The organism is Dyella sp. GSA-30, from assembly GCF_027924605.1.
Taxonomy (GTDB): domain Bacteria; phylum Pseudomonadota; class Gammaproteobacteria; order Xanthomonadales; family Rhodanobacteraceae; genus GSA-30.
In genome coordinates, this window is the sequence record NZ_AP027042.1 from 57,672 (window position 1) to 288,357 (window position 230,686).

At 61.0% G+C, this 230,686-nt stretch carries 211 protein-coding genes, 1 tRNA gene and 1 other RNA gene (2 of these 213 only partly in view); 98 read left to right on the forward strand and 115 right to left on the reverse strand.

Annotation, left to right across the window (positions count from 1 at the left end):
- From QMG46_RS00250 to QMG46_RS00260, 3 genes are all read right to left on the reverse strand, one after another.
- A protein-coding gene (locus tag QMG46_RS00250) for a response regulator transcription factor (RefSeq protein WP_281850407.1) crosses the window boundary here: on the reverse strand, window positions 1-539 show its 5' portion. 148 nt of this gene lie to the left of the window's left edge; only the first 539 of its 687 coding nucleotides appear in the window; the start codon lies at window positions 537-539; its stop codon lies off the left edge, out of view.
- A 288-nt stretch (window positions 540-827) separates the two neighbouring features.
- On the reverse strand, window positions 828-1,751 hold the full coding sequence (gene rimK, locus QMG46_RS00255) for a 30S ribosomal protein S6--L-glutamate ligase (protein WP_281850409.1): 924 nt from the start codon (window positions 1,749-1,751) through the stop codon (window positions 828-830).
- Window positions 1,748-2,203, reverse strand: coding sequence for an ATP-dependent zinc protease family protein (locus QMG46_RS00260; RefSeq protein ID WP_281850410.1), 456 nt, complete (start codon window positions 2,201-2,203; stop codon window positions 1,748-1,750). The genes rimK and QMG46_RS00260 overlap by 4 nt, the downstream gene beginning before the upstream one ends.
- A gap of 504 nt (window positions 2,204-2,707) precedes the next feature.
- Between QMG46_RS00260 and QMG46_RS00265 the strand changes: the two genes are divergently transcribed.
- From QMG46_RS00265 to QMG46_RS00280, 4 genes are all read left to right on the forward strand, one after another.
- Window positions 2,708-3,142, forward strand: a complete 435-nt coding sequence (locus QMG46_RS00265; RefSeq protein ID WP_281850411.1) for a hypothetical protein — start codon at window positions 2,708-2,710, stop codon at window positions 3,140-3,142.
- 168 nt (window positions 3,143-3,310) lie between these two features.
- Window positions 3,311-4,495 (forward strand): AlbA family DNA-binding domain-containing protein, encoded by a 1,185-nt coding sequence (locus tag QMG46_RS00270; protein WP_281850412.1) that lies wholly within the window; start codon window positions 3,311-3,313, stop codon window positions 4,493-4,495.
- 48 nt (window positions 4,496-4,543) lie between these two features.
- On the forward strand, window positions 4,544-4,942 hold the full coding sequence (locus QMG46_RS00275; RefSeq protein WP_281850413.1) for an H-NS histone family protein: 399 nt from the start codon (window positions 4,544-4,546) through the stop codon (window positions 4,940-4,942).
- A gap of 199 nt (window positions 4,943-5,141) precedes the next feature.
- Window positions 5,142-5,519 carry a hypothetical protein gene (locus QMG46_RS00280; RefSeq protein WP_281850414.1) on the forward strand — a complete coding sequence of 126 codons (378 nt, stop codon included), beginning with the start codon at window positions 5,142-5,144 and terminating at the stop codon, window positions 5,517-5,519.
- A 256-nt stretch (window positions 5,520-5,775) separates the two neighbouring features.
- Here the strand turns inward: QMG46_RS00280 and QMG46_RS00285 are convergent, their stop codons facing one another.
- The 5 genes from QMG46_RS00285 to QMG46_RS00305 form a co-directional block, all read right to left on the reverse strand.
- A complete protein-coding gene (locus tag QMG46_RS00285) occupies window positions 5,776-6,207 on the reverse strand; it encodes a DUF6573 family protein (RefSeq protein WP_281850415.1) in 432 nt (143 codons plus the stop codon).
- Window positions 6,208-6,488: 281 nt separating this feature from the next.
- Entirely contained in the window at window positions 6,489-6,884 is a 396-nt protein-coding gene (locus QMG46_RS00290) for a hypothetical protein (RefSeq protein ID WP_281850416.1), read from the reverse strand.
- A 177-nt stretch (window positions 6,885-7,061) separates the two neighbouring features.
- Complete coding sequence (locus QMG46_RS00295; protein ID WP_281850418.1) at window positions 7,062-7,571, reverse strand: hypothetical protein; 510 nt, start codon at window positions 7,569-7,571, stop codon at window positions 7,062-7,064.
- A gap of 181 nt (window positions 7,572-7,752) precedes the next feature.
- Window positions 7,753-8,229 carry a tetratricopeptide repeat protein gene (locus QMG46_RS00300; RefSeq protein WP_281850419.1) on the reverse strand — a complete coding sequence of 159 codons (477 nt, stop codon included), beginning with the start codon at window positions 8,227-8,229 and terminating at the stop codon, window positions 7,753-7,755.
- 421 nt (window positions 8,230-8,650) lie between these two features.
- Entirely contained in the window at window positions 8,651-12,604 is a 3,954-nt protein-coding gene (locus QMG46_RS00305; RefSeq protein ID WP_281850420.1) for a DUF6531 domain-containing protein, read from the reverse strand.
- 1,518 nt (window positions 12,605-14,122) lie between these two features.
- Here QMG46_RS00305 and QMG46_RS00310 point away from each other — a divergent pair.
- Window positions 14,123-14,590: a PraA/PraB family alkane oxidation protein activator gene (locus QMG46_RS00310; protein ID WP_281850422.1), complete on the forward strand. Its 468-nt coding sequence runs from the start codon at window positions 14,123-14,125 to the stop codon at window positions 14,588-14,590.
- Window positions 14,591-14,635: 45 nt separating this feature from the next.
- On the opposite strand, the gene QMG46_RS00315 is transcribed toward QMG46_RS00310, so the two are convergent.
- Entirely contained in the window at window positions 14,636-14,941 is a 306-nt protein-coding gene (locus QMG46_RS00315; RefSeq protein WP_281850423.1) for a hypothetical protein, read from the reverse strand.
- A 556-nt stretch (window positions 14,942-15,497) separates the two neighbouring features.
- Between QMG46_RS00315 and QMG46_RS00320 the strand changes: the two genes are divergently transcribed.
- The gene (locus tag QMG46_RS00320; RefSeq protein WP_281850425.1) at window positions 15,498-16,940 is read left to right on the forward strand and encodes a site-specific integrase; all 1,443 of its coding nucleotides are present in this window, start codon (window positions 15,498-15,500) and stop codon (window positions 16,938-16,940) included.
- A gap of 41 nt (window positions 16,941-16,981) precedes the next feature.
- Here QMG46_RS00320 and QMG46_RS00325 read toward each other — a convergent pair whose 3' ends face one another.
- Complete coding sequence (locus QMG46_RS00325) at window positions 16,982-17,287, reverse strand: hypothetical protein (protein WP_281850426.1); 306 nt, start codon at window positions 17,285-17,287, stop codon at window positions 16,982-16,984.
- A 129-nt stretch (window positions 17,288-17,416) separates the two neighbouring features.
- Complete coding sequence (locus QMG46_RS00330; protein ID WP_281850427.1) at window positions 17,417-17,641, reverse strand: helix-turn-helix domain-containing protein; 225 nt, start codon at window positions 17,639-17,641, stop codon at window positions 17,417-17,419.
- Between the two features lie 200 nt (window positions 17,642-17,841).
- Between QMG46_RS00330 and QMG46_RS00335 the strand changes: the two genes are divergently transcribed.
- A complete protein-coding gene (locus tag QMG46_RS00335) occupies window positions 17,842-18,468 on the forward strand; it encodes a hypothetical protein (protein WP_281850428.1) in 627 nt (208 codons plus the stop codon).
- A gap of 21 nt (window positions 18,469-18,489) precedes the next feature.
- Window positions 18,490-18,849: a hypothetical protein gene (locus QMG46_RS00340; protein WP_281850429.1), complete on the forward strand. Its 360-nt coding sequence runs from the start codon at window positions 18,490-18,492 to the stop codon at window positions 18,847-18,849.
- Between the two features lie 303 nt (window positions 18,850-19,152).
- Here the strand turns inward: QMG46_RS00340 and QMG46_RS00345 are convergent, their stop codons facing one another.
- On the reverse strand, window positions 19,153-20,703 hold the full coding sequence (locus QMG46_RS00345; protein ID WP_281850430.1) for a MobA/MobL family protein: 1,551 nt from the start codon (window positions 20,701-20,703) through the stop codon (window positions 19,153-19,155).
- A gap of 172 nt (window positions 20,704-20,875) precedes the next feature.
- On the opposite strand from QMG46_RS00345, the gene QMG46_RS00350 reads away from it, so the two are divergent.
- Both QMG46_RS00350 and QMG46_RS00355 read left to right on the forward strand, forming a co-directional pair.
- Window positions 20,876-21,787: a hypothetical protein gene (locus QMG46_RS00350; RefSeq protein WP_281850432.1), complete on the forward strand. Its 912-nt coding sequence runs from the start codon at window positions 20,876-20,878 to the stop codon at window positions 21,785-21,787.
- Window positions 21,788-21,951: 164 nt separating this feature from the next.
- Window positions 21,952-22,758 (forward strand): hypothetical protein, encoded by an 807-nt coding sequence (locus tag QMG46_RS00355; protein ID WP_281850433.1) that lies wholly within the window; start codon window positions 21,952-21,954, stop codon window positions 22,756-22,758.
- 341 nt (window positions 22,759-23,099) lie between these two features.
- Here the strand turns inward: QMG46_RS00355 and QMG46_RS00360 are convergent, their stop codons facing one another.
- From QMG46_RS00360 to QMG46_RS00400, 9 genes are all read right to left on the reverse strand, one after another.
- The gene (locus QMG46_RS00360) at window positions 23,100-23,780 is read right to left on the reverse strand and encodes a hypothetical protein (RefSeq protein ID WP_281850434.1); all 681 of its coding nucleotides are present in this window, start codon (window positions 23,778-23,780) and stop codon (window positions 23,100-23,102) included.
- A 219-nt stretch (window positions 23,781-23,999) separates the two neighbouring features.
- Entirely contained in the window at window positions 24,000-25,988 is a 1,989-nt protein-coding gene (locus QMG46_RS00365; protein ID WP_281850435.1) for a DUF3732 domain-containing protein, read from the reverse strand.
- Entirely contained in the window at window positions 25,985-26,449 is a 465-nt protein-coding gene (locus tag QMG46_RS00370; protein WP_281850436.1) for a three component ABC system middle component, read from the reverse strand. The genes QMG46_RS00365 and QMG46_RS00370 overlap by 4 nt, the downstream gene beginning before the upstream one ends.
- Window positions 26,449-27,597, reverse strand: a complete 1,149-nt coding sequence (locus tag QMG46_RS00375) for a hypothetical protein (protein ID WP_281850437.1) — start codon at window positions 27,595-27,597, stop codon at window positions 26,449-26,451. The genes QMG46_RS00370 and QMG46_RS00375 overlap by 1 nt, the downstream gene beginning before the upstream one ends.
- A gap of 309 nt (window positions 27,598-27,906) precedes the next feature.
- A complete protein-coding gene (locus QMG46_RS00380; RefSeq protein WP_281850438.1) occupies window positions 27,907-28,143 on the reverse strand; it encodes a hypothetical protein in 237 nt (78 codons plus the stop codon).
- Between the two features lie 399 nt (window positions 28,144-28,542).
- Entirely contained in the window at window positions 28,543-29,370 is an 828-nt protein-coding gene (locus QMG46_RS00385) for a DUF6216 family protein (RefSeq protein WP_281850439.1), read from the reverse strand.
- Window positions 29,371-29,674: 304 nt separating this feature from the next.
- The gene (locus QMG46_RS00390) at window positions 29,675-29,923 is read right to left on the reverse strand and encodes a hypothetical protein (RefSeq protein ID WP_281850440.1); all 249 of its coding nucleotides are present in this window, start codon (window positions 29,921-29,923) and stop codon (window positions 29,675-29,677) included.
- A 42-nt stretch (window positions 29,924-29,965) separates the two neighbouring features.
- Window positions 29,966-31,237, reverse strand: coding sequence for a site-specific integrase (locus tag QMG46_RS00395; RefSeq protein ID WP_281850441.1), 1,272 nt, complete (start codon window positions 31,235-31,237; stop codon window positions 29,966-29,968).
- A gap of 304 nt (window positions 31,238-31,541) precedes the next feature.
- Window positions 31,542-31,615, reverse strand: a tRNA-Gly gene (locus QMG46_RS00400).
- Window positions 31,616-31,792: 177 nt separating this feature from the next.
- On the opposite strand from QMG46_RS00400, the gene QMG46_RS00405 reads away from it, so the two are divergent.
- From QMG46_RS00405 to QMG46_RS00425, 5 genes are all read left to right on the forward strand, one after another.
- A complete protein-coding gene (locus QMG46_RS00405) occupies window positions 31,793-34,057 on the forward strand; it encodes a DUF6600 domain-containing protein (protein WP_281850442.1) in 2,265 nt (754 codons plus the stop codon).
- A gap of 174 nt (window positions 34,058-34,231) precedes the next feature.
- Window positions 34,232-34,432 (forward strand): sulfur carrier protein ThiS, encoded by a 201-nt coding sequence (gene thiS, locus QMG46_RS00410; RefSeq protein ID WP_281852968.1) that lies wholly within the window; start codon window positions 34,232-34,234, stop codon window positions 34,430-34,432.
- Window positions 34,433-34,502: 70 nt separating this feature from the next.
- Complete coding sequence (locus tag QMG46_RS00415; RefSeq protein ID WP_281850443.1) at window positions 34,503-35,303, forward strand: thiazole synthase; 801 nt, start codon at window positions 34,503-34,505, stop codon at window positions 35,301-35,303.
- Window positions 35,304-35,429: 126 nt separating this feature from the next.
- A complete protein-coding gene (gene trmB, locus QMG46_RS00420) occupies window positions 35,430-36,128 on the forward strand; it encodes a tRNA (guanosine(46)-N7)-methyltransferase TrmB (protein ID WP_281850444.1) in 699 nt (232 codons plus the stop codon).
- A 357-nt stretch (window positions 36,129-36,485) separates the two neighbouring features.
- A complete protein-coding gene (locus QMG46_RS00425) occupies window positions 36,486-38,303 on the forward strand; it encodes an SLC13 family permease (protein ID WP_281852969.1) in 1,818 nt (605 codons plus the stop codon).
- On the opposite strand, the gene QMG46_RS00430 is transcribed toward QMG46_RS00425, so the two are convergent.
- Window positions 38,300-38,641: a Rieske (2Fe-2S) protein gene (locus QMG46_RS00430; protein WP_281850445.1), complete on the reverse strand. Its 342-nt coding sequence runs from the start codon at window positions 38,639-38,641 to the stop codon at window positions 38,300-38,302. The two genes, QMG46_RS00425 and QMG46_RS00430, sit on opposite strands and share 4 nt — an antisense overlap.
- Before the next feature lie 76 nt (window positions 38,642-38,717).
- Between QMG46_RS00430 and QMG46_RS00435 the strand changes: the two genes are divergently transcribed.
- The 3 genes from QMG46_RS00435 (at window position 38,718) to yedA (ending at window position 41,006) form a co-directional block, all read left to right on the forward strand.
- Complete coding sequence (locus QMG46_RS00435) at window positions 38,718-39,008, forward strand: hypothetical protein (RefSeq protein WP_281850447.1); 291 nt, start codon at window positions 38,718-38,720, stop codon at window positions 39,006-39,008.
- Window positions 39,009-39,076: 68 nt separating this feature from the next.
- The gene (locus tag QMG46_RS00440) at window positions 39,077-39,955 is read left to right on the forward strand and encodes a methylated-DNA--[protein]-cysteine S-methyltransferase (protein ID WP_281850448.1); all 879 of its coding nucleotides are present in this window, start codon (window positions 39,077-39,079) and stop codon (window positions 39,953-39,955) included.
- Window positions 39,956-40,091: 136 nt separating this feature from the next.
- Entirely contained in the window at window positions 40,092-41,006 is a 915-nt protein-coding gene (gene yedA, locus QMG46_RS00445; RefSeq protein WP_281850449.1) for a drug/metabolite exporter YedA, read from the forward strand.
- A gap of 25 nt (window positions 41,007-41,031) precedes the next feature.
- Here the strand turns inward: yedA and QMG46_RS00450 are convergent, their stop codons facing one another.
- From QMG46_RS00450 to QMG46_RS00480, 7 genes are all read right to left on the reverse strand, one after another.
- The gene (locus tag QMG46_RS00450) at window positions 41,032-41,547 is read right to left on the reverse strand and encodes a fimbrial protein (protein WP_281850450.1); all 516 of its coding nucleotides are present in this window, start codon (window positions 41,545-41,547) and stop codon (window positions 41,032-41,034) included.
- A gap of 14 nt (window positions 41,548-41,561) precedes the next feature.
- On the reverse strand, window positions 41,562-42,086 hold the full coding sequence (locus QMG46_RS00455; RefSeq protein WP_281850451.1) for a fimbrial protein: 525 nt from the start codon (window positions 42,084-42,086) through the stop codon (window positions 41,562-41,564).
- Window positions 42,087-42,110: 24 nt separating this feature from the next.
- On the reverse strand, window positions 42,111-42,635 hold the full coding sequence (locus tag QMG46_RS00460) for a fimbrial protein (protein WP_281850452.1): 525 nt from the start codon (window positions 42,633-42,635) through the stop codon (window positions 42,111-42,113).
- 14 nt (window positions 42,636-42,649) lie between these two features.
- Window positions 42,650-43,804 (reverse strand): fimbrial protein, encoded by a 1,155-nt coding sequence (locus QMG46_RS00465; protein ID WP_281850453.1) that lies wholly within the window; start codon window positions 43,802-43,804, stop codon window positions 42,650-42,652.
- A complete protein-coding gene (locus tag QMG46_RS00470) occupies window positions 43,801-46,608 on the reverse strand; it encodes a fimbria/pilus outer membrane usher protein (RefSeq protein WP_281850454.1) in 2,808 nt (935 codons plus the stop codon). Before QMG46_RS00470 ends, QMG46_RS00465 begins: the two co-directional genes overlap by 4 nt.
- 126 nt (window positions 46,609-46,734) lie before the next feature.
- Complete coding sequence (locus QMG46_RS00475) at window positions 46,735-47,478, reverse strand: fimbria/pilus periplasmic chaperone (protein ID WP_281850455.1); 744 nt, start codon at window positions 47,476-47,478, stop codon at window positions 46,735-46,737.
- 72 nt (window positions 47,479-47,550) lie between these two features.
- Window positions 47,551-48,120 carry a fimbrial protein gene (locus tag QMG46_RS00480; protein ID WP_281850456.1) on the reverse strand — a complete coding sequence of 190 codons (570 nt, stop codon included), beginning with the start codon at window positions 48,118-48,120 and terminating at the stop codon, window positions 47,551-47,553.
- Between the two features lie 516 nt (window positions 48,121-48,636).
- Between QMG46_RS00480 and QMG46_RS00485 the strand changes: the two genes are divergently transcribed.
- Complete coding sequence (locus tag QMG46_RS00485; RefSeq protein ID WP_281850457.1) at window positions 48,637-50,046, forward strand: short-chain fatty acid transporter; 1,410 nt, start codon at window positions 48,637-48,639, stop codon at window positions 50,044-50,046.
- Between the two features lie 36 nt (window positions 50,047-50,082).
- Here QMG46_RS00485 and QMG46_RS00490 read toward each other — a convergent pair whose 3' ends face one another.
- From QMG46_RS00490 to QMG46_RS00510, 5 genes are all read right to left on the reverse strand, one after another.
- A complete protein-coding gene (locus QMG46_RS00490) occupies window positions 50,083-51,222 on the reverse strand; it encodes a trypsin-like serine peptidase (RefSeq protein WP_281850458.1) in 1,140 nt (379 codons plus the stop codon).
- A 223-nt stretch (window positions 51,223-51,445) separates the two neighbouring features.
- Window positions 51,446-52,762 (reverse strand): ABC transporter permease, encoded by a 1,317-nt coding sequence (locus QMG46_RS00495; protein WP_281850459.1) that lies wholly within the window; start codon window positions 52,760-52,762, stop codon window positions 51,446-51,448.
- Between the two features lie 10 nt (window positions 52,763-52,772).
- Window positions 52,773-53,936, reverse strand: a complete 1,164-nt coding sequence (locus QMG46_RS00500) for an ABC transporter permease (protein ID WP_281850460.1) — start codon at window positions 53,934-53,936, stop codon at window positions 52,773-52,775.
- A gap of 9 nt (window positions 53,937-53,945) precedes the next feature.
- Complete coding sequence (locus tag QMG46_RS00505; RefSeq protein WP_281850461.1) at window positions 53,946-54,632, reverse strand: ABC transporter ATP-binding protein; 687 nt, start codon at window positions 54,630-54,632, stop codon at window positions 53,946-53,948.
- Window positions 54,633-54,660: 28 nt separating this feature from the next.
- Window positions 54,661-55,908: an efflux RND transporter periplasmic adaptor subunit gene (locus QMG46_RS00510; protein WP_281850462.1), complete on the reverse strand. Its 1,248-nt coding sequence runs from the start codon at window positions 55,906-55,908 to the stop codon at window positions 54,661-54,663.
- Window positions 55,909-56,246: 338 nt separating this feature from the next.
- On the opposite strand from QMG46_RS00510, the gene QMG46_RS00515 reads away from it, so the two are divergent.
- The 5 genes from QMG46_RS00515 to QMG46_RS00535 all read left to right on the forward strand — a co-directional run bounded on the left by QMG46_RS00515 (window position 56,247) and on the right by QMG46_RS00535 (window position 61,259).
- Window positions 56,247-56,774 carry a hypothetical protein gene (locus tag QMG46_RS00515; RefSeq protein WP_281850463.1) on the forward strand — a complete coding sequence of 176 codons (528 nt, stop codon included), beginning with the start codon at window positions 56,247-56,249 and terminating at the stop codon, window positions 56,772-56,774.
- Window positions 56,775-56,849: 75 nt separating this feature from the next.
- Window positions 56,850-57,536: a fumarylacetoacetate hydrolase family protein gene (locus QMG46_RS00520; RefSeq protein ID WP_281850464.1), complete on the forward strand. Its 687-nt coding sequence runs from the start codon at window positions 56,850-56,852 to the stop codon at window positions 57,534-57,536.
- A 139-nt stretch (window positions 57,537-57,675) separates the two neighbouring features.
- On the forward strand, window positions 57,676-58,083 hold the full coding sequence (gene mscL, locus QMG46_RS00525; protein WP_281850465.1) for a large-conductance mechanosensitive channel protein MscL: 408 nt from the start codon (window positions 57,676-57,678) through the stop codon (window positions 58,081-58,083).
- 150 nt (window positions 58,084-58,233) lie between these two features.
- Window positions 58,234-59,676: a M20/M25/M40 family metallo-hydrolase gene (locus QMG46_RS00530; protein WP_281850466.1), complete on the forward strand. Its 1,443-nt coding sequence runs from the start codon at window positions 58,234-58,236 to the stop codon at window positions 59,674-59,676.
- Between the two features lie 245 nt (window positions 59,677-59,921).
- Window positions 59,922-61,259, forward strand: a complete 1,338-nt coding sequence (locus QMG46_RS00535; RefSeq protein ID WP_281850467.1) for a methyl-accepting chemotaxis protein — start codon at window positions 59,922-59,924, stop codon at window positions 61,257-61,259.
- Window positions 61,260-61,305: 46 nt separating this feature from the next.
- Here QMG46_RS00535 and QMG46_RS00540 read toward each other — a convergent pair whose 3' ends face one another.
- From QMG46_RS00540 to QMG46_RS00550, 3 genes are all read right to left on the reverse strand, one after another.
- Window positions 61,306-64,404: an efflux RND transporter permease subunit gene (locus QMG46_RS00540; protein WP_281850468.1), complete on the reverse strand. Its 3,099-nt coding sequence runs from the start codon at window positions 64,402-64,404 to the stop codon at window positions 61,306-61,308.
- A gap of 4 nt (window positions 64,405-64,408) precedes the next feature.
- Complete coding sequence (locus tag QMG46_RS00545; protein ID WP_281850469.1) at window positions 64,409-65,539, reverse strand: efflux RND transporter periplasmic adaptor subunit; 1,131 nt, start codon at window positions 65,537-65,539, stop codon at window positions 64,409-64,411.
- Between the two features lie 230 nt (window positions 65,540-65,769).
- The gene (locus QMG46_RS00550; protein ID WP_281850470.1) at window positions 65,770-66,228 is read right to left on the reverse strand and encodes a MarR family winged helix-turn-helix transcriptional regulator; all 459 of its coding nucleotides are present in this window, start codon (window positions 66,226-66,228) and stop codon (window positions 65,770-65,772) included.
- Window positions 66,229-66,300: 72 nt separating this feature from the next.
- On the opposite strand from QMG46_RS00550, the gene QMG46_RS00555 reads away from it, so the two are divergent.
- Window positions 66,301-66,828: an O-acetyl-ADP-ribose deacetylase gene (locus QMG46_RS00555; RefSeq protein ID WP_281850471.1), complete on the forward strand. Its 528-nt coding sequence runs from the start codon at window positions 66,301-66,303 to the stop codon at window positions 66,826-66,828.
- Here QMG46_RS00555 and QMG46_RS00560 read toward each other — a convergent pair.
- The 11 genes from QMG46_RS00560 to QMG46_RS00610 all read right to left on the reverse strand — a co-directional run bounded on the left by QMG46_RS00560 (window position 66,819) and on the right by QMG46_RS00610 (window position 79,220).
- The gene (locus QMG46_RS00560; protein ID WP_281850472.1) at window positions 66,819-68,528 is read right to left on the reverse strand and encodes a BatD family protein; all 1,710 of its coding nucleotides are present in this window, start codon (window positions 68,526-68,528) and stop codon (window positions 66,819-66,821) included. The two genes, QMG46_RS00555 and QMG46_RS00560, sit on opposite strands and share 10 nt — an antisense overlap.
- Window positions 68,525-70,426, reverse strand: a complete 1,902-nt coding sequence (locus QMG46_RS00565; protein WP_281850473.1) for a VWA domain-containing protein — start codon at window positions 70,424-70,426, stop codon at window positions 68,525-68,527. Before QMG46_RS00565 ends, QMG46_RS00560 begins: the two co-directional genes overlap by 4 nt.
- Entirely contained in the window at window positions 70,423-71,406 is a 984-nt protein-coding gene (locus QMG46_RS00570; protein WP_281850474.1) for a VWA domain-containing protein, read from the reverse strand. Before QMG46_RS00570 ends, QMG46_RS00565 begins: the two co-directional genes overlap by 4 nt.
- A complete protein-coding gene (locus QMG46_RS00575) occupies window positions 71,399-71,911 on the reverse strand; it encodes a DUF4381 domain-containing protein (RefSeq protein ID WP_281850475.1) in 513 nt (170 codons plus the stop codon). The genes QMG46_RS00570 and QMG46_RS00575 overlap by 8 nt, the downstream gene beginning before the upstream one ends.
- Window positions 71,908-72,846, reverse strand: a complete 939-nt coding sequence (locus QMG46_RS00580; RefSeq protein ID WP_281850476.1) for a DUF58 domain-containing protein — start codon at window positions 72,844-72,846, stop codon at window positions 71,908-71,910. Before QMG46_RS00580 ends, QMG46_RS00575 begins: the two co-directional genes overlap by 4 nt.
- Window positions 72,843-73,838, reverse strand: a complete 996-nt coding sequence (locus tag QMG46_RS00585; RefSeq protein WP_281850477.1) for an AAA family ATPase — start codon at window positions 73,836-73,838, stop codon at window positions 72,843-72,845. The genes QMG46_RS00580 and QMG46_RS00585 overlap by 4 nt, the downstream gene beginning before the upstream one ends.
- Window positions 73,839-73,992: 154 nt before the next feature.
- Window positions 73,993-76,143 (reverse strand): type IV pilus secretin PilQ, encoded by a 2,151-nt coding sequence (locus tag QMG46_RS00590; protein WP_281850478.1) that lies wholly within the window; start codon window positions 76,141-76,143, stop codon window positions 73,993-73,995.
- A gap of 56 nt (window positions 76,144-76,199) precedes the next feature.
- Window positions 76,200-76,733 carry a pilus assembly protein PilP gene (locus QMG46_RS00595; RefSeq protein WP_281850479.1) on the reverse strand — a complete coding sequence of 178 codons (534 nt, stop codon included), beginning with the start codon at window positions 76,731-76,733 and terminating at the stop codon, window positions 76,200-76,202.
- Window positions 76,730-77,434, reverse strand: coding sequence for a type IV pilus inner membrane component PilO (gene pilO, locus QMG46_RS00600; protein WP_281850480.1), 705 nt, complete (start codon window positions 77,432-77,434; stop codon window positions 76,730-76,732). Before pilO ends, QMG46_RS00595 begins: the two co-directional genes overlap by 4 nt.
- Window positions 77,431-78,162, reverse strand: a complete 732-nt coding sequence (locus QMG46_RS00605) for a PilN domain-containing protein (RefSeq protein ID WP_281850481.1) — start codon at window positions 78,160-78,162, stop codon at window positions 77,431-77,433. Before QMG46_RS00605 ends, pilO begins: the two co-directional genes overlap by 4 nt.
- Complete coding sequence (locus QMG46_RS00610; protein ID WP_281850482.1) at window positions 78,162-79,220, reverse strand: pilus assembly protein PilM; 1,059 nt, start codon at window positions 79,218-79,220, stop codon at window positions 78,162-78,164. Before QMG46_RS00610 ends, QMG46_RS00605 begins: the two co-directional genes overlap by 1 nt.
- A gap of 246 nt (window positions 79,221-79,466) precedes the next feature.
- On the opposite strand from QMG46_RS00610, the gene QMG46_RS00615 reads away from it, so the two are divergent.
- Both QMG46_RS00615 and QMG46_RS00620 read left to right on the forward strand, forming a co-directional pair.
- The gene (locus tag QMG46_RS00615; protein WP_281850483.1) at window positions 79,467-81,986 is read left to right on the forward strand and encodes a penicillin-binding protein 1A; all 2,520 of its coding nucleotides are present in this window, start codon (window positions 79,467-79,469) and stop codon (window positions 81,984-81,986) included.
- Window positions 81,987-82,112: 126 nt separating this feature from the next.
- Window positions 82,113-82,790: a hypothetical protein gene (locus tag QMG46_RS00620; RefSeq protein ID WP_281850484.1), complete on the forward strand. Its 678-nt coding sequence runs from the start codon at window positions 82,113-82,115 to the stop codon at window positions 82,788-82,790.
- A gap of 211 nt (window positions 82,791-83,001) precedes the next feature.
- Here QMG46_RS00620 and QMG46_RS00625 read toward each other — a convergent pair whose 3' ends face one another.
- The 7 genes from QMG46_RS00625 to rpoZ all read right to left on the reverse strand — a co-directional run bounded on the left by QMG46_RS00625 (window position 83,002) and on the right by rpoZ (window position 91,186).
- Window positions 83,002-84,297 carry a citrate synthase gene (locus tag QMG46_RS00625; RefSeq protein ID WP_281850485.1) on the reverse strand — a complete coding sequence of 432 codons (1,296 nt, stop codon included), beginning with the start codon at window positions 84,295-84,297 and terminating at the stop codon, window positions 83,002-83,004.
- A 237-nt stretch (window positions 84,298-84,534) separates the two neighbouring features.
- A complete protein-coding gene (locus QMG46_RS00630) occupies window positions 84,535-84,786 on the reverse strand; it encodes a type B 50S ribosomal protein L31 (RefSeq protein ID WP_281850486.1) in 252 nt (83 codons plus the stop codon).
- Between the two features lie 84 nt (window positions 84,787-84,870).
- The gene (locus QMG46_RS00635) at window positions 84,871-85,803 is read right to left on the reverse strand and encodes a nucleoside hydrolase (protein WP_281850487.1); all 933 of its coding nucleotides are present in this window, start codon (window positions 85,801-85,803) and stop codon (window positions 84,871-84,873) included.
- 81 nt (window positions 85,804-85,884) lie between these two features.
- A complete protein-coding gene (gene recG, locus QMG46_RS00640; RefSeq protein WP_281850488.1) occupies window positions 85,885-87,993 on the reverse strand; it encodes an ATP-dependent DNA helicase RecG in 2,109 nt (702 codons plus the stop codon).
- 71 nt (window positions 87,994-88,064) lie between these two features.
- Window positions 88,065-88,448 (reverse strand): RidA family protein, encoded by a 384-nt coding sequence (locus QMG46_RS00645; protein ID WP_281850490.1) that lies wholly within the window; start codon window positions 88,446-88,448, stop codon window positions 88,065-88,067.
- Window positions 88,449-88,599: 151 nt separating this feature from the next.
- Window positions 88,600-90,762, reverse strand: coding sequence for a RelA/SpoT family protein (locus QMG46_RS00650; RefSeq protein ID WP_281850492.1), 2,163 nt, complete (start codon window positions 90,760-90,762; stop codon window positions 88,600-88,602).
- Window positions 90,763-90,895: 133 nt separating this feature from the next.
- Window positions 90,896-91,186 carry a DNA-directed RNA polymerase subunit omega gene (rpoZ, locus tag QMG46_RS00655; RefSeq protein WP_131152024.1) on the reverse strand — a complete coding sequence of 97 codons (291 nt, stop codon included), beginning with the start codon at window positions 91,184-91,186 and terminating at the stop codon, window positions 90,896-90,898.
- 216 nt (window positions 91,187-91,402) lie between these two features.
- On the opposite strand from rpoZ, the gene QMG46_RS00660 reads away from it, so the two are divergent.
- Complete coding sequence (locus QMG46_RS00660) at window positions 91,403-92,239, forward strand: MlaA family lipoprotein (protein ID WP_281850494.1); 837 nt, start codon at window positions 91,403-91,405, stop codon at window positions 92,237-92,239.
- Window positions 92,240-92,295: 56 nt separating this feature from the next.
- Here QMG46_RS00660 and QMG46_RS00665 read toward each other — a convergent pair whose 3' ends face one another.
- From QMG46_RS00665 to QMG46_RS00695, 7 genes are all read right to left on the reverse strand, one after another.
- Window positions 92,296-92,580: an STAS domain-containing protein gene (locus tag QMG46_RS00665; RefSeq protein WP_281850495.1), complete on the reverse strand. Its 285-nt coding sequence runs from the start codon at window positions 92,578-92,580 to the stop codon at window positions 92,296-92,298.
- Window positions 92,580-93,251, reverse strand: a complete 672-nt coding sequence (locus tag QMG46_RS00670) for an MlaC/ttg2D family ABC transporter substrate-binding protein (RefSeq protein WP_281850496.1) — start codon at window positions 93,249-93,251, stop codon at window positions 92,580-92,582. Before QMG46_RS00670 ends, QMG46_RS00665 begins: the two co-directional genes overlap by 1 nt.
- Window positions 93,252-93,310: 59 nt before the next feature.
- Complete coding sequence (gene mlaD, locus QMG46_RS00675) at window positions 93,311-94,183, reverse strand: outer membrane lipid asymmetry maintenance protein MlaD (protein WP_281850497.1); 873 nt, start codon at window positions 94,181-94,183, stop codon at window positions 93,311-93,313.
- Between the two features lie 58 nt (window positions 94,184-94,241).
- Window positions 94,242-95,015 (reverse strand): lipid asymmetry maintenance ABC transporter permease subunit MlaE, encoded by a 774-nt coding sequence (gene mlaE / locus QMG46_RS00680; RefSeq protein WP_281850498.1) that lies wholly within the window; start codon window positions 95,013-95,015, stop codon window positions 94,242-94,244.
- Window positions 95,012-95,848: an ABC transporter ATP-binding protein gene (locus tag QMG46_RS00685; protein WP_281850499.1), complete on the reverse strand. Its 837-nt coding sequence runs from the start codon at window positions 95,846-95,848 to the stop codon at window positions 95,012-95,014. Before QMG46_RS00685 ends, mlaE begins: the two co-directional genes overlap by 4 nt.
- A gap of 75 nt (window positions 95,849-95,923) precedes the next feature.
- Entirely contained in the window at window positions 95,924-96,544 is a 621-nt protein-coding gene (gene gmk / locus QMG46_RS00690; protein WP_281850500.1) for a guanylate kinase, read from the reverse strand.
- A 13-nt stretch (window positions 96,545-96,557) separates the two neighbouring features.
- Window positions 96,558-97,418: a YicC/YloC family endoribonuclease gene (locus tag QMG46_RS00695; protein ID WP_281850501.1), complete on the reverse strand. Its 861-nt coding sequence runs from the start codon at window positions 97,416-97,418 to the stop codon at window positions 96,558-96,560.
- 91 nt (window positions 97,419-97,509) lie between these two features.
- Between QMG46_RS00695 and rph the strand changes: the two genes are divergently transcribed.
- The 10 genes from rph to cydX all read left to right on the forward strand — a co-directional run bounded on the left by rph (window position 97,510) and on the right by cydX (window position 107,658).
- Window positions 97,510-98,241, forward strand: a complete 732-nt coding sequence (gene rph / locus QMG46_RS00700) for a ribonuclease PH (protein WP_281850502.1) — start codon at window positions 97,510-97,512, stop codon at window positions 98,239-98,241.
- 13 nt (window positions 98,242-98,254) lie between these two features.
- Entirely contained in the window at window positions 98,255-98,851 is a 597-nt protein-coding gene (gene rdgB / locus QMG46_RS00705) for an RdgB/HAM1 family non-canonical purine NTP pyrophosphatase (protein ID WP_281850503.1), read from the forward strand.
- A 40-nt stretch (window positions 98,852-98,891) separates the two neighbouring features.
- Window positions 98,892-100,058: a radical SAM family heme chaperone HemW gene (gene hemW, locus QMG46_RS00710; protein WP_281850504.1), complete on the forward strand. Its 1,167-nt coding sequence runs from the start codon at window positions 98,892-98,894 to the stop codon at window positions 100,056-100,058.
- Between the two features lie 94 nt (window positions 100,059-100,152).
- Window positions 100,153-102,441: a DUF1631 family protein gene (locus QMG46_RS00715; RefSeq protein WP_281850505.1), complete on the forward strand. Its 2,289-nt coding sequence runs from the start codon at window positions 100,153-100,155 to the stop codon at window positions 102,439-102,441.
- Window positions 102,431-102,787: a PilZ domain-containing protein gene (locus tag QMG46_RS00720; protein WP_281850506.1), complete on the forward strand. Its 357-nt coding sequence runs from the start codon at window positions 102,431-102,433 to the stop codon at window positions 102,785-102,787. The genes QMG46_RS00715 and QMG46_RS00720 overlap by 11 nt, the downstream gene beginning before the upstream one ends.
- Before the next feature lie 263 nt (window positions 102,788-103,050).
- The gene (gene pepQ, locus QMG46_RS00725) at window positions 103,051-104,361 is read left to right on the forward strand and encodes a Xaa-Pro dipeptidase (protein WP_281850507.1); all 1,311 of its coding nucleotides are present in this window, start codon (window positions 103,051-103,053) and stop codon (window positions 104,359-104,361) included.
- Between the two features lie 210 nt (window positions 104,362-104,571).
- Window positions 104,572-104,796, forward strand: coding sequence for a cytochrome oxidase putative small subunit CydP (gene cydP / locus QMG46_RS00730; protein WP_281850508.1), 225 nt, complete (start codon window positions 104,572-104,574; stop codon window positions 104,794-104,796).
- Window positions 104,796-106,361, forward strand: coding sequence for a cytochrome ubiquinol oxidase subunit I (locus QMG46_RS00735; RefSeq protein ID WP_281852970.1), 1,566 nt, complete (start codon window positions 104,796-104,798; stop codon window positions 106,359-106,361). Before cydP ends, QMG46_RS00735 begins: the two co-directional genes overlap by 1 nt.
- A gap of 11 nt (window positions 106,362-106,372) precedes the next feature.
- The gene (cydB, locus tag QMG46_RS00740) at window positions 106,373-107,503 is read left to right on the forward strand and encodes a cytochrome d ubiquinol oxidase subunit II (protein WP_281850509.1); all 1,131 of its coding nucleotides are present in this window, start codon (window positions 106,373-106,375) and stop codon (window positions 107,501-107,503) included.
- Window positions 107,504-107,520: 17 nt separating this feature from the next.
- Entirely contained in the window at window positions 107,521-107,658 is a 138-nt protein-coding gene (gene cydX, locus QMG46_RS00745; RefSeq protein ID WP_281850510.1) for a cytochrome bd-I oxidase subunit CydX, read from the forward strand.
- A 991-nt stretch (window positions 107,659-108,649) separates the two neighbouring features.
- Here cydX and QMG46_RS00750 read toward each other — a convergent pair.
- Both QMG46_RS00750 and QMG46_RS00755 read right to left on the reverse strand, forming a co-directional pair.
- Window positions 108,650-110,005: an aminopeptidase P N-terminal domain-containing protein gene (locus tag QMG46_RS00750; protein WP_281850511.1), complete on the reverse strand. Its 1,356-nt coding sequence runs from the start codon at window positions 110,003-110,005 to the stop codon at window positions 108,650-108,652.
- The gene (locus QMG46_RS00755; RefSeq protein WP_281850512.1) at window positions 109,960-110,526 is read right to left on the reverse strand and encodes a UPF0149 family protein; all 567 of its coding nucleotides are present in this window, start codon (window positions 110,524-110,526) and stop codon (window positions 109,960-109,962) included. The genes QMG46_RS00750 and QMG46_RS00755 overlap by 46 nt, the downstream gene beginning before the upstream one ends.
- Before the next feature lie 100 nt (window positions 110,527-110,626).
- On the opposite strand from QMG46_RS00755, the gene QMG46_RS00760 reads away from it, so the two are divergent.
- The 7 genes from QMG46_RS00760 (at window position 110,627) to QMG46_RS00790 (ending at window position 113,848) form a co-directional block, all read left to right on the forward strand.
- Window positions 110,627-110,881 carry a TIGR02449 family protein gene (locus tag QMG46_RS00760; RefSeq protein ID WP_281850513.1) on the forward strand — a complete coding sequence of 85 codons (255 nt, stop codon included), beginning with the start codon at window positions 110,627-110,629 and terminating at the stop codon, window positions 110,879-110,881.
- 58 nt (window positions 110,882-110,939) lie between these two features.
- Window positions 110,940-111,254 carry a cell division protein ZapA gene (locus QMG46_RS00765; RefSeq protein ID WP_281850514.1) on the forward strand — a complete coding sequence of 105 codons (315 nt, stop codon included), beginning with the start codon at window positions 110,940-110,942 and terminating at the stop codon, window positions 111,252-111,254.
- A gap of 7 nt (window positions 111,255-111,261) precedes the next feature.
- Window positions 111,262-111,450, forward strand: a non-coding RNA gene (gene ssrS / locus QMG46_RS00770) — 6S RNA.
- Window positions 111,451-111,538: 88 nt separating this feature from the next.
- Entirely contained in the window at window positions 111,539-112,150 is a 612-nt protein-coding gene (locus tag QMG46_RS00775) for a 5-formyltetrahydrofolate cyclo-ligase (RefSeq protein ID WP_281850515.1), read from the forward strand.
- On the forward strand, window positions 112,147-112,614 hold the full coding sequence (locus tag QMG46_RS00780) for an EVE domain-containing protein (RefSeq protein WP_281850516.1): 468 nt from the start codon (window positions 112,147-112,149) through the stop codon (window positions 112,612-112,614). Before QMG46_RS00775 ends, QMG46_RS00780 begins: the two co-directional genes overlap by 4 nt.
- A gap of 82 nt (window positions 112,615-112,696) precedes the next feature.
- Window positions 112,697-113,338: a ribose-5-phosphate isomerase RpiA gene (gene rpiA / locus QMG46_RS00785; RefSeq protein WP_281850517.1), complete on the forward strand. Its 642-nt coding sequence runs from the start codon at window positions 112,697-112,699 to the stop codon at window positions 113,336-113,338.
- A gap of 129 nt (window positions 113,339-113,467) precedes the next feature.
- The gene (locus QMG46_RS00790) at window positions 113,468-113,848 is read left to right on the forward strand and encodes an OB-fold protein (RefSeq protein WP_281850518.1); all 381 of its coding nucleotides are present in this window, start codon (window positions 113,468-113,470) and stop codon (window positions 113,846-113,848) included.
- 179 nt (window positions 113,849-114,027) lie between these two features.
- Here QMG46_RS00790 and rpe read toward each other — a convergent pair whose 3' ends face one another.
- The 3 genes from rpe to QMG46_RS00805 are packed head-to-tail and all read right to left on the reverse strand — an operon-like array spanning window position 114,028 to window position 115,855.
- A complete protein-coding gene (rpe, locus tag QMG46_RS00795; protein ID WP_281850519.1) occupies window positions 114,028-114,699 on the reverse strand; it encodes a ribulose-phosphate 3-epimerase in 672 nt (223 codons plus the stop codon).
- Between the two features lie 50 nt (window positions 114,700-114,749).
- Window positions 114,750-115,550, reverse strand: coding sequence for a co-chaperone DjlA (gene djlA, locus QMG46_RS00800; RefSeq protein ID WP_281850520.1), 801 nt, complete (start codon window positions 115,548-115,550; stop codon window positions 114,750-114,752).
- Window positions 115,547-115,855: a c-type cytochrome gene (locus tag QMG46_RS00805; protein ID WP_281850521.1), complete on the reverse strand. Its 309-nt coding sequence runs from the start codon at window positions 115,853-115,855 to the stop codon at window positions 115,547-115,549. Before QMG46_RS00805 ends, djlA begins: the two co-directional genes overlap by 4 nt.
- A gap of 107 nt (window positions 115,856-115,962) precedes the next feature.
- Here QMG46_RS00805 and QMG46_RS00810 point away from each other — a divergent pair, with 107 nt between their 5' ends.
- The 4 genes from QMG46_RS00810 to QMG46_RS00825 are packed head-to-tail and all read left to right on the forward strand — an operon-like array spanning window position 115,963 to window position 118,092.
- Window positions 115,963-116,859 (forward strand): phosphoribosylaminoimidazolesuccinocarboxamide synthase, encoded by an 897-nt coding sequence (locus QMG46_RS00810; protein WP_281850522.1) that lies wholly within the window; start codon window positions 115,963-115,965, stop codon window positions 116,857-116,859.
- Between the two features lie 8 nt (window positions 116,860-116,867).
- Window positions 116,868-117,200 (forward strand): SMR family transporter, encoded by a 333-nt coding sequence (locus QMG46_RS00815; RefSeq protein WP_281850523.1) that lies wholly within the window; start codon window positions 116,868-116,870, stop codon window positions 117,198-117,200.
- The gene (locus QMG46_RS00820; RefSeq protein ID WP_281850524.1) at window positions 117,200-117,685 is read left to right on the forward strand and encodes an Mpo1-like protein; all 486 of its coding nucleotides are present in this window, start codon (window positions 117,200-117,202) and stop codon (window positions 117,683-117,685) included. Before QMG46_RS00815 ends, QMG46_RS00820 begins: the two co-directional genes overlap by 1 nt.
- On the forward strand, window positions 117,682-118,092 hold the full coding sequence (locus QMG46_RS00825) for a hypothetical protein (protein ID WP_281850525.1): 411 nt from the start codon (window positions 117,682-117,684) through the stop codon (window positions 118,090-118,092). Before QMG46_RS00820 ends, QMG46_RS00825 begins: the two co-directional genes overlap by 4 nt.
- A gap of 42 nt (window positions 118,093-118,134) precedes the next feature.
- Here the strand turns inward: QMG46_RS00825 and QMG46_RS00830 are convergent, their stop codons facing one another.
- On the reverse strand, window positions 118,135-118,458 hold the full coding sequence (locus QMG46_RS00830) for a DUF6249 domain-containing protein (RefSeq protein ID WP_281850526.1): 324 nt from the start codon (window positions 118,456-118,458) through the stop codon (window positions 118,135-118,137).
- Between the two features lie 129 nt (window positions 118,459-118,587).
- Between QMG46_RS00830 and QMG46_RS00835 the strand changes: the two genes are divergently transcribed.
- Together QMG46_RS00835 and QMG46_RS00840 are read left to right on the forward strand one after the other, a co-directional pair.
- Window positions 118,588-119,154 carry an RNA polymerase sigma factor gene (locus QMG46_RS00835; protein ID WP_281850527.1) on the forward strand — a complete coding sequence of 189 codons (567 nt, stop codon included), beginning with the start codon at window positions 118,588-118,590 and terminating at the stop codon, window positions 119,152-119,154.
- The gene (locus QMG46_RS00840) at window positions 119,151-119,576 is read left to right on the forward strand and encodes a hypothetical protein (RefSeq protein WP_281850529.1); all 426 of its coding nucleotides are present in this window, start codon (window positions 119,151-119,153) and stop codon (window positions 119,574-119,576) included. Before QMG46_RS00835 ends, QMG46_RS00840 begins: the two co-directional genes overlap by 4 nt.
- Here the strand turns inward: QMG46_RS00840 and QMG46_RS00845 are convergent.
- Together QMG46_RS00845 and QMG46_RS00850 are read right to left on the reverse strand one after the other, a co-directional pair.
- A complete protein-coding gene (locus tag QMG46_RS00845) occupies window positions 119,558-121,702 on the reverse strand; it encodes a beta-agarase (protein ID WP_281850530.1) in 2,145 nt (714 codons plus the stop codon). The genes QMG46_RS00840 and QMG46_RS00845 overlap by 19 nt on opposite strands.
- Window positions 121,703-121,766: 64 nt before the next feature.
- The gene (locus QMG46_RS00850; protein WP_281850531.1) at window positions 121,767-123,092 is read right to left on the reverse strand and encodes an APC family permease; all 1,326 of its coding nucleotides are present in this window, start codon (window positions 123,090-123,092) and stop codon (window positions 121,767-121,769) included.
- 142 nt (window positions 123,093-123,234) lie between these two features.
- Here QMG46_RS00850 and QMG46_RS00855 point away from each other — a divergent pair, with 142 nt between their 5' ends.
- The 5 genes from QMG46_RS00855 (at window position 123,235) to QMG46_RS00875 (ending at window position 126,714) form a co-directional block, all read left to right on the forward strand.
- A complete protein-coding gene (locus QMG46_RS00855; protein ID WP_281850532.1) occupies window positions 123,235-123,993 on the forward strand; it encodes a hypothetical protein in 759 nt (252 codons plus the stop codon).
- Between the two features lie 6 nt (window positions 123,994-123,999).
- Window positions 124,000-124,491 (forward strand): RNA polymerase sigma factor, encoded by a 492-nt coding sequence (locus QMG46_RS00860; RefSeq protein ID WP_281850533.1) that lies wholly within the window; start codon window positions 124,000-124,002, stop codon window positions 124,489-124,491.
- The gene (locus QMG46_RS00865; protein ID WP_281850534.1) at window positions 124,488-124,844 is read left to right on the forward strand and encodes a hypothetical protein; all 357 of its coding nucleotides are present in this window, start codon (window positions 124,488-124,490) and stop codon (window positions 124,842-124,844) included. The genes QMG46_RS00860 and QMG46_RS00865 overlap by 4 nt, the downstream gene beginning before the upstream one ends.
- A gap of 103 nt (window positions 124,845-124,947) precedes the next feature.
- Window positions 124,948-126,006, forward strand: coding sequence for a DNA polymerase IV (gene dinB, locus QMG46_RS00870; protein WP_281850535.1), 1,059 nt, complete (start codon window positions 124,948-124,950; stop codon window positions 126,004-126,006).
- Window positions 126,007-126,048: 42 nt separating this feature from the next.
- Window positions 126,049-126,714, forward strand: a complete 666-nt coding sequence (locus QMG46_RS00875) for a hypothetical protein (RefSeq protein WP_281850536.1) — start codon at window positions 126,049-126,051, stop codon at window positions 126,712-126,714.
- Window positions 126,715-126,855: 141 nt separating this feature from the next.
- Here the strand turns inward: QMG46_RS00875 and tam are convergent, their stop codons facing one another.
- The 3 genes from tam to aceF form a co-directional block, all read right to left on the reverse strand.
- Entirely contained in the window at window positions 126,856-127,629 is a 774-nt protein-coding gene (gene tam, locus QMG46_RS00880) for a trans-aconitate 2-methyltransferase (RefSeq protein ID WP_281850537.1), read from the reverse strand.
- Window positions 127,630-127,713: 84 nt separating this feature from the next.
- Window positions 127,714-129,495: a dihydrolipoyl dehydrogenase gene (gene lpdA, locus QMG46_RS00885; RefSeq protein WP_281850538.1), complete on the reverse strand. Its 1,782-nt coding sequence runs from the start codon at window positions 129,493-129,495 to the stop codon at window positions 127,714-127,716.
- Window positions 129,496-129,511: 16 nt separating this feature from the next.
- The gene (aceF, locus tag QMG46_RS00890; RefSeq protein ID WP_281850539.1) at window positions 129,512-131,218 is read right to left on the reverse strand and encodes a dihydrolipoyllysine-residue acetyltransferase; all 1,707 of its coding nucleotides are present in this window, start codon (window positions 131,216-131,218) and stop codon (window positions 129,512-129,514) included.
- Window positions 131,219-131,628: 410 nt separating this feature from the next.
- Here aceF and QMG46_RS00895 point away from each other — a divergent pair, with 410 nt between their 5' ends.
- Window positions 131,629-132,513 carry an ABC transporter ATP-binding protein gene (locus QMG46_RS00895; RefSeq protein ID WP_281850540.1) on the forward strand — a complete coding sequence of 295 codons (885 nt, stop codon included), beginning with the start codon at window positions 131,629-131,631 and terminating at the stop codon, window positions 132,511-132,513.
- 24 nt (window positions 132,514-132,537) lie between these two features.
- Window positions 132,538-136,125, forward strand: coding sequence for an ABC transporter permease/M1 family aminopeptidase (locus QMG46_RS00900; RefSeq protein ID WP_281850541.1), 3,588 nt, complete (start codon window positions 132,538-132,540; stop codon window positions 136,123-136,125).
- Between the two features lie 221 nt (window positions 136,126-136,346).
- Here the strand turns inward: QMG46_RS00900 and QMG46_RS00905 are convergent, their stop codons facing one another.
- Both QMG46_RS00905 and QMG46_RS00910 read right to left on the reverse strand, forming a co-directional pair.
- Window positions 136,347-137,189: a mechanosensitive ion channel family protein gene (locus QMG46_RS00905; protein WP_281850542.1), complete on the reverse strand. Its 843-nt coding sequence runs from the start codon at window positions 137,187-137,189 to the stop codon at window positions 136,347-136,349.
- Window positions 137,190-137,365: 176 nt separating this feature from the next.
- Window positions 137,366-138,166: a DUF2884 family protein gene (locus QMG46_RS00910; protein ID WP_281850543.1), complete on the reverse strand. Its 801-nt coding sequence runs from the start codon at window positions 138,164-138,166 to the stop codon at window positions 137,366-137,368.
- A gap of 248 nt (window positions 138,167-138,414) precedes the next feature.
- On the opposite strand from QMG46_RS00910, the gene QMG46_RS00915 reads away from it, so the two are divergent.
- Both QMG46_RS00915 and QMG46_RS00920 read left to right on the forward strand, forming a co-directional pair.
- Entirely contained in the window at window positions 138,415-140,073 is a 1,659-nt protein-coding gene (locus QMG46_RS00915; protein ID WP_281850544.1) for an FAD-binding dehydrogenase, read from the forward strand.
- Window positions 140,070-141,095, forward strand: a complete 1,026-nt coding sequence (locus tag QMG46_RS00920) for a 2-dehydropantoate 2-reductase (RefSeq protein WP_281850545.1) — start codon at window positions 140,070-140,072, stop codon at window positions 141,093-141,095. Before QMG46_RS00915 ends, QMG46_RS00920 begins: the two co-directional genes overlap by 4 nt.
- A 19-nt stretch (window positions 141,096-141,114) precedes the next feature.
- Here QMG46_RS00920 and QMG46_RS00925 read toward each other — a convergent pair whose 3' ends face one another.
- The 8 genes from QMG46_RS00925 to QMG46_RS00960 all read right to left on the reverse strand — a co-directional run bounded on the left by QMG46_RS00925 (window position 141,115) and on the right by QMG46_RS00960 (window position 145,469).
- Window positions 141,115-141,516 (reverse strand): hypothetical protein, encoded by a 402-nt coding sequence (locus tag QMG46_RS00925; protein ID WP_281850546.1) that lies wholly within the window; start codon window positions 141,514-141,516, stop codon window positions 141,115-141,117.
- Window positions 141,517-141,617: 101 nt separating this feature from the next.
- Window positions 141,618-141,893, reverse strand: coding sequence for a DUF2845 domain-containing protein (locus QMG46_RS00930; RefSeq protein ID WP_281850547.1), 276 nt, complete (start codon window positions 141,891-141,893; stop codon window positions 141,618-141,620).
- 34 nt (window positions 141,894-141,927) lie between these two features.
- Window positions 141,928-142,503 carry a DUF924 family protein gene (locus tag QMG46_RS00935; protein WP_281850548.1) on the reverse strand — a complete coding sequence of 192 codons (576 nt, stop codon included), beginning with the start codon at window positions 142,501-142,503 and terminating at the stop codon, window positions 141,928-141,930.
- Between the two features lie 9 nt (window positions 142,504-142,512).
- Entirely contained in the window at window positions 142,513-142,959 is a 447-nt protein-coding gene (locus QMG46_RS00940; protein WP_281850549.1) for a DUF2383 domain-containing protein, read from the reverse strand.
- A gap of 116 nt (window positions 142,960-143,075) precedes the next feature.
- On the reverse strand, window positions 143,076-143,825 hold the full coding sequence (locus QMG46_RS00945) for a DUF2884 family protein (RefSeq protein WP_281850550.1): 750 nt from the start codon (window positions 143,823-143,825) through the stop codon (window positions 143,076-143,078).
- Between the two features lie 47 nt (window positions 143,826-143,872).
- Window positions 143,873-144,364: a hypothetical protein gene (locus QMG46_RS00950; RefSeq protein ID WP_281850551.1), complete on the reverse strand. Its 492-nt coding sequence runs from the start codon at window positions 144,362-144,364 to the stop codon at window positions 143,873-143,875.
- Complete coding sequence (locus QMG46_RS00955; protein ID WP_281850552.1) at window positions 144,364-144,909, reverse strand: peroxiredoxin; 546 nt, start codon at window positions 144,907-144,909, stop codon at window positions 144,364-144,366. The genes QMG46_RS00950 and QMG46_RS00955 overlap by 1 nt, the downstream gene beginning before the upstream one ends.
- 98 nt (window positions 144,910-145,007) lie before the next feature.
- Window positions 145,008-145,469 (reverse strand): hypothetical protein, encoded by a 462-nt coding sequence (locus QMG46_RS00960; protein WP_281850553.1) that lies wholly within the window; start codon window positions 145,467-145,469, stop codon window positions 145,008-145,010.
- A gap of 205 nt (window positions 145,470-145,674) precedes the next feature.
- Here QMG46_RS00960 and QMG46_RS00965 point away from each other — a divergent pair, with 205 nt between their 5' ends.
- The 3 genes from QMG46_RS00965 to QMG46_RS00975 all read left to right on the forward strand — a co-directional run bounded on the left by QMG46_RS00965 (window position 145,675) and on the right by QMG46_RS00975 (window position 147,493).
- The gene (locus tag QMG46_RS00965; protein ID WP_281850554.1) at window positions 145,675-145,998 is read left to right on the forward strand and encodes a glycine zipper 2TM domain-containing protein; all 324 of its coding nucleotides are present in this window, start codon (window positions 145,675-145,677) and stop codon (window positions 145,996-145,998) included.
- 38 nt (window positions 145,999-146,036) lie between these two features.
- Complete coding sequence (locus tag QMG46_RS00970; protein ID WP_281850555.1) at window positions 146,037-146,453, forward strand: universal stress protein; 417 nt, start codon at window positions 146,037-146,039, stop codon at window positions 146,451-146,453.
- A gap of 218 nt (window positions 146,454-146,671) precedes the next feature.
- A complete protein-coding gene (locus QMG46_RS00975; RefSeq protein WP_281850556.1) occupies window positions 146,672-147,493 on the forward strand; it encodes a ferritin-like domain-containing protein in 822 nt (273 codons plus the stop codon).
- Window positions 147,494-147,583: 90 nt separating this feature from the next.
- Here the strand turns inward: QMG46_RS00975 and QMG46_RS00980 are convergent, their stop codons facing one another.
- Genes QMG46_RS00980 through QMG46_RS00990 form a run of 3 tightly spaced genes read right to left on the reverse strand, consistent with a single transcriptional unit; the run spans window position 147,584 to window position 149,733 of the window.
- Window positions 147,584-148,021, reverse strand: a complete 438-nt coding sequence (locus tag QMG46_RS00980; protein WP_281850557.1) for a DUF6491 family protein — start codon at window positions 148,019-148,021, stop codon at window positions 147,584-147,586.
- Between the two features lie 60 nt (window positions 148,022-148,081).
- On the reverse strand, window positions 148,082-148,816 hold the full coding sequence (locus QMG46_RS00985) for a hypothetical protein (RefSeq protein WP_281850558.1): 735 nt from the start codon (window positions 148,814-148,816) through the stop codon (window positions 148,082-148,084).
- Window positions 148,817-148,842: 26 nt separating this feature from the next.
- A complete protein-coding gene (locus QMG46_RS00990) occupies window positions 148,843-149,733 on the reverse strand; it encodes a LytTR family DNA-binding domain-containing protein (protein WP_281850559.1) in 891 nt (296 codons plus the stop codon).
- A 317-nt stretch (window positions 149,734-150,050) separates the two neighbouring features.
- On the opposite strand from QMG46_RS00990, the gene QMG46_RS00995 reads away from it, so the two are divergent.
- Both QMG46_RS00995 and QMG46_RS01000 read left to right on the forward strand, forming a co-directional pair.
- Window positions 150,051-151,259 (forward strand): acyltransferase family protein, encoded by a 1,209-nt coding sequence (locus tag QMG46_RS00995; protein ID WP_281850560.1) that lies wholly within the window; start codon window positions 150,051-150,053, stop codon window positions 151,257-151,259.
- A gap of 132 nt (window positions 151,260-151,391) precedes the next feature.
- A complete protein-coding gene (locus tag QMG46_RS01000) occupies window positions 151,392-152,654 on the forward strand; it encodes an MFS transporter (protein WP_281850561.1) in 1,263 nt (420 codons plus the stop codon).
- 93 nt (window positions 152,655-152,747) lie between these two features.
- Here the strand turns inward: QMG46_RS01000 and QMG46_RS01005 are convergent, their stop codons facing one another.
- On the reverse strand, window positions 152,748-153,671 hold the full coding sequence (locus QMG46_RS01005) for an AraC family transcriptional regulator (RefSeq protein WP_281850563.1): 924 nt from the start codon (window positions 153,669-153,671) through the stop codon (window positions 152,748-152,750).
- Window positions 153,672-153,875: 204 nt separating this feature from the next.
- Here QMG46_RS01005 and QMG46_RS01010 point away from each other — a divergent pair, with 204 nt between their 5' ends.
- Entirely contained in the window at window positions 153,876-154,937 is a 1,062-nt protein-coding gene (locus tag QMG46_RS01010; protein ID WP_281850564.1) for an NAD(P)-dependent alcohol dehydrogenase, read from the forward strand.
- 66 nt (window positions 154,938-155,003) lie between these two features.
- Here QMG46_RS01010 and QMG46_RS01015 read toward each other — a convergent pair whose 3' ends face one another.
- A complete protein-coding gene (locus tag QMG46_RS01015; protein ID WP_281850566.1) occupies window positions 155,004-156,254 on the reverse strand; it encodes an SGNH/GDSL hydrolase family protein in 1,251 nt (416 codons plus the stop codon).
- A 5-nt stretch (window positions 156,255-156,259) separates the two neighbouring features.
- Window positions 156,260-157,492 (reverse strand): MFS transporter, encoded by a 1,233-nt coding sequence (locus QMG46_RS01020; protein WP_281850568.1) that lies wholly within the window; start codon window positions 157,490-157,492, stop codon window positions 156,260-156,262.
- 100 nt (window positions 157,493-157,592) lie between these two features.
- Between QMG46_RS01020 and QMG46_RS01025 the strand changes: the two genes are divergently transcribed.
- From QMG46_RS01025 to QMG46_RS01040, 4 genes are all read left to right on the forward strand, one after another.
- Window positions 157,593-158,504, forward strand: coding sequence for a LysR family transcriptional regulator (locus tag QMG46_RS01025; RefSeq protein WP_281850569.1), 912 nt, complete (start codon window positions 157,593-157,595; stop codon window positions 158,502-158,504).
- Between the two features lie 24 nt (window positions 158,505-158,528).
- A complete protein-coding gene (locus tag QMG46_RS01030; RefSeq protein ID WP_281850570.1) occupies window positions 158,529-159,200 on the forward strand; it encodes a glutathione S-transferase family protein in 672 nt (223 codons plus the stop codon).
- 140 nt (window positions 159,201-159,340) lie between these two features.
- Window positions 159,341-160,309 (forward strand): sulfotransferase family protein, encoded by a 969-nt coding sequence (locus tag QMG46_RS01035; protein ID WP_281850571.1) that lies wholly within the window; start codon window positions 159,341-159,343, stop codon window positions 160,307-160,309.
- A gap of 92 nt (window positions 160,310-160,401) precedes the next feature.
- Entirely contained in the window at window positions 160,402-160,734 is a 333-nt protein-coding gene (locus QMG46_RS01040; protein ID WP_281850572.1) for a hypothetical protein, read from the forward strand.
- A 56-nt stretch (window positions 160,735-160,790) separates the two neighbouring features.
- On the opposite strand, the gene aceE is transcribed toward QMG46_RS01040, so the two are convergent.
- Window positions 160,791-163,484 (reverse strand): pyruvate dehydrogenase (acetyl-transferring), homodimeric type, encoded by a 2,694-nt coding sequence (aceE, locus tag QMG46_RS01045; RefSeq protein WP_281850573.1) that lies wholly within the window; start codon window positions 163,482-163,484, stop codon window positions 160,791-160,793.
- 230 nt (window positions 163,485-163,714) lie between these two features.
- Here aceE and QMG46_RS01050 point away from each other — a divergent pair, with 230 nt between their 5' ends.
- Window positions 163,715-164,353, forward strand: a complete 639-nt coding sequence (locus tag QMG46_RS01050; protein WP_281850574.1) for a M949_RS01915 family surface polysaccharide biosynthesis protein — start codon at window positions 163,715-163,717, stop codon at window positions 164,351-164,353.
- A gap of 24 nt (window positions 164,354-164,377) precedes the next feature.
- Here QMG46_RS01050 and QMG46_RS01055 read toward each other — a convergent pair whose 3' ends face one another.
- From QMG46_RS01055 to rsgA, 4 genes are all read right to left on the reverse strand, one after another.
- A complete protein-coding gene (locus tag QMG46_RS01055) occupies window positions 164,378-166,663 on the reverse strand; it encodes an NADP-dependent malic enzyme (protein ID WP_281850575.1) in 2,286 nt (761 codons plus the stop codon).
- A 245-nt stretch (window positions 166,664-166,908) separates the two neighbouring features.
- Window positions 166,909-168,180, reverse strand: coding sequence for a peptidase MATCAP family protein (locus tag QMG46_RS01060; RefSeq protein WP_281850576.1), 1,272 nt, complete (start codon window positions 168,178-168,180; stop codon window positions 166,909-166,911).
- The gene (locus QMG46_RS01065; RefSeq protein WP_281850577.1) at window positions 168,177-168,641 is read right to left on the reverse strand and encodes a hypothetical protein; all 465 of its coding nucleotides are present in this window, start codon (window positions 168,639-168,641) and stop codon (window positions 168,177-168,179) included. The genes QMG46_RS01060 and QMG46_RS01065 overlap by 4 nt, the downstream gene beginning before the upstream one ends.
- A 172-nt stretch (window positions 168,642-168,813) precedes the next feature.
- Window positions 168,814-169,869, reverse strand: coding sequence for a ribosome small subunit-dependent GTPase A (gene rsgA / locus QMG46_RS01070; protein ID WP_281850578.1), 1,056 nt, complete (start codon window positions 169,867-169,869; stop codon window positions 168,814-168,816).
- Window positions 169,870-170,053: 184 nt separating this feature from the next.
- Between rsgA and QMG46_RS01075 the strand changes: the two genes are divergently transcribed.
- From QMG46_RS01075 to QMG46_RS01085, 3 genes are all read left to right on the forward strand, one after another.
- Window positions 170,054-171,307 carry an aminotransferase class I/II-fold pyridoxal phosphate-dependent enzyme gene (locus tag QMG46_RS01075; RefSeq protein ID WP_281850579.1) on the forward strand — a complete coding sequence of 418 codons (1,254 nt, stop codon included), beginning with the start codon at window positions 170,054-170,056 and terminating at the stop codon, window positions 171,305-171,307.
- A gap of 6 nt (window positions 171,308-171,313) precedes the next feature.
- Window positions 171,314-171,910: an SGNH/GDSL hydrolase family protein gene (locus tag QMG46_RS01080; RefSeq protein ID WP_281850581.1), complete on the forward strand. Its 597-nt coding sequence runs from the start codon at window positions 171,314-171,316 to the stop codon at window positions 171,908-171,910.
- A 99-nt stretch (window positions 171,911-172,009) separates the two neighbouring features.
- Entirely contained in the window at window positions 172,010-172,867 is an 858-nt protein-coding gene (locus QMG46_RS01085; RefSeq protein WP_281850582.1) for a UDP-2,3-diacylglucosamine diphosphatase, read from the forward strand.
- A 42-nt stretch (window positions 172,868-172,909) separates the two neighbouring features.
- Here QMG46_RS01085 and QMG46_RS01090 read toward each other — a convergent pair whose 3' ends face one another.
- On the reverse strand, window positions 172,910-174,301 hold the full coding sequence (locus QMG46_RS01090) for a sensor histidine kinase (protein WP_281850583.1): 1,392 nt from the start codon (window positions 174,299-174,301) through the stop codon (window positions 172,910-172,912).
- Window positions 174,285-174,974: a response regulator gene (locus tag QMG46_RS01095; protein ID WP_281850584.1), complete on the reverse strand. Its 690-nt coding sequence runs from the start codon at window positions 174,972-174,974 to the stop codon at window positions 174,285-174,287. The genes QMG46_RS01090 and QMG46_RS01095 overlap by 17 nt, the downstream gene beginning before the upstream one ends.
- A 197-nt stretch (window positions 174,975-175,171) precedes the next feature.
- Here QMG46_RS01095 and QMG46_RS01100 point away from each other — a divergent pair, with 197 nt between their 5' ends.
- The 4 genes from QMG46_RS01100 to QMG46_RS01115 all read left to right on the forward strand — a co-directional run bounded on the left by QMG46_RS01100 (window position 175,172) and on the right by QMG46_RS01115 (window position 180,787).
- Complete coding sequence (locus tag QMG46_RS01100) at window positions 175,172-175,885, forward strand: MipA/OmpV family protein (protein ID WP_281850585.1); 714 nt, start codon at window positions 175,172-175,174, stop codon at window positions 175,883-175,885.
- A gap of 4 nt (window positions 175,886-175,889) precedes the next feature.
- On the forward strand, window positions 175,890-176,156 hold the full coding sequence (locus tag QMG46_RS01105; protein ID WP_281850586.1) for a hypothetical protein: 267 nt from the start codon (window positions 175,890-175,892) through the stop codon (window positions 176,154-176,156).
- Window positions 176,157-176,197: 41 nt separating this feature from the next.
- A complete protein-coding gene (gene grxD / locus QMG46_RS01110) occupies window positions 176,198-177,121 on the forward strand; it encodes a Grx4 family monothiol glutaredoxin (protein WP_281850587.1) in 924 nt (307 codons plus the stop codon).
- 537 nt (window positions 177,122-177,658) lie between these two features.
- Window positions 177,659-180,787, forward strand: coding sequence for a TonB-dependent receptor (locus QMG46_RS01115; protein ID WP_281850588.1), 3,129 nt, complete (start codon window positions 177,659-177,661; stop codon window positions 180,785-180,787).
- Between the two features lie 105 nt (window positions 180,788-180,892).
- Here QMG46_RS01115 and QMG46_RS01120 read toward each other — a convergent pair whose 3' ends face one another.
- A complete protein-coding gene (locus QMG46_RS01120) occupies window positions 180,893-181,684 on the reverse strand; it encodes an AMP nucleosidase (RefSeq protein ID WP_281850589.1) in 792 nt (263 codons plus the stop codon).
- A gap of 205 nt (window positions 181,685-181,889) precedes the next feature.
- Here QMG46_RS01120 and QMG46_RS01125 point away from each other — a divergent pair, with 205 nt between their 5' ends.
- Window positions 181,890-182,834 (forward strand): DegV family protein, encoded by a 945-nt coding sequence (locus QMG46_RS01125; protein ID WP_281850590.1) that lies wholly within the window; start codon window positions 181,890-181,892, stop codon window positions 182,832-182,834.
- Window positions 182,834-183,469 (forward strand): DUF4124 domain-containing protein, encoded by a 636-nt coding sequence (locus QMG46_RS01130; protein ID WP_281850591.1) that lies wholly within the window; start codon window positions 182,834-182,836, stop codon window positions 183,467-183,469. The genes QMG46_RS01125 and QMG46_RS01130 overlap by 1 nt, the downstream gene beginning before the upstream one ends.
- Window positions 183,470-183,635: 166 nt before the next feature.
- Here QMG46_RS01130 and QMG46_RS01135 read toward each other — a convergent pair whose 3' ends face one another.
- Window positions 183,636-184,418: an SDR family oxidoreductase gene (locus QMG46_RS01135; protein ID WP_281850592.1), complete on the reverse strand. Its 783-nt coding sequence runs from the start codon at window positions 184,416-184,418 to the stop codon at window positions 183,636-183,638.
- Window positions 184,419-184,511: 93 nt separating this feature from the next.
- Between QMG46_RS01135 and QMG46_RS01140 the strand changes: the two genes are divergently transcribed.
- Both QMG46_RS01140 and QMG46_RS01145 read left to right on the forward strand, forming a co-directional pair.
- Window positions 184,512-184,715, forward strand: coding sequence for a hypothetical protein (locus tag QMG46_RS01140; RefSeq protein ID WP_281850593.1), 204 nt, complete (start codon window positions 184,512-184,514; stop codon window positions 184,713-184,715).
- The gene (locus QMG46_RS01145) at window positions 184,712-185,536 is read left to right on the forward strand and encodes an ABC transporter ATP-binding protein (protein WP_281850594.1); all 825 of its coding nucleotides are present in this window, start codon (window positions 184,712-184,714) and stop codon (window positions 185,534-185,536) included. Before QMG46_RS01140 ends, QMG46_RS01145 begins: the two co-directional genes overlap by 4 nt.
- Before the next feature lie 137 nt (window positions 185,537-185,673).
- Here the strand turns inward: QMG46_RS01145 and sppA are convergent, their stop codons facing one another.
- Window positions 185,674-187,536: a signal peptide peptidase SppA gene (gene sppA, locus QMG46_RS01150; RefSeq protein WP_281850595.1), complete on the reverse strand. Its 1,863-nt coding sequence runs from the start codon at window positions 187,534-187,536 to the stop codon at window positions 185,674-185,676.
- A gap of 424 nt (window positions 187,537-187,960) precedes the next feature.
- On the opposite strand from sppA, the gene QMG46_RS01155 reads away from it, so the two are divergent.
- Window positions 187,961-188,902, forward strand: a complete 942-nt coding sequence (locus QMG46_RS01155; protein ID WP_281850596.1) for an alpha/beta fold hydrolase — start codon at window positions 187,961-187,963, stop codon at window positions 188,900-188,902.
- A gap of 96 nt (window positions 188,903-188,998) precedes the next feature.
- Here QMG46_RS01155 and QMG46_RS01160 read toward each other — a convergent pair whose 3' ends face one another.
- The gene (locus QMG46_RS01160) at window positions 188,999-193,486 is read right to left on the reverse strand and encodes an ESPR-type extended signal peptide-containing protein (protein WP_281850597.1); all 4,488 of its coding nucleotides are present in this window, start codon (window positions 193,484-193,486) and stop codon (window positions 188,999-189,001) included.
- Between the two features lie 415 nt (window positions 193,487-193,901).
- Entirely contained in the window at window positions 193,902-195,296 is a 1,395-nt protein-coding gene (locus QMG46_RS01165; RefSeq protein ID WP_281850598.1) for an MATE family efflux transporter, read from the reverse strand.
- Between the two features lie 142 nt (window positions 195,297-195,438).
- Between QMG46_RS01165 and QMG46_RS01170 the strand changes: the two genes are divergently transcribed.
- Both QMG46_RS01170 and QMG46_RS01175 read left to right on the forward strand, forming a co-directional pair.
- Window positions 195,439-196,611 (forward strand): DUF3667 domain-containing protein, encoded by a 1,173-nt coding sequence (locus QMG46_RS01170; RefSeq protein WP_281850599.1) that lies wholly within the window; start codon window positions 195,439-195,441, stop codon window positions 196,609-196,611.
- A 451-nt stretch (window positions 196,612-197,062) separates the two neighbouring features.
- Window positions 197,063-199,234 carry a primosomal protein N' gene (locus QMG46_RS01175; protein ID WP_281850600.1) on the forward strand — a complete coding sequence of 724 codons (2,172 nt, stop codon included), beginning with the start codon at window positions 197,063-197,065 and terminating at the stop codon, window positions 199,232-199,234.
- 155 nt (window positions 199,235-199,389) lie between these two features.
- Here the strand turns inward: QMG46_RS01175 and QMG46_RS01180 are convergent, their stop codons facing one another.
- On the reverse strand, window positions 199,390-200,157 hold the full coding sequence (locus tag QMG46_RS01180; RefSeq protein ID WP_281850601.1) for an SDR family NAD(P)-dependent oxidoreductase: 768 nt from the start codon (window positions 200,155-200,157) through the stop codon (window positions 199,390-199,392).
- A gap of 118 nt (window positions 200,158-200,275) precedes the next feature.
- Here QMG46_RS01180 and QMG46_RS01185 point away from each other — a divergent pair, with 118 nt between their 5' ends.
- The 3 genes from QMG46_RS01185 (at window position 200,276) to tal (ending at window position 203,587) form a co-directional block, all read left to right on the forward strand.
- The gene (locus tag QMG46_RS01185; RefSeq protein WP_281850602.1) at window positions 200,276-201,190 is read left to right on the forward strand and encodes a LysR family transcriptional regulator; all 915 of its coding nucleotides are present in this window, start codon (window positions 200,276-200,278) and stop codon (window positions 201,188-201,190) included.
- A 68-nt stretch (window positions 201,191-201,258) separates the two neighbouring features.
- A complete protein-coding gene (locus QMG46_RS01190) occupies window positions 201,259-202,557 on the forward strand; it encodes an NAD(P)/FAD-dependent oxidoreductase (RefSeq protein ID WP_281850603.1) in 1,299 nt (432 codons plus the stop codon).
- A 70-nt stretch (window positions 202,558-202,627) separates the two neighbouring features.
- Window positions 202,628-203,587 carry a transaldolase gene (gene tal / locus QMG46_RS01195; protein ID WP_345781798.1) on the forward strand — a complete coding sequence of 320 codons (960 nt, stop codon included), beginning with the start codon at window positions 202,628-202,630 and terminating at the stop codon, window positions 203,585-203,587.
- Between the two features lie 176 nt (window positions 203,588-203,763).
- Here the strand turns inward: tal and QMG46_RS01200 are convergent, their stop codons facing one another.
- From QMG46_RS01200 to QMG46_RS01230, 7 genes are all read right to left on the reverse strand, one after another.
- A complete protein-coding gene (locus QMG46_RS01200; RefSeq protein ID WP_281850605.1) occupies window positions 203,764-205,227 on the reverse strand; it encodes an efflux transporter outer membrane subunit in 1,464 nt (487 codons plus the stop codon).
- Window positions 205,211-206,395 (reverse strand): efflux RND transporter periplasmic adaptor subunit, encoded by a 1,185-nt coding sequence (locus tag QMG46_RS01205; RefSeq protein WP_281850606.1) that lies wholly within the window; start codon window positions 206,393-206,395, stop codon window positions 205,211-205,213. The genes QMG46_RS01200 and QMG46_RS01205 overlap by 17 nt, the downstream gene beginning before the upstream one ends.
- A complete protein-coding gene (locus QMG46_RS01210) occupies window positions 206,385-209,588 on the reverse strand; it encodes an efflux RND transporter permease subunit (protein ID WP_281850607.1) in 3,204 nt (1,067 codons plus the stop codon). The genes QMG46_RS01205 and QMG46_RS01210 overlap by 11 nt, the downstream gene beginning before the upstream one ends.
- Before the next feature lie 263 nt (window positions 209,589-209,851).
- A complete protein-coding gene (locus tag QMG46_RS01215) occupies window positions 209,852-211,282 on the reverse strand; it encodes a sensor histidine kinase (RefSeq protein ID WP_281850608.1) in 1,431 nt (476 codons plus the stop codon).
- Between the two features lie 56 nt (window positions 211,283-211,338).
- On the reverse strand, window positions 211,339-212,019 hold the full coding sequence (locus QMG46_RS01220; RefSeq protein WP_281850610.1) for a response regulator transcription factor: 681 nt from the start codon (window positions 212,017-212,019) through the stop codon (window positions 211,339-211,341).
- 96 nt (window positions 212,020-212,115) lie between these two features.
- Window positions 212,116-212,973: an RNA polymerase sigma factor RpoH gene (rpoH, locus tag QMG46_RS01225; protein ID WP_281850611.1), complete on the reverse strand. Its 858-nt coding sequence runs from the start codon at window positions 212,971-212,973 to the stop codon at window positions 212,116-212,118.
- Between the two features lie 195 nt (window positions 212,974-213,168).
- Window positions 213,169-214,155 carry an alpha/beta fold hydrolase gene (locus tag QMG46_RS01230; protein WP_281850612.1) on the reverse strand — a complete coding sequence of 329 codons (987 nt, stop codon included), beginning with the start codon at window positions 214,153-214,155 and terminating at the stop codon, window positions 213,169-213,171.
- Window positions 214,156-214,289: 134 nt separating this feature from the next.
- On the opposite strand from QMG46_RS01230, the gene QMG46_RS01235 reads away from it, so the two are divergent.
- Window positions 214,290-215,099 carry a helix-turn-helix domain-containing protein gene (locus tag QMG46_RS01235; RefSeq protein WP_281850613.1) on the forward strand — a complete coding sequence of 270 codons (810 nt, stop codon included), beginning with the start codon at window positions 214,290-214,292 and terminating at the stop codon, window positions 215,097-215,099.
- On the opposite strand, the gene ung is transcribed toward QMG46_RS01235, so the two are convergent.
- The 5 genes from ung to QMG46_RS01260 all read right to left on the reverse strand — a co-directional run bounded on the left by ung (window position 215,096) and on the right by QMG46_RS01260 (window position 220,350).
- Window positions 215,096-215,800 carry a uracil-DNA glycosylase gene (gene ung, locus QMG46_RS01240; protein WP_281850614.1) on the reverse strand — a complete coding sequence of 235 codons (705 nt, stop codon included), beginning with the start codon at window positions 215,798-215,800 and terminating at the stop codon, window positions 215,096-215,098. The genes QMG46_RS01235 and ung overlap by 4 nt on opposite strands.
- Window positions 215,797-216,639, reverse strand: coding sequence for a response regulator (locus QMG46_RS01245; protein WP_281850615.1), 843 nt, complete (start codon window positions 216,637-216,639; stop codon window positions 215,797-215,799). Before QMG46_RS01245 ends, ung begins: the two co-directional genes overlap by 4 nt.
- A 138-nt stretch (window positions 216,640-216,777) precedes the next feature.
- Window positions 216,778-217,749 (reverse strand): permease-like cell division protein FtsX, encoded by a 972-nt coding sequence (ftsX, locus tag QMG46_RS01250; protein ID WP_281850616.1) that lies wholly within the window; start codon window positions 217,747-217,749, stop codon window positions 216,778-216,780.
- A gap of 2 nt (window positions 217,750-217,751) precedes the next feature.
- Window positions 217,752-218,435, reverse strand: a complete 684-nt coding sequence (gene ftsE, locus QMG46_RS01255) for a cell division ATP-binding protein FtsE (protein ID WP_281852787.1) — start codon at window positions 218,433-218,435, stop codon at window positions 217,752-217,754.
- 190 nt (window positions 218,436-218,625) lie between these two features.
- On the reverse strand, window positions 218,626-220,350 hold the full coding sequence (locus tag QMG46_RS01260; RefSeq protein WP_281850617.1) for an ATP-dependent RNA helicase RhlB: 1,725 nt from the start codon (window positions 220,348-220,350) through the stop codon (window positions 218,626-218,628).
- Window positions 220,351-220,749: 399 nt separating this feature from the next.
- On the opposite strand from QMG46_RS01260, the gene trxA reads away from it, so the two are divergent.
- The 6 genes from trxA (at window position 220,750) to QMG46_RS01290 (ending at window position 228,287) form a co-directional block, all read left to right on the forward strand.
- Window positions 220,750-221,076, forward strand: a complete 327-nt coding sequence (gene trxA / locus QMG46_RS01265) for a thioredoxin TrxA (RefSeq protein WP_281850618.1) — start codon at window positions 220,750-220,752, stop codon at window positions 221,074-221,076.
- A gap of 231 nt (window positions 221,077-221,307) precedes the next feature.
- Complete coding sequence (rho, locus tag QMG46_RS01270; protein ID WP_281850619.1) at window positions 221,308-223,131, forward strand: transcription termination factor Rho; 1,824 nt, start codon at window positions 221,308-221,310, stop codon at window positions 223,129-223,131.
- A 319-nt stretch (window positions 223,132-223,450) separates the two neighbouring features.
- Entirely contained in the window at window positions 223,451-224,575 is a 1,125-nt protein-coding gene (locus QMG46_RS01275; RefSeq protein WP_281850620.1) for a hypothetical protein, read from the forward strand.
- Between the two features lie 123 nt (window positions 224,576-224,698).
- Window positions 224,699-225,364: a response regulator gene (locus QMG46_RS01280; RefSeq protein ID WP_281850621.1), complete on the forward strand. Its 666-nt coding sequence runs from the start codon at window positions 224,699-224,701 to the stop codon at window positions 225,362-225,364.
- The gene (locus tag QMG46_RS01285) at window positions 225,351-226,751 is read left to right on the forward strand and encodes a sensor histidine kinase (RefSeq protein WP_281850623.1); all 1,401 of its coding nucleotides are present in this window, start codon (window positions 225,351-225,353) and stop codon (window positions 226,749-226,751) included. Before QMG46_RS01280 ends, QMG46_RS01285 begins: the two co-directional genes overlap by 14 nt.
- 168 nt (window positions 226,752-226,919) lie before the next feature.
- Window positions 226,920-228,287: a glutamate--cysteine ligase gene (locus QMG46_RS01290; protein ID WP_281850624.1), complete on the forward strand. Its 1,368-nt coding sequence runs from the start codon at window positions 226,920-226,922 to the stop codon at window positions 228,285-228,287.
- Between the two features lie 72 nt (window positions 228,288-228,359).
- Here QMG46_RS01290 and QMG46_RS01295 read toward each other — a convergent pair whose 3' ends face one another.
- Window positions 228,360-228,821 carry a DoxX family protein gene (locus tag QMG46_RS01295; protein ID WP_281850625.1) on the reverse strand — a complete coding sequence of 154 codons (462 nt, stop codon included), beginning with the start codon at window positions 228,819-228,821 and terminating at the stop codon, window positions 228,360-228,362.
- Window positions 228,822-229,091: 270 nt separating this feature from the next.
- Between QMG46_RS01295 and QMG46_RS01300 the strand changes: the two genes are divergently transcribed.
- From QMG46_RS01300 to QMG46_RS01310, 3 genes are all read left to right on the forward strand, one after another.
- Window positions 229,092-229,361 carry a BufA2 family periplasmic bufferin-type metallophore gene (locus tag QMG46_RS01300; protein WP_281850626.1) on the forward strand — a complete coding sequence of 90 codons (270 nt, stop codon included), beginning with the start codon at window positions 229,092-229,094 and terminating at the stop codon, window positions 229,359-229,361.
- Between the two features lie 76 nt (window positions 229,362-229,437).
- Entirely contained in the window at window positions 229,438-230,289 is an 852-nt protein-coding gene (locus QMG46_RS01305; RefSeq protein WP_281850627.1) for an MNIO family bufferin maturase, read from the forward strand.
- On the forward strand, window positions 230,286-230,686 hold the 5' portion of the coding sequence (locus QMG46_RS01310) for an HvfC/BufC N-terminal domain-containing protein (RefSeq protein ID WP_281850628.1). It continues 376 nt past the right edge of the window; 401 of the gene's 777 nt are visible here — the first part of the coding sequence; it begins with the start codon at window positions 230,286-230,288; the stop codon falls past the right edge of the window. Before QMG46_RS01305 ends, QMG46_RS01310 begins: the two co-directional genes overlap by 4 nt.

The window sequence follows — 230,686 nt, forward strand, 5'->3', positions numbered from 1 at the left end:
CAGACGCGCTGTTCCAGATCCTGGCGGGTAACCACCGAGGGGCTGGCTTCCATCAACGCCTGCAGCAGTTTCAGGCCGATCGGGTTGAGCTGGATCGACTTGCCTTCACGCGTGACGGTGAGGGTGTCGAGGTTGTAGGTCAGGTCGCCGACCTTGAGCACGCGACTTTGCGGACCCTTGCCGCGACGCGCCAGCACCTCCAGGCGCGCGGACAGCTCCTGCAACGCGAACGGCTTGGTCATGTAGTCGTCGGCACCGGATTCGAAACCGGTCAGCTTCTGCTCCAGCGCATCGCGCGCGGTAAGCATCAGCACCGGGGTCTGCTTATGCGCTTCGTGGCGCAGTTTGCGGGCCACGTCCAGGCCGTCCATGCCCGGCAGGGTCAGGTCGAGCACAATCACGTCAAAATCGTGCACCACGGCCAGATGCAGCCCGGTGACGCCATCACCGGCGAAATCCACCGTATGGCCGCGATCTTCGAGGTAGTCCCCGATATTGGTCGCGATATCGCTATTGTCTTCGATGATCAGTACGCGCATGCGTCACTCCGCTACGCAGCCGGGCAAGTCCCGGCCGATGGCAGCAAGCTTAACAAATCGGGGAACGGGGAACGGGGAATGGGGCATACGTGGCGTTACGGCGTTCATACAGCCGCGCTCCACCCAAAGAAAAGGCCCAGATGCGTCGACATGAGAGCCGACTCACCTGGGCCCAAGCTACTGCCCCGATACCGTCATCTGCTGTCGCCGGACCAACACGATAGGAAGTGCCGAGCACGAGCAAATAAACAGTGGGTTCTTTATAGGCCCCAGTTGGTTACAAGGCAGTTAATTGGCACTAACCGGGCCGTTAACCGCCTTGGCTACCGGGCGCTTGGCCTGGGCATGCTGTTCCAGAAGCTGAATGATGTGCTGCGAGACGTTCACGCCGGTAGCCGCCTCGATGCCCTCCAGACCCGGCGAGGCATTCACCTCAAGGATCAGCGCGCCACGGTTCGAACGCAGCAGGTCGACGCCGGCGATTTCCAGCCCCAGCGCCGCGGCGGCCTTCACCGCGATGCGCTTCTCCTCGGCCGTCAGCACCGCAGCAACGGCCGTGCCGCCACGATGCAGGTTGGCGCGGAATTCACCCGGACTGGCGACGCGCTGCATGGCGGCGACCACCTTGCGACCGACGACGAAACAACGCAGGTCGCAACCCTTGGCCTCGCCAATGAACTCCTGCACCAGGAAGTTGGCGTACAGACCACGGAAGGCCTCGATCACGCTTTGCGATGCGCTGCGCTTTTCGGCCAGCACCACGCCGGTGCCCTGGCTGCCTTCATTGAGCTTGATCACGTGCGGCGGCTCGCCCAGCATGGCCAGCACGTCGGCGGTGTCGTCGGGGTTGTCGCCGAATACGGTGACCGGCATGTCCAGACCCTGCGCAGACAGAATCTGCAGACAGCGCAGCTTGTCGCGCGCACGCAGTACTGCATCGGAAGGGTTGGGCGTGTACACGCCCATCATTTCCAGCTGGCGTAGGACAGCCGTGCCATAGAACGTGCTCGACGTGCCGATGCGCGGAATGACCGCATCGATATCGCGCAGCGCCTTGCCCTTGTAACGAATCGCCACATCGCCCGGCGCGATGCGCACGTAGCAACGCAACGGGTCGAGCACCCGCACGACATGGCCTCGCTCGCGCGCCACCTCGACCAGTCGCTGGGTCGAATAAAGCCGCGCATTGCGGGAGAGGATGGCAATTTTCATGAAGCCTCCACCACCGCCGGCACCGGCCGCGGTTGGGTATAGGAAAGCGCCGGATCGACAGCGAAGCGACCCAGCAGGGCGGTACGTCCAAGCAACATGGGGAAAAGCATATGGCGTCGATCGGTCAGATTGATGTCGACGCTGAAACGCTGACCCGCCAGCATGACCTCGCTGCGGATAAACCAACGCTCCGTATGCCTGCCCCCGGTGTCTTTGACACGACGACGGTCGTGCGCCCGCGCCTCGCAGGGCACGGCAATGCGCTGGCGCGGTCCCGTGCCGACGACAAAGCGCAGCCAGGTCTCACCGTCGCGCTCGAAACTTTCCAGTGCGTCGACATGCAGCGAGCTGCTGCGCGCGCCGGTATCGAGTTTGACTTTGAGGGAGGCGATGCCGAGCTCCGGCAACGCAAGCCGCTCCCGCCAGCCGAGTGTGATTACGTCCGGTGTCATCGGTGCAGGTTCGGGGAAAGGTTGTTGAGCGTAGGTATGGAGCGGGTGAAGGGAACAAACCTTTCACCCTAAGCCCTTGCTGGCGTTGATGTATCCCGTCAGGGGGCCTAAAAAAACGGTACAAAAAACGATACCCAGAAAGCTTAGCATTGGTCGAGAGACAAACGCTATCGGAACCATCATTGGGCTCAGGGCAGATGGCAAGTTTCGACCAATCACAGTGACCACACTCCGATAGATAAATAAAAGATAAACGCCGCTTCAGAACACCCATCGCATCTAGCGAAGACGATCTCCTCGTCCAATGCCTATCCATTGTGGGTTCGAACGGGGGAGGTTCCTTGGCAAACGGGAAGCACGGTCAAGCGTGATGCACCTCGCAAAAGGAGACCGCCGTCTAGCTCGCTGAAACAGCCCCTACAGATGCCGCCCTTTCCGACCTGCGCAGGCCCCCAGGTTGGGCAGACTGTGTTTGCGCTATCCACCCAAACAAGAAGGCTCGCCATGAACATAAACATTGCTGACGTCATCGCACTGCTCGCGATTCTTACTGCACTCGTCAACCGGTTGACGAAATTCCTCAACAGCTTGAAGACGCTGACGGACTGCTTTCCCAAGCGCACTTGGACCAGGGTTGGTCTGCTGCTTCAAAAGGCGCATCGCAATGTTCGTGAGGAAGTCGCACAGTGGCCTGACTATCCCAATGTTAAAAAAACATTTGATGTATTCTTTACCGCATGGGGCTACGTCGCATCCTTCATTGCCGCAACTCTCTCCATCATCTTTTTCTTTGCCGCAGTAGCCGGTGACGGTGCGGATTGGAAGCGACTCATAGGTGGCCTGCTGGCCCTGCCCATCGCGGGTGTAGCTTGTGCCTACTTCAACATCGCGCAGGTGGATCGTTTCAAACTCCGCAGAACTAGTCGCGTTCTTTGGTAAGACTCGCTTATTTAAGAAGCCCCTCCCAAGCGGGGCTTCCTTTTTACGGAAGCCAATCGGCCGAGGTTATGATCTCCGCGAGATGAAATTGCACAAAAAAAGCGTAACAATCAAAATCAACGCAATCTCGAAGACACCGAATCACACCCCGAAGAGCCGCCCACATCCATGAGCAACGAACAACTCATCGAACGACTGCTATACAGCAGCGAGGGCGATGCGCTGGACTTCAAACTTAGACAGTATAAATTTGCGAGTGCGACAGAAGAGGAGAAATCAGAACTCCTTAAAGATATCCTGGCATTCGCGAATTCTTGGCGTGATAGTCCAGCTCACATCGTCATTGGCATCAGAGATGGCACTAAGGAGATCGATGGTCTAGACACTGACATTGATGAAGCAAGCGTCCAGCAATTCGTCAATGCAAAGGCAAACAAGCCGGTACGCTTCTCATACGACGTGGTCGATTTCAAAGGAAAGAGGATAGGCCTCTTTACCATCCATGTACAAGAGCGTCCATTTTACCTTGGAAAGCAGTATGGGAAATTGAAAGCGAATACGGTCTACGTTCGCAGAGGCTCATCTACGGTTGAAGCTGATCCAGATGAAATCGCGAAGATGGGGCGTTCCGCATCAAGTTCTTCCGCCCCTAAACTACGATTACGACTTATTAGCACAGGGCGTGAAGAGACAATATTCGATCAAATACTCTTCAATTATACGGAGTTCTTGGTAAATAGAAGCTCTCCTCTTCGCGACTATCATGGCAAAAATCCATCTACGCTCGCGTACCTTAGCCCAGGATCCAATAGCAATTACTATCGAGAGATGGCCGTCTATCTCCGAGAACGATACGGCCGAATAGGCTTTTACATCGAAATACATAATTCTGGCGACACGTTTGCAGATGATGTCCGAATTCAGTTGCATGCTCAATCATCTCAAGGGTTTGGGCTGAAGGGTACTGATGATTTTCGAGACAGACCACAAAGCAGCTCGCTCGCGGCTCAAATTAGAGCTATCCAGGGTCCAATGGTGCTCAAGAATCGCCCATTGAAAATTGAGTCAAGGAAGGATCACGAGTTGGCTGAATTCTTGATAGGCAAGCTTCAGGCTGGCCAAACAGCTCGATCCGAAGCCCTCTACTTGGTCTGCCCTCAAGTCTCACTAGAGAGCCTCCACATTTGCGTGTTTTCCGACCAGCTCCGTACTCCGATGGAGATATCGGTACCCGTAAAAATCTCACGCAACGAAATCACAATTACAGAAGACCACATCGACACCTATGACAACCAACATGCGACTTTTGGAGTTCCAACGGTGACTATGACTCCACCTTCTGGCAAATCCTGAGCCTACGACTAGTTCCTCCCCAAAACTAATTCATTACAAGGATCTCCTATGGCAATCGACCTCAAATCCCTCTCCCCGACTCAACTTCAGGCCCTGATTGAGAACGCCAGCTCCCAAATTCACCACGCGAAGGCAAGTCAGATTCAAGATATCCGAGCTAAGATTGACGACCTGCTCAGCAAGTCCGACCTGTCCATCGATGACGTCTATCCCGCTCGGGGAAAGGGTCGCGGCAACGCTGCAAAAGGCAGCAAGGGTTCCTCTGTTGCTCCGAAATACCGCAATCCTAGCGATCCCAGTCAAACCTGGTCAGGCCGTGGCCGACAACCCCTGTGGTTAGCTGCCGCCCTGAAGAAGCGTGGCTCTTCGATTGAGCAATTTTTGATTAAGGGTGCCTCAGTCAAGCGGACTGCGAAGAAGGCCACCCGGAAGAAAGTTAGGGCTTAACCTCCTCTTTTCCGGATAGCCAGACCCGAAGGGTCCAAGTGGTCATGGACGACCACCCAGGGAGAATCCAGTATCGATCTATGGGGGACTGACCCATCTCGAATGACCATTAAAAATCGATATTTTAGAACCAATCAAGGATATCTTGCGCTTAGAATCGCCTTGGCAGAAAATCATTGATTCAGTCCGGAGAAGTGATATGGAAATCAAGAATTTCATCGTACAACTCGCCATCTTTATTCCCTTGTATCTCCTTGGTATTCTTTCGACTGTACAAAGTGCAGACCCGACGTTGGGAAGCTCGATAAATCAGAAATACTTTAATAGTGAGCGAGACGAGGCCATCATCGTAAACGGTTTTTTTATCGTTCTTGTATCTGCGTTATCGATGTTTCACAACAAACATCTGGAAGTTGGCGTTACATTGTGGACGCTAGCGCTAGCAGTGGCGCTTCTCGAAATATTATTTCTATTTAAAAATCAACTAGATAAACGATGGAAATGGATCAACAGGGCCCTGCTCTGGCTAACCCTTCTGATAGAGCCAGCCACATGGCTCATTAAAGCGAGTACCTAAAAACAAGCCAGCCGTATACAATCAGGTTCAATACGTGAATGATGATGAGGTGATACTTTAAAAACCAGTGCGTCCGCATTTTATTTCCATCAGAAGTTTATCTTTATATAAATAAAAATTTTCAAAAGTCAATGGTCAGATAAAACCTGAATATGACACATGGGCGGAATGCGGTTACCTACCGTTGCTGAATTAGAGATGGAATTAAACGGAAGCGGCAAATCAGCCAAGCCTTCCTTGGCCCGGCTCGTATGGATCAATCCTCCCCAATCAGCATGATGGTCCCAACCGGTTCGCCTGCATCACCTGGCCCGATGACCATGTACAGGTTGACCTTGCAAACGTCTGCAATGCCATCAGGCAGCACAACGGTTTCAACTTCGAAATCGACTCGGTCAGGACGCTCAACGGATCCCTTCAACTGACGCTTGCGATGGGCCTTGGCTTCATTGATAGCTGCCAACAACACCATGTCTTCCCGAACGCGAAGAATGCTTTCAAGCTTTGGATCTGGGGCATTCCATGCAATGCACTCGGCATAGGCGCTTGCGGTGATGGCTACAGGGACTTTGAAACCCCAAGACTCCGCATTGGGTAGTGCAATCAGCACCCCATCCATCAAGGCATCGGAGCGGGTATAGGCGTAAATCAGATCTGCGTTGGTAAAAAGTGCGTCATGGTCGCTCATCGCTTTCTCTCTTGGTCATTGCTGGCCCGAGACGGGCAGCAGGTGGAAACTGCTGCCGATGGCAAACCCACTGCCTGCAATGAGGCGCGGTCAAGAGAGGAAGAGAGGAACTGGTGCGGGATAGAGCGAAGCGACCGACTCGGGTTCCGAACGACTCTTGACCGGACAAGCCGAATGGAAGGCCGCTTTTAGGCAAAAAGAAGCCCGCTCGAAAGCGGGCCTCCTTTTAGTTGCTGGGTGTCGCTCGATGGTGAAACCCATTGCTGCAAACAGGCAACAACTTACTTGTGCTGCGCGTCATCGTTACAAGCGAAATGCTCTTTCTTCACTTCGCGGAAATCTTTCTCAGACACGACGTAACGTTTTGACTTGTACTCAAAAACGCCTTTCGCATCTACAAAGATTGGTTCACCAGACTCAAGGAGGAAACCCCTAACTCGAAGGTCGTCGAACGTCTTGTCTGTCTCGTGCGACCGTCTCAATAGATCAGCCAAAGACCCAGCTTTTGTGACAGTACACGTTTGCGTGGAGCCATCCACAAAGTCTGACTTCTTTACCGGATTGTAAGTTTCCATCGAGAACGGAATTAAATCAGCTCGACCGTTGCTGGCTGCCTCCGGCACTTGCACAGTGGCAATGACCGAAGACAAGATCAATATCAGAATCGTTGAAAGCATGCTTCACACATCCAAAGACATTTGAAAAATCTAGGCCATAAGTTTTGGCCTACGCCTCAGATCAAATCCTAATTCGGCCACGTAGCTCATCAACGGCCGCCATCCATGCTTTCACGCCATCACCTTCCTGCCATAGCTCAAGGATTTACGACGGCTCCGATATGGCACCCATCTAACCTACACAGACTTACACACAGTGGTGACACCGCCAGAGACACGCTCAACCCTGATTTGGTTTCGCTCGATGTAGACGTTCAAAACTGCAAGCAGGTCCGTTAGGTCATTCTTCTGATTGTTGAAGTAGATCTTCCGTGTGCGCGAATCATTCGATGTCTTCGCGTTGATGTTGTATCCGTCTATCTTATCCTTCACACCAGCAACGTAGACTGGAAAAACGACTACTCGCTCAACATCTTCCCATCGAATAACTTGAACCTTCCTTCCTAGAAGAATTCTTGAGATGGACTCATTATCCAGCTGAACATCGAGCTTCGCGTACAGAAAGACTCTCCCAAGGAGTACAAAAAAAAGCGCCAAACCAAGACAAAACAGAACACCTCCAACTGACCGTTCTTGGATAGCGATGAGGATCGCGAGCGACACGCACAACATCACCATGCCGACGACAACAACCAACGCAGGCACCTCTCCTTTGAACTTAAAAACAGTGGTGGTCGTTCCATTCATACGTCGCCCTCATCCCCCTTCCAAAGTTACTTGCTGATACCTTTATTGGATCGACTTGGACAAGCTGATTGAAGAGTGCTTCTTTTGGTAAAAAGAGGCCCACTCCGTGAGCGGGCCTCTTTTAAAACGTCCTTGCAGTGCTTACGATGCGTTAGAGCACTTTAGCTTTGTAGGACATCGTTCACTTCGAGGCGCTGCTCAATGCGCCCAATGACTGGGTTGCGACTTGGTTGAAGTAATCCTTGTCCTTGCCGGGATACTTGTCCGTCAACTTCTTGTAGATGGCATTGGCTTCATCGCTCTTGCCTTGCTGCTCCAACGCATATGCCATCACAGCATTGTCACTGAGCCAAAAGGTTTGGTCAGCATCTTTCACGAGGCCACTGATGCTCCAACCAAACAGAGGCAGAGAAAAGTCCCATTCATGCGCCGAAGCCCCTCCTTGCACCGACTGAGATGCCTGGAATGCATGTTGTACGCTCGCCCAATCTTTCTCGCTGGCTGCTCTGGCCCCATCCTGCTGGAGGTTGTAAGCAATGCGCGTTTTTAAATTATCCTGCCAGACGATGCTTGTCTTCTTTGCAACAGAAAGAACGCACAACGCACCCACTATCCCGCCCAGCAAAAAAATCGACGTATGTGTAATGAAAGATTTCATTCACCGCCTCCCTTTCCCTGCATGCATTGGACATATTTGACCATACACTTGCCCATCTTCATACCTTGCTCTGGTGTATCCGGTGGCTCCCCAGGAGTTTTACCACCAGAGCATCCGCGAAAATCGGCCCTACAGCAATCATCAACGTCGTGTGAGGCGCTGCAAGCCCTATCAATGGATTTCTTACACGCCCACATGCGGAATTTGTTACCCATCCACGACCCATCTTCTTGCTGGGTTTTATTGCAGATTTCGTACCGACCCTCTTCTTCTTTCTTCCCAGACTTTTCGCCTCCGACCGGACCTTCCTCACCGCACAATCCAAGCGGATCGATGAAAGAAAGAGAGTTTCCGTTGGCATAAGCGAAAGTGCTGGGTCCCGCACCCAACCCAGCCGGGTCGCTCTGTAAATAGCGACCAGTCAGTGAGTCATAGTCGCGGTTGACGTTGTATACAACATTACGTTCCGTATCGAAATATTGTCCTGAGAACCTCGGATTGAATGTGTAACCGGCTGTGCTTGTAGGCTGCTTTTCGCCAAACGGATTGCTTTGATACTGCCAGCTCCATATCTGAGTACCAGACGAATTGGCAATAGACCTCGGCGTCCCCATGCCATCTGCAACCACGAAATTGACGGATGCGGTTGACCCCGAACCATCCACCGCCGCAATTGGTAACTCTCCCATCCAAATGTAGTCACGATTGGATGAACCGTACTCGCCCAAGATCCGGTTGTCTTCGTCATAGGCAAAACGCTCATTGGCCCGGGTGAAGTCGTTACCTTAGCAACACGCTCCCCGAGCACATTGTAGGTGTAGGCTCCCACCGTTACATTGTTTGCTTGGGCCACCGTCAAACGGTTGCGGCCATCATAGCCAAACCCAAACGCCTGCCCACCGGTCGCATTGCCAGTGGTGTTGCCATTCAAGTCATACGACCTGGCAGCAGTTCCAATGCTGGTCAGCCAATGGGTACCTGACTGGTAACCATAGGTTCCAGTTGCCAATCCACCCGTACTGGCTTTGCTTAGACGGTCACCCGTTTTGTTGTACGTGTAAGTCTCAACCGCATTGCCCTGGCTATCCAACACACCCGTCAACCGATAGAGCGGGTCATAGGTGTAGGTTTCAATCGGGGTAGGCACCCCTGATGCATTGTCAAGACTAGCGATATCACCCATCACGTCGCGAGTGAAATGAAGATTGAAGTTAGGACTGGTCAGGTCCATCAACTGATAGTTGGCATCGTAATTTCGACCGACTACTTGACCATTGCCTAGGGTGTAACTGGACACCGGGCCAAAGGGAAGATAGGTCACATTACTGACCACCGTCTGAGCCGTACCACCCGAAGGCGTAGTCGTTACAGAGGTGATTTGGCCCAGTGTATTGCGGGCGTATTGAACAACCGTCCCACTTGGGTAGGTTATTTGACTGAGTCGGTCGGCAAGCGTGTACGCATAGGTAGTGGTGTCTGTCTGCGCACCCTGCACTTGACGCTTCTGTATGACATTGCCTCGGTCGTCATAGCAATAGGTGGTGGTCACATTGTTTTCCACCACCCTCGACACACGGCCAATCGAGCTCGTCGTGATGTTGCTGCAACCTGTAACGCCATTTCCTTCATCGTAGTGATATGCCACATTGAGCGTCGCGTCGGCAAAGCTTAACGTGAGCACGCGATTGAGCGCGTCATACGTACTGGTACTGACCACCCCTCTCGCATCGGTATGCGTCAGGCGATTGCCTGCTGCATCAAACGTATCACTGCTAGCCCCCGTATCAGGACTTTGTAAACCCGTCTGATTGCTCAGGCCATCGTAGGTGTAATTCGTCACCAAGTTGGACGGGTCGGTCACCTGCGTTAGACGGTCGAGCGCATCATACGCATTGCCAACCGTCGTATTCTGGGTTGCCGTATCCAAGCCGTTGGAATTCTTCACATCACTCACAACACGGTTGAACGCGTCGACCGATTGTTTGTGAGTGATGCCAAGGCCATCCACAGACTGCACTAGGTTGCCATTGAAGTCGTAGCTACCGGTTGCGCTGGCATCAAACACGGTGTGGTTTAAACCATCGATGGTCTTGACCAGCTGGCCCAGCTTGTTAAATTGGCGCGTGAGGCTATGAACAGGAGTTGTGCCACCCGACGTGTAAATGTTCTCAGCAGTTCGGTTGCCCGACACATCCAAGGTGTATTGGATGTAGTTGCCTTGGGCATCTGTGATTTTGGTCAGGCGGTGGGCATCGTCATAGCTATAAGTGGTCATCACCCCATCTGGATCTGTGACAGTCTCAAGCGCACCATAAGCTGTGTACGTGTAGCTTGTTGTCGCCTCATCGACTCCAAGAGGATTGATAGTTTTGGATGCAATCCATCCCCTAGGCGTGTACGACATATTCGAGATGATGCCGTTTTTGTCAGCCATCGTGGTGACGCGCCCCGCCCCATCGTAAGCAATGTAAGTCGTAGGGTGCCCCTGCTCCAATGGCTCAGTGACCGTTGCGAGGTCACCATGATGATGCAGGACATTATCATCCATGTAGTACGTGTAATGAATGGTGTCGTCAACATCTGTTCGCGGACCTGCCTGGGTCAGCATCAGGCCAATGACAGGGCATTGTGTCGTATCAATCGCATCGCAATAGGTCATGACCATACGACGAACACCAGCTGGCACAGTCCCAGCGTTGCTACACACATAACTTGCAGCAGCCGGAATTGCCGGGTCCATCTCGCAACTAGCCAACACCTGACCGCGTGCGTTGTAAACCCACGCACTTTGGGCCACCGTAACGCCCGATGCATTCAGAGTCTGACGTGTCAGGGGCACACGAAGGTTGTTATCCCACGTCGTGTTGATGGTGCGCTGCTCAGGCTTCCCTTGCGCCGCAATGCGTTGGGTTTCAAGCCCCAGGCTGTTGTTGGTGATGGCATTCACATTGCCATTAAGGTCAGTCTCCTTAGAGACATACCCATTCGAATCATGGCTCTGGATATCCCAAGGTTGATTGCATTCATTCCCGCATGGACCCGAACGAAAATCGTAGTCCACGAATCGATACTGACCGACTTCAGTGCTGTATTCAAACGTGACACTATTCCCGAGCGGGGTGGTCAAGGTCGGACCATTGAATCCATAGGAGATGGTCGAGGTATCGACACCTCCAGCAAAGCTGGTGGAAAAAGCTTGAGCTGACCCGTTGTACTTGGTGCTCTCGAAGCGCGTACCCTTCTCATCAATCGTCCCCGTCATCGCATGGGGATAGTTTGCGCCCCCCGTCAAAGACGATTCGTTATAGACGTACTGAAGAACTTTGGTATCGGGGAAAGTGATGGACGTAAGATTGCTTACGCTATCGTAGCCATAAGTCAGCACCCCACCATCGGGCAAAGTGACCGTGTGAACACGCTTACTGGAATCGTAAGTAAGATTTAAAACACGGCCAGTCGGGTCCGTAACGGTTAGCAGTAAGCCAGGCACGGTGGCAACTGATGAAGGCGTGCTGCTCGTACTGTAAGCAAAGGTTTCCGTTGCCCCCGTTGAGTCGGTCACCGATTGCAACAAGCCGCCCGCCGAGTACTGCTCGGTCTCACGATAAGCGGCCAAAAACAGGGTATATCCCGTTGCATTGCCACTGCCATCATCTTGTTCGGTGAAGGTATCGGCGACATCGACGTCAGCGGTCCAAGCGCTTCCACTTTTGGTAAATGCATCACCAAAGCCATCGGGACGCATCGCAACGATGGTGCTGGTTCCAATAATTTGCAATGAGCGGTCGAACGAATGCCGCCAATGCGAGCCCATGGCCGTGGACGGAACCCCATTGTCAGAGTTGTAGAAGCGACGGAACGTCAGCCATTTTGAGGAGCGAAAATCCGTGTCCTGCTGGTACTTGTTTCCCGTTGCGGCATTGATGGGGTCAACGAGACGAGTAGAACCAGCGACATCTCCGCTGTCGACCGCCGCATCACCACTGCTGTGTTTTGGACTGGATGCGCCACTATTCCCACCGTTGTGCTCCTTGCAAACTTCGCACCCGCCCGCATTCTTGCGTGGGTCTTGGAGTTGGAGGTGGCCATCGATAAAGGTCGCAGTTGGAAACTGCGCACTTGGATTGCCGAGCACTTCGACCACAGTGGAATGGTGTAGCGGGTCTGCAAAGTAAATAACTTGAGTGGCACATGGGGTGGGGCTACACGTAGAAGCCACTTCTGCAACTGTCGCAGCGACCGCATCTGGAATGGTTTGGTACCCCGTGCTGTCAGCCACCCAACCGCTATTCACATAGGGTGGTCCCCAATTTTGCACACTTTGAGCTTGAGCAATGCTTGGTAAGAGCACGATGATCTGAATCATCAACGCCATGAGAAGCAGTCCGCCTCTCCCTATCCTAGTCACAATCGACACGTCCTTCTCCTTGTCGCAAAGTGTGAATTACATTGACTACATCGAGCCACGCGGTTCATGTGTGGTGTATTGCATTACCTTCAGACACAAACTTTGATGTCGCGCCAGCAGACTTTCCTTGAAGCAAATCTGGCTCATTCAAAACGCACAGATTGAGACGGGCAACTCAAGCGGCACCAATAAAAAAGTTCATTTGAAGCAACGAACGAGGCTCTTAGCCACAGCAATGCCGACCGGCAGCACGTAGGCCACCCATCGACGTAGAGAGAAATCGGGCTTGTTTCAGACAGAAAGCGAAGCAAAGCATCCTGCCCTCCCCTTGATTCTTCCTTGATATGCATTACTGAACTGCAAAGTTTGCGATGAGTCAACCAGCAGGTTCTTGCGATACTGTGTGACGACCTATATTTCAGGTTGGCACACTATATGCCTTAAGTAATCTCGAAGGCTGGAGCCCTTTAGACGGCCAAATTGATGATGCCACCAGCTCGTTGTAGAGGCTGAGACGGGAGCGAGCTCTTTCCTATCCGACCACTAGCATGCTGGCTGGGTAAAAGAACCATCGAAAACCCATCCAGGTCTCGCTATGGTCAAGAGCAACCTATAGACGTCCACCCTCTCTAGATGAAACGGAGCTTTCTGCAAGTCTAGAACGCAGTGAATCCCTCTCACGCTCCGCATCTATCGCGTCAAACGCGTCCTGTAGATGCACTTCCACCGAGTAATGGCTTAAATACAGAGGATGTCCCTGCCTCTTTCTCATTTCAGCCAACCAACTATCATCCCATGGCTGCAAACCTCTCCAAGGCAAGCACTTTGATAGTTCAATGCTGTAAGGAAGCTCACTAACCGAGCCACTTCTCTGCGTCCACGCCCGAAGAGCCTGGCGCTCTGCATCATCACCTTCACGATACCGAATGGTGAGATAGTCGTACTGAATGCAGTTGTCGTACCACCAAATCATGTACATCTCGAAGTGGCACCAAATATCGTTCTCATTCTCACACGGATGCTGGACCCCGCACACATCCAGTACCCAGCGATAACCCCAATGTTTGTGCCATTCGTCCGGCTCCAAAAGACCAACACCGAACTCTCCGACGACAGCTCGGGTTCTGACATCATCGGGGAACTTAGGTAAGGAGCGACGGGAGGATGATTTCGACATGGAGTATTCCTAAATGAAATTATCCAATCAGATTTCCTGGAGATGTCAATCATCGCTCCCACACGCCCAACAGACGACACGTTGATTTCGGTCTATATGCAAATCAGTAAAGTGCACATGCTTTAAACACCCGTTTACGAAAGAACATCCGATATCTATACTTTGCGTGCCAATAAATGACGTTGACTACGCGTCACGCATCACAGATTAAGCCCATCCAGGCGCGCATGCTGCGCTCACCCCATTGCTTGGGGTGAAGGGAAAAGCCATCGAATTTTTAAGACCCATCCTACCCGGGAGGTGTAACCATGCCTATTCAACGTGGTCTTTTGATGTCGTTTCTAGTGAGCATTGCGACGTTATTTTCGGGCAGTGCGTTTGCACTGCATATGATCCCAACAAGCACGACTTTCGTTGCCCAAGGGCCATTCAATGTGACGGTGCTCGGTACCAACATACAGTGCACTGCCGTGTTCATTGTGGTCACTGATTCAGCAGGTCAACCGACGGTCACAGATGCCAAGTTTCAAGGACAAACGCTGTGCTCTCTAGTTAAAGCTACGCAACTTCCATGGAAGATTGAGATTACTTCAATGACCACAGGCACCATTCACAACGTCGCCCTGACGGTCACCCCAATCACATGCACGGGTAATTTGCCAGTGATATTCAGCCCGCTTAGTACCCTCACCATTCCTTCTTCACCGATGACAAGCGGGTGCACGGTAGGCGGAACGCTGACCGTCAGTCCGTCCTACCTCATCGTGTCACCTTGATGGCGGATTAGATGAAAAAGGGGGGGCAGCTCGACTGCCCCTCTCTTACCAAGCAGTCAGATTTCTTTTAAACGAATGGGCGGCGTGTGCAAGGACAATGATGTCCAGCTCGTGCTGGAACTGCCGGATGGTTTGAGCAAGGCCTTCAACCATCCCTGGATGGATTTTTTGAGTAAATGCTTGCGCGGCCCGTCTCAAGGCATGGAAGCGAAGATGTTCTGCTTGCCTAGCAACCAACCATGCTCGAAAGCGCGCCTCCTCCAAGTCTCCTTCCTGAAACGCAACTAGGCTCTCAGCACCATCGAGCAACAGGGGCCCAAGGTCCGGATTGGTGGTGATATAGGGGAGCATGGTGCCATCGTATCTCAATCGCACTGGCTTGGTTGCCTTGGCAACCCTAGTGAGTTGGGCTGGCCTCTCCCCAAGCTAGAAACTGGCTACAGGACGTTGCTAAAAAGAAACCAGCTCAACTGAGCTGGCCTTGGGGGATTTTTCTTCTGATTTGAGGTGGTCATCCTTGACCCTAAGTCGTCCATGTACTTAATCATTAAGACGCAAGCCGAATTAGAACAATTGTTAAAATCAAATAGTTATGTAGAATATATTTAGTTATACAAGTGATTAAAGACTTCTGCCACCCTTATCGAAATCGTATTTTTGGCGAAAGAAATTTCGAGAAGTAATTCATATCCGCGTTCCATTTGTTGATTTATTTAGGTTGTCATATTTAAAACCATTGTCAATGCGTGCATTTCTATATTCATTTATTAGAGCAATGGCATATTGACGCATGCTTTCGAAATGTGAAATTGAGATAGATTATTGGATAAGCAGGGTTTACTAAACTTGTAGACATGGCGACTCACAGGAGGCCTTACACCTGACTTACCAGTAATTCGGAGTATTTATGTCTATCCAATCCAATATAGAAGGTCCACATATAGTCGTATCCCATCCTTGCATCATTGAACTCGTTGCTGGCCATCGCATCTACGCAGCCGATGAAGCTCACTTCCGTTCCGCCATCCAGACCTTGATAGAGGTCGGGGTCAACTTTCACGGCACGGGCCAGCCTTGTGCCATCCCACCCACCCAAATGGTCTTCGCAAGAAGTGACGCACCTGAACCGGTACTGGAGACCGCGAAGTCTTTAATCCCGCGAGATCCGCTCCCTCAGACCAAGCTCTTCAGTCACTACAAGCGGCTCTACTTAAGTGGTGCAAGCCGAAGTCCCATCACCGATGCCACCTATTCTTATTACAGCTTCGTGTTGGATTTCTTCGAAGCCCTGGTCGGCGACAAGCCTGTTGGCAAGATTGATGAGACGGACATTGAGGCGTTCATGGATGGCCTGGCGCACCTGCCCCCTCGAACCAGAGAAGACCCCAAACTTCCGGGCATGTCTTACAAGAGCATTGTGGCTCGAGCAAAGCGGGAAAAGACCCAAGCCATCGCAGTCTCGACGCAAGCGAAGTACTTCACTGACCTTCGAACCTTCTTCCATCACCTGGTTGATACCGGCGTCATTGCCAATGACCCTACGAAGCTCAAGAAGAAAAATCAGTACAAGGTTAAGAAGCGAACCAAAGAGTCCTTCTCTGAAGCAGACGAGGCCACCATCTTTGACCCCAGGCATGACCCGTTACTGGATGAACCTCATAAATATTGGTGCCCACTGATTTGTAAATTCTCCGCGATGCGCATCAACGAAACGTCGCAGCTCTATGTCGACGACATCGTCAAGATCAATGGGATCTGGTGCTTTTATGTTTCAGCCGACAGAGAGTGTCAAAGCGTCAAGACTCCTAACTCCGTTCGCTACGTCCCTATCCATTCCAAACTGATAGAGCTCGGGCTTCTTCAGTACGTAGATGAGCTAAAGCATATGAGCCATGTTCACATGTTTCCCGGCCTGACGTGGGGGGCCAACGGTCCAGGCGGGAATGTCAGCACCTGGTTCAACCGATTTCTTCTCCGTGGTCACTGTGGCATCACATCTAAGAAGAAATCTCTACACGTTTTTCGTCATACCTTCGGGACATACGCGGCGAAAGCAGGCACCCTCCCCCGAGTCATCAAAAGACTCTTTGGCCACAAAGTCGGTGAGGATGTCATCGATGAACGCTACATCGACCCAGCAGACGTGCCCGAGTGCAAAAAAGCGATGGAGGAAATCGAATTCCCATCCATCCCCTTGCTTCCTTACACCCCGGGCCGTTTCAGCAAGTATCTAGCGGCTGAAAAAGCAAAGTTGGACCGCAAGGAACGTCAAGAGGTAGGGGACGGAAAGAGACGGCGACGGACCAAAGACAAGTCAAAGAAACCAGCAGCTACAAAGATGGTGGCTTAACTCACGGGTGAGACCGATGGCGACATTCACTGGATCTGATGCTAGATGTCTCTAGCATCAGATCGGTGGTCACGGCTTCTTACGATGTCCACAAGCATGTATGCCAGCAGGCAAAGTATGGATACGTTACCGGCCATCTGTGCAACAGAGACAATCCACGCCCCTGATGGGTGCATCAGTTTGACGGGAATCATCGCCAGCAAGACTAAAAATCCTACGCCCGCTCCAATGAGCAACGCATGTTCAGCCGCTTTGACTCTCTTTACCCTCTCGGAGCGAAAACGCTTCTCAGGATGAGAATTCAGATTGCCGAGGTAACGCAAGATCTCTTCGCTGTAGAGCTCCATCCGTCCACTCCCCTATTGAACGCTGCATTCCGGTCCGGCCCCAGACCGGCCCACATTGAGTGTTCAATGGAAGAATCTCACAGACTAAGACCCGAACCAAACGGACGTTTGGAAGCGGGATGCTCTCCATTACTTCGGCTTTTTCCGCCCATCCGGCTCTCTTGGCACCTGATACTTCGGATCGTTTCTACGCGCCCAGTACTCTTCCATGGCAGCACCGAAATCGGCCTCGCATTCAATACACCAATCCCCTATCTGGACGATATCGAGTCGGCGACGGCCACGCTCTGCCTCACTCACGAACGCCTGATCTACACCAAGCTTTCTGGCCAGCATCTCCTGGGTCAGGCTCATATCCGTCCGCATGTCGCGAAGGAGCTCTCCAAAAATCCGTAGACCTGGCTGATTGATGCTTTTACGGACCACCTTGCATGACCACTTCTTTGATGAGGTGATCTGAAAGCTATATGCGAAGACCGTTTATGCGAGCTTCACATATGCGTTAATCGCATATGCTGAAATATCCCTAATCCTCCACGGAACAGGGATGCTTAATGAACATCGCCACTGTCCACACTGGCCCGGCTCAACCCAAAACCACCACCAGCTCCTATGAAGTCCAGGAACAAACGGACGGTCAACTTCTCATCACAACCCATCCAGCTCGGATCCCGACCTTCAAGGTCGATGCCGCTGTCATTGCTGTCGGGTTCGGATTCACTGTTCTGGCCTTGGATTACTTCCTCATCGGCGCAGGTTTGTATGCAGCAACTCTGCTCCTGACCATGATTGGGGCTGGCGGTATGTGGGGATGTTTGAAAATTCTCCACCGCGAACGACGCAAAGACATCCGCCCTTGCCGCTTTTACGTGTCTAGCTCGGCCATCAACATTCCCCCAGCTCTTGGTGGAGATGGCAAGTCCACCATGCTCATGGCCTCTCAGATTGACCGGCTCACTATCCGTGAATCCGTGTATCGGACGGAGACCACCGCGTATGGGTTTGGCCAGGTGGGTGCCAAGGGGGCGGAAGCGAGGGATATGCGGACCGCATGGTTTGCCGACCATTCCTACATTTTGGAAGCCCAGTCCCACGGTCGTGCGTATGTGCTGGCCAACGGCCTGGATGAAGTCACGGCGAACGGTCTCATGAAGGCGGTCAGCCGAAAACTGGGTTTCTGATTACATCAACGACAGGTGAACATGATGAAGAAATGTCTCTTTGCCATCTTGGCAAGCAGTCTTGTGGCTGCGTGTGTCACCACGACTGGCACGAAACTCGACACTTCAAAAATCGATGGATTTACCCAAGGTGTCACGACCATTGCCCAAGCAGAACAAGTACTGGGCGAACCCACAGGTGTTGCGAAGAATCCTGATGGCAGCACCACCCTCACCTACTTCTACAGCAGGTCTGGGATGGATGCGAAATCCTACATTCCATTTGCCGGGGGGTTGGTTGGCAAGAACAGCATGGAATCGAGCATGACCTACGTGCAGTTCGACGCAAGGGGCCGGTACATCAAGTGGTGGGGTGGTGCTGGTGCAACACCCAAGGGCTAACCAGACGTATCCAAGGCCATGTCAGGCATGACCCATCCTGCTGGGCCAGAGGGTCGCGCAAATGTCACAAATCTAGTCATAATCAGAGTCGGGGCAGAAAGGCCAGATATTCAGGGCTTAATCCATCACCGGTATCCCCACAAATCCCAGGCCTGACGAGGTTTGGGTGTGACACGAAGCAAGTTCGAGGGTGCTCCATGCATAGGTGGAGCACCCTTTTTTGTGCCTGTCTGATTGCAATGCTTCCACCTCCCATCCCGCCACGGAGCCAAGCCACCCTGCTCAATGGCGTTCCCTCACTGGTCAAGAAGGTCGTTGGAAAGGTCGGTGACCTAAACCTACTTGGTCTTGCTCAGCGATTCCTTCAGAGACCTTCTCAATCCCATCTCCTCCCTGGAACAGCACCGGCAATTGCTCTTTGAGTAGCGCCGTATCTGAGAGCGAGAGTTCCCTCATCAGGTTCGGAAGCAACGAAGATTTGGCTTCATCCAGGTTGGCCATTGAAGTTCGGATGGCCGAGAAGGCTTCATCCTGTTTCACTTTTAAAGCATGGACCTCGTTTTCCGCATCGACAACCTCTCTCGCATGCGTGGCAATGGTTTGTTTCAAGCTTTGCACATGGTCACTGTGAAGCTTGACGTTCGAACGAAGCGCTTCATGCTTTGCAAGTGGAGCCCCACCCATCGATGCGAAAATTTTTACACGCCAACGGTTTTCGTCTTCCCAACGCCTCAAACGAACATAAGCGAGCTTACGATGCTCACGACTTTGGTCTGCTTGAAACGCCGCATCAAGGGATGCAGCACGCGCTGCCTCGATGATCTTAAACAGCTTGTCCAGCTCCTGCTGTATTTCATGGTAGACCGCAAAAGCCTTATCCAAAGCCTCTATCAAGACAAGAGATCGGTCCAACTCGTCCGATTCTTCTTTATTCTTGGGTGAAGGCGCCGATGCTCTTAGCCGATACGCGAGGGAACCCTGCCTCGGAACGAAAGATGGGGTGCCCAAGTAGGCCTTTCGACGTTTAGAGAAAGCGATTGTGGCAAACGGCTTTGCTCCATCGCTGGCACTTTTCTTGGCCTCACGCAATGAGTCGCCTCGGTTCGTGTACAACCCTCGACGCTCCATGGCTGTTGCTGACCTTCCCAACGTCGGTTGTGGCGTCAACTTCAAGCCCAACCGCTTGTAGCTTCTGTACTGGTAAGTGAGATCTGAACCCACCCTTCGAGCGTAGTCAGTCGCCAACTCAGACCACTTGCAGTTCAGCATTTCAACAAATGCCGCACTGGTGTTCTTGTTGGACAGGAATGTCAGTTTTGCACCGAAACCTTGGGAGCCATCCTTGCCTTCGTCTTCCCCAGCAACATCGGCAAGGGGGCGGGTTGGAAAATAGATATGGGCATGAAACCCTTGCTTGTCCTTGGGCTTGAGTACTCCCAAAGCATCGCGGTCGGCATCACGATGCAAACCTAATGACACGGGCGTATGCAAGGTTTCGACGATGAACCGTGCCATTTCTTCGGCCAGGTCACCTGCATCGGAATCATCCAGTCCAAAGGGGATGGGAATGCGATAGTCGCGCGCAAGTTGCGAATCTTTCCGCTTCTCCGATGCTTCGACCCTGTTCCAAAGTTGAGCGGGGTCAGTAGACCAAAATGGAGCATCGGGTGGTGCAAGGGTTAAAGCCCGAACAACTTCTTCTCCAAGGGCACGTTTTCGGAAATCGTGCCAGACCTTTTGCCGTTCATCGTAGAGCTTCAAACCTAGACGATAGGCGACGCCAGCAACAGCACTATGACCAGCAGAACGAGTATGGGTTTCCATATGAGGGCGCGCGTGTTGGTGTACTTGCATAGATGTCCTCCATGACATGACTAATTTATTGATAGGTCAATCCGTGACCCAAGTGCAACGTCAGCGTTACTGGATCATCAAAACAAAATAATTCAAATTGTCAACCTGCTGAGGCATAATGTTACTTGTCGTAACTACGTAGCCCGCCAAGTCTTGCCTTAGTGGAGTAGAAATGGAAAATCACGCTAGTAATATAAGTGAGGCGCCTAATGGCAACGATCCGGTCATCGAGCATGCCGGAACCTGTGCCCTGTGCGATGCGCCTAACGTTGCATTGGCGGAATCTCACATAATACCAAAATTCGTATATGACTGGCTTAAGAAAACGTCGCCAACTCCATATGTGAGATATAGCAGCGATGTTAATAGTAGGCAGCAAGACGGCCCAAAAGAACATTTGCTATGCTTTGCTTGCGAACAAAAGCTGTCGGCCCTCGAAAAGACTTTAGCCTCGCGTCTCTTTAAAAAGATAGCGAATTATCAAAAACAAAAATCAATAATAAATGTAAATAGTAATCTCAGATTAGCGGTTCTATCTATATTCTGGAGAACAATTCTCACTGCGCGAAATAGAGAAAGCAGTCGAACCAATGAAGACAATGAGGCAATGGGTATATTTATTGAATCGACAAAAACTCAGATCTTGAACAACTCATGCAATACAAAAATTTATTTAGCACCATTCTTTGGCGACTCTCCTTATTATAATTTTGATGCTGAAAAAACTTATTTCCTTGAGCGAGGAATTGGTTGTCAGGACATAAGATTCATGGATGATCCACACAGGTTTTTTGCAGTCTTCAAGTTACCTTTTATGTTTTTCTATATCTTTAGCGAAGGATGGCCAGAGAGTGAGCTAGTGAATTCTAGTGAACTACTAGATGGAGAGATAAATGTCGAAGAAATTAAAGACATGCCAGATATTTTAAGAGAATATATTGAAATGGTGCATGAGGATTTCGAAAAATTAAAGAAAACAATGAATCAATCATCCCTCGACAGGATTTCTAATGACATGAGGAAAAGCAATGTTATCACTGGCGCGCATAAGTCTCTTGGACGCTCCAGGCCAAAACCTCGCTAGCATAAAGAGCCATGAATAGTAACCATCGTAATGGGCGTCAGGCTTGGCTCTGAGCGTCGTGTTGGAACAACACTAAGACGCGCTCTTGATCGCAAGAATTTAAGCTGATTTACTTTTTAGATGAATTACTCATCCGACCACCATTTTTCCAAATGGAGCATCCGATGCCCGCCACACAACCAGATTGGATACCCAATTGGGCATGGGAAGAGTACCTAGGTCACTACATGTACATGGGTCCTGCCTTTCTTCAGTTGGAGGCATTTCAACCCGAATCACCGCAGCACACTGATGAGGAAGCTTTAGAGACTTCTACGACCATCATGATGGACCCAAGCTGCCAAAGTTTATGGAAAGCGATATGCAAGAAAGTACCTAAAGGCTACGAAGCTGCGCAAAATGGTCACTGCATGAGTCTTTTGAACATAGCAATGCTGGCGTACAAAGGTCCTTCAACCCGAGCGCTAGTCCCGGCATCGGAACGTTCAAAGCGTGGAAGAAAGATTGCCAAGCTTGCAGCTCAACTACGTGATGAAATCCTATCTTTAAAAGATGTGGGTGGCGAACCTATGCTTATCACGCAGGCTCTACACAGTACACTTGTAAAAGCCATGCAGTCGACGAACGAAAATCACACAACCTACTTCTTACTAAAGGACGCACGAGAAAAACTCGGCGAAGGCTTAACCAGTTATGGATTCCTCAGCGTTATCGCGACCAGGGTCTTTGGGGACACAGAAGACAATGTCTTCACCGCGCTGGAGAAAAATGCAACGGCCTGGAGCGAAACGAAACCAACCATCTATCGAGCAAGCGCAGCAGGTGCCAATAGGCAGCACTTCGTACAGGTCATGACCTACCATTTTCGGAGCAGGTACGGCAAGCCTTGGAGGGAGCATGTGGCAACCCTGGTGAACTGCCTCTATGAAGAAAAAATTGATGCCGCCACCGTAGTGAAGCTTGCACCTTGAACGAAAGTTAGCAACTTGGCAGATTTCGTTACATGGAAGAAAAATCTAGCATCTGGCCATCTTCCCTCAATTAAGGCCAACGGAACTCGTCGCTATGCTTTCCTCAACGAAACTTGTTGAGGCAATCGGATGAAGAGACATACGAAGTTCATAGCAATGTTGGTCACCTGCATCACCATGGCCGCCAATCTCATGCGAGCCAGTGAAGAATTTGTCAGCTCCCTAAACCATCTCGTTAAAGCAATTTTCTACCAGAATTGAGATTGAGCGCTCAGTGACGCTAATCCTAGCAGCCGAATTGGTGATTGAGGCGTTACAGGCTCATCATCGTAAGCGATGACTCAGACGCTCTCTTCCTTTGGAAACCTCTTTCGCAAACCATCGCCAATGATTCGGCCACTACCCTTGAATGCGGCTAATGCCTCATTCAAATAGCCTTCTTGAATGATGATATCGGAACCATCTTTTGACAGAAGAGGATGGTCGGCGATGTAGGTGGCTACGTCATCCTTCAACTTACTCCCGCCATGAATCAGAGCGTTTCGAAAATCAAGAATCTTCTTTGCAGATTGCCACGGCCCTCCTCCCTGCTCAATCGTGACGCCAGCACACAATTTGAGATAAGAAACCGCGCGCTCCACACCCTGGCCTTGCAGATTCTTGAAATCGATATCGAAATTAAGATGACGTTTTACGCTAACACACAGCTCATTCAGTTCTTTCTCAAAAAAGCTGCACAGCATCACCAAAGTCGATGAGCGACGCAGGGACGGAAAGTAAGTTTTGAAGACTGCCTCCAAATCCCAGGCCCTATCATCCAACCCTCCGTGCAGCTGAATCAATCTCGCTTCCTCTTCGCCCCACGTATCATCCACAACGAAATTCTCCGATGATTCATAGTGCTTAATCATCAGCGCACAGTCTTTCTCCACCCCGACAATGAAAGCATCAAAGAGCTCAAGTCCAGAGCCAAATCTCAGATCATCCCAGCGTTCAAAATAGTTGAAGTAGAGCTTGACCATATTGTTCGCCTTATACACTCACTCTTATCTTGAGTGACCAAGAAGTGCCTTGAGCATCGATACATTCAACCACTACCGCCACTTTAACCCTGCTCATAAAGAAGACAGCTCCTCTGCGGCCCAGGGCCGCATGTAGGACGTGATGTGCACATCATCCAATTACTCATGGCCCACAAAGGACCTCTGACGCTCATCAGACACCTTGGCACCTTGAAGGGCTCAAGGATGAATGAAACCATGGGTTCGCCATCGGGCACGCACATAGCTTTCGAATTTTCTATCCACCAACTCAAGATGATCTGCGTGGTCGCTGACGATGATCTGCGGCATGAGTCCGTAACGCTCCTCCGCCAACTCGCAACACCGAATCAGCTCCTTGTACATCTTGACCACCGACTTCAAGTCATCATCAACCCGCCCTTCTCGCCCAACCCCTTGCGCCAATTCTTCAGCGTCAAATTCTTCACTGGAGTCACTAAAGTAGTTCGGAAAATAAACCTGCGTCGGCTGGTCCAGAAACAAAATAGGCGGAATCTTGCAGCCTTTACTTGAGTACGCAGCAAAAGCACGATGCAGAGCAAGGAACAAAGTCAAATGGCAGTAGAGCCAGTTTGCGCCGCTGCCCATCGACCGTAGGAATATCTTCTTACCATCCTGTTCATGCCAAAGATCGAATGTATCTAGACCGAAGCGCAAATTGATTGGTAGATAGGACTCTTCGAAGTCGAAGTTAGCACCGATATCCTTCATTTCTTTATCGATGAACACCCGAACCTCTTCCATCTTCTGAGCGACGTCGAACTTTGCCAGTTCTGTGCGAGCATCATTGATACTGTTGCGCAGTTCGCCGATTCTTGGCTGCAAGTCCACCTTGCAAAGAGAGATGTAGAGCTCCAGAGTAGCCTCGACACGATTCTTAGCTCTGATCGCCAATTCCGAAATTGACCTACCACGCGCCAGTTCTGCCGTTTGCTTATCTAGTACATCAATCTCAGCCTGGACAGACTTGAGCTCTTCTTTCCTCGACCGGATCTGACTATCGATCTCACGCTCTTCCGCTTCGAATGTTTCTCGCATATAGGGGGAAACTCGAAGTTCGTTGTTAAGCCAATCGATGGCCTCAACGAGACGGTTAGCCTCATGTTCGATCTGATTCTCGGCAGACTGACAGAAGGGACATGCGGAGATCGCGATATCGGCCCTGTCAGGTAGTGGGATGTCATCGGCATTTCTCACAAAATTTGTTGCCGACTGAACAGACGATTGCAGAGCAGTTTTTTTCCTAGACATCGCCCTAAGGTCAGCTACAATTTTTGACCGACCTGCATCCAGGCCCTGGCGTTGCCTATCGAAGTCTGAGTTGTTGGCGTCCACTTTGATGGTCGTTTCACCCAATCTTTGTAGCGACCGCTCAGGATTCGCCATGATACCTGCCGCATCCAGGTCAATGAGCTTCGAGCCACTGATAGCCTCGTAAGCTTCCAACGCATGCTCAATCTGAGTACGAGCATTCTTTTTCTCCTCCTCCCTCCTAGGAAGAGCAAGCTCAAGCTTCCTCAACTCTTGACTCATCTCCTCCAGCCGCTGCGACAGTACAAAATATGCCTGATTCGCAACGCCCATGAATATCTTAAAGTGCTTAATGACTTGCTCTCGTTTCTCTTTCTCGTCAAATCGATAAAAAACGGCGTGCTTGTTAGCAATCAGGTTCTGATGTTGAAGCATGAAGGAGGTGAAGCTTCGTACCGATGGCGTAGGAGACTTCCTTCCCGTGATAGCCCTGTAAGAGTCGTCCTCGTCTACGCTATCCATTTTTACCGAAAAGTATCTGCCAAGCTCATCTTTGAAATCTTTAAGAGGTCTGAAATAGTTGTTCTCGAAGAAATCCTCATCAATGAACAGGGGATCTTTACCTGTCCACGATTCAACCTCCCTAACGAATGCATGCTTGTCATCCGGCCTCCTAGCCAGCACCAGATCAAAGCTCTCGAAGCCAAGCACCGTGAAGTACAAGGACGATGCCTTGGTGATTTCCCCTTCAGGCACCGTGTACTCTTCACTACCAAAGCAATAGTCGAAGATCTCGATGATGGCACTTTTACCCGTCGATGACTTTCCTGTGATGATATTCAGACCGGGAGCGAAGGGGACATGATGTATTCCTCCTTCCTTATCTAACACACCAATAAACTTGACGAAGCACTTCATAGCTTTCCAACCCCTAGAATCCGATAAACCGCAGGAACGCTGTAAGGCGACATGAGATGAGCCAGCTTCTTAGCTGCCTTCGTCTCCTTAGGCATCAATCCGTCGACCACGTTCGTCACTTGTCCAGCAGCTACAGACAGGTCTTCTTTTACTTCAAGATAGTTGCAACTAACAGAATTCTGCATAGCGATACCAGTTATGTGCTTCCATCTCTCAACACGAACAGAAAGCCCAGCCAAGAAATCCTTATTCTTGCAAAATGTGATCAACGAACTCGTTGACTTTGCGTTCCAAAGGAACTGTCTTGAAGGCGGATGGAGAACGATGGGTAACACCAAGTATCCAAGCAGAACGCTTCGCTCCTGATGCTCCAGTGAAAAAAAGAAGCTTTCGATGACGGGGGCTAACACGAGAGGGCTTTGCGTGAGCGTCGCGTAGTTCTGAAAAGCTTTGATACCCATCACCAAAGCCTCCAAACAACTTCATCCTTCTCATCAGCCAGCATATGATAGATACCGTTTCGAAAATCGAAGGGCGTTACGTCAAAACCCGGAAAAGGCTGCACAGCGTCGGCTGTGATTTCGTCATAAAACGTCTGGGAAGCCGCCATTTGATCGGCGCCCATATTTCTCCTAGCAACTCGATGCCTTTTTGCATGAATCCTTGCAAGTTCATCGACATATTCTTGGCATGAATCCGGAGAAATCTCGTAATCTCTAAAGTCCTGAAGAACCGTATTGTGAGCATAAAGATAGTTACTTATTGCAAGCGATAGCTCTTCGCCATGATATTCAATCTCACCCAGCTTCTTTACGAAGCTCTTTTCTTTGTGAATATCTACAGTATCTGAATCAATCGCTGCCAAAGATTTCTTGTACTTCTTTGGAAATTCCCGCGTCCCTTTACCGTATGCCTGATAGAGAGAAGCAATTTTTGCATCAAAACCTTCAAACGTGATCTCCCAGCCGTTCTCCATTGCTTCCGGATTGGAAATGTAGCCAAAAGCATCCGCCAGGAATTCTTGTCTTTTAGCTTCCAGGGCACCCTTACACTTCTCATACTTCATTTTTTCCCACAGCTCAGGCACTCCATCATAATTACTAGATATGCAAGCTTTCTCCAAAACCTCAAGAAGCTTGGCAGCATTACTGTCTGCCATAACGATACGCTGCATAAGGAGCACTGCTGGCGCCTTGGCCTTAGGATTTTCCGTTTTCGCGGCGGCCAACCTCTGCTCCGATTCCTTCCAAATGGAAGTCAATGTAGCGAGGCGCTCGGATACGCTCAAATCATTCCAGTTGTGCAACCGGCTCTCAGGGCCAATGGCTTGAGTCGTTAGGAGAACTAACCGCGAATAGGGCGTCTGGTCAAAGCTTCCGTCGCACCAGTTCTTCAAGGTTTTCCACAAGTTCTCGTGATTATCCGTTAGATTACTCCCGTACTTCTTGGTTTCAATCTGGACATCCGGGGTAGTAACATCACCAAATTTCTCAATCCACAGCCTCTCGCCCTTCCCAAGACCGAAGCACTGCTCCAACGCAACACAAAATTGGAACGTGGTACCTGCCAGCGAATCGGTAGCGTCATTGGTTACCTTCTTATCTGCCACGAACCTCTCCAACAGTTAAAAGTTAACGCAAGCCGAGCCTTTAGACAGCCCTATCGACCAGCATTGCAAAATCTTTAGCCCATAACCAGCATCCCTATAATCCACACAAGCTCCCGAGCTATTGACAACGCACTTATAGACGCTAACTTCATTTACAGAAAAATTATTTAATCATCGAGGTCAAAAATGATAACTGACAAAAATTTACCAGTGATACAACTTGAGATAGAGAAACAGCTGAAGAAGTTCTACTTATCTATATTTCTCGTTGGAGCGATAGGAGCAACTATTGCAAATATTATTTGGTTATTACTTATGCGAATCTGAAGATGGATTAGCAGGGGCAGAAGGATCTGTATTGCCACCACCTGTGGCGTTCTTGACTTCATCATTTGCAATTTTCTCAGCAGCGTTTGCGGCGCCAGCCGGGTTAGTCACATCATGTGATCTGCTCACATGGCGATATGCAATGAAAAATGCGGCCAACGTGAGAATGACAACAACTGCCGCTGCCAGCGTCATGTGTTTAATATGTACGTTGCTCATCACTTTCTCCGTGTACAAGACGATCCGGACCATCCCAAACCTTAAGATCTCGGGCTGTTAAGACCACCAGCAGCAGGCACGACCGAACTCCACCGGAATTCAGAGTGGTTCCAGCTCTCATCTATGTAGCGCAGCAGGTGGCCTGGCAGACATCTAATCCTAATACAGACATATTCCCTTGCCATGCTCAATAACCCCCTATCAGCATTATTTCTCAGCATACGCCTTTTACCTCCATTGGCGCTAGGGAACGCCATAGATAGCCCCCACAAAAAAGCCCAGGTAAAATTAGACAACAACTCCAACATTGGAACTTGCTCGGAACGGTGGGGCACCACCCTCTTGGACCCCGATAAAATCGGCGACGAAGTAAATCGTGAACGGAGGCCAAGAGCAGGATCACTCGTTGGCAAGCGCCTCGATCTTTTGGGCACTTGATGCACTCAGTCGTTCGTGCACCTTTTGCGCAGCCCTTGCCTGTCCCGAGTCTCGCCATAACTTGAACGAGAATAATCCCAAGATCAGCAAGAGCCAGGCGCCTGCAACACGTTGTCGATGCACTGTCGTTTCAATATAGGCAGACGTTTTTTGGTCGGACCAAAACTTACAGATACTGATTGCAGCGTTTTGAGCAAAACCTGCCTTGGCCACATCGCCCAGATTAGGTTGAGAGCATTGACTCCTGTCAAATTCTTCAGCATTCCACGCGAAAATAGCTTTCGCGTTATCGTTCCCGAGCAAGAACCATTGGTCAGATGTCTTGAAGGCCAAGATTGCCCTTGAGGTAGCGAAAGTTAGCAATGTAGGAAGCATTAGCACGATAACGAAGATAGATAGACTGGCATACGCCCTTCTGAAGAACGTCAAAGACCGAGCCATTTTTTCGCTAACACAACGTTTTTTTGGATTGAAATAGCCCCCTGCACGTCCCACCGTCTCAAGGCTGATGTTCTTGTCCTTCGACCATTGAATCAACTCTTGCGCGTCTTGGTTGGTTTCAGCATCAACCGCCACAAACCTGAAAAGCATCAGGCTCGATTGCTCACCCAGGTACCGCTTGATAACAGGGTCTGTTATCCCACTTTTGCCGTGAAACACCCGCCACAAAAAGTACTTCAGAATGTACCAAGAGCGTGTTCGAAAGATCATCCATCCAAAGAAAATGAAGCCTGCAACTCCACTCAAAAGTCCAGCCACGTGGCTGTAAGTAAAAAAGTCCGAGAACATCCCCAACTCCATCCCCATCCCCTTGTCCTAGCATTGCTTTCGCAACGAACTTAGTGTGCCTCTCAGAGTCTTCGCTTTGTATTTTCAGCACCTGACCCGTACGTGGCTAAGGCTAAGATACCCCCTTGTCATAGACTCTGTAAGAAAGGCTGGACTGAACCAATGGTTGAAAGCCGGAAAGCCTTGACTGGATCTGGGCCAGCTTCTATGGGCGAAGGAATGCACGCCATCGCGGCCTTATGGGCGCAAACCCATCCCGCCCCTCTTCACGACATCTGTGTTTTAGATTTGAACCGATGCGAGGTTAGATCTTTTCGGGGGGATCAAAGTCTTCTGCTGTCGAACGCCCCCAATCGTAAGCGGGCTCGCTTCTCAATCTAGCAATAGTATGCAATGCATCCATAGCGGCCTTCATCATCAGGAGGCCAGTCTCTCCCTTGAACTCTGTTTCAAAGGATCCGTCTTCTCTCATGTAAACGTAGCAGCCCCAAGCAATGGGTGCCGGTGGCGCCCCCCTGACTTTGGGCTTCGGATTCCACGAAATCTTCGCCATGGCTCATCCTTTTTGCGGATGTGGAAAGTGTGTAACGCCTGCTTACACCTTCAATGAAGCACTGAACTGACCAGATTGATACGTGGAAAGTGAAACACCCGCCTGAAATTTCGATAGCGTCACTACTCGCTCTTCCAGGGTCGGGGTATCGATGTAGAACTTCGGCAACGTCGCCCCTGCTCCCTTGTGGCCCGTGATTTTGCCGATGCTGGTTTCGGTCACCCCGGCCCGGTCTAGCCTGGTTGCCAGGGTATGGCGAAATGCATGCATTCCCATGCCTTCTTCCAGCACGCCACGGGCCTTGATATAGGCGCAAAATTGCTTACTCATCTGTTTGCCAAACCCGCGCCCGTCATTGTTCGGGAGATGCGGAAAGAGGCGGTCATGCCCTGCTGCCTTCACATCTGAAACGAAGTCTAGAAATCCAGCATCGAGAAGAGGTTGTGCCAACGGCACAAACCGCTTTGATGCCTTGTTCTTCAGCTTCTGACCTGGGAATCGCTTGTTGATGTGGTACCCGGGAATGCCGTTGACCGTTTCAACGTCGGCCACATACAACTGACTCAGCTCATTAACCCGGGCTCCCGAATACAAGCCAAGCATCGGAACCCACCAGCGATGGGGGCGGTCTGCCCATGCTTTGAACGCCGATGGCTCGAAGATGGCATCCAGCTCCTGCTGAGTAAAAGCCCGACCCGTTTCTTCTTCAGACTCATCTTTCTTGTGGTTGAGGACACCCGCCAGCGGGTTGGCTTGCATGTGTTTATTCTTGATGAGCCAGTTGAAAAACACAGACAAGCGTTGCCTGTGTTTGTTGAGGGTCGCCTGGGCAGGAGCAGGTTCGTTCAAGCTTTTGGCTTTTGCCAACGCAGCCTTGATGCTCAGCCTCTTGAACTCGGGGCGCTGGGTGGCGTGCTTCGGCCAGAATCTCACTTCATCAAAAAACAGGCGGCAGTCGGTCCCATCGATGTCCGTCACCGCCTTGTTCCCGACCACCCCGAGAAACAGGCTCAAGGTATGGCGGCTTTCTAAAATGGTCTTGCTGTCACGGCTGGCCCGACGCAGGTCCGAGAGATGGACCTCCATCAGGTGGGCGAACTGTTCTTCCTTCCTGGGCTTGCCCTTGGCTGGAACCTGAGGAATACGGGTGGCCGGGGAGGCTCCCGCTGAGGTGATGATGTCTTGAAGCTGCCGCTCGTCATCGGGAGTCTCGACCCGAACACCCCTCAAGACCACCCCATTGGGCAATTCAACAGCTTCTAGGGTGAGGTCGATATGGACCTTGGCCGCATCCATCGCCTTTTTAATATCCACCGTTCCTCCCCTCCTTAGGCTGTCAAAGGCCCTTGAGAGCACCATCCCCAAATACGCAGAAGCCAACCTTGCGGCGTCTCCTGTGTGTCGAATTGGTCGAACAATGAAGCGAGAACCCACGACCTTTTGCAGGTCAGTCGGCACCCGAAAGCGCACATACAAACCCGAATCACGGGCTATCAGAAGAGGTTTCGGCATGGAAAACGATACCTAAAGCGTAACCAAAAGGACGCTCGTTTCAGGTCTCGTTCTTTGCTCTAGAAATGGCTTCAGAGCGCGCTTTGCGGGCATCTGAGCTGGAGACTGGAGCGGGTGAAGGGAATCGAACCCTCGTCAGTAGCTTGGGAAGCTACAGCTCTACCATTGAGCTACACCCGCTTGGGTCCGGCGATGGTAACCGGGCGAGCGGGACTTGGGAACGGGGGCCCAGAATGAACCGATGCCGACGCCCAATACCAAACGGCAGCTGCACGACCTGTGGCATGTCCATAATTGTCGCGTCATCGCCCGGTACCACCAAGCGTTTTCTTACGGGCGAACCGCACGGAGAACACAATGCCTGGGTTTCCCGCTCTATCCAACGCGCAACGAACTGACACCAAGCGGTGGCGGCTGCTACTGCTGACGCTGCTTTTTTCCTTGTGCGCGGCAGCGCATGCGCAGTCGGCGCCACCGCCCGACCCGGCCGACGTGGATGCCAGTGGTGCCGATGCCGGGGGAGACCCGCCTTCGCGTGTCGCCCGGCTGTCTTATCAAGCCGGCGACCTGGGCCTGCTGCCGGCCGGCGAAAAAGACTGGAGCGACGCCAGCGTCAACCGGCCGCTGACCACTGGCGACCGCTTGTCCAGCGGCCAGGGCGCGCGCGCCGAACTGGAGCTCGATGGCGGCGCGCTGCGCATCGCCCAGAACACCGACTTCGGTTTCCTCACGCTCAACGACCAGATGACCCAGGTCGAGTTGACCCAGGGCACGCTCAACGTGGCCGTGCGTCAGCTCGGCGAGGGCGAAAGCTACGAAATCGATACGCCCACCGTCGCCCTGGTGATCGACCAGCCAGGCACCTACCGCGTCGATATCAGCGGCGACGGCAAGGCCACGCGCGTGACCGATTTCGACGGCAGTGCCGTGGTCTTTGGCCAGAACGGTGCGCAACGCGGCGTCGATGCGGGCAGCCGTTATGAATTCAACGATTCGGGCCTCGCCGATGTCGCCGTCAGCCCGATCGGCGGTGGCGACGAGTTCGACAACTGGGCGAGCGAGCGCGACCAGCGCTATGCGCAGTCAACGACGACACGCCAATACGTGTCCGAAGAGGTCGTCGGTTCGCAGGATCTCGACCAGTACGGCGATTGGCAAAGCGACGCCGATTACGGTGAGGTCTGGTATCCGAGCCAGGTCGATGTGGGTTGGGCCCCCTATCGCAACGGACATTGGGCCTATGTCGGTCCCTGGGGCTGGACCTGGGTGGACGACCTGCCATGGGGCTTTGCGCCTTATCACTACGGTCGCTGGGTCTGCCTGCGCGGTCGTTGGGGCTGGCTGCCCGGCCCGATGGTGCGGCGCCCGGTGTACGCGCCTGCCCTGGTCGCCTTCGTCGGCGGCGGCCGGATCGGCATCGGTGGGCCGGTGGGCTGGTTCCCGCTGGGTCCGGGCGAGGTCTACAACCCGTGGTATCGCGCTAGCCGTGGCTATTACACCCGGGTGAACTTCACCAATATCCGCGAACGTGGCCTGGAGCGTGCGGCCATCATGGACCGCATCAACCATCACTACGACTACTTCAACCGCGGCCAGCCGTTCCCGAACCAGCGCTTCGTCAATCGCGATGCACCGCGCGCATTCAGCTCGATGAGCGCGCAGAACTTCGTCGGCGCGCGCAACGTCCAGCACAACCTGTTGGCCGGTGACGCACACCAGTTCGCCAACGCACCGGTGCTCGCACGTGGCTTGGCGGTGCGGCCCACGGCGGCGAGTTTCGCGCAGCCGCGCGCGGCGCAGGCTCGACCCTTGCCTTCAGGTGGGTTCTCTCGCCAGGTAGTCGCGCGCACGGCGCCATCGGCCAGCATGTTGCATCAAGGTCCGATAGCGCACGCGGCGGGCCCTGCCGGCGGTGCGACACGGCCGGCATTCAACAATGTGCATGTGCTCAGCGGACACGGGCCAGGCAATCTTGCTGGGCGTCCCGCTCCGGTCGCGGCGCAAGCCGCACCGCGCGGCGAGTCCTTTGCCCAGCCGACACGCGCGCCCGACACACAACCCGGACAACGCCCGGATATGCGCAACGGCGAACTGCCCTCGTCCCGCTTCGCCCATCCGGAACCGGGCGCCGCGCAGGCCAACGGCCGTGCCGCCTGGCAAAACCGCATCGAGCGCAGCGAACCGCAGAACAACAACATGCCGCGGCCAGGCGCGAGCTTCATCACCAACGCCGAGGAAGACCGCGCACGCGCAGCGGCGCAGAATCCGGCCGCCCAACAGCGCACCCTGCCCAGCGCGCCGCAATTCAATCGCCCCTCTCCGGAGAGCCTCAACCGCCCGGCGCCGCAGGAACAGCAACGCTTCGAACGCGACGACAACCGCCCGCGGCCGAATTTCGATGCGCAGCCGCGGCAGGAACCGCAACAACAGCGCAACGTTGCCCAGCCGCAGCAGCGTCTCGAAATGGAGCAACGTGGCTTCCAGGCGCCGCAGCAACAGCAAATGCAGCAACAGCAGCGCTTCGAACAACCGCAACGCGAGCAACCACGTGCAGCGCCACAGGGCCACCCGGAGCCGCGTAGCGCGCCGGAGCATCACGGAAATAACGACGACCATCATTGAAATAGCGAGTCCACAAAGCCGCGCCCCCGAAAAGGGCGCGGTTTTTTTATGCCCGCCCCCTCCAACTCGTCATTTCGGCGCGGGCCGGAATGACGCGTAGCTGGCTTTGGGCGACTCCCTACGCTATCGCCCAAAGCCGTGCCCCTCACAACCGAAGGGGCTACAATGGCCGGCATGCAAATCGTGCTCAATGGCAGTCCGCGCGACTGCACCCAAGGAATCACCGTCGCCCAGTTGCTGCAGGAAGCCGGTTACGGCGACCGCCGGGTCGCGGTCGAGGTCAATCGCGAAATCGTCCCGCGCAGCGTGCACATTCGCTACGTGCTGGACGAAGGCGATCAGGTCGAGATCGTCCACGCCATCGGCGGCGGCTGAGCCTGATTCCTTCCGTTTTCATCGCGACCGGCAACCCCGGCCGCCTGCAGCCTGGACGTGTCCAAATCCGATGAACACCAAGACTTTCGATGTCGCCGACCCGCTCATCATCGCCGGCAAGAGCTACGGCTCGCGCCTGCTTACCGGCACCGGCAAGTACAAGGATTTCGACGAAACCCGCCGCGCCTCGCAGGCGGCCGGCGCGGAAATCGTCACCGTGGCGATCCGCCGCGTGAACCTTGGCCAGGACGCCAGCCAACCCAACCTGCTCGACGCCTTGCCGCCGAGCGAATTCACCCTGCTGCCCAATACGGCCGGTTGCTATAACGCCGTCGACGCCGTGCGCACCTGCAAACTGGCGCGCGAGCTGCTGGACGGCCACAAGCTGGTGAAGCTCGAAGTGCTGGGCGATCAGCGCACCCTGTTCCCGGATGTGGTCGAAACGCTCAAGGCGGCCGAGGAACTGGTCGCCGACGGCTTCGATGTCATGGTCTATACCAGCGACGACCCGATCCTGGCCAAGCGCCTGGAACAGATCGGCTGCGTCGCCGTTATGCCGCTTGCCGCGCCGATCGGCTCGGGGCTGGGCATCCAGAATCGCTACAACCTGCTCGAAATCATCGAGAACGCCAAGGTGCCGATCATCGTCGACGCCGGCGTGGGTACCGCATCGGATGCCGCCATCGCGATGGAACTGGGCTGCGACGGCGTGCTGATGAATACCGCCATCGCCGGCGCGAAAGACCCTGTGCTTATGGCGCATGCGATGAAGCTGGCGATCGAAGCCGGCCGCGCCGCCTTCAAGGCGGGTCGTATTCCACGCAAGCGCTTTGCATCGGCGTCCAGTCCGATCGACGGGACGATCGGCTGATTTCGCGGCGGTAGACGCTGAGCCCCGGCCTTGGCGGGGGCGACGGTCAATTGAAATGCCACGTAATATCGTCATTCCGGTGCAAGCCGGATGCAGTGACTTCACCCCAAGAAACCGCGCACTCTCATGAGCGACACATCCAACCCACCCGAATACATGCGCCGCATCCGCAGTTTCGTCCTGCGCGAAGGCCGCATGACGCCGGCGCAGCAGCGGGCATTCGATGCGCACTGGGCACGCTACGGCATCGACTATAGCGGCCGGCCGCAGGACTTCGCCGCACGCTTCGAACGTCAGGCGCCGCTGGTGATGGAGATCGGTTTCGGCAACGGCGAAGCGCTGGCCTGGGCGAGCGAGCACGATCAGGCGCGGGATTTCATCGGCGTGGAGGTGCACGGCCCGGGTGTCGGCCGCCTGATGAATGCACTGGCCGCGCGTAATGCGTCCAATGTCCGTCTGTACAAGCACGACGCGGTCGAGGTGCTCGAGAACGAAATCGCGCCGGGCACCTTGAGCGAAGCACGCATCTGGTTTCCCGATCCCTGGCACAAGAAACGCCACAACAAGCGCCGCATCATCCAGCCGGACTTCGTCGCCCTGCTCGCCTCGCGCATGGCGCCCGAGGGCCTGCTGCATCTGGCGACCGACTGGCAGGCCTATGCCGAGCATATGCTCGAGGTGATGGAAGCAGCGCCCGATTGGCGCAATGTGTTGGCACCGGGCCAATACGCCGAGAAGCCCGACTGGCGTATCGAAACGCATTTCGAGCGGCGTGGTTTGAAGCTGGGACACGGGGTGTGGGATCTGCTTTATCGCAAGCGTTGATATAGCGATTTTCTGCCGAGTAAGAGCCCCCCTCACCCCAACCCTCTCCCCCGGCAAAGCCAGGGGAGAGGGAGCTAAAAGCACGCAAGATTCATTCTTGCCTCAATGCGCCCCCTCTCCCCTTGCTTTGCCGGGGGAGAGGGTTGAGGTGAGGGGGTGCAAGAGGCGATGCGAAGCGAGCCTTCGCTCCGACCTCACTGTCGGCCTAGGTTCACCAGCTACCGCACAAGCGCGCTTATACTCTTTCGCCAACCAGGGAAGAGTCACAAGCGTGGTGCGACCAGTGCACAACCACATCATCTTGGATAAGCCGCCGCGCAGAGGCGTGCGCTAGTGGGCCTGTCGCTCACTCCCGAAATGATCCTGGTGCTGGGGCTGGTGGGCTTCACCATGCTGATGCTGGTGCTGGAGTGGATCCGCGCCGACATGGTGGCCTTGCTGGTCGTGGTGGTGATCGGCCTCACCGGCCTGATTCCCTCCGACCGCGTGTTCAACGGCTTCGCCGGCAACGCGGTCATTGCCATCATCGCCATCATGATCATGGGTGCGGGACTCGATCGCGCCGGCGTGCTCGCCCTGACCGCCAACTTTGTCATGCGCATGGCCCGCGGCGTGGAGTCGCGACTGGGCGTGGTGATCAATCTGGTCACCAGCCTGTTCAGCGCAGTGATCCCCAGCCAAGCCCTGGCGGCGCTGATGATTCCGGTGACCAGCCGCCTTGCCGCCCGCACCGGCGTGCCGATTTCGCGGCTGCTGCTGCCGATGGCGTTCTGCATCCTGACCGCCACCAACACCACGCTGATCGCCAATTCGCCGCTGATCGTGCTCAACGACCTGATCGCCAGCGCCAATGCCAACCTGCCGGCCGGCGCGCATACGATTCCGAAGTTCGGCCTGTTCAGCGTGACACCGGTCGGCCTGGTGCTGGCGCTGGTTGGCGTGCTGTATTTCTATTTCTTTACGAAGAAGCTGCTGCCCGAGCGCGAAGACGAGCGCCTGAAGGTCACGCCGGGGCGCACCGAAAGCTACTTCGCCGATACCTATGGCATCGTCGGCGAAACGGCCGAACTGACGGTGACCGCCGAGAGCCCGCTAGTCGGCATGAGCATTGGCGAGGTCGAACAGTTGTATGGCGCGCCGCTAATCCTGGCGATCAAGAGCGGCACCGAAGCGCGCATGGCGCCGCCGGCCGATCATGTGATCTGGGTCGGCTCGGTGCTTGGCGTACTGGGGCCGCGCGAGCAGCTCAACCAGTTCGCCAACAACCAGCTCTGCCGCCTGTCGCCACGCATGCGTCAATTGGGCGAGCTGTTCAATCCAACCCGGGCAGGTATTTCCGAAGCGGTGATTCCACCCAGCTCCCGCTTTATCAAGCAGACCGTCGGCGACCTGCGCCTGCGCAAGCGCTATGGCGTGTCGGTGCTGGCAGTCAATCGCGGCGATCAGGTATTTCGCGACGACTTGCGCAGCGTGAGCCTGCGCGCCGGCGACAGCCTGGTGCTGCATTCGAGCTGGCGCGATCTCGCCCTCGCCTCCGAAGACCGCGATCTGGTGGTGGTCACCGATATCCCCAAGGAAGAACAACGCCCCGGCAAGATCTGGCAGGCGGTCGGTTTCTTTGTGCTGGCCAAGTGTCTGGCGCTATTCACCAACCTGGACCTGTCCGTGGCCATGATGACCGGCGCGATCGGCATGTTGCTGACCGGCGTGTTGAACATGGACGAGGCCTATAAGGCGATCAACTGGAAAACCATCTTCGTCACCGCCTGCCTGATCCCGCTGGGCTGGTCGATGGATGCCACCGGCACCGCCTCGTGGATCGCACAGGAGGTACTGCAGCATCTGGGCAACGCGTCTGCGTGGGTCCTGCAGCTGTCGCTGGCCGTGCTGACCCTGCTGTTCTCGCAGGTGATGTCGAACGTCGGCGCCACCGTCATGATGGTGCCGATCGCCATCAGCGTCGCGGTGGCGACAGGCGGCAACCCGTCTGCCTACGCCCTGATCGTGGCGGTGTCTTCGTCCAACACCTTCCTGCTGACCTCGGGGCACCCGGCACTGATGATGGTGGCCGGCCCTGGCGGCTATCGTGGCAAGGATTTCCTGCGCGTAGGTTTGCCGCTGACCGGGGTGGTGCTGGTGATTACGCTGGTCGCGATCAACCTGATGTTCCGCTAGCGCAACCGCACGTCGCCATCGACAACCTCGACCGACAAGGCCCGCAGGTGCTCGCCACGGCAAGGCCCACCGATGCATAGACCGTCGCTAGCCTGAAAGCTCGCGCCATGCGCTGCGCAGATCAACACGCCGTCCTTCATCAGGAATTTGCCCGGCGCCCAATCCAGCCGCCGGCCAGCATGCGGGCAGACGTTGAAATACGCTCGCACCTCCTGCCCTTGACGGGTCAGGATCACGCTGTCGAGCTCGTCATCGATCGCGACATCCACGGCCATCGCTTCGTTTTCGGGGATGTCATCGAGCCTGCATAACGCCTGCCCGGGTGTCACTGGTTCCATCGGCACTTGCCTCGCGGGCGCTAAAGCCCCATCGTTACGCACGTAAGTCGTTGATTTTACCATACGGATTTTTAACATGCCGGTCTTCTCCCAGCACATGCATTCGGTCTTCAACCCGTCCCGCCGTTCGCGCAATCCCTTGGCCCGCGCGCTGTCGCTGGTCGTTGGTATTGCCCTGGTCGGCGTGCTGCTGCTGTTCGGCCTGGTGGTTGCGTCCGTGCTGCTGTTCGGCGGTGCGGTCGTGCTGGCCCTGCGCCAGTGGAACCGTCGCAACAAGCCGGCCCCGGCTGCCGCGCGTGCACAGTCGTCCGACGTGATCGAAGGCGAATTCGTGGTGTTGCAGCAACGCCGCCACGCTACGCACTAAGACAATATCCGGATAGCGACCAGAAGCGGCCGTCACTAGTCTGACGGCATTCGCTAACGGATGCTGCCATGAACACTCGCAACGCCCAAACCGATGCTGCCCTGGAGCGCGCACGCGCCCTGGTCGAACACGCCGATGAAGCGCCCAGCCTGACTGAGCTGGCCCAGGCGGTCAGCCTGAGCCCGACCTATCTGCAGCGCGCCTTTCGACGCCGCTACGGCGTCAGCCCGGCCGAATACCACCGCGCCCGCCGCTTCGATCAACTCAAGGCATCGCTGCGCGACGGCGCCAAGGTTACCGATGCGGTCTATGACGCCGGCTTCGGCTCCGGCAGCCGCGTCTACGAGCACAGCGACCGCCTGTTCGGCATGACGCCGGCAAGCTACCGCGCTGGCGGCGCCGGTGCGGATATCCGCTACACCACGACCCGGACGCCGCTGGGCCAGCTCTTGGTTGCCACCACCACGCGCGGCATCTGCTCGGTCACGCTCGGTAACGACGACCGCGAACTGGAGCAGCGCCTCGCCAGCGAGTTTCCGCAGGCCACGCGCGAACGCGTGGACGCGGGCCGCGAGGAGTGGCTCGATGCGGTGATCGCGCGCATTGCCAGCGAGCTGGGATGGAGCGAGGCGGCAGCGCCGGCACTCCCACCTATCGACGTTGCGGCTACCGCCTTTCAGTGGCGCGTCTGGGAAGCACTCACGCGCATCCCCGAAGGCAGCACGAAAAGCTATGGCGAGCTGGCGCGAGAACTCGGCCTGCCCAGAGGCGCACGCGCCATCGGCAATGCCTGCGGCAACAATCGCCTTGCCCTGATCGTGCCTTGCCACCGCATTGTGCGCGAAGACGGCAGTCTGGGTGGTTGGCGTTGGGGGGTGGAGCGCAAGCGCGACTTGCTGGCACGGGAACGTCGTCGCCACGACACGCCCCAGCGCAAGGCCGGCTGATCGCACGCAGGCTTGAAGCGCCCTCAAGCCTGCCTTGCAAACGCCGCGATAGTGGCCGCGACGCGCCCGAACTAGAGTCGCAAGAACGGTAAACTATGTGGGCGCACCCTCCCCAGGCGCTCAGGGCAAACTTCTCATGACCGATTCGGCTTCGACCATGGCCAGCAGCGCGCCGTCCGCGTTCGCACAGCCGCGTGTGCTTATTCCGTTGGCGCTGCTTGCGCTCTACGTGATCTGGGGATCCACCTATCTCGGTATCCGCTTTGCGCTGGAAAGCTATCCGCCGTTCCTGCTCGCCGGCCTGCGGTTTCTCGTAGCCAGCGCGTTGCTTTTCGGCGTATTGCGTTTGCGTGGTGTGCCCATGCCGACGCGATTGCAGTGGCGCAATGCGGGTATTACGGGGATTCTGCTACTGGGCTTTGGCAATGGCCTGGTGTGCTTTGCCGAGCAGCAAGTCAGCTCGGGCATTGCGGCTGTCGCTGTTGCTTCGGTGCCGTTGTTTATCGCGCTGTTTTCCGGGCTCTACGGTGCATGGCCGACGCGTAGCGAAGCGGTCGGCCTGGCGATCGGTTTCTTCGGCGTCATCATCCTCAACCTCGGCAGCAGCCTGTCGGGTTCACGGATTGGCGCGATCGCGCTGTTGGTCGCATCGATCAGCTGGGCCTTCGGCTCGATGTGGAGCAAACACCAGGACATGCCCGCCGGGCCGATGAATACAGCGGTGCAGATGTTTTGCGCCAGCGTCGCGCTGCTGCTGGTCGGCTTCGGTCTTGGCGAACGCTTGCCGCAACACCCCACCCTGCAGGCCTCGCTCGCACTCGGCTATCTGATCGTCTTCGGTTCGATCATCGCGTTCAGCGCCTATCTCTACGTGCTCAAGAACGCCCGGCCCGCGCTTGCCAGCAGCTATGCCTACGTCAATCCCACCGTTGCGGTGTTATTCGGTGTGATGATTGCCGGTGAACATGTCGGTCCTTACGACCTGCTAGGCATGGCGATCATTCTGCTCAGCGTGATCATCTTGACCATCTTCCGCCTGCGGCGCGCGTGATGGCCTCCAGCTTGCAGAAGCAACTTTAGTTGTAGCTGACCGACACCAGCGCCACTGAGGAGACTGTGCCACTGGTCAGAGGACGCGTGCCTATCCGCCAGTAACCCGCGCGAAGCTGGATCACCGCACTTCCGGCGGTAACAGGCACGGTGCGCGAGCTGTTGCTGCCATCGGCGGCGATCGTCGAGCCATCGGCTGCCTGCAGCTCTACCGCCACGCCAGCTGCCGTGCCGCTGTTGGCAAAACGGATTGCATCGTTCGCATCGGACGCGCCGGAAAAAACAAACCTGGCGCGGGTCAAACCCGCCGTGCAGTTGCGCAGCCCGAGCGCGAAGGTCTTGAAGCCGGCACCGCCGGCGGCAGGAAAGGCCGTGACGTTGATCGGATCGAACAGGACCTTCTTGTCGTCATCGCCGACGACCCATTCGCAAGTTCCCGGCTCGATGGTGCCATGGATATCGAATTGGGCCTGCGCGCAGGCAGTACCGGCATGGGCTGCCAGTACCGCGATCCCCGAAAGCATCAGGCATTTGCGCATCATGACCGTCGACTCCTTCAGTTGTACGCAACGCCCAATGTCACCGTCGCGCTACCCGCACCAATGCTGGTCGCGACCAGGTCAGCCGTCTGATGAAACTGCGCCTGCAGAACACGGATTGTTGGCGTGCCATTACTGGAAGGATTATTGATGACGATCGAAGTCGCCCCGCTCGGGGGAAGATTGGCAAAGGGCGTCACGGCATCGCGCAACTCAAACGGAGCACCGGGCAGCCTGCTGCTCCAATAGATTGAATTGTTCGAGTCAGCCGATCCGGTTGGCTTGAGCGTTATCTTGGTGATGCCAGGGGCGCAGTTGGATACCGCCACGGCAAAGTTAACAAATCCCGACGTGTAGCTGCCGGTAAAAAGCGCGGCATTGAAACTACCCACGTTGACGTTGGCGCCATTGTTGACGGCAATGGCGCACGTGCCCATGGTGATCGTGCCGGTGATATTGAAGACCGTGGACTGAGCCTGCGCAAACGGCGCGGCACAAAGTAAGCCGAGTGCAACAGCAAGTTTTAAGGTGAGTGTACGCATGAGAGTGTCCTGGCACGAGCCGAATCAGTTGTAAGTGAAGTTGATGGTGATGGGCACATTGATGCTTCCCGCGCCAATCGTCCCGGTTGTCTTGTAGAAACGCGCCCAGAAATTCCAGGTGCTGGTTGGCTGGCTCGGATCGACGCCGACCCAGTTGACCGTCGAACCCGGCTGGATACGCGTTGACTGCGCGTTATAAAGCAGCTCGACGCCCACCCCGGTGACGCTCGAACCAGGATTCACCGCAAACAGTTGGTTGTTCGATGAATCGGCCGCTCCCGAGAAACGCAGATGTATCGTATTGATGCCCGTGGTGCATCCCGTCGCGACTATCGGAATCTGCACGACAGGTGTCGACGTATTCGTGTTGAAGTACGTGTTCGGATACGTGCCTATATTCGTGCTTCTCCCGCCGTTTACCGCGAAATTGCAGGTCGGAGCAACAAACGATCCTTGAAAGTTGACAACGATATTCGCTGCCGACCAAGCCATGGTCGGCAGCAGTGCGAGTGTCGCACCGAGACTCCAAATGGAACGAAAGCGTTTCACGGCCGCCCCCATGATCAGTTGTAAGTGAGCGTGACAGTGGCGGTAGAGTTAGCCGCACCGGCAGTGATCGACGTTCCCGTCTGGTAGTAACGGGCTTGAAGTCCGATGGTGTAGCGCTGTCCAGCCGTCTGTAGAAGATTCAGATTGGAGTCGGTGCTGGTATTGAACCGGACCGCCGCTCCGCTCGTGTTAGTCAGCTGAACACCAATGCCCGTCGCTCCGCCCGGTGCAAGATTCATCACGCCATTGCTGGCGTTGGCCACGCCATACGACGGGTTGACGCTATAGAAGATCGAGTTGGACCTGATATTGAAATCCGTTACCGGGGTTGCGTTTCTTACGTCAGTCGTCGTGCCTCTGTACCCGAAGAACGCCGGGCAGTTGGTCAACGCGATATCCACGGGCACCCATGTGTTCGTGGTGGTGCCTTGACCTTTCAGTTCCGTCGTCAGATGCGTACCCATGGGAACGGTAAGATTCGAGGGCGTCTGGCATGTTTGCGCCACGACGCTCACGGAACCTACGAAGCTCCCCACGAGATAACCAAGGTACGGAAGCGCGCCAGGGTCACCGAAGCTAAACGCAACAATGGGAAGATCACTACCACTGATCGTTCCAGCCCCTACTGAGCCAGCCGCGGTTTTGATCAGATATACGTCGAAAGAGGTAAAAGCGCTGAGGCTACCTCCTCCGGTCAAAGTCGTGGACCAATTATTTGTATAAGTGCCAAAGAAGCTATTCACCGGCAAATCTTCGTCGTTACTCCAGACGTACACACCGATGCCGGGAATCGATGTGGGATAGACAGCCTGGCCTCTTTGGGAAGTTACCCCCGGGACGGGTGTCGGGTGCGGCAAACTAAAATACTGCTTTCGCGTGTAGAAGTTACCGGCCGGGCAATTTAACGAGATGGGCGTGGTGGACCAATATCTGGCGTGATAAAGCACCGATCCCACAGGCGCATCGGGACCGACCGTTATGGAGCCACGGATGGTTGTTTGCGCGTTGATAGCTATAGAAGGATTCGTCATGGTGCAGCTGGCCGCCCATGCCGGAGCGACAAACGACACAAGCAGCAACAACATCGATGCGGCCCAAAAGTGCACCGAGCGCGCCCTTTTTTTAGCAGCGACTTGAAGTGGCGCCGAATTAAGAATTGGCATCGTCATATAGCGTCCCTCGCGGTCAAGCCGTGGGAAATATGTTTGGATTGCAGAGGAGCGTATTCCGCTACGCCGCCGGACTGCACGCTACGATTGCTTTGGCTTAGCGCGGCTACCGGACTGGCAACGGGCGAATTGGCTTGTGGCGTGCTGGCCGACACCTTGAGGATGCATGGCGCCTGGATTTTTTCCATGTCCATATGTGCATCCTTATCCCGCGGCTTCAGATGCAGGTCGATCTGGCACGAATCCGATTCGCTATCGCCCCATTGCACAGTGACCATGCCCGATGACGGCATGTCTCGGATGTAGAGACGGCTGGCCTGACCGGCGATGCCAATGTTGCCGCCCTTTTCATCCAGCACGTCGGCACCGAATGGAATGGGGCGTCCATCGGGCAAGCTCGTTTCGACCAGCAGTGCGCGGCCGGTCCTCGAGTCAAACTTGATCAACACGACCGAATTGGAACGCGGCGCCACATCGAGCTGACTGGATTTGAGTTCCAGTCCCGCGCTCGCATCCTTGGGATCCAGCGCCACTGTATTGAGCTGGTACGGCTGCAGATACGGCACGACGCCATAGCCGTTGATATCCAGCACCGAACCCTGGCCGCCTTCGATGCGCGCGCCCCTGCCGCCCGGCGCATAGACCAGCCCAATGGTGTCGCCCGTCGGCGGCGAGAACACTGCGCTGCCGCGATAGACCACCAGGCTGCCGGACATGCTGGCGCCGAGCTGCGTGTAGTTGCTGCCGCGACTGTAACTTGCGCCAATGTTGCCGAAGCTGCCGTTGTATTGGCCACTGACCGCGGCGTTGTTGGCACCGGCGGCATGACTCAAGGTGCCGCTGTAACTCAGTCGGCGCTCGGCGCCATAGACCCCGCCAACGGTCACCTGCTCGTTGCCGCCATCGCGCGGCGAGTGCGACGCCAGCGCGGTCATCAACGGCGCGTTTTCGGCGCGGCCCAACGGCATGCTGATGGTCAGGAACAAGCGCGTGTCGCGTCGCGTCTGCAAGGCGGGAAGCCTCGCCACCGGCGTGACGTCGCCCGGAATGCGATTTACCAGGGTGTTGCCGAACAAGCCACTCGCGTCCAGGCTGTCGCGCGTGCGCTGCGCGGAAAAGCTGTAGCTCAACGATTTCCACGAGCCGCTGTAGCCCGCCGTGAAATCCACCTGCCGGCCGCGCTGGTTCCAGTAGTTGATGGATGATCCGGTCAGAAAGACCTGCCCATTGTTACCGGGCAGGTTCTGATTGATGTTGACGTCCATGCGGCTGCGTTGCCGCGAAAGCAGGCTGCCCTCGCCGCGCGCTGCCCAGGTGCGCATCGTCACCGCATCGTTCAGGCCGACGTAACCGCCGGTCGAATAACGATACGCGGCAACGCCGAAGTTGGTACCGGTCTGCACGATGTTCTTGTTGAACGCAACGCGCGTACTGAGTCCCTGCGTGGCGCGCGCGCCCGGGACTTGGTTGCGCGCCTGCGTCAGGTCGCTGGAGAAAGCGCCGATAGCCGTGTTCAGGCCGGCGCCGACCAGCGCCGCGCGATACCCGTCGCCCAGCGTGACGCCGCCGTAGCCCGTGACGCGATTGGTCAGACCACGTTGGTAGGTGGCTTGCAGCAGGTTAGGCGTGTTGACCTGGTTTCTCTGCTCGACCTTGCCAGCCGATACGCTCCAGCGCTGCTGCCCCGGGCGGAGCAACTGGGGCACCGCTGAGAACGGCACGACGAAGCGCTTGATACGGCCATCGGCCTCCTGCACTTCGACGTTGAGGTCGCCGCCATAGCCAGTGGGATAAAGATCGTCGAACGCAAAGGCGCCCGGCGCCACATTGACGTCATAGATGACATAGCCGTTCTGGCGCACGATCACATGCGCATTGGTTTCGGCGATGCCGCGAACGACTGGCGCAAAGCCACGTAGCGACTGAGGCAACATGCCGTCGTCGGTGTATAGACGAATGCCGCGCAGGCGCACGCTATCGAACATGTCGCCACTGGTGAACGTATCGCCGGCCACGACTTGGGCCTGCCAGGATGGGATGTCGTGCTGCAGATAGGTGGCGCTTCGCTGGTAACTCAGGCCGCCGTGCTCTCGCCAGTTGGCCGCGCCCTGATGCGCCACATGCCACGAGCCGAAATTCATCGAGGCATTGAGACCAAGATAACCACTGGTCTCTTGTCGGCCATTGCCCGAGCGGTAGAGATTGGCGTTATAGGCGAACACCGCCGCATTGATGCCCGCGTCCCATTGGGACGGATCGACATAGCCTTGCGCGTTACGCGATTCGTAAATCTGCGGCACCGAGATCGAGAGATTCTGTGTACCTATGTCAAATTGTGTCGAAGCACCGGGAATATAGTCGCCCAGCGGAGCGCAAAAGCGCCCTTGCGGAATCGGCAGCTTGCCCTTGGCGGTGGCATCGGCGGCGACTTTCTTCAGGTCGACGCCGTAGCTCGTCAACATCGCCGCATCAAAGCACGGCTGCGCTTCGTCGCTGCCCGGCGAGTTGGCGAATGTAATATCGCCGCGTGCGCGCCAGCGCATGTTCAAGCGGATATCACCGTAATAGTCGCCAGGCAACACGGCATTGCCTTTTTCAAAACGCGACAGATCGACTTTCGGCGCCATTCCTGCCGGGAAAAAATCCGCATCGAACGATACCGAAGCCGGGGCTGGATGGGCGGCTGCCGGATCGATCGGATCCGCGGGGCTCGCCGGTGGAGCGGGATCGGCCGCATGGGCGACAGCAGGCAGTCCCAGGATCAGTGCGATCCAGGCCGGTAGCGCAGCCAGACGCATCGGCATGGCCGATGCATTCGACGCAAATGCGTTGGACTGTCTACAAGACACCACGGCCTCCAGAAGGGGACTAGCGATCCCTGGACCGCGCTTTGCGCGATCCTCGGAACATTCAAAGCAACGCGATGCGCGTTATCTGCTGAGCGGCTTGACGACTTTGTTGAGCGCACCGTAGTCGTTAATGGTGGTGAACTCGGCTTGCGCATCGGCGCCGGGCATCGTGGTCAGACCTGGTACGGGAAAGCTTTCGGTCTTGCCGGGAGCGACCATGCCGCCTTCGCCTTCGATGCTGCGGTCGCCCACCTTCAGGCCCACGTGCGCGAACGACACGTAGTACGGCGTCGGGTTGGTCGCCTGCACGACAACGCCCTTGCCGCCTTCGCCCGCAGCGAGTTTCCAGGTCAGCTTGTCCGGCGCGGTGCCAGCCTCACCGGGCAGTCCCTGCGGACGAAAGAACAACTTGATGCGCGTACGAAACGCAAACTGCAAACGGTTCTTACCTTCGTCCGCCGATTTCGGCGGCACTTCGAGCATATTTACCCAGAACACGCTTTCCTTGTCGGTCGGCAGCGGTTCTTTGGTATAGACCACACGCACGGCCTGGCCCTGCGCGGGATCGATACGAAAAATAGGGGGTGCGACGGTAAACGGCACTTTGGCCGTGTCAGGTGTCGATTTCTCGTCACCATCGTCAAGCCACACTTGTACCAACGCCGGCGCCGTGCCCTCGTTGGTCAGCTTGACAGTCACTTCCTTGTCTTGAGACGGATACACGACACGCGTGCCGCCGATCACCACGCTGGCTTCCGTGCGTGCGGCAACCAAGCCGCCAAGCGCGAGACAGCCGACCATGGCATAGCGCAATACGTTATTCATGACTCACCTCATGGGAAGGGAAGACTTCGGCGACCGCGAACCGGTCGCCGAAGCGGAACGAACCGGCGCTACTTAGTTGTAGACAACCGAGTACACAACGCTGGTCGACACCAGGCCCGGCGTTGCGGCGTTGGTGGCGTAGTACTGCGCCGCCAAGTCGACAACGGCGGTGTTGTTGGCAATGGCCGGGAAATCCACGCCATTGGCCGGATCGCGCAGGTCGATGGCGGCGTGCGTGCTATCCAGCACCTGCACGTTGGTGTTGCCGGCTTCGCCCGTCAGCGCGTTGTTCAACGTGCCGGTGGCCGGATCGATGCGCGGGCTGGACGGCAGGAACGACATGCGGGCAACCTTGCCGTTTTCGCACGTACCCTGGCCCGGGCCGCCCAGAATCACCTGGAAGTCCTTGATCTTGGCGGTTGCACCAGCTGCCGGCAGCTCGGTAGCGGAGACCGGCTCCAGTGCCACGGTGAAGTTGCCTTCGCCGCCGTCGGAACCCGCGCCGCCCTTGACGGTGCAGGTCGCGTCAGTGACAACGCCAGTGAAGGTAATCGTGCCGCCGGTGGTCATGGCCGAGGCAGCACTGGAAACGGCGAGGCCCATGACGAGGGCGATCGCGGAGGCGAGTTGGATTTGCTTCATTGCAAATAATCCTGAAAAGTTGAGTATTGAATCCGCCGTTTTGGGCGTACGCCTTCGTCAGCAGCCTTTCGACTGACGACAAAGCAATGCATGGTGATAACCAACAACCCGCAGGGTCGAAAGCACCCGGCGGTGATCGAGAGGCAAGGACCATCCTGGTTCCAAGCTCAAGTGACTCTTTTTGCGCTTTGACGATAGCTTCCCTTCAAACCAGCCCTGCGCGCACTGGTTACCGCGCTACCTGCCACCATGGCTCCCGATAGGAGCACGTGAGAAATGCTAAGCGCGGCACAGCGCGCCGCCTATAAAAATAATCCGAAACCTTTGTGCCACCATTCAAAAAAATAATCATTCGGCGAAAACCGGGCCTTTCACGGCGACGGAAGTCGCCCGAGACAAATACGCAACTACATGTATTTCATAATCTTTTTCATCGATACCTAAGTCTACCTATTCAACGAATGCAGGTATCGCCAACATCTAACGCGTGGCTCAACAAACGGCGCAGGACAACTCATGAAGAATCGAGAAGGCTTTCTGGCTCGCGCGGCGCTGCGCAGCGCAGCATGGTCGGAGCGTTGGTTTCCGGATGCGTGGATCTTCGCTGCACTGGGTGTCCTGATCGTCGCCATCGCCGTGCTGTCATTCGGTGCGACACCGCAAGCGACCGTCGGCGCATTCGGCGACGGCTTCTGGAGTCTGATCCCATTCACCATGCAGATGGCGTTCGTGGTGATCGGCGGTTATGTGGTGGCGACAGCGCCGATCGTGGCGCGTTTTATCGATGTGCTTGCGCGCGTGCCGCGCAGCGGGCGAAGCGCCATCTGCTATGTCGGCCTGATCAGCATGCTGGCCTCTTTATTGTCCTGGGGCTTTTCGCTGGTGTTCGGCGGGCTGCTGGTACGTGCGCTGGCACGTCGCGACGAGTTGCACATGGACTATCGCGCAGCGGGCGCGGCGGCATATCTGGGGCTCGGTGCGGTGTGGGCCATGGGCCTTTCTTCGTCAGCGGCACAATTGCAAGCCAACCCGGCCAGCATGCCGCCAGGCTTGCTGAAGATCACGGGTGTGCTGCCGTTTAGCCAGACGATATTTCTGTGGCAATCCATCGTGCTGACAGCCGCACTGATCCTGGTGTCGCTGCTGATCTGCTGGCTCACCGCACCATCCAAGGACCATGCGCGTACCGCTCAGGATTTTGGTGTTGTCGAAAGTTCCACACCGGCACTGCCGCCACGCAGCCGGCCTGGCGAATGGCTCGAATACAGCCCGCTCCTTTCGATCCTGATCAGCCTGCTGGGACTTGGTTGGCTGGCCTACGAGTTTGCAAGCAAACCGGTAGTCGTCGCGATCGCCAATCTCAATACGTACAACTTTCTGTTTCTGACGCTGGGCGTGCTGTTGCATTGGCGGCCGCGCAGCTTTCTCAACGCCGTGTCACGTGCCGTACCGAGCACAGCGGGCGTACTCATCCAGTTCCCGCTCTATGGCGGCATCGCCCAGTTGCTGACACATGCGCCCGGCAGCGGTGGCGAAACGCTGGCGCATCGCCTTTCGGATCTGTTTGTACATGTCGCTTCGACCGATACTTTCACCCTGGTGATGGGTGCGTATTCGGCCATCCTCGGCTTCTTCGTGCCATCGGGCGGTGGCAAATGGCTGGTGGAAGCACCCTACGTCATGCAGGCGGCCAACGACTTGCATGTGCACCTGGGCTGGGCGGTGCAGGTCTATAACGCGGCCGAGGCGTTGCCCAATCTGATCAATCCGTTCTGGATGCTGCCTTTGCTCGGCGTACTCGGGCTCAAGGCCCGCGATGTCGTGGGCTTTACCTTTATCCAGCTGCTCGTGCACTTGCCGCTGGTGCTTGGCATGCTTTGGTTATTGGGCGAAACCTTGCAGTACATCCCGCCGGTCATGCCTTGAACGGCGGGATGCGACACAACGTCCTGCCGGATCGATTTATGGGACCGAACCGTTAGCGAAGTAGGGCTGGATACGTGGCCAGATCTGGTTGATCCGGTTTCCCTGGTTGGCGCTTCCAATGGTGGAATTGTGCAGAACAATCGCCTTGTTGGTATTCCAGTCGATCACTGGCGAACCGGAGCTTCCACCGACGGTGTCGCATGAGTATCGCGCCAACGTACCGGTGGTCGCATCGATACGACAACGACCGCCACCATCACCGAACAGCGCCAGTTGGCGTGGGGCTCCTCCACCGTGCTGGGGAATATAGATAACCCGTCCCGGCGTCAATGCACCGACATCAAGACCCAGATAACCAAATCGCCGCACCGATCCGAATTGCGATTCGTTGAGGGTAAACAGTTGGAAATCCAGCCTGCTGTCGCCCACCAGACGCTGGCCACCGCGCACCTTGACGCCAGGCTGCACCTGGCCATCGTTGCCGCAATTGACGTGTTCGTAGCCAAACCAGACCTCAAAATCTGCCGGGTTCTGCGAATTGCCAATGACGTGATGGTTGGTCAGCATGCGATTCTGGGAACTTACCCGCCAAGCGGTGGCGACATAACCATGACCATAGATACGTCCTACTGCCTGTGCGTTACGGTAAGCCGCTGGCGCACTCTGTCGATAGCACACCGCACGCTGGCGCTGGTCGGCGCCAATGACGGCTAGCGTCTCGAGCTCCGGCTTTTTAGCGATGTCGCTAAAGCCCACGTCGACCTTGTCCACGCGCAAGCTGTAACCGTGCTCCAGCACCCTGCCATCTGCGTCGACGACCTGCAGGTTCACGTGATCGCTGTCCATGGACATGGCGTAATATCCATCCGCCCCAGCATTGACCACATCGCTTGCAGGAATGGTTTGTACCTGCTTCTGGCTATCCGTCAGTACGATTTCTCCATCAATCGGTAAACCTTCGGCCGCCATGTGGATACGCAGAAAGGTAGCGTTCGGGTAATCCAGGTCAACCAGGCCTCTCGCCGCGTCATCGCCGAGCCTGATATCCGTATCGAACACGTCGGCGACTTTGACCAGTCCGTTTTCGGCCTCGCTGTCCGATGCATGCGCTTGTGCGCTCCATGCCAACGAGAGCACCAACGCTCCACAAAACCATTTGCAGGCAGATGTCTTCATGTCATTCCCTTGATGATTGAAAGCAATGACAAACTGTCATTGCCTCTTCATGCTAAGAAATGAGAAGAAAAGGGACATTCACCATCAACGCCAACTACGCGTAGGCGTATGACTTTATGGCGGGCAGGCCGCGGGAAGGCAAACTCCGTGGCGCCAAGCGCAAATAAGGCTGGGAGTTGCCGCGCCTAGGGAGCGCACGCCCAAGCGTGCGCTCCCTGGAGCCTCACAGCTCGCGCAATGCCGTCGTTACCGGCAGGCGCGCGGCGCGCATGGCCGGGAACAGGCCGCCGATAAAACCGATCGCCAAGGCCCACTTCAAACCTTGCCACAACAACTGCGGCGAGACCTTGAACGCGAAGGTAAGCTGTCCCACGGAGCCGCCAGCCAAGGTCGAAGCGGTATAGCCGTTGAAGATCAGCCATGCCAGCAGGCCGCCAAGCAAGCCTCCGATCAGGGCCAGCAACATGGTCTCCAGCATGATCGCAACGACGACCGGCAAGCCGCGAAACCCGATGGCTCGCAGTGTGGCGATTTCGCGGGCACGCGTCGCCACGGCGGCGAACATCGTATTGAGCGCGCCGAAGATCGCGCCGATCGCCATGATCGAACCCACCACGATGCCGATGATGCGCAGTATCTTAGCCATCCCCTCCGACTGCTTGGAGAAATACTCCAGCGTAGTGGTGGTATCCACTTTGAGGCGAGGATCGGCGGCGAGTGTCGACTTGAAGCTATCGAACGACTTCGGATCGGTCAGTTTTACCGTGATCGATGCGCGGCTACCGCCACGCCGATACGTGTCGGCCACGACATCGGCATCGCCCCAGACTTCCGAGTCGAGCGCATCGCCGGAAGCGAAGACACCGACCACCGTCCAGCTTTGATTGCCCAGTTTGATTTCATGGCCCGGTGTCAGCCCCGCGAACTGGCGCTGCGCGCCGCTCCCCACGATCAGCTCGCGCATGCCCGGCTTGAACTTGCGCCCATCGATGATCTTCAAGTTGGGCCGAACCGCCCATCCCTGCTCGCCGATGCCGCGCAGTTGCACGCTGCCTTCGTCGTCAGCGGTGCTGCCTTTTAGCGGAAGATTGGCGGCAACGACGATTTCCGGCGAGGCGATGGGGCGGCCTTGCGCATCCTTGGCGATGCCCGCCGCCTGTGGAATGACGACGATGCTGTCGCGTTCGAGCACCGACATCACTTCGCTGGCCGAACCGCCTCGCATCACGATAGCCGTATCGTTGCTGCCGGTTTTCACCAGCGTCTCGGCGTAGCCTTCGGCCATGGCCAGCAAGGCCACCAGCACGCCGACCACGCCGGCGATACCGATGACCACCACGGCCGAGGAGCCCAGACGCTGACGCAACGTGCTCACGCCGACCATGGTGACCGAAGCGGCCTGGCGGCCACGCCGGGTCAACCCCATCCACAAGGCAAATAGCACGGCCAGCACGACCAGAGCCGGCCAGGGCAAGACCACCCAGATCACCAGCGCCACCACGAGCAGCAACAACAAACCCAGATTCTGCAAAAATTTCATGGCGGGCTCCTTAGCGACCGGCCAATGCATCGACGATGTTCAGTCGCATCGCTCGCAAGCCCGGCAAGGCGCCGACCAGCAAGCCGATGACGATCATCAACACCACACCGCGAATCCAGATGTCCGCACCGATACTGGACATGGGAATACCGCCGCCCATGGCCGTCTGCATGCCGCCAACGGCCAGCATCGCCAGACCAAGGCCAATAACGCCACCCAGCAGTAGCAGCAACACCGACTCGGCGAGCACCATGGCCATGACCGAATGACTGGAGAAGCCAATCGTCTTCATCACCGCCAGCTCGCTGGTGCGCTCACGCACCGCCTGCATCATGGTGTTGCCCGACAGCAGCAGCAACGTGAAGAACACCGCACCCATGATCGATCCGACGATCAGCCCGATATCGGCCAGCTGCTTCATCCACGCAGCGCTGGCGGCCTGCTCGGTCTGCGTGCGTGTCTCGTGATCGGAATTGGCCGAAAGCGCGTCGATGCCCTTGGCAACCCGATCGGCCTGATTCACGTCGTTGACACGACTGACATACCAGCCCACGGTGCCGCGGTTATAGGGCGTGCTGTCGTCGAAGTACTTCCAGTGCATCAGGATCATCTGGTCGTACCAACCGGCGCTCTTATCTTTCGCGTGCATGATGCCGACGACGTCGAAGCTCCAGTTCTTGGTGCCGTCATGCAAGGGAAAGATGGTCGATTGCAAGGGAATCTTGTCGCCGACTTTCCAGCCGTACTTCTTCGCCAGCTGCTCGCCGATCAGAATGCCGGTCCGCGTAGCCTCGTAGTTTTTGCGTGCATCGGGCGATACGTCCAGCTCGGGATACTGGTCGATGTAGTTGTCGCTCACCGCGAAGCTGAAGATCTGATTGTGCGGATCCTGATAGGCGCCACCGAACCAGTTGGCATAGGCGACCGACTTCACGCCCGGCACTTGTTCGATCTGTGCACCCAGGCCTTGCGGCAACGTCTGGATAAACGATAGCCGCGAACCGGTCTGCAGGCGCTGCGCGCCGTTTGCACTTTTGCCGGCCTGGTCGAATCCGCTGCGCACGGCATCGAGCATGCCGAACAGCAAGAACGCGGCGACGATCGAGACTAGCGTGAGAATCGTGCGCGTCTTGCGCCGAAACAAGGCAGCCCAGATGAGATGGAGGTATTTCATGCTGCCTCCTTAGGCCGTGGCCTGTTCGACCAGCGTGCCCTTGTCCAGATGCAGGGTGTGGTTGGCGTATTCAGCGGCCTTGGGATCGTGGGTAACCATCACGATGGTCTTGCCATGATCGCGATTGAGCTGACGCAACAGACCCAGCACTTCTTCGGCCGACTGACGATCCAGATCGCCGGTGGGCTCATCGCACACCAGCAAGGTGGGGTCCGACACGATCGCACGTGCGATCGCGACACGCTGCTGTTGACCGCCTGACAGTTCGGTCGGTTTATGCGAGCCGCGATCGCTCAAGCCCACTAATTGCAAGGCGATTTCGGCATTCTTGCGCCGTTGCGCCGCGGACAGTTTGGTCAGCAACAAGGGCAACTCCACGTTGCGCTGCGCGGTCAACATCGGCATCAGGTTGTAGAACTGAAAGACGAAGCCGACATTCGCCGCACGCCAACGCGCCAGAGCGCCCGCACCGAGCTTGTCGATGCTTTCGCCGCCGACACTAATGTGGCCGCCGGTCGGACTATCCAATCCGCCAATCAGATTCAGCAAGGTGGTCTTGCCCGAACCCGAAGGCCCCATCAGGGCGAGGAAGTCGCCTTGAGCTATGTCGAGATTGATGTGGTGCAGTACTTCGACTTTCTGTTTGCCGCGCTCGTAGACCTTGGAAAGGTCGCAGATTTCGATCAGCGTAGTCATGCAAATGCTCCCAGTGACGCGTCGTTAATCAGTCCTGCGCCTTGGCGGCGACTGCCGCGCGCATACCGTCTTTCAAATCGTCAGGCGGCGAGATCACTACCGTGTCGCCTGCCTGTACCTGGTCGGGCAGCAGACGCATGTCGCCGTAGTTCTGCGCAGCCGGCGTGACCGCGCGCTGCTGCGCCTTGTCACCCGCAAGCACGAACACCACGCTGCGCCCATCCCGTTGTGCGATGGCGGTCGCCGGCACCAGCACGCCCTTGGGTACGGCCGCGGCCGGCGCATTGACCGCCTGCTCCAGGAACGACACGCGCACCCCCATGTCCGGCACGATACGGCCGTCCTTGTTTTCCAGCGCTACACGCACTTTCACCGTGGCCTTGCCGCGATCTGCCGCAGGTACGATGGCAATGACATGCGCGGGGATTTTCCAGTCTGGATAGGCATCGAGTACGGCTTCGGCCGGCATGTTCGCCTTGACGCGGCCGATATAGGCCTCGTTGACGTCGACATCGACTTCAAGCGAATCCATGTCGACGATCGTGCCCACGCCGGTACGGGTGAACCCGCCGCCGGCCGAGAGCGGTGAAATGATTTCGCCGACCTGCGCGTCCTTGGTGGTAATCACGCCACTGAAGGGGGCACGCACCACGGTGTAGTCGAAATTGACTTCGGCAACGGTGACCTGCGCGTCGGCGGACTTGGCCTGCCGTTGCTGCGAGATCAGCTGCGCACGAATACTGTTGACCTGGGTCCGTGCCTGCTCGGCATCCTGCTTGGAGACCAGGCCGCGGCCTACCAGCGATTCCAGACGTACCGCGTCACGTTCGTTCTGTGCCGCCTGTGCCTGCAACTGATTGACCAGGGCATGGGCGGCAGCGGCCTGTGCCTGCGATGCCATCAAGCTGGCCTTGTAGGCGCTGTCGTCCAGACGAGCGAGCACCTGGCCTTTCTGCACACGGTCGCCCTCTTCGATCAGCACCTCGGTCAAAGTGCCAGTGATCTGCGCCGATACTGTCGCCTGCCGGCGTGCGGTGACGTAACCCGTCGCTTGTAGTACCGCACCGGCGCCGGGATTGCTCGATGGCGATACCGCAACGGCTGTCTGCACCGTGATGGCTTTCTGGTTGAGCACATACCAGGCGCCAACTGCCAGTAACAGCAATACGATCAACGCCCCTAGCAGTGGCCACAGCCAACGTGGCGGACCTGCACGATGCTCCTCGCGCTGACTGCGGTCGATACGCAGTTCTTTTAGTAAATCTGCTTGATTCACGCTTTTCCCCGCCGGCTCATCGGCCGGTTTGACCATGGAATGCAGCATGACGAAGCGCCTGACAGGCAGCCATTGCTCCCCATCAGCCGTCGCCAATGACAGCTGTCACCTTGACTCGCACGTTCGCTATGCCCGGCCGCTCCCACGACCGCGGAATTGCGAAGTTTTACCTGCTACGACGTCAGGTATCAAAAGACATGACAGCTAATTTCCAGCGTAACTGTCTCATCGTAAGCGACTGACCTGGTCGATTGGCCTAGCCGGAATCGAACGAAGTGGCCCTATGCAAGCCACGCGGTGCCTGACCAAGATCGGACGTCCCACACTGGAGAACTCCGATGTTGCGTGCGCCATGGCGTGTGACCCTGGTGGCCCTCATGGCCTGCGCGGGGTACGCGCGCGACATTCATGCCACCACGCCCTCGCGTTCATGCACAGACGCAGCGCACCATGAGTTCGACTTCTGGCTCGGCGACTGGGACACCTTTCGCATCGGCAAAACCAGCACCGCGTCCGTCGCGCGTAACCAGGTGACCTCGATTCTCGGTGGCTGCGTGTTGCATGAGGTGTATACACGCACCGACGGCTATACCGGCGAAAGTTTCACCATCTACGACAGTGCACGCAAACGCTGGCACCAGAGTTGGGTTTCCAACGAAGGCGAGTTGCTGGTGGCCGAAGGCACACGGCAAGGAAAGCAGATCGTGCTCAACGGCAGCACCATCGACGACAAGGGCGAAACGCTGCACCGCGTGAGCTGGGAAGAAGTCGGTGACGGCGTACGCGAAACCGCCACCCAGTCGCGGGACGGCGGCAAAACATGGCAGCCGGATTTCGACATTGTTTTTCGCAAGCGCCAACCTTAGATGCCAGCATGTTCATAGCTGGATTGCTTTGTAATCAGGGCTCCCGACCGGCCCGGAACTGCTAATCTTTCGGTCATGAACTATGCCATCGCCCCCAGCCCGACCGTCAGCCTGCCCATCCATGGCAGCGAACAGCGTTTTCCGATCCGTCGCGTGTTCTGTATCGGCCGTAATTACGCCGATCACGCCCGCGAGATGGGCGCGACCATCGACAAGGAAACGCCAATGTTCTTCTGCAAGCCCGCCGACGCCGTGGTAACCGATGGCGGCCCGGTGCCCTACCCGCAGGCCACCTCCGACCTGCACCACGAGGTGGAAATGGTGGTTGCCCTGGGTAGTGGCGGCAAGGACATAGCGGCCGACCAGGCCCAGGCGCTGGTCTGGGGCTATGGCGTGGGCCTGGACCTGACCCGACGCGACCTGCAGGCGGTGGCCAAGGCCAAGAGCCATCCTTGGGACGTGGCCAAGGGATTCGACCATTCGGCCCCTGTTTCGGCGCTGGTACCGGCCGCGCAGGCCAAACCCGACGCCGGCACGGTGCTGCGATTGACCATCAATGGCAGCGTGCGCCAGCAGGCAACGCTCGGTGACATGGTGCATAACGTGGGCGAGATCATCGCCGCGCTGTCCAAGCTGTTCGAACTGAAAGCCGGCGATCTGATCTTCACCGGCACCCCTGCCGGCGTCGCTGCGCTGCAGCGTGGTGACAGCTTTCATGCCGAGCTGGAAGGCATTGCCACGCTCGACGGCAAGGTTGTCTAGGCGACACGGCAAGATCTTGCCGGTCGGTGTCGAGCCGACCGGTGTAGCCACGATCGTTCTTCACCATTCCTTGCTCGCCACCTGCCCACCCCTGCGTTAAAGTCGTTCGCGTTATCCGACCAATAACGAGGGAAAGCACATGGGCATGCTGCAAGAGTTCAAGACTTTCGCCATGCGCGGAAACGTCATCGACCTGGCGGTCGGTGTCGTGATCGGCGGCGCATTCGGCAAGATCGTCACCTCGCTTGTCGACCAGATCATCATGCCGCCGATCGGCTGGATCACCGGAGGCATCGATTTCTCGGACCTGAAGTGGGTCATCCGCCCGGCCGACACCAGCAATCCGGCACACAAGGTCGCCGAGGTCGCCGTGCAGTACGGCGCCTTCATCAATACGTTGATCCAGTTCGTGATCATCGCCTTCGCGATCTTTCTCGTGGTCAAGTTCATCAATCGCGTCACTCGCCGCGAAGAAGTGGCTGCTCCGCCGGCTGCCGATGTCGTGCTGTTGACTGAGATTCGCGATTTGCTCAAGCAGAAGAGCTAGTAGTGAGTGATCCGGAGTGAGAAGAGAGAGTGAGCCTGTCCTGCTCTTTTCTCACTCCTTTCAACTCGTTTGTCGCCCTATCCATGACTTCCGGCCTAAGCGGCCAAACCCCACGGCGCGATAATCGCTGTTTCCACCGAGGGGTCCCCAATGCGCAGTCTTCGTTTGAGTTTGCTTACCGCCAGCCTGTTGCTGGCTACCGGCGTAGCCGGTGCCGCCACGACGAATACCGTCATTCCCGCCGGCGCGGTGCAGACGGCCACCCAGTTGCGCGACAAGGCGATGGCCGATGACACCGGCTACAAGATCGTCGAATCCCTGACCACCGAAGTCGGGCCGCGTCTGGCCGGCAGCCCGGCCGATCAGCGTGGCCGCGAATGGGCGATCGCCAAGTTCAAGGAACTGGGCTTCGACAAGGTCTATACCGAAACGGTCACCTACCCGCTGTGGGAGCGCCACAGCGAGCACGCCGCGATCGTTGCGCCCTTCCCGCAGCCGCTGTCGCTGATCGCGCTCGGCTACTCGGCCGGTACGCCCAAGGGCGGCCTGACTGCCGAGGTGGTCAAGTTCGACAGCCTCGATGCACTCAAGAAGGCCGACCCCGCATCGGTCAAGGGCAAGATTGTCTATATCGGCTATCGCATGCACCGCCAGAAGGATGGCCACGACTACGGCATGGGCTCGGCCGTGCGTACGCAGGGTCCGGTGATCGCATCCAAGCTCGGCGCCGCGGCTTATCTGTTGCGCTCGGCCGGTACCGACGAGCATAGCCGTACGCCGCACACCGGCGTCACTGGCTTTACCGATCCGAAAGATGCGATTCCCGCCGCTGCACTGTCCAACCCCGATGCCGACCAGCTCGAGCGGATTCTTGGCTATGGCAAGCCGGTGAGCGTCAAACTCGATCTCGACGTGGGTTTCAACGGCAGCTACACCGGCGCGAACGTGATCGGCGAGATCACCGGCAAGAAGTATCCCGACCAGGTTGTCGCCATCGGCGGGCATCTGGACTCCTGGGATCCGGGCACCGGCGCGATCGACGACGGCGCGGGCGTAGCCATTGCCATGGCGGCGGGCAAGCTGATTCACGATCTGCCGCAGCGCCCCGACCGCACGATCCGCGTGATTGCGTTCGCCAACGAGGAAATGGGCTTGTGGGGCGGTCGCGCCTATGCCGATAAGCATGCTGCCGAAGCGGGCAAGCACCAGCTCGGTACCGAGTCCGATTTCGGCTCGGGCAAGGTGTGGCGCATGAGTGCGAGCGTCAAGCCCGAAGCACGCGGCGCGATCGAGCAGATCGCCAAGGTGCTTCAACCCATCGGCGTAGCGTATGACACCAAGCGCCCGGGTGGCGGCGGCTCGGATCTGTCGCAGATGCACGGCAAAGGCATGGCCGCGCTCTCGCTGACCCAGGACGGCACGTACTACTTCGACTACCACCACAACGCCAACGACACGCTGGACAAGATCGATCCGCGCGAGCTGGCGCAGAACGTCGCCGTGTATGCCGCCTTCTCATATATGGCTGCGCAGGCGGAAGGTGACTTCGGCTCCGCGCCCGGCGCATTCGCAAAGGACGGCGCTGAAGACTGAGCACTGTATGCAGTGAATACAAAAGGAGGCCTTTGGCCTCCTTTTTTTTGCGCCTGCACAAAAAGTGTGCGGTACGCCTCATTAACGTCCGGGCGCACTTAAGCGGGTGACAACCCCAGTCGATACAAGGAAACGAACGGTTGGTTTTTTTGCTAACCATTCGACCTGAGGCCACAGGGGGCCGATGGGTTACAGAGAATCTCACGCTATCTGTTGCCACTTCGGGGACCGTTATGAAACAGCTCATGGCAAGGTTTTATCCGCGTGCACGGCATCGTCATTCGCGCGCGCAGTTGCAGAGCCAGATCGACGCATTACATAAGGCGCAGGCGATCATCGAATTCACGCTCGACGGCACGATCGTCGCGGCGAACGATAACTTTCTGGACGCCCTCGGCTACACCCGCGATGAAATCATCGGTCAGCATCACCGGATGTTTGTCGAACTTGCGCAGCGCGAGAGCGAGGAGTACCTGGCATTCTGGCGCAAACTCGGCGCGGGCGAATCGCAAAGCGGCGTCTACAAACGCGTCGCCAAGGGCGGACGCGAGGTGTGGATCCAAGGCAGCTATAGCGCAATTTTCGATGCATTTGGCCGACCCGCCAAAGTCATCAAGCATGCGATCGACGTGACCGAGGAACGCCTGAAAGCCGCGGATATGGAAGGCCGCCTGGCGGCGATCGATCGGGCGCAGGCGGTGATCAGTTTCGATCTGGATGGCATCATTCTCGATGCAAACGATAATTTTCTCGCTGCGCTCGGTTATCGGCGCGAGGATGTCATCGGACGACACCACCGGCTTTTCGTCGACCCCGACGAACGCGAAAGCGAAACCTATCGTCAGTTCTGGCAACGCTTGCGGCAAGGCGAGTACAACGCCGGACTGTTCCGGCGCGTTCGTCGCGGCGGAGGCAGTGTCTGGATCCAGGCGAGTTACAACCCGATCTTCGACATGGATGGACGGCCATTCAAGGTGGTGAAATACGCCACCGACGTCACCGAGCAAACGCGTGCCGTGCAAGCTTTGCAGAGCGCGCTGGGCTCCTTGTCCGATACGGTTCCCGCTATCGCCGGGCAAGCCCAGAGCGCCAACCGGCTGGCGCACGAGGCCAGCAGCAGCGCCAGCACCGGCGGCTCGATGGTCGATCAGTTGGTCGATACCATCAGCCACATCAATCAGCGCGCACAAAGCATGGCCGAGATCATCGGCGTGATGGATTCCATCGCGTTCCAGACCAATATCCTGGCGATCAATGCTGCCGTGGAAGCGGCGCATGCGGGCGAACAGGGCAAGGGATTCGGCGTGGTCGCGCAGGAAGTGCGCGCGCTGGCTCAACGCAGCGCGCAGTCGGCCAAGGAAATACGCGATCTGGTGCAGAACGCGATCGATTCGCTGGCCGATGGCAGTCAGCGCGCTCGCCAGGCCGGAGACGCCATGCATGCGATTGTCGCTTCGGCGGCCGAGGTGAACCAGCGCGTTGCGCAGATCGCCGACGCGGCGCATTCGCAGGCCAGTGGCATTGCGCAGGTCACGCTGGCAATCGACCAACTACGCGCTGGCGCGCCAGCAGGCGCGAGATGATCCACGAAGGCATGCTTGCCTCGGTAGCGGCAAGCATGCTTTCGACCTAGTGCGCGGCCCCTATCGTCACGCCCTTCTTCCTCGACAAACGCGTCTGCAACCGATCCAGATACAGATAGATCACCGGCGTCAGGTACAGCGTCAGGATCTGCGATACCAACAAGCCGCCCACTACCGCCAGACCGAGCGGTCGGCGTGTCTCCGCACCCGCACCGATGCCCATCGCGATCGGCAACGTACCGGCAAACGCCGCCATCGTCGTCATCATGATCGGGCGGAATCGCACGCGGCAGGCTTCGAAGATCGCATCGGCCGGTGAAATATCGCCATGCGACTGACGCTCCAGCGCAAAGTCGATCATCATGATCGCGTTCTTTTTCACGATGCCGATCAGCATCACGATGCCGACGAAGGCGAACAAGTCGAGCGATGCGTGAAAGATCACCAACGTGAGCAACGCACCCACGGCAGCAGCCGGCAAGCCCGAAAGAATCGTCAAGGGATGGATGAAACTTTCGTACAAAATGCCCAACACCAGATAGATCACGAACACCGCCAACAGCAGCAGCAGGCCCATGCCCTGCATCGAATCCTGGAACGCCTGCGCGGTGCCCTGCACGCTACCGGTGATGGTAGCGGGCAGCCCCATCTTGACCATCGCGCCGTCGATCTCGCCGACCGCTTCGCTGAGACTGACGCCGGGCGCGAGATTGAACGATACCGTCACCGCAGGTAGCTGACCCTGATGGTTGACGGTCAGCACCTGCGGTTTGCGCTGGAAGCTGGCAACCGTGTTGAGCGGAATCAGCTTGCCGGTGTTGGAAGTGACATAAAGCTTGGCCAGCACATCGGCATTGTTCTGCATCGGGCGATCCACCTGCAGAATCACCCAGTACTGCGTCGCCGTGCCGTAGATCGTCGAAATCTGGTTCTCGCCGAACGCCGTACCCAGCGCGAGCTGCACCTGCGCCATGGTCAGGCCCAGCGGCGCAAGACGATCGCGATTGACGCTCACGAAAATCGACGGGCTGTTGAGATCCAGGTCGTTGGTGACGTCCTGGAAACCCGGTAATTCAGCGAATGCGGAGGTGACCTTGCCGGCCCAGCCATAAAGCTCGTCCAGGTCGCCCGATTGCAGTGTGTACTGATATTGCGCCTTGGACTGACGGCCACCGACCTGGATCGACGGAGGATTCTGCAGGTAAGCGCGAATGCCCACGATCTTGGCGAACTTGCGCCGCAGCTCCTGGATGATGCCGTCGGGGTCGAGCTCACGCTCGCTGGCCGGCTTGAGCTTGAGCAGCATCGAGCCGTTATTGATCGTGGCCCGCGAGCCGCCCGCGCCCACCGAGGACATGTAGGCCTCGATATTCGGATCCTTGCCGACGATATCGGCAAGCACCTGCTGGCGCGCCACCATTTCGTCGAACGACACGTCTTCCGGGCCTTCGGTGTTGATGCGCAACTGCCCGCTGTCGCCGGCCGGGATGAAGTCCTTGGGCGTGATATAGAACAGCAAGCCGGTCACGCCCAGGCTTATCACGAAACCAAGCATCACCATCCGCGGGCGATTCATGCACCAGCGCAGCGAGCTCGTGTAACCGTTGGTAACGGCGTTGAAGCCACGGTCGAAGCCGGCGATCAGCCAGTTTTTCTTGGTGTGGTCGTGCGCCTTGATAAAACGGCTGCACAGCATCGGCGTCAGGGTGATCGCGATAAAACCCGACAGCCCGATGGCGACGCTGATGGTGACGGCGAACTCGTGGAACAGGCGACCGATGATGCCGCCCATGAACATCACCGGTATAAACACCGCCACCAGCGACAAGGTCATCGAGAAAATGGTGAAACCGATTTCGGCCGCGCCTTTCACCGCAGCCTTGTAAGGCTGCTCGCCCGCCTCCATATGGCGGATCACGTTTTCCAGCATCACGATCGCGTCGTCGACCACGAAACCGACCGCAAGCGTCAATGACAGCAGCGAAAGATTGTCGAGGCTGTAACCCAGGGCGTACATGATGCCAAACGTACCGACGACCGAAATCGGCAGGGCCAGTGCCGGCACGAGCGTGGCCGACAGATTGCCCAGGAACAGATAGATCACCAGCACGACCAGCACGCCGGCCAGCAGCAGGGTGAATTGCACGTCATCGACCGAAGCGCGGATCGAATCGGAGCGATCGTACAGCGTGGCCAGCTTGACCGAGGGTGGCAGGCCTGCGGTAAAGCCGGGCAGCAGCTCCTTGATGCGGTCGACTGTTTCGACCGTATTGGCGCCGGGCTGGCGCTGGATCGCCAGCGTGACGGCACGCTCGCCATTGAACCAGCTCGCGGTCTGGTCGCTCTGCACGCTGTCATAGGCGCGACCGACATCGCCCAGGCGCACCGGCGCACCGTTGCGGTAGGCGACGACGATGTCGTTATACGGCAACGCGCGCATCAGCTGGCCATCGTTGCGGATCGGCAACTGCTGGCGGTTGCCGTAAAGCGAGCCGGTCGCCTGATTGGTATTGGCGTTGGCGATAGCCGTCTGTACTTCATCGATACCGATGCCCGCCGAAGCAAGGCGATCAGGATTGACGTCGATGCGCACGGCATATTTCTGCGAGCCGTACACGCTCACCTGCGCCACGCCATCGACCATCGATAGACGCTGCGCCAGCTGCGTTTCGGCGTATTCGTCGATCTGCGACATCGGCAGGGTCGCGGATGTCATCGCCAGATAAAGGATGGGCGCATCAGCCGGGTTCACCTTGCGGAAGGTGGGTGGCGTGGGCATGTCCGTGGGCAGCTGGCGCTGTGCTGCCGAGATCGCCGATTGCACATCTTGTGCGGCGCCATCGATGCTGCGATCCAGCTCGAAGGTCAGCGTGATCGAGGTGGTCCCGAGCGCACTGGTCGAATTCATCGAGCTGATGCCGGCGATCGTCGACAGCTGCGCTTCGAGCGGGGTCGCGACCGCCGACGCCATGGTCTCGGGCGCGGCACCCGGCAAGCTTGCCGAGATGCTGATGGTCGGAAAGTCGACGTTGGGTAATTCGTTGACCGGCAGTCGCGGATAGGCCGCGACACCGAACACCACCAGCGCCGCCATCAGCAGCGTGGTCATGACCGGTCGACGGATGCACAGTTCGGGCAGATTCATCGCGTCAGCTGTCCTTGGCGACCTGCACCGTGGCGCCATCGACCAACAGCATTTGACCGTCGATCACCACGGTTTCGCCTGCGCTTACGCCCTTGTCGATCACCGCATGCTGGCCACTGATCGTGCCGGTGGTGATATAGCGCTGCTGTACCTTGTTATCGGTGCCGACGATGAAAACGAAGCTGCCCTTGGAGGAGCTTTGCAACGCTTCCACCGGTACGCTGACCACATTACTCAAATGCGTCGTCGGCAGGTTCACCTGGACGAACTGCCCCGGCGTCAATTGCAGATCGTGATTCTCGAAACGTCCCTTGAGCACGATCGTGCCGGTGGTCGTATCGACCGCGTTGTCGATGAAGTCCATCTTGCCCTGCAACGGCACCGTCTTGTCGCCCGGGACCTGTGCCTGCACGGGCACGTCACCGCGCAACATGCCTGCGCGCACCGCGGCGAGCGCGTCTTCGGGGATATTGAAGGCCACGCGCACCGGCTCGATCTGGTTGAGCACCACGATATTCGTGCTGTTTGCCGAAAGCTGCGCGCCGGGCCATACCAGCGGCGAACCGGCTACCGCATCGAATGGCGCGACGATCCGCGTGTAATCGAGTTGGGTCTGAGCGAGCTCGGCCGCCGCTTGGTCGCTCTGCAAGGTGGCCTTGGCGACCCCCAGGTTGGCTTTGAAGGTATCGAAATCGGAGCGCGAGACGAAGTTCTTGGCCAGCAGGTCGGTATAACGGCTCAGGTCCGCCTCTGCCTTGACCAACTGGGCCTGATCGCGCGCCACCATGCCGCGCGCCTGATCGAGCTGGGCCTTGAGCAGGCTGGGATCGATCTGAACCAGCAAATCGCCCCTGCGCACATGCGCGCCTGGCGCAAAGGCCAGTTGCTGCAGCTGACCGGAAACGCGCGGCTGCAAGGTCACCGTCGACCAGGCCTCGACCCGGCCCACCACCTTGATCGACAGGTCGAGATCGCCCTGCACGGCGCGGGCCACCTTGACCGGCACTGCCTGTGCGGCCTTGGCGCCGGCATGGGAGTCGCTCTTTCCCGCCCCCTTACCGCTGCGGACAAAATGAAAACCCAGCGCGCAAACCGCCACGACTGCCAGGATCAACGCAAATTTTTTCCAGGGCATGAGAACTTGGCTTCGCAGGCCCGATGAGGCCGTTAATCGGAAAGAATGCAGTGAATTGATTACAACGTGCCAATTCACCTTTCGTGCACATCTAAGTGCCGGAAAAACCAGACTATGCCGGTAAAAAAGCGGCTATTGACCGGGACTAATGGCACTGGCTTGGAGCACAAACTTTCGTCAGCCCCGCGTCAGTCTGGCGCAAATTCCTTACGATCGTCTGCAGAAGCGATCTAGTTATCGTCAGCCGGAGCGGGCTGGTCCAGCACCTGCAGGTTTTCCTTGATCCGGTTGATCACCGCCATGCACTGCTCCATCTCCTCCAACGCGATGCCCTGCGTGGCATCCCGGCGCAGGCCGCGCGCGATGTCTTCCATATCGGCAATCACGGCACGCGCCTGCTCGGTGGGGTAGAGACGCCACGCTCGCCGATCTTTCGGGTCCGGACGCCGCTCGACGAAGCCGGCCGTCTGCAGACGATCGATGACGCGCCCCACGGCAATGGGCTCCATTTCCAGATATTCGGCCAGCTCGGTCTGACGCAGACCCTCACGGTGATAGAGCATCTTGGTCGCCCGCCATTGCGCGCGGGTCAGACCGAATTTCACGGCACGACGATCAAAGTGCTTGCGAAATAGCAAGGTCACGTCGTTGAGCAGGTAGCCAAAGGAAATATCTTCCGTTTTCGCCATGCGATCGATATCTCAGGTCAGTTCATGGGCCACAGCCCAAGCATAGGCTGGTGGCCGGGAGGATGCACATCCATGTTTATGGACATCGTTATAGCCGACATTACTCAATTGGAGCTCGATGCCATCGTCAACGCCGCCAATCCAGGCCTGCTTGGCGGCGGCGGCGTGGATGGCGCCATTCATCGCGCCGCCGGCCCTGCCTTACTCGAAGCCTGTCGTCGTATCCCGGAAGTAGCGCCCGGCATTCGGTGCCCTACCGGCGAGGTGCGCATAACGCCGGGTTTCAACTTGCCGGCTCGCCATGTCATTCATGCCGTCGGCCCCATCTGGCAAGGCGGCGGCCAGGGCGAGGCGGATGCCCTGGCCAACTGTTATCGTCGGAGCATCGCACTGGCGCGCGAAGTCGGCCTTACCTCGATCGCCTTCCCGGCGATCAGTTGCGGCGTCTACGGCTATCCACCCCACCGGGCGGCTCGGGTCGCGCTATCGGCGGTACACGACACGAGCGACGAACCGCCGATCAGTGTCACCCTGTGCTGCTTCGACGCACGCATGGCAACCGTATGGCGTGCGGTCCAGGCCGACGCGCTTCAGTCCTGAGGGGATGGGCGCTTGTCATCGCCGTGCACGTCGAATGGGTAAAGCGAGGGCAAGCCATTCGTGGATGACGGAGGTGCCAACGTTTTCCAGACAAAGCCGCCGCTGAAACAGGCTGCCAACCCCGCTGCGGAACCCGTCGTTCCATGGGCTGCATAGCGACGCCGCTGGAGCGCGGCAATCGCTTCACGCTGTTCTGCCGAGCCCAGTTCGTCAGCCAGGTCGCCAAGGTTCTGCAATGCAGGACGCTCGGCCTTGGCCCAGGCCATCAGGGCATGCGCCTGTTTCGTGGCATCGCCGCCCTGGGCTGTGGCGATAAACGCCGCGCGAAGCTGACGCGGCGTGGCAAGCGCCTTGTTTGTCCGAGTACCCGCCTCAGAAGCGACAGCGCGACGGCGCAACCACCAGACCAGCACGCTCAGCAGCCACAAGGCGAGACTCGCCAGCGCAATCCAACGCCAGGGCACGCCTGTCGCCGGAGAAGCCGTTTTATCGACAGCTACTGGAACCGGAGCAGTCGACCTCACCGATGACGCTGCCGCCGGCTGTCCCACCGCCGGCAACACCGTAAAGCGCCGCTCCGGCAACCGAGCGACTTCGGGCTGGCCGGTAATCACGTTCCACCAATGAACGGTAATTTCCGGGATCACCAGCGTGCCGGGCCGACTGGGGATAATCGCGAAGCTCTGCTGACGGCGGCCTACCAGCGACGTGCCATCGGAACGGGTGCCATTGAGCGGCTTGTCCGGATAGACATTGGCGCCATCGATCGGCGGCAGGCTCGGTGCGGGGAGCGAGTCGTACGAGGCACCCGTAGCCTGCAGCAACATGGTCAGATTGAGCGGCTGCCCGACATGCATGTCGCCGCCATCGGGAAGGCCTTCGGCAGTGAGCTTGAGATCGCGCACCGGAAGCCAGGTCTGCTTGTCGGCATTGGCCGGAACGCCCTGCACGTTCACCGTCACCGACGGAGTCGATGCAGCGACCGGCTGCGAATTGGGAAAGAAGGTATCCGGATCGTTCATGTCGACCGACTCACCCTGAAACTGCACAGGCGGTATCACCAACTTGCCGGCACGCTGCGGTACCAGCGCATAACGCCGTTCGATCACGTGATAGTGCCGCCCGCCCTGGTCGGTCTCGTAATTGAGATCGTTGCCCAGGCGCTGAAAACTTGCTCCATCGGCCTGCGGGTCGTCCAGTGCGCCCGCACTCAGGCTCGTAGCGAAGTAAAGGCGAAGCACATACTGCAACTGTTGCCCGACATAGCCTTTGGCCGGCTCGACGGATGCTTCCAGATAGACGTTTTTACGGTTATTGGGAGCCGCTACCGGATCGGGCTCATCGACCTCGAGCGAGATCGGAGAGGTGAACAGGCCACCGACACGCAACGCGGGAATCGTCAGATCACCCGCATGTTTTGGCTTCAGAACCAGGCCGATCATCAGCGCCGCCTCCGGATGACCGTTGACAACGGTCAGGCTGGCATGCGCTGAGGAGTTCACTACATCGAAGTCCGGCGCCAGTTCGGCCATATCGACCGGCTGCGGCGTGATAGCGCCCTGGATGCGTATGTTGAGCGTAACGATCTCACCCAGCTGTACGCGGTCGCGGTCCAGCGTGGCCTGTATCGATGCCCATGCCGGCAGGGACAGCACCAGCAAGAACAGGCCGGACAACCAGGTGCGAAGCGTCCTTTTCACTGTTGCTCATCCTCCGTGGAGGCGCCGTGGCGCTCCCGATACTCCAGTTCGAACTTGCGCCGCAGCAGCGCACCGGGATCATCCGGTACGCGTTGCATCGCACGGCGCAGGTCGGCCGGCATTTTCGCTTGCGGATCGTCGTCGGCAACCGCACCCAAATCGTGGCTCTTCGGTGCATCGGGCTGATGCTCGCCCTTGTCTTGCAGGCTCTTGTCCATCTGTTGCTTCAAGGCCTGGCGCGCCTGTTCTTCGCGCGCCTGTTGCTCGGCTTTTTCCTTTGCCGTCTCCGGCTTGGTTTCGCCTTGGCCGGCCGTGTTCTGCTCGGGCTTGTCCTTGGGCTGGTCCTTACCCGAGGTACCGCCGTGTTCGGCATCCTGTCCCTGATCTTGTTGCGACTCACCCTGCTGCTGTTTCTGCTTCGACTCGGAGGACTTGTCGTCGCCCTTCGATGACGATGGCTGTTCCTGGTTCTTGTTGTCGCCCGCCGCGGACTTGCTCGACTTGTCCTTGTCCGGTTGCTGCTGATTCTGCGGTGGCTGTTTGCGCAACCATGCCTCGACCGCATCACGGTTGGCCTTGGCGTCCGCATGCGAGGCATCGAGCTTGAGAGCGCGATCGTAGGCTTCGATCGCGTCCTGATATTTTCCGTTGCGCGCGAGCGCATTGCCCAGGTTGTACTGGCCGTCGGCACCGGACGCGTCTTTCCAGGCATCGGCCGCTGCAGCGTAGTCGCCATCTCGATAGGCGGCCGCACCGCGCCACGCAGGATCCTTTGCGACCTGCCGTGCCTGCTTCGCCTGGCCCTGCTGCAAGGCCTGCGCAGCCTGCTGATCCGGACGGCGCCAAAGATCGTCCCAGCCGTGCGCTTGTGCCTTGCCCGGCAGCAGCGGCACGCAAAGCAAAGGCAGCACCATCAGCCAGCCCCGGCGGAACAACAAGGCGGCGATCGGCAGCAGCAGCAAGAGCAGCCACGGACCCCGGTCCTGCCACGTATCGCCGGAAAGACCATCGGCAAGGATCGGCGCACGATCCACCTTGAGCTCGTCGCTCAATGCACGGACATCCGCCTCGCCGTCGCTCATGACGATATAGCGTCCACCGCCGGCCGCGGCCAGCGCGCCGAGCTGCGCGTCGTCGCGCTTGGCCATATCCATGTTGCCCTGCGCATCGCGCACGAAGCCGCCTTCGGCCTGTTCCATGGGGCCGCCTTGCGGCGTGCCGACGCCCAGCACCGATACATCGACGCCTGCATTGTGCGCACGGCGGGCGGCAGCCAGTGCCGATGCATCGGCCTGGTCGGTCATCAGCACGAGCGAGCCACCTCTGACCTTCGCCTGCTGGATCATCTCCACCGCTCGATCGATCGCCTGAGCGGCGTTATTGCCGTCGACGGGCATCGTGTCGGGGGACAGTGCGGCGAGCAGGTCGGTCAAGCTGTGCTCATCGGTAGTCAGCGGCGCAACGGTGAAGGCTTCGCCGGCGTATGCGACCAGTCCGTTCAGGCCCTGCCGGTTTGCGTTCAGCAGATCCTGCGCCTTGTAACGCGCGCGTTCGAGCCGGCTCGGCGTGACGTCGCGCACCAGCATGTGCTGCGACAGGGAAATCGCCACGACCTGTGCGGCACGATTGGCAAACAGGGGCTCGGCCGTGCGGTTCCAGGTCGGGCCGGCCATCGCCAGCATGCATAGACTCCACGCCGCGGCGCCAAGGCCGATCGGCAACGTGCGACGGCTTGCCTGTCCACTCAGGAGATGCGGCAGCAATTGGGGATCGGCCAGTCGCGAGAGTGCCTGCCGTGCAGGGTCGCGCAGGGCAAACGGCACGAACAACGGCAACGCAAGCAGGCCCAGCAGCCACAGCGGCTGAAGAAAATGAAACTGTCGCAGCGCTTCCATCATGCCGACACCCTCGGTGGCGACAACAGCCGAGGCAGCACGGCGAGGATGCCCAGCAGCAGTGCGGCAAGCAACGGCCAGCGAAACCGTTCGTGGCGCGGTCGCAGACTCGGCCCCTGCTGCGGCATGGGTTCCAACGCATCGATCGTGCGGTAGGCATCGGTCAACGCGCGTGTGTCGGTCGCACGGAAATAGCGTCCCCCGGTTCCATCGGCAATGGAGCGCAACATGTCCTCGTCCAGATCGGCCGATGGATTGATCACGCGCGATCCGAAGAAATCCGGCACGCTCATCTGCGTCGCACCGATGCCGATGGTGTAGACACGGACACCGACGGCCTTGGCCGCGCGCGCGGCTTCGACCGGCGCGATGCTGCCGGCGTTGTTTACGCCGTCGGTCAGCAGAACCAGGACGCGAGCCTGCTCCGGCAACGCCGCGAGACGTTTCGTCGCTACGGCGATGGCATCGCCAATGGCCGTTTCGGTACCGGCAAGGCCGACACGCGCGCCTTCGAGTTGTGCGCGCACGGCATCGAGGTCGTAGGTCAGAGGCGTCACCAGGAATGCGTTGCTACCGAACAGCACAAGGCCCAGCTCATCACCACTGCGGCGGGAAATGAAATCGCCGGCGATCGCCTCGACCGCGCCGAAACGACTGACTGGCCGACCAGCGAGCCTCATGTCATCGGTACGCATGCTGCCGGAAAGATCCACAGCCAGCATCATGGCGCGCCCACTGTGCTGCTGCGCTTGCGGCGGACCGATCCATTGCGGTCGCATCGCGGCAGCCACCAGACAGATCCAGGCCAGTGCAAACAACACCATCCGGCCACGTTGCGGCAATTGCATGGACGTGCTGGCAAGTTGGAGACCCGGATAAGGCAGGCGCATCGCCTGACCAATGCCAGCCGCACGCAGTGCAAGCCGCAACAGCCACGGCAACGGCAGCACCAACGCAACCCATGGCCAGGCAAACTCAGACATGCCGCAGCTCCCTTCGCGCGCGGTCGACATCGCGCTTGCGCAACGCGCGCGCCAGCCATCGATGCATGGCGGCGGTGACGGCAGCCTCGTCCAGTGTCACGCCAGGGCGATACATCGCGGCATCCAGGCTCATCAGCCGATCCAGCGTCGTGTCGTCGACCGCCACCTGCGCCAGCGCGGCACGCCAGGCAGCATCGCGTGCATGCACGCTATGAGCGTCGTACAGGCGCACGGTCTGGCGCAGCAGGCGGTGCATGCCGGCGGCAAAGGCAGCCGCGTTACCCGCGTGGCGGATTGCAACGACATCGATCTGGGTCAGGATCTGCCGGTGACTCTTGTGTCGGCGGCTACTTCGACGCCACCACCAGATGCCCAGCAAAAGGATCAGCGCGACCAGCACAACCAGCCCCCACCAGCCAGGCGCAAGCGGCCACCAGGACGGCGACGGCGGCAGATGGATATCGCGAAGCTGCGGACCTTCCGGCGCCTGCTGCAACGTCATCATGCAGCCCTCTTGCCCGGGCCCAGCAAGGCAACGACAGCATCGAAGGGATCGGCCGTCGTATCCACCGTGCGACAACGCAGACCGAGCGTACGAGCCAGCTGGCTCAGACGCGCCTGCCCCAGGCCAAGTTTGTTCTGAAATTCGCGTTGCTGCCGTTCGGCTTCGAGCACCACTTCGATGCGCTTGCCGTCGTACTCCAGCGGATAGCGCCCGGTGGGCGCCAGCGTCGACTCGAGCGGATCGGCAACGACCAGCATGCCGACTTCGGCGTAGCGAGCCAGATCGAGCAGGCGTCCTCGTAGCTCCACATCACCGTGCCAGCCGTCGCTGATAATCAACACACGGCTTGCGCCATGACTCAATCGACGTGCGCGCACTAACGCATCGGTCAACGATTCTTCGCCCGTCCCTGTGGCGCCACGCCGATCCCACTCGGCCAAGGCACCACAGACCGCCAAAGCGCCACGCGGGCCGCCCTGCGGCCTCAGCATCTGCTCGCCCCGACCGAAGCTTATCGCTCCCACGCGGTCGCCACCGCGTATTGCATACCACGCAGCCAAGGCGGCGGCGCGCGCCGCCTGTACCGACTTAAAGCGCACGCGCGTGCCGAAATGCATGCAGGCATTGTTGTCGATCAGGATCAACAACCGCCCCTCGCGCTCTTCCTGAAAAAGCTTGGTATGCAGCTTGCCGCTGCGCGCAGTCAGTCGCCAGTCGAGCCGGCGCACGTCGTCGCCGGGTTGATAGATACGCGACTCGGCGTAGTCCATGCCGCGTCCATGCAGACGGCTCGATTGCTGACCCGATCGCGACGTGCGCGTTTCCTGCCTCGGCACGGCGAGCTTGGCGACGCGCGCGCGCATCGCGATCAGTTCGGCCAACGACACGCTGACGCGTCCATCGCCATCGATGCGTTGCGACACCACGGCACTCACGGTAGTGGCACGAGATCCAGGAGGCGCGCGATCACCCGATCGCTGCGTATACCTTCGGCTTCGGCCTCGTAGCTCAGCAAGATGCGATGTCGCAGTACTTCGTGCGCGATCGCATGCACGTCTTCGGGCAATACATAGTCGCGCCCGGCCAGCCAGGCACGGGCACGGGCGCACCGGTCCAGCGCAATGGTGGCGCGCGGGCTACCGCCCCACGCGATCCATCGCTTCAATTCGGGGCCATAGCGGCCGGCATCGCGCGACGCCAGCACCAGTTGCGTGATGTATTCCTCGAGCGCCGGCGCCATATGCACAGCCAATACGGCATCGCGTGCAGCAAAGACGTCCGACTGACTGAGCGTAGCCACGCGCGCGGATTGCGGATGCAGGCTGCGCTGAGCCTGTTCACGCGCAAGCCGAAGAATGGCAAGTTCTGCTGCAGCGTCGGGATAGCCAATCGTCACGTGCATGACGAAGCGATCGAGCTGCGCCTCGGGCAAGGCGAACGTGCCCTCCTGCTCGATCGGATTCTGGGTCGCCATGACCATGAACAATTCGGGCAACCGCCAGGTGCTGCGACCGACCGTGATCTGCCGCTCGGCCATCGCTTCCAGCAAGGCGGACTGCACCTTGGCCGGCGCACGATTGATTTCATCGGCCAGCACGATGTTGTGAAAGAGCGGGCCCCGCTCGAACTCGAAGCTGCCCGCCTGCGGACGAAAAATGTCCGTGCCAGTGAGATCGGCCGGCAGCAGATCCGGCGTGAATTGCACGCGGTGAAAATCCGCATCAATAAAGCCGGCCAGCGCCTTCACCGCCGTGGTTTTTGCCAGCCCGGGCGCGCCTTCGACCAGTAAATGCCCGTCCGCCAGCAGGGCCACCAGCAGGCATTCGATCAGATGCGGCTGCCCGATGATGCTCTGCTGCAACTCGTCGCGAAGCTGGGCAAACGCTTGTTGCAATTGGGAAACCGGGCGAACTTGCGGCATATCCATCAGCATTTTCCGATACGTTTTGTGCGGTATTGAGACCACACCATATTTAGGAAGTTTAGCGCTGTATGCCGTAGGTCATGGCCAGGCACCTTGGCGACAACGAAAAAGGCGGCCAACGGCCGCCTTTTTCAACTTGATTAGCGTAGACAGCGCGTTATTGCAGGCTATCGCTCAGGATGCGCGGCGTCACGAAGATCAGCAGCTCAGCCTTGTCGTTCTGGCGCTTGGTATTGCGGAACAGCACGCCGATACCCGGAATATCGCCCAGCCCCGGCACCTTGGTGACGGTGTTCTGCTTGGTGATTTCATAGATACCTCCGAGCACTACCGTCTGACCGTTGTCGACCAGCACCGACGTGTTGATTTCGCGCGTATCGATCTGCGGTACCTGACCACTGCCGGGCACGGTGATGAACTGGTTCAGCGCGTCCTTCTTCACATTGATCGTAAGGTAGACGCGGTTGTCGGCGGTGATGGTCGGCGTGACCTTCAGCTCCAGCACCGCATCCTTGAACTGCACCGTCGCCGTACCGCTGCCGGCAGCACCGGACGAGCTGTTCTGATAGGTGACATAACCGATTTCCGTACCCTGGCGGATGACTGCTTCCTGCTGGTTGGCGGTAATCACACGCGGACTGGAAACCACCTCGCCCCGGCCTTCGAGCTGCGCTGCCGAGAGTTCCAAATCCAGTGCGTAATTCTTGCCGAGCAGCGCGAAGCCGAACGTACCGCCCTGGGTGCTTGAGGGCAGGTTGACGTTGAGCGGGCTCAGCGTTGTCTGGCCACCACTGGTCGTCGGCGGGGTCAGCGTGCCGCCCACGCCGATCTGCTGGCCGCTGGGATTGGTACGGATTGCCGAGGCGCCGAACTTCGCACCCAGCTCGCGAGTGAAGTTGTCGGTCGCCACCACGATGCGCGATTCGATCAGCACCTGCTGCACCGGCTTGTCCAGCACGGCGATGACATCGCGCAGCTCGTGAATCTTCTGCGGCGTGTCGTTGATCAGCAAGGTATTGGTACGCTCATCGAACGACACACTGCCGCGCGAGGAGAGGAACCCGCGGCTGCTGTTGTTCGAGCCACCGGCGCCGGCACCGTTCTGACCCTGCATGCTGTTCTGGGTCAGCAGCTTGGCGATGTCCTTTGCCTTGCCATAGCTGATCGGCACGTAGTCGGTGACCAGCTCGGCATTGTCTTCGGCCTTCAGTCGGGCATCGGCGACATCCTGCTCGTACTTGGCAAGCTCGGCCTGCGGCGCGATCCAGATGACGTTGCCGTTACGGCGCTTGTCCAGGCCCTTGGCACGCAGCACGACGTCCAGTGCCTGGTCCCACGGCACGTTGACCAGGCGCAGCGTGACACTGCCGCCGACCGTATCGGAAGCGACCAGGTTCAGCTGCGAAATATCGGCCAGCAGCTGCAGCACCGAACGGGTCGGGATGTCCTGGAAATTGAAGGTCACACGGCTGCCGTTGTAGGCCGGCTCCTGGCCACGTGCCAGCTTGGCGTCGGCCTTGGGATCCTTCTTCTTCGGTGCGATTTCGACCACGTACTGGTCGGCGGTCTGGTAGGCCGACGTGTCGATATCGCCCTTCACCGCGATTTCCAGGCGCGCGCCGCCAGCGCTGCCGCCCTTGCTGGTGATCGACTGCACCGGGGTAGCGAAATCAAGCACGTCCAGGCGCTGCGCCAGGTTGGCCGGCAGATTCACATGACTCAGGTTGACGACAACCTTGTCGCCCTCCTTCTTCATGTCCGCGTTCGCGCCATTGCCGTTGAAGTTGATCAGCACACGGCCTTCGCCGTTCGGTCCGCGACGGAAATCGATATTGGAGACCGCCGCGCCCGCCGATGCGGACGGCAGGGCCTTCGACGGGTCGATGGTGGACGCCGTGGTGGTCGTCTGCGAATCGGTACCGTTGCTGATGATCAGCGACAGGCTGTTGCCGTCGACGTGCGTGCGATAGGACGACTCGCGCTGCAGCTCGACGATAACGCGTGTGCGGCCACCGGCAGCGATCGCCGACACGCCGTTGGTCGTGCCCTTGCCGATATCGAGATGACGCGGCGCGGCGTTGTCGGTATCGGCAAAATCGATCGCGATACGCGGCGGGTTGCCGGTCGTGAAGATCTTCGGCTCAGGCACTGGCCCTTGCGAGAAGTTCAGATGCAGCTCGACACGCCCGCCGGGCAGGGTGTCGTAGCTGATGTCTTTGAGCGTGGTGCTCGCTGCGGCCGCGGCGTTCGCCCAGGCGGCACCGAGAATCAGCAGACCAACACTCAGGCAACGGCTCGCTTGGCGCATGACACGATTCCGCACAGGTTTGATGTGATAAGTCATTGGATCAGCCCCTGTATCTCTTATTTCTCGCCAAGCGCGATGCTGGCCGGACGTTCCATCCAGCCACCATTTCCGTTGGAGACCAGTTCCACCAGATCGATGTGGTCCTCGCTGATTGCGGTGACCCGACCGTAGCTCTGGCCCATGTGTTCGTTGCGGTGTACGCGATGGATCACGCCGGTGGGATCTTTCACCAGCACTTCCATCGAAGCGCCGCCCCCCACCGTGCCAACCATCTTCAAACTGTCGAGCGCGAACATTTCCAACGGTTCCTTGGCACGGTTTTCATCCGGACGCGGACCGCTGTTGGCGGGCTGCAGTTCGGCCGCGCTCGGGCTGAAAGGATCGCGATTGCTCTGGTCGCTATAGGTGAACGTCTCGAAGGTCTTGATGACCGGCAGCGGCGGAATCGGCGCACCTTTCTTGGCCTTTTCCTGGGCAACCCATTCACGCAGATCCGAATCGCTACTGCAGGCGCTCAAGGTCAAAGCCACACCCAGCAGCAAACTCATGCGCATGACCGGCACCCGTTTGATGGCAGAGAAGATCATCATTTCTGCCCCCCGGCGGCCTTGGTCGGCGCCTTGCCATTGGCCGGCGCGTTCTTCGCCTTGGCGTCTGCGGTTTCGTCGTCTTCAAGATAGCGATAGGTCTTGACCGTGCCTTGCAGCACCAGCTGACCGTTGCTCGATACGGCCGTTGCGCTGGGCTTGCTGCCGCTGGCGGCACCCTTGGGCGTCAAGGACACATCGTGCAAGGTCAGAATCACCACGCGCGGCAGCGATGCCACGCCGCTGATGAAGGTGCCGAACTGGTGGTAGGTACCCACCATGCGCAGCGTGATCGGCTTTTCCGCGTAGAAGTCCTTCGGCGTCTCGGCACCGGGCTGGAACAGCTCGGTTTCCAGGCCGGCGGACAGGGCCGTTTGCGAAATATCGATCAGCAGTTCCGGCATCTCGGTCTTGCTGGGCAGCTGGCGCAACAGCTGGCGCAGCATGTCCTGCATCTCGTCGAGCTGCTGTTGCAGCGCCTCGAGATTGACCGCCTTGGCCTGCTTCTGCGAGAACTCCTGGCGCAGCTGCTGTTCCTTGCCCGTCAGCTGGGTCATCTGGTCCTGCTGGTCGCTGATGTACAGATACCAGCCGAGCAGGACGATCACCGCAAAAACCAGCACGGTGAAGAAAATCTTGATCGATTGCGGCCAACCGCCAATGTTGTTGCGGTCAAGGCTGCGCAGGTCATCGATGAACTTCATGCCTTGCCTCCCGCAGGTTGGGCGGCAGCCGGTTTGGCAGCGGTCGCGGGTTTGGCGGGCGCAGCAGCAGGCGCGGCTGCCGGGGCCATCGCAGCGGAAGGAACCGGCGGCTTGGCGGCCGGCGCGGCCGAGGTACTGGCTGCAGCGGGCATGATCGGGGTCTTGTCCGGATCCTGGTCATCCGACTTGGGGCGGCTCAAGGCCACGTCCAGGCCGAAGGTATACGGCATGCGCGAATCGCCGTGGGTGTTTTCGGTCTTGCGCAGATCGGCGTGTCCCATCCACGGCGACGACTCGATATTGCGCATGTATTCGGCGACGCTGGCATTGGACTGGGCGACGCCTTCGAGTGTCATCGAATCGCCGCTCTGCTTGAGACCACCCAGGCGCGCACTGGCCGGGATCGTCTTCACCAGCTCGTCGAACAGATGCACCATCTGCGAACGGTTGGCCTGCAGCTGTTCGATGATCTGCTTGCGTGCCAGCAGGCGCTCGCGAACCTTTTCCAGATCCTTGATCTTGGCGATGCGCTCATCGAGCTGCTTGATCTCGCCCTGAAGGTACGTATTGCGGGCGGTCTGGTTGTCGATGCGCATGTTCATCACCGTCGCCCAGACGCCGACGCACAGCAACGCGATGACGAACGCCGCGCCAAGCTGCATGAAGAACTCGCGCTCTCGCTGCTTGCGGCGCTCGATGCGCCACGGAAGGAGGTTGATATGTGCCATCAGTCAAAGCTCCTCAACGCGAGACCGACGGCGATCATCAGGGCCGGAGCATCCTGCGCCAGCGACTGCGCCTGCACGCGCGGCGACAGCGACATGCGCGCAAGCGGATTGGCGACGATGCACGACACGCCCAGTTGATCTTCGAGCATGGGACCCAAGCCGTCGATCGAAGCGCAGCCGCCGGCCAACACGACCTGATCGACCTTGCTGTATTCGCTGCCGGCAAAGAAGAACTGCAGCAGGCGGCTGATCTGCTGGATCAGCGACTCCTTGAACGGCTCCAGCGCCTCGCTCTCGTACGAGTCGGGCAGGCCGCCCTTGCGCTTGGCGCGGCCGGCTTCCTCATAGGAAAGACCGTAGCGGCGCATGATTTCATCGGTCAACTGCTTGCCACCGAAGACCTGTTCGCGCGAATAGATGGTGCGCTGATTGCGCAGCACCGACAGCGTGGTCATGGTGGCGCCGATATCGACCACGGCCACCAGCGCATCGCGACCGACATTGAGCTGGTCGGCCAGCATCGCGAAGGCGTTTTCCATCGCGAAAGCTTCGACGTCGATCACCTTGGCGGACAGGCCGCCCAGATCCAACGCGGCCACGCGCATGTCGACGTTCTCGGTACGCGAGGCGGCCAACAGCACGTTATTCATTTCGGGGTTGTCGCGTACCGGACCGAGCACCTCGAAATCGAGGCTGACTTCGTCGATCGGATACGGGATGTACTGGTTGGCCTCGACCTGGATCTGGCCTTCCAGATCGTCGTCGCTCAACTCGCTCGACATCGGGATGATGCGGGTGATGACCGCTGACCCCGCGACTGCCGCCGAAGCGTGCTTGAGCTTGGAGCCGGAACGCGCCAGCGCGCGGCGGATCGCTTCGCCCACCGCCTCGACCTCGACGATGTTCTTTTCGACCACGGCATTGGGGGGCAACGGCTCGACCGCGTAATGTTCCACGCGATAGCGGTTACCGGCCTGACTTAGCTGCAGCAGCTTAACGGCGGTCGAACTGATGTCGACGCCAATAAGCGGCGGCTTCTTGGGTGTAAAGAGCCCCACGATTTTCCCCCTTGCCCCTGAACGCCCCGTCTTGTGTGGCGGGTACGCTCTTGCATTAAATCCAAAAATTAACGTAATGGCAACGGCCTACGGCAACTTTCTCGACTCTATGGCGTGACGCCATCCACACTTGAGCGAAGTTAGCCGATGGCTCGTTTTTTGCTCTGTGGGCCGCTGCTCATGGTGCGAATACTGCAACATCTATACTCTGTCGTGTTTTGACTCAGGTCTCGCAAACTCCACACCATGCGAATATTTAAGCGAATGCTGCGCTGGGCATTGATCCTGGCTTTCACCGGATTGCTGCTGGCCGTAGCCGCAGTCGGCGTAGCTTATTGGCTGATCGCCCCCCGCCTCCCCTCTGTGGCCGTCCTCAAGGACTACCACATGCAGGTACCGCTCAAGGTACTGACCGCGGATGGCAAGCTGATTGCGACTTTTGGCGAAACTCGGCGTATCCCGGTGGCCATCGCCAATGTGCCGGACCGGCTCAAGCATGCTGTCCTGGCGGCCGAAGATGCCGAGTTCTACAAGCATCCAGGCGTCGATTGGCACGGTATCGCCCGTGCCGGCTGGCATGTGGTCACCTCCGGCGGCGACAAGGGCCCCGGCGGCTCGACCATCACCCAGCAGGTGGCGCGTAACTTCTTCCTGAGCCCGGAAAAGCTTTATTCGCGCAAGCTGACCGAGATTTTCATCGCTTTGCGCATGGAGAACGAGCTGACCAAGGACCAGATCCTGGAGCTCTATCTCAACAAGATGTTCCTGGGCCACCGTTCCTACGGCGTGGCGGCTGCCGCGGCTTATTACTATGGCAAGTCGCTCGACCAGCTGACCATCGCCCAGTGCGCCATGATCGCCTCGACCTTCCAGTTGCCCTCGGTGGTCAACCCGATCAACAGCCCCAAGCGCGGCCTGGGCCGCCGGAACTGGGTGCTGGGCCAGATGCTGGAAAACCACTACATCACCAAGGCGGAGCACGATCAGGCCGTCGCCGAGCCGAACGACGCCTTCCCGCACGAGCAACCGATCGAGGTCGACGCCCCCTACCTGGCCGAGATGGTGCGTCTGCAGGCCATCGAGCGCCTGGGCAACGATGCGCTGACCGAGGGCTACGTAGTCAAGACCACAGTGGTCAGCTCGCGCCAGCAACAGGCCGTCAATGCGGTACGCTCCGGCCTGGTCATATACGATCAACGCCATGGCTGGCGCGGGCCCGAGGGCCATCAGGAGCTTGCTCCCGATGCCTCGCATGACGACTACGACCGCGTGTTGTCGAGCTATACCGATATCTCGGGTATGCAGCCGGGCATCGTCACCGACGTCTCGGCCACTGAAGCCTCCGTTTACCTGGGCACGCGCGAGCCGGTGAAGCTGGGCATGGACGCGGTCCGCTGGGCGCGCCCCTACATCAGCGACAGTCGCGTTGGTGCCGCCCCCAAGGACGTTGCCGAGGTATTGAAGCGGGGCGACATCGTGCGCCTGTCGCGCAACGACAAGGGCGAGTGGCAGCTGACCCAGATCCCCAAGGCCCAGGCCGCGCTGGCCTCGGTCAACCCCGAAGATGGCGCCGTCCAGGCGATTGTCGGCGGCTTCAACTTCCTGCGCAGCAAGTTCAATCGCGCGGTGATGGCGGCACGCCAGCCAGGCTCCAGTTTCAAGCCGTACATCTATTCGGCAGCCTTCGAACGCGGCTTCAACCCGGCATCGATCGTCAACGACGCGCCGATCTCCCTGCCGGACCCCTCGCGCCCCGGCGGCGTGTGGACCCCGTCCAACGACGACGACAAGTTCGACGGTCCGATCCGCCTGCGCGAAGCCTTGGTCAAATCGAAGAACCTGGTGTCGGTGCGCCTGCTCGATGCCATCGGCGTGCGCTACGCACGCGATTACGTCACCCGCTTCGGCTTTGCTCTGGACGCCCTGCCCGCCAATCTCTCGATGGCGTTGGGCACGGCCTCTGTCTCGCCGATGAGCATGGCGCGCGGCTATAGCGTCTTCGCCAACGGCGGCTATCTGATCACGCCGTACTTCATCAGCGAGATCGACGATCGCGATGGCAAGGCGGTCTATCTGGCCAACCCGGCGCGCGCCTGCCGCACCTGCCAGGAGCGCCTGCTGGACACCCGCCCGGTCGGCCCGCCGCCGCCCGATACGCCCGCCACCAATGGCGCGACCGTCGCCAGCGCCTCCAGCAGCGAAACGCCGAGCGCCTCGGCCAGCACCGGTGTGGTGCTGCCGGCCGATGCGCACGAAGGCAACAAGCCGCCCGTGCTGGCCCCGGAAGTGATCGATGTCCGCAACGACTACCTGATCACCTCGCTGATGAAGGACGTGGTGATTCGAGGCACGGGCGCTGCGGTGAAGGTCCTGGGCCGTGACGACCTGGCCGGCAAGACCGGCTCGACCAACGACCATCGCGACGCGTGGTTCGCCGGCTTCAATGGCGATCTCGTCACGACGGTATGGGTCGGTTTTGACGACTTCTCGTCGCTGGGCCGCGGAGAATTCGGCGCCAAGGCCGCCTTGCCGATCTGGATCGACTACATGGGCGCCGCCCTGAAGGACCAGCCCTCGACCACCTTGCCGATGCCGCCCGGCATCAGTACGGTACAGATCAACCGCTCCAGCGGCTTGCCTTCGGACCCAGGCGACCCGAACAGCATGCCTGAAATGTTCAAGGTGGAAGATGTGGACCGCCTGCGCCAGCAGGCCCAGCAGCAGAAGGAGGATCCGGACCAGCAACACGCGTACGACATTTTCTGACGCTCAAAGGGTCCGGACCCGAAGTTGCCTGCCCTGCGAAGGCAGGCAACCTTGGCATCCAAGGCCTTAAGGCCATCGCATCGAATGGCCGCTCCCCCCATGCAACCTGACTGAGGAGGGAAAGACATGGCGCGAGGCGAACATCATCGCATCCATGCCCAGGACCGTGTACAACGCAACCGTCTGCGCGTAGCCCAGGAAGCGGCTCGCCTGATGAGCGAACACGGAATCCGCGACTTTCATCATGCCAAGCTCAAGGCCGCCGAACGACTCGGCGTACACGACGCCCAAGCCCTGCCGCGCAATAACGAAATCGAAGACGCCCTGCGCGAGCATCAACGTATTTTCCACGGCGACAGCCAACCCCAACTCTTACGCGAACGCCGCGAAGCGGCCGTCGAAGCGATGCGCTTTCTGGCCGATTTCGAACCACGGCTGGTCGGCGCGGTACTGGAAGGCACGGCCGATGCTTATTCGGCGGTCTGCCTGCATGTGTTCAGCGACACACTCGAAGCGGTCACGCTGTTTCTGCAGGAACGCGGCGTTCCGGTCGACGTACAGACACGGCGCCTGCGTGTCACCCGCGACGAACAGGTCGAATACCCGGTGCTGCTGTTTGCTGCCGACAGCCTGCCTTTCGACTTGACCGTACTGCCGCGCGATGCGTTGCGGCAGGCACCCCTGGACCGTGTCGACGAGAAACCGATGCGGCGTGCGTCATTGGCGGTGGCCGAAGAGTTACTGGCCGAAGCGGACAATGACGAGGATGCGTTCGAGAGGAAATTGGCGGCGGCTTTGCGCTAGTTAGGCAAGGGCGCCCCCTCACCCAACCCTCTCCCCCGGCAAAGCCAGGGAGAGGGGACTGACTGAGGTAACCCATCAATCTTGCGCAACCTGCTCCCTCTCCCCTGGCTTTGCCGGGGGAGAGGGCTGGGGTGAGGGGGAGCTCTTAAGCTCTTCATCCAACAAAAAAGCCCCGGCAAAACCGGGGCTTTTTTTACATCACGCCAAAACCTCAGCGCTTATCCGAAGCCACGTAGTTGCGGACATCGGCACCCGTATAGATCTGACGCGGGCGACCGATACGCGAACCGGGCGTTTCATGCTGCTCAATCCAATGCGCAATCCAGCCGGCGGTACGCGCGATGGCGAACATCACGGTGAACATCTCGGTCGGGATGCCCAGTGCCTTGTAGATGATGCCCGAGTAGAAATCGACGTTCGGGTACAGCTTGCGCTCGACGAAGTAATCGTCCTTCAGCGCAGCCTCTTCGAGCTTCATGGCCACATCGAGCAGCGGATCGTTGACGCCCAGTTCCGCCAGTACCTTGTGGCACATCTCGCGGATGATCTTCGCGCGCGGATCGAAGTTCTTGTAGACGCGGTGACCGAAGCCCATCAGGCGGAAGTTGTCGTTCTTGTCCTTCGCGCGCTTGACGGCGGTCTCGACCTTGTCGGCCGTGCCGATCTCTTCGAGCATCTTGAGCACGGCTTCGTTGGCACCGCCGTGTGCCGGACCCCACAGCGCCGTGATGCCGGCGGCGATCGAGGCGTACGGGTTGGCTCCGGTCGAACCAACCAGACGCACGGTCGAGGTCGACGCGTTCTGCTCGTGGTCGGCATGCAGGATGAACAGCAGGTCCAGCGCCTTGGCGGCCACCGGGCTCATCGCCAGCGGCTCGCTCGGCACTTCGAACATCATGTGCAGGAAGCGGTCGACGTACTCGAGGTTGTTGCGCGGATAGCGCATCGGCCAGCCGATCGAATAGCGGTAGCAGGCCGCAGCGATCGTCGGCATCTTGGCTATCAGACGCACGGCGGCCAGCTTACGGTCGGCCGGATCGTCGACGTTGAGATCGTCGTGGTAGAACGCCGACAGCGAAGCGACCGAAGCGGCCAGCATGGCCATCGGGTGGGCGTCGTGATGGAAGCCCTTGAAGAAGTCCTTCAGCGACTCGTGCATCATCGTGTGATGCGTGATGTCGTTTTCGAAGTTGCCGAAGTCCGTCTTGTTCGGCAGTTCGCCGTTGAGCAGCAGGTAGGCCACTTCGAGGAAGTTCGACTTCTCGGCCAGTTGCTCGATCGGGTAACCGCGATAGAGCAGCACGCCCTCGTCGCCGTCGATATAGGTGATCGCGCTCTTGGTGCTGGCGGTGCTGCCGTAGCCCGGGTCGTAGGTAAAGTGGCCCGTGTCCTTGTACAGCGTGCCGATGTCGATGCACGCCGGACCGAGCGTGCCGCTCAGCAAGGGTAGTTCGCTGCTGCGCTGATTGGACTCATCCACCAGCTTGACGATTTTAGGATCGGACACGAAAACCTCCTTACACGAATGTCGTCGCCAGCGGCCGCGGGGGCTTCCGTTGGCGGGGTTAGGCGTATCGCTGCATGGGGAAAGCGGCGATACAACTTTCCTATTATCGCACCACAGCAAACAACATTCGATAGCGGATGGTTCGGCAGGCAGACGCAAAAAAACGCGGGGCGAGCCATGGCTCGCCCCGCGTCGGTATTTCAGGTCAAGCCGCCCGGGGGCGACCAGCCGGCATACTTACTTCGCGCTACCTGCGTAACGACGACGGAACTTGTCGACGCGGCCGCCCACGTCAAGCGTCTTCTGCTTGCCGGTGTAGAAAGGATGGGAATGGCTGGAGATATCCACCTTGATCAGCGGGTACTCGTTACCGTCTTCCCACTTGACGGTTTCCTTGGAGGCGATCGTCGAGCGCGTCAGGAACGCGAATTCGGACGACAGATCCTGGAACACCACCTGCCGGTAAGTTGGATGGATATCGGGCTTCATGGCTAGAACTCTGCAAAAGCGGTGGGTGAAAAGAGCGGCAGTATATCGAGCGAAGGCTTGGGGCGCAAGTTGACCCGCCCCGCCTCAACCTTCCGCCCCCAGGGCCCGCCGTACCATGGCCGCAAATCGCGCCTGGTCTATCTCCAGCACGATCCTGGCGTTGGCCGGCTTGCCCAGGCGGTGCGACCAGTCGACCACCGTCGCTCCGCGGGTGAGGCGGCCGTCCAGCTCGACCGCGACATGGCGGTCTTCGGCCCGGGTCACGATGCTCGGGTCGATCGCCACGGCCATCGCCAGCGCATCGGCAGCGATGATGCCCCGGCGCTCTTTTTTACTGTTGAACAAGCGCGCCGTACCGAACACCTGACCGAAGAACTGGGCGCGCTTGTCGCCCCTGGCCAGCCAGCCATCGAATTCGGCTTCGTCAAAAGCGTGGCGCAGCGTAGCTTCCCAGTCGACCAGCTCGAAAAACGGAAAAGCCTCGAACACCACGTGAGCCGCTTCCGGATCGAAGCCGACGTTGAACTCGGCCGGCACGATGTTGGTATTGCCATGCCCGGTCACCGCACCACCCATGATCACCAGCCGCTTTACGCGCTGCGGCAGCGTCGGATCGATGCGCACGGCCAGGGCCAGATTGGTCAGCGGTGCCAGGGCGATCAGGGTGAGATCGGGATGCTCACGGGTCAGGCGAATCAGCGCCAGGGCGGCAACTTCATCCGATGCCTGGGCCTTGGGCTCGCCAAAACCCACGTCGCCAAAACCGTCCTGGCCATGCACGAAGGCGGCGTCTTCTTCTGGCATGCGCACCAGTGGCGTCGGGCAGCCGGCAAATACGGGAAACGTACCCGCCACCAGATCGACCAGCGTCCGCGCGTTGCGCACCGTATGACCCAGACCGACATTGCCTGCCGCCACGCTCAAACCGAGCACCTCGGCGTGCGCGTGCGCCATCAGGATGGCCAGGGCATCGTCTACGCCGGGGTCGGTGTCGATCAAAAGTTGAGGTTGAGACATGGTCTACTCGTCAAGGCGCTCGTTCTGCGAGCTCTAAATGGTAAACAGTAAACGGGGCGAGCGACACCGCGACTAGCCCGTCTACGCGTGCGCATACCGCGCAGCACCGCCCACCCAGCGCTCGATCAGCCGTTCCGCCTGCTGCGGATGCTCCTTCAACAAGCGCTCACCAATCGCTTGCACCGCCGGCAATAGATGGCCGTCGCGAGCAAGGTCGGCAATACGGAAACTGAGCTGGCCGGTCTGGCGCGTACCGAGCACTTCACCGGGGCCGCGCAGTTCCAGATCTTTTTCGGCAATGCGAAATCCATCATTGGTATCGCGCATGACCTGCAAACGCTCCCTGGCGAGCTGACCCAGCGGCGGTTGATACAGCAGCACACAGTTGGAGGCGATCGCACCGCGGCCGACGCGACCACGCAACTGATGCAGCTGCGCCAGACCCAGGCGCTCGCTGTTCTCGATCACCATCAGACTGGCATTGGGCACGTCGACGCCAACTTCGATCACGGTGGTCGCCACCAGCACGGCAAGCTCGCCGGCCTTGAACGCATCCATGACGGCCTGCTTTTCCTTGGGCTTCATGCGCCCATGGATGATGCCGACCCTGAAGCCTTCCAACGCCGCGGAGAGTTCGGCGTGCGCCACTTCTGCGGCCTGCGCACGCAGCTGCTCGGATTCCTCGATCAGCGTGCATACCCAATACACCTGCCGACCTTCGCCACACGCAGCATGGATGCGCTCGATCACGTCGTAGCGGCGCGCATTGGAAATGGCAATCGTCTGCACCGGCGTGCGGCCGGGCGGCAATTCGTCGATCGACGACACATCGAGATCGGCATAGGCGCTCATCGCCAGCGTGCGCGGAATCGGCGTGGCCGTCAGCACCAGCTGATGCGGTACCTGATCGCCCTCCAGCCCCTTGTCACGCAGGGCCAGGCGCTGATGCACGCCAAAGCGATGCTGCTCGTCGACGATGACGAGACCCAGGCGCGCGAACGCCACACCCTCCTGCATCAAGGCGTGCGTGCCGATCACAATGGACGCGCCTTCGGCCACGCGTTGCAAGGCTTTCTTGCGCGCCGTGCCCTGCACCTTGCCGGCCAGCCATTCGACCGCGACGCCCAGCGGCTCCAGCCATAAACGAAACAGGCGCAGATGCTGTTCGGCAAGCAGCTCCGTCGGCGCCATCAACGCCACCTGATAACCGGCCTGCACAGCGGCCAATGCCGCGAGCGCAGCCACCACGGTCTTGCCGGAGCCGACGTCGCCCTGCACCAGCCGCAGCATCGGCTTGGGCTTGGCCAGGTCCGCCGCCACTTCGGCCTCCACGCGCGCCTGCGCTCCGGTCAACTTGAACGGCAAGTTCTTCAGCAATCGCTTGTGCAGATCGCCACGCGCCGCGAGCACCGGAGAACGGCGACTGCGCACTGCAGCACGCATGCGCTTCAGGCTCAGGTGTTGGGTCAACAGCTCTTCGAAGGCCAGACGCTGCTGCGACGGATGGCGCCCTCCAATCAGATCGGCAACCACCGCATCGGGCGGTGGACGATGCACAAACATCAGGGCATCGCGCAACGAGCCGAGTCCGTACTTCGCGCACAGCTCGGCGGGTATCAGCTCAAGCCGGTCGTCCTGAGGCAATACGGCGAGCGATTTTTCGATCACTCCAGCCAGACGTTTCGGCCCCAACCCCTCGGTCGTCGGATAGATCGGACTGAGCCGATCTTCCAGCGCTGGCGCGGCATCGACGTCGATGCGCTGATATTGCGGGTGCACCATCTCCAGGCTGTTGGCCACCCAGCGCGCTTCGCCATAGCAAAGCAGACGCGAACCGCGCTTGAGTTGCTCGACCTGGGCGCGATGAAAATGAAAGAAGCGCAGCACCAGCAGCGTGTCGGAGGCATCGCGAATGGCCACCTTCAGCTGCACGCGACCGCGGTAGCCGTGCTCGACCGACTCGATGATGCCGGTGACTTGCGCCCGATCGCCCGGACGCAAATCGCCGATGGACGTAACGCGCGTACGATCCTCGTAGCGCAAAGGCAGGTGAAACCACAGGTCCTGCACGCGCTCCAGACCGAGCTTCGCCAAGGTTTGCGCAAGCGCCGGCCCGACGCCGGGCAACGTCGATACCGGCGCAGCGCCTGGGTCGGCAACAGGATCGGGAGTGACGGCGCGAACGGGCATGACGAAGAGCCTAACCGAGCCCGCCATGATGGCGTAACCCGGAACGCATCATCCTTGGTGTCGGCGTGCGCTTAATCGAGCACCATCACCGCATCGACTTCCACCTGCGCGGCCTTGGGCAGACCCGAAACCTCGATGGTGGAGCGCGCCGGGAACGGCGCCTGGAAGTACTCGGCCATCACCTGGTTGACGGTGGCGAAGTTCGCCAAGTCGGTGACATAGATGCCGACGCGCACGATCTTGGCCAACGAACCACCGGCAGCCTCGGCCACAGCCGTAAGATTGTCGAAGACGCGACGCGTCTGCGCGGCGATATCGCCTTCGATCAAGTTGCCCGTCGCCGGGTCGAGCGGGATCTGACCGGAGAAGTACACGGTGTTGCCGGCCTGCACGGCCTGCGAGTAGGGGCCAATGGCGGCGGGAGCTTTGTCGGTGGAGATGATGCTGCGGGACATGGGGACCTCGTGGAGTCGCTCGCTGGGCGAGCTGTAAAGGGTAAAGAGTAAAGGGGAAGAGCCCAAAGCGTCACCCATGGCTCTTCTCCTTTACTCTTTACAGGCGACGCAGTCGCCGGCTTTACAGGCCGCGTAGCGGCCGACTTCACCGCTAAAGCGGATACCGATACGCCCCACTCACCACGCCCGTCCGCCGAACGCGACGAATCACATCCGCCAGATGCTTGCGGTTCTTCACTTCGATGGTGAACAGCAGCGTAGCCGCCGCCGCATCGCGCTCGACATATTCGACGTTTTCGATATTCGAATCGGCGGCCGCGATGGCCGCCGCAACCGTCGCGAGAACACCAGGACGATTGATGACTTCGATGCGTAGCTCGGCGCGGTAGTCGCCCTGTACATCGCGGTCCCATTCGATGGCCACGCAGCGTTCGGGCGATTTGCGCAACTCGACGACATTAGGACATTCGACGCGATGCACGACGATGCCCTTGCCCGAAGACAGGTAGCCGATGATCTCGTCACCAGGCAACGGGTGACAGCAATTGCCGAAGCTGAGCACGCCGCGCTCGGCACCGGTGATGCGGATTTTTTCCATCACATGCGGCTGCTGCGGCGCACCGCCATCCTTCTGCCGCCCGCGCGCCTCCATCAACTGGTTGGCGACGATATGCGGCATGCGGTTGCCCAGCGCGATATCGGACAACAATTCTTCCAGGCGCTTGAACTTCGACGCCTCAAGGAAACGATCGAGCACCTTAGGCGGAATCGCATCCAGGCTGCTGCCCAGCGCGTCCAGCGCACGATCGAGCATGCGATGGCCGAAGTCGACAGCATCCTCGTGCTGCAGGTGTTTCAGATACTGGCGAATCGCCGTGCGTGCCTTGCCGGTGACCACCGACTCCAGCCATGCCGGGTTCGGCACGGCGGACGGTGCGGTAATGATTTCGACCAGTTGCCCCGATTCCAGTCGCGTACGCAACGGCAGCAGCTTCTTGTCGACGCGCGCCGCCACCGCGTGGTCGCCAACGTCGGTGTGCACCGCGTAAGCAAAATCGAGCGCCGTCGCATTGCGCGGCAACGACAGGATGTCGCCACGCGGCGTGAACAGGTAGACCTCGTCCGGGAACAGGTCGATCTTGACGTTCTCGATGAACTCCGCCGAGGAGGCGGTGTTCGCCTGGCTGTCGGCCAGCGAGGAAAGCCATTCGCGAGCACGCGCCTGCGCACTGTTGGCCGGCGCCGAGTCAGTCTTGTAGGCCCAATGCGCGGCCACGCCGCGCTCGGCGACCGAATCCATCTCGGCCGTGCGAATCTGCACTTCGATCGGCGCACCGAACGGCCCAAGCAACACCGTATGCAACGACTGGTAACCGTTGGCCTTGGGGATCGCGATGAAATCCTTGAAGCGGCGATCGACGGGCTTGTATAGCGAGTGCACGGCGCCAAGCGCCATATAGCAACTCATCGCGCTATCGACGACCACGCGAAAACCGTAGACATCCATCAGCTGCGCAAAACTCTTGTGCTCGTTGCGCATCTTCGAATAGATGCTCCACGGCGACTTGATCCGGCCGACCACCCGTGCGGACAGCTGGTCGGCCGCCAGCCGCGTGGAAAGCGCGGTTTCGATCTTGCCCATCGCTTCGCGGCGATTGCCCAACGCCGCGCGGATACGCTCGCTGATGACGCGATAGCGATCCGGATGCAGTGCGCGGAAGCCCAGGTCCTGCAGCTCCGCCTTGAACTTGTTCATGCCCAGACGCTGCGCAATAGGCGCGTAGATTTCCAGCGTCTCGCGCGCGATACGCCGGCTTGAGACGGCATCTTTCGCGCCCAGCGTGCGCATGTTGTGCAGGCGATCGGAGAGCTTGATCAGGATCACGCGGATATCGCGCGCCATCGCCAGCAGCATCTTGCGGAAGCTTTCCGCGTCCGCTTCCTGGCGGCTGGAAAAGCTCATCTTGTCCAGCTTGGTGACGCCGTCGACCAGCTCGGCCACGGTTTCACCGAATTCGCCGGTCAGCTCGGCACGGCTGAGCTGGGTGTCTTCGAGGGTGTCGTGCAGGATCGCGGCGATGATCGTTTCGGCGTCCAGGCCGAGCTCGGCCAGGATGCCGGCCACCGCGATGGGATGGGTGATATAGGGCTCGCCGCTCTTGCGGGTCTGCCCCTCGTGCGCCTGCGCGCCCACTTCATAGGCACGCAGCACCCGCTCCACCTGCGCTTCGGGCAGGTAGGCAACACGTTCTTTCAGCGCAAGCACGTAGGGCGGCAGCGTCGACGATTCCGTATCGGACGTGGCCGCCGTCATGAGGGTTGGTCGGCGCCCACTCAGGCAGCCGCCTCCATGCGTTTGGACGAACGGTTGGCGTGCTGTGTCCAGCGCCACATCGCACCAGCAGTGCCGGCGCGCCATGAACGCTGACTACAGACGCCGCCATCCATCAGTCGTCTCCGCCCTTGGAGAGATCATCATCGACCTCGGCGGCAGCCCATTCCAGGGCCTCACGCTCGGCGCGCTCGCGCTCGGCACGATCGATTTCGTCGATGGTAGCCTGGTCGATGCGGCGGTCGGCGATCTCGCGCAACGCCAGCACGGTCGGCTTGTCATGGTCGGGGTTGACCGCCGGCTCGGCACCCTTGGCAAGCTGGCGGGCGCGCTTGGTCGCCATGAGCACCAGCTCAAATCGGTTGTCGACCACCTCTAGGCAGTCTTCCACGGTAATGCGGGCCATAAGAAATCCTGAGAGAAAAAAGCTACTTAAGTCGAGGTCCAGTGTAGCGATCCGCCGCTTGGCTGGCAATGCGCTAACCTCGTATGATGCCCGGTTCTGAAGGGGTCGCGCCAGGACGGTCCACCCGGGGCGAAAGGAAATCGAAGGCCCATGTATAATAAAAAACTAAACAGTACACTTATGCAGCTCCCCCGATCGCTGCGGACCCCGACTCCGATGCCCTTACAAACCTATTTTAATGTGCTCAAACGCGGGGCCGTCCTGGCTGCGATCGTGTTGCTGGCTGGCTGCGCCATTGCCAAGCCGCGCACCGATGACCCGATGGAAAAGTTCAACCGCAAGGCCTATCACTTCAACGATCAGCTCGATCAGGCGGTGATTCGACCGGTGGCGGTGGGTTACCGCAGCATCACCAATCCGCCGGTGCGCCGCTCGGTCAGTGATTTCTTTACCAATATCCGCATGCCGATCACCATCGCCAACGACCTGTTGCAGGCGCGGCCGGTGCATGCGGTCCAGGGTACCGGGCGTTTCCTGGTCAACCTGACGCTGGGCGTGGGCGGCTTCTTCGATCCGGCCAGCCAGCTCGGCATCCCGCTCAATGAAACCGATTTCGGCATCACCCTGGCCCGCTGGGGCGTTCCGGAGGGCGATTACCTGGTGCTGCCGCTCGTCGGCTCCACCACGGTGCGCGATGTCTGGCGTTTGCCGGTCGACAGCTATTTCTTCGATCCGCTGAGCTACTACTCGCGCAACCACAGCTTCAAGGCCGGCCAGTACTACCTGCCGCAGGTGATCTACCTGGTGACCCTGCGTGCCCGCGCCATCGACGCGGAGAGCTTCCTGGCCTCGGCTTACGATCCGTACGTGTTCCTGCGTGACGCCTACCGCCAGCAGCGCCTCTACCAGATCTATGACGGCAACCCGCCAAACGACGTGATCGAGCAGATGCAGGGCAGCAACGACAAGAACTTCGATCCCGACGAACTGCTGAAGGAACAGCACGAGTGGGAACGCAAGAACGACACGAACGACAAGCCGAGCAATAACTGAGGCTTGGACATAAAAAAGGGGCCGCAAGGCCCCTTTTTTTTGCCTCGGGCAAACCCTCAGCCGAGCAAACTGTCCACTTCGCACACCTTGGCAAGCTGCTGCATGCCCTGCGGGACATGCCGCACCCGCACCTTGCCACCATTGGGGGCCAGCACCGCCAGTACGCAGGCCAGACCGGCACTGTCGCTGCGGTCGACGCCCGCCAGATCGAGCACCTGGCGCCCCGGCAAGGCGGCGCGAATCGCCTCCAGCGCGGCGGCGGCGGTGGCAAAGGTCAGCGCCCCCGATACGCTGACCGTATCGGGGGCGCTCTGTACGACCTGGAAGCTCTGGCCGCTCATCACTTCGACTGCTTGCTGTCCTGCTCGAGCGTCTTGAGCGCATTGGCGCCCTGCGACTCCAGCGTCTTGATCAGCTGATCCAGGCCGGCCTTCTTGATCTCGGCGTCCACCTGGTTGCGGTAGTTGGTGATATAGGAAATGCCTTCGATCACTACGTCGTAGGCTTTCCAGGCGCCATCGCTGGTCTTGCGGAAGGCGTAGTCGACCGAGACGGTCTTGCCGTCGTCCAACAGCACCTGCGTACGCACCAGGGTGCGCTTGGGATCGAGGTCGCCCGCGAACGGCAGCACCTTGATGCGGCCACGGGTGTAATTCAGCAGGCCCTCGGCATAGCGATGCGTAATGGACTCGTAGAACGCCTTGGCGAAGCGGCTGCGCTGCTCCGGCGAGGCTTCGCGCGCATGCGTGCCCAGTACCAGGATGGCGGCATAGTCCACGTCGAAGTGCGGCAGGAACACGTCGTCGATCACGGCGATCAGCTTTTCCTTGTCCTGGGACAATTCCTTCTGATGGCCTTCGATGGCGCTCCCAAGCTGGTCGGTGATGCTCTGCACGACCTGCACGGGCGTCTGCTGGGCAGACGCTGCCGCGGGGGCATTCTGGGCAAAGACCGGGGCGGCAGTGACGCCGGCGAACGCGATCGCGGTAGCGAGGGCCAATCTGCGCAACATGGAAAACTCCTGGAAAAAGTGACTCGGAATGGTCGACATGGAGGCGACCGCGCCCCGGCTCAATGCTTGCCCGATGAGGAAGAACCAGCCGGCTGGCTGTTACCGTCCTTCTTGTCGCTGGGCGAACCGTTCACCAGGAACTTGCCGATCAGGTCCTCCAACTGCATCGCGGACTGCGTCAGGATCAGCGAATCGCCGTTCTTGAGCATGTCCGGCGAGCCGCCGGGCTGGATCGCAACGTACTGGGTGCCGATCAAACCGCTTGTGAATACCGCGGCAGCCGAGTCGTCCGGGATCTGGTTGTACTGGTTGTCGATGGCCAGGATGACATAGGCGTCGAGCTTGACCGGGTCGGCCTGCACGGACTGCACGCTGCCGATCGCCACACCGGCCATCTTCACCGGCGCGCCCACCGAGAGCGAGCCCACGTTGGAGAAGCGCGCCTTGACCGTATAAGTGCCGCCAAGCTTGTCGGCCGAACCACCCGCGCCGAAGAACTTGCCGAGCATCTCCTCGAGCTGCTGCGCCGGCTTGGTCAACGCCAGCGTGCCGCCCTCGGCGACGGTTTTCTTGGACGCGCCGTACTGGATACCGACGTACTGGTCGCCGAGCAGGCCGCTGGTGAAGATCGTGGCGACCGAGTCGTCCGGAATCTTGTCGAAACGCTTGTCGATCGACAGCTTCACGTCAGCTTCTTCCTTGGCTGGATCGAGCGTGATCGACTGCACCTGACCCACGCGCACGCCGGCGATCTTCACTGGCGCCCGCTCCTTGAGCTGGCCGACGTTGGCGAAACGGGCATCGATGGTGTAGCTGCTGCCCTGATGGCTGTTGGCCACCGAGGTAGTCTGCGTGGCGAGATACGCCAGCGCGGCAAAGCCGAGCACGATAAACAAGCCGGTGCCGATGGCGAACGAAGGTCTCTGGCTCACGGCGCGGTCCTCGAAGCAGAAAGGTTGAAAAGCAAAACGAAGATATTCATGGCGGTGCTCACATCAGGAATGCTGTCAGCACAAAATCGAGCGCCAGGATGGCGATCGACGAAGCCACCACCGTGCGTGTCGTGGCATAGGCCACGCCTTCGCTGGTCGGTGGGGTGGTATAGCCCTGAAAGACCGCGATCAGCGACACGACGGCGCCGAACACCACGCTCTTCCACAGCACACCGTTGATCACGTCCTTGCCCAGCTCGACGGTCGAGGTCATGTTGGACCAGAAGGTGCCGTTGTCGATGCCCAGCCAGGTCACGCCGACCAGGTGACCGCCGAAAATGCCCAGCGCGCAGAACACGCAGCACAGCAGCGGCATCGCGATCAGTCCAGCGAGGAAACGCGGCGCGGCGACATAGGCGATCGGATCGACCGCCATCATTTCCATCGCGGCGATCTGGTCAGTGGCACGCATCAGGCCGATTTCGGCGGTGACCGAGGTGCCTGCGCGGCCGGCAAACAGCAATGCCGTGACGACCGGACCGAGTTCGCGATAGATCGCCAGCGCCACCACCGTGCCGCTGGCAGCCGTACCGCCGAAGATCGACAGCACGTAGTAGAGCTGCAGCGCCAACACCATGCCCACGAACAGGCCGCAGACCATGATGATGGTCAGGCTCATCGCGCCGACGAACCACAGCTGGCGCACCGTCTCGCGGCCATGTTTCATGCTGCGCGGAATCGCCGCCAGCACCTGCAGCCCGAACAGCGCGCATGCGCCGATCTGCGCCAGCGAGCGCAAGACAATGTTGTTGCGCATCGGTTGCGCGCTCATGCCTTGCCTCCTGCAAAACCCAGCGACGCGGCGTAGTCGCCGGCCGGATACTGAAACGGCACCGGGCCGTCCGCTTCGCCGCCGAAGAACTGCCGCGTCCACGGCGATCCATCGTTGGCGATTGTCTTCGGGTCGCCCTGCGCCACCACCTTGCCGTTGGCGATCAGGTAAATATGGTCGGCCACCTGCTTGATTGCTTCGAGCTCGTGCGCGACCAGCACGCTGGTGATACCCAGCGTTTCATTGAGCGTGCGGATCAATATCAACACCTGGTTCAGCGCGATCGGATCGAGGCCGACGAACGGCTCGTCATAGAGAATCAGCATCGGATCGAACACGATCGCGCGCGCCAGCGCCACGCGCCGCGCCATGCCGCCTGACAGCTCCGTCGGCATCAGGCCGGCCGCACCGCGCAGACCGACCGCCTGCAACTTGGTCAGGACGATATTGCGGATCAACTCTTCCGGCAGGCGGGTGTGCTGGCGCAGCGGAAAAGCCACGTTCTCGAACACATCGAAGTCGGTCAGCAGCGCCGAGTTCTGGAACAGATAACCGATGCGCTCGCGCAGTTCGAACAGCTTGTCGCGCGACAGCGCCGGCACATTGTTGCCGTCGACCACGACTTCACCGGCATCGCCGCGCATCTGCCCGGTGATGTGCTTGAGCAGCGTCGTCTTGCCGGTGCCGCTGGGGCCCATGATGGCGGTGACCTTGCCGCGCGGGATATCCAGATCCAGCGCGTCGAAAATGGTCTTGCCATTGAGCACCGTGGTCAGGCCGCGAACGCGCACCAGGGTGTCGCTTTCGGGCCGGGTACTAATGGAATCAGTCATGGAGGCACTATCGAATGGGACGAGGCAAAGTAGCCGAAGACGGCGGCGAAGGCTATCGGACCGGCCTTGGCGCCTTCAGTTCCCGGTTGCCAACAGCTCGGCAATCAGGCTCTCGTGGCGCCGCCATTGCAGCTCCGAGCGCAGGCGTACCGCACGAACGATGGCCTGCAGGTCGCCCAGGGCGTCCTCGAAGCGATCGTTGACGATGATGTAGTCGAACTCGTGCGCATGCGCGATCTCTTCGCGCGAATTATGCAGACGGCGTTCGATCACCTCGGCGCTGTCCGAACCACGCCCGCGCAGACGACGCTCCAGTTCGTGCCGCGACGGCGGCAGGATGAATATGCTGACGCAATCGGCCTTGGTCTTGCGCACCTGCTGTGCGCCCTGCCAGTCGATTTCCAGCAGCACATCCTTGCCCTGGGCCAGCAGGCCGGACACGGTCTTGCGCGAAGTGCCGTAAAGATTGCCGTGCACCTCGGCGTGCTCGAGAAAAATCCCTTCCTCGATCTCACGCTCGAACTCCGAGCGCTCGACGAAATAGTAGTGACGACCGTATTCCTCACCCGTGCGCGGCGGACGCGTGGTATGCGAAACCGACAACGAAATGGCCGGCTCGCGTTCGAGCAGAGCATTGACCAGGGTCGACTTGCCCGCGCCCGAGGGTGCCGCAACGATGAACAGGGTAGCTTCCATCACTCGCCTTCCATCACTCGATGTTCTGGACTTGTTCGCGCATCTGCTCGATCAGCACCTTCAGCTCGACCGCGGCGTTGGTGCTGCGCGAGTCGATCGATTTGGAGCCGAGCGTATTGGCTTCGCGATTGAATTCCTGCATCAGAAAGTCGAGGCGGCGACCGACCGGTTCTTTCAAACCGAGCACACGGCGCGCTTCTGCGATATGCGTCACCAGACGATCGAGTTCCTCGTCGACGTCGACGCGGGTGATCTGTAGCACGAGTTCCTGCTCGAGCCGACCCGGCTCGACCGGTTGCTTGAGATCGGCCAGGCGCGTTTCCAGGCGCGTACGCAGCCCTTCGCGAATCTGCGGCATCCAGGTACGCACATCGGCCACGATGCGTTCGATAAGATCCAGCCGCTCGCGCAACAGCTCTTCGAGCTTGGCGCCTTCGCGCTCGCGCGTGGCGGTCAGCGCGTCGAGCGCGCGATCGAGCACCTCGAACAAGGCGGCCTGTACGGCTTCCGGATCGATATCGGCCTGCTGCATGACGCCGGGGAAGCGCAGTAACTCGGTCAACTGCACCTGCATGGTCGGAAAGCGGCCTTCCAGCGAACGCGCCAGTTCCGCCAGCTTGCCCAGCAAGGCGTCGTCCACCTTGAGCGACTCGGCACGTGCCTCGCTACGCAGACGAACGGTCAGATCGACCTTGCCACGCGACAGCTTGGCCGCGATGCGTTCGCGCATGGCCGACTCGAAATTACGCAGGTCATCGGGTAGTCGGGGGCTCAATTCCAGGTAGCGATGGTTGACCGTACGCAGCTCGCAGCTCAGCGTGCCGGTGGGGCCGACGGTCTCGGCGGAGGCGTACGCGGTCATGCTACGGGTCATGGAAAGCCTGTGTGGAGCGTGGAGTAAAGGCGGCAATGGTAAACTCTCGCGCCTAGCTTGCCCAATTTGCCCACTTCAGGCCGCCTTTACGATGAATGCCGTCAGCCGTCCCAGCGGCCGCGCCAGCGATCAGCTGCGCCCCGTTACGATCGAACGCCACTATACCCGCCACGCCGAAGGTTCCGTGCTGGTGAGCTTTGGCGATACCAAGGTGCTGTGCACCGCCAGCATCGAGGATCGCGTGCCGCCGTGGCTGCGCGGCAAGGGCGAAGGCTGGGTCACGGCCGAGTACGGCATGCTGCCGCGCGCCACCTCCAGCCGCACCCAACGCGAGGCCGCCCGTGGCGGCCAGGGCGGGCGCACCATGGAAATCCAGCGCCTGATCGGCCGCAGCCTGCGCGCCTGCGTGGATCGCCAGGCCCTGGGCGAACGCCTGATCACCCTCGATTGCGACGTCATCCAGGCCGATGGCGGCACGCGCACCGCTGCCATCACCGGCGCCTACGTCGCCCTGGTCGACGCCGTACAGCTACTGATGAAGCGCGAGAACCTGCGTCGCAACCCCGTGTTCGGCGCGGTTGCGGCGGTATCGGTCGGCATCTACAAGGGCATGCCCGTGCTCGATCTGGACTACGCCGAAGACTCCAACTGCGATACCGACATGAACGTCGTGATGAACGACGGCGGCGGCTTTATCGAAGTCCAGGGCACGGCCGAAGGCCATGCATTTCGTCGTGACGAAATGGACAAGCTGCTGGGTCTGGCCGAAAAGGGCGTGGGCGAACTGGTCGCCGCACAGCGCGCCGCGCTCGGCATTGCCTGAGGAGTCGCTCCGCATGTCACGCATCGTCCTGGCCAGCAGCAACCCCGGCAAGTTGAAGGAATTCAATGCCCTGCTCGCCGACAGCGGCTTCGATATCGTTACCCAGGGCAGCCTGGGCATCGAGGATGCCGAGGAAACCGGGCTGACCTTCGTCGAGAACGCCTTGCTCAAGGCCCGCCACGCGGCACAGGCCAGCGGCCTGCCCGCACTGGCCGACGATTCGGGCCTGTGCGTGGATCACCTGCATGGCGCGCCGGGGCTTTACTCGGCGCGCTACAGCGGCACACATGGCGATGCCGCGGCCAGCAACGCCAAGCTGTTGCGCGCGATGGAAGGCGTGCCGACCGAGCAGCGGGGCGCGTTCTTTATCGGCGTGCTGGTGCTGTTGCGGCACCCGGAAGATCCGGCCCCGCTGATCGCCGAAGGACGCTGGTATGGCCGCATCCTCACCGAGGCACGCGGCACCGGTGGCTTCGGCTACAACCCGGTGTTCCTGCCCGATGGCTATGAGCAAAGCGTGGCCGAGATGGACGATGCGCTGAAGAACAGGCTCAGTCATCGCGGACAGGCGCTCGCGCTGTTGCGTGCGCAGTTGCAGGCTGGCCGATGATTCGCTGCCTCAATTCAGCAACTACCCCCGTTTGTCGCGCATGAGCCTGATCGCACCGCCGCTGTCGCTGTACGTGCACATGCCATGGTGCGTGAAAAAGTGTCCGTACTGCGATTTCAATTCGCATGGCCTGCGCAGCGAGTCGCCACCTTATGCGGCTTATATCGACCACCTGCTGGCCGATCTCGACGCCGACCTGCGCGACTTCGGCGAAGCCATCCAGGGCCGTTCGATCATCAGCGTCTTTTTTGGCGGCGGCACGCCCAGCCTGTTCGCGCCCGAATTGGTCGAGCGCCTGCTCGATGGTGTTCGCCAGCGCCTCCCCATGGCGAGCGATGCGGAAGTCACCTTGGAGACCAATCCGGGGACGGTCGAGCATGGCCGTTTCGATGGCTATCTGGCCGCCGGGGTCAATCGACTCTCGTTCGGCATTCAGAGCTTCGACGACGCCAAGCTCAAGCGGCTGGGCCGCATTCACTCGGCCGGCGAGGCCGAGGCGGCGGTGAAGTCGGCGCAGGATGCCGGCTATCGCAATATCAATCTCGACCTGATGTATGCGCTGCCCGAACAGCAGCTGGACGGCGCCCTGGGCGATGTCGAGCGAGCCATCGCGCTAGCACCTACCCATATATCGCACTACCAGCTCACGCTCGAACCCAATACCGCCTTTGCCGCCAACCCGCCGCCACTGCCCGACGACGATCACGCCTGGGCCATGCAGGAAGCCTGCGAGGCACACCTGGCCGCCGCCGGTTATGGGCAGTACGAGATATCCGCCTATGCCCAACGGGATAAGCGCTGCGAGCACAATCTCAACTATTGGCGCTTCGGCGACTACCTGGGCATCGGCGCCGGCGCCCACGGCAAAATCAGCGCCAGCGCGGATGGCAGCGTCCGTCGCCGCTGGAAAACCCGCCTGCCCCGCGCGTACCTGGACGCCTCCGGCGGTGCGGCGCGGATCGGCGGCGACTCGATGGTGCCCGCCGACGAACTGCCCTTCGAATACATGCTCAATGCCTTGCGCCTGATCGACGGCGTGCCGGCCGGCGACTTTGCCGAACGCACCGGCCTGCCCGCCTCGTCGATCGCGCCCGCCCTTACCCAGGCCCAGGCAAAGGGCTGGCTGGAAGACCGTCCCGACCGGCTCAAGACCACCGCCCTGGGCCAGCGCTTCCTCAACGATGTCATCGCCAGCTTCCTGGCCTGACCTTTCCGGTGGTAGCCGGCCCATCGAAAGGCCGATGGCGGCACGGCCCTGACCGGCATAAACTGGGCTCACCCTGGGGGAACAGGATGGGATCATGGATGTCGAGCCGCACGAGCGGGCAGAACCGTTTGCGCAGGAACGTAGTGTGAGCCTGGAAAATGGCCGATGGCCGGCGCGCGCGCGTCGTCTGATCGGCGAGGTTCATGCGCTCAGCCTGCAGCACCTGGACCAGGCGTTGCGCCAATGCCTCAACGAGCTGGAACAACAGCTCTATGCGCATGCCGATCGCGCACGCAACCATCTCGACCAGCAGTTGTTTTTCGAAAGCCGATTGCGCATCCAGCAAGACCGCGCACGACTGCAGAAACGTTTTCTGACCCTGATCGGCAATGGCTTTCGCCACCTGGGTGAAGGCGACGGCGATAGCGATGCGACGCCATCGGCCGGCCTGCAACCTCTGTCTTTACTCGATCGCAACGAACACGAACAGAACGCCGCGCTCGGCAAGTTGATCGCCCGCGGCGAAGCGCGCAACGGCCCCGTGTTGTTCGAGCTGGGGTATCGACTCGCCGTGCTGGTCGCCGCACCGCCCCTGGAGGGCGAAGCGTTGCCACTGGGACCGCACGCACTGATCCATGCCTTTCACGACGCGACCGCGATCATCGACGACCTGCCGATCGAACATCGCCTGCTGATGCTGCAAAGCTTCGATCAAACCGTCATCCAGGGTTTGAACACGCTTTACGAAGCAGCCAACGACTTGCTGCGCAGCGCCGGTATCCTGCAACAGCTGCGCGCCTTTCCGCTGCCACGCCAGACGCCGCGCAACACATCGAATGCAACGCCGATCGAAACGGGGGCTCAGGCAGCACCTGCTACCCCGGCATCGGCCGCGCCGCCGACGGCACACAGCGACCATATCGCGGTACTGGAAAACTTGCGCGAACTGCTCGCACAACGTCGCACGGGCAGCACAAGCGATATGCCAGGCACCAATCATCGCGCCGCCAGCGCGGATGAATTGCAGCTGGCATTGAGTGCCGTGCAGCAACATGTGAGTGCGATCTCCGACAACGCCAGCCGCGAGTTGCGCAGTGCGCAGCGGCTGCGCGAAGAATTGCTGATCCAGCTCAACGCCGGCAAACCCGTTGGCACGCCGCTGACCCAGCTCTCGCCCGAGCAAGGTGACACGGTCGAACTGATGGCCATGCTGTTCGAGCAACTGCATCGGCAGATGCGTCAGGGCTCGAGCGCGCAGGGCGTGCTGAGCGACCTGCAGGTGCCGATGCTGCGTATGGCCGTGGCGGACCGGAATTTCTTCGACCAGCAAGAGCACCCCGCCCGCAAGCTGCTGGGAGCCGTCGCCGAGGCAGCCACCGAGTGGCTCGATACCGGCGACAGCGAGGCCGATCGCGCACTGGCCACCAAGCTTGAGCAACTGGTTGCACGCACCCGTCTCGAACCGCCAAGCACCGGCCTCTACACCAGCCTGTTGGCGGATATCGAACACCACCTCGCGCTGCTGGCGCGCAAGGCGCAGATCGCCGAGCGTCGGCACGTGGAAGCCATGCAGGGTCGCGAGCGACTGGAACAGGCACGCCGCCAGGCAGCGCAGCTGATGGCCGAGCGTTTCCGCCAATCGCAGCCGCGCGGCCTGCTGCGCACCCTGCTCGAACGCGCCTGGTCCGACGTGCTGGCATTGACGCTGCTGCGTCACGGCGAAGACAGCGAAGCGTTTGCCGAACGTCTGCACATCACCGATCAACTACTCGGCCGCGCGCCAACCTATGACCGCGCCAAGCTGCAGTACGACGTCGAAACCGGGCTGCAGCAGATCGGCATGCATGCCGACGAAGCCGAACAGGTCGCGCAACGTCTGCTTGGCACGGCGGCGACGAACGACCAGGGCGACGAAGCACTTAGCGCGACGGGCCTGGCATTGAAGCTTAAACAGCACCAGCGTCTGGGCGAACAGGCAACTACCGCACCGACGACGCCTCCGGCCGCACCCGTTGCCGCAGTACCCGAAGCGCCGAAAGCTGCAGCCGTGATCGCACCTGTCGATCCGCGCGAACAGCGCATCTATGAGCGTCTACGCCAACTGCCGTTCGGCAGTTGGTTCGAATTCGTCGATCGCCGGACCGGTCAGGTCAGCCAGCGCAAACTGGCGTGGTTCTCGCCGGTATCGGGGCATTGCCTGTTTATCACCCGGCGCGGCCAGCGCGGTGATGACATGACCTTGCAGTCGCTGGCGCATGCGCTTGCACGCGGTCACGTACGCGAACTGGCAGCGGCGCGCGAGGGCCTGCTCGATCGCGCCTGGCAGGCGCTCACCGGCAACCTGCGTCAATGGACCGGCGGGGGACGCACGCATGAGTCATAACGTCTCCTCGATCGAACAGCGGCGCGCACGGCGGCGCGCTGTCGACTTCACCACCATCGTCACCGATGTCATTACCGGCCAGCCGATCGGTCAGCTCGGCAACTTGTCGATCACCGGCATGTTGTTGATCGCCACCCAACGGCCGCGCAGCGATGCCGTCTATCAGGTGAGCCTCACCCTGCCCGGTCCGGGGCGCATGGAGCCGATCGAGCTGGGTATCCAGGAACAGTGGCACGAGCAGACGCCGCGTGCCGGGCAAGTGTGGGCGGGGTTTCGTATCGTGGCTATCGGTGAGCAGGATGCCGCGCGGCTTGGCGCCTGGATTGAGAGTTCCGGGTCGTTGTAACGCACCCGCCTGCCTCAATCCCCTAACTCGTCATTCCGGCGCAGGCCGGAACCCAGTGGGCTCAGTGCCCGGTTATCACTGGAACACCACACAAAAAAGCTTCGGCACCACGCGAAGACCGCCCGTAACGCCACTGGCGTTCCGGCCTGCGCCGGAATGACGAGTAGGTAAGGTTTCTCGGGCATCAGGACTCAAAACTGGCGATTCCCGCCCCCGCGCGCGATCATGTACAGCTTGTCCCCGCTGTCACGCCAGGAATCGCCATGACCGATCTCGCCGCGTTCTATCCCCAACATCTGGCCACGCTGCGCGAGCGCGCGGACAAGGCGCTTGCGCTGGGCGGCTACGATCATCTGGTGATCGCCGCAGGCTTGCCGCTGCGCAAGTTCCTCGACGACCAGGACTACCCTTTCATCGCCAGCCCGCATTTTCGCCACTGGCTGCCGTTGACCGACGCACCGGGCAGTTGGGTGGTGTACACGCCGGGCGCCAAGCCCAAGCTGATCTTCCTGCAGCCGCGCGACTACTGGCATGTCGTGCCGGCTGCACCGGCCGGTTACTGGGTCGAGCATTTCGAGATCGTCACCGTGCGCGAAGCGAGCGAGGCGGCCCAGCATCTGCCGGTGTCACGCAGCGCGATCATTGCCCCCGTACCGACCCTTCGCGAAGTCGAAGCCAACAATCCGCAGGACGTGCTCGACTACCTGCACTGGCACCGCTCGTACAAGACGCCGTACGAACTGGAGCTGATGCGCGAAGCCAACCGTATCGGTACACGCGCACACCGCGCCGCCGAACAGGCGTTCCGCGCCGGTGGCAGCGAACTCGATATTCACCAGGCTTACCTGAAAGCAGCAGGCGCTATCGACGCCGAGTTGCCGTATGCGAGCATCGTCGGGCTCAACGAGCACGGTGCCGTCCTGCATTACACCCATTTCGATCGCAAACCGCCGGCACAAAACCGCTCGTTCCTGATCGATGCCGGCGCCAGCGCTGCCGGTTACGCCAGTGACATTACGCGTACCTATGCCGCGGCGGGTGCCGGCGACTTTCAGGCGTTGATCGACAGCGTCGACAAGGCGCAGCAGGGTTTTGCCGACAAGGTACGCGCAGGCCAGAGTTATCCGGAACTGCATATCCACGCGCACCACGTGCTTGCCGACGTGTTGCGCGAGCACGGCGTCATCAAGATGAGTGCGGAAAGCGCGGTCGCCAGCGGCGTAAGCTCGGTATTCTTTCCACACGGCCTGGGCCACCCGATCGGCCTGCAGGTACACGATGTCGCAGGCTTCCAGCGGGACGAACACGGCGGCAGCATCGGCCGCCCCGAGGGGCACCCTTATCTGCGCATGACACGTCTGCTGGAAGCGGGCATGGTGGTCACGATCGAGCCGGGCCTGTACTTCATCGACATGTTGCTGGATGAACTGCGCCAACGACCGGAAGCAAATCAGATCGACTGGGCGAAGGTCGATGCATTCCGCCCATTCGGCGGCATCCGCATCGAAGACGATGTGGTCTGCACGAGCGGTGCGCCGGAAAACCTGACCCGGGACGCCTTCGCCAAGCTCTGAAGAGCTTTGCGTATTTCAACTGGAAAAGACGGCCATATGGCCGTCTTTTTTGTTCGGCACCGTGTCCGAACGCGCAATAAAAGCTAGAAACCCGAGGCATCCTGGGATTATTCTCGCCCAGGGCAATCGATCGCCTGCGACATTGCTCCACAGCGACAGCTTCTCTCGTTCGGACGTATGCTTTTTTGGCAAAGCCCCGGGAACCGCTGCATGACCGCGTCAGTCGCCGTAACACAAACCGCTCCTGCCCGGCGCCGACCGTTGCGCCGTCTCGCGCTCGAATTGATCTTGCTGGTGATCGTCAAGATCGCCGTGCTCACCTTGATCTGGTGGGTCGCCATCGCGCCGCATCCGCGCCCCGACGCCAGCCCCCAAGCCATCGAGCATCTGCTCGCTCCCGCAACTTCATCTTCTTCGCACGGAGGCCATCCATGATGATCGAAGCCGATGTGGTCACCCTGTCACGGCTGCAATTTGCCCTGACGGCGCTGTATCACTTCCTGTTTGTTCCCCTCACGCTTGGACTAGTGTGGATTCTCGCCATCATGGAGGCCGTCTATGTGATGACGGGGCGCGAAGTCTGGAAGCGCATGGTGCAGTTCTGGGGCGTGTTGTTCGGCATCAACTTCGCCATGGGCGTGGCCACCGGCATCACCATGGAATTCCAGTTCGGCATGAACTGGGCGTATTACGCACACTATGTCGGTGACGTCTTCGGCACGCCGTTGGCGATCGAAGGCCTGATGGCGTTCTTCCTGGAAGGCACGCTGGTGGGCCTATTCTTCCTTGGCTGGGACAAGCTCACACGGGTCAAACACCTGCTGGTGACCTGGTTCCTTGCACTGGCCACCAGCCTGTCCGCCCTGTGGATCCTGATCGCCAACGGCTGGATGCAGAACCCGGTCGGCTCGGCGTTCAATGCCCAGACCATGCGCATGGAAACCACCTCGTTCTCCGAAGTGTTCTTCAACCCGGTCGCACAGGCCAAGTTCGTGCACACGGTCAGTGCGGGCTACGTGCTCGGCGCGATGTTCGTGCTGTCGATCAGCGCCTGGTATCTGCTGCGCGGGCGCAATGTGGATTTCGCCAAGCGCTCGATGACGGTGGCGGCAAGCTTCGGCCTTGCCGCGGCCTTGAGCGTGGTGGTGCTGGGCGACGAATCCGGCTATGCCGTGTCGGAGAACCAGAAGATGAAGATGGCCGCGATCGAGGCCATGTGGGAAACCGAACCGGCACCGGCCTCTTTCACCGTGTTCGGCATCCCGGATGTCGAACAGCGCACCACGCATTTCGCCCTGCATGTGCCGTGGGTGATGGGCTTGATCGGCACACGCTCGCTGGACAAGCAGATTCCCGGTATTGCGCAGCTGGTCGACGAGACCAAGGGCAAGATCGACAACGGCATCCTGGCCTATGACGCCATGCTGGTGCTGCGCGAAGACAAGAACAATGCGCAGGCCAAAGCCATTCTGGCCGCGCACGATAAGGACCTTGGCTACGCCTTGCTGCTGAAGCGCTTTATCGACGACCCGCGCAAGGCGACGCCCGATCAGATCCAGCAAGCAGCCAACAGCACAATTCCGAATGTACCGGTGTTGTTCTGGTCGTTCCGGATCATGGTGGCCTGTGGCGTCTATTTCATCCTGTTGTTCGGCTATTCGTTCTGGCTGTCGACCAAGCGCAAGCTCGATAGCAAACGCTGGTATCTGAAGCTGGCGCTGTGCAGCCTTCCGTTGCCGTGGGTCGCCGCGGAGCTGGGCTGGATCGTCGCCGAGTACGGCCGGCAACCCTGGGCGATCGAAGGCATCCTGCCGACATCGCTGGGCGTGTCATCGGTCACTTCAGGGCAGGTGTGGACATCGCTCGCCGGCTTCGTGCTGTTCTACACCGCGCTGGCCATCATCGACGCCGTGCTGATGCTGAAGTTTGCACGCAAGGGCCCCGATGGCCTCGGCATCTGGCCCGCCACCGATATCACCCACCGTCCCGGCAAGGCTTAAAGGAGAACGCCATGTTCGATTACGAAAGCTTGCGGGTGATCTGGTGGGCCTTGCTTGGCGTCCTGCTGATCGGCTTCGCCATCATGGACGGCTTCGACTTCGGCATTGCCGCGCTGTTGCGTGTGCTTGGCCGCAGCGACGACGAACGGCAGGTGCTGCTGGAAACGATCGAGCCGGTATGGGAAGGCAACCAGGTCTGGTTCGTCCTCGGCGGTGGCGCCGCGTTCGCGGCATGGCCCATGCTCTATGCGGTGTCGTTCTCCGGTATGTACCTGGCCATCGCGCTGGTGTTGCTGGCCTTTATCCTGCGCCCGGTCGGGTTCAACTTTCGCCGGAAAGTGCATGACGCACGCTGGCTACAGGTGTGGGATTGGGTGCTGGTCGGTTCGGGCGTCGTGGTGATGCTCATCACCGGTGTCGCCTTCGGCAACCTGTTCCTCGGCGCGCCGTTCAAGTTCGACGGCGACCTGCGCATGACCTGGGAAGGCAGTTTCTTTGCGCTGCTGCATCCGTTCGCGCTCGTGGCCGGACTGGTTTCCTTGAGCATGCTACTCGCCCATGGCGCTTGCTGGGCAGTGCTGAAAACCGAAGGCGTGATCTGCGACCGTGCCGTACGTGTGGCGCGCTGGGCCACGCTCGCCTATATCGTGCTGTATGTGCTGGCGGGTATCTGGTTGGCGTATGGGGTGCCCGGCTATGCGGTCGTTGGTCCGGTGGTGACCGATGGCGTTTCCAATCCGCTGTACAAGGAGGTCGCACGGGGTGGCAGCTGGTTCGCCAGTTATATGCAGCATCCGTTGTTCTGGCTGGCGCCGATAGTCGCGGTGCTTGGAGCGATCGGCGTGCAGCTCAGCGCGGCCAAACGCGGACTGGGTGCGTTCCTGTCCAGCAGCCTGATGGTAGCGGGGACCATTCTTTCCGCCGGCTTTGCCTTGTTTCCGTTCCTGCTGCCGTCGAGCCTCGATCCCAAGTCGAGCCTGACGATCTGGGATGCGTCGTCGAGTCGCGGAACGTTGCTTCTGATGCTGGGCGCTACGGCGGTATTTATGCCGCTCATCATTCTCTATACGAGCTGGGTGTTCAGTGTCGTGCGCGGGCGTGTGACGCTCGAGCATGTTCGCCAGTCCACTCACCATTACTGATACGGAGGCACGAAGCCATGTGGTATTTCTCGTGGATTCTTGGGCTGGGGCTTGCTTGTGCTTTCGGCATTCTTAATGCGATGTGGTATGAGGTGCATGCCGACGATGAGGCGCATGAGAGGAAGGAGGCTCGGGTGCCTGGGGATGGGGGTTAGGTCTTCGTCTTCGTTTGTGTATGTAGAAGTCGGTTTCGTGGATGCCTCGTTCTTGCTTGGGTGTTCGGGCGACCCCGGTGCTTATGTAGCCTCCCCTACTTCGTCATTCCGGCGTAGGCCGGAATCCAGTGGCGTCAGTGCTTGGTTCTTGCCTGAGTGTTCGGGCGACCTGGCCGCTTACGCAGCGGGCGTTTCGAACGCCTGCCGGCGTCCGAGTCACTTTCTCTTTGCTGGCCCAAAGAGAAAGTAACCAAAGAGAGAATGGCCTTTTGGAGCCAAGGCTCTGAGCAGCATTGAGAGATAAAACCGTTCGTGCCCCCTACTCGAACCGACAGGGGACACTTTCGGCGCTTCTGAGGTACGCCGGATCTGTGCGCGAGGCGTCGTGATGCTGAGGACTTAAGGTGTCCCCTCACCCTCACCTACCCCTCTCGTCATTCCGGCGTAGGTCGGAATCTATTCCTTAGGCTCTCGCTTGTCAGACAACGTGTCGCAAGCGAATGCGGTGAGGCATAGATTCCGGCCTGCGCCGGAATGACAACTAGGGAAGATGAGAGTGAGGTTGGAGGTCGATCTTCGCTCTTGGTAAGCGATGCGCAGCGAGCGGTCAGCTCTTCGGGCCCCCTCGGGAGCCGAGTGAGGTTTGGACGATAAGGCCCCGAAGGGGGCATCGACAGGACGTCGATGCCTTTAGGACGGGACACGGATGTCCCGTCCTAAAGCCCGGCCAAACCTCACGGTCCGCAGGACGGCGGACTAGGGGTGTCCTTCTCTTGGTTACTTCTCTTGGACAAGCAAGAGAAGTAACTCGGCGACCGGCAGGTCGGCGAAACACGCCGCAGGCGACTTTCTCGCACGAACCTCGAACCAGAGCGATGCACACTCCAGCGACAACCCACCACCGAAGCCACTGGATGACCAGCTTCGCTGTTGTAAAGCGCCTCCCGCCTACGCGGGGATGACGAGCAGGTAGGACTGACGCAAAAAAGCCTCAACCCCGCCCCGCAAGCACCCCCTCAATCTCCTCCGCCCGCTTAGGCACAGCAGCCGTCAACACATCACTACCATCGCGTGTCACCGCCACATCATCCTCGATACGGATACCAATCCCGCGCCAACGCTCAGGCACCGTCGTATCCCCCGGCGGAATGTAGATGCCCGGCTCGACCGTCACGACCATCCCCGGCTCCAACAATCGCGGCTCGCCATCGACGCGATAGTCGCCCACGTCATGCACATCCAGACCCAGCCAATGCCCGGTCTTGGCCGGATAAAAACGCTTGTAGCTACCATCGGCTATGACATCGTCGGCAACGCCTTGCAGCAACCCCAGCGCGCACAGGCCTTCGGCAATCACGCGCACCGCCATCTGATGCGCGGCATCGAACGGTCGACCGGGCCGCACCTCGTCGATAGCAGCCAGCTGCGCTTCCAACACCAACTCGTACAGCGCACGCTGTTCGCGGCTATAGCGCCCACTCACCGGAAACGTACGACTGATATCCGACGCATAGCAGTCGAGTTCCGCGCCGGCATCGATCAACAAGAGATCGCCTTCGCGCAGCACCGCTCGATTGGCCTGATAATGCATCACGCAGGCATTCACACCGCCAGCGACTATCGGTGGAAAGGCAGCGACCGCACTGCGGCTACGAATGGTCCGCAACAGCTCCGCCTCCACCTCGTACTCGTAACGCCCCGCCGTGGCAACGCGCATCGCGGCCATATGGGCCTCGGCGGCAATCGCGGCTGACGCACGCATCAGCTTCAGCTCCGCTTTCGATTTATACAGACGCAAATCGTGCAGCAGATGCCCCAGCGCGACGAACTCCTTCGGCACCACCCCGCCGCCACGTAGCTGACGCAACCGGCGCATCCAGCCGAGCAGGCGGGCATCGAATTCCGGCTCGCTGCCAAAATGGCAGTAGACCCGGCCGCGGCCTTCGATCATGCCGGGCAGGATGTCGTCGATATCGTCGATCGGGAAGGCGTCGTCCATGCCATAGACTTCCACCGCACGCTCGGTGCCGATGGATTCGCCATGCCAGCGCTCGTGTTCGGGATCGCGCTCACGGCAGAACAGCACGGCCTCGCCGTGCTTGCGGCCCGGCAGCAGCGCCAGTACGCAATCGGGCTCGGGAAAGCCCGACAGGTAGTGCAGATCCGAGTCTTGCCGATACGGCCAGTTCGCATCGGCGTTGCGGACGCGTTCGGGTGCAGCGGCGATCAGCAAGACAGCGTCGTCGCCAGCCATCCGCATCAACTGGCGGCGGCGGCGTATGTATTCGTCAGGCTGGATGTTCAATGCACGCGATCGCTGCCGGTTTTGCCACGGCCGCCGGCACATTCGGCAAACAACAACATTGCACCGACGCGCACGAATTCATGCACTTCGATCAGTGCATCTTCGTCATCGCCCTCTTCGCCGAAATCCAGTTGCGCGGCAGCGATGCTGCCGAGATCGCGCAGGATTTCCTGAGCCTCTTCGGACAGCTTGGCATGGGCCTCGGTGCCGGCCAGGCCGAAGCCGCCCAGAAAACCGCGACACCAGTCGACCAGAGCTTCGGCACGCTCGGGCAACGGGCGATCGTCGGACGGCAGCAGTGGCTCGAATCCAAGCTCCGGGTCATCCAGTTCCGCTTCGCATTGCTTTACCAGGCGTTCAAACAAGTCCTGGTCCTGCGCCGAGGGATGAACCTCCTCGCCATCCAGTTGCAATACGGCAAGTAACGATTGCTTGCCGACACGGCCACCGCCGGCCAGAAAGCCGCACAGCGAGCCGTGCAGTTCGCTCCCCTGTACCCCTAGGCGCAGGCGCGCCGAGGCATCGTCGAGCTCGTCGTGGCCGATCCAGTCGTTAACGCTCATGGCGCCGGTTCCTATCGAAAAACAAGGTTGTAAGTTTAGCCCCTCGGAACGCCAACGGCGCCTGCTGACTTCACCAAACGTCCTGCTATAGTGCCAATCCATGAGCATGCCCGAACCCGTCCAGTCCGATGCTTTCAAACCCGATCCGATTCGGGAAGAAGTCGTTGCGTTGAGCGAACGGCTGGATCGTTTGCTGGACATGGTGCATCGCCTGCAGGAAGAAAACCGCAGCCTGCGTTTGAGCCAGGAACAACTGGCTACCGAGCGCGCCGGCTTGATGGCGCGTAACGAACAGGCACGCAGTCGCGTGGAAGCGATGATTCAGCGCCTGAAAGCACTCGAGCACAGCGGCTGATCCTCACGTCTCGCTGCCATGCCCGACGCGATGCCTTTCGACGATGAGTACTGTTTAGATGAGCACGAGTGAACCGGTTGCACTGCGACTGATCGATCGAGAATTCCTGATTGCCTGCGCGCCCGAAGAGCGCGAAGGGCTGCTCGAAGCTGCCAGCTATCTCGATCGCAAGATGCGCGAACTGCGCTCGGCTTCCAAGGCGCCCGGCTTTGACCGCCTGACGGTTTTGGCCGCAATCAGCATCACGCACGAATTTCTTGCCTTGCGCAAGCAAAGTAGCGGCCAAAGCCACAATCTGGGTGACGAATTGGTCGCCCTGCGTCGAAAGATCGACGCGGCCCTGGACGCGCAGCTGCATGGGCACCTAAAATAGTCCTCGGCGTTTTCTGCGGTGTGCGCCAGCGCACTCTTACATTTGCCTTGTTCCTAAATACGGCCCCGGGTCGGTTCTGTCACTGCTGTTGTGCATGTCCGCCCTCGTGCGGAAAGCCTCGAGGCGGTGCAAGCCCTCCCACCTGATCCATCGTGGATCAAGGTCGTTCGGTGAGCAGCGGCATCGCGGTTGACGCCACCTCTTCAGGCCAGTTCCGCCCCGATCGCCAGGACTTGCGATCGCGGACGGGGCGGCAAATCCCCCGAAAGCCAAGGAGACGCGACGTGGATGTTCAGCGACGCGAGCTACGCAAGCAGCTGGCCGAACGCCGCCGTGCCCTGTCGCCGGCCGAGCGCATCGCCGCCGCGCAAGGGCTGCGCCGCAGCCTGGAGCAGCTTCCCGAATACCTCACCGACGTTCGCGTGGCCGGTTACTGGGCCTGCGACGGCGAGTTGCCGCTGAATCTGGTGATTCCGCCCCTGGCGTCCCGCGGCCAGCAGTTCTACCTGCCCCTGATCCAGGACGACGGCACGTTGCGCTTCGCGCCGTGGAACGCCGGCGACGGGGTGCAACCCAACCGTTACGGCATTCCCGAACCGGCCGAACCCAAGGAGTGGCTGGCGCCGTTCCAGCTCGACCTGGTCCTGGTGCCCCTGCTTGGCTTCGATCGCCTCGGGCATCGCCTGGGCCATGGCGGCGGCTATTACGACCGCAGCTTTGCCTTCCTGCGCGAGCAGGGCCGCCCCACCGAGCCGCTATTGGTCGGCGTGGCCTACGATTTCCAGGAACTCCCCCAGCTCGACCAGGAAGCCTGGGACGTAAGCCTCGACTACATCGCCACCGAGAGCGAGTTGATCGACTGCCGCGCCACCGAAGAAGACGGAACTCCCGCATGACCAGTAAAAGAATCAGCCACTGGCTGATGAAGTCCGAGCCGGACACATTCTCCATCGACGATCTCGAGCGCAAGGGCCAGGAGGCCTGGGACGGCGTACGCAATTATCAGGCGCGCAACTTCATGCGCGACGGCATGCGGATTGGCGACAAGGTGTTTTTCTACCACTCCAACTGCGCCGAGCCGGGCATCGTGGGTATTGCCGAAGTGGCGACCGATGCTTATCCGGACCCCAGCCAGTTCGACCCCAAGAGCGATTATTTCGATAGCGGCAGCACGCGCGACAATCCGCGCTGGATGCTGGTCGAGGTCAAGTTCGTCAAGAGATTCAAACGCACCATTACGCTCGATGAGCTCAAGCAGCAGGAAGCGTTGGCCGACATGGCCCTGGTGCGCAAGGGCAACCGCCTGTCGGTCATGCCGGTGAGCGATGGCGACTGGAAGTACATCCTGAAACTGGCCTAGAGAACAAAGGCACGAAGAAAGCCGTTAATGCGCCCCCGGAGCAAATCGGGGATCATAGGCGTTTTCAACTTTTGGCCGTGTCATGAGCAGTCAGGAAAAGCGCCTCGCCGGCGAAGCCGCCATTCGCTATGTGGAAAAGGGCGCCATCATCGGCGTGGGCACCGGCTCCACAGTCGCCTTCTTTATCGACGCCCTGGCCGACCTGCGCGACCAGATCCAAGGCGCGGTGTCGAGCTCGGAGCAATCCACGGCCCAGCTGAAGAAGTACGGCATCCCGGTGCTCGATCTCAATGCCACCGGCCCGCTCAATATCTACATCGACGGTGCGGACGAATGCGACCCGCAGCGCCGCCTGATCAAGGGCGGCGGCGCCGCTCTGACGCGCGAGAAAATCATCGCCGAAGCAAGCGCCAAGTTTGTCTGCATCATCGATTCGAACAAGCGCGTGGATGTGCTGGGCACCTTTCCCCTACCGATCGAAGTCATCCCGATGGCGCGCAGCCTGATCGGTCGCGAGATCGTCAAGCGCGGCGGCCAGCCCGTCTGGCGCGACGGTGTGACCACCGATAACGGTAACTGGATCATCGACGTGCATGGCTGGCAGATCGCCGACCCGATCGCGCTGGAAAAGGACCTCAATCAGCTCCCCGGCGTAGTCTCGGTCGGCCTGTTTGCCCGCCGCCCGGCCGACGTGGTGCTGATCGGCGACCGCCTCATGGATTGAGTCCGATTCGTGCGCCGGAGGAAACGCTGCGTTGAATGCGGCGTCGAAATCGGCGTATTGAAACGGGCAAGGCCGTCTCCATTTTGGTGGCCAATCCCCCCATGTCCTCCATGGACAAAGGTATCGGTCATGCGTGCGCTACGTTCCTTAGTGCTCGCCCTGGCGATGCTGTCCACCACCACCGTCGCACTTGCACAAGAGACGGCCCCTGCGGTCAGCCTGGCTCAGCTCGGCGAGCTATACGTGAAATCCGGTCACATCATTCCGGACGGTTATCTCGATCAACGCGTCACCGTCAGTGCCGTGGTGGCTGAGGCTGCCCAGCGTGTGGGCAACGAGATGTTGGTAACGCTTACCGACGCGACAGACAAGGTCAAGGGCCACGCGACGATCGACCGGATGTCCGCGGCGAAGGCGAAGTCCCTGCATCAGGGGCAGGTGTTCAGCGCGGTCTGTACGGTGGAATTCAGCAGCAACGGGCCGATTGCGCTTGGGGATTGCGATCTTTGAGGGTCGGTTGCGGGTGGCGCTGAGGACTTAAAGCCCCCTCACCCCAACCCTCTCCCCCGGCAAAGCCAGGGGAGAGGGAGCCCGACTGAGGCAAGCTTTGCTCCCTCTCCCCTGGCTTTGCCGGGGGAGAGGGCTGGGGTGAGGGGGCTGGGTGCTCGCGGGATGGCCAGGCCGAAACCTCAGCCCCCGATCGCCTTGTGCATCGCCTCGATCACCGCCCGATAGTCCGGCGCGTTGAAGATCGCCGAACCGGCGACGAACGTATCCGCACCAGCGGCAGCAATCGCGCTGATATTGTCGGCCGTAACACCACCATCGACTTCCAGCCGAATCGCACGGCCGCTTTCATCGATGCGACGACGCACTTCGCGAATCTTGTCGAGCGCCTCGGGAATGAATTTCTGCCCGCCAAAACCCGGGTTCACCGACATGATCAACACCAGGTCGATCTTGTCGAGCGTGTAGTCGAGCCAGTTCAGCGGCGTGGCCGGATTGAATACCAGGCCGACATGACAGCCCGCGTCCTTGATCAAACCAATGGTGCGATCGACATGCTCGCTCGCCTCCGGATGGAAGCTGATCGAGTTGGCGCCGGCCTTGGCGAAATCCGGCGCAATGCGGTCGACCGGCTTGACCATCAGGTGCACGTCGATCGGCGCGGTGACGCCGTAATTGCGCAGCGATTTGAGCACCATCGGTCCGATGGTCAGGTTCGGCACGTAATGGTTGTCCATCACGTCGAAGTGCACCCATTGCGCACCGGCGTCGAGCGCCTTGACCGTGTCCTCGCCCAGGCGGGCGAAGTCGGCGGAAAGGATGGAGGGCGCGATGATTGGCGATTGCTTAGGCATGGTGGCTCAAGAGTAAAGGGTAAAAAGGAAAGAGATCGTCACGGCGCCCATCACTTAAACCCCCGCTCTGCCTTGATCCGCTCGTACGCCGCGTTGATCTCACTGGCCCGCGACTCGGCGCGACGGCGCATATCCTCGGGCAGATCGCCCAGGCGGTCCGGGTGGTGTTCGGAAATCAGCTTGCGATACGCGCGCTTGATCGCGCGATCATCGGCACCACGCTCGATACCAAGCACGGTATAGGGATCGGGCCCCTGCTGGTTGCGCTGCGGCGGTACGTAACCGCCTCCGTTGCCGGGGCCGCGCCGCCCACCCGCGCTGGCGTTCCAGGCGTAGCCTTTCATCGCCATCAGGGCCATCAGCTCCATGTCGCTCACGCGCAGCGCGAACGCCACCTGACGCAGCAGCGACATTTTCTCCGGCGGCGGGTTGCCTTCGGCCAGCACGGTTTCGATCACTACATCGAGTACCGGGAAGGCATGGTCGCGACGCAGGCCGACCCATTGGCGCAGACCGTCGATGGCCGGGGTGACGTCGAACTCCGGCTGCTTGCCGGCGTTGAAGCTGGTGATCGCCTGCTTGCGCTGCTCGGTATCCAGGCCCATGCGCGACATCAGGCGCTCGGCAATGGCGATTTCGGCTTCCGACACGCGGCCATCGGATTTGGCCACCGCACCGAGCAAGGCAAACAGCGGGCCGATAAAGCCGCCGACCTCCGGTGTGGCATAACGTCGCTTCTGACGCACGCCGTCGATGATGAAGCCGGCAATGCCACCGACGATGGCGCCGGGTATGCCGTGGCCAAAGATCAGGCCAGCAAAGGCCAGCAGGAGGGTCCAAGTAAGACTCATGGTGTCGCCTGTACCGGTGCTTGTGCGCTGTACCACTGGGCGAGCGCATCGAGATCGGCATCGCTCACGGGACCGATCGCCGCCTTCATCAGCGGCGCGTTGCGGCGACCATCGCGGTATTGCTTCAGCGCTTCGCGCAAATAGTCGAGTTTCTGCCCGGCCAGGTTCGGCGCGGCCGGAATCTGCGCCATGCCGGTTTCACCGTGACATGCCGCGCACAGCCCCAGGCGCGCCGGCTTGGGCGGCGTGGCGGCCATCACGGGTAGTGCGGCCAGCAAAAGTGCCGCGGTCAATACGGTTCGCATCGGCAATGCATGGGGGTTAAAACCGCCAATTCTACCAGCGCCGCCCGGCCCGGCGGCCATCCGGACAGTTACAATATGCTGCTTGAGCTTTTGCCCTGGAGCGCCCCGTGCCCACGACCCTGCTGCAATCGAACCTGCCCGGTCTGAACCTGATCCACCGCGGCAAGGTGCGCGACGTCTACGCGCTGCCCGACCATCGCCTGCTGATCGTTGCCAGCGACCGGCTCTCCGCCTTCGACGTGGTCCTGCCCGATCCGATCCCCGGCAAGGGCGAAATGCTGACCCAGATGTCCAATTTCTGGTTCGCCAAGACGGCGCATCTGGTTCCCAACCACCTACTCGACATCGCCCTGCAGAACGAGTTGCCTGAAGGCACGAACCTCGCCCTGTACCAGAAGCGCAGCGTGATCGCGCGCCGCCTGACCCCGGTACCGGTGGAGGCGATCGCCCGTGGCTACCTGATCGGGTCGGGCTGGAAGGACTACCAGGCCACCGGTTCGCTGTGCGGCATCAAGCTGCCGGTCGGCCTCAAGCAAGCCGAGCAACTGCCCGAGCCGATCTTCACCCCCTCGACCAAGGCCGCGGTCGGCGACCACGACCAGAATGTCAGCTTCGATGCCGTCGTTGCCGCGGTCGGCGCTGACCTCGCCGAGCAGGTGCGCGAAGCGACGCTGACCATCTACAAGTGGGCGGCGGCCTATGCGGCCGAGCGCGGCATCATCATCGCCGACACCAAGTTCGAATTCGGCACCGACGAGGACGGCAAGCTCTACGTCATGGACGAGATGCTGACGCCCGATTCCTCGCGTTTCTGGCCTGCCGACGAATACAAGGTCGGCATCAGCCCGCCCAGCTACGACAAGCAGTTCGTACGCGACTATCTGGAAACGCTCGGCTGGAACAAGCAGGCACCGGGCCCGAACGTGCCCGCCAGCGTGATCGAAGGCACCTCGGCCAAGTACGCCGAAGCGCTGCAGCGCCTGGCAGGCATCACGCTGGACTGAACGGCGCGATGAATTCCTGGATTCTGTTGGGCCTGGCCATCCTCGCCGAAGTGATCGGCACCAGCGCGCTCAAGGCATCGGCCGGATTCAGCCGGCTGTGGCCGAGTCTCGTGGTGATGGCAGGCTACGGCACGGCGTTTTATTTTCTCAGCCTTGCATTGCGCAGCATCCCGATCGGCGTCGCCTATGCGGTGTGGTCGGGTGCGGGCATCGTGCTGATCGCAGCGATCGGTACGGTCCTGTTCAAGCAGAAGCTCGATGCGCCCGCCCTGATCGGCATGAGCCTGATCGTCGCCGGTGTCCTGGTACTGAACCTGTTCTCCAAAGCCGGTTCGCATTGATGCATTCGCGCGAGGAAAACGCTGAATACTTCGCGCATCTGCTTGACCGGTACAGCAACGACCATCGGCATTCAGGGCATCGTTGGCTGTTGGCATGCTGCATCTTGCCGATCGCATGGAGCGCTATCGCGCTGGTCTGGACGATTCCCGTACCGCCGATGCTTGGTCGCCCCGGGTTCTGGGCGGTGATGCTGCAAGTGCTGCTTTTCAGCTGGTACTGGAAGTATTCGCGCCGGATCGGTGCGGCGATGTTCGTCGCGCTGCTGGCGCTGTCGTTGCTTACGCATCTGATTTATTCCGCAGTCGATCCGATACAGCTGCGCGGGTGGGCACTGGGTATTTTCCTGCTGGGGTGGCTCGGCGTGCTGCTGGGCCGCTTTCTCGAACAGCCCCGACCCAGCCTGCGTGATGAACTCACCGCTTTTTTTGTCGGCCCCGCCTGGTTTATGGATCGTCTGCTGCAACGCTTAGGAATCTCTTCATGACGCAACTGCTCACAGTGCTCAGCATGCTGTTCTGGTGGGTGCTCTACAGCAGCATCGGCGCGATCGTCCCGGCCTTGATCGCCTGGCTGGTGCTGCGCTGGGCAGAGCGATGCGCGGTGGTGTTCAACCGCACGTATCTTGCCTGCCTGCTGTGGAACCTCGCCGGCATGCTGTTGATCGCTGGCGTGGCCATGTATACGGGCCATGCGCGTCCGCCCTATGGCCCTCTGCTCGCTTCCAATGCGTTGCGCTGGGTGCTGGTGCTGAATATGTTCATCGGCGCACTGCTGCTGTGGCGCCTCATTCCGCGTGTCGATGCGCACCGCATCCGCCCTGCCAGTGCCTGCATGGCGGTCGCTATCGTGACCGCCATTGCATTTGGCATCGCCACGACACTCGCCAGTTAATTCAACCGGCGCGGCATGCCGCGCCCGGCAGCGAGTGCGGCTTCAGTCCAACCGGCGCGACAGCGCGAAGAACACCAGATTGCCCAGGCCTACCGCACCAGCCAGGATGGCGATGCTGCCGGCGTTGAAATTGTCGTTATACAGATACTGATTCAGTCCAAAACCCGCGGCCAACGCCAGCAGGACCACGCCCCAGCGCAACGATGCATACCGGCGCTGCCGTTCCTCCGTCTTCAGTATCGACTGCAGCCATGCCTCCGACGCGCCATTCTTGAACAGCTGCGAATGCAGCCGGGCGTCGATCAGGAGCTTGATCGCATAGGTAATGCACAGGAACAGCACAACCGGAACAATGACTTGTTGCATGACGTTCTCCACTACGCCAGAGGGCGGCTTGGTGAGATAGATACACGCGGCACGCCGACGGTTGCAGCGGCGAGGCTGCAACCGTCGAGGCCGTCGGTGTATCTCCAGCGAGATGGACAACTCAAATCAATGAATCAGGACCGCGTCCTGGTCCAAGCCGTGCTGGCCCGGGAAACGGGGGCCTTCGAACGCCTGGTACGCGAGTACCAGGGGCTGTGTTGGCACATCGTCTACCGGATGGTCCGCCACCCGGAGGACGCGCGCGAGCTTTGCCAGGACACGTTCCTGCGCGTTTACCGCTACCTGCACCAGTACCGCCAGGAGAGTTCGCTCAAATCCTGGATCGGCCAGATCGCCTTTACTGTCGCGCTGCGCCACCTCGAACGCCGTCGCATTCCCCTGGTCGAACCCCTGAACAACGAGAACGAGAACGACCCGATCGAGGAAATCGGCGACGGCTTCGACCTGGAAGCGGCCTGCGCGGATGACGAACTGCACCGGCACCTGCACGCCGCGATAGAGACGCTGCCGCCGCTGCAACGCACCGTGCTGACGCTCTATCATCTGGAGGAGATGACCATCCCGGAGATAGCCAGGATCACGGGCATGGCCGAAGGTACGATCAAGAGCCATCTTTTCCGTAGTCGCCGCCAGCTGCGCGGTGTGCTCGAAAGCCGGATAGGAACGACCTTATGAACCACGACGAGGAATGGCAGGCGCAGGAACAGGCCCTGCAGCGCGAACGAGCGCAATATGCCCACGACAATCGCGACAGCGCTCGGGTGCAGGGCTATCGCGTGGTCATGCGTGCCTTGAAGCAACCGCTGCCAGACCTGTTGCCAGAAAATTTTGCCGCGCGCGTTGCCGCACTCGCCGAACGTGACGCCATCCCACCGTCTCGCCTGGAAAATGGCCTGCTGGCGGCACTCATGACAACGCTGGTCTGCGGTTTGATCGTCTTGGCCGTGATCGACGGCCGCGACTGGCTCCATGCCATCGCCGACCTTCGCCTGTTCGGCAATCCCTGGATCTATGCCCTACTCGTCTGTCTGGCCATGTCGCAGGGCATTGCCTGGTTGCGCCCGGCTGATCGTCGCACTCATGGCCCGAAGGCCTGACGGTTAGCCGCGCGAACGGCCTGTACGAAGCTGCCGAACGGAATATCGGTGATACCGACCAGACCGATATGCATGTTCTCGCCATCGAGCAGGCGTCCGGTCACCGGTTGATCGGTGTACTGGAACCAGTGCGCGCCGACGATATTCGGATCGCTAGCCGCCGCCGCGATAAAACGCGCATAGGCTTCGCCGCGCTGCTGCTCGGTATAGACCGAAGCGATGCCATTCCCGAAAGGACCGCGATCTTTCGAGCCGAAATGGAACTCGGTAATCATGACCGGCTTGTTCGCCTGCGCTACCGCAGGGATGTCAAAACCATGCTGCGGCACATCGGTATAGGTGTTGACGCTCACCACATCGCAGTACGTGGCACAGGCAGCGACGGCTTCGGGCGTGTTCACCGCAAAGCGTCCGCCAAGAAACAGATGATGCGGGTCGTGACGACGCAACGCTTCGCTCACCACGCGGAAATACGTGTCGGCGTAGTCGCGTAGCCAGGCACTGTAATCGGCGGCGATGGCCGGATAGGCCGCCTTCGGTGCCGGCGGTACAAAACCCGACGCCTCCATCGTGTCCCATGAGGTCAGCGGGATACCCCAGGCAGAACCCAGCTTTATCGCGTCACCGTATTGGCTCTTGAGCTTGGCGATGAAGGCCTGCTTGGCCGCACTCTGCGCCTCGCCCCTGAGCGTACCGATCGCCAGGCCCCAGCGACCTCGCGGGCCCTGCCCGGCCCAGGCCAGTTCGTTGTCGGCGAAATAGCCGAGCAGCCAAGGATCGTCAACAACATCCTGTGTCGCCTTCGCGGCGGCTTTTTCCGCCGCCTCGACGAAGCGGGGATCGTAGGGATCAGGCATGCGCCCCCAGTAGTCATAGCCGCTGGAGACATTGCCGAACACGCCGTCGATATTGATCGAGCGCGTATAGGCGAGCTTATGCGCCTTGCCGAGCGCATCGTCACTCCAATTGCCGATGGTGTTGAAACCCCAGCTCTTCAGTCGCTCCAGCGTACGCGCATGCCATGCCGTCGCCCAATCCTTGCCGTCGACACGATAAAGATTGGCCGCATAAAAATCGAACCACTGACCGTGGTCGAACTTCAGTCCTTTGCGCGATGTTGCGTCGGCCTGTCGCGTATCGCTGTTGCCGTAAAAAGCCTTCCATTCGCCTTCATCGGCGGGCAGATCGCGAAACATGTATGCGCGATCCTGCACATAGGTGCGCGCGCCATCGAGAACGACCGCATTCATCCCTAGCGAAAAGAACGCGTGACCTTCCGGCGTCACCAGCCACCAGCGACCATCGCGCTTTTCGGAGCGAAACCAGCCTTTCGCGGCGAATGCCGGCAAGTCGAGTCGCCCGCCGTAGGTATCGAGCTTCGGCGCGCTGTCGTGCGCAGATCGCAGATCGGCTTGCGCCGCAGCCTGCGCCGCGCGCAGCGCCTGGTCGCTATCGATCTTTTCCGGCCACTGCTCGCGCGTGTACTGCCCCCAGCGATCGACAATGCCGGTATAGGCATGCTGTAGCGCATCGTCTCCGGCCACTCCTTCGACGGCGCCAAGCAACAAGGTCTGCGGCGCTTGTGGCGCGGGCATGCTCAAGCGCACGGCGCCTACGGCTCGCAGATTGAGCCGTCCCTCGACGGTCGTCGCCACGATCGTTCGACGACCCTGCTCGTCGAAGGGCATCGGTGGGCCTGCCTGCATGCCTCGGCTTCGCGGCGCTTCGGCACGCAGCGGCACCACCACGGTCTGTGCAGGCCCGGCGGGCAAGGCAACCACTGCACGCAGGGACTGGCCCGCGCGAACGCCATCGATGGTGATCTGAAGCGTCACATCCCAGGCCATCGCGTTCTGCACGGCGATGCGCAGTTCAGTCTTGTCGGACCAGTCCCAGCCCTTTGCGGGCGCCTGGATGGATATCTCTGGCGTTACCGAAGGAGCAAAGGTGTAGCGTCGCTGCTTGCCGCCCTGGGCATTGGTTTCCACGGCGTCGGCGCGCCGCACTTGCTGTAACTTCACGTTTGACGCATCCCCAGCGAGATCGAACGTCCCGGCATTGCTCGCGGTCTGGCAAGCCGTCAGTAGCAGCGCCGCCAGCCATGCCAATGAAATAAATTTCTTCATCGCGGCGCTCCCTTCCAAAAGTCCATAAGTATGGGCATCGTCGATGAAGGCCGGCTTGCCGGAATCAAGCCCCGCGCCGCGACCAGGCCTTCCAGCCCCAATAGACCGGCACACCGGCAAGAATCAACACCAGGCTCATACCGGCATCTTGTGGTGAATTGATGGTGGTGGCGATGATCACGCCCAGCACCACGCTCACGAACAAGATCGGCATCAAGGGATACAGCGGCACGCGATAGGGCGACGGCTCGTTGGCAAAACGGCGGCGATACCAGAACAGCGTGGCGATGCCGAAGGCGTGCGACAACCACTCACCCACCGTGGTGTAGTCGAGCAATTGGTTGAAGCTGCCGCTGGCCGCCAGCACGATCGCCCACGCGCCCAGCACGGCCAGCGCAATCTGCGGTGCATGCGTGCGAGGCTCGATGCGTCCCACCGCGCGAAAAAACATGCCATCCGCGCCCATGGTCTGTAGCACGCGCGCGCCACCGGCAATGGCGATGCTGCAATAGCCGAAGGTCGAGCACGCAATACCAATGGCAATCAGGGTGGCGCCGCGATCGCCCAACCACGCACGCACCAGGTCGGCGGCAGGCGCGTGGCTGGCCGCGAGCCCTGCGTGTCCCAACCCGGACAGGTAGGCGATATTGACCAGCACGTAGCACACCACCACCGTGCCCATGCCCAGCGCAAGCGCGCGCGGCAAGGTGCGCTGCGGTTCGCGCACTTCGCCGGCCAAATCGTTGAGATAGTGGAAACCGCCATAGGTAAAGAGCACCGGCAACAGCGCGCCCAGGAAGCTCCACGACGCAACCGGGTGTGCCGTATCGGCACTCAACACGAGACCGAGCCGACCCTGTGCCAGGGCCAAGCCAGCGACCACCACCAGCACGATCGCGCCGAGCTTCAGCAGCGTGAAGAGGTTCTGCATGCGCGCGCCAGCGCGGATGCCGAACAGGTTCACCCCGACGATAAAGGCGATCGCGCCCGCGGCCACCGGCTTGATCCAGAAATGCGAAAGGCCGAGCGCGACGCAAAAATAATCGGCAAAGGTCGTGGCCACCGCCGCCACGCTGCCGGGATAGTTGATCAGCGCCATCGTCCAGCCGAACAAAAAAGCCGGCAGCTGGCCGAACGCCTCGCGTAAATAGATGTAGACACCACCGGCCTGCGGTCGCCGCGCACCCAGCTCGGCGTAACAGAGCACGCCGGTCAGCGTAAGCAGGCCGCCGATGGCCCAGAGCAGCAACAACTCCCAGCCCGAGCCGGTGCGTTCGGCCACGGTGGAGGCGCTGCGAAAGATACCGGCGCCGATGACACCGCCAACCACGATGGCGGCGGCATCCCAGATGCCCAGGCGGCGTACATAAGCGGAAGTGTGATCGGTCATAGGGGTGAACCATGCCATCTTGCGGCCATCCAGGGCCAGCCCCCTGTCGGCACGGAAAAAATTTCGTCAGCCAAATGAAGAAAGCCGCCGCTCGCGTGTATATATCCGGGAAGGCCGCTTTCGCCGGCCACCTGGGGAGATCATGAAATACGTAGTGAAGCTGGGAATCATCGGACTGGCGCTTGTTCTTGGCGGCTGCCATCGACATACGGATTCGGCGGCGCCAGCTGCTGGCGATGCAAAGGCAACGCAACCCATGGCGTTACGGATCTACGACGTCCCGGCAGCACAGACGGAGTCCCTGCGGCAAGCGCTCGCCATGGCACTCGCGCCGGGATCACAGGCAGCTGTCACCAGCCCCGGGCCAGGCAAACTATTGATCTACGCGCCAGAGAGCTCGCAGGACTCTATCAGCGGCGCGCTATCGAGCCTTGCCAGCAATAAAAAGGACAACACCAGCCCTGCCTCGCTGAATCTACGCTTCTGGATCGTCGATGCGATCCATGGCGACGGTGCAGACGATGGCGCACTCAACGTGCTTGGCGACGTACTCAAGTCCTGGCGCACCTCGATGGGGCCTGCACATTTCAAACTGGTGGAAGCGGCTTCCGGTTCGGTGCGTGAAGGTGGGCAAGGCGAAATCATCACCGACTATCAGTTTGGCTATGCAACCAGCGTGTCGACGTCGGGCGATATCGATATCCAGCTCCAGGTGCACAACCTGCTGAATCCCGTGCACCCGCAGGGGTTGAGCCGCTTCACTGGGCAGTTGAACGTAACCCCTGGGCAATTCGTCGTGCTGGCACAGGCGCCTGCTTCCAACACTGAGACAGCCGCTGGCAGCGATGCATCCATGGCGCGCCTGCTGGTTATGCGAGTCGATCGCACACAGCAGCGTTAAGCCCTCATGGCACTGCGCGAGGAAGCGCTGTATGCAAGTTACCGCCGACTCGAGCGTTCGCTCTACAACGTGCTTTATCGCCAGCTCTGGCAGTCGCAGGATTGCCAGGACCTTGTCCACGATGCGTTCATGCGCATCTGGGAGCGCCGCGAAAAAGTCGAAGAGGCAACGCTCGACGCACTGGTGTGGACGACCGCGCTCAACCTGGCGCGCAATCGCCTGCGCTGGCGCAAGCTGTGGCGAGGAGATGCCATCGAAGACCACATCGAACAGCTGCATGTGGAAACCGAGTCGCATGACTTCCTGGCCGAACGCCAACTGCATCAGGCATTGCGCGGATTACCGCAACGACAACGCGAGGTCTTGCTGATGTCCGAATACAGCGAGCTGAAAACCTCTGAAATCGCGCGTATCCTCGGCATTCCCGAAGGCACCGTGGCGTCGCGCAAACACCAGGCGCTTGCACGCTTGAAGACCTTGATCGGAGGCGAGCCATGAGCGAGCTTCGCAAACTCTCGCCCGAACGCACGCCGCCGCCCGGCGGCCTGCTGCGCCTGCAGTACGACATCGCCGCGCAGCGTCCGAAAGCGCACGTCGCTCGCTGGAGCTGGCTGGCGACGGCGGCATCACTGGTTCTGCTGGCATGCCTGCTCCCCCTCTGGCCCACCCATCGGGACAGCGATCTCGACGGCGCGCTGCGCAGCGCGTTGGAAAACCGATCGTCCGGCGACACAGTCAACGTTCGCGACGGCGCCGCCCTGGCCATACCGAGCGGACACCCGAACGTGCGGATCTATCTGGTGCAGAGCCTGCCGGCTTCGGCCGCAACCGTGGCAACCCCGGCACAGTAGACCCGGGCCCGCGCGAAGGATTTCCACCGGCATTAGAATCGATGCCGCCCTCGCTAACCGACACCCTGTGCCCCCATCCCCTCGCAAGATCCTCCACGTCGACATGGACGCGTTCTACGCGTCGGTGGAGCAGCGTGACGATCCTTCGTTGCGCGGCAAGCCGGTGGTGGTGGCCTGGAAAGGAGCGCGCTCGGTGGTGTGTGCAGCAAGCTACGAGGCGCGAACCTTTGGCGTGCGCTCGGCCATGCCGGCGATACGTGCCGAGCGGCTATGTCCGCAGGCGATCTTCGTGCCGCCGGATTTCGTGCGCTACAAGGCGGTGTCCCGACAGGTGCGCGAGATTTTCGCGCGACATACCGACCTGATCGAACCGCTGTCGCTGGACGAGGCTTATCTCGACGTCACCGAGACCAAGACCGGCCTGTCGAGCGCCACGGCGACGGCCGAAGCGATCCGCGCGGCGATTCGCGAGGAAACCAGCCTGACCGCTTCGGCCGGCGTGGCGCCGAACAAGTTTCTTGCCAAGATCGCCTCGGACTGGCGCAAGCCCGATGGCCTGTTCGTGGTGCGCCCGCATCAGGTCGAAGCCTTCCTCACGCCATTGAAGGTCGGCAAGTTGCCCGGCGTGGGCAAGGTGATGGAGGCCAAGCTGACCGAACTGGGGATTTCAACGGTGGGCGAACTGCGAGCGCTCGGGCAGGCGGCGCTGGAACAGCGCTTCGGTCAGTGGGGCCGGCGACTGCACGAACTGTCGCTGGGCATCGACGAGCACCCCGTGCAACCCGATCGCCTCACCTTGCAGGTGTCGGCCGAAGACACGTTCCAGAACGATCTGACCCTGGACGAACTGGAGCCGCATATCCGACGCCTTGCCGAGAAGACCTGGGCGGCCCATCAGCGCGAAGCTCTGGGCGGCCGTATCGCGCGCACCATCGTGCTCAAGCTCAAGACCGCGAACTTTCATACCCTCACGCGCAGCCTCACGCCTTCGGTGCGGCCTCGCTCGGCGCAAGAGCTTGCCGATCTGGCCTGCGCCCTGCGTGAACGCGTCGAGCGACCGGCCAGCGATCTCTATCGCCTGGTCGGCGTAGGCTTGGCGGGCTTCGTGGAGCAGGACAGCTTTCTCGCCCAGGGCGATCTGTTCGACAATGTCTACGATTAACGCCGCGCGGCCGGGCGCACCCAGGGGTCAACGAGGATTGCCATGCATTTGGAAATTCCAAAGGTCAAGCTGCATTCGCTGAAAGAATTCCTTTCGCACTATTTGATGATCGTGCTCAGTATTCTTACTGCGCTCGGCTTGGAACAGTGGATCGAACATGTACACCATGAGAGAGCGGCGGAAACGGCGAGCCGACAGATCGAGGCTGAGCTCGCCAACGATCTTGCCGAGACAAGAGATGCCAGGCAAACCAATGCGGAAGACCTGAAGCCGCTGCTGGAGCTGGACAAACTGATTACTGCCGACGTGCTGGCGGGCACGGATAGCAAGACGATCAACGAACATATTCGGGCACACAGCAAGCAATTCGACATCAATATCCACTGGCCCATCTTCGCGAGCCAGGCTTGGGACGTGGCGGTTGCCAATCAAAGCGCCAGCTGGATTCCTGCCGACCGCCTCAATAGTTACTCGGGCGCCTACGCCGATCAGCGACACGCCACCGAATGGCTGAGCCAGGACAGCACGCTATTGCTCAGTGCGCCGCGTATGGTGGATATACGTACGAAGGTGGAGCTTGGGCGCGATGTCGATCCGATCGAGTTCATTACCGTGCTGCGCCAGATGATCGCTACCGTGCAAGGCACGCAGTCGCATCTGGAGCAGTTGGAGCCGCATATGGTGGCGGCGTTGGGGAAACACGAATAATCCTCCCCCTAGTCGTCATTCCGGCGGAGGCCGGAATCCATTCCTCAGTTCTCGCTCGTCAGATAACGTTCGGCAAGCGGTCACGCTGAGGAATGGATTCCGGCCTACGCCGGAATGACGAAGATGGGAGACCGAGGCGATTTATTGGCGCGTCGCCACGAAGAACAATCGCGGAAACGGTAACAGCGCCGTACCGTCGGGAAGGATGGTGTACTCCTTCGCCACAGCCGCTTCGTAACGCGCCAGATACGCAACGCGCTCGCCCTCGTCCAGCGGTTCGAGAAACGGCCGCAGGCCCGAACCCTTGAACCATTCGACAATCGCCGCCGCACCGCCCGCCAGCGGATGGTGATAGATCGTCCGCCACACGTTCACCTCCGCGCCCTGCTCGCGCAATACACGGTAGTACCAGTCAGCGCTATGACGACTGTCGCGCGCACGCGGTGCGCTCGCCAGCTTCGCCGCCCACGGTCCATCGACGGCAATCTCGCGCATCAAGCGATGCGCCGGTTCGTCGAGGTTGTCTGGCATCTGCACCGCGAGGCTGCCTCCCGTCGCCAATTTGTCCAGCAACGCGGGCAATAACACCGCATGGTCGGGCACCCATTGCAGCGCGGCATTGGAAAGAATGACATCGAACGGACCCGGTTCGCTCCAGCTTGCGATATCGCCGAGATCGAAGCGCACATCAGGCAAACGTCGGCGCGCGGCCTCGAGCATATCCTGCGAACTATCCATACCGACAATCGCGGCACCCGGGAATTTGCTTTGCAGGAACTCGGTCGAGTTGCCGGGGCCACAGCCTATATCCGCTGCGCGCCCGACGTGCTCATTGAATACTTGGGCAAGCAGATCGCGAATCGGTCGGTTCCGTTCGTCTTCGAACTTGCTGTACTGGGTGGCTGACCAACTCATCGTGCTACTCCCAAACGTAAAAAGCCCCCATCGATCGTCAGATCCATGGGGGCTTCGAAGGTCATGAATTGAATCGACCTGTGCTTACTTTTTCTTCTTCGGCATGTACAGGTCGGTGATGGTGCCTTCATAGGCTTCCGCCGCCATGCCGACCGATTCGCTCAAGGTCGGATGCGGATGGATCGTCAGGCCAATATCGGCCGCTTCCGAACCCATCTCGATCGCCAGGGCGACTTCCGAAATCAGATCGCCCGCATGCGGACCGACGATGCCGCCGCCGACCACGCGATGTGTTTCTTCGTCGAACAGCAGCTTGGTAAAGCCTTCGGTGCGGTCGATGCCGATCGCGCGGCCGCTGGCGGCCCATGGGAATTTGCCCACGCCGATCTTCAGGCCCTTTTCCTTCGCCTCACGCTCGGTCACGCCAACCCAGGCGATTTCCGGATCGGTATAGGCCACCGACGGGATCACCCGTGCATCGAAGTGCGTCTTCATGCCGGCAGCGACTTCGGCCGCGACCTTGGCCTCGTGCGTGGCCTTGTGCGCCAGCATCGGCTGACCAACCAGGTCGCCAATGGCGAAGATATGCGGCACGTTGGTACGCATCTGCGTATCGACGTTGATAAAGCCGCGTTCGGTCACCGCCACACCGGCCTTGTCGGCACCGATCTTGTTGCCGTTCGGCGAGCGGCCGACCGACACCAGTACGCGATCGAACAGCGTGGTTTCGGGGATGTTCTCGCCTTCGTAGCTGACTTCGATGCCTTTCTTGGTGGCCTTGGCCTCGACCACCTTGGTCTTGAGGTGGATGCCCTTGACCTTGCTCGCCAGGCGCTTGGCCAGCGGCTTGATCAGGTCGGCATCGGCACCGGGAATGATCTGGTCCATGAACTCGACCACGGTCACTTCGCTGCCCAGCGCTGCGTACACCGTCGCCATTTCCAGGCCGATGATGCCGCCGCCGACAACCAACAGTTTCTTCGGCACGTCCTTCAGCTCAAGCGCACCGGTCGAATCCATGATGCGCTCGTCGTCCCACGGGAATGCCGGCAGGCGCACCGACTGCGAGCCGGCAGCGATCACCGCCTTCTCGAAACGGATCAGCTTCTTGCCGTCCTTGCCTTCCACTTCCAGTTCGTTGGGCGACACGAAACTGCCCACGCCCTGCACGGTCCGCACCTTGCGCTGCTTGGCCATGGTGCCCAAGCCGCCGGTCAGCTGACCAACGACCTTGCTCTTGAAACTGCGCAGCTTGTCGATATCGATCTTCGGCTTGCCGAAGCTCACGCCGTGGGCGGCCATCGCCTCGGCTTCGTCGATCACCGCCGCGGCATGCAGCAGCGCCTTGGACGGAATGCAACCGACATTGAGGCAGACGCCACCGAGCGTTTCATAGCGTTCGACCAGCACCGTATCCAGGCCGACATCGGCACCACGGAACGCAGCGGTGTAGCCGCCAGGGCCCGAGCCAAGCACGAGCAACTGGCATTCGATGTCCGCCGTACGACCACTGGCACCGGCAGCCTTCGGTGCCGGAGTAGCGGCAGGAGCTGATGCGGGCGCGGCCTTGGGAGCAGTGGCTGCCGGCGTGGGTGCCGCCGGTGCAGGCGCCGGAGCGGCAGCGTCCGACGTTTCCAGCACGGCAATCACCGCGCCTTCGGAAACTTCGTCGCCAACCTTGAGCTTGAGCTCCTTGATCACGCCGGCGGCGCTGGAGGGAATCTCCATCGTCGCCTTGTCCGACTCGAGGGTGATCAGGCTCTGTTCTTTCTCGACTTTGTCGCCGACGTTGACCAGTACTTCGATCACCGGCACGCCATCGTGGCCGCCGATGTCGGGGACTTTGATTTCGATCGTGTTCGCCATGATTCGAATCCCCCGGTCAGAGCAACAGGCGACGGATGTCGCCCAGCTGCGTGGCCAGGAAGGACGCGAAACGCGCGGCAAGCGCGCCGTCGATCACGCGATGGTCGTAGGACAGCGACAGCGGCAGGATCAGGCGTGGCGCGAATTCCTTGCCGTTCCAGACCGGCTTGGTGGATGCCTTGGACACACCCAGGATCGCCACTTCCGGCGCATTGACGATCGGCGTGAACGACGTGCCGCCAATCCCGCCCAGCGAGGAAATCGAGAAGCAGCCGCCGGACATGTCGGCCGGACCGAGCTTCTTGTCGCGCGCCTTCTTGGAGATCTCGCCCAGCTCCAGCGCGAGGTCGAGCAGACCCTTCTTGTCGCAATCGCGGATCACCGGCACCACCAGGCCATCGGGCGTATCCACCGCGATGCCGATGTGGAAGTACTTCTTGAGGATCAGCTTCTCGCCGCTTTCGTCGAGCGAGGCGTTGAACTGCGGGAATTTCTTCAGCGCCGCGACCACCGCCTTGATCTGGAACACCAGCGGGGTGACCTTCAGATCCTTGTTCTCTTCGCCAAGCTTCTTGCGGAAGGCTTCGAGCTCGGTGATATCGGCATCTTCGTGCTGGGTGACGTGCGGAATCATCGCCCAGTTGCGCGCCAGATTGGCACCGGAAATCTTCTGGATGCGCGACAGCGGCTTTTCTTCGATCTCGCCGAACTTGGCGAAGTCGACCTTCGGCCACGGCAGCAGGTTCAGCCCGCCGCCACCGCCGACCGCCGCGCCGCCCGTCACCGGACGCGCGCCCGAAGCCAACGCATGCTTCACGTAGGCACTGATGTCTTCGCGCACGATACGGCCACCGCGGCCCGAGCCCTTCACCTGGTGCACGTCCACACCCAGCTCACGCGCGAAAGCGCGGATAGCGGGGCTGGCATACGGCGCATCGCCCGGCATCACGATGCCAGCGTCGAACGGCGGACGGGCCTGCGGCGGTACATCGCCTTCGGGCGCATTGCCCGGCAGGATGCTGCGGCCGCCGATCGGCGCGGGCTTTTCTTCGACCCTGGCTGCCGCCGGGGTGGCTGCCGGAGCCGGCGCAGGTGCCGGAGCCGCACCGCCTTCGGACGACTCGATCAGGGCGATCACATCGCCTTCGGACAGTTCATCACCCAGCTTGACCTTCAACTCCTTCACCACGCCACCGAACGGGGCCGGCACTTCCATCGTGGCTTTGTCCGATTCGAGCGTAATCAGGCCCTGGTCCTTGGCGACCGTGTCGCCGACCTTGACCAGCACTTCGACCACCGGCACACCGGTGCTGCCGATGTCGGGCACCTTGGCTTCGCGGACTGCACCGCCGCCGGCCGCCGGAGCGGGGACAGGCGCGCTCTTGGCCGGCTCGGCCGCCTTGGCAGCAACGGGTGCAGGTGCAGGTGCAGGTGCAGGTGCAGGCGCCGGAGCGGCGGCCTGCGGCGCGGGCGCAGTGGCGCCGTCTTCAGCCTCGATGATCGCGATCACGGTGCCTTCGGACACCTCGTCGCCCACCTTCAGCTTCACTTCCTTGACCGTACCTGCGAACGGCGCGGGCACCTCCATCGTCGCCTTGTCCGATTCCAGCGTGATCAGGCTCTGTTCCTTGGCGACCTTGTCGCCCGGTTTGATCATCACTTCGATCACCGGCACATCGGCCTGGCCGATATCGGGAACACGCGCTTCTTTCAGGTCGGCCATGATTTCTCCTGCGGATACTTGGGTGGCGCACCGCTCGGGGATGGCGGCCGCAAGGCCTCACATAATAGCGAACAGGCAATGGTTTCGGGCGCCTTGGATCGATCTCAGGAGACGAATAGCTGCCATTCGGCCCCGTACGGGGAGGGGCCAGGAGTGAGTGGAGAGGAGTGAGGAGTAAGAGAGAGCAGCCAAGCCGGCTTTTACTCACTCATCACTCATCCTGGCTCGCTCCTGGCTTAGGGGGTAGGAGTGAGGGGAGAGAGTGCCCGCCCAGCCTGCTTTCTCTCACTCCTCACTCCTCTTCACCCACTCCTGGCTCTTCCACCCCCATGACCTTAAGCGCATGCCGCCCGCCCGCGCGCCCTCTAAGCTGGCTGTAACGCCGCCATCGCGGCCTCCCAGGTGGTGTCATGCTCAACATCCGCGATCTGTCCAAGACGTATGCCAATGGGGTCAAGGCCTTACGCCAGGTTTCCTTGGACATTCCGCACGGCATGTTCGGGCTGCTCGGCCCCAACGGGGCGGGCAAATCCTCGCTGATGCGCACTATCGCGACGCTGCAGGATCCGGATGCGGGCAGCATCACGCTCAACGGGCAGGATCTGCTGGCCGACAAGCAGGCCACCCGCCGCCTGCTCGGCTACCTGCCGCAAGAATTTGGGGTGTACCCGAAGGTCTCCGCCGAGGCCATGCTCGATCACTTTGCGGTGCTCAAGGGCGTGACCCACAAGCGCGAACGGCGCGAACTGGTCGAGGCCCTGCTTCGACAGGTGAATCTCTGGGACGTACGCAAGCGCAAGCTCGGCACGTATTCCGGCGGCATGCGGCAACGCTTCGGCATCGCCCAGGCGCTGATCGGCGATCCGCGCCTGGTCATCGTCGACGAACCCACTGCCGGCCTCGACCCGGAAGAACGCAACCGCTTTCTTAACCTGCTCGCCGAAATTGGCGAACGAGTGGTGGTGATTCTTTCCACGCATATCGTCGAGGACGTCACCGACCTGTGTCCGCGCATGGCGATCATCGGCCAGGGCGAGGTGCTGCTCAGCGGCGAACCGCTGGAAACCATCCGCGCCCTCGACGGGCGTGTCTGGCGACGCTCGATCGACAAGTCCGAACTGGACGGCTATCGCGCACGCATGAACATCCTTTCCACCCGCCTTACCGGTGGCCGTACGCAAATCCACGTGCTGGCGGACAGCTCGCCCGGCGAAGGTTTCGAAACGGTATCCCCCGATCTCGAAGACGTCTATTTCGGCGAACTGCGCAAGCAGGCCGCGGCCAAGACCGCCTGACCGGCGCCGGACAAGGACGCACTCATGCTCTTCGAAATCTTTCGTTTCGAGCTACGCCAGCAGCTGAAATCACCGTTGTTCTGGGTGATTGCGCTTGTCTATGGCGCCGTAGCTTTTCTGGTTGCCAGCAGCGACGCGGTGGCCCTGGGCGGCGCTAGCGGAAACGTGCTGCGCAACGCACCGATGGTGATCGCGCGACTTCTCGGCTCACTGTCTGTCGTGAGCATGTTCCTGGTGACCGCTTTCGTTGCGACTTCGGCGTTGCGCGATTTCGACATGCGCACGTCGGAGCTTGTCTTTACGACACCAGTCAGCCGCGGCGCGTATCTGGGAGGGCGCTTCCTCGCCGGTTACACGACGACACTGGCCGTTATGGTGGTCTGCGCCATCGGCATCGCCCTGGGCGGCGCCATGCCCTGGATCGACCAGGTACGGATGGGGCCTTTCAGCCTTGCCGGCTACACCTGGGGCATGGGCGTCATCGTCATCCCCGACATGCTGCTGATTGCGGCATTGCTGTTTTTACTGGCTACCGCAACGCGTTCGCTGCTGGCCACTTATATCGGCGTGATCGTGTTCTTCCTGCTGTTTGTCATCTCCGGACGACTGACCCAGGACATCAACAACCACACGATTGCCGCCCTGATCGACCCGTTCGGCATTCGCACTGTGGGCCTGACCACCCGCTACTGGTCAGCCGATCAGTTCAATCACCAATTGCCCCAGCTTGACGGCTTACTGCTGTTCAATCGCCTGATCTGGATCGGCGTCGCGCTGGTGATGTTCGCGGCGGCGTTCTGGTTGTTCCGCGCCAATCGCGAGGGCGTACAGCTACCGCAACGGAAAAAGAAACGTGGCGAGCCGCCGATCCTGCGCACGCCGCATGCCGGTGCATTGAACCTGCCCAAAGTCCAGTTGCGCGACGACGCCCGCGCGCACCGCGCACAGTTCAGCAAGCTGTTCATGTTCGACACCATGAGCGTGCTCACTGGCGTGCCCTTCCTGATCATGCTGGTGCTCGGCCTCGTCAACCTGATTCCGGCCATCATTTTTTCCGGGCAGATCTATGGCACGCCGACCTATCCTGTCACCCACCAGATGCTGGAGATCGTGCGGGGCGCCTTTCATTGGCTGCTCTATATCATCGTCACCTTCTATGCGGGCGAACTGGTCTGGCGCGATCGCAGCCTGCGTGTCGCCGAAGTAAGCGATACCTACCCCCTGCCGAACTGGGTCACGCTGCTGTCCAAGCTGATGGCATTGACCGTCGTCATCTTCGTGTTCCTGGTGACCGGTTCGCTGGTTGCCATGGTGTGGCAACTTACTCACGGTTACACGCAGCTGGAGTTGTCGCTCTATCGAAGCCAGTTGCTGCTGAACGCCGTACCCTTCCTGCTGCTGGGCGCGCTCGCGCTGTTTCTGCAGGTGATTTCGAACAACAAGTTCCTCGGTTATCTGCTGACGATCCTGTGGTTCGTCTGGCTGATCGGCTTCGGCTTCCTCCATTGGGACCACAACCTTTACACCTTCGGCGGCACGCCGGAACTGCCCTACTCCGATATGAACGGCTACGGGCGATTCATGAAAGCCGTCCTCTGGTTCGACTTTTACTGGGCATGCTGCGCGACCGTCCTGCTTTGCCTGGCATCGCTTTTCTGGGTGCGCGGCACCGACCAGACCTGGCGCCAACGCCTAAGCGAGGCGCGTCGGCGCATGCGCGCGCCGATGAAGATCGCCATGGGCGTGGCGCTGCTGGCATTTATCGGCAGCGGAGCATGGATCTTCTACAACACCAATGTGCTCAATCACTACAAGAACAGCGAAGCGGAGAAGATCGAGCACGCCGACTATGAAAAGCTCTACGCCAAGTACCGCAACATCCCGCAACCGCGCATAGCGGCGATCAAGGCAGACGTAGACATCTATCCGGACGAACCGAACCGGATCGAGTTCCGCGTGCACTACACGCTGACAAATAAGCACGATCAGCCGATCAGCGATCTGCACGTCAATACCGATACCGACTTCACCATGAAGTCGCTGAACTTCGCGCCGCATGACGTGATAAGCGACGATAAGAGGCTCGGCTATACGATCTACAGGCTGAAGACCCCGCTGGCGCCAGGCGCGTCGATGGACTTCGATTTCGATATGGAATATGCCCCCAAGGGCTTTACCAACAGCCCCGAAGGCGAGTTCCTGGCTGGCAACGGCACGTTCGTCAACAGCGGCGTGCTGCCGAAATTCGGTTACCAGGACGGCAATCAGATCACCGACCGCAACGACCGGCGCAAGTACGGCCTGTCGGCCGAGGTGCCGCGGATGCCCAAGTTGGGTGACGAGAAGGCGCGCGCGAACACCTACATCGCCAACGATGCCGACTGGCTGGCCTTCGACACGACGGTCTCGACCTCCGCCGATCAGATCGCGCTGGCACCGGGTTACCTGCAGAAGGAATGGACCGCCAACGGCCGCCATTACTTCCATTACGTTATGGACAAGCCGATGCTGCCGTTTGCAGCGTGGCTGTCGGCGCGTTACGCGGTCAAACGCGACCATTTCAAGGACATTGCGATCGAGGTCTACTACAACCCCGCGCACTCCTGGAATGTCGACCGGATGATCGAGGGCGTAAAGGACGCATTGGCCTACTACGACGCCAACTACACGCCCTATCAGTTCCGCCAGGTACGCATCCTGGAGTTCCCCAACTACGCCAGCTTTGCGCAGTCCTTCGCCAACACGATTCCGTTCTCCGAATCGATCGGCTTTATCGCCGACCTGCGCGACACCTCGAAGATCGACTATCCGTACTACGTCACTGCGCACGAAGTGGCGCATCAATGGTGGGCGCATCAGGTGATCGGCGCGAATATGCAGGGCTCGACCATGCTCAGCGAGTCGCTGGCGCAGTATTCGGCGTTGATGGTGATGGAGCATCGCTACGGCGCCAACCAGATGCGCAAGTTCCTCAAGTACGAACTCGACGCCTACCTGGGCGGCCGCGCGGGTGAGGCGGTGGCCGAAGAGCCCCTGGCCAAGGTCGAGAACCAGCAGTACATCCACTACCGCAAGGGCTCGCTGATCTTCTACGCGCTGAAGGACTATATCGGCGAAGGCACCTTCAATGGTGTGCTCAAGCGGTTCCTGGAAGCCAAGCAGTTCCAGCAGCCGCCGTATACGACGTCACAGGAATTCATGGACAGCCTGCGTGCCTCGGTCGACCCGAAATGGCATCCGGTGCTGGACGATTTCTTCTGGAAGATCACGCTGTACGACAACCGCATGACCGAAGCGACGGCCAAGAAACTGCCCAACGGCAAGTATCAGGTCACGCTCAAAGTGCATGCCGGCAAGATCTACGTCGACGGCAAGGGCAAGGAAACCGATGCCGACCCGGGCATCCCGCTCGACATCGGCGTGTTCGCCGCCTCGCCGGGGAACGGCCAGGAAGGCAAACCGCTTTATCTGCAAAAGCGCGACATACCCAAGGGCGACAGCACGATCACCGTCGAGGTCGATGGTGTGCCGGCCACGGCGGGTATCGACCCTTACAACAAGCTGATCGATCGGGTTTCCGATGACAATCGGCGGAGTGTCAGTTTGCAGTAAGTAGGGGGCCGGAGGCGACCTTGAAGAAACTCGGCAGCCTCTTCCTATTCGTCATCCCGGCGAAGGCCGGGATCCACTCCTCAGTTCTCGTTTTTCAGATAGCGTTTGGCAAGCGGCCACGTTGAGGAGTCGATCCCGGCCTTCGCCGGGATGACGATGAAGACTGAGGTTGTTCGAGCTCTTGAAGCTGCGCCGAAGAAACGTGGTCCTATTTTTACCGCCTAGCGGGCTGCCTCCTTGCTTTCCGGCAGTTGCCCCTGCACCAGTCGCAATTCCCGCTGCGGAAACGGAATGGTGATGCCCTCTGCATCAAAGCACTCTTTCACGCGACGCAACAGATCGGTCTGCGTCGCCCAGAAATCGCCGGTATTGGTAAACGCACGCAGCAGCAGATTCACCGAGCTGTCTGCCAGCGCCTCGGTATAGACACCCGGCGCGGGCTCCTTGAGGATGCGCTCATCGGCTTGAAAAAGCGCTTCGACCAACGCCATCGCCTTGCCGATATCGTCCTGGTAGCCGATACCCACGCGCAATTCGAACCGACGCGTGCCGCGCCGATTGAAATTGATGATGGCGTCGCCGCCGATCTTGGCATTGGGCACCACTGCCTCGCGGTTGTCCGGCAGCACAAGCACGGTATGCATCAGATTGATGCTTTCGACGGTGCCGTCGATGCCGCCGGCATGGATAAAATCGCCCACACGAAACGGCCGAAACAGAATCAACAGCACGCCCCAGGCCAGGTTGCTCAGCGAGCCCTGCAACGACAGGCCAATCGCCAGACTCGCAGCACCCAGCGCTGCGGCCATCGGCGCGAACGGAACGCCGGCCTTGGTCAGCACCGCCACGATGATCATCGCGATCAGCGCGCCGTAGATCAGGTTGCGCAGAAAGCCGATCAATGTTGGATCAAAGCTCGCCCGCCCCATCGCACGCCCGGCGAAATTGGTCACGCGCTTGGCCGCCCACAGGCCCACCACGAGGATCACCAGCGCAGCGATCAGATTGATGATGACGGCGATCGCGCCCTCGGAAAGATTGAGATGCTTGAGGTAGTCGTGCATACGAAGTCCAGCTCGTCGTGAGTACCTCGACAAGCCTAGCATCCGCGTCGATGCCTCGCCCGATGGCAGACAAAAAAACGCCGCGTCTGGGGTGAGCAACGGACGCGGCGATGGATTCACGCTGTGGGGGAGCGGATATCCTTAACAGCTAGTTTTGATAGAGCTTTTTTTGGGGATCAGAAAGAGGCGACGACCTTGGCGTGATGATCCGGATCGGGCGACACCAGCTTGAGCTGCGAACCGTCGCTGAGACGGAACGAAAAACGCTTTTGCAAATCATCCAGGGCCTGCATGCGCGGACACAGGGCTTCGGCGCGATGACCGAGCTTGTCGGCGCGTGCATTCACTTCTTTATCGATGGTTTTATCGAGCGAGTTGGCGCGCGCCTCAAGCGCGGCGACCTTGGTCTGGTCGCCACTCAACGCGGCCGATACAGCGCCGGCGGTGACGGTGCCGACCAGTTCGGAAACGGCCGTACCAACGCCTTCCTCGACGGTGCGTTCCAACGCATCCTGCTTCCAGATACCACTGGCGATGCCCTGGTCGATTTCGCGCATCGCCGCGGCACGCTTGGTATTGATCTTGTCGAGCATGCGCTTGCGCTCGGCCGGATCCTCGGCAAACGTCGCCGTGACGGTGGCGATAGCGCCGAAACCGATATCCAACCCTTCGCGTGCAATGCTCGCCACCTCCGGCAGGAGCGCGCGAACCTGCGCCTCGTATTGGCGCAGGCGCTCGGCGTCGTCGCCGGAAACAGCAAGCGGCTTCCCGTCGATCTTGATTTGACCGTCATGCATGAAAACATGCTGCGCCACGCCGCTGTCGCGATCGAATCCGATGCCCGCATCGGTGACATGCACATCGTAATCGGTGCGATAGCCGCAGCTGTCGCCACTGACATGGACATCCATTGCGCTTGCCTGCAGACCGAAGCCCAAGCCCATCGCCAGTACCAGCACGCCCGCTTTCATGCGCATACCTAAGTTCTCCCCAAAATGGACGGGCTCGTCGATCGACGCCCTGTGTGCCGCTTCGATGCGCCACCGTGGGTTAAAGGTTTAATCCTTTGCGCGTTTGATACATGGGCCAGCGGTCATCCCCTGCCATCGGTCATGGGCTGCATATGGCCGCCCCTACCCCGCTTTCGTGCTGCACCGCCCATAGTCAAACAATCGTTCGACGCGCTAACGTCGCGATGGATAGCGACACTCTGGGGATCGATGGCATGAGCGATACGTTCGACGTGATCGTGGTGGGCGCCGGCCTGGCTGGCCTGGTTGCCGCCACCGAGGCCGCCGACGCGGGAAAACGCGTACTGGTACTCGACCAGGAGCCGGAGCAGAGCCTGGGTGGTCAGGCGTTCTGGTCCTTTGGCGGCCTGTTCTTCGTCGACTCGCCGGAGCAGCGGCGCATGGGCGTGAAGGATTCGCACGCCCTGGCTCTGACCGACTGGCTGGGCACGGCAGCGTTCGACCGCCCGGAAGATCATTGGCCGCGGCGCTGGGCCGAGGCGTATGTCGATTTTGCCGCCAGCGAGAAGCGGCGCTGGCTCTACGACATGGGCATGCGCTGGTTTCCGGTCGTGGGCTGGGCCGAGCGCGGCGGGCATGGTTCGGTCGGTCACGGTAATTCGGTGCCACGCTTCCATGTCACCTGGGGTACCGGCCCGGGTGTTCTTGAACCCTTCGTGCGCCGCGCACGCGACGCGCAGGCACGCGGCAAGTTGCAGTTCGGTTTTCGTCACCGTGTGGATGAGCTGATGGTCGAACGCGGCGCCGTCGTCGGCGTGCGTGGCAGTTTGCTGGCCGACGACAAGGTCGAACGGGGCAAGCCCAGCTCGCGCGAGATCACGGGTGCATTCGAGCTTCGCGCGCAGGCCGTGGTCGTGGCTTCCGGCGGCATCGGCGCGAACCATGAGCTGGTGCGCAAGTACTGGCCCGAACGACTGGGCGCGCCGCCAGCGCACATGCTCTGCGGCGTGCCGGCGCATGTGGATGGACGCATGCTCGACATCACCGAAGCGGCCGGCGCGCAGCTGATCAATCGCGACCGCATGTGGCACTACGTCGAGGGCATCGAAAACTGGGCGCCGATCTGGCCCATGCATGCCATCCGCATCCTGCCGGGCCCCTCCTCGCTCTGGTTCGACGCCACCGGCAAACGCCTGCCCGGCCCGCTGTGGCCTGGCTTCGATACCCTGGGAACGCTCGAACACCTGCGCCGTACCGGCTACGACTACAGCTGGTTCATTCTGGACCAGCAGATCATCCGCAAGGAATTCGCCCTGTCCGGCTCGGAACAGAACCCCGATCTCACCGGCAAGAGTTGGCGCCAGGTAGCCAAGCGCGCGGTCGGCAAACACGCACCCGCTCCGGTCGAGGCGTTCAAGCAGCACGGCCGCGACTTTATCGTGCGCAATACGCTGGAAGAGCTCGTCGCCGGCATGAACCAGCTCAGCGGCGACGCCTTGCTCGATGCCGCGCAACTGCGTCGCGAGATCGAAGCACGCGACCTGCAGTTCAATAACCCATACACGAAGGACGGTCAGATCATGGCCATCCATAACGCGCGGCGCTATCGCGGCGACAAGCTGGTGCGCGCCGCCAAGCCGCACCGCATCCTCGATCCGGCCAACGGTCCGCTGATCGCGGTGCGTCTCAACATCCTCACCCGCAAGACACTCGGCGGCCTGCACACCGACCTACATGCGCGCGTACTGGACCCGTCGGGCGCTCCTCTACCTGGCCTTTATGCAGCCGGTGAAGCGGCCGGTTTCGGCGGAGGCGGCTTGCATGGCTACCGCGCCCTGGAAGGGAGTTTTCTCGGTGGATGCCTGTTCTCCGGACGCATCGCCGGGCGGGCAGCCGCGGCAGCTGTCGCATGAGCCCACCCGGGCGTATCGTCATCTATGGCGCCGGCAATATCGGTCTTTATCTCGGCGGACGCCTGCTGGAGCACACCCCCGTGCGATTTGTCGGGCGCCCGGCCACCGCAAACGCATTGACCGAAAACGGACTGCATCTGAGCGACTGGCATGGCTGGAAGCGTCATCTGCGCATGGACCAGTTGGACTTCCACACTTCTCCGGAAGCTGCCGCAGACGCCGATCTGGTCCTCGTCTGCGTCAAATCTTCGGCAACGGCCACGGTTGCCCATGAACTGTCGCGCGTACTAGCTGCCCATAGCATCGTCGTCAATTTTCAGAATGGGCTGGAAAATGCCAACCGCTTACGCGAAGCCTTGCCGCAGCACACGGTATTGGCCGGCATGGTGCCCTTCAACGTACTGCAGCACAGCCCCGGCGTGCTGCATCAGGGCTCGGGCGGCGAGCTGATGGCCGCGGGCCATCCCGCACTGCACGCGTATCTACCCTTGTTCGCCCAAGCCGGCCTGCCGTTGCGATTGCGCAGCGACATGGATGCCGTGCTCCGCGCCAAGCTGCTGTTCAATCTCAACAACGCGATCAATGCGCTGTCCGACCTGCCGCTCAAGCAAGAGTTGTCCATGCGCGACTGGCGACGCTGCCTGGCGATCGTGCAACGCGAGGCGCTCGACGCGTTCCAGGCTGCAGCCATGCCGGTCGCACGCCTCACGCCGCTGCCTGCCGCATGGCTTCCACGCGCGCTGGAGCTGCCTGACGCGTTGTTCCTGAAACTGGCGCCGCGCATGCTGGCCATCGATCCGCAGGCGCGTTCGTCGACCTGGGAAGACCTTCGCGCCGGACGTGCGACCGAAGTCGATGCGCTACATGGCGCCGTTGTACGGCTGGCCGCATTGCATGGGCTGCGAGCCGATGCCAACGCCTGTCTGCAAGAACTGATCCGCGATGCGGAGAACAAGCGCACACCCTGGACGGCGCAGGCGCTACTTGCCCGATTGCGATCGGCTCGGCGCCACGCAACTTAAGCAAGCCAAGGGATGCGATTCAACGCCCGCTGGCGATATCGACCACCCTGCCACTGACGATCGTCACCACGACATGCTTGCTGTCAAGCTGATAATGCCATCGCGTCGCCTGGTACCGGCGTGGACCTTTTCGATCCCGCACACCCCGATGGCGCCGCTTCGCGTTCTGGCCCGGCAGGCGGCCGCCTACATGCGTGCCGCGCGAAATACTTTGCGGATTACCCAATAAGACTCTGACACGTGAGGTGTCATCGCCGACCACCAGCACGTGACGACCGACCCGATAAGTCGTGTTGGCATATGCATCGGCAAATAAGACCAACGCCATCCATAGCGCGACCGTCGTCAGCAACCGTAGCGTCATCGCGCACAGGTGGCGGGCGACGGTGTTCTTAGCTTGTCGCCCGCCGGTGCCATCCATGGCTCCTCGCTCCTTCACTGCGATGCCAGACTACATAGATGCCGAAGGCTGTGAAGTCAGCGGGAAACGTGAGATTTGTAAGTGAACGTCGCAGCAAGGAGTCAGCGCGAACGATCCTCGATCGACGCTACCTTTCCGCCGATGATCGTCACCGTCGTGACGCGGTTACCCATCTGGTACTGCCAGCGCTCACCGCGCGCCGCGCCGAAGGTATTTTCCACCGGCTCCTTGTAGGCCGGATCGCCCAACAACCCGATGGCGCGTACCGCACTGTCCCCCACCGCCAGTACCTGGCTGCCGACGCGCAAGGTTTCGGCGGCATGCGCGAAGGAGATACTGAGAAGCATGGGCAAGGCAAGGGCAAATAAACGACGCATGGTTTTCTCCTTTTCCATTCGTTAGCCCCGCCGATCAGAATCCGGCGGATGGCTGCGAAAGATACGCCAGTTCGGCCGCTGTCGAAACACGACCCATGACCTGGTTACGATGCGGGAACCGACCGAAACGCGCAATCACATCGCGATGGCGGCGCGCGTAGTCGAGATAGTTCAGGTACGCGAGGCGCTCACCCACGGGGACGTCTTCGCTGAGCCGCGCAAAAAGATCTACTGCATGATTCTGCGAGGCCAGATCCTCGGCGTGCTCCAACGGAATGTAGGCGAACACCCGCCGCAACGACGACAACCGCGTATCGTCACCGCGCGCTATTCCCGCCAACACCATGCTGTGCACCTTGGCATCGGCGGCATAGGCGCGTGCGTCTTCGCGATACAGGTTGCGGCTGAATTGATCGAGTACGATCAACAAGGCCAACCAGCTGTCTGGCTCCAGCGTCCAGCTATCGAGTTCACCGTCGACAGCACGCTGATGCAGCGCAGCGAAGCGACTGCGTATCTGCGCGTCGAACGCATCGCTTTTTTCAAACCAATGGGCTTGCTGTGCGGGATCGAACCAGAAATCGAGCACATCTCTGGCGGCAGGCGGCATGCAGAGAATCTAGCCGTGCGTCGTGCCGGCGAGGCAATGCATATCCAGATGAACCCGATGCAACCGGCTCAGCTGGCGATGCAGCACCTGCGCCACTTCGCCATCGGCCGTGCGCTGCGCATGACGCTCGAAGCGGTCCCAGAGCGCACATTCGCAACGCGCCAGGCAACGCACCCAGGCGGTATCGCGATGGCTTTGGTCCGACCGGGAAATGGTGGCATCGGCCATGGCGCCACGTACCGCGCCCATCAACGTGCCGTGCGAGGCCGGCACCTTGTTCCATGCGCGTACGTGTGCCTGCAAATCATCGATCAACTGATCGAGCGCTTGTGCGTTTTCGTTGAGCAAAGCCCGCAGGCCCGGTTCGCGCACCTGTGCCAAGGCACGCCGATACAACGCGCGGTCATCGATACCTCGACGGATCAGTGCGTTGAACAGATGTGCGGCCTGCGACACGGGAACCACCTCCTTGGCGGTGGGCGCAACGTTTCGATGGCTGTCATCCTCGTTCCCGGGCACTTAGCCAAAGATAAACCCCGGTCCTTCAGGGTGTTGTCCGCTCAGCTGCCGTTTCATTGGCCTGCATGGATCAGGTTCAAAGGCTGACCGTTTGATGCCCGAATCCCCTGCTGGAGCTCCGCCAGGCGCTGGATATCCGGGCACAAGGCCTGCAATTGCGGCCGCAGAGCCTGCATGCGCTGCTCCAGGCGCGGCCGGAGCTCGGTCGCCAGATCGGTAGCGCGATCCCGCAGACTCGCCGCGGCCTGCAGGTCGCCGCTGACGGCCGCGTTCACCGCCTGCTGGCCCAGGTCGCTGGCCAGCAGCGGCATGATGTCGCTGGCGATCTGATTGGCGTAGCGGTCGGCCATATCCCCCTGCCAATCGTGCGTGCTCTCGCTGGTGGTAATGCGCTGCTTGAGTTCCTGTGCCCGGGCAGCCAGCCGGCGATCGAGTTCCGACTGGGTTTCGGCGCTCAGCGACAGCTGGGCGGTTTCGTCGCGCACGGCCTTGGCAAGCAGGTCCACGCCATTGCGCGCTACGGCCTTGGCGCGAGGTTCGAGCGCGCGTAGTTGCCGCTCGAACAAGGACAGGCGGTCCTGCTCGTCCGGCCGCAGGGTCACGGCCTGACCGTCGGTTTGCAGGCTGCCGTCCCGTAGCACGACGCGAAACGGTGCCGGCTGCGGGCGATCGAACAGCAGGCCTTGCGATTGCAAGGTGACGTCGTAACTGCTGCTGGCCTGGCAGACCGACGCCAGGTCCTGCGCCTGGACGCCGGTCGTGGCGCCCAGGGCAAGCATCCAAACACATGCCATCGGGCGCATAAGGCCTCCACGACTCTCAAGGAAGCGCAGCGATACCCGGTGGCGTATCAACCTCGGCTGAACCGGGTCTGCCGCCGATGAAACTGCGTACGTACCGCAGGCCGCCCCAGCACCCAGGCAAGCCACAGCAAATACACGATGCCGATCGCCTTGATCGCCAGTGCAATCTGGTACACGCGCTTGGTGCGCGCCAGCAGCATCGAGACATCCTCGGCGATCTGCGGGTTGGCCTGCGCCGATTGGCGCATGCTGTCGAAATCGCTCCAGTGCATCAGTATCGCTATGCCGCTGACCAGCGCATATAACGCGATCAGGAGCGCAACGACACGCATCGCCGAACGCGCCCATTCGTGACGCATGATGGCGCCCACGCAGACGACGATCGCGACAAAGGTGGCGCCCAGGTAAAGGAAATCGCCGTGCTGCAGATACTGCAAACCGCCGTAGGCGAGCAGCAGCAACAAGACCCACAACGCCAGGCTCCACATCGAGAAGCGACGCGAGCCGGCCTCGTCATTACGGACTTTTACAAACGGCATTACGGGGCAGCCTTCAACGTCGCCAGATCAGCCAGCACCTGCGACGAATTCTTCTCCGGGTCGACGTCCTGATAGACCTTGGCGATCTTGCCTTGCGGGTCGATCAGGAAGGTGGTGCGCTTGGCATAGTGCATGCTCCCCTGCGAGGTCAGCACGCCATAAGTCGTCGCTACCTTGCGGTCGGCATCGGACAGCAACGGAAACGGCACGTGGTACTTCTCGGCAAAGGCCTGGTGCGACTGGATGTTGTCCAGACTCACCCCGACCACGTCGGCACCGGCCTTGCGCAGCTTGGCGATATCGTCGCGGAACGTGCAGACCTGGGTGGTGCAACCGCCGGTGAAGTCCTTGGGATAGAAATACATCACCAGCCAGCGGCCCTTGTGATCGCCCGGCGTGTGCCAGTGGCCGTTCTGGTCCTGCAGGCGAAAATCCGGGGCGACCTGGCCGACCTGCGGCATGTCCGAAGGGACGACGTCGGCAAATGCAGGCGCGGCGATGCCCACGAAGAGCGAAAGAAAGAACAGCAGGACAGTGCGGCGCATGGTCTACTCCGGGGTAAGGGAAACCGTTCAAGTGTACGCGCAAAACGAAGGGCGCCGCTTGTGCGGCGCCCTTCGTATCAGCGGAATCGACACCCGAATCAGTGAACGCGTTCGATCGAGAACTTGCCCACCGACACGCCCAGGTTCACGCCCTCGCCCGTACCCGACAGCGCCAGCGACGTGGTGCCCTTGGTCAGCACTTCGGCGCTGCCGCTCTTGACCACGCCGGCGTCGGCGCCGGCCTGTGCGTAATCGCCAAATACGTCGTCGATCGAGCGCACGTGCGAGATCGCGCCCTTGCCATCGTCGATGCGGTATTTGCCAGCCGTCAGGCCACCGCCCACTACGTTGATCTTGACGTTCGCGCGCTGGCCATTATTGCAGACGATGGTGCCCATCCCTTCGGCATGTTTGTAGAGAATCGACCAGCCCTTGATGCTGAACTTGAGGTCGCAATCCACCGTCGCATCGGCCGCGTGGGCACGTGCCACCGGCAATGCGGACAGACCCGTTACCGAAAACAGAAGCAGTGCTGCCAAACCGAAATGACGCTTGCTCATGTGAAACTCTCCTTTGTCGCTCTTGCCAAGGTGAGCCGCCCTTTTGCTGTGCTTCGGACCGGGCGGCCATCGTGTTCATGTCGGTATAGCTCAACCCGACGGAGGTGACGGTAATGTGGAGATCGTATTCTTGTACGATTTTTGATCTTTCCGTAACAAACCACCGAGCAGACTGATCTCACTGATTGGAAAACAAGGTGACGCGATGAAAACTCATTACCCGAAAGCGTGGGCTGCCGGCTTTTTGCTGGCGCTGGCACTGAGTCCGACCGCGGTATTCGCCTCGCACACCGTGTGCCATAACGTTGAAGTACAGGATCAACCCAAGGATCAGCACCAGATCGCGGGCATGGCAATCGGTGCGGTCGGCGGCGGCCTGCTGGGCCACCAGGTCGGTGGCGGCAAAGGCAAGACGCTGGCGACGGTGGCCGGCGCGGTCGGCGGTGGTTATGCCGGTAAAAAAATTCAGGAGCACCAGCAGGCGAAGCACACGCATATCGAACGCCGTTGCCATAAGGTCGAGGACTGACGATAGTTGACGTACACACCTGAAGCCATGGAGGCAGCATGTTCAAGTATTCACTGGTCGGCTACGACAGTTCGCCGTCGTCGCAACGGGCGTTTTGTTTTGCCATCAAGCTGGCCAGACTTTCCCAGGGACGGGTACGCGTCGTATCGGCGCTGCAGATCATTGAAGGCGGCGTCGACACGACCTCCCTCGTCATGACCGACACGTCAGGACAGCGAGCCGTCGAACTGATGGCCGAACTCAGGGCGCTGGCACCCGATGCCGACACCTTGGTGGATCTCGAGGTACTGCATGGCAGCCCCGGCGACATCCTGATCTGCCAGGTCCATGCCCACAGCATCGACCATATCGTGATCGGTCATACCGAGCGGGGCGCACTGGCCCGGTGGCTGGTCGGCTCGGTGTCCGACGACGTTCTGGCCCGCGCGCATGTCCCGGTGACCGTCGTCCGCTGACCGCTTTGCCCCCCGCTCCATCGTAAGAAACGCCCGCTCAGCGGGCGTTTTTCATGGGGCGCCACGCAAGATTTCGCGGATCGGCGAGAACCGGGCGCTCGTCAGCCCAGCCGGTAAACAAGCGTTAATCCCCTACGGGCCAAAGGCGTCGTATCCTCTTGTCATAATACAGTCACGCCAGGGAAACACCTGGCTCTGCCCCGAACAGGAAACACCGCGTGAGCTACACCACATCGTTGCCCTGGACCCTGGAGAGTCTGGATCTCGATAGCATCGACATCGAGCGCATTCGCCACAACGAAGATCTGTTCTTCCTGCTTTGCAGCGCCTCGTTTGTCGAAAGTGGATCGGACCTCTATACCCATAATCTGGTCGACCATTTCGCCGGCGATGAAGAGCTGCAGACCTGGTTGAGCCAGCATTGGGAACACGAAGAACTGCAGCATGGGCGCGCCCTTGCCGCCTATGTCCGCAAGGTATGGCCCGAGTTCGACTGGGAGCGCGGCTTCAAGGCGTTCTGGGACGAGTACGGCGCGGTGTGCACCTCCGAACAGCTGGAAAACAGCCGCGGTCTGGAGCTGGCGGCACGTTGCGTGGTCGAAACCGGCACGGCCAGTCTGTACCGCGCGCTCAACGACATCACCGACGAGCCGGTGCTCAAGCAGCTGACCAATCACATCAAGAGCGACGAGGTGCGCCACTACAAGCACTTCTACCAGCACTTCCGCCGCTATCGCGAAAAGGAAGGCTTCGGTCGCTACAAGGTGTTTCGCGCCGTGCTGCGCCGGGTCAACGAGATCAAGAGCGAAGACAGCGACATCGCCCTGCGCCACGTCTTCAACCAGTGCTATCCGCAATACCAGAGCGACAAGGCGAAGTACCGCGAGGTGACCGGGCGTGCCCAGGACTTGCTGCGCCGGAATATACCCGCCGAAATGACGGTAAAGATGCTGCTCAAGCCGCTGGACCTGCCGGCACGCGTGCAGAATGCCATCGAGAAGCCGCTGGCGAAGATCGCGGAGAAGTTGTTCTTGCAGTAGGGCTGGGGAATTCGCTCGCTACGCGAGCTTGGGAACGGGGAATGGAAAGAGCCAACGTGCAGCGCACTGCTCTTCCCCGCTCCCCATTTCCTACTCCCCATCCTTCCGCTCCTTCTCCTCGATCTTCCGCTCCTTCTGCAACTTCTCCTCGGCCTTGAGCTTCTGCACGTCGACCGGACGAATCTCCATGATGGTGCACGGGACCATCTCGCCGGTAAGCACTTTGTCGAAACGGACGTTGACCTCGTGCATGCGCGAGGTCAGGCCGATTGCGTTGACCCACTCCAGGTTCTGACAACCGCCATCGACCGTGAGTAGGTACGCCTCGTTGCCGCGTGTGTAGATAGACAGATGCGTACGATCCAAAGCCTCCCAGGACCATAACGAGAAGTAACGGAAACTATTGACCGGCGCACCCGACGCTGCCTGATAGTCGAGCAGGCGCTGATTGGGTTTTTCCGGCTGCGTGGCGCATGCGGCCAGTGCGGCGACCGCAAGAGCGATCATCAACGAACGGATGGACTTCATGGCGGTGTCTCCTGGATCGACCTGCATAAAAACGCGCACCCATAGGTGCGGTGGACCGGCTTACTTCTTCTTGCCCTTGCCAACGGGCTGCCACTTGCTTGCGTCGAATCCACCCACTTCGTAAACCAGTGTCTGCTTCTTGTCGTCGTCCTTGGTGGTGACGTCCATGGTGATTTTCTTCGCCTTTTCCAGCATGGCGATAAATGCCTTGTCGTCGCGAATCATGATGGCCGGCTCGCCAGTGGTCGGCGCAAAACCCTTGATGCCGGTCGGCTTGCCATCCACGGTTGCATTGATGGTGCAATTGCCCTTGCAGATGAAGCCGTGGCCGCTGCCGAACAGGAACACGTTCTGACCCCACTCGGTGTGGCGACGCAGCACCAGGCGCACGCGATCGTTGCCCGATGGCTGGCTGGTGTAGATGGTTGCCGTGGACTGCGTGCCGCCCTGCATCGGCGACACTTGATAGATCCACAGCGCCTGCACGCGCGCTTTTTCGCGGTTGTCCTTGAAGCGCTGCTCGATCCCCGGCAGGCTTTGCTGCACTTCCTTGGCCGCATCGGTATTGGGAAAACGCTCGACGATGTCCTTGCCCATCAGCACGGTCATCTCGTCATTGTTCTGCTGCACGAGCTGACGATACGTATCGAGTTTCTTGGCCGCATCGGCCTGGGTCTGCGCCGCGGCGGTCTGCGCCTGTTCGGCGGCAGAGGGCTGGTCGCTTTGTTGCGAACAACCTGCCATCGATGCGGCGGCGACCAATACGGCAAGCAAAGGACGGCGGACAGAATTCATGACGCAACCTCGGTTAAAGACAGGCGTTAAGAATGTACGGGCCGCGAGCCCTGCGCAACCGCGACATCACCGAAACGTTCGCGCAACTGCGCGCGAAAGCGGCGGCTGCATGGAATCTTCATGCCGCCCTGCATGGTCAGGCGCGCGTCGCCGGTTTCCAGCGGCTCGATCTCGGTCAGGTAATCGAGGTTGATGAAATAACTTCGCTGCACTCGCACAAAACGGGACGGATCGAGCTTTTCCTCGATGCTGGCCATCGTGGCCCGCAATGGGTAATCCCTTCCGCGCACGTGGAGGTTCACGTAATTGCCGGAAGCCTGCAGCCACTCGACTTCCCGAGCATTGATCAGGAACTCCTTGCCGAGCTTGCGCACCAGAAAGCGCTCCGGCCGCTCCACCGATTCCACCGGCGGACCTTCGTCCGGCTCGGCCAGGATGCGCGCCTCGCCCTGAAAGCGGGTCCGCCACAATTCGTAGAATCCGATCAGGGCGACGATGGCGGCGTACGAGCGGATGTCCTTGAGATATTCATAGCCCCACACGACCCAGGAGCCGAAGTCGTACTGCTGCCCCATCACCGCATAGGCCAGCTTGCGCAGCAGCACCATGCCGCTGACATGCACCAGGGAGAAGATCACGCTGCCCAACAGCAGCCAGGGCAGGCTGGTACGCCAGGTTTCGAAACGAATCGGCCAGCGCCGCTGCCCCGCCACCACCGCCGGGATCAGCGCCAGCATCACCAGGGCACTGCTCCACTCCCAGCTCCATGGTTCCCATGCCGCCAGCCGCGGATGATCCAGCCGCGAGGTGATGCTGTTGAAGGTCGCATTCAAGATAAAGAACACGACCCAGAACGCGATCTCGAACGGGCGGCGCCAGCGTTGGAAGGAGCGGTAGTCGAAGGAAGGGGGTGGCATAGATAGAGAGTGTAGCCAGGTGTTGCAATGGTTCGGCGAGCACCCAGCCCCCTCACCCCAACCCTCTCCCCCGGCAGAGCCAGGGGAGAGGGAGCCAAAAGCGCGCGAGATTCAAACCTGCCTCAGTTCGCCCCCTCTCCCCTGGCTTGCCGGGGGAGAGGGTTGCGGTGAGGGGGCTTTTTATGTCCCCACCACCACAACTCACCCCTCCCACCCCACCGCTCATCCCCCACTCCACCCAATCAATCACTTAGCCCACGACACCTCACCACGTGCACGCCAGCATCGGCCCCACTTTCCACCGGGAGCCTTACGTCATGAGTGCCACACCCCGCCGCCACGATATCGACGCCCTGCGCGTCCTGGCCTTTGGCCTGTTGATCCTCTATCACCTGTCGATGCTGTATGTCGCCGACTGGGGCTTTCATCTCAAGAGCAGCCATACCGCCGAGTGGCTGCAATACCCCATGCTGTTCCTCAACCGCTGGCGCATGGAACTGCTGTTCCTGATTTCCGGGCTGGCGGTGCACTTCCTGCGCGGCAAGACCTCGCTGCCCCGGCTGGCCTGGAAGCGCACGGTACGATTGATGCTGCCACTGTTGTTCGGCATGGCCGTGGTGGTGCCGATCCAACCCTATGTGCAGGGGCTGTCGAACGGACTCGTCCAGCCGGGCTTCGGTGCCTTCCTCCTGCGCTACTGGACCGGCGGCCCGTGGCCGGCGCATGCCTTTGACGGCTGGCAGTTCGGCGTGACCTGGAACCACCTGTGGTACCTGCCCTATCTGTGGCTGTACACGCTGGTGCTGCTGATGCTCTTGCCGGCACTGGAGTCGCCGGTCGGCCGACGGATACGTGCACGCATCGAAGGCCTGCGGGGCCGCAGCTTGCTGATCGCGCCGGCCATTCCGCTCCTGGCCTGGGGCGTGCTGCTTGCCGATCGTTATCCGATGTATCACACGCTGATCGGCGACTGGTACTCCCATGCGCTCTACGGGACGATGTTCTTCTACGGCTATCTGCTCGGCACCGGCTCGCGCCTGTGGGGCGAGCTGGCGCGGCTGCGTCGCAGCACGCTTGGGGTCGCATTGGCGTCGTTCAGCGTGTTTATCGTGCTGGACAAGTTCGGTGGGGCGCTGCTGGGGCACGAATCGAATGCGCTGGACCTGATCGTCCGTGCCGCCCAGTACCTTTATATGTGGACGGCAATCGCTGCCGTACTGGGCTGGGGACACGCATGGCTGAACCGTCCGTTCCGCTGGCTGCCCTATGCACGCGAGGCGGTGTACCCCTGGTACATCCTGCACCAGAGCGTGATGCTGGCGCTGGCATGGTGGCTGATGCCACTCGGCCTGGGCGCGGTGGGCGAACCCCTGGTGATCCTGGTGGGAACGGTTGCCGGATGTGCCGTGTCGCACGAGATCATTCGCCGCACGTCGTGGTTACGCCCACTGTTCGGCCTGGACGCAAGGCCCCGCCCTGCGCGTGTTGCGTTGGTCTTGCCACGCATGGCTGACGATCTGGCCTGAAGCTTAGAACAGGGCGCCGCGATCAGCGGTGCCCTGTTTGGAACGCAGAAAACTGCGAGTCCATATACCGATAAATTTTTGCCGTGAATGGTCCCGGGAGCCGATAATGCGCATTCTTCGCAAGGACCTCTCATGGCCTCTTCCGCGCTGCCCCCAGCGGATTCGTTACTCAAACATCCTGCATTCGTACAGTTCTGGTTCGCACGCGTCGCGTCCAGCTTCGGCTTTCAGATGCTGTCGGTCGCGGTCGGTTGGCAGATTTACGAAGTCACCGGACGCGCCTTCGACCTGGGCCTGATCGGTCTGGCGCAATTCGTGCCGTCGTTCCTGCTCGCGCTGCCGGCCGGTCATGTGGCCGATCAGTTCGAGCGGCGGCGCATCGTCCGCTACGGCCTCATGGTGGAGTTGCTGGCGATCGCGGTACTCGCTGCATTGAGTCTGCTTCATTCGGTGCACGAGGCGGGGGTTCTCGCGCTGGTGTTCATCATCGGTGTCGCCAAGGCATTCGAGTTTCCCTCGCTGCAATCGATGTTGCCGGCACTCGTGCCGGCACCGATCCTGCCGCGCGCCATGGCGGCAAGCAGTTCGGCCGGTCAGGCGGCGACGATTCTCGGCCCCGCCCTGGGTGGCCTGCTATACGTCGCCGGTCCCGGCGTGGTGTATGTGCTGGCCGGCGTGCTCTATCTGGTTGCCGTCGTGATGATGGGCCTGCTGCGTTACGAGCAGGCACCGCCGCGACGCGAACCGGCGACCTTGAAAACCGTATTCGCCGGCGTGCATTTCATCCGCCATCGGCCCGATGTGCTGGGCGTGATTTCGCTCGACCTGTTCGCGGTGCTGCTCGGCGGCGCGACGGCACTGCTGCCGATCTTCGCCAAGGACATTCTGCACACCGGGCCATGGGGCATGGGCCTGTTGCGTGCGGCACCGGCCGCGGGCGCGTTGCTGATGTCGATCTGGCTCGCGCGCCACAGCATGCAGCGACGTGTGGGTCCGATCATGTTCGCCGCGGTTGCAGGCTTCGGTTTGGCGACCCTGGTGTTTGCCGTATCCAAGCTGCTGTGGCTGTCGTTGATCGCCTTGTTCGCGCTCGGCGCATTCGACATGGTGAGCGTGGTGATCCGCAACTCGCTGGTGCAGCTCGATACGCCCGATGATATGCGTGGTCGGGTCAATGCGGTGAACGCGATCTTTATCAATACCTCCAATCAGCTGGGCGAATTCGAATCGGGCATGCTCGCTGCCTGGGTTGGCGCGGTGAATGCCACGCTGATCGGCGGCGTAGGAACATTAATTGTGGTCGGGCTGTGGATCTATATGTTCCCGACCTTGCGTCGACGGCAGCGTTTGCAGGCGGAGCCAGAAGCTGCGCAGGTTGCGGAGAGTGCCGTTTAGTATGGAGGTTGCGGTCGCGACTGAAGTCGCTCCTACAAGATAGCAATGTCCTGGCTAGTTTGTAGGAGCGACTTCAGTCGCGACCGCCCCGCCTCAAGCCGAAGCAAGCTCCCGTATCTGCGCAACATCGCGCAACGGCGGCGCCCCATAAAAGCGGCTGTACTCACGACTGAACTGCGAAGGGCTTTCATAGCCCACGCGATGTGCCGCCGAAGCGGCATCGCACTGCTCGGTCAACAGCAGACGCCGCGCCTCCTGCAGTCGCAGGAGCTTCTGGTATTGCAACGGGCTCATGGCCGTAATCGCCTTGAAGTGGTGATGCAGCGACGACACGCTCATATTGACCGTCCGCGCCAGCTCCTGGATGCGCAACGGCGCACTGAAGTGCTGCCTGAGCCAGTCGATCGCCCGCGCGATCTGCTGCGTCTGGCTGCCGGTCATGGCGATCTGGCGCAGGCACGCACCCTGGTCGCTGATGATCAGGCGATAGAGCAATTCGCGCTCGATCAAGGGCGCCAGCATCGGAATATCCGCCGGCGTCTCCAGCAGACGCACCAGGCGCAGCACGGCGTCGAGCATGTCGTGCGAGAGCGGACTGATCGACATGCCGCGGCCCGCCGATACCTTGACCGGCGGCAGATCGGCGGTCAGCAGCTCGGCAATGCGCGAAGGATCGAGCTGCCACACCACACAAAGACACGGACGCTCGGGCGACGCCTCGGTGACGCTGTAGATCACCGGCAGATCGATCGTCGTCACCAGGTAATTGGCCTGATCGTAGTCATAGCGCTCGCCCCCGAGCAGCACCCGCTTGCTGCCTTGCGCAACCAGGGTCAGCGTCGAGGTATAGAGACCGCACTTGGAGTTGATCGGCTGGCTGGAGCGATACAGGTTGAGCCCCGCGATGGCGGTTTCGTGGTCGCCATCATCGACAGCCAATCGATCAATCAGGACTGCCAGATCCTGCCGTTTGCGTTCCAGCTCTTGCGCGGCCGATTCTTCGGAAAGTAGCGACATTCGAGTGCATTTCAGCTGATCAGGGACCATCGAACCTTGCCTGTTCCTGCGAGCTTACGCGAGTGCCTCAGCGTCAAAACGGAGAATCGGGCAAGGATTTCGCAGAATCGAGCTACCGGCCGTCACACCCGCCTCCGCATACTGCGAAGCGTTCGACGATCTTTCCCGGATTGCCGCCCGTCCCTCACTTGCCTGGAGCTCCGCATGACTCTCGATATTCGCGGCTTTGCCGCACAGTCCGCGACCACCCCATTGGCGCCGCATGCTTTCGTACGCCGTGATCCGCGCCCGACCGACGTGGTGATCGATATTCTCTATTGCGGCGTCTGCCACTCGGATATCCACCAGGCGCGCAACGAATGGAAGAACAGCATCTACCCGATGGTGCCCGGCCACGAAATCATCGGCCGGGTCAGCTCGGTCGGCGCGAACGTCAGCAAGTTCAAGGTCGGCGACATGGTCGGCGTGGGCTGCATGGTCGATTCCTGTCAGCATTGCGACGCCTGCAACGAAGGCCTTGAGCAATACTGCCGCGAAGGCGCCGTCTGGACTTACAACGGCATCGATCGCCGTGACCAGATGCCGACCTTCGGCGGTTACTCCGAGCGTATCGTCGTCGACGACAAGTTTGTCGTACGCATCGCCGATTCGCTCGATGCCAAGGCGGCCGCACCGCTGCTGTGTGCGGGCATCACCACCTACTCGCCGCTGAAATACTGGAAGGTCGGCAAGGGTAGCAAGGTGGCGGTCATCGGCCTGGGCGGACTGGGCCACATGGGCCTGAAATTTGCCAAGGCGATGGGTGCCGACGTCACCTTGTTCACGCGTACGCCGGACAAGGAAGCCGAAGCACGCCGCCTTGGCGCCGATCATGTCGTGCTGTCCACCGACGAAGCGCAGATGAAGGCGGTGACGCGCCAGTTCGATTTCATCCTGGATACCGTCCCCAGCCCGCACGACTTGAATCCCTATCTCGCCACGCTGGCCATGAACGGTACGCTGTGCCTGGTCGGCCTGCTCGAACCGATCGAGCCGGCTGTCGCCGCTGCCAATGTCGTGATGGGCCGCCGCTCGATCTCGGGCTCGGCCATCGGCGGCATCGCCGAAACGCAGGAAATGCTCGACTACTGCGCCAAGCATGGCATCGTCAGCGATATCGAGATGATCGATATCCAGGATATCAACGGCGCTTACGAGCGCATGCTCAAGAGCGATGTGCGTTATCGCTTCGTGATTGATATTGCTTCGCTCAAGAAAGCATCCTGAAGAACCTCGGTTTTCATCGTTGCCCCGGCGAAAACCGGGGCGACGATAGGAAACGTTCCTTCCGACTCAATGCGTGCCGAACAATGCGGAAGGATCGATCGCATTGGCCATCGCCTTGTTACCGGCGTCGCCAGGATGCAAATGATCCCCCGAATCGTACGCAGGCAGTAGCCGCTGCGGATGGGCCGGATCGCGCAAGGCGGCATCGAAGTCCGCCACCGCATCGAATTCGCCGCTCTCGCGTATCCAGCGATTGATGGCCTGACGCACGCGTTCCTTGTCCGCGCTGTAGTAGTGCTTCATCGGACTATCGATCAACGCGCCCTCGAACGGCGTCAATGTCGCACCGACGATGCGCACGCCATGCAAGTGGGCCTGAGCAATCAGCTGACGATAGCCGGCGATCATCTGCTCCGGCGAAGGCGTAGCGTCGTGCGGGCCCAGCGGCGTATCGAGCCAGCTGATGTCGTTGATGCCGATCATCACGATCGCCGTTCTCACACCGGGCTGATCGAGTACATCGCGTCCGAATCGAGCCAGCGCGTTATCGCCCATCCTGTTACGCAACAGGCGTGCGCCGGATATGCCTGCATTCACCACTGCGGCATCGTGCTGACGCAAACGCTGCGCCAGGAAGTCCGGCCAACGCGTATTGCGATCCATCGATGCACCGGCACCGTCGGTGATTGAATCGCCCAGAGTGGCGACGGCGCTCGCATGTGCATCGGCGTCGACCAGTACCGCGCTCAGGAACACGCGCGTCGTCATCGTGGCGTCCGTCTTGAAGGCGGCATCGGCCGTTTGATTACCGGCACCTACATACGCCGTTTGGCGAGCGTCCCAATGAAATGTCGCTGGCGGCGTCGGCTCTGGCAAATACAGACTCACGGCCAGATCGCTCGATGCATCGACCTTCCAGGCCACGGGATCGCTCACCACGAAGGCCCCAGGCGGAATGGAAACTGCAGACTGGCCAGCGAAGGTCAACGCGTGATCGCTGGTCGCCACAACGGCTCCCTCGTGTCCGGCCAATGCCATATGCGCGGCACCGATGACCAGCGGCGCATCGCCATAGGCATTGGACAGCACGATGCGCGTTTGCTTGCCACCCAGACTGACACGTACGACCTGACGCACGGTCTGATCCCACAGATGAAATGGCAGGTTCAACGGCAAAGCGAAATCACCATCCCAACGGGCCTCGGGGCTTGCAGTCCAGGTAGCGACCCAATGGGCATCATCGCGCGGGGCTGCGTACACACCGAAAGCCAGCAACCAACTGACAGCCACGGCTGCCACAAAACGGCGCATGCTCATGGCACTCATGAGCTGCGCGCCGCAAGACTGGCAGGCGCACACGTCGCGGCAATATCTCGCCGCGAGTGATCCAGCCATACGCTCCACAGCGCAACGGCAATGCCAGCCAGGGTCACCAACGCAGCCACCCACGTGACCGAGCCGATGCCCGGACCATGCTCGATCGTCATGCCGCCCAACCATGCGCCCAGCGCATTGCCGAGATTGAATGCGGCGATATTGAAACTCGACGCCAGGTTCTGACCCGCACCTTCGGCCTTCTGCAAGACTCGCAATTGCAATGGCGACACCGTGGCGAACGCGGCGACACCGAGCAGGCCGGTAAACGCAATCGCGGCGATCTTGTTGTGCATCGCGAACGTCATGGCGAACAGCACGATCGCCAGCGCAATCAAGGACCCCAATACGGCCGGCACCAACCGCTTGTCGGCAAAACGCCCGCCAAGCAGGTTACCGGCAATCAGACCGACACCGAAGACAAGCAGGATCGGTGACACGGCGCTATCGCTGAAACCGGTCAGACGCGTCAACATCGGCTGGATATAGGTGAATACGGTGAACACTCCGGCAAAACCGAGCACCGTCATCAACAGGCCAAGCAGAACCTGCGGGCGCGCAACGGCTTTCAATTCGTCGGCAAATGCAATGCGTTCGCGCACGCCATGCTCGGACGGCACGAGCGCGGCAATGATGACCGTGGCGAGCACACCAATCACCGCCACCGCCCAGAACGTCGCACGCCAGCCCAGGTGCAAACCTAGCCACGCACCCGCCGGCACGCCAAGCAGGGTAGCGACGGTCAGACCGGTAAACATAATCGAGATCGCCGATGCCTTGCGGTCCGCCGGCACCATGCCAGTGGCGACGACCGAGCCGATGCCAAAGAACGTTCCATGCGCCAACGAAGTAAGCACACGTGCGGCCATCAGGAAGCCGTAGCTAGGCGCCATCGCACAGGCGATGTTTCCGAGCGTGAAGATAATCATCAAGGCGACCAAGGCGGCCTTACGCGGCATCCGGCTGGTGGCCACCGTCAACAATGGCGCACCGACAAAGACGCCCAGCGCATAGCCGGAAATCAGCAAGCCGGCAGCGGCAATGGTGACGTGCAGATCCGCCGCGACCTGCAGCAGCAGGCCCATGATGACGAATTCGGTCGTACCGATGCCAAACGCTCCGGCGGTAAGTGAGTACAGGCCCCACGGTGTCCTGGGGCGGGAGGGTGCAGCCAGCGTCATGGCTCGAGGTCCAAGAAAAGAGATGCGCCAGCGTAGGCAGAGGCATATTCTTCAACAACCATCGATTGACTTAATCAATTTCAATTTTCTGTTGATAATCATGCAGCGCCCGGACGATATCTTCTTGTTTATCAAAGCACTGGACCTGGGATCGATCAGCGCTGCCGCGCGCAGCCTGGATATCTCGGTGGCCGTGGCCAGTCAGCGCCTGAAGCGGCTCGAACGGGAACTCGGCGTTCGCCTGCTGCACCGGACGACCCGCCAGCTGCATGCCACGCCGGAGGGTGCGCTGCTGGCCGAGCAAGGCCGCACGCTGATCGACGATCTGGATGCGCTTACTTCCGGCCTGCGTAGTGCCAGCCTGGGCGTCACCGGCACGCTTCGCGTCACCATGTCGGCCACGTTTGGACGTCTATATGTATCGCCGCTGCTGCCGCTTTTTCTGGAACGCCACCCGGAAGTGAAGCTCAGCGTGCATCTCACTGACCAACTGGTCGACTTGGTGAGCGCGGGCCTGGACCTGGCCATCCGCATCGGCCGCCTGAGCGATTCAAGCCTGGTTGCGCGGCGTATCGCCTCCAACCAACGCGCACTGTGCGCTTCGCCAGACTATCTGCGCAAGCACGGTACGCCGCGTAAACCCGATGATCTGATCCACCACGACTGCCTGGTGCAAGTGGGCAGCAACGGCCGGCACGATGTCTGGGAAATGAGCGACCGCGACGGCGAAACCTATCGCGTGCGCGTCGATGGACGCATCGAGAGCAATTTCGGCGACCAGCTACGCGATGCCGCACTGGCCGGCATCGGTATCGCCCAACATTCCATCTGGCATATTCACGACGACCTGCGCAGCGGCAGGCTGCAAGTGGTGCTCCCTGATTACGCCCTGCCCGATTCGGGCATCCACGCCGTCACGCCGCAACGGCGATTGGTGCCGCATCGTGTCCACGCGTTCGTGGATTTTTTGAGCGAGCAACTAGCCGAGAATGCTGTTTGGAAAGCTGACTAGAAAACGACTTCACTGGAGACACTCTTGATCCTCGTACATCACCTCAACGACTCCCGTTCGCAGCGCATCCTGTGGCTGCTGGAAGAGCTGGGCCTACCCTACGAAGTCAAACGCTACGAGCGCGACCGCAAGACGATGCTGGCGCCACCGGAGCTCAGGCGCATCCATCCGTTGGGCAAGTTGCCGGTCATCGTCGATGGCGAGCTGGTATTGGCTGAGTCCGGCGCCATCATCGAGTACCTCGCCGGTCGCTACGGCGGCGGCCGCCTGCTGCCCGCCGCCGGCACGCCCGAGCGACTGCGCTGTACCTACTGGCTGCATTACGCCGAAGGCTCGGCCATGCCGCCCCTGTTGCTGAAACTGGTGTTTCAACGGGTGGCGACTACGCCCGCGCCGTTCTTCGTCAAACCCGTATTGCGCGGCGTCTCGGCCAAGGCGCTCCATGGCTTCGTCGATCCCCAGATCAAGCTGCACCTGGACTACCTCGAAGGCGAGTTGGCCAAAGCCACCTGGTTTGCGGGCGATGCATTCAGCGCCGCCGATATCCAGCTCAGCTTCCCATTGGAAGCGGCGGCCAGCCGTGCCGGCCTGGATGCGGTGAGCTATCCGAGGTTGTGGCAGTTTCTCGAGCGCATCCACGCCCGACCCGCCTATCAGCGTGCCCTGGAGCGTGGTGGCCCGTTCATGACCGGCTAAAGTGCGGATGAGCTCGCATTTTGACGGCCCATCCACTTTGCCTTGAAGCTGGCGTCAACCTTTCGCGAACCTGACGCGTTCTTGTTCTGACCCGTGCAGTCGGGCTGAACATGTCGGTAAGAAAGGGGGATACGCAGCTCATGCGTCGAACGTTTGTGGTGGGTTGCCCGCGCTCAGGCACGACGGTCGTTCAGGCCATGCTTGCCCGCCACCCCGAAGTCTTCACCCTCCCGGAAACCGCGTTCTTCCTCCGCCTTCTCGGCGGCACGGCCTATCGCTGGGGCGACCGGGATGCCAAAGCGCCACGCGAACGCCTCGCCCGTCGACTCGGACTGGCGCGACGCTATGGCCGGCGGGAGTTTCTGGATCTGCAACGCAGTTTGCTGGGCACGCTGCCACCGCACAGTCACGCGCCCTGGCGAGAAGACACCTGCGCAACGCGTTTCTTCGCGATGCTCGACCAGCTTACCCAGCGAGCCGGGCGCTCCATGTGGATCGAAAAGACGCCTGCGCATCTGCTGTACCTGGACGATATCGAGCGTTACCTGCCCGACGCACGCTTCGTCCACGTGATCCGCCCGGGCATCGACGTCATGGCCTCGCTGCTCGATGCCAATATGCGCTACGACGCCAGCAACGCCTTCGGTGGCGACCTGGCACGCTGGGTAGGCCGCTGGAACCGTGCGGCCGAAATCCATCGCGCCCACATCGGCTCACCGCATCATCACTTCGTATTTCTGGAAGACCTTACGCGCGATCCGGAGGGCGAATGGCAGCGCCTGTGCCAATTCCTCGAGCTTCCGGCCGACGCCAAGCTGGATGACGCCTGTCGGCAAACCATCAGCTACCCCGAGCTCGAGCCCTGGAAACAGGCCGCGCTCACCGGGCAACCGCATCAGACGGCCAGCAAGGTCAACGAGGTCTTCGGGCCACGCCTGCGTGATTGGCTGCGGCACAAACTGGTCTCGTACGAAGCCCTGTATGCCGCCAGCAGCCTGGCGTTCGAGCGAAGCGAAACCTATGGCCACGAACCGGCGGGAAAGGCCGGCGCCGGCGAGAACCTCCAAGAGCGCCAAATCGATCGGCAGCCGCGCTCGGCGCGCATCTAGACACGCCGGTTTCTGAACGGGCGAGCGGGCTATTTACACACCACTCACGGTCGGACTGGCAGTTTCTGGGATCGACACCCAAGGAGACCGCCATGAGCAGACAACGCGATATTCAGGACAGCATCAACGGCGTCGGCGAACGCGTCAGTGAACGTGTGCGTCACTATGCCGACGAAGCCGCCGAGCGCGCTGGCAGTCTCGCCGAGCGTGGCCGCGAAGCAGGCCGCAGGTTCAGCAGCAAGCACGTCGGTTACAGCCGACGCGTTGCCCACGCCGCAGAAGATCTGGCCGACGAAGCCAACTATCAATATCGACGCCTGCGCCGCCAGGTGAAACGTCATCCGACAGCCACCGTGGCGATCGTTGCCGGAACCGTTGGGGCTTTCTTCCTGCTGCGGCACCTGTTTCGCAGCGACGACGATTGATCGCCTAGCCATCCGCAAAAAAGAAACCCGCCTGACGGCGGGTTTCTTTTTTAACTTCAAACCGTCTGCGGATTGGGCTTGTCCGGATCGAGCTTGTAGGTCTTGATTGCGCGTGCGACATCCTTCGCGTTGACCTTGCCATCCTTCGCCAGTGCCGCCAGCGCGGCGTGCGCAATCCAGAAGCGATCGACCTCAAAGAAGCCGCGCAGGTGTTCGCGCGTATCCGAGCGGCCGTAGCCGTCGGTACCGAGCACCGTGTAGCGCATGCCGTCGGGCATGAACGCGCGGATCTGGTCGGCGAACTCACGCACGTAGTCGGTAGCGGCAATGGCCGGACCCTGCTGGCCCTGCAGCAACCCGGTGACATACGGCACGCGCTGTTCGGATTCCGGATGCAGGCGGTTCCAGCGCTCGGCGTCGAAACCTTCGCGACGCACTTCGCTGAAGCTCGGTACCGACCAGATGTCGGCGCTGACGCCGAAATCCTTTTCCAACAGTTCGGCGGCGGCAATCACTTCGCGCAGGATCGTGCCCGAACCGAGCAACTGCACGCGCGGCTCGCCCTTCTTCGGCTTACCGGCATCCCTGAACAGGTACATGCCCTTGATGATGCCTTCCTCGACGCCTTGCGGCAGGTCGGGATGGCTGTAGTTCTCGTTCATCACGGTGATGTAGTAGTAGACGTCTTCCTGCTCCTGGAGCATGCGGCGCGTACCGTCTTGCATGATCACAGCGATCTCGTAGGAGAAGGTCGGGTCGTACGACTTCACGTTCGGGATCGAGCCGGACAGCAGATGCGAGTGACCGTCTTCGTGCTGCAGGCCTTCACCGTTCAATGTGGTGCGACCGGCGGTACCGCCGATCAGGAAGCCACGCGCACGCATGTCGCCGGCCGCCCAGGCCAGATCGCCGATGCGCTGGAAACCGAACATCGAGTAATAGATGAAGAACGGCAGCATCGGCTGATTGCTGAGGCTGTAGCTGGTGGCCGCGGCCATCCACGAGGCCATGCCGCCGGCTTCGGAAATACCCTGCTGCAGCACCTGGCCCTTCTGGTCTTCGCGGTAGTACAACAGCTGGTCGGCGTCCTGCGGACGGTATTTCTGACCGAACGGCGCATAGATGCCGATCTGGCGGAACATGCCTTCCATACCGAACGTGCGCGCTTCGTCGGCCACGATCGGCACGATGCGCTCGCCGATCTGCTTGTCGCGCAGCATCAGGTTCATGCCGCGCACCAGCGCCATGGTGGTGGAGATTTCGCGCTCGCCGGTACCCTTGGTGATCTGCTCGAAAGCGGCCAGTTCCGGCGCCTTGAGGCTCACGTCGGTCTTGCGGCGACGCTGCGGCAGCGCACCGCCGAGCGCGCGACGGCGCTCGAGCATGTACTGCACTTCCGGCGAATCCTTGCCGGGATGGAAATACGGCACATCGGCCAGCTTGTCGTCCGTTACCGGGATATTGAAGCGGTCGCGGAAGTGCCGCACGGCGTCGGCATCGAGCTTCTTCTGCTGATGCGTCGGATTCTGCGATTCGCCGGCCGCGCCCATGCCGTAGCCCTTGACCGTCTTGGCCAGGATCACCGTCGGCATGCCCTTGGTGTTCACTGCCGCGTGATAGGCCGCGTAGACCTTGTGCGGATCATGGCCACCGCGGTTCAAGCGCCAGATATCGTCGTCGGACAGGTTGGCGACCAGCGCAGCGGTTTCCGGATACTTGTTGAAGAAATGCTCGCGCGTGTAGGCGCCACCGAAGGCCTTGCAGGCCTGGTATTCGCCATCGACGGTTTCCATCATCAGCTTGCGCAGCACGCCCTTGGAGTCGCGCGCCAGGAGCGGATCCCAGTAGCTGCCCCAGACCAGCTTGATCGCGTTCCAGCCGGCACCGCGGAACACGCCTTCGAGTTCCTGGATGATCTTGCCGTTGCCGCGTACCGGGCCGTCCAGACGCTGCAGGTTGCAGTTGATCACGAAGACCAGGTTGTCCAGGCCTTCGCGGCCGGCCAGCGAGATCGCGCCAAGCGACTCGGGCTCGTCGGTTTCGCCGTCGCCCAGGAAGCACCACACCTTGCGATCGCTCTTGGGCACCAGGCCGCGATGCTCGAGGTATTTCCAGAACTGCGCCTGGTAGATCGCCTGGATCGGACCCAGGCCCATCGACACCGTCGGCACCTGCCAGTAATCAGGCATCAGCCAGGGATGCGGATAGGACGACAACCCACGACCCTTGCCGGCCACTTCCATGCGGAACAGGTCGAGCTGCTCTTCGCCCAGACGGCCTTCGAGGAAGGAACGCGCATACACGCCCGGGCTGGAATGGCCCTGATGAAACACCAGGTCACCCGGGTGCTCGGCGCTCGGTGCGCGCCAGAAATGGTTGAAGCCGACGTCGTACAGCGTCGCCGACGAGGCGAAACTGGCGATATGGCCGCCCAGTTCGCCCGGCTTGCGGTTGGCGCGAACCACCATCGCCATCGCGTTCCAGCGGATCAGCGTACGGATGCGCCATTCCAGCGCGGCATCACCAGGGCTCTTGGCTTCCTGGTTGGGCGAGATGGTGTTGATGTACTCGGTGGTCGGATCGAACGGCAGGTAGCCGCCCGCGCGGCGGGTCGAATCGACCATCCGCTCCAAGAGGTAATGCGCGCGTTCGGTGCCATCGTGGCTGATCACCGCATTGAGCGATTCCACCCATTCCTGGGTTTCGGTGGGATCGAGGTCCTGGTGCAGGATGTCGTCGAGCTGATCCATGGGGAGCGTATCTCCGCGGCGCCGAGGGGCTTGGCCGCTGTAGGTGAATCGCCTCCGCAAAGGGAAGCGGGGAACCCTCCGAGTTTAGCTCTGAAGCGGCTTTCCGCCAATTGAAAAACACGACAATACGGCGGCGAATGGCTGATATGCATGGCTTGACCGGCCGCCGCCGGCCCACCTGCCAGCGGTTATCCTTGCCGGTCGGAGCAAACATCAGGGGAAGATCGTTTATGCGTTACGGACTATGGACCGCTGCTTTCGCCGCCTGCCTCCTCGCCGCCAGCACAAGCGCGGCCGATCTGCGGGTGACGCCGGTCAAGGGCAGCGACAAGGACGATGTCGCCGGCTACTACGACAACGGCAGCAAATTGCTCAAGGCGCTGGAATATCGAGACGCCGACGGCTCCTACCGCATCCTGGCCTTTGGCGGCAACGATCAAGGCCCGACGGTGGACGACAAAAGCTACGTCTCGCTGCATGCCTACGGCTTGCTGCAGGACCACGGCGGCTATATCACCCGATGGGAGATCAAGGACACCAATGGCACCGCCCTGTGCGGCGTGCAGATGCTGACATCGCTGGTGAATGTAATCGACGCCGGCAATGGCGAGCCGCTGGTCGTCGTGCCGTACTGGATTGCCTGCGACGGGCTCGACGGCACATCGGTCAAACTGATCATGGTCTACAAGGACCAGAAATACGCCATTCGCGGCAATCTGCCGAACCAGGACTCAGACACCCTTTGGCACAAGCCGGGCACCAACTTCGCGCAGTTGCCGCCGGCCGTGCAAAAGACCGCTGAAGCGTATTGGCAGAAAGTGGAGGCCGCCGCGAAGAAGGCTGCGGATTGGAGCGATCCGAGCCAGTAACCAAGCGACGGCGACGTAACCTGCTCAGCCCTTCGACTGCGCCGCGCGAATCTGCGCATCCACCGCCGCGATCGCCGTCATGTTCACCACGCGACGCGGCGTCGAGGCCGGCGTCAAAATGTGCGCGGCCTTGTCCACGCCCATCAGGATCGGACCGATCGCCACACCGTCAGTCATCACCCGAACCATGTTGTAGGTGATATTGGCGGCGTCGAGGTTGGGCATGACGAACAAATTGGCGCGGCCCGTCAGCGTGCTGTTCGGGAAAATCAGATGACGCACGTTCTGATCCCAGGCGCTATCGGCCTGCATTTCGCCGTCCACTTCCAGTTTGGGCATGCGCTGGCGAAGGATCTGGTAGACCTTGCGCATCTTCTGCGCGCTCGGATTGTCGTGACTGCCGAAATTCGAATGCGACAGCAACGCCACCTTCGGTTCGATGCCGAACAGCTTGAGGCGATAGGTCGCCTGCAAGGTAGCCTCGGCGATCTGTTCGGCGGTCGGATCGAGCTGTACGTGCGTATCGAGGAAGAACCACGCGCCCTTGTCGTTGATCACGCCGGTCATCGCCGAGGTGCAGCTGACGCCCGGATCCAGGCCGAACACGCTGCGCATGTAACCGAGTTTCTTGTGATAACGCCCGACCAGGCCGCAGATCATCGCATCGGCTTCGCCACGCTCGACCATGATCGAAGCAATCAACGAGGGACGCGAGCGCAGCAGGTTCTTCGCCGCTGCCGGCGATACGCCACGACGCTCGGTGAGCGCGTGATACTGCTGCCAGTAGTCATTGAAGCGCGGATCGTCGTTGATATTGGTCAACTCGAAATCCACGCCTTCGCGCATGCGCAGGCCCAGCCGCTGGATGCGCGTGTCGATCACGTCCGGGCGGCCGATCAGAATCGGGAAGGCCAGCTTCTCGTCGATCACCGTCTGCACGGCGCGCAATACCGTCTCTTCCTCGCCTTCGGAATAGACCACGCGCTTGCGATCGGCGCGCGCTCGCTCGTACACCGGCTTCATGATCAGGCCAGTGCGATAGATGAATTGATCGAGCTTTTCGACATAGGCGTCCATGTCGACGATCGGACGCGATGCCACGCCCGAGTCCATCGCCGCACGCGCGATCGCCGGCGCCAGCATCACCAGCAGACGCGGGTCGAACGGGCGCGGAATCAGGTACTCCGGACCGAACGTCGGCACGTCGCCGCCATAGGCGCCGGCCAGATCGCCCGCTTCCATCCGCGCCAGCTCGGCGATGGCGCGCACGCAGGCGAGCTTCATCGCTTCATTGATGACCGTGGCGCCGACATCGAGCGCGCCGCGGAACAGGTACGGGAAGCACAAGGCGTTGTTGACCTGGTTCGGGTAATCCGAACGGCCTGTGGCGATAATGCAATCCGGGCGCACCTGCTTGGCGTCCTCGGGCAGGATTTCCGGCGACGGATTGGCCAGCGCCATGATGATCGGGCGCGGCGCCATGGTGGCAACCATCTCCGGCTTGAGGATGCCGCCGGCGGAAAGACCAAGGAAAATATCCACGCCGTCGACGATCTCGGCCAGCGAGCGCTTGGCCGTATCGCGCGCATAGCGCTGCTTGTCCGGATCCATGTTGTCACGGCCGGTGTAGAGCACACCGTCGCGATCGAAGCCAAGAATGTTTTCGGGCTTCAGGCCCAGCGCCACCAGCATGTCCAGGCAGGCGATGCCGGCCGCACCGACGCCGGTGGTCGCCAGCTTCACGTCGCCGATCTTCTTGCCGACCACTTCCAGCGCATTGATGATCGCTGCGCCAACGATGATCGCCGTGCCGTGCTGGTCATCGTGGAAGACTGGAATCTTCATCCTTTCACGGAGCTTGCGCTCGACGATGAAGCACTCCGGCGCCTTGATGTCTTCCAGGTTGATGCCGCCGAAGGTCGGCTCCAGGCTGGCGATGATATCGACCAGCTTGTCCGGATCGTTTTCGTCGATCTCGATATCGAACACGTCGATACCGGCAAATTTCTGGAACAGCACACCCTTGCCTTCCATCACCGGCTTGCCGGCCAGCGGCCCGATATTGCCCAGGCCGAGCACCGCCGTGCCGTTGGTGATCACCGCCACCAGATTGCCGCGCGCGGTCAGCTCGCTGGCTTGCTGTGGATCTTCGACGATCGCCTCGCAGGCGTACGCCACACCCGGCGAGTACGCCAGCGACAGATCGCGCTGCGTGACCATCGGCTTGGTGGCGGTAACTTTGATTTTGCCCGGACGCGGAAGGCGGTGATATTCGAGTGCTGCCTGCCTGAGATCGTCTGAGATGGCCATCGGTGTCCTGCTCGAAAAGGATAAGAAGGGAAGTGGGCGGGGCTCAGCGAATGCCGGCCCGACAAGCCTTGGATGTTAACACCGTCGCCCCTTCGCGCCTTCGACATGACGCTGAATACGAGACATTCGAATCACTCGATATGTTTTCCGCACTGCAACAACACAACTCGCCCACACGTCTACATCTGACCTCAAATGGATGCAGCGGCTCAATAGTCGGAAGGTGTGGGTTGCGCGCGGATGTCTTATAGCCCCAGCGAGATTTCCTCGGCCTGCACCTTGCCCATATGGATGCGGTTGACGAACAGCGAGAACGCCAGTTTGCCGGCCAAACCGTGCACGTGCTGCATCCACGGCGGCAGCCAGCGCGGCGGCAGGATCGCGCCGGACGCGAAGTGCGGCTCCAGGGTCATGACATCGTGCAAGGCCAGCTTGCCGGCAAACAGGTGCCGCAGCATGTCCATGCGACGCTGCTTCAACGCCCAGCGGAAGAAGGTATGCACGGCCAGCAAACCAGACAGGTACACATTGTCCTTAGCGAAAGCAGCGCCCCCGGTCAACGGCACGCCACGAAATACGCGTTGTGCCGAATGGAAACTGTCGGCGGGCGACTGATCGAAAGCCTTGAAGTATTTGTACACCTCGACGAAGTCCGCGCCATTGAGGGCCATGTCGATCGCGATGATGCGCAGGCTGATGCGCTTGAGTCGCGCAATATCGATCGCGCCGGACATCAGCTCGGCAAATACGGCCAGGCCCTCCTGCGTTGCGGTGACACGCGGCGAGGTACGTGCCAGCGATGCCAGCAGCGGTTGCGCACGACCGTTGAGCGCAGTCAGCGAATGCACGAAGGCTTCGTGCGCCAACAATTGATGGCGGTCATATTCGCTGAAGCGCGTGCCTCCGCGCAGGCGCACGCGCGTGGCGCCCGCCGCGGCCTTCGCGGTGAGTTCGTTGTCGACTTCGACGCTGATGATGCCCGGGCCGAAAAAAGCGTCCAGCGTTCGTGAGAGGTCGGCGCTGAGGACTTCGGCCGAAATGTTCGCACTGATGTCGTCGTCTTCGAGATCGGCACCCAGCTCGTCGGCAAGCTCGACGAAATAATTGGCTGCGTCCAGGTTGCTGCGACTGCTGCCGGGAATCGAGTCGCCCGGTCGGCCGTACAAGGCGATGGACGGCTCGGTAACGCCCGCGGTACCGACCGCTTCGAGCATTTCCGCAGCAATACGCCAGGATTCGGCGGTGCGCTTGAGGTAATCGCCCAGCGGGTCGCCGTCATCGGCTTCGCGTTCGATCGCCTCCAGTTCGGCACGAGCCTCGGTCAGGTCCGGCCGCTGGTAGCTGACATCTGGAAGGGCGTAGTTGCCTTTGGTATAGGCGTCGATCATGCGGTCTTCGAGCGAGGCCGGCCAGGCCACGGTCGGCAGAATGCGAATACCCCGTACTGCCGCCAGCAGTCGCTGATCGAGGTCGGCATAACGCTGCAGTTCGGGAGCGACCTGATGATTTGCGTTCATCGGCTGCCCCGGCGCAATGCCTCGATGCGATCGATCAACTCTTCGGCGAGAGGGTCGAGTCGGGTCATGCCCAGGAAACGTAACGACCTGCGGCGGCCAGCGGGGATAAAGTCGATGTCGCGCCCCAGGCGTGTGCTGTTGCGCAATCGCAGGCTGATCCGGCGCGGATTGATCGAACTGAATGAGTTGACGTTAATCACATCCGCCAACGATATCCGCAGATGCTCATCGCCTTTCTTGACGATCAGGTTATCGCCATCGAGTGTGACTTCGTCGACCAAGCCGCCGAGCAGCTGGCGAAACAGAAAGAACCCGAAGGCAAACATGAAGATCGGTATGACCACGATCATCGGATCGAGCGAGCCCTGCCCCGTGTGCTCGCTAAAGAGCCCTGTGAAGACACCAAGGCCGACAAAGCCCAGCCAAACCACGGGAAACACCCACTTGTAGAAAAACGTCATGGATGAAGACAACCGACGCATCGAAGCCGCCTATCTGTTGATACACCGCCGATACTAGAACCAAATGCCTGCTTAATTGTAGGAGCGACTTCAGTCGCGACCGTGCGGCGCGAGGTGCTCCCGGTCGCGACTGAAGCCGCTCCTACAAGCTAGCCGGGTTTTAGGGGGGCTCTCAATCGCGGTCGCGCGACCCACGTGGGCTATGCGGCCGCGCGGGCGGTCGCCCGCCGCGCTGGCGCCGCAGCCTTGCTTCGAGCGTGGCCGCCTGCTCTTCGCGCTCATCGCGCAGCTTCAAATAATTGCGCCAACGCTCGTGCGACAGCTCACCGCTGTCCAGCGCTGCCTGCACCGCGCAGCCAGGTTCACTGCCATGGCCGCAGTCGGCGAAGCGACAGGTCTCCGCGAGTTCTTCGATATCTGCGAAAAGATCGAGATTTTCATCGCCGGTGAGCTTGAGCTCGCGCATCCCGGGAGTGTCGATCAGGCAGCCACCACTGGGCAATTCCAGCAGTGCGCGATGCGTAGTGGTGTGGCGACCGCGGCTGTCGTGTTCGCGCACCGCATTGGTGGCCATGCGCTCGCTGCCCAGCAAGGTATTGGTCAACGTGGATTTGCCCGCACCTGACGAACCGACCAACACGGCGCTATCGCCCGGCTGCAGATACGGCATCAACACGGCCACACTGGCCGGGTCCTTGCCATTGATCGGGTGGACCGGCGTGCCGGCAGGCAGGCGCGAACGCAGGGCTTCGATCATCTCGGCGGCATCGTCGCGGGTATCGAGCTTGCTCAACAGCACGACCGGCTGCGCACCGGAGCCTTCGGTCAGCGACAGATACCGTTCGATACGTGCAGGATTGAAATCGCCATCGAGGCCGGTCAATACCAGGACGTAATCGATATTGGCGGCGATCGACTGACGCTCGTAGCGCTCGCCGGCAGCGGCACGCGACAACAGGGTGCGGCGCGGCAGCACGGTGACGATATGCGGCGGCTTGCCTTCTTCGATCTCGACAAAATCGCCCACGGCCGGGCGTTCGACCGGATCAAGATTGCGCTTGAGAAAATGCCCGGCCGGCTGCGCGCCGAACAGGTTCTCGCCATCGTGCAGTTCATAGCCCGCACGATGCTGCGCGACCACGCGGGCCAGCCGACGACCGTTGGTCGGCAAGGTGTCGCCCCGCCAGCCGATACGGCGCAGGCGCTCGATCGATTCGAAATCCGTCATGGGTGCTGATTATGCCTGGGCCATGGGGTCGAAGGGCGATTGGCACGTCAGCCATAGACCATGCAGTAAGGGGCGGTAAAGCCGTTTGTCGCGAGCCATCCCCCATTTGGTGCCTCGCACCAAACCACCCAACGCTGCTAGCATCCGGAGCGACATCAGCCTGACACATTAAGGACAACCAGCAGTGGCTTCGATCAAGCCCAGTGCGCACCTGGCGGACGTGCGCTATGAAATTCGCGGCGCATTGACCCGCCGCTCGCGCGAGCTCGAAGCCGCCGGGCTGCCGATCATCAAGCTCAATATCGGCAATCCAGGCCGTTACGGCTTCGAAACACCCGCCCATCTGCGCGACGCGATCGGCGCCCATCTGCGCGACAGCGAGGCCTATGGCCACGAGCAAGGCCAGGAGGAGGCGCGTGAGGCGATTGCCCGCCAGCAGCGTCAACGCGGCGCCCAGGGCGTGGAAATCGAGCGCATCTTTGTCGGCAACGGCGTCAGCGAACTGATCGACCTCAGCCTGCGCGCACTGCTTCAGCCCGGCGACGAAGTGCTGTTGCCGAGCCCGGACTACCCGCTGTGGAGCGCCGCCACCATCCTCAACGATGGCAAGCCGCGCTATTACCGCTGCCTGGCCGAAAACGGCCACCTGCCCGATCCGGCGGAAATCGAATCGCTGGTCACGCCGCGTACTCGCGCCCTGGTCCTGATCAATCCGAACAACCCGACCGGTGCGGTTTATCCGCGCCAATTGCTCGAGCAGATCGTCGCCGTCGCGGCACGACACAATCTGTTGCTGCTCAGCGACGAGATTTACGACGAGATTCTTTACGACGGCACGACCTTTCAACCTTTGGCCGAGGTCGCCGGCGACCTGCCCTGCGTCAGCTTCGGCGGCTTGTCCAAGGTGCATCGCGCCTGCGGCTATCGGGTGGGCTGGATGAGCCTTTCGGGCGACCCGTCCCGTAGCGTCGACTATCGCGATGCGCTGCAATTGCTGGCCGCCTTGCGCCTGTGCGCCAATGTCACCGCGCAATGGGCGGTGCGTCCGGCGCTGGAAAGCGCAGCCACCATTGGCGCGTTGACCACGGAAGGCGGGCGTCTCCATGAAGCGCGGCGCGCGGTGCTCGAAGGCGTGGCGTCGAGCCAGTTCCTGGACCTGGTATCGCCGGCAGGTGCGCTTTATGCGTTCCCGCGCATTCGCGCCGATCGGCTGGCCGATTTCGACGACAACGCCTTCGCTCTGCGTCTGCTGGAAGAAGAGTCGGTGCTGGTCGTGCCCGGCAGCAGTTTCAATGTGCCGCACAGCCGCCATCTGCGCCTGACCCTGCTGCCGCCGCCGGATCAGTTGCGCGAAGTGTTCGTCCGCATCGAGCGCGTCCTCACACGCATGGCGACCGAACAGACACCGCACACCGTCGCCGCCGCAGCTGTCGCCTGACGTCACGTGCGTTATCTCGCACTAGGCGACTCCTACACGATCGGCGAAGGTGTCGCCGAAGCAGAGCGTTGGCCGGTCCAACTGGTGACGCGTCTGCGCCGTGAAGGCATCGCCATCGACGAAGCACAGATCGTTGCCACCACCGGCTGGACGACCGACGAACTGAGCGCGGCAATGGACGCCACCGTCTTTACGCCACCGTACGACCTGGTCAGCCTGCTGATCGGCGTCAACAATCAGTATCGGGGGCGCAGTACCGACGAATATCGAGGCGAGTTCCAGCGCCTGCTGGACCGGGCTATCGAGCTGGCCGGCGAGCGCAGTGAACGAGTTTTCGTCCTGTCCATCCCCGATTGGGGCGCCACCGCTTTCGGCCAGCAATCCGGCCGCGACGTGGCGCAGATCGCCGATGAGCTGGATGCCTACAACGCCGCCGCGCGAGACCTGTGCGCTACCCGCAAGGTGGCCTGGGTGGATATCACCCCTTCGTCGCGTGCCTTCCCGGACCAGGTGGCGGATGACGGACTGCACCCGTCGGGCGAGCAATACAGCCTCTGGGCGGCCGAAGCGTGGCCCGCCATCCAAGCGGCGCTGTACGTCTAAAACACCCTGCACCGCAACATGTTTGCAACCCATCCGCCATCGTGCGGAGACCAAGCATGGGCAGACTGGCATCCCGGTTAACCACCGGAGTCACGCGTCATGGCGACCTACCACTGCCGCAGCGCTTTTATATCCGACGTCCATCTGGGTACACCCGACTGCAAGGCCGGCTACCTGCTCGACTTCCTGCGCCAACTGCGCTGCGAGAAGCTCTATCTCGTCGGCGACATCATCGACATGGAAGCCCTGGCGAAAAGGACCTGGTGGCACCCCGATCACGGCGCCGTCCTGGCCGAGGTGCTGGATATGGCCCGCCGAGGCGTCGAGGTGACCTATATCCCAGGCAACCACGATGCCCCGATGCGCGGCCTGGCCGGCCAATCCTTCGGCGGCGTCAGGATCGAACTGGATGCGATCCACGAAGGTGCCGACGGCCGGCGCTACCGGGTCAGCCACGGCGACGAATTCGACCCCGAACAGATCGGCCGCACCTGGCTGATCCACCTGGGCGAGGTGATGCACCGCTTCATCTGCTGGACGAATCGCCGCGTGCACAAGATGCGGCAACGCATGGAACTGCCTTATCTGCCACTGTCGATCATCATCAAGTCGCACATCGGCAAGGCGCTGTCCTATATCCGCTCGTACGAAGAACGCGTCGCCGCCGATGCACGTGAGCGCGGCTTCGATGGTCATATCTGCGGCCACATCCATTTCGGCCATGTGCGTGCGATGGACGGCGTGCTCTATCTCAACGACGGCGACTGGGTCGAACACTGCACCGCCCTGGTCGAGGACGACACCGGTGCGATGGAGCTGCTGCATTGGAGCGAGCAGCCCGCTGCGCTGGGGCGTGCGAGCCGTGAAGTCGTGCTGCCTTCGCCGGGGGCTGGCTTAGCGCTGGCGCCGTTGGCGAATATGAGGAAGGACCTGTCGGAGCTGCGCACCGCTGCGTAATGGTGTAGGGGGCGGGCGCTCCTGGAAGCTAGCGAGGCATGGCTAGTTTGTAGGAGCGACTTCAGTCGCGACCACCCGTAACGCAACCGGCACCTCGGGATGAGCACGCCGCAAGCGCACCTGGAAACGAGCGCCACCACCGCCGGCCTCGACCACATCGATACGCCCGCCGTGGCGCGTGACGATTTCCTGCACCAGATGCAGGCCGAGCCCGGTGCCTTTGCTGCTCGGACGCACCCGGTAAAACGGCTCAAAAATGCGCACCCGCTCCTCGACCGGAATACCCGGGCCCTGGTCGCTGACGGCAAAACCGCCATCGGCAACGACATCCACCGTGATCGATCCCTGCCCGCCGCCATGGGCAATGGCGTTCTGAATCAAATTGGTCAGAACACGCGAAAGCGATTGCCGATCGCCGATGACTAACACTGGCGTGTCAGGGGCATCCAGCGCCAGCTCGTAACCGGCATCCACGACTAACGGCGCCACGTCGGCAGTGACTTCGCGACAAAGGGAAACCAGATCCAGCGGTTCGAGGCTGGCTACGTCCTTGCCCAGCCGCTGCAGATCCAGCAACTGCTCGGCAAGATTCGCCAGTCGCGCCACGTCCGTGAGCAAACGCGTGCGATCGGCACCTGGCGCAAGCGCTTCGAGCCGCGCCTCGATGATCGCGATCGGTGCGCGCAACTCGTGCGCCGCACCGATAAGAAAGCGGTCGCGCGCATCGTAACCTTCATTGAGCCGTTCCAACGCCGCATTGAATGCACGCACCAACGGCTGCAGTTCACGCGGCACCGAACCATCGGCCAGACGGGCACCGCGCTCGTCGATATTGATGGCCTGCGCCTGTCCCGCCACCTCGGCAACCCCCGCCATGGCCCGGCGGATCAGCCACGGCACCACGATCAAGGTCACCAGGCCCAGCGGCAACATCATGCGCCAGCCAAGGTAGGCGATAAGTTTCACGAACAACACACCGGGCCCTGACAAGGGCGCGCCGCCGGCGATGACGTGGATGCGCCCGAGCGCGGTGTCGGCCACATAGACGCGCATGGTCAGGGCATACGGTGCGCTATTGGCATGGACCTCCGATGCCTCCAGCTCGGTCAGCGAGGTGACCAACGGCCGATAGGCCACCGGTACATCGCCATGCGCCAAGCGATGCCCGTGTTCGTCGGTCACGGCGAACCACAGCCCGGGTGTCGAGGCCATCAACTTATCCAGCGCCTCGTCCGAGCGAAGCATCAGGCCGCCATGGTCATCACGTCCCAGCGCATCGACCACGGTACGCGTCACGTCCTCGTCGATATAGGTGACGGACGCGTTATAGAGCGTGTACGTAAGCGCGACGATCAAACCCGACACGATGGCGATCTGCAGCCAGATCAAACGCCACGACAGTTGCAGCGTGAGCGATCTATTCCGGTCGATCACCGGCCTGCTCCCTTAGCAAGTAACCAATGCCACGCATCACATGAATGTCCACGCGTGCTTCGGCCTCGGCCAGCGCGCGTCGCAACTTGGACACATGTGCATCCAGTGCATTGGACTGGATCGCGTCATCGAAATCATAGACCGACTCCTGCAACACTTCGCGCCGTACCGTACGCCCAAGCCGCAGGAACAGCGCTTCGAGCACCAGTAATTGGCGTCGCGGCAGGTGCAGCAACTGGTCGTCGACGAACGCCTCGCGGGCGGCAAAGTCGAAACGCAGGTTGCCGATCGTCGCGGTAGGCAGCACCAGTTTCGAAGGGCGGCGCGCAATCGCGCGCACGCGGGCCAGCAACTCCTCGACCGCGAACGGCTTGACCAGATAATCGTCGGCGCCCAGGTCGAGACCGCCCACGCGATCGGCCAGCGAGCCGCGCGCGGTCAGCATGATGACCGGCAGGTCGGCCTGCAGCTTGCGTGCGAACGGGATCAAGGTCGCACCATCGCCATCGGGAAGCTGCCGGTCCAGCAACAGCAGATCATGGACCCGGCAACGCAAGGCCTCCTGGGCCTGCAACAGGCTCGTGGCGATATCCGCGAGCATGTCGTGCCGTTGCAGGGCGGCGCGCAGCGCCTGCGCCATTTCCGGCTCGTCCTCGACCAGCAGGATTCGCATGTGAGTGCTCTCTTCGCGCCATGCCTCGGCCGGTATCCCACGATGTTATATGGAGCTACCGAACCCAGACGCAATGTTGAGGCAATGTGCTCTGGGCAAGCTGATGGCCCGTCCCCCGCCCCCACACTATCTCCATGCCCTTAAATTCCTTGCGCCTTCCGGGCCTGCTTGCCGCGTGCCTCCTGCTAGGCCTCCCCTTGTCGGCCCAGGCTCAGTCGGCCGCAGAACAGAAACCTACCTGGACGCTGGGCATCGCGGCCGCATGGAGCCCCAGCCCCTACCGCAATTACGACAACAAAGCCTGGCCCCTGCCGCTGGTCAGCTACGAAGGCAAGTCCTTTTATGTGCGCGGCGCGACCATTGGCTACAAATTGCTCGGCCCGGGCGCCGACGAGTTGTCGCTGATCGTGTCGCCGCTGGGCAATCGCTTCCGCCATGACGACTCGAACGACCCGCAGCTGCGCCGCCTTTCCGACCGCGACATTTCCGGCCTGGCCGGTATCGCCTGGCGCCATCGCGCCGACTGGGGGCAAGTCCAGGCCAGCGCCCAGAAGGAGTTCACCGGCCACGGCGGCGGCACCGCGCTCGACCTCAACTACGGCTACCCGATCACGCAGGGCAGTCTGACGTTGACGCCCACGGTGGGCGTGAATTACAGCAATAGCGCACTCAATAACTATTACTACGGCATCAGCGCCAGGGACTCACTGCGCAGCGGCCTGGACACCTACCGCGCCGGCGGAGGCTCGTCGCCCTATCTGGGCATCACCGCGATCTACCGCCTGTCGCACTCGTGGGTAACTTCGGCCGGCATCCGGTACGCGTTGCTGCCGAACGCCGTCAAGGACAGCCCGATGGTCGACGCCAGCCAGACGCACAGCTATTTCGTGTCCCTGAGCTACGCGTTCTGAGTCCATGAGCCACGTTCTGCGCCGCGTCTTCACCCTGGCCGAGCAGTTGGAGCCGAACCGGGCGGTGATATGGGACTGGTTGTGGCACACCCCGATCCAGACCCTTGGCGGTCGCACCGCGATCGAGCTGGCCTTCGCGGGGCATGGCGATAGCGTCGTCGCCATGCTCGAAGCGGCCCTGCTCGATCAGACGGAGCCGTCCCGGCCCTATCTCCTTCACGGCGGCAGGACGGCTCGACACCTTGAACCGGTGCCACCCGGCAGCATATGAGGCGTATCATCCTCATCTTTGCCTAGCCGGATCATCACGCCATGTCCCTCGACACCGCCACGCGCACCCGCATCGAAACCCTGCTCAAGGACCACCGCGTGGTGTTGTTCATGAAGGGCACCCGCCAGCAGCCCATGTGCGGTTTCTCGGCGGCCGCCACCAACACGCTCAATGAGCTGTTGCCCGAATACCATACGGTCAACGTGCTGGAAGATGCCGAGATCCGCGAGGGCATCAAGGCTTACGGCGACTGGCCGACGATTCCGCAGCTCTATGTGGAAGGCGAGTTGGTCGGCGGCGCGGACATCATCCGCCAGATGTACGGCAGCGGCGAGCTGCACCAGCTGTTTGGCGCGACCCCGCCGGACCGTACTCCGCCGGAAATCACCATTACCGATAAGGCAGCCGAAGCGATTCGCCAGGGCACAGCCAATGCTCAAGGCGTGGCGCTGCATCTGGAAATCGGCCCGGACCACAGCGCCGGCTTCCAGCTGGCACCGGCCAGCGATCACGACATCGTCGTGGTCGCCAACGGCATCGAGGTGCACTTCGACCCGGGTAGCGCCCAGCGTGCCAACGGCATCGTGATCGACTGGGTGTCGACCGTGCAGGGGGAAGGCCTGAGCCTGAAATTCCCCGGCGCGCAGGAAATCGCCTCGATCACAGTGCACGAACTCAAGAAGCGCCTGGAAGAGGGCAGCATTACCCTGATCGACGTGCGTCCGGCGCATGGTCGTGCCGCCGCCGCACCTCTACCCCAGGCACGGGTACTGGAAGAAGAAGGCTACGAAACGCTTGCCGCGTTGCCCAAGGACACGCCGCTGGCGTTTATCTGCCACCACGGCATTTCCAGCAAGGGCGTTGCGGAGCGCTTTGCCGCCCACGGCTTCACCAAAGTACACAACGTGGAAGGCGGCATGGATGCCTGGGCGAGCGAGGTCGACCCTTCGGTCCCTCGTTACTGAACCACGGCGTCATCATGGTTTCGAAAAAAGCCCGCCGCTCGGCGGGCTTTTTTTATTGCGAACCGGCATAGGTCATAAGTCATTCACCATTGGTTAATATGTGACCCTGAACGTGCGCAAGTTAATGCGTATGCGGTTAACTAATTACGTAATTACTTGCCTATCATCGTTTTTTATTGCGACAAAGCGTGCCAATTAGGCGACAGCTATCTGCCTAATCCCGGCACTTGTCGCTGTATCGTTCAAAAAAGCGATACGCAAAAATAATGCCAACTATTATTTCCGACAAGATTTTGTCGCCGCGATAACCGTTGCGTAACTTTTCCACCCATCGTAGTGTCAAAACCGCGCCAGAACTTTCGAATTGGGGATAAGTTCTCGGCGCAGGGGAGTCTCATTTCAATGCCTAGCTCGTTTCCGTTGCCACAGCGCGTGCTGAGGCGGCGCGGATGAGTGCGGAAAAACAAAAACTTGCAGCATTTGGGAAGGCTGGGTCTTACAGGCCCTAGCTGACCGCTCTAATCGGAGGGTGAGTCAATGCAGTTTCGCAGAAGTTTTCCAGTATCGAAGCGCCATGCCATCGCGCTTGCCGTTGCCGTAGCGCTTGGCAGCGCAGGCGTCGCACAGGCACAAAGTAACGCCACCGGCACGATCTACGGTTCGGCCACGCCGGGCGCTATCGTTCATATCGAAAATACGGGTACCGGCCTCAAGCGCGATCTGCCAGTGGATGCCGGCGGCCGCTACCGCGCATCGGCGTTGCCCATCGGCGTCTACAAGGTTTCGCTCGTCAAGGACGGCACCACGGTAGAAACGCACGATAACGTACAGACCTCGATCAGCCAGGGTACCGACGTGTCGTTCACCGCGGCAACCGCGGCCAACGCCGCCAACGCGCAAAACTTGTCCGCAGTGCAGGTCGTGGCCAACGCGCTGCCTAGCATCGACGTCAGCTCGGTTGACTCGCGTACCGTGTTGACCGCCGACCAGCTGAGCAAGCTACCCATCGCGCGTACCTCGATCAGCTCGATCGCCTTGATCGCGCCAGGCACCACGCCTGCGGCTAAAGGCTATGGCAATGCGCTGTCTTTCGGTGGTTCGTCGGCTTCGGAAAACGCGTACTACATTAACGGATTCTCGGTTACCAATCCGCTGACCGGCGTGAGCTCGCGCCAGCTGCCCTACGACGCCATCGATCAGGAGCAGGTGCTCATCGGTGGTTACGGCGCTGCGTACGGCCGCTCCACCGGCGGCGTGATCAACGTCGTGTCCAAACGTGGCTCCAACGAATGGAAGGGCGATATCCAGGCATTCTGGTCGCCGAGCGATCTGGCACAGGAGCCGCGCAGCAGCTATCGCGTATCCAATACCGCGTACAAGGGCACGATCTATCAGCAGGGCAGCGGCTTCAACCCGCAGGATAACGGCGGGATGCAGTACTCCGGCTCGATCGGCGGCCCGCTGATCAAGGACACCTTGTACTTCTTCGGCGCAGCGGACTTCATCCGCAGCTCAGGCAGCATTATCGGCCCGACCGATAGCGTGTTCCGCAACGGCCTGACCCTGACCGGTACGCAATCGAACAACACCAACAAGACCACGCGCTGGCTGGGCAAGTTGGACTGGAACATCAACGATTCGAACATCCTGGAATTCACCGGCATCGGTGACGATGAGACGGTCGATTCGCAAATCTATAACTACGGCGTCGACGCTGGTAACAAGACTTACAGCGGCAGTGGTCTCGGCAGCTATCTGGGTCATCAATACCTCAAGAACTACAACGGCACCCAGACTAACGGCACGCCCGGCGGTAACGTCTATATCGCCAACTACACCGGCTACATTACCGATGCACTGACCGTGACTGCGATGTACGGCAAGAGCAATTCGGACCACGCCCAGGATGTCACCGGCGGCGGCGGCCTGGTTTGCCCGGGTATCTCGGATCTGCGTGTCGGGCAAGGCCAAAAGGGTTGCACGGTCGGCAGCACGACCATCCTGATGCCCGGCTCGAAGGATCGCACCAACGGCTGGAACCTCAACGTCGAATATCGTCTGGGCGACCACGACATCAAGGCCGGTGTGGACCGCTACGAACTGCGTGCGACCTGGGGCAACTCGCCCGTGGGCGGCACCGGTTACACGTATCGCGACATCGGTGCAGCCGGTCCGGGCAACTTGATCCAGCAGCGCCTGGAGAACCTTGGCCTCGATCCTAACTTGTTCAATCCAGCCGACTACCCGAACGGCTGGTTCGTCGAATCGACGGGCCTGACTACCGGTACTTCGGCACGCACCTCGCAGTCCTCGCAGTTCATCGAAGACAACTGGCAGATCAGCGATCGTTGGCATGGCTACGTCGGCCTGCGTAACGAGCAGTTCACCAACTACAACGGTGTGGGCCAGGTGTACGCCAGTTCGCGCCACCAGCTCGATCCGCGCTTGGGTATCACTTGGGACGTCTACGGTGATAGTTCGCTGAAGGTCTACGCCAACGCTGGCCGCTACCATCTGGGCTTGCCGACCAGCGTAGCCATTCGCGGCGCCGGTCCGTCCAGCTTCCCGTCTCAGTACTTCGCCTTCACCGGTATCGATCCGACCACCGGCGTACCGACCGGTCTGACCAAGACCTCTGCTTCGGGCCTGTTCTACCTCAACAACGAAAATGGCGTACCGCCCGATGGCAAGACCGTCGCCGCGCAGGGCCTGCATTCGTACTACCAGGACGAATACATCCTGGGCTTCGACAAGCAGTTGCAGGACAACTGGGTGGTCGGCGCCAAGTTCCTCTACCGCAAGCTGCGTAGCCTGATCGACGATACCTGCGACAACGGTCTGGCGGGTTTCGAAGGACCGATGCAGAAGTGGGGTGACGAACACGGCCTGCGTTCACAGGTGGATGCAGGTATCGCCAACAGTACTGGTTGCTGGCTGTACAACCCGGGCCGTGCAAACAACTTCCTGCTCAGCCTGGGCGGCGGCCAGTACCTCAGCGTGCCGCTCACCGCCAAGGAAATCGGTGAGCCGAACCCGAAGCGCGGTTACTACATGGCCGACTTCTACGCCGAGCATCAGTTCAGCGACAAGTGGTACGGCAAGATCGAGTACACCTTCTCGCGCAGCTACGGTAACTCCGAAGGCCAGCTGGATTCGGACATCGTGCAGGCCGACGTGTCGACCACCGAGAGCTGGGACTTCCCGCAGATCATGGAAAACACCAATGGTCCGCTGGCGAACGATCAGACGCATCAGCTGCGTATCCTGGGTACCTACCAGCCCACGGACGAGTGGTCGGTCTCGACCGTGACCCGTCTTGCTTCGGGCTACCCCAAGAGCTGCCTGGGCTTCCGTCCGGAAGATCCGTATGGCTACGGCGGTAACTACTTCTGGTGCAATGGCCAGCCGTCGCCGCGCGGCTCGGTGGGCCGCACGCCGTGGACGTATAACATCGACATGAGCGTGGCCTGGAAGCCGGCCTTCCTGAACCACAAGTTCACGCTGTCGGCCGATGTGTTCAACCTGCTCGGCAAGCAGCGCGTCACGCAGGTGTACGAGAACGGCGAAACCGCCCTGGGCGTGGTCAACCCGGATTACCAGGTTGCACGCTCCTACCAGGATCCGCGTTACGTCCGCCTCGGCGCTCGTTACGACTTCAGCCTGTAAGACGTTCCTTTACTGCAGCCACTCGGAGAAGAGTGGCTGCAGTGGGTACTCCCCAAAACCTTGGCCGCCGGTTCTCCGGCGGCTTTTTCTTTGCGCGATATCCGGCTAGATCTCGCCGGCGTCGTCTTCGAAGCGCAGATGTTTCACGCTGCGGCCGTTGCGGCGCACCAGCTTCAATGCCTCGATGCCGATCTTGATATGCGACTCGACGAAATTGGCGGTAACGCTGCGGTCGCTGAGCTCGGTCTTGATGCCTTCGGGGATCATCGGTTGATCGGACACCAGCAACAGCGCGCCACAGGGAATGCTGTTGGCGAAGCCGGCCGAAAAGATCGTTGCCGTCTCCATATCGATCGCCATCGCGCGCGTGCGGCGCAAGTAAGCCTTGAAGGCATCGTCGTGTTCCCACACGCGGCGGTTGGTGGTGTAGACGGTGCCGGTCCAGTAGTCGTGGCCCAGATCGCGGATCATCGTCGATACCGCGCGCTGCAGTTGGAACGCTGGCAAGGCGGGCACCTCCGGCAGCTGGTAATCGTTCGAGGTGCCTTCGCCGCGAATCGCCGCGATCGGCAGCACCAGGTCGCCGATCGCGTTCTTTTTCTTCAGACCGCCGCATTTGCCCAGGAACAGGGCAGCTTGCGGCCCGACCGCACTGAGCAGATCCATCACGGTCGCCGCATTGGGGCTGCCCATGCCGAAATTGATCAGGGTGATGCCATCGGCCGTTGCATTGGGCATGGGCCGGTCGCGGCCTTTGACTTCCACGCCATGCCACTGCGCGAACAGATCGACGTAGTGGCCAAAATTGGTCAATAGAATGTGCTGGCCGAAGTCCTCCAGCGCGGTACCTGTATAACGCGGCAGCCAGTTGCTGACGATGTCCTGCTTGTTTTTCATAAGACCCCTGAAGGTCGAAGCACGGTCGCCCTAAAGACCATGCGTTACCGGCGACGCCACGCCGGCAGAATGCCAAAAGTGGCTGCATCATAACCGGCGCGGGGCCAACGCCCCAAACCCTGGAATCGCTCCTAGGCCATGCGATGTGTCGGCAAGCCGTCCCTAGCGTGCTATGTTCCGCCCCACAACAGAAAGGGGATCACCGATGCGCATGGGTCTGGCCATCGACGCGGCCTGCGATCTGCCACAGGCGTTCTTGCAGGAGCATGGCATTCACGTCATGCCGATCACGGTGCGGGTCGACCGCGAAGTCTTCATGGACGACCGCAACCCGGTCGAGCTCACCCGCTTTATCGAGCACAAACTCGGCAGCCGCAGCCACTCGGCCGAAACCGAACCCTGCTCGGTCGAAGAAGTGCAGCAGTTGTTCCTCGAAAAGCTGGTGCTCGAACACGACTGCGTGTTCTGCCTGACCATCACCGCCACGCGCAGCCCGATCAACGATCATGTGATCAAGGCCAGCTTCGCGGTGCTCAAGCATTACCGTGAGGTACGCGAGAAAGCCGGTATTTCCGGCCCGTTCCTGATGCGGGTGATCGATACGCGCAACCTGTTCGCCGGATCCGCACCGACCATCGTCGAAGCCACGCGGCTGATCGCCGCCGGCGAAGCGCCCGCCGCGATTCGCGAGCGCCTGACCCATGTCGCCAACAACTCCTATGGCTATATGCTGCCGCGCGATCTCTATTACCTGCGTGCGCGTGCCAAGAAAAAAGGCGATCGCAGCGTCGGGCTGTTCAGCGCCATGCTCGGTTCGGCGCTGGATATCAAGCCACTGATCCGTGCCTATCGTGGCGACACTTCGCCAGTGGGCAAGGTACGCGGCTTCGAGCACGGCGCCGAGACGCTGTTCAATTACGCCGCGCAACGCGTGCATGCCGGCCTGCTGGTCCCGGCGGTATGCCTGAGTTTCGGCGGCGACCCGGCGGAGCTGGCCAAGCTACCGGGTTACGACCGACTCAAGGCGGCGTGTGAAGAATGCGGCGTCGCCCTGATGGAGTCGCCGATGAGCATCACCGGCATGGTCAACGTCGGCGAAGGCGCGGTCGCGCTGGGATTCGCCGCCGAGGAACATGTCGCGGATTTTTGATGCGGCGGCTTTTTTTCCTGATACTGCTGATACCGGCGCCCGCCATGGCGGGCGCTGCTTATAAATGCACCGCCGCCAACGGTGCCGTGATCTATCAGGATGCACCGTGCGCCAAAGGCCAGCGGCAGGAAATGCTCGACCTCCCGCAGGATCTCGGGCCCGCTCCGGCACCGGCGAGCACATCCGACGCGAGCACACAGGCGCCGGCAACGCCACCAGCCCCCAGGCCATCCCCACCTGCAACGCCACTGCCAGCGATGTTCGTCTGCCTCAAGGCGACCGACGGAAAGAGCTATATCAGCGAGAATGGCGATCCGCAGCCTTATCTGGTGCCCTTCGGTATCCTCGGCGCGGCACCTCGATCCTTGTCGCAGGTCTATGGCCCAGGCGGTGGCGGCGGCGCATCCGCGCCTGAACTCAATCGCGGCAAGACCAACCCGAACCTGGTCGGCAATAACTTCGTCTGGGTCCAGGATCAATGCCGGCCACTGAGTTTCAGCGAAACCTGCAACGCGCTGCGCGATGCCTACGACGATGTCGAACACAAGCTGCAACGAGCATTCAAGAGCGACCAGCCACCGCTGGAAAAACGCGAGGCTCAGTTGCTGTCGCAGCTAGCCCAATGCAATGGGTGAGATTCAAGGAATCGAAACGTCCCCGAGTTTGTAGATACCGACTTGAGCAGGGCCTCGGATACTCTCAAATTTTTCCTACTCGTCATCCCGGCGCAGGCCGGGATGACGAGTAGGATGAGCTTTTCGAGGCTCCCTGAAGTCGCTCCTACAAACCCGCGAAGTCCACTTAAAAGCCGTAGTTCAGAAACCCACCATCGACCGCCAACACCTGGCCGGTGATGTAACTGGCAGCAGGCAGACACAGGAACGCAATGGCAGCGGCGACTTCTTCCGGCTCGCCGATACGGCGCAGCGGCGTGCGGTCGAGCACTTCGTCCAGGTAATCCTCGTTCGCCAACGCCGGCTCCGACCGCTGCGTGCGGATGTACCACGGCGCTACCGCATTGACCCGGATACCATCGACCGCCCATTCCGCGGCAAGATTGCGCGTGAGCTGATGCAATGCAGCCTTGCTCATGCCGTAAGGCGAGCCCGTGCGCACATGCGTCACGCCAGACACCGAACCGACATTCACGATCGCGGCGTTTGCATGCTGCACCAATTGCGGATGCGCGAGGCGGCACATCTCGAACGCCGAAAACAGGTTCTGCTCGAAGATCGCGCGGTACTCGCCCTCGTCGTAACCGAGCGTCGCATCGGGTTTGTTGCCGCCCGCGTTATTGATCAGCAACGACAATGGCGCGCCCAGGTCGGCGATCCAGTCGAACACCGCAAGGCGATCTTCGTGGTCGCTCACATCCGCGCCGAAGGCGAGCACGTCGATCGTGTCGAAGTCATCGGCCAACTCGACCCGCACCTGTTCGAGGTGATCCTCGTCGCGCGCGACCAATAACAGGTTGGCGCCAAGGGCTGCCAGTTCACGGGCGGCGGCATAGCCGATGCCCTTGCTGGCACCGGTGATCAGCGCGGTATGGCCTTGCAGTTGCCAGGCATCGATACGATTGTTCATGGCGTCGCAGTTTAACGCCTCCGCAGCGCTTGCGCGTGCCGGCCCGCGGCGTGACACTGCCAAGCCTGTCTTTCCGCTACGGATGCCACACCGATGAAACGGACGGCCATAGTGCTGTGCATGCTCGTCCTCACCGCCTGCTCGGGCAAACCGCCCCAGCCCCAGGCGCCGCAACAGCGTGTAGCCACACCCTGGGACGACATGAAAAAAGCCGAACAAAAAGCCAAGGACGTGCAGAAAGCCAGCGACGCGCAGGCCGAGCGCGAGCGCAAAGCCCTGGACGCAGCCGACCAGTGAACCTGTCTCCCGCGCCCGCGATTCATTCGGCGACACCGCTGCTGGATATTCATAACGCGACGGTGATCCGCGGCGATCGCGTCCTGATCGACCTGCCCGCCCTGGCCATTGCACAGGGCCAGCACACGGCCATCCTGGGTCCGAACGGATCGGGCAAGTCCACCCTGGTCAAGCTCATCACGCGCCAGCTATACCCGCTGGCGCGCGAAGATGGCTCGTCGCATGTGCATATCTATGGCCGCGAACGCTGGCATGTCAGTGAGCTACGCAAGCTGCTTGGCATTGTGTCTCCCGCGCTGCAGCTGGACTACACCAGCGACACGCCGCTGGAAGTATTCGATGCCGTGGTATCGAGCTTCTTCGCCGCACGCGGACTGGGTCTGGACCACCAGGTGACGCCAGCGATGCGCGAGCGTGCCATGGAGGCCTTGCAACTGATCGGCGCCGATCATCTGGCGGGTCGCCAGATGGCCAGTCTTTCGACCGGCGAAGCAAGGCGCGTGCTGATTGCGCGGGTGTTGACCCATCAGCCACGCGCGCTGTTGCTGGACGAACCGTGCGCTGGCCTGGACCCGGCAGCGCGCAGGCATTTCCTGGAAACCCTGCGCGGCCTCGCGCGACAGGGCACCACCTTGTTGCTGGTAACGCATCACATCGAGGAAATCCTGCCGGAAATCGACCGTGTCGTCATGCTGCAACAGGGACGGCTGTTCGCCGATGGCAACAAGCAGCAACTACTGAGCGGCCATGCCCTCAGCCAGTTGTTCGGCATGGATGTTTCGGTGGACAAGCGTGACGGCTATTACGCCGCGCAGCTTTAAAAGCGAGCGGCGTTGGCGGGAATGGCTTCTGCGGTTACGTCACGGTGGGTCGCGACTGAAGTCGCTCCTACAAGATAGCGATGCCCGGCTAGTTTGTAGGAGCGACTTCAGTCGCGACCGCCCCACCACAACCTTATTCAGTGCGGTACGCAGAAACAATACGCATAAACATTCGGGCGCCCGGACTGCGCGTTGCGCAAGAGGCTCAACTCCGGCGCCATCTTCGGTAGTTGCGCCAGCCACGGCGGCAGGCGTACGCCAACATTCTGTGCCACCTGGATCATCGCGTTGTCGTTGAGGCCGGCAAGGAATTGCTCGAACGCGCCGGTAGCGGTCTCGATGTAACGCACCGGGTAGTCCTTGCCGAGCTTGGCGCGATTTGCGGCATCGGCGATCGCATCGCCCAAGCCGCCCATCTGATCGACCAATCCACGCTCCAGCGCCTGCTGGCCGGTCCATACACGACCCTGGGCGATTGCATTGATCGCCTCGTAATCCTTGCCGCGTGCCTTGGCCACGTTACCGACGAAGTCGTGATAGCCCTTATCGATGATCGACTGAATGACCGCACCCACCTTCGGATCGAGCGGCCGGCTGATATCGAAAGCGCCCGCCAAGGGACCGGTCGCCACGCCATCGCTCTTCACGCCGATCTTGTCGAGTGTGCCCGGCACGCTGAAGTACATGCCGAAAATACCGATCGAACCGGTGATCGTGTTCGGCTCGGCGTAGATGCGATCGGCATTCATCGAGATCCAGTACCCGCCGCTGGCCGCCACGTCACCCATCGACACCACCACCGGAATGCCGGCCTGCTTGGTCAACTCGACTTCACGGCGAATCTGCTCGGCGGCATAGACTTCACCGCCCGGGGAATTGACGCGCAACACCAGCGCCTTGGTCTTGCGGCTTTCGCGCGCGGCGCGAATCAATGCCGCGGTGGATTCGCCGCCGATCTGGCCCGGCGGCTGCTTGCCCGCGGTGATCTCGCCTTCGGCTACCACCACGGAAACACCACCACCGGTCTGCAGACTCGGATCGGGCAAGGTCGTGACATAGCTCGTCAGGCTCACCTGGCGGAAGCCATGGCCGCTCTTCCCGGCCGGCACGCCCTCCTTGCGCATCATGTCTTCAAGTTCATCCTGGGTGGCAAGGCCATCGACCAGGTGCTGATCCAGCGACAGCTGGCCCAAATCACCGTGGGCCTTTGCGATCGCGTCCGGCAGCCCATTGATGTCGCTGCGCAATTGCGCGACGTCGATCTTGCGCAGCTTGGCTACCTCGGCGAGATACTCATCCCACAGGCCGCCCATCCAGAAACCGTCGGCTTCTTTCGATTCGGGCGATGCGTGATCGAGGATGTACGGCTCGGCCGCGCTCTTGAACTGACCGACACGGAACAGGTGCACGTCCACGCCGAGCTTGTCGAGCAGGTCCTTGTAGAACAGCCGGTAGTTGGCCAGGCCCATCAGCATCACGCCACCCTGCGGATCGATCAGCACCCGGTCGGCATGCGCGGCTAGGTAATACTGCCCCTGGTCCAGGTTCGCGCCCCAGACGACGACCGGCTTGCCGGCAGCGCGAAAGCGATCGAGCGCGGCCCCCACTTCATGCAAGGCGGCAAAGCCGCCAGCCTGCAGGTGATCGGGCAGCAGCAGAATCCGGGTGATGCGGCTGTCTTTGGCCGCGGCATCGATCGAGCCGACGATATCGCGCAGCTGGATCTGCTTGGGCGCATCCCCCGACATGCTCGCCAGCGCGCGCTGCACCGGGCTCAGGCTGGACTGTTCGACGATCTGCCCTTCCGGTTTGATGACCAGGACCGAGTTGTCGGCGACGCGCTCGGCGCGCCCACCGATAATCATGCTGGCGATAATCAGCAGCACGATAAACAGCAGCGGAAAGAACACCAAGTTCACGATGACCAGGCGGACAATATTGACCCCGCGCCCAAACGAGCACAGGAAGTTCCAGAAACCGGGTTGACGCTGCGAAGCCATGCTGGGGAAATCCTCGAAAGTACAGCGCTAGCGTAACGGTTTACCCCCTACGGGTCATGTCCATTCAGCACGCCGCCCCGGGGGCTGGCGTTCGACGGCCCGGGCGGCTCGATCAGGGCCGGCCGCTCATTCGACCCGTGCACGATTACTCGGCCGACGGGTAGGACGCCATGCCTTGTAGACCGCAACCCAGGAGGGCTCCGCGGCGCCCGACATCGGACTTTGCCACCAGCGGGAAATCCAATCCCCGCCACCTGAGCTTTTCCCAGGCAGAGCGAGCCTGAAAGAACGAATGATCACAGTCGATCGGGCATTCATTCCGGACGTATCGCACTATTTGCGTCCTCGATCGATCGAGCATCATCTGCGCACGGCCGAGCCCATGCCCATGCCACGAACGGCACCATTCCATAAGGAGATATGCATGACTTTCCTACGCTCGCTGATTTTTCCCGTTGCCTTGTTGATGGCAGTGCCACTATCGGCATCGTCCGCGGCCCCCACCGGGATCAGCTACCACCAGGTGAATGTCGACGGTCATCGGGTTTTCTATCGTGAGGCGGGCTCGCGCGATGCGCCGACCATCCTGCTGCTGCACGGCTTTCCATCATCGTCGCGGATGTTCGAACGCCTGATGCCGTTGCTTGCCGATCGATACCACCTGGTCGCGCCGGACTATATGGGTTTTGGCCATAGCGACATGCCAAGCGCATCTGCATACAACTACACGTTCGACAACCTCGCCGCACAGATAGACGCGTTGACAAGCACGCTTGGCTTGAACAACTACGCCATCTACATGAATGATTTCGGCGCCCCGGTCGGTTATCGGCTGGCGCTGGCACACCCCGAACGTGTCAAAGCGCTGATCGTGCAGAATGCGGTCGCGCACGAAGAGGGGCTCGCGCCCCCATCGTGGGACAAGATCCGTGCATTCTGGAAAGACCGGGCAAGCCACGAAAGCCGCATCCGCACCGGCTTTTCACTTGAATTGACGCGCAGGCGCCATGTTGGTTCATCGCCGCATCCGGAACGCTACGATCCCGATCTGTGGACGGATGAATATGCGTTCCTCAACCAACCCGGGCAGCACGACATTCAATCCGATCTTTTCTATGACTACCGCACCAACGTTGCGGCTTATCCTTCCTGGCAGGCTTACCTGCGCAAGCATCAACCACCCGTGCTGGTGACCTGGGGCAAATACGATCCCAACTTCACGGTCGCCGGTGCCCTCGCCTATAAACGGGATGTGCCAAACGCCGAAATACATCTACTGGAAGGCGGCCACTTCGCGCTGGACGAAGCCAACGATGAGATCGCCAGGCTGATGCGTGATTTTCTTGAACGCAAGGTCGCCTGGTAAGCAACGTCACGCAAAAAAAGACCCGGGAGTCATGACTCCCGGGCCAATGAAAACCTGGATTCCGAAAAAGCCGAATCCAGATGTGGGCTATCTGTTTCAGTCGCCCAGCACTACGCCCACGCCGACGCGGAAGATAGGAGCATCGCCCTGTGCAGCGGAGATACCTGCATTCACGTTGAAACGACCGCTGTCGTTCCAGCGCGAGACACCCACACCCAGCGCGCTCTGGCCGCGGTAAGCCGCCACGCCTGCGTTCAATGTGACCTTGCCCGGCAGATACGGCATGTTGTTGACCAGGGCAGCCGAGGCCGCGATGCCACGGTTGGCCTGACGCTGCACGTTGTCGACCTTCTTGGACAAGCCGTTGACCTGGCCTTGCGTCCAGTCCTGCAGGTTGCTCATCGCGTCCTGCAGCTGGCCGACATTGGCGGCGTCCGTACGCTGTGTACCGGCGGCCACGTTGGTGATCCTGCGCTCGTTGCCTGCCGAACCGACCGATACCGTGTTGTCGGCATCGGCTACCGAGCCGGCGCCAATCGCCACCGAGTTGTTGCCTGTCACGCTCGCGCCAGCACCGATCGCCGTGCTGTTGTTGCCCACCGCTGCCGCGCCTTCGCCGGCCGCCACGCTGGAACCACCCGTCGCCGTGGCCGGCTTGCCGGCGTCGCCGCTCGAAGCGAAGTGCGGGTTACCGTCACTCGGCTGGAGCGGATCGGCCGGGGACGTACCACCGCCGCTGCCGTTCTCGATCGTCGTGACACGGTCGCCCAGCTTGTTGATCTGATCCTGCACACCCCACAACTGACCGCCATTGATCGCATCCATGCTGCCCGGCGCGACCAGACCGGCCATCACGTTGGTGATGGTCGTACCGGCGACGCCGCCGAGCGTGATCGAGCCGCGGCTGGAACCGGCGTCATACACCACCGCATCCATCAGACTGCCGTCGTCGCCGATCAGGCCGGACGACTTCAGCTGACGCACGTTCACCGCATCGGTGTCTTCCGTACCGTCGGCCACGTTGACGATCTGACGTTCATTGCCGGCCGAGCCGACCGAAACCGCGTTGGCACGATCAGCCACCGAACCGGCGCCCAGGGCCACTGCATTGTCGGCCGTTGCCTGGCTACCTGCGCCAATTGCTACCGAACGGCTGCCGGTGTTGACAGCGTCATCGCTGCCGTCATTGACGCCGTCGGCCTTGAAGTAACGCGTATCGCCTGCACTCGCCTTGGCGAGCTCGTTACGCAACTGCGAAACGTTGACCGCATCGGTTCCATCGCTACCCTCGGATACGCCCTTGAGCTGACGCGTGCCGTCGGTACCGGTGAAGTCGACGATGCCGCCGCCGGTTGCGGCCGCCACGGTGATGGCCGCACTCGCGCCGGCCTGCTGGACCAGACCCACCGAGCCGTTGCTGATGCGATCGCCCAGATTGACGATGTCGCCTTCGTTCTTGGTCACGCGACCATCGAGGTTGGTGATGTTGGTCTCGTTGCTGGTCACGCGGTTGCCGATGGTGACGATGTCGCCCTCGTTCTGGGTCACGCGGCCATCGAGGTTGGTGATGTTGGTCTCGGCGCTGCTCACACGGTCGCCGATGGTGACGATATCGCCCTCGTTCTTGGTCACGCGCTCATTCGTCGCGAACAGCTGTGAGCCGTTCACTGCCTCGTCGCTCGTCGCCGACAGTTCGCCATCGGCCACGCCCGCCAGCTTGCGCGCGCCGTCCGTGCCGGTGAAGTTCACCCGGCCACCGTCCGTACCGGCGGCCACCGCGATGTCGCGCGACGTCGCATCCTGCTGGACCAGGCCAAGCGAGCCGCTACCCAGCTCGTTGCGAATATCGACGATGCTGCTTTCGTTCTTGGTGACGCGGCCGTCGAGATTGGTGATGTTGGTCTCGGCGCTGCTCACACGGTCGCCGATGGTGACGATATCGCCTTCGTTCTTGGTCACGCGCTCATTCGTCGCGAACAGCTGCGAGCCGTTCACCGCCTCGTCGCTCGTCGATGACAGTTCGCCATCGGCCACGCCCGCCAGTTTGCGCGCGCCGTCCGTGCCGGCGAAGTTCACCCGGCCACCGTCTGTGCCCGCGGCCACCGTGATGTCGCGCGACGTCGCATCCTGCTGCACCAGGCCAAGCGAGCCGCTGCCCAGCTCGTTACGGATGTCGACGATACTGCTTTCGTTCTTGGTCACGCGGCCGTCGAGGTTGGTGATGTTGGTCTCGGCGCTGCTGACGCGGTCGCCGATGGTGACGATATCGCCTTCGTTCTTGGTCACGCGGCCATCGAGCTGGACCGTATTGGCATTGAGTTGACCCAGCGCATCGCCCACGTTATCGACGGTCTTGTCACCACCGTTGTCCAGATCGGCCACGGTGTACTGCGGGCCGGTCACGACACCGCTGCCATTCATCGCGGCACCGCCGCCCAGCGCCGAAATCAACGGCTTGAGCTGCTGCACGTTCACCGCATCGGCATTTTCCGTACCGTTGGCGACATTGATGAGCTGACGCGTACCGTTACCGCCCATGCCCCAGCCGATCGACACCACGTTGTCACGATCGGCCTCGGAGCCGTAGCCCAAGGCAACCGAGTTCTCGCCGGTCGCCCGGCTATTGGCGCCGATGGCGATCGTGCCCTCGTTGGTCGTTGCTTGCGCACCCGAGCCGATGGCGATGCTGCGCGCGCTGGTCGCAGCCGATCCCGGGCCCATGCCCACGGACAGCCAACCGGATGCCAACGCGTCGTCGGAGCCGTCGTTCAGACCATCGGCCTTGAAGTAACGCGTCGCCGCGGTCAGATCGTTCTGAACATTAACGATGTCGCCCGCATTTTGAATCACACGGCTATCAATATTGCTGATCGCGTCGCCAGCGTTGTACACATCGGTGCCGCCAACGCTGTACGTCGGGCCGGTTACGGCGCCGGTGGTCGGGTTGATGGACGCACCGCCCCCCAAACCGGCCACCACCGACTGAAGCTGCGATACGTTCACCGCATCCGTGTTCTGCGTACCTGCAGCCACGAACGTGATCTGACGCTGCAAGGTGGCGTTGCCCACCGCCACGCTATTAGCGCGAGTGGCGGTGGAGCCATAGCCCAAGGCCACGCCGTAGCTTGCCGTTGCCGACGAGTTGCCGCCAATGGCGGTTGAACGAGCGCCCGATGCCGCCGAGGAGCGACCGATCGCCGTAGTAACGTCATTGCTTGCAGCTGCGCCGTAACCCAATGCCGTCGCATTCCAGGCGTTGGCGGTGGCATTCGCGCCGATGGCAGTCGACCCCGCCGTGCCACTGGCATTGAGGCTATTAGCGCTCGCGCCATAGCCGAGCACGACCGTGTTTTGCCCAGCCGCAGTGGCATTTCCGCCGATCGCCAGACTGGTCCTGCCGTCGTAACCGCCGGTGGACCCTGTGATGGATGCGCCGGCGCCGATCGCGATGGCATTGTTGTAGTTCGCCGCAGCACCCGAACCCACGGCAACCGCACCATTACCTCTGGCCGAGGCGCTCGGACCCGCGGCCACGGAATTGGTACCGGCTACAGCATCGTCGGTACCGTCGTTCTTGCCGCTGGCTTTGAAGTAACGCGTAGCAGCCGTCAGGTTGTTCTGAACGGTGACGATATCACCCGTGTTCTTGGTTACGCGCCCATCGATATTGCTGATCGCGTCACCGACATTGTTGACGGTCGTGCCGCCCACGCTGTAACTGGGCGCGGTAATCGTTCCATCCGCGCCGACAGTCGCGCCGCCACCGATAATATCGGCGACGCTTTCGGCCGTGCCCTTGAGCTGGGCGACGTTCGCCGCATCCGTATCGGCCGTGCCGGCCGCCACGTTGACGATCTGGCGCTCGCTACCGAAGGCGCCGACGGAGATAGTGTTCGCGCGGTCGGCTACGCTGGCGTGGCCAAGCGCGACGCTGTTGGTTCCCGTGTCGGTCACCGAGGCATTGCTGCCGATGGCCACGGCAGAATTCGCCGCGGTCGACGTAGCGGTGCTGTTGCCGACGGCAACCGAGAGGCTACCCTGCGACTTTGCAGCATTGCCCAGGGCGGTGCTGTTCGCGCCGCTCGCAACGGTATCTGTGCCCAACGCGGTCGCACGCCCGGCCGACGCCGTCGAGCCACCGCCCAGCGATATCGCATAATTGCCATTGGCGGTCGCGTTGTAGCCCAGGGAGACCGCGTTGGAGCCGGTCGTGTTGGCGCCCCAGCCGATCGCCACGTTGGCGACGTTATTGGCAATGGCATTGCTGCCGATGGCTACCGAATTCTGGCTGAGCGTGGCTGCACTGCTACCGATGGCAACGTTGTCGGCGCGGCCGCCGTCGTCGCCGCCGCCAATCGCATAGAACGGGGTGATTGTGTCGCTCTTGCCTTCGTCTACTTTTTCAGTCTGGTCCTGTGAATCGGTGTCGGCCGCAAACGCGACGGGCGCGCTCAGGCCCGCCAGGGCCAGCGCCAGCACGGCGACCTTCGCAGCGGACTTCTTCTTGCGGCCCTTGGCCAGTTCCGAAGCGACGATCCATTTGCCGGTAGCCGCGTTCCACACGATGCGATAGATGGTGTTCATACGAGGACTCCAGTGCGCAGGTTTGAATGGGTGGTTACGCGATGCGTTTCTCCGGACCGCACTTCTCCGCCGCGCAGCAGATCGCGCGTTTGAAGTTGTTCTCCGTGTCCGGTTGCCCCAGTCGTTGACGCCTTGCGTCATGACCCCCTGGGCTTTGCTGTGGCCGCCACCTGGCGTGCCTTATCGCGTGCGCCCCGATTCGCTCCGAGGCGTGAGCCCATCGTAGGCATCCCCGGAAGATCGATATATAAAACTTGCCCTAAAAGTGGAGCTTTCCGAGCCAGGAACGAATAATTCGGAATAGTTTTAAATCAATATCAAGGACATTTGAGACAGCGCCCGCTCTTTAATGCGGGCGCGACTGAAGTCGCTCCGACGAAAACTCGGGAAGCGATAGCGAGATGTGGGCGCCGCTTCAGTGAATGGTTGAAGCCATCTCGCGATCAGGCCGGCTCCGCCATGCCTCGCGCGCGGCGCCGCGCCAGAAACGGGCAAACAGCAGCAAGGCCGCAACGCTCAGGCCCGCGATCAAGCCCATCCACATGCCTCGTGCGCCCATCTGCTGGTGAAAACCCAACCACCAGCCGACTGGCATGCCGATGACCCAATAGGCGAACAGGGTGATCGCCATGGGTACGCGTGTGTCCTTCAGGCCCCTCAAGGCTCCATTGGAGGCAACCTGGATGCCATCGGAGAACTGGAAAAATCCCGCCAGTACGATCAGCCGCGACGCCAACGCAATCACCGTAGTGTCATGCGTATATAGCGACGCAATGAAATGCGGCAGGCTCAGCATCACCCCCGCTGAAAACAACTGGGTGACCAAGGTAAGGCCGATGCCGCAGAAGCCGGCATAGCGCACGCCGATCGCATCGCCGCGCCCGACCGCATTGCCGACGCGCACGGTGATGGCCATAGCCAGGCCGAGCGGAATCATGAAGAACAACGAGGCGATATTCAGCGCCACCTGATGGCCGGCGACAATGTCCTCGCCCAATGAACCGATCAGCAGCGCCACCCCGACGAACAAGCCGCCTTCGGCCAGCAGCGTGATCGCCATAGGCAAGCCGATCTTGATCAGCTCGCCAAGCTTGTGCAGGCGCGGTGGATCAAAATGCTCGCCCAGATTCAAGCCGCGATAGTTGCGATGACGTGAGATATAGAAAGCAAAACCCAGCATTTCCAGCCACAGCACCAGGGCGGTCGCGATACCGCAACCGCGCGCACCCTGTGGCGGTATGCCGAACTTGCCGAACATCAACACGTAGCCAAGCGGCGCGAGAATCATCAGCCCGCCCAGGCTGAAGTACATCGAAGGGCGCGTAAGCGACAGGCCTTCGGACAAACCGCGTAGCGCGAAATAGCAGGTCAACGCAGGCGCGCCCCAGCTGATGGCATACAGGAACTCGCTCACGTCGTGACGCAGGCCCGGCGCAACGCCGATCATGCCGATCAGCGGCCCTGCGTGCCGTACCGCAAACCACAGCAACACGCCCATGCCTATGGCCAGCCATAACGCCTGACGGAATACCGCGCCGATCTCCGCGCGGCGACCGGCGCCATCGAGCTGCGATACCGAAGGCGGCACGGCCATCATCATGCCAATGCCGCTGACGATCGCCAGCGCCCAGATACTGGTGCCTACGGCTACGGCGCCAAGCACATGCGCGCTGACATGACCGGCCAGCACCGCATCGACCGCGTTGGTTCCGACGGCGGCCAATTGCGCAGTGATCAGAGGTAGCGCCAGACGAATCGTGGCGCCGATCTCGTGCGCCGCCCTGGCGCGATCGAGGCGAGGGGAAGTCATAGTGGGCTCCTTGGCACTGCATTCTAACAATGCCCCGCCACGCGCCCTATAGGCCCTTTGGCGACAAAAGGCCGCGATGCGCACGTGTGCATTGGCGCTGCCTATGCGAACATCGCGTGCTCCTGAGGGGTTGGGGCCAAGCATGAAAGAAATCACCGAGTCCGGCGGGCTTCTGTGCGCCAATTGCGCCACGCCGATGCACGGCGAGTTTTGCCACGAATGCGGACAATCGATCCACAGCGTGCTCAAGCCGGTCCACGGCATGCTCGAGGACACGCTCGACATCGTGCTACACGTCGACGGCCGTGCGATGCACACGATACCGCCGTTGCTGACCAAGCCTGGGTTCTTGACGCTGGAGTATTTCTCCGGCCGCCGAGTGCGCTATGTGGCGCCCTTTCGCCTTATGTTCGTGCTGTGCCTGCTGGCGTTCTTCCTGGGGCATATCGCGCTCGATCAGGCCACCAACAAAATCAGTCACGCCGAGGCGACGCATGGACCGTCGGCGCCGATCAATGCGTTCGCCGACGCCGGCACCACACTGGAAGTGAAGAAAAAGCTCGATCAGCAGGTCGCCCAGCTGCGCCTGACACGCGAGGCGGTCGGCTCATCGACGGGCCTGGATCTGGCCGAAGCGGCACTGCGCAAGCAAGCGGCGCAACGCACCGCCGAACTCGATGGGAGCGCGCCGGCCAAGGCCAGTTCCAGCGAGAGCGACGACGGTCTCGTACAACTGGACGAAGGCGACAAAAAAGGCTGGCTTTTCAAGCCGACGCATGTCGACATCGCCTGGCTGCCGGGCTTCATGAACGCACGGCTGGAAAAGGGCCTGCAGCACATGAAGCTCAATCTGCTGGCCATGAAAGCCAAGGGGGAGGCCCGCGACGACGCCATGGAGCGGCTCAAGGCGGGCACGTTCGCCGTGTTGCCCCAGACCATGTTCGTGCTGATGCCGATCTTCGCCCTGCTGCTGAAGATCATGTACATCTTCCGCCGCCGGCTCTACATGGAACACCTGATCGTGGCCCTGCACAGCCACGCCTTCCTGTTTCTGAACCTGATCGTCGGCATCGTGCTGAGCATGCTGGCGGCCTGGCTGGTCCCCCATGCCGGCAATTGGCTGGGTTCCGTCTTTCGCCTGCTCGAATGGGCACTGGCGATCTGGGCACTGGTCTACCTGTTGCTGATGCAGAAACGGGTTTACCGGCAGGGCTGGTTCCTGACCAGCGTGAAGTACTTCGTGGTCGGCTGGTGCTACCTGTGGATGCTCTTTTTTGCGCTGCTTTTCGCCGTGATTCTGGGCATGGCGCATTGAGACCCAGTTCACATAGCAGCCTCATCCAGAAGGATGCCCGGTCCCGAAAAGCACCTGTCGCGGCCGGGTTTTGCACAGCGTCACAGCTCTGTCAAGCTATTGACTTCAGGTGTGGCAACTGCATGAACGCTGGCCAAGCGACTTATTCATTGCATTGATTTATAAAGATTTTTTGACGTGGTCAAAACTTGAACAGCGCGTCATGAACACCGTCACTGCGCGTTTTTCGGGGCTCCTTCCCCGGTCCATCCACAGACTTATCCACAGGTCTTGTGGATAAAGGAAAAACATACGACGGGTTAGCCACTTACCCTCCATTCCTAGATGACGGAACAGCAAGCGTGCGCAACAACCGCCACGGTCGACCTAACTCCCGATCAAGCCGTTTCTCGGTCAACGGCGTCGAGGGCTGGTAGAGGCTCCGGTTACACTAGCCCGCCACGAGGTCTCCATGCCCGCCGTACTTCGCGTCGCCCTACCCGTTCCGCTACCGACCCTGTTCGACTACCTGCCCGCCGAGCATGGCCGGGCGGAAGCCGGCAGCCGGGTGCTGGTGCCGTTCGGTCGGGGCAAGGCAGTCGGTGTGGTCACTGCCACGGATGTGGAGTCCAGCCTCAGTGGCAACCGCCTCAAGCGCGTCCTGCGCGTATTGGACGACGCTCCGCTGCTCGATGCCGAGCTGATGAAAACTCTGGCGTGGTCGGCCGACTACTGGCTGGGTGCGCCCGGCGAGGCCTATGCCAACGCCTTGCCGCTGGCCCTACGCGAAGACAAACCCCTACCGGCGACCGGCGAGGAAGTCTGGAGCCTCAATGCCGCCGGGCAGAGCGCGCGCGATGCCGGCAGCCGGCGCGGCGGCAGTCGCCGCCTGCTCGATGCGCTGGCCGAGGGGCCGCTCACTACCACCGAACTGGAGCTGGCACTGCCTGGCTGGCGCGATGCCGCGCGACGCCTCGATAGCGCAGGCCTGATCACGCGCAACGAACGCGCCTTCTCCCACGCCATCGCCGTGACGGCACCGGCGTTGCCCCTGACCGACGAACAGCAGCAAGCCATCGCCGCCATCGGCACCAGTTTCGGCAGCTTCCAGCCCTATCTGCTCGACGGCGTGACCGGCAGCGGCAAGACGGAGGTGTATCTCGCGCTGATCGAACAGGTTCTCGCGCGCGGCCAGCAGACCTTGTTGTTGATTCCCGAAATCGGCCTGGCTCCGCAAACCGTGCGCCGATTGCGCGACCGACTGGGCGTAACCGCCGAAGTCATGCACTCCAACCTCGCTGAGGGCGAGCGCGCGCGCGCCTGGCTACGTATGCGCTCGGGCGACGCCAAGTTGATGCTCGGCACGCGCTCGGCGGTATTCACTCCGTTGCCGAACGTGGGCCTGATCATCGTCGACGAAGAACACGATGGGGCCTATAAGCAGCAGGACGGCTTTCGCTATCACGCGCGCGATCTGGCGCTGCTGCGCGCACGCGAACTGAAGGTACCGATCGTGCTCGGCTCGGCCACGCCGTCACTGGAATCGCTGGCCAATGTGCAAGCTGGCCGCTATCGCGCGCTGCATCTGCGCGCCCGTCCCGGTGCATCCCGGCCGCCGCAGGTACAGATCGTCGACATGCGCACGCAGCGACTGGAGCATGGCCTGTCGCCGACCCTGCTTGCCGCGGTCAGCGAGACCGTGGCGCGCGGCGAGCAGGCGCTGGTGTTTCGCAACCGCCGCGGTTATGCCCCGGTGCTGCTCTGCCATCATTGCGGCTGGTACGCACAGTGCCCGCGCTGCGAGCATCCACTCACGCTGCACTTCGCACGACAGCAGTTGATCTGCCATCACTGCGACTATCAGGCGCGCGTTCCCGGCGAATGCCCGGCGTGCGGCGTGCAGGACCTGAAGCCGCAAGGCCAGGGCACCGAGCGCCTCGAAGAGGCGCTGGCCGCACAGTTTCCGAACGTTCCTGTGCTGCGTATCGATCGGGAAACCACACGCCGTCGCGATGCGTTCGAGCAGATTCTCGACGGCCTGCGCGAGGACGCACCGGCGATCCTGGTCGGCACGCAGATGCTTGCCAAGGGCCACGATCTGCCGAACCTCACGCTGGTGGCGATCGTTGGCGTCGATGAGGGTTTGCACAGCGTCGACTTTCGCGCGAACGAGCGTCTTGCGCAGCTGGTGGTGCAAGTTGCCGGCCGTGCCGGCCGTGCACGCAAGCCGGGACGCGTGTTGTTGCAGACGCATCATCCGGATCATCCGCTGCTGCGCGGCCTGCTCGCGCAGGGCTATGGCGCAGCGGCCAGGGAATTACTTACCGAACGCAAGCTTTCGATGTTGCCGCCGTACAGCCATCAGGTGCTGCTGCGCGCCGAAGCGCATCAGCGCATGCATGTCGATACGTTTCTTGCCGAGGCACGCGATGCGCTGCCGAGTGAAGGTCTGCAGATCGCCGGCCCGATGCCGGCGCCGATGCCGTTGCGAGCGGGCAGGCATCGCGGGCAGTTGTTGATCGAAGCCGACAGTCGTGCGGTGTTGCATGCGGCATTGCGGCCCTGGCAACGGTTGCTTGCCGGGATGGCATCCGGAAGGCGGGTGCGGTGGTCGTTGGATGTGGATCCGGTGGATTTGTACTAGAGCCCCCCTCACCCCAGCCCTCTCCCCCGGCAAAGCCAGGGGAGAGGGAGCAAAAGCGCGAAACGTTGAAGGCTTACCTCATCAGCCCCCTCTCCCCTGGCTTGCCGGGGGAGAGGGTTGGGGTGAGGGGGCCGGGTGCTCGCGCAATACGTCAATCAGAGCAACATCCCGCCCGACGCCTCAACCCGCTGCCCATTCACCCACCCCATTGCCGGCGACAGCAGCGCCGCCACCACACCACCGATATCGTCCGCCTGTCCCACGCGACCCAGTGCCGTCAGCGCACCGATCTGCTGCTTGAGCTCCGCGCTGTTGCGCACGGCCGCACCGCCGAAGTCCGTTTCGATCGCGCCTGGGGCGAGAACATTGACCGCAATGCCACGCGCACCCAGTTCCTTGGCGAGATAACGCGTCAATACCTCGATCGCGCCCTTCATCGCACCATAAGCGGAATATCCCGGGAAGCTGAAACGCGCCAGGCCGGAGGACACGTTGAGAATGCGACCGCCATCGGCGATCAGCGGCAGCAAGGTCTGGGTCAGGAAAAACACGCCCTTGAAATGCACATTCACCAGTTCGTCGAACTGCGCTTCGGTAGTCTCGGCAAAGCTCGCGTGAATACCCACGCCAGCGTTGTTGACCAGGTAATCGAACTGTTCGCGCTGCCACTGCTGGCGCAACACATCACGCAACTGCTGCGCGAAGGCCTCGAAGCTGCCGACGACACCGACATCCAGCTGCAAGGCGTGCGCACGACGCCCCAGCTTGGTGATATCGGCAACGACCGCCTCGGCCTCGGCACGGTTGCCACGGTAGGTGATCACGACATCCACGCCCTCGGCAGCCAAAGCCAGGGCGGCGTTCTTGCCCAGGCCGCGGTTGCCGCCGGTGATCAAGGCAATACGGGCATTTGCTGTGTTCATGGAAAGCTCCCTCGGGTCGGAATGGCCCTGGACAAACGACAATGTATTGATTGGCTAGGCACACATAAATCAGGGGAATATGATTTGAGTGTTCATTTTCCAACAACAATGGCCCGCCATGAACCCGATCGACGCCATGCAGGCTTTCGTCCGCGTCACCGAGCTGGCGAGCTTCACCAGGGCGGCCGATAGCCTGGGGTTGCCCAAGGCCAGTGTCTCGATCGCCATTCGCCAACTGGAAAACCAGCTCGGCGCGCAACTCCTGCACCGCACGACACGACGCGTACAGCCCACCCAGGATGGCCAGGCCTTCTACGCGCGTTGTAAGGAGCTGCTTGGCGACCTGGACGAACTGCAATCGATGTTTCAGCACGACAAACAATGCCTGCGCGGACGCTTGCGCGTAGACATGCCGATCAGCATCGCCAATCGCACGGTTATTCCACGGCTAGCGGATTTCCTGCGCGATCATCCGCAACTGGAGATCGAACTGAGCAGCACCGACCGCAAGGTCGATCTGATCGCCGAAGGTTTCGACTGTGTCCTGCGCGTGGGCGTTCTCGACGATTCCAGTCTGGTTGCAAGGACGCTCGGTAGCTTGCGCATCGTCAACTGCGTCAGCCCGGCTTATCTGCGCGAACACGGCGTACCGCGCACGCTGGACGATTTGCCGCGGCACTGGCTGGTTCATTACGCCAACACGCTCGGCAGCCGGCCGTTGGGCTTCGAGTATCGCGATGGCGTGGCGTATCGCCACATCGCCATGCGCGGCGTGATCACGGTAAATAACACTGAAGCCTATGAAGCGGCCTGCCTGGCGGGGCTGGGCATCATCCAGGCACCGGAGGCCGGCGTGCGCCCTTTGTTGGAAAGCGGCGCGATGGTCGAAGTCATGCCCGAGTATCGCGCCGAAGCGATGCCGATGTCGTTTCTCTATGCACAACGGCACAACCTGCCGCGGCGTACACAGGTCTTCATGGCCTGGCTCGGCGCGTTGCTGGCGCCTTCCCTGGAGGGCCTTAGCGCCCTGTGAAGGTGATAATGAGACGTCGCGCCCCCATATGAAACGTGCGCGACCACACGTTTGCAGCGAGAGGAAACATGACCGACTCACGACCCGTCGATTCACGTCCGCACGTGGTGATACTCGGTGGCGGCTTTGGTGGACTTGCCGCGGCCCGCACGCTTGCCAATGCACCGGTGCGCATTACCCTGATCGATCGCCGCAACCACCATCTGTTTCAGCCACTGCTTTATCAGGTGGGCACGGCGGGTCTGTCCGCGCCGTCAATCGCTGCACCGTTGCGGCACATTCTGCGCAAGCAGGCAAACGTCACCACATTGATGGATGAAGTCGTCGGTGTCGACACCACCGCACAGCATGTTCACCTGACTCAAGGCGAGATCGGCTACGACTATCTGATCGTTGCCACCGGCGCGACACACGCCTATTTCGGCCACGACGATTGGGCGCCCTACGCGCCCGGCCTGAAAACCCTGGACGACGCCTTTACCATCCGTCGCCGCGTACTGCTCGCTTTCGAACACGCCGAGCGCGAAGACGATCCGGTAAAGCGCCAGGCATGGCTCAACTTCGTCATTGTCGGTGCGGGCGCCACTGGCGTGGAACTGGCCGGCGCGCTGGCGGAAATCGCTCGTCATACCCTGCCGCGCGAATTTCGTCGCAGCGATCCGCGCAAGGCCAATATCCTGCTGGTCGAAGCCGGCCCGCGCGTGCTGCCGGCCTTCGATGACGACCTTTCCGCCAAGGCAAAAAAACAGCTGGAACGCCTGGGCGTGCAAGTGCGCACCGGTGAAGCGGTCAGCACCATCGACGAACACGGCGTCAAGCTCGGCGATCAACACATCGCGTCGCACACCGTGCTGTGGGCCGCCGGCGTCTCGGCCTCACCGGTCGGGGCCATGCTGGGCGCACCCACCGATCGCGCCGGACGTGTGCAGGTCGAGGCGGATCTCAGCCTGCCGGGCCACCCCAACGTCTTTGTCATCGGCGATCTCGCCGCCGCCACCCAGGCCAACGGCAAGCCGGTCCCCGGCGTGGCGCCTGCGGCCAAGCAGATGGGAAACCATGTCGCTCGAAGCGTGCGGGCACGCGTCGAAGGCCAGGCCTCGGCCACGCCCTTCCGCTATCGCGACGATGGCTCGCTGGCGACCATCGGCCGCATGGCCGGGGTGGCCCAGTTCGGCCGCATCAAGATCTCCGGCATGCTGGCGTGGTGGATCTGGCTGGTGGCCCACGTCTACTTCCTGATCGGCTTCCGTAACCGGCTGGTCGTCTTGATGGATTGGGCCATGGCGTACTGGACCTACGAGCGCTCCGCGCGCATCGTGGTCGGCAAGGACGAGACCGCCCAGGCGCGCACCCCGCCCGGCGACTGACCTTATCTTCACTGATTCCTTCCCACGGAGATGCCAAAATGCGCTGTCTCCTTCCACGCGAACTGGATAACTGACCGTGTCTTCCCAACTCGAACAGCTACGTCAATACACCACCGTCGTCGCCGACACGGGCGATATCGAAGCGATCGCCCGCTACAAGCCGGTCGACGCCACCACCAATCCTTCCTTGCTGCTCAAGGCGTCGGAAATTCCGAGCTATGCGCCGCTGCAGGACGAGGCCGTGCAATGGGCCAAGTCCAAGGGCAACAACCGCGAACAACAGATCATCGATGCCAGCGATCATCTAGCCGTGTCGGTGGGCCGCAAGATTCTAGACATCGTGCCAGGCCGAGTGTCGACCGAAGTCGATGCTCGCCTTTCGTTCAATACCGACGCATCCATCGCCAAGGCCGAACGCCTGATCGGCATGTATGAAGACGCCGGCGTGAAGCGCGAACGCGTGCTGATCAAGCTCGCGTCGACCTGGGAAGGCATCCGCGCCGCCGAGCAACTGCAGAAGCGCGGCATCAACTGCAACCTCACCTTGCTGTTCTCGTTCGAACAGGCCGTCGCCTGCGCCGAAGCCGGCGTGTTCCTGATCTCGCCGTTCGTCGGCCGCATCATGGACTGGTACGTCGCCAACACCGATACCAAGTCGTACACGCCGGACGAGGATCCGGGCGTGAAGTCGGTGCGCATGATCTACAGCTGGTACAAGCTGCACGGCTACGAGACCGTGGTGATGGGCGCCAGCTTCCGCAATATCGGCCAGATCCAGGCACTGGCCGGCTGCGACCGCCTGACCATCAGCCCCGACCTGCTGGAGAAGCTCGAGGCCGACCAGAGCGATCTGCCGCGCAAGCTCAACGACGACGGCAAGCGCGAAGCGCGCCCGGCCAAGCTCAGCGAGAACGATTTCCGCTGGGGCCACAACGAAGACCCGATGGCCACGGACAAGCTGGCTGAGGGTATTCGCAAGTTTGCGGTCGATCAGCGCAAGCTGGAGAAGTTGTTGGCTGCGAAGTTGTGAACTTCGAATAACCTCCGTTTTCATCGTCGCCCCGGCGAAGGCCGGGGCCCAGCGTCTTCAGCACGTTGAAGCGTAAGGCGCTGGGTCCCGGCCTTCGCCGGGACGACGGATAGGAAAGTTTTTAAAAAACTCTGAAGTCGCTCCTAAAAAAAGCCGGCCCATGGCCGGCTTTTTTTTCAATTCACCTGCGGCTTCTTCTTCCAGGCATCGGCTAACGCATCCGTCGACCAGCCGCCACCCAGCGCGCGAATCAACTGCACGCTCGAACGCAACTGGCGCGTATCGATATCGAGCAGACTGCGCTGTGCATCGAGCCATGCGGTCTGTGCCTGCACTACGTCGAGATAGCCGACCGCACCCTGCTTGTAACGGTCCATCGCCAGATCGAGCGAATGCTTCGCGGCATCGGCGGCATCCTTCTGGTCGACACGCGCCGTGCCCAGATGATCGAGCTGGGCGAGGTTGTCTTCGACCTGCTCGAACGCATTCAGGACCACGCTGCGGTACTTGGCACCCGATTCCTCGGTAGCTGCCTTGGCCGCAGCCACCTGCGCCTTGCGGCGGCCTCCATCGAAGATGGTTTCCAGGATGTTCGGACCAAACGCCCAGATGCGGTTCGGTGTCGACAGCAAGCCACCGTACACGTCGCTCTGATAGCCACCTTGCGCACTCAAGCCCAATGACGGGAAATAAGCGGCACGTGCCACGCCGATTTCCGCATTGGATGCTGCGGTACGACGCTCGGCAGCGGCGATATCCGGGCGGCGCTGCAACAGCGTCGACGGCACATCGGTCGGAATTGTCGGCAGCGGGATCGCGGCGGTCTCCGGCGCAATGCTGAACTTCGATGGCGTCTCACCGACCAGCACCGCGATCGAATGCTCCACCAACGCGCGCTGCGCCAGCGTCTGCGACCATTGCGACTTCACCGTCGACAACTGCGTCTGCGCACGCGCCACGTCAAGGCCAGACACGATGCCGCCTTGATGCAAGGTCTGCGTGAGCTGCAAGGCCTTGGCGAACGCATCGGTGCTTTGCTTGAGCAAGTCGACCTGCTGATCCAGGCCGCGCAACACCACATAGCTGTCGGTCAACTGCGCCTGCAGGCTCAGCTGCACCGACGCGAGGTCGGCAGCGGCAGCGATCGCCTGATCCTTGCTCGACGTCACCTCATTGCGCACACGACCCCACAGGTCGACTTCGTAGTCGATCCCGCCGGTGGCCGTGAACGTGTTGTACCAGGCCGGCGACGTTGCGCCACGCAGCGGCTTGGTATCCGATTCGCGATCGCGCTGCGCATTGCCATTCAGGCCCACTTGCGGAAACAGATCGGCGCGCGCCTGACGGTAGAACGCCTGCGACTGCTCGAAATGCGCCAGCGCCGCTTCGAGGTCGGCGTTATGCGCCAGCAAGCGCTGTTGCAGGTCGTTGAGCTGCGGATCGGTATAGACCTTCCACCAGCCGTCGCGTGTCAATTGATCGGATGGCTGTGCGGGCACCCACGGGCCTTGCTGCTGCGCGGGTTCCTTGTAGTGATCGGCCACCGGCGTTTCGGGCACCTTGTAGGTCGGTGCCAGCGAGCAGCCCGCGAGTGCCGCCGATACCGCCAGCGTCAGTGCGAAATTAAGCCTTCTTTTCATTGGGCTTGTCCGCCGTCTTGTCTGCAATCTTCACCGGGTCGCCATTGGCCAGGCCATCGGGCGGGCTTTCGATCACGCGATCGCCCTTGTCCAGGCCGGCACCGATTTCCACGCTCTTGCCGTAGTCGCGCGCGATGGTGACCGTCTTGAATGCCACCTTGTTGTCGGCGCTCACCGTGGCCACGCGCAGACCCTGGTTGTCGAAGATCAGCGCACTGGCCGGCACGCGCAGCGCTGTAGCACTGATCGGCAGGTCGAACTTGACGTTGGCGAATGCGCCCGGCATCAACTGGCTGTCCGCGTTATCGACAGACAACTGCACCAGGGTCGAACCGGAAGTGGCATTGACGGCCTGCGCAGACGATTCCACAGTGGCCTTGAATACCTGACCAGGATGCTCCGGCACCGTGAGCGTCGCGACCGCTCCCTGCTTGATCGAGGGCACGTAGTTCTGCGGCACCTGTACGTAGACACGCAGCTTGCGCACGTCCGAGACGGTAAACAGTTCCTGCCCGGTCGCACCGCCGATATTGATCAACTGGCCGACGTCGGTATTGCGTGCGGTAACGATGCCGTCGAACGGCGCGATGATGCGCGCAAACGCCTTGGTCGCCTGCAGCCGATCGAGATTGGCCTTGGCGGCATTGGCGAGCGCGCTCTTGGCAGTCAGGTCGCCGGTTTTCTCGTCGACTTCCTGCTTGGACACCGAATCGGAGCCGAGCATGGCCTGCCAACGCTTGGCCGTGATCGCCGCCAGCGCCTGATTGGCCTGCGCACTGGCGTAGTCCGCCTTGGCCTGCAGCAGCTGTTGATCGAGGTCGGGCGTGTCGATCTCGGCCAGTAACTGGCCGGACTTCACCGGCGTGCCGATATCGACCTTCCAGTTCTTCAAGTAGCCGTTGATGCGAGCGAAGATCGGCGCACGCGAATAGGCTTCCAGACGGCCAGGCAGTTCCAGGCCGTTACCGGCCTTGCCCGGCTCCGGATCGACGACGGCGACCGATGGAATAGCCTGCTCGTCGGTCCAGGTCCTGAGCTTGTGCGCATCGGTGGCGCGCGAGGTGACGCCAAGGACCACGATGCCGACCGCCACGATCGCGGCGATCAGTCCGGCCAGGCGCAGCTTGCGCGGATGGGTCGGCGTAGGAGTTTTGAATTCAGACGACATGTGCGGGCTCTCCGGAAGCAGGCGCCGGGGACGGGGCGCGGCCGTGCCGCGCGTGGATGATGCTGAACACCACGGGGACGAAAAGTAGCGTCGCCGTCGTTGCGAAAATAAGACCACCGATCACCGCGCGGCCGAGCGGAGCATTCTGCTCGCCACCCTCGCCCAGGCCCATGGACATCGGCCCCATGCCGATCACCATCGCCAATGCGGTCATCAAGACGGGACGGAAGCGAACATAGCCGCCCTCGAGCGCCGCCAGTGTGGCATTGCCGTGCTCGGCCAGGCGTTCGCGACAGAAACTCACCACCAGGATCGAGTTCGCCGTGGCCACGCCCATACACATGATCGCACCGGTCAATGCAGGTACCGACAAGGTCGTGTGCGTGGCGAACAGGATCCAGATGATGCCGGCCAACGCGGCAGGCAGCGCCGTGATGATCACGAACGGATCGCTCCACGACTGGAAGTTCACCACGATCAGCAGGTAGATCAGCACTGCGGCACCGAGCAGACCGAACAGCAAGCCCGAGAAGGCGCTGTTCATCGTCTGCACCTGGCCGAGCAGCGCGATCGAGGTACCCTTCGGCAGCGCCTTGGCATGATCGGCCACGACCTTCTGGATATCGCTGGACACCGCGCCCAGGTCACGACCCTGCGTGGTGGCGAAGATCTCCACCATCGGCTGGATGTTGTACTGGCTCACCACCGCATTGCCGGCGTAACGCTGGAAATTGGCCAGGCCGCCGAGCACCTGCTGTGCACCGCCCGTACTGTTGACCGGCAGATTTTCGAGCTGCGACAGCGAATTGAGGCTGTACTGCGGCGTCTGCATCACGATGGGATAGGAAATCTGATTCTGCGGATTCAACCAATAGGTGGGCGCCACCTGACTGGAGCCCGCCAGGTTCACTACCAGCGAGTTGGTGACGTCTCGCTCGGTCACACCGACCAGCTGCGCACGCGTGCGGTCCACGTTGATGTTGAAACCCTGGTTCGCCTGCGACTGCTGGATGCGCGCATCGGCCACACCCGGTACACGCTTGATATCACGCAGCAAGGCATTGGCGTATTCGAAGTTCGCTGGCAGATTGTTACCGCGAATCTGCAAATCGATCGGCGCGGGCGAACCGAAGTTCAGGATCTGACTGATGATGTCCGCGGGCGGGAACGAGAACGTCACGCCCGGGAACTCGCGCGGCAGCTGTTCGCGCATGCGCTGCACGTAGTCGGCCGTCGGGTGATGGCCTTCCTTCAAGCTCAACTGGATATCGCCGTCCCAGGAACCGATCGTACCGGTGTTGTTGTACGCGGTATTGATGCCCGACACCGGCTGGCCGATGTTGTCGACCACGGTACCGAGCTCTTCCTTCGGGATGATCCGGCGGATGCTTGCCTGCACATCGGCAAACAAGGCCGCGCTGTCTTCCACGCGCGTACCAATGGGCGCACGCACGTGCATCAGGATCTGGCCGGCATCCACCGCGGGGAAGAAATTGCGCCCGAGGAACGGCACCAGCCCAAACGACAGCACGATAAAACCGAGGAAGCCGACGACGAACACCTTGCGATGTTCCATCGCCATCGCCAGCAGGCTGTGGTAGCCATCGCGAATCTTGTCGAAACGCGTTTCGAAGCCACGCTGGAAGCGGACCAGTGGATTGTTCGACGGCGGCAGCGATACGTGATGGCCATGCTCGTCCACGTGCGGTGCATGCGGATGCAGCAGGTATTTGGCCATCGTCGGCACCAGGGTACGCGACAGGATGAACGAGGCGATCATCGCGAACATCACCGCTTCGGCCATCGGCACAAACAGGAAGCGCGCGACGCCTTCCAGGAAGAACATCGGCACGAACACGATACAGATACACAGCAGCGACACGAAGGCTGGTGTCACGATCTGCGCCGCACCGTCGAGGATGGAGGTCTCCACATCCTTGCCGTGTTCCAGATGCCAGTTGATGTTCTCGATCGTCACCGTAGCGTCGTCGACCAGGATGCCCACCGCCAGCGACAAGCCGCCGAGCGTCATGATGTTCATCGTCTCGCCGATCGCCGACAAGGCCGCGATCGAGCTGAGAATCGCCAGCGGAATCGAGACGGCGATGATCACCGTCGAGCGCCAGCTACCCAGGAACAGCAGAATCATCAAGCTGGTCAACGCGGCTGCGATGATGCCTTCCTTTGCCACGCCGCTGATGGCCGCGCGCACAAAGATCGACTGATCGCCGATCGGCGTCACTTCGAGCGTGTCGGGCAACGAGCTCTTCGCATCGGCGATCTTCTGCTTCACGCCGGCGATGATGGCCAGCGTCGATGCCGAACCGTTCTTGAGCACCGTCATCAGCACCGATCGATTGCCGTCGACGTGCACGATATTGGTCTGCGGCGGCGCGCCGTCGCGGACATGCGCGACGTCGCGGATATACACCGTGGTGCCGTTGACCGTCTTGATCGGCAGGCCGCCCAGGTCGTTGATATCCGACGGTGCGTTATTCAGCTGCAGAATGTATTCGAACTGGCCGATCTTCTGCGTGCCCACCGGGACGATCAGGTTCTGCGACGCCAACGCATTGGCCACATCCTGTGCGGTCAGGCCACGCGCCTGCAAGGCCGCCGAATCGATATCGATCTGCACCTGACGCGTCTTGCCGCCGAACGGATAGGGAACCGATGCACCGGCCACCGTGGTCAGCACCGGGCGCACCGCGTTCAGACCCAGATCGCCCAGGTTCTGCTCGGTCAGGCCCTTGCCCGACAACGCCAACTGGATGATCGGTACGGTCGAGGCGTTGTAGTTCAGGATCAACGGCGGCGTACTGCCGGCCGGCAGCTGCTTGAGCAGGGTCTGCGCAACCGCGGTTACCTGCGCGTTGGCGGTGCGGATATCCACCGCCGGCTGGAAGAAGATCTTGATTACGCCAAAGCCGTTGATCGACTGGGCTTCGATATGCTCCACGTCGTTCACCGTGGTGGTGAGCACGCGTTCGAAGGGCGAAGTGATACGCCCGGCCATCTGGTCGGGCGGAAGGCCGGTGTACTGCCACACCACGCTGATCACCGGGATCTTGATATCCGGGAAGATATCCGTGGGTGTCCTCAACGCCGACAACGGGCCGATGATGAGGATCAACAGGGCGAGAACGACGAACGTATACGGTCGCGTTAGAGCGATCCGGACAAGACTGAACATGCCTGGGGATTCCGAGCGCTGATGATGCGTCGCCGCAAATTTTCGCACGGGAGCGTGCCCGGCAGCATGGCCTGACGGATGAAGATTATTTCATCTTGCAATTAAAAAGGCCCGAAAACACTGGGCCTTGAGGGGGTGTAAAGGCTGCTTTGAAAAGTACTCAAGGGTGCTCTCTCAAGGACACCTGAGTTTTTGTAGGAGCGACTTCAGTCGCGACCCACGGTTACGTCACGGCTAGTCGCGACTGATGTCGCTCCTACAGGTTAGGCAGTGGCCGGCGCAGGCAAGGCCGACGTTGCCGCCACCTTCGGCCGAACCAGTTGCCCCGGTTCCGGCGAGTAGCAATACAGCGTGATCCGCGCACCGGTTTCGCCGTCGCCGATCTCAAGCGCAAAGCCATGCAACCGCACGATCGCGCTGACGATGCTCAACCCCAGGCCCGAGCCCGGCGTGGTGCGGCTGTTGTCGCCGCGATAAAAACGCCGAGTCACGGCATCGCGTTCGTCAGCGGGAATACCTGGACCGCTGTCGAGGATATCGATCCGCGGCCCCAGCTTGTCCATCTGCGCGCGCAGACGAATATGTCCACCTGACGGCGTGAACTTGATGGCGTTGCCGACCAGATTGGCCAGCGCTTCAAATAGCAGATGCGCATCGGCGCGGATCGGCGTCAGCGTCTGGACGTCCAAAACAAAAGGCTGGCCGCGGTCTTCCGCCACTGGCGCGTAGAACTCGTGCACTTGATTGAGCACATCGGCAAGATCGACTTCGGCAAAGCAGGCGCAACGATTGCGGTCCTCCAGTTCCGACACGCGCAACAATGCCCGGAACCGCCCGAGCAACTCGTCGACATCGGTGACGCATGCATCGAGCAGCGTTACCTGCGGCTGATCGGACAACTGTTGCTGTGCGCGATACAGCCGCGCGCGCAAGCGCGTCAGCGGCGTGCGCAGGTCATGCGCGATGTTGTCGCACACGCCTTTGACTTCGTTCATCAGACGCTCGATTTCGTCGAGCATGGTGTTGACGATGCCCGCCAGCAGATCGAGTTCGTCGCCGCGACGACTCACCGGTAGACGCTTGGTGAGATCGCCTTCGCGAATCGGGTCGGTTGCCTGCTGCAAGACACGAATGCGTCTGGCCGGGCCGCGACGCAACAGGAAACCGCCGAGCAGGCCGGGGATGATCGTGAGCGAGACGCCCCATAGCAGCGCACGCCACACGATCGCGCCCAGCCCGTCCAGCGTACTGGTGTCCTTGGCAATCACCAGCACGCGCCCATCCGGCAAGCGTGACGCGACAGCGCGTGCGCGCACTTCGCCGTCGGCGTGAAATGGCCGTGGCACGCCGCCCGCCAGCAGACGCGGCTGGCCATCGGCGATGATCCCGGCGGGCAAGTGGCGGATATTGCCTGCAAGCACGCGGCCGGAGGCATCGAACAATCCGACCGACATCACGCCATGAGGATCGATCAGGCCGGCGGCATCCACGGTTGCGGGCAGGCGTTCCGAATCGGTGGTCGCCAGGTAGCCCATGCGCTGCACGATGATCTGGTCGATCACGTTGTTGAGGTAGCGGGTGGTCTCCCATTGGATCACACCCACCAGAATCAGGCCCCACGCGGCAAACAGCGCCCCGTAGACGAGAATCAGGCGCGAGGTGGCCGAGCGCCAGGCATTGGGATGAGCGTTCATGGTGATCCGACCCGGCGCAGCCGCTGCGCCCTCAGGAATATAAGGAAATCATACAGCTACCGCGTTGGCGCCAGCATATAACCGGTGCCGCGCACCGTGCGGATCAGGTGCGGCTGGCCGGCGCTGTCGATCTTGCGCCGCAGCCGGCCGATATGGACATCGATGACATTGGTGCCGGGATCGAAATGAAACCCCCATACGGCCTCGAAAATCATCGTACGGGTGACTACCTGACCGGAGTTGCGCATCAGAAACTCCAGCAGGCGAAATTCGGTCGGCAGCAGATTCAACAACTGGCCGTTGCGGTGCGCCACATGCCGCACCAGATCCAGCTCGAGATCGGCCACGCGCAGGCGGTTGCCGCCTTCGGCACTCTGGCGCCGACGCAGCAGTACTTCGGCACGCGCGGACATCTCGTCGGGCGCGAACGGCTTGGTCAGGTAGTCGTCGCCGCCGGCACGCAGGCCGCGCACGCGTTCGTCCACATCGCTCAACGCGCTGATCATCAACACCGGCGTATCGACCTGGGCGCGGCGCAATGCCGCCACCACATCGATGCCATCCATCCCGGGCAACATGCGGTCCAGAGTGATCAGGTCGTAGTTGCCTTCGAGTGCGCGATCCAACCCATGGCGGCCATCGGCCACCCAGTCGGCCACCATGCCGTGCACGCTCAACTCCGCCACGATTTCGCGAGCGGTGACTTCGTCGTCTTCGATGACCAGGACTTGAGGCATGAGTTAAGGAGTCCGGCCGCCGCGCGGCCCATGAACGATCAAACGCAAACGGCCCCCGTAAGGAGGCCGTCCATCTAAAGCGCGAAGCAATTCATCTTACGCAGCAAACAACCCGCGCATTTTCTTCATCGCGTTCGCCTCGACCTGACGGATACGCTCGGCAGAAACACCGTACTCGTCGGCCAGATCCTGCAACGTCGCCTTATCGTCGTTCAACCAACGACGCTGGATGATGTCGCGCGAACGCTGATCGAGCTTTTGCAGCGCCTCGGACAGCGTTTCCAGCTGATTGTCAGCGTGGTCGGCGTCGGAGACGTTGTCGTACGGGTCGGCGCCATCGTCGATCAGGAATGCTTCCGGTGCCGGCTTGGCATCGTCGTCCGCATCGGCCGGCGCTTCGAAACCGATATCACGGCCGGACAGACGCGATTCCATCTCGCGGACAGTCGCCTCGGGCACGCCAAGATCCTTGGCGACCACGCGCACTTCCTCAGCATTCATCCAACCCAGGCGCTTCTTGCTCTTGCGCAGGTTGAAGAACAGCTTGCGCTGCGCCTTGGTCGTAGCGACCTTGACGATGCGCCAGTTGCGCAAGATGAACTCGTGCATTTCGGCGCGAATCCAGTGCACGGCAAAGCTGACCAGACGCACGCCCTGGTCCGGGTCGAAGCGCTTGACCGCCTTCATCAGGCCGATATTGCCTTCCTGGATCAGGTCGGACAGCTGCAAACCATAACCGTTGTAACCGCGGGCGACGTGCACCACGAAACGCAGGTGCGACATCACCAGCTTCTTGGCGGAGTCGAGGTCGTTGTCATCGTTGAATCGACGCGACAACGCCTGCTCCTCGTCCTGGCTGAGCACCGGGATACGGTGGACCGCCGAGATATACGCATCCAAGCTGCCGACTACACTGGGTACCGGCAGAGAGGCGGTCGCCAAAGCTTGTGACATGAGGAACCTCCAGAAAACTTGGGGAACAACTTAGCACTCTGTTGCTATGAGTGCTAACGGGTCGAAATGGTTCAATCCCACCTCGATCTCGCTTTACTATACCGAATCGTACAGGAATGCCCCTGACTTGTCCAGTGGCACCCTGCAACGCAACAACGACCTTCGCGATATTAAAAATCTCTTAAAATCAATTCCTTAGCGGACACCCCAGAGCTTTTTTGCCTCTTCGGCAATGAGTTCCGGGTATTCCTCAGGGAAGAACAGCTTCGCGCCCTTTACCTTTCGTACGCCATGGGACAGAGGTAACACCTGGTCGAGGTAATCCGGACTCTTGGGGGAAAAGATCGTGTCGCCGGTTCCCCAGACGATCCTCACGGGACGGCGGAACTGACGCAGTGAGGCTTCGATGCCGGCCAGCGGATTGGGGAACAGACCCAGCGCGTAGGCATTGGTCAGCGCCATGCGTTCGGGGGTGGCGACCAGCGGACGCATATACATGTCGATGGCGTCATCCGTCGGATGACCCGGGAAGGTGTAGCAGGCGCCACCCAAGCCGGTGGGAGCATGGACCAGCGAATGATCGTCGACCTGCTTGACGAAGAAATCCCTGGCGAAGGTCCCCTTGCGCGCCGCCTCGATGACCGGCATGACACCCGGTGGTGGGCTGTCGTTCTCAACGTCGCAATTGGTCAGCAGCACGCTGCGAACGCGGTCGGCGTGGCGCACCATGAACAGCTGCGCCACCGCACCGCCGCTATCGTTGGCGACCAGATCCACCGTGCCGACGCCTAGCGCGTCCAGAAACTCGATAAGCATGTCCACCTGGCTCGCCGGGGTCACCGACTTGCCCTGCGTCACCTCGGTATAGCCCAGGCCCATGGAGTCGGGCGCCAGACAGCGCCGATGGGCAGCCAGCCGCGGCAGCACGCCACGCCATTGATAGCTGTTGAGCGGAAACCCGTGCAGGAACAGAGCCACCGGCCCGCTCCCCTGCTCCACATAGGCGGTACGGCCAAACGAGGTGGCAACGAACCGGCGCATCCGGGTGTAATCCGCCACGCCCAGATCGCCTACCTTCCCGTCCCTGACCGTACCAGCCTGCGCCAGCCGACCCAGCCCGCCCGCTAAGGCGCTTGCCGCCAACACGCCGCCCGTCAATTGAAGAAATGCTCTGCGATGCATGTTCGAACCTCGCCGATGAAGTGAGGCGCATCTTTCGTCGGCGCGGAACACCCCCGCAATGACCTGCAAGGTCATGGGCGCGCGCAGGCCGGCCGACCTATGATCCGCTTCGGATCATCCAGGGAACCGCCCGTATGTCGTCCACCCACGTCACGCCCGTTGGATCGTTGCTGCGCGAATGGCGCACGACCCGGCGCATGAGCCAGCTCGATCTCGCGCTGACAGCGGAGATCTCGGCCCGACATCTCAGTTGCCTGGAAACGGGCAAGGCGCAGCCCAGCCGCGAGATGGTCATCCGGCTCGCCGACACGCTCGGCGTGCCGTTGCGCGAACGCAACACCTGGCTGGTTGCCGCCGGCTACGCGCCGTTCTATCCCGAGCGTCAACTGGCCGCGCCGGAGCTCGCCCAGGTGCGCCACGCGATCGAGTGCATCCTCGAACAACAGGAACCCTACCCGGCCTTCGTGCTCAATCGTCACTGGGAGGTGCTGATGGCCAACGGCGCCGCCGCACGCATCAACCGCTTCGTCATGCGCGGACGCGAAAGCAGCCACACCAACATGCTGCGGCAGATCTTCGATCCGAACGACTTCCGTCAGGTGATCGTCAACTGGGAAGAGATTGCCAGCGAACTGCTGCGCCATCTGCATAACGAAGTGGCCTCGTCGCCTTCGGATCAGCAAGCGCGCGCGTTGCTGGACGAGATACTGGCCTATCCGGATGTGCCCGTGTCCTGGCGACAACTATCGACAGAGAAAATCCCCTCACCGCTGATGACCACGGTTCTGCAACGCGACGATCAACGGCTGAGCTTCTTCTCGACCATCACCACGTTCGGTACGCCACGCGACGTGACGCTCGACGATCTGCATATCGAGTCGTGCTTTCCCGTCGATGAAGAAACGGCGGCGTTCTGTCAGATGTTGAAGCGCAAGGATCCTTAGACCGTCAACTCGCTGCGCATGGGCAACGACCAGTCGATCGGCGCCTGCCCATGTTCGGTCAGATACTGATTGGCGGCGGAGAAATGACCGCAGCCGAGAAACCCGCGATGCGCGGACAGCGGCGAGGGATGCACCGATTTCAGGACACGATGCTTGCGCGTGTCGATCAGCTGACCCTTCTTCTGCGCATACGATCCCCACAGCATGAACACGATGTCCTCGCGTTCGCGATTAAGTGCGTCGATCGCGGCATCGGTAAAACCTTCCCAGCCCTTGCCTTGATGCGCATTGGCCATGCCACGCTCCACCGTCAACACGGCGTTGAGCAGCAGCACGCCACGATCCGCCCAAGGCGTCAGGCAACCGTGATCGGGCGATGCGATGCCCAGATCACGCTGGATCTCCTTGAAGATGTTCTGCAACGACGGCGGCGTCTGCACGCCGGGGCGTACCGAGAAACACAGACCATGCGCCTGATTCGGGCCGTGATAGGGATCCTGCCCAAGAATCACCACGCGCACCGCATCGAACGGCGTGTGATCGAAGGCCGCGAAAATATCCGGCCCGGGCGGATAGATCACCTTGCCGGCCTGCTTCTCGGCGCGCAGAAATGCGGAGAGCGCCTGCATCTCGGGACGCTCGAGATAATCGCCGATGCGCGCCTTCCACGAAGGCTCCAGCTTCACCCGTTCGTTGCTCATGCGGTAGCGCTGCGCTCACGCAAATGGCGGGCAACGCGCAACTGGAACAGCAACTTGGTAATCAACAATTTTTCCTCGATCGGTTTCTCGACCAGATCGTTGGCGCCCGCTCTCAGCAGGGCCGCCTGATTGGCCGGGTTTTCGTCGCCTGTCATCACCAGCACCGGCAACGAGCCTTTGCTGTAACCGTAATCGCGACGTATGCGATCGAGCAAGTCGCCGCCGGTCAGCTCGCCTTTAAGGCTGACGTCGGTCAGCACGATATCCGCACCGACGATGCCTTGCGCACGCGCCGTCTCCAGCATGGCGAGCGCATCTTCGGCGCTGATCACATGGCGCACGGTGAGGCCGTATTTCTCCAGCATCCGACGCGTCGCCAACGCGACCACGCGGCTGTCCTCGACGTAAAGCACCTCGCCGTCGGCCATGCTTTCGGGCCGCACATAGCCGCGAATGAATTCGCCCAGCGCCTGAAAGCCCAGTGATTTGTCGAAGTAGTCGGTGACGTGCTCGCCGAGCGTGCGCCGGTGCAGGCGATCGTCGACGTCACCGGAAACAACCACGATGGGAATGTAGATCTGCGGCGCGAACTCCCGCACATAACGCGCCAGCTCCAGGCCATCCATATCGGGCAGCCGCAGCGACACGGTAATGAAATCGAACACGCCGCTTTCGAGCAGCTTGTGTGCCTCGGCGCCGGTACCGCAGCCGACCACGTCGGCTCCAGGCAACTCGGCATTGAGCACGCGCGTGATCAACTGCCGCACGACCTTGGAACCGTCCACCACCAATACACGCGGTGCCGCACTAACGACACGATTACTGAAACTTGCACTCATCCGCAGCCCGCCCATCGGAAACGCGACGCTTGAAGAATCCCGGGCAAACACCCCCGTGCGCCCGTCGAGACATGCATCTTGCCTTGTTCCGCGCCCGGATGCCTGCGACCTGAGTCGCCGCCCGGCCCATCCGGGCTGTTACACGGCCTTACGTAACTGCCACGCGCTCATCAGGCGCGCACCCAGCCAACCCAGCACGGCCGCACCCACCGGCACCGCCGCCAGCAGCCACCAGGGCAGCCCGCCGACCTGTAGTTTGCCGTCGTAAGCGTGACTCAACTGTGTCACTGGGTCGACCAGGGCAAATTCGACCACCAGGGCGACCCCGGCGGCGATGATGCCGCTGAGCAGGCCATACCAGATGCCTGCATACAGATAGGGCCGGCGCACGAAGGCGCGGCTGGCCCCGACCAGCATCAGTACATCGATCTCTTCGGCACGGCTGGAGATATCCACGCGCACCGTATTGGCGACCACCAGCAACGCCGCCAGCGCCAGCATGGCGGCGAGCACCAGCACGGTACGGTTGCCGACCGCCAGCAACGCGTCCAGCCGTTGGCGCCAGCTACCGGCGTCCTGCACCTGATCGATACCGTGCATGGCGCGCATGTCGGTCACCAGGCGTTCGACGCCATCGGCACCGATATCGGGCTTGGGCATCACCTCGAGCACATACGGCAGCGGATTTTCGTCCAGCGTATGGAGCGCCGTGCCGAAGCCCTGCATCTTGGCCAGCTCATCCATGCCTTGCTGGGGCGTCTTGACCCCGACGGCGGCAACGTCGACACGTTCGCGCAAGGTGGTGGCCAGCGCTTCGACCGCGGCACCGGCCTGGCCCGGTTTCAGGAATGCGCTGACGGCCTGATTCTGGCCCAGCGCATCGCCCAGGTTCTGGACGTTGGCGAGCAGCAGGTAGAAGGCCAGCGGCAGCGCCAGGGCCAGACCCATCACCGCGATGGTGAGAAACGTGCCCAACGGCCGCGAGAACAGTCGACGTAGGCTGGCCGCCGCGCTCCAGCCGTGATGCTCGCGCCAGCTGGCGACCGGGCGGCCACGGCTGCGCTCGGTACGCGGTGCGATATCGAGCTGATCATTCGGATGCTGATCCATGCTTACAGCACCTCCTGCGCGGCCACGTCGGCGACCAGCCGGCCGTGATCGAGTACGACCACGCGCTTTTTCATCTTCTTGATCAGCGGCAGGTCATGGCTGGCGACCAGCACGGTCGTGCCGACATTCTGGAATTCCGCGAACAGACCCATGATTTCCATCGCTAGCTGCGGATCGAGATTGCCGGTCGGCTCATCGGCGATCAGTAGCGAAGGCTTGGCGACGATCGCACGCGCGATACCCACGCGCTGCTGTTCACCGGCCGAAAGCGAATCGGGCAGCTGGCGCTCGTAGGCAAGCAGGCCGACTTTTTCCAGCGCGGCGCGCACGCGGCGACCACGCTCCTGTGGCGCTACGCCACCGATGACCAGCGGCAGCTCCACGTTGGCGAAAACGGTGCGTTCCATCAGCAGGCGGTGATCCTGGAAAACCATGCCGATCCGGCGACGCAGCTTGGGAATGCCGCCGCGCCCGACTTTGGCCAGGCTCTGTCCATCCATCATGATCACGCCGTGCGATGGGCGCTCGATCAGGCCGAGCAGCTTGAGCAGCGTGCTCTTGCCGGCGCCGGAATGCCCGGTGACGAAGGCCATTTCGCCATCGGCGACCTCGAACGAAAGTTGGGATAGCGCTTCATGGCCACCCTCATAGCGTTTGCTGACTTGTTCGAAGCGAATCACGCAAATCCCCCGGCCTGTTTGCCGACAGTGGAAAGGATAAGCGGCGGTAAGGAAAACTTCGAGAGATTTTCCGTCGCTGACCTGGCGAGCGAAAGACGCTGGACCCCGGCATGCACCGGGGCGACGAACCATGGAAAGCAGCGGCAAAACCCGCCTGCACCGTCGCCCCGGCGAACGCCGGGGCGCAGTGCCTTTATCAACGCCCGGTAAACAACCGCGTCAGACGACGGAAGAAACCCGGCTTCTTCGGTGCGGTGTGCTCGCCGGCGTGTGCCGCTGCGGTGGCAACAACCTGGCGCGAACGACCGTTGCCGGCCTGCTCGCCACCGTTACGCGGCGGACGACGCTCGCCACGCGGGCGATCGTTGTTGCGCTCGCTCGGCGCAGCGGCGGCGCTGCCGTTGCTGTTTTGCACCTGCGCGGCATCGCCCTCGCGACGACGACCACGACCGCCACGGCGACGACGGCGCTTGCGCTCCGCCTCGCCCGCCACGGAAGCGGCATCGCCCGCGGGCGCAGCCACCGGCGCAACCGTCGCTGGTGCGGCGGCCGGCTTGCGCTCGGTACGCTCGCGCCTTTCGCCGTCGCGCGGCTTGCGCGAATCGCCACCGCGGCCGCCTTCGCGGCGTGAACGGCCACCGGGACCGCCGCTGTCCTTCTTCTCGCGCGCAATGACCTTGTCGCCGAACTCGGCGCTATCGGCCGCGGCATGGGCCACGAACTGCTCGTCGATCTGCTTGGGCTTGGGCATCACCAGCAATTCGGGATCGATCGCCGCGACCGGGATACGTTGCCCGATATAGGTTTCGATATCCGGCAGCGACATCGCATACAGGTCGCAGGCGAAGCTGATCGCATCGCCCTCGGCACCCAGACGCGCGGTACGGCCGATGCGATGCACATAATCCTCGGCATCCTGCGGCAGGTCGTAATTGAATACGTGGCTGACCGCCGGGATATGCAGGCCGCGTGCGGCCACATCGGTGCACACCAGCATGTCGAGCTGGCCTTCCTGGAAGCGCTGCAGCAACTTCTGGCGCTTCAACTGCGGCACGTCGCCCGACAAGGCACCGACGCGATAACCCTGGCGCTTCACGCGGTCGGTCACGCGCTCGGCGGCCGCCTTGGTGTTGACGAAGATGATGCTGCGCTCGGCGCTGGTGCGCTCAAGCAGGTTGAGCAGCAACGGCATCTTTTCTTCTTTCGAAGGGAAGAACACCTGCTGACGCACGCGATCGGCGGTGACGTTTTCGGTTTCGACCGCCAGCTTCTCGGCGTTATGCATGTGCTCGTATGCGAGCTCCAGCACGCGATGGCTGAGCGTGGCCGAGAACAGCAGCACCTGGCGCTGTTCGCGCGCCGGCAGGCGGCGGAAGATGAAACGCACGTCCTTGATGAAGCCCAGGTCGAACATGCGATCGGCTTCGTCGATCACCATCACTTCGACGCCGTTGAAGCCGAAGACCTGCTGCTTGTAGTAATCGAGCAGGCGGCCGGGCGTGGCGATGATGATGTCGCAGCCGTCTTTCAATTGCTGGCGCTGCTTGTCGTAATCGACGCCGCCATAAATCAGTGCGGTGCGCAGGCCAGTGTGGCGACCGATCGCCTTGGCGTCCTTTTCGATCTGGATGGCCAGCTCGCGGGTCGGCGCGATCACCAGCGCGCGCGGATCGCTGTCCTTGCGCTCGGCCACGGCCGGGCGGGTCAGCAGGCGATTCATCATCGCCACCAGGAAGGCGCAGGTCTTGCCGGTACCGGTCTGGGCCTGGCCCGCGACGTCGCGGCCGGCCAGGGCCATCGGCAGGGTCAATGCCTGGATCGGGGTGCAGCGGGTAAAACCGGATTCGTCCAGGCCCTGCTGCAGTAGAGGATGAAGGTCGAAATTGGTGAAAAAGGTATCAGTGAGTACGGTTTGGGACATTAGAGGTATCGAATGGGGGTGCAGACGGCGCGTAAACGGCGTCCGGTCCCGCGACAATAAAGATCGGCCCGGGACGGGTGGATGAGGCGGCGCGTATGGAGATGAAGGCGCCGCACGGCGGGCGCGGCGGCTCCGCTGGCATAGGTGAAAGGACTCGCCGTCTTCCCCGAAAGACAAATCCTTAGCGGCGACAAGGACTTGGAAGCCTTCTCACCTATGTCAACGGAACCGTCCGTTGCCGCCCTTGAATCACCTGGGTCCTGTCCTTAACTTACAGAGCAGTGGAGGTCCTTGCCTACCGGCATGGCCTCTAAAGACCGACCCCGCGCTTCATGGGCACCCCAGTGTAGCTGATGCAGGCCGCGCGGTCGTCAATACCCCCTACCCCTGGAGATTCCGGTGAGCGATTTGATTACCCATGTGAGCGACGACGGCTTCGAGCAGGAAGTGCTCCAGTCCGATACCCCGGTATTGCTGGACTTCTGGGCGGAGTGGTGCGGTCCGTGCAAGGCCATCGCCCCGGCCCTGGAAGAGCTGGCCCAGCAGTACGAAGGCAAGCTGCGCATCGCCAAGATCAATATCGACCACAACCAGAAGACCCCCCGCACCTACAACGTGCGCGGCATCCCGACCCTGATGATCTTCAAGAACGGCAAGGTCGAAGCCACCCAGATCGGCGCCGTCAGCAAGGGCGCGCTGGCTCAGTTGATCGAGAAGACGATCTAAGTTTTTAAAGCGACGAGGGGCGGGGAACCTGTGTTCCCCGCCCTGGAAACGGCCCGGACATCACGTTTCGGGCTTTTTGAACGCCTCTTTCGCCCCAGCCGCTTTACGTAGCCGCGCGGCGAGTGCTAGATTGAATACGTCAGTCGGGACCTCGCTGTCCCCCGCGCGCTTCGCGCCGACGACAATCACACCCTCCTTCCTGTAATTACGGCGCCCCCACGAGGTTTGCCCGTGTCCGATATCATCGATACCAAAGAATCCAACGACGCAACCAGCGCCGATGCCAAACCGGCATCCGAAACGCCGCGTACCCGAGCACCGCGCAAATCCGCGGCAGCGGCGGCGGCCAGCGCTGAAAGCACCCGCCCGGAGAAATCCGCGAGCGACATTCCCGCCGAGCGCCCCGCCCCTGCGGCAGAGCGTTCCGCACCAGTCGACGCTCCCGCCCCTGTGCAGGCCAGCCTGCCAGTCGAGCAGCCGAACCAAAACGCCTCTGGCGACAACAATGCGCCACGCCCGCAGACCGAAGCCCGCGAGGGCGGCCAGCAACAAGGTGGCCAGGGTCAGCACCAGGGCGGCGGTTTCCAGAATCGCAACGACCGCAATGACCGAAACGATCGCGGTCGCCGCCGCCGCCATGAGCGCAACGATCGCAACGAGCGCGGGCCTGAGCGTGGCAACAACAATCCCAATCCGCAGCAGCGCAACCAGGGCGGCGGCAACAACCACCCGCGCAACAACAACGGCTTGCCGGTGGACGACGATTACGCCGATGCCGGCAGCAACGATCGCCTGATCAACCTCACCGAGCTCAAGCGCAAGAACGCGATCCAGCTGCTGGAATTCGCCGAATCGCTGGGTATCCAGGAAGGCGTCGCACGTGCACGCAAGCAGGATGTGGTCTTCAATATCTTGAAGGCTCACGCTCGCTCCGGCGGTGGCATCTGGGCCGAAGGCGTGCTGGAAATCCTGCAGGACGGCTTCGGCTTCCTGCGCTCGGCCGATGAGTCCTACCTGGCAGGCCCGGACGACATCTACGTGTCGCCCAGCCAGATCCGCCGCTTCAACCTGCGCACCGGCGACTACATCACCGGACGCGTGCGTCACCCGAAGGAAGGCGAGCGTTACTTCGCCATGCTCAAGGTCGACGACATCAACGGCGATCCGCCGGAAGCGTCGAAGAACAAGCTGCTGTTCGAAAACCTGACTCCGCTGTTCCCGCGCAAGTCGTTCAAGCTCGAGCGCGGCAACGGTTCGACCGAGGACATCACCGGCCGTATTCTCGACCTGGTGGCGCCGATCGGCCGCGGCCAGCGCGGCCTGATCGTGTCGCAGCCCAAGTCCGGTAAGACGATGATGCTGCAGAACATCGCGCAGGCCATCCAGTACAACCATCCTGACGTCCATCTGATCATGCTGTTGATCGACGAGCGTCCGGAAGAAGTCACCGAAATCGCGCGCACCGTGCGCGCCGAAGTGATCAGCTCCACCTTCGACGAACCGGCCGTGCGCCACGTGCAGGTCGCCGAAATGGTGATCGAGCGCGCCAAGCGCCTGGTCGAGCACAAGAAGGACGTAGTGATCCTGCTCGATTCGATCACCCGCCTCGCCCGCGCCTACAACACCGTGGTGCCGAGCTCCGGCAAGGTGCTCACCGGCGGTGTCGACGCCAACGCATTGCAGCGCCCGAAGCGCTTCTTCGGTGCGGCGCGTAACGTCGAAGAAGGCGGCTCGCTGACCATCATCGCCACCGCGCTGACCGACACGGGCAGCAAGATGGACGAGGTGATCTACGAAGAGTTCAAGGGCACGGGCAACATGGAAGTGCACCTGAGCCGCCGCATCTCCGAAAAGCGCGTCTACCCGGCCATCGACATCAACCGCTCCGGCACCCGCCGCGAAGACCTGCTGATCGACCCGGACTTGCTCGCCAAGATCTGGATCCTGCGCAAGCTGCTGCATCCGATGGACGAGCTGGCGGCGATGGAGTTCATGCTCGACAAGATGAAGAACACCAAGTCGAACGACGAGTTCTTCAATTCGATGAAGCGCTGAGCGCTGCATGCGAATCTAAAAAAGCCGCCTTTGGGCGGCTTTTTTTGCCTGCCGATTCGACATCGTGTTGGCATGTGCGCGATGTACTCTGGTTCCGTCGTCCACCAGACTCAGGGAATCTCGAAAACCCCTCCTAGTCGTCATCCCGGCGCAGGCCGGGACCCAGTGGCTTCGGTTTCCGGTTTTCGCGGCAGAGCTGATTCGTATTGGTTCTCGCGATAACCGATCACAAAGTCACTGGGTCCCGGCCTGCGCCGGGATGACGATAGGGAAAACCGAGGTTATTCGAGTTCGCTTTTCAACCCGGAAGCCTATGGCCATGAATGCACCTGCAATCACGATCCGATCCGGCGAACTGGTCGCGCTACGCCTTTTCGATATCGCCTACGGCATCGATCTGACCCAGTCCGAATCGCTGTGGGCGGCGCACGTCGGCGGTACGACCAGCCGTACGCATCTGGCCAGCACGCCGACCAAGGCGATTGCCTTCGAGGTTCCGCCGCTGCGTCTTTCGCTCGATCCGATTGATTTGATGCTGGGCTCGGAGAAAGTCGTCACCGAAGCCTCGGTGCGCCTGTACGACTTCGGTGTGGCGGCACTCGCCGTGCGTGTCAAAGTCACCGACATCTCATGGGACACATTCGTCGAACGCTTCGACGCGCTCGATCAGGCAGCCGGACCCGATACACCAGCGCCGTTCTGGCTCACCTTGCTCGACCATGTTCGCGAGGTGATCGCGCCGGCGCTCGATCGACCGGCGCTGGATGCACGCCTGCAGGAAGACTATCTCCTGGGCAGCGTGTATGCATTCGATGAAGTAGTCGATGCCGCCTCGCTGAGTGAACGCGTCGATCTGATCCGTTTGCTGTCGGGTGAAACGCGCCCGCTTTCCGCAGCAGCCCGGCGGGATCTGCTTTCGCGCAGCTTTTCGTACTACGCCGACGACCTGGCCGTACTCACCTGGGATCGCGCCTTCATCTACGAACCGCGCGGCGACTCAGATGTCGCCGATGTCATCGAAGTGGCCAATGCACAGCTGGTCGAGTTTCGCTATTACGACACGCTGCTGGATGACGAATTGCCGCGCATGTACGACCGAGTGGAGGCCGCAAGACATCTGAGCTCGCTGTTTGCATCGCGCCGCTTTGCCCATCTTGCGAGGCACTTGCACACCCTGGTGGCCGAAGTGACCCAACTGACCGAAAAGGTCGACAACGCCCTGCAGGTCACCGAAGACGTCTATCTGTCGCGTGTATACAGCGCGGCGCTTGGGCTTTTCCGCGTTCCCACGCTCAATGCCTCGGTGGACCGCAAGCTGGCGATTATTCGCGATACCTATGCTGCCCTTTACGATGAGGCGTCCAGCCGACGTGCCGAGCTGCTGGAAATCATCATTATCGTCCTGATCATCACGGAAATCGCGGTGACGCTGCTGCTGCATTAGCCCGGACCCAGGTCCAGGCTGCCCTGGCCCTTTCCGCAGTCTTACGCGAGGCTTTCAATTATTTACGACGGAATCGGGAACAATGGCGACTTCAAAAACACCTTCCTGAGCCGTCCTGTCCTTATGCGCATCCTGCTTGTCGAAGATGATCCCCTGGTCGCCGATGCCGTGGTCCGTGGCCTGTCCGCGGAAGGCTATGCGGTCGACCATACGGGAACGGCCGAATCGGTTGCGGCGATGCTGGAAGGCGCGCATTACGACATGGCCATCATCGACCTGGGACTGCCCGGCGAAGACGGTTTCGGGCTGGTCCGACGCTTGCGCCGCTCGGGCAGCGCCCTGCCGATCCTGATCGCGACCGCGCGGGATGGCCTGGACGATCGGGTCAGCACGCTCGACCTGGGCGCCGACGACTACCTGGTCAAGCCCTTCGCCCTGCCGGAACTGGCGGCCCGCTGCCGCGCCCTGATCCGCCGCGCCACGGCGGCGACCTCGAACGAGCTCACCGTGGGGCTGCTGCGTATCGACCTGGCCGGCCGGCGCGTGCTCGATCGCGATGGGCGTGCGATCGAACTGACCCGGCGCGAATGGTCGATCCTGGAGTGCCTGGCGCATCACGGCGGCCGCGTGGTTAGCAAGGAGCGCCTGATCCAGGCGATTGCCGGCTGGGACGAGGACATCTCCAGCAACGCGATCGAAGTGCATGTCTCGCGCCTGCGCAGCAAGCTCGAAGGCTCGGCGACCGTGCGCGGCATCCGCGGGCTCGGTTACCGCCTTGAAGACATTTAAAGCGTGGCTACAACGCGTCGGCGCGAGCCTGCGCGGACGCTTGTTGATCTATCTGATCGGGCCGCTGCTGCTCCTGCTGGTGCTGGGCATCGCGGTCGATCATCGCGTCATCATTACGCCGATCTACAGCGCGTTCGATCGTTCGCTATCGCGTGCCGCAGTGGCGATCACCGCGCATATCCACCGCGCACCGGACGGCAGCCTGGACATCCCCCTGCCCGACCGGCCGCCACCGCCGTTGCGCTCGACCATCCACGAGCAGTTCTACTACCGGGTCAGCCGGCCCAGCGGCGAAACGGTGGCAGGGACGAATGATTTGCCAATCGTGCCTACAACGACCTCGCTCTCGCGCGATATGGCCTATGGCGATGTCACCTATCGGGGCGAGCTATTGCGTGCAGTCAGCTACCGTACCGATGAAGCAGGCGAGCCGTTGATCGTCACCGCGGCGGAAACGCCACATCGACGCGATCGCGCCATGCAACGCATGGATCTCGCCCTGGGCGTCAACGATACGGTGCAGATGCTGCTGACCCTGGCTGTCGCCCTGGCGGGTATCGCCATTGCGATGCGTCCGCTGCGTCGCCTGCAAGCTCAGATCTCGCGCAGTACACCGCAGACGCTTGAGCCGATGATGATCGACAAAGTGCCTTCGGAAGTGCAGCCGCTGGTCGATTCGCTCAACACCTTGCTGACCACGGTGCGCGACTCCAGCCTCGCGCAACAGCATTTTCTTGCCAATGCCGCCCACCAGTTGCGCACGCCGCTGACCGGCCTGAAGGCGCAGCTTGAAGTGCTTGGCCGCGAGGCCGCCGGCACGCCGCTGGAAGAACGAATCGAACGCCTGCACGGCGGCGTCGACCGTCTCGCCCATACGGCCAATCAGCTGCTGGCGCTGGCACGCGCGGAACCGTCAGCGCACCGCGCCAGTCACTTCGGCTCGATCGATATCGCCGCCCTGATTGGCGACATCATCGGCAGCTCGCTCGATCGCGCGATCGAACGCGATATCGATCTTGGCGCCGAATGTCAGCCGGCACACGTGCTCGGTGTCTATTGGTTGCTGCACGAGCTGTTGCTCAACTTGCTCGACAACGCATTGCAATACACGCCGCCGGGCGGACACGTCACCCTGCGTTGCGGCGTGGACGAGGGCATACCGTTCCTCGAAGTGGAAGACGATGGTCCCGGCATCCCGCCGGCCGAACGCGAGCGGGTGCGCGAACGCTACTACCGTGGCACCGGTAGCGAAGGCGACGGGACCGGCCTGGGATTGGCGATCGTCGACGAGGCGGCCAAGGCCCACAGCGGTCGTTTCCTGATCCTCGACGGCCAGCGCGGACACGGTGTGCGCATGCGCATCGAATTCCCGCGCGAGGGTGGCTAGGCGCCGCTCTCCAGGCGCAAGCTTTCACGCCCGCCGGACTGCCCCGCTGTCATCCGCTTGGGCGTTTCAGGCCCTACAATCACTTCTTCCGGTCGCCGGCCCTGGACGGCCTTTGAAATCGCCACTCCCACCCCCATAGGGAGTGGCTGCCCAGACGAGGAGTCACCCGTGTCCATTCCCAGTGCCGTCAAGAGCACGCCGATCGGCAGCCGCCAGCAGCTTGCCGATTACCTCGCCGCCGGCGAAAAGCCGCGCGAAGCCTGGCGCATCGGCACCGAGCACGAGAAATTCGGTTTCCGCAACGACGACTTGCGCCCACCCACCTTCGACGGCGACCGCGGCATTCGCGTACTGCTGGAGACCCTGGCCGTACGTTACGGCTGGGACGTGGCACGCGAGGGCGAGAACCCGGTAGCGCTATCGCGCGACAAAGCCTCGATCACCCTGGAGCCGGCAGGCCAGCTGGAACTGTCCGGCGCACCGCTGGAAACCATTCATCAGACCTGTTGCGAAGTGAATTCGCATCTGGAAGAAGTGCGTTCGGTCGCCGACGAGCTAGGCATCGGCTTTCTCGGCATGGGCTTCCAGCCCAAATGGCGCCGCGACGAAATGCCATGGATGCCCAAGGGCCGCTACAAGATCATGCGCGAGTACATGCCCAAGGTCGGCTCGCTCGGCCTGGACATGATGACGCGTACCTGCACCGTGCAGGTGAACCTCGATTTCTCCAGCGAAGCGGACATGGTGAAGAAATTTCGCGCCAGTCTCGCCCTGCAACCGATCGCCACGGCACTGTTTGCCGATTCACCGTTTACGGAAGGACGTCCAAACGGTTATCTGTCCTATCGCTCGCACGTATGGACCGATACCGACAAGGATCGTACGGGCATGCTCGACTTCGTCTTCGATCAGAGCTTTGGTTACGAGCGCTATGTCGACTACATGCTCGATGTACCGATGTACTTCAGCTATCAGGATGGCCGCTACATTGATCTTTCGGGCCAGGACTTCAAGCGCTTCATGGAAGGCAAGCTCGCCGCCGTGCCGGGCACACATGCCACCATGCGCGACTGGGCCGACCACCTGACCACCGCTTTCCCGGAAGTGCGCCTTAAGCAGTACCTGGAAATGCGCGGCGCCGATGGCGGCCCCTGGGGCCGACTGTGCGCCCTGCCGGCGCTGTGGGTCGGCTTGTTGTACGACGATGAAGCACTCGATGCGGCGTGGGACCTGGTCAAGGATTTCACCCGCGAAGAACGTCATGCCTTGCGCGACGGCGTGCCCAAGGAAGCGTTGAAACTGAAATTCCGCAACTACAGCGTGCGGGAGCTGGCTCAGGAAACGCTGAAGATCGCAGTGCATGGCCTGAAGCGTCGCAACAAGCTCAACAAGCATGGCGCCGATGAAAGCCTGTTCCTGGAGCCACTGATCGAAATTGCCGAAGCTAACCAGACGCCGGCGGAGCGCAAGCTTGAGCTGTTCCATGGCGCATGGGGCGGAAGCGTAGATCCGGTGTTCAAGCAGTTTGCTTATTGAGGCCGACCAGCGGCCTGACCATCTGTGATAGAAAAAAAGCCGGCTCATGTGCCGGCTTTTTTCTTTTCATCATCACTCTTTCGTTCGAATACCCAGCCAACGGGCCAGCAACGTATCCAGACTCACCTTGCCCGGGCCGGCCATCAGCAGCCAGAAGAAAATCAGGATGTAGACCGTTTCGTCGGCTTCCACGAATTCGTCGATGCCCTGGAAATTGGCCGACACCACCAGCACGATCGCCACGACCATGTTGATGATCATCGGAATGCTCACCAGGCGGGTGAACAGGCCCAGCATGATGAGCGCGCCGCCAACGAGCTCGGTCCAGGCCGAGAGCGCGGCACTGAAGGCGGGAAAAGGAACGCCCCAGCCCATGAAGCGCTGGGTGAAACCGTCCAGGTTTTGCACCTTGGCAATGCCCGTTTCCAACCAGAAATAACCGAAGGAAAGACGAGCCGCCAACGGGCCAAGCCAGCGGACTCCATAGAGGAAGTCGAGCAGGCGCGAAGAAATATCGGCAATGGGCTGACGCATGTAGGCAAATCCGGGCAGGTGAGAGTCGGCTCATGATGCAGGTGCACAATGCCGCGCCGCCATGTTCGCCCGTCCGGCCTTTCTTGCTCTGCGTCCTTTCCTACAGGTTTGTAGTCCAAGCCGGACGATCGGATACAAAATGCAGATGCCCGGTGGCAGTCACGGCCGATGGACAGGACCAGAATGGTACCCGTCGAGCATGGCCGGCTTTCTCACGGGGCCCCGGCACGACACCCCAAAATCAATCCGATTCACTCAGGAGTTACCTCTATGAAGCTCAACAAGATCAACGGTGGTGCCATGGCCCTGGCGGTTGCCGGTCTGTTTGCCGTGACTTCCATGAACGCCGCAGCCGACAACCACGGCGCCCAGGGCGACAGCGCAAAGGTCAAGTGCGAGCACTCCTCGTCCTGTAAGGGCCATGGCGCGTGCAAGCAGGCCAGCAATGCATGCAAGGGCCAGAACGCCTGTAAGGGCCAGGGCTTCACCATGCAGAAGAGCCAGGCCGACTGCGACGCTGCGCAGGCTTCCGCCAAGTAAGGCACTGTGCGGAGCTTTCGGCACCCTCGTGACGAAAGCTCCGCCTTTTTGTTTTCTTCAAGCTCCAGGTTCCGTCATGAACACGCAAAACCAGTCGAAATATCTGCCTTATCTCGGATTTGGACTTGGCCTTCGCGTCGACCACTACGAAACCCTGCTCGATCATCCCGGCCAGGTGGAATGGCTCGAGATCATTTCGGAAAACTACATGGTGCACGGCGGGCGCCCGCTATCGTGGCTGGAGAAATTCCGCGAGCGTTTCCCGCTGGTCATGCACGGCGTTTCGCTATCGATCGGCAGCACCGATCCCCTGGACGAAGGCTATTTGCAGCGCTTGGCCGCGCTGGCGGACCGCGTGGAACCCCAATGGGTGTCCGATCACCTGTGCTGGACTGGCGCGCACGGTATCAATCTGCATGATCTCATGCCGCTGCCATATACCGAGGAGGCGCTGGACCATGTCGTCGAGCGCGTCAGTCGCGTCCAGGACGTCCTTGGCCGGCGCATCCTGCTGGAGAACGTGTCCAGCTACATCACCTACGCCGATTCGCAGCTGACCGAATGGGAATTCCTGGCCGCAGTGGCCGAACGAGCCGACTGCCTGTTGTTGCTGGACATCAACAACATTCATGTCAGCGCACATAATCATGGTTTCTCGCCGCTCGACTACCTCGACGGTATTCCGGCGCGGCGCGTGCAGCAGTTCCATCTTGCCGGGCACGAACATGGCGAGCAGTTGCTTATCGACACGCATGACGCGCCGATCGTCGATCCGGTATGGAAACTGTATGTGGAAGCAGTCCGTCGCTACGGCCGGGTATCGACGATGATCGAGCGCGACGACCACATTCCCCCGCTGGCCGAACTGCTCGAAGAACTCGACCGCGCACGGGAGCTGGCGCTTCCCCTGCTGAAGGAAGCCGCATGACTCTTCTGCGCGACATACAGCAGCAGGTATTGCACGCGATGCTGGCCGAACAGGCGCCGCCGCTGGAGATTCTGCGCGGCGACGAGCGCGCCGATGCCGCCACCCGCTTTGCGGTCTATCACCATGCTTATCGGGCTCGTCTGCTCGAAGCTCTCGCCATCGAGTATCCCGGCCTGGCCCTGATGGCTGGGCGCCGGTTCGAACGGCTGGGAGCAGGCTACCTCGAGGCGCATCCCTCCGGTCACTACAACATACGCTGGCATGGCGCCGGGCTGGCTGCCTTCCTCGACTATGGGCGCCCATGGCGGGATAAACCCGCGTTCGCGGATATGGCCAGGCTCGACTGGGCGATTTCCACAGTTTTCGATGCCGCGGACGAGCCGGTGATGGACCCGCA

Bases quoted from the DNA above. Each gene is read 5' to 3' on its own strand.
- rimK (WP_281850409.1), bottom strand. From the start codon at position 1,751: ATGAAAATTGCCATCCTCTCCCGCAATGCGCGGCTTTATTCGACCCAG.
- QMG46_RS00260 (WP_281850410.1), bottom strand. From the start codon at position 2,203: ATGACACCGGACGTAATCACACTCGGCTGGCGGGAGCGGCTTGCGTTG.
- QMG46_RS00265 (WP_281850411.1), top strand. From the start codon at position 2,708: ATGAACATAAACATTGCTGACGTCATCGCACTGCTCGCGATTCTTACT.
- QMG46_RS00270 (WP_281850412.1), top strand. From the start codon at position 3,311: ATGAGCAACGAACAACTCATCGAACGACTGCTATACAGCAGCGAGGGC.
- QMG46_RS00275 (WP_281850413.1), top strand. From the start codon at position 4,544: ATGGCAATCGACCTCAAATCCCTCTCCCCGACTCAACTTCAGGCCCTG.
- QMG46_RS00280 (WP_281850414.1), top strand. From the start codon at position 5,142: ATGGAAATCAAGAATTTCATCGTACAACTCGCCATCTTTATTCCCTTG.
- QMG46_RS00285 (WP_281850415.1), bottom strand. From the start codon at position 6,207: ATGAGCGACCATGACGCACTTTTTACCAACGCAGATCTGATTTACGCC.
- QMG46_RS00290 (WP_281850416.1), bottom strand. From the start codon at position 6,884: ATGCTTTCAACGATTCTGATATTGATCTTGTCTTCGGTCATTGCCACT.
- QMG46_RS00295 (WP_281850418.1), bottom strand. From the start codon at position 7,571: ATGAATGGAACGACCACCACTGTTTTTAAGTTCAAAGGAGAGGTGCCT.
- QMG46_RS00300 (WP_281850419.1), bottom strand. From the start codon at position 8,229: ATGAAATCTTTCATTACACATACGTCGATTTTTTTGCTGGGCGGGATA.
- QMG46_RS00305 (WP_281850420.1), bottom strand. From the start codon at position 12,604: ATGGCGTTGATGATTCAGATCATCGTGCTCTTACCAAGCATTGCTCAA.
- QMG46_RS00310 (WP_281850422.1), top strand. From the start codon at position 14,123: ATGCCTATTCAACGTGGTCTTTTGATGTCGTTTCTAGTGAGCATTGCG.
- QMG46_RS00315 (WP_281850423.1), bottom strand. From the start codon at position 14,941: ATGCTCCCCTATATCACCACCAATCCGGACCTTGGGCCCCTGTTGCTC.
- QMG46_RS00320 (WP_281850425.1), top strand. From the start codon at position 15,498: ATGTCTATCCAATCCAATATAGAAGGTCCACATATAGTCGTATCCCAT.
- QMG46_RS00325 (WP_281850426.1), bottom strand. From the start codon at position 17,287: ATGGAGCTCTACAGCGAAGAGATCTTGCGTTACCTCGGCAATCTGAAT.
- QMG46_RS00330 (WP_281850427.1), bottom strand. From the start codon at position 17,641: ATGAGCCTGACCCAGGAGATGCTGGCCAGAAAGCTTGGTGTAGATCAG.
- QMG46_RS00335 (WP_281850428.1), top strand. From the start codon at position 17,842: ATGAACATCGCCACTGTCCACACTGGCCCGGCTCAACCCAAAACCACC.
- QMG46_RS00340 (WP_281850429.1), top strand. From the start codon at position 18,490: ATGATGAAGAAATGTCTCTTTGCCATCTTGGCAAGCAGTCTTGTGGCT.
- QMG46_RS00345 (WP_281850430.1), bottom strand. From the start codon at position 20,703: ATGCAAGTACACCAACACGCGCGCCCTCATATGGAAACCCATACTCGT.
- QMG46_RS00350 (WP_281850432.1), top strand. From the start codon at position 20,876: ATGGAAAATCACGCTAGTAATATAAGTGAGGCGCCTAATGGCAACGAT.
- QMG46_RS00355 (WP_281850433.1), top strand. From the start codon at position 21,952: ATGCCCGCCACACAACCAGATTGGATACCCAATTGGGCATGGGAAGAG.
- QMG46_RS00360 (WP_281850434.1), bottom strand. From the start codon at position 23,780: ATGGTCAAGCTCTACTTCAACTATTTTGAACGCTGGGATGATCTGAGA.
- QMG46_RS00365 (WP_281850435.1), bottom strand. From the start codon at position 25,988: ATGAAGTGCTTCGTCAAGTTTATTGGTGTGTTAGATAAGGAAGGAGGA.
- QMG46_RS00370 (WP_281850436.1), bottom strand. From the start codon at position 26,449: ATGGGTATCAAAGCTTTTCAGAACTACGCGACGCTCACGCAAAGCCCT.
- QMG46_RS00380 (WP_281850438.1), bottom strand. From the start codon at position 28,143: ATGAGCAACGTACATATTAAACACATGACGCTGGCAGCGGCAGTTGTT.
- QMG46_RS00385 (WP_281850439.1), bottom strand. From the start codon at position 29,370: ATGTTCTCGGACTTTTTTACTTACAGCCACGTGGCTGGACTTTTGAGT.
- QMG46_RS00390 (WP_281850440.1), bottom strand. From the start codon at position 29,923: ATGGCGAAGATTTCGTGGAATCCGAAGCCCAAAGTCAGGGGGGCGCCA.
- QMG46_RS00405 (WP_281850442.1), top strand. From the start codon at position 31,793: ATGCCTGGGTTTCCCGCTCTATCCAACGCGCAACGAACTGACACCAAG.
- thiS (WP_281852968.1), top strand. From the start codon at position 34,232: ATGCAAATCGTGCTCAATGGCAGTCCGCGCGACTGCACCCAAGGAATC.
- QMG46_RS00415 (WP_281850443.1), top strand. From the start codon at position 34,503: ATGAACACCAAGACTTTCGATGTCGCCGACCCGCTCATCATCGCCGGC.
- trmB (WP_281850444.1), top strand. From the start codon at position 35,430: ATGAGCGACACATCCAACCCACCCGAATACATGCGCCGCATCCGCAGT.
- QMG46_RS00425 (WP_281852969.1), top strand. From the start codon at position 36,486: ATGATCCTGGTGCTGGGGCTGGTGGGCTTCACCATGCTGATGCTGGTG.
- QMG46_RS00430 (WP_281850445.1), bottom strand. From the start codon at position 38,641: ATGGAACCAGTGACACCCGGGCAGGCGTTATGCAGGCTCGATGACATC.
- QMG46_RS00435 (WP_281850447.1), top strand. From the start codon at position 38,718: ATGCCGGTCTTCTCCCAGCACATGCATTCGGTCTTCAACCCGTCCCGC.
- QMG46_RS00440 (WP_281850448.1), top strand. From the start codon at position 39,077: ATGAACACTCGCAACGCCCAAACCGATGCTGCCCTGGAGCGCGCACGC.
- yedA (WP_281850449.1), top strand. From the start codon at position 40,092: ATGACCGATTCGGCTTCGACCATGGCCAGCAGCGCGCCGTCCGCGTTC.
- QMG46_RS00450 (WP_281850450.1), bottom strand. From the start codon at position 41,547: ATGATGCGCAAATGCCTGATGCTTTCGGGGATCGCGGTACTGGCAGCC.
- QMG46_RS00455 (WP_281850451.1), bottom strand. From the start codon at position 42,086: ATGCGTACACTCACCTTAAAACTTGCTGTTGCACTCGGCTTACTTTGT.
- QMG46_RS00465 (WP_281850453.1), bottom strand. From the start codon at position 43,804: ATGACGATGCCAATTCTTAATTCGGCGCCACTTCAAGTCGCTGCTAAA.
- QMG46_RS00470 (WP_281850454.1), bottom strand. From the start codon at position 46,608: ATGCCGATGCGTCTGGCTGCGCTACCGGCCTGGATCGCACTGATCCTG.
- QMG46_RS00475 (WP_281850455.1), bottom strand. From the start codon at position 47,478: ATGAATAACGTATTGCGCTATGCCATGGTCGGCTGTCTCGCGCTTGGC.
- QMG46_RS00480 (WP_281850456.1), bottom strand. From the start codon at position 48,120: ATGAAGCAAATCCAACTCGCCTCCGCGATCGCCCTCGTCATGGGCCTC.
- QMG46_RS00485 (WP_281850457.1), top strand. From the start codon at position 48,637: ATGAAGAATCGAGAAGGCTTTCTGGCTCGCGCGGCGCTGCGCAGCGCA.
- QMG46_RS00490 (WP_281850458.1), bottom strand. From the start codon at position 51,222: ATGAAGACATCTGCCTGCAAATGGTTTTGTGGAGCGTTGGTGCTCTCG.
- QMG46_RS00495 (WP_281850459.1), bottom strand. From the start codon at position 52,762: ATGAAATTTTTGCAGAATCTGGGTTTGTTGTTGCTGCTCGTGGTGGCG.
- QMG46_RS00500 (WP_281850460.1), bottom strand. From the start codon at position 53,936: ATGAAATACCTCCATCTCATCTGGGCTGCCTTGTTTCGGCGCAAGACG.
- QMG46_RS00505 (WP_281850461.1), bottom strand. From the start codon at position 54,632: ATGACTACGCTGATCGAAATCTGCGACCTTTCCAAGGTCTACGAGCGC.
- QMG46_RS00515 (WP_281850463.1), top strand. From the start codon at position 56,247: ATGTTGCGTGCGCCATGGCGTGTGACCCTGGTGGCCCTCATGGCCTGC.
- QMG46_RS00520 (WP_281850464.1), top strand. From the start codon at position 56,850: ATGAACTATGCCATCGCCCCCAGCCCGACCGTCAGCCTGCCCATCCAT.
- mscL (WP_281850465.1), top strand. From the start codon at position 57,676: ATGGGCATGCTGCAAGAGTTCAAGACTTTCGCCATGCGCGGAAACGTC.
- QMG46_RS00530 (WP_281850466.1), top strand. From the start codon at position 58,234: ATGCGCAGTCTTCGTTTGAGTTTGCTTACCGCCAGCCTGTTGCTGGCT.
- QMG46_RS00535 (WP_281850467.1), top strand. From the start codon at position 59,922: ATGGCAAGGTTTTATCCGCGTGCACGGCATCGTCATTCGCGCGCGCAG.
- QMG46_RS00540 (WP_281850468.1), bottom strand. From the start codon at position 64,404: ATGAATCTGCCCGAACTGTGCATCCGTCGACCGGTCATGACCACGCTG.
- QMG46_RS00545 (WP_281850469.1), bottom strand. From the start codon at position 65,539: ATGCCCTGGAAAAAATTTGCGTTGATCCTGGCAGTCGTGGCGGTTTGC.
- QMG46_RS00550 (WP_281850470.1), bottom strand. From the start codon at position 66,228: ATGGCGAAAACGGAAGATATTTCCTTTGGCTACCTGCTCAACGACGTG.
- QMG46_RS00555 (WP_281850471.1), top strand. From the start codon at position 66,301: ATGTTTATGGACATCGTTATAGCCGACATTACTCAATTGGAGCTCGAT.
- QMG46_RS00565 (WP_281850473.1), bottom strand. From the start codon at position 70,426: ATGATGGAAGCGCTGCGACAGTTTCATTTTCTTCAGCCGCTGTGGCTG.
- QMG46_RS00570 (WP_281850474.1), bottom strand. From the start codon at position 71,406: ATGTCTGAGTTTGCCTGGCCATGGGTTGCGTTGGTGCTGCCGTTGCCG.
- QMG46_RS00575 (WP_281850475.1), bottom strand. From the start codon at position 71,911: ATGATGACGTTGCAGCAGGCGCCGGAAGGTCCGCAGCTTCGCGATATC.
- QMG46_RS00585 (WP_281850477.1), bottom strand. From the start codon at position 73,838: ATGGATATGCCGCAAGTTCGCCCGGTTTCCCAATTGCAACAAGCGTTT.
- QMG46_RS00590 (WP_281850478.1), bottom strand. From the start codon at position 76,143: ATGCGCCAAGCGAGCCGTTGCCTGAGTGTTGGTCTGCTGATTCTCGGT.
- QMG46_RS00595 (WP_281850479.1), bottom strand. From the start codon at position 76,733: ATGATGATCTTCTCTGCCATCAAACGGGTGCCGGTCATGCGCATGAGT.
- pilO (WP_281850480.1), bottom strand. From the start codon at position 77,434: ATGAAGTTCATCGATGACCTGCGCAGCCTTGACCGCAACAACATTGGC.
- QMG46_RS00605 (WP_281850481.1), bottom strand. From the start codon at position 78,162: ATGGCACATATCAACCTCCTTCCGTGGCGCATCGAGCGCCGCAAGCAG.
- QMG46_RS00615 (WP_281850483.1), top strand. From the start codon at position 79,467: ATGCGAATATTTAAGCGAATGCTGCGCTGGGCATTGATCCTGGCTTTC.
- QMG46_RS00620 (WP_281850484.1), top strand. From the start codon at position 82,113: ATGGCGCGAGGCGAACATCATCGCATCCATGCCCAGGACCGTGTACAA.
- QMG46_RS00630 (WP_281850486.1), bottom strand. From the start codon at position 84,786: ATGAAGCCCGATATCCATCCAACTTACCGGCAGGTGGTGTTCCAGGAT.
- QMG46_RS00635 (WP_281850487.1), bottom strand. From the start codon at position 85,803: ATGTCTCAACCTCAACTTTTGATCGACACCGACCCCGGCGTAGACGAT.
- recG (WP_281850488.1), bottom strand. From the start codon at position 87,993: ATGCCCGTTCGCGCCGTCACTCCCGATCCTGTTGCCGACCCAGGCGCT.
- QMG46_RS00645 (WP_281850490.1), bottom strand. From the start codon at position 88,448: ATGTCCCGCAGCATCATCTCCACCGACAAAGCTCCCGCCGCCATTGGC.
- QMG46_RS00650 (WP_281850492.1), bottom strand. From the start codon at position 90,762: ATGACGGCGGCCACGTCCGATACGGAATCGTCGACGCTGCCGCCCTAC.
- rpoZ (WP_131152024.1), bottom strand. From the start codon at position 91,186: ATGGCCCGCATTACCGTGGAAGACTGCCTAGAGGTGGTCGACAACCGA.
- QMG46_RS00660 (WP_281850494.1), top strand. From the start codon at position 91,403: ATGCCCTTACAAACCTATTTTAATGTGCTCAAACGCGGGGCCGTCCTG.
- QMG46_RS00665 (WP_281850495.1), bottom strand. From the start codon at position 92,580: ATGAGCGGCCAGAGCTTCCAGGTCGTACAGAGCGCCCCCGATACGGTC.
- QMG46_RS00670 (WP_281850496.1), bottom strand. From the start codon at position 93,251: ATGTTGCGCAGATTGGCCCTCGCTACCGCGATCGCGTTCGCCGGCGTC.
- mlaE (WP_281850498.1), bottom strand. From the start codon at position 95,015: ATGAGCGCGCAACCGATGCGCAACAACATTGTCTTGCGCTCGCTGGCG.
- QMG46_RS00685 (WP_281850499.1), bottom strand. From the start codon at position 95,848: ATGACTGATTCCATTAGTACCCGGCCCGAAAGCGACACCCTGGTGCGC.
- gmk (WP_281850500.1), bottom strand. From the start codon at position 96,544: ATGGAAGCTACCCTGTTCATCGTTGCGGCACCCTCGGGCGCGGGCAAG.
- QMG46_RS00695 (WP_281850501.1), bottom strand. From the start codon at position 97,418: ATGACCCGTAGCATGACCGCGTACGCCTCCGCCGAGACCGTCGGCCCC.
- rph (WP_281850502.1), top strand. From the start codon at position 97,510: ATGAATGCCGTCAGCCGTCCCAGCGGCCGCGCCAGCGATCAGCTGCGC.
- rdgB (WP_281850503.1), top strand. From the start codon at position 98,255: ATGTCACGCATCGTCCTGGCCAGCAGCAACCCCGGCAAGTTGAAGGAA.
- hemW (WP_281850504.1), top strand. From the start codon at position 98,892: ATGAGCCTGATCGCACCGCCGCTGTCGCTGTACGTGCACATGCCATGG.
- QMG46_RS00715 (WP_281850505.1), top strand. From the start codon at position 100,153: ATGGATGTCGAGCCGCACGAGCGGGCAGAACCGTTTGCGCAGGAACGT.
- QMG46_RS00720 (WP_281850506.1), top strand. From the start codon at position 102,431: ATGAGTCATAACGTCTCCTCGATCGAACAGCGGCGCGCACGGCGGCGC.
- pepQ (WP_281850507.1), top strand. From the start codon at position 103,051: ATGACCGATCTCGCCGCGTTCTATCCCCAACATCTGGCCACGCTGCGC.
- cydP (WP_281850508.1), top strand. From the start codon at position 104,572: ATGACCGCGTCAGTCGCCGTAACACAAACCGCTCCTGCCCGGCGCCGA.
- QMG46_RS00735 (WP_281852970.1), top strand. From the start codon at position 104,796: ATGATCGAAGCCGATGTGGTCACCCTGTCACGGCTGCAATTTGCCCTG.
- cydB (WP_281850509.1), top strand. From the start codon at position 106,373: ATGTTCGATTACGAAAGCTTGCGGGTGATCTGGTGGGCCTTGCTTGGC.
- cydX (WP_281850510.1), top strand. From the start codon at position 107,521: ATGTGGTATTTCTCGTGGATTCTTGGGCTGGGGCTTGCTTGTGCTTTC.
- QMG46_RS00750 (WP_281850511.1), bottom strand. From the start codon at position 110,005: ATGTGCCGGCGGCCGTGGCAAAACCGGCAGCGATCGCGTGCATTGAAC.
- QMG46_RS00755 (WP_281850512.1), bottom strand. From the start codon at position 110,526: ATGAGCGTTAACGACTGGATCGGCCACGACGAGCTCGACGATGCCTCG.
- QMG46_RS00760 (WP_281850513.1), top strand. From the start codon at position 110,627: ATGAGCATGCCCGAACCCGTCCAGTCCGATGCTTTCAAACCCGATCCG.
- QMG46_RS00765 (WP_281850514.1), top strand. From the start codon at position 110,940: ATGAGCACGAGTGAACCGGTTGCACTGCGACTGATCGATCGAGAATTC.
- QMG46_RS00780 (WP_281850516.1), top strand. From the start codon at position 112,147: ATGACCAGTAAAAGAATCAGCCACTGGCTGATGAAGTCCGAGCCGGAC.
- rpiA (WP_281850517.1), top strand. From the start codon at position 112,697: ATGAGCAGTCAGGAAAAGCGCCTCGCCGGCGAAGCCGCCATTCGCTAT.
- QMG46_RS00790 (WP_281850518.1), top strand. From the start codon at position 113,468: ATGCGTGCGCTACGTTCCTTAGTGCTCGCCCTGGCGATGCTGTCCACC.
- rpe (WP_281850519.1), bottom strand. From the start codon at position 114,699: ATGCCTAAGCAATCGCCAATCATCGCGCCCTCCATCCTTTCCGCCGAC.
- djlA (WP_281850520.1), bottom strand. From the start codon at position 115,550: ATGAGTCTTACTTGGACCCTCCTGCTGGCCTTTGCTGGCCTGATCTTT.
- QMG46_RS00805 (WP_281850521.1), bottom strand. From the start codon at position 115,855: ATGCGAACCGTATTGACCGCGGCACTTTTGCTGGCCGCACTACCCGTG.
- QMG46_RS00815 (WP_281850523.1), top strand. From the start codon at position 116,868: ATGAATTCCTGGATTCTGTTGGGCCTGGCCATCCTCGCCGAAGTGATC.
- QMG46_RS00820 (WP_281850524.1), top strand. From the start codon at position 117,200: ATGCATTCGCGCGAGGAAAACGCTGAATACTTCGCGCATCTGCTTGAC.
- QMG46_RS00825 (WP_281850525.1), top strand. From the start codon at position 117,682: ATGACGCAACTGCTCACAGTGCTCAGCATGCTGTTCTGGTGGGTGCTC.
- QMG46_RS00830 (WP_281850526.1), bottom strand. From the start codon at position 118,458: ATGCAACAAGTCATTGTTCCGGTTGTGCTGTTCCTGTGCATTACCTAT.
- QMG46_RS00835 (WP_281850527.1), top strand. From the start codon at position 118,588: ATGAATCAGGACCGCGTCCTGGTCCAAGCCGTGCTGGCCCGGGAAACG.
- QMG46_RS00840 (WP_281850529.1), top strand. From the start codon at position 119,151: ATGAACCACGACGAGGAATGGCAGGCGCAGGAACAGGCCCTGCAGCGC.
- QMG46_RS00845 (WP_281850530.1), bottom strand. From the start codon at position 121,702: ATGAAGAAATTTATTTCATTGGCATGGCTGGCGGCGCTGCTACTGACG.
- QMG46_RS00850 (WP_281850531.1), bottom strand. From the start codon at position 123,092: ATGACCGATCACACTTCCGCTTATGTACGCCGCCTGGGCATCTGGGAT.
- QMG46_RS00855 (WP_281850532.1), top strand. From the start codon at position 123,235: ATGAAATACGTAGTGAAGCTGGGAATCATCGGACTGGCGCTTGTTCTT.
- QMG46_RS00860 (WP_281850533.1), top strand. From the start codon at position 124,000: ATGGCACTGCGCGAGGAAGCGCTGTATGCAAGTTACCGCCGACTCGAG.
- QMG46_RS00865 (WP_281850534.1), top strand. From the start codon at position 124,488: ATGAGCGAGCTTCGCAAACTCTCGCCCGAACGCACGCCGCCGCCCGGC.
- dinB (WP_281850535.1), top strand. From the start codon at position 124,948: ATGGACGCGTTCTACGCGTCGGTGGAGCAGCGTGACGATCCTTCGTTG.
- QMG46_RS00875 (WP_281850536.1), top strand. From the start codon at position 126,049: ATGCATTTGGAAATTCCAAAGGTCAAGCTGCATTCGCTGAAAGAATTC.
- tam (WP_281850537.1), bottom strand. From the start codon at position 127,629: ATGAGTTGGTCAGCCACCCAGTACAGCAAGTTCGAAGACGAACGGAAC.
- lpdA (WP_281850538.1), bottom strand. From the start codon at position 129,495: ATGGCGAACACGATCGAAATCAAAGTCCCCGACATCGGCGGCCACGAT.
- aceF (WP_281850539.1), bottom strand. From the start codon at position 131,218: ATGGCCGACCTGAAAGAAGCGCGTGTTCCCGATATCGGCCAGGCCGAT.
- QMG46_RS00895 (WP_281850540.1), top strand. From the start codon at position 131,629: ATGCTCAACATCCGCGATCTGTCCAAGACGTATGCCAATGGGGTCAAG.
- QMG46_RS00900 (WP_281850541.1), top strand. From the start codon at position 132,538: ATGCTCTTCGAAATCTTTCGTTTCGAGCTACGCCAGCAGCTGAAATCA.
- QMG46_RS00905 (WP_281850542.1), bottom strand. From the start codon at position 137,189: ATGCACGACTACCTCAAGCATCTCAATCTTTCCGAGGGCGCGATCGCC.
- QMG46_RS00910 (WP_281850543.1), bottom strand. From the start codon at position 138,166: ATGCGCATGAAAGCGGGCGTGCTGGTACTGGCGATGGGCTTGGGCTTC.
- QMG46_RS00915 (WP_281850544.1), top strand. From the start codon at position 138,415: ATGAGCGATACGTTCGACGTGATCGTGGTGGGCGCCGGCCTGGCTGGC.
- QMG46_RS00920 (WP_281850545.1), top strand. From the start codon at position 140,070: ATGAGCCCACCCGGGCGTATCGTCATCTATGGCGCCGGCAATATCGGT.
- QMG46_RS00925 (WP_281850546.1), bottom strand. From the start codon at position 141,516: ATGGATGGCACCGGCGGGCGACAAGCTAAGAACACCGTCGCCCGCCAC.
- QMG46_RS00930 (WP_281850547.1), bottom strand. From the start codon at position 141,893: ATGCGTCGTTTATTTGCCCTTGCCTTGCCCATGCTTCTCAGTATCTCC.
- QMG46_RS00935 (WP_281850548.1), bottom strand. From the start codon at position 142,503: ATGCCGCCTGCCGCCAGAGATGTGCTCGATTTCTGGTTCGATCCCGCA.
- QMG46_RS00945 (WP_281850550.1), bottom strand. From the start codon at position 143,825: ATGCGCCCGATGGCATGTGTTTGGATGCTTGCCCTGGGCGCCACGACC.
- QMG46_RS00950 (WP_281850551.1), bottom strand. From the start codon at position 144,364: ATGCCGTTTGTAAAAGTCCGTAATGACGAGGCCGGCTCGCGTCGCTTC.
- QMG46_RS00955 (WP_281850552.1), bottom strand. From the start codon at position 144,909: ATGCGCCGCACTGTCCTGCTGTTCTTTCTTTCGCTCTTCGTGGGCATC.
- QMG46_RS00960 (WP_281850553.1), bottom strand. From the start codon at position 145,469: ATGAGCAAGCGTCATTTCGGTTTGGCAGCACTGCTTCTGTTTTCGGTA.
- QMG46_RS00965 (WP_281850554.1), top strand. From the start codon at position 145,675: ATGAAAACTCATTACCCGAAAGCGTGGGCTGCCGGCTTTTTGCTGGCG.
- QMG46_RS00970 (WP_281850555.1), top strand. From the start codon at position 146,037: ATGTTCAAGTATTCACTGGTCGGCTACGACAGTTCGCCGTCGTCGCAA.
- QMG46_RS00980 (WP_281850557.1), bottom strand. From the start codon at position 148,021: ATGAAGTCCATCCGTTCGTTGATGATCGCTCTTGCGGTCGCCGCACTG.
- QMG46_RS00985 (WP_281850558.1), bottom strand. From the start codon at position 148,816: ATGAATTCTGTCCGCCGTCCTTTGCTTGCCGTATTGGTCGCCGCCGCA.
- QMG46_RS00990 (WP_281850559.1), bottom strand. From the start codon at position 149,733: ATGCCACCCCCTTCCTTCGACTACCGCTCCTTCCAACGCTGGCGCCGC.
- QMG46_RS00995 (WP_281850560.1), top strand. From the start codon at position 150,051: ATGAGTGCCACACCCCGCCGCCACGATATCGACGCCCTGCGCGTCCTG.
- QMG46_RS01000 (WP_281850561.1), top strand. From the start codon at position 151,392: ATGGCCTCTTCCGCGCTGCCCCCAGCGGATTCGTTACTCAAACATCCT.
- QMG46_RS01005 (WP_281850563.1), bottom strand. From the start codon at position 153,671: ATGTCGCTACTTTCCGAAGAATCGGCCGCGCAAGAGCTGGAACGCAAA.
- QMG46_RS01010 (WP_281850564.1), top strand. From the start codon at position 153,876: ATGACTCTCGATATTCGCGGCTTTGCCGCACAGTCCGCGACCACCCCA.
- QMG46_RS01015 (WP_281850566.1), bottom strand. From the start codon at position 156,254: ATGAGCATGCGCCGTTTTGTGGCAGCCGTGGCTGTCAGTTGGTTGCTG.
- QMG46_RS01020 (WP_281850568.1), bottom strand. From the start codon at position 157,492: ATGACGCTGGCTGCACCCTCCCGCCCCAGGACACCGTGGGGCCTGTAC.
- QMG46_RS01025 (WP_281850569.1), top strand. From the start codon at position 157,593: ATGCAGCGCCCGGACGATATCTTCTTGTTTATCAAAGCACTGGACCTG.
- QMG46_RS01035 (WP_281850571.1), top strand. From the start codon at position 159,341: ATGCGTCGAACGTTTGTGGTGGGTTGCCCGCGCTCAGGCACGACGGTC.
- QMG46_RS01040 (WP_281850572.1), top strand. From the start codon at position 160,402: ATGAGCAGACAACGCGATATTCAGGACAGCATCAACGGCGTCGGCGAA.
- aceE (WP_281850573.1), bottom strand. From the start codon at position 163,484: ATGGATCAGCTCGACGACATCCTGCACCAGGACCTCGATCCCACCGAA.
- QMG46_RS01050 (WP_281850574.1), top strand. From the start codon at position 163,715: ATGCGTTACGGACTATGGACCGCTGCTTTCGCCGCCTGCCTCCTCGCC.
- QMG46_RS01055 (WP_281850575.1), bottom strand. From the start codon at position 166,663: ATGGCCATCTCAGACGATCTCAGGCAGGCAGCACTCGAATATCACCGC.
- QMG46_RS01060 (WP_281850576.1), bottom strand. From the start codon at position 168,180: ATGAACGCAAATCATCAGGTCGCTCCCGAACTGCAGCGTTATGCCGAC.
- QMG46_RS01065 (WP_281850577.1), bottom strand. From the start codon at position 168,641: ATGACGTTTTTCTACAAGTGGGTGTTTCCCGTGGTTTGGCTGGGCTTT.
- rsgA (WP_281850578.1), bottom strand. From the start codon at position 169,869: ATGACGGATTTCGAATCGATCGAGCGCCTGCGCCGTATCGGCTGGCGG.
- QMG46_RS01085 (WP_281850582.1), top strand. From the start codon at position 172,010: ATGGCGACCTACCACTGCCGCAGCGCTTTTATATCCGACGTCCATCTG.
- QMG46_RS01095 (WP_281850584.1), bottom strand. From the start codon at position 174,974: ATGCGAATCCTGCTGGTCGAGGACGAGCCGGAAATGGCGCAGGCGCTG.
- QMG46_RS01105 (WP_281850586.1), top strand. From the start codon at position 175,890: ATGAGCCACGTTCTGCGCCGCGTCTTCACCCTGGCCGAGCAGTTGGAG.
- grxD (WP_281850587.1), top strand. From the start codon at position 176,198: ATGTCCCTCGACACCGCCACGCGCACCCGCATCGAAACCCTGCTCAAG.
- QMG46_RS01115 (WP_281850588.1), top strand. From the start codon at position 177,659: ATGCAGTTTCGCAGAAGTTTTCCAGTATCGAAGCGCCATGCCATCGCG.
- QMG46_RS01120 (WP_281850589.1), bottom strand. From the start codon at position 181,684: ATGAAAAACAAGCAGGACATCGTCAGCAACTGGCTGCCGCGTTATACA.
- QMG46_RS01125 (WP_281850590.1), top strand. From the start codon at position 181,890: ATGCGCATGGGTCTGGCCATCGACGCGGCCTGCGATCTGCCACAGGCG.
- QMG46_RS01130 (WP_281850591.1), top strand. From the start codon at position 182,834: ATGCGGCGGCTTTTTTTCCTGATACTGCTGATACCGGCGCCCGCCATG.
- QMG46_RS01135 (WP_281850592.1), bottom strand. From the start codon at position 184,418: ATGAACAATCGTATCGATGCCTGGCAACTGCAAGGCCATACCGCGCTG.
- QMG46_RS01140 (WP_281850593.1), top strand. From the start codon at position 184,512: ATGAAACGGACGGCCATAGTGCTGTGCATGCTCGTCCTCACCGCCTGC.
- sppA (WP_281850595.1), bottom strand. From the start codon at position 187,536: ATGGCTTCGCAGCGTCAACCCGGTTTCTGGAACTTCCTGTGCTCGTTT.
- QMG46_RS01155 (WP_281850596.1), top strand. From the start codon at position 187,961: ATGACTTTCCTACGCTCGCTGATTTTTCCCGTTGCCTTGTTGATGGCA.
- QMG46_RS01160 (WP_281850597.1), bottom strand. From the start codon at position 193,486: ATGAACACCATCTATCGCATCGTGTGGAACGCGGCTACCGGCAAATGG.
- QMG46_RS01165 (WP_281850598.1), bottom strand. From the start codon at position 195,296: ATGACTTCCCCTCGCCTCGATCGCGCCAGGGCGGCGCACGAGATCGGC.
- QMG46_RS01170 (WP_281850599.1), top strand. From the start codon at position 195,439: ATGAAAGAAATCACCGAGTCCGGCGGGCTTCTGTGCGCCAATTGCGCC.
- QMG46_RS01175 (WP_281850600.1), top strand. From the start codon at position 197,063: ATGCCCGCCGTACTTCGCGTCGCCCTACCCGTTCCGCTACCGACCCTG.
- QMG46_RS01180 (WP_281850601.1), bottom strand. From the start codon at position 200,157: ATGAACACAGCAAATGCCCGTATTGCCTTGATCACCGGCGGCAACCGC.
- QMG46_RS01185 (WP_281850602.1), top strand. From the start codon at position 200,276: ATGAACCCGATCGACGCCATGCAGGCTTTCGTCCGCGTCACCGAGCTG.
- QMG46_RS01190 (WP_281850603.1), top strand. From the start codon at position 201,259: ATGACCGACTCACGACCCGTCGATTCACGTCCGCACGTGGTGATACTC.
- QMG46_RS01200 (WP_281850605.1), bottom strand. From the start codon at position 205,227: ATGAAAAGAAGGCTTAATTTCGCACTGACGCTGGCGGTATCGGCGGCA.
- QMG46_RS01205 (WP_281850606.1), bottom strand. From the start codon at position 206,395: ATGTCGTCTGAATTCAAAACTCCTACGCCGACCCATCCGCGCAAGCTG.
- QMG46_RS01210 (WP_281850607.1), bottom strand. From the start codon at position 209,588: ATGTTCAGTCTTGTCCGGATCGCTCTAACGCGACCGTATACGTTCGTC.
- QMG46_RS01215 (WP_281850608.1), bottom strand. From the start codon at position 211,282: ATGAACGCTCATCCCAATGCCTGGCGCTCGGCCACCTCGCGCCTGATT.
- QMG46_RS01220 (WP_281850610.1), bottom strand. From the start codon at position 212,019: ATGCCTCAAGTCCTGGTCATCGAAGACGACGAAGTCACCGCTCGCGAA.
- rpoH (WP_281850611.1), bottom strand. From the start codon at position 212,973: ATGTCACAAGCTTTGGCGACCGCCTCTCTGCCGGTACCCAGTGTAGTC.
- QMG46_RS01230 (WP_281850612.1), bottom strand. From the start codon at position 214,155: ATGCATCGCAGAGCATTTCTTCAATTGACGGGCGGCGTGTTGGCGGCA.
- QMG46_RS01235 (WP_281850613.1), top strand. From the start codon at position 214,290: ATGTCGTCCACCCACGTCACGCCCGTTGGATCGTTGCTGCGCGAATGG.
- ung (WP_281850614.1), bottom strand. From the start codon at position 215,800: ATGAGCAACGAACGGGTGAAGCTGGAGCCTTCGTGGAAGGCGCGCATC.
- QMG46_RS01245 (WP_281850615.1), bottom strand. From the start codon at position 216,639: ATGAGTGCAAGTTTCAGTAATCGTGTCGTTAGTGCGGCACCGCGTGTA.
- ftsX (WP_281850616.1), bottom strand. From the start codon at position 217,749: ATGGATCAGCATCCGAATGATCAGCTCGATATCGCACCGCGTACCGAG.
- QMG46_RS01260 (WP_281850617.1), bottom strand. From the start codon at position 220,350: ATGTCCCAAACCGTACTCACTGATACCTTTTTCACCAATTTCGACCTT.
- QMG46_RS01275 (WP_281850620.1), top strand. From the start codon at position 223,451: ATGAATGCACCTGCAATCACGATCCGATCCGGCGAACTGGTCGCGCTA.
- QMG46_RS01280 (WP_281850621.1), top strand. From the start codon at position 224,699: ATGCGCATCCTGCTTGTCGAAGATGATCCCCTGGTCGCCGATGCCGTG.
- QMG46_RS01295 (WP_281850625.1), bottom strand. From the start codon at position 228,821: ATGCGTCAGCCCATTGCCGATATTTCTTCGCGCCTGCTCGACTTCCTC.
- QMG46_RS01300 (WP_281850626.1), top strand. From the start codon at position 229,092: ATGAAGCTCAACAAGATCAACGGTGGTGCCATGGCCCTGGCGGTTGCC.
- QMG46_RS01305 (WP_281850627.1), top strand. From the start codon at position 229,438: ATGAACACGCAAAACCAGTCGAAATATCTGCCTTATCTCGGATTTGGA.